Annotated in this window: 207 protein-coding genes, 1 tRNA gene and 2 pseudogenes (2 of these 210 cut by a window edge); 116 read left to right on the forward strand and 94 right to left on the reverse strand. The window is 63.9% G+C overall.

The window, feature by feature from the left end; all coding sequences use genetic code 11:
- Positions 1–44 carry the 3' portion of a GCG_CRPN prefix-to-repeats domain-containing protein gene (locus AC56QP_RS14780; protein ID WP_489859229.1) on the forward strand. Its footprint begins 241 nt before the window's first position, so 44 of the gene's 285 nt are visible here — the last part of the coding sequence; the start codon falls outside the window, past its left edge; its stop codon occupies positions 42–44.
- A gap of 154 nt (positions 45–198) precedes the next feature.
- Here AC56QP_RS14780 and AC56QP_RS14785 read toward each other — a convergent pair whose 3' ends face one another.
- The 5 genes and pseudogenes from AC56QP_RS14785 to AC56QP_RS14805 form a co-directional block, all read right to left on the reverse strand.
- On the reverse strand, positions 199–1770 hold the full coding sequence (locus AC56QP_RS14785; RefSeq protein ID WP_489859228.1) for an indolepyruvate oxidoreductase subunit beta family protein: 1572 nt from the start codon (positions 1768–1770) through the stop codon (positions 199–201).
- Positions 1763–3916 (reverse strand): thiamine pyrophosphate-dependent enzyme, encoded by a 2154-nt coding sequence (locus AC56QP_RS14790; RefSeq protein WP_489859227.1) that lies wholly within the window; start codon positions 3914–3916, stop codon positions 1763–1765. The genes AC56QP_RS14785 and AC56QP_RS14790 overlap by 8 nt, the downstream gene beginning before the upstream one ends.
- A 46-nt stretch (positions 3917–3962) precedes the next feature.
- A complete protein-coding gene (locus tag AC56QP_RS14795; protein ID WP_023667791.1) occupies positions 3963–4445 on the reverse strand; it encodes a MarR family winged helix-turn-helix transcriptional regulator in 483 nt (160 codons plus the stop codon).
- Positions 4445–6015 (reverse strand): annotated as a pseudogene (locus AC56QP_RS14800) (phytoene desaturase family protein). Before AC56QP_RS14800 ends, AC56QP_RS14795 begins: the two are co-directional and overlap by 1 nt.
- Before the next feature lie 78 nt (positions 6016–6093).
- The gene (locus AC56QP_RS14805) at positions 6094–6885 is read right to left on the reverse strand and encodes a cyclase family protein (protein WP_091584595.1); all 792 of its coding nucleotides are present in this window, start codon (positions 6883–6885) and stop codon (positions 6094–6096) included.
- Positions 6886–7004: 119 nt separating this feature from the next.
- Here AC56QP_RS14805 and AC56QP_RS14810 point away from each other — a divergent pair, with 119 nt between their 5' ends.
- From AC56QP_RS14810 to AC56QP_RS14870, 13 genes are all read left to right on the forward strand, one after another.
- Entirely contained in the window at positions 7005–8579 is a 1575-nt protein-coding gene (locus AC56QP_RS14810; RefSeq protein WP_489859225.1) for a phytoene desaturase family protein, read from the forward strand.
- Between the two features lie 131 nt (positions 8580–8710).
- On the forward strand, positions 8711–10240 hold the full coding sequence (locus AC56QP_RS14815) for an ABC transporter substrate-binding protein (RefSeq protein ID WP_489859224.1): 1530 nt from the start codon (positions 8711–8713) through the stop codon (positions 10238–10240).
- Between the two features lie 90 nt (positions 10241–10330).
- Positions 10331–11338, forward strand: coding sequence for an ABC transporter permease (locus AC56QP_RS14820; RefSeq protein WP_489859223.1), 1008 nt, complete (start codon positions 10331–10333; stop codon positions 11336–11338).
- Positions 11331–12179 carry an ABC transporter permease gene (locus AC56QP_RS14825; protein ID WP_489859222.1) on the forward strand — a complete coding sequence of 283 codons (849 nt, stop codon included), beginning with the start codon at positions 11331–11333 and terminating at the stop codon, positions 12177–12179. Before AC56QP_RS14820 ends, AC56QP_RS14825 begins: the two co-directional genes overlap by 8 nt.
- Positions 12176–13054: an ABC transporter ATP-binding protein gene (locus AC56QP_RS14830; protein WP_489859221.1), complete on the forward strand. Its 879-nt coding sequence runs from the start codon at positions 12176–12178 to the stop codon at positions 13052–13054. Before AC56QP_RS14825 ends, AC56QP_RS14830 begins: the two co-directional genes overlap by 4 nt.
- Positions 13047–13883 (forward strand): ATP-binding cassette domain-containing protein, encoded by an 837-nt coding sequence (locus tag AC56QP_RS14835; RefSeq protein WP_489859220.1) that lies wholly within the window; start codon positions 13047–13049, stop codon positions 13881–13883. The genes AC56QP_RS14830 and AC56QP_RS14835 overlap by 8 nt, the downstream gene beginning before the upstream one ends.
- 79 nt (positions 13884–13962) lie before the next feature.
- Positions 13963–14562 carry a VOC family protein gene (locus AC56QP_RS14840; RefSeq protein WP_489859219.1) on the forward strand — a complete coding sequence of 200 codons (600 nt, stop codon included), beginning with the start codon at positions 13963–13965 and terminating at the stop codon, positions 14560–14562.
- Between the two features lie 139 nt (positions 14563–14701).
- Positions 14702–16996, forward strand: a complete 2295-nt coding sequence (locus AC56QP_RS14845; protein WP_489859218.1) for a bifunctional salicylyl-CoA 5-hydroxylase/oxidoreductase — start codon at positions 14702–14704, stop codon at positions 16994–16996.
- Positions 16993–17766: an SDR family NAD(P)-dependent oxidoreductase gene (locus AC56QP_RS14850; RefSeq protein ID WP_489859217.1), complete on the forward strand. Its 774-nt coding sequence runs from the start codon at positions 16993–16995 to the stop codon at positions 17764–17766. The genes AC56QP_RS14845 and AC56QP_RS14850 overlap by 4 nt, the downstream gene beginning before the upstream one ends.
- Positions 17760–18230, forward strand: a complete 471-nt coding sequence (locus tag AC56QP_RS14855) for a MarR family winged helix-turn-helix transcriptional regulator (RefSeq protein ID WP_489859216.1) — start codon at positions 17760–17762, stop codon at positions 18228–18230. The genes AC56QP_RS14850 and AC56QP_RS14855 overlap by 7 nt, the downstream gene beginning before the upstream one ends.
- Complete coding sequence (locus tag AC56QP_RS14860; protein WP_489859215.1) at positions 18227–19039, forward strand: enoyl-CoA hydratase family protein; 813 nt, start codon at positions 18227–18229, stop codon at positions 19037–19039. The genes AC56QP_RS14855 and AC56QP_RS14860 overlap by 4 nt, the downstream gene beginning before the upstream one ends.
- A gap of 212 nt (positions 19040–19251) precedes the next feature.
- Entirely contained in the window at positions 19252–20400 is a 1149-nt protein-coding gene (locus AC56QP_RS14865; protein ID WP_489859214.1) for an acyl-CoA dehydrogenase family protein, read from the forward strand.
- Between the two features lie 64 nt (positions 20401–20464).
- A complete protein-coding gene (locus AC56QP_RS14870; RefSeq protein ID WP_269906048.1) occupies positions 20465–20860 on the forward strand; it encodes a RidA family protein in 396 nt (131 codons plus the stop codon).
- 56 nt (positions 20861–20916) lie between these two features.
- Here AC56QP_RS14870 and AC56QP_RS14875 read toward each other — a convergent pair whose 3' ends face one another.
- On the reverse strand, positions 20917–22008 hold the full coding sequence (locus tag AC56QP_RS14875; RefSeq protein WP_489859213.1) for an LLM class flavin-dependent oxidoreductase: 1092 nt from the start codon (positions 22006–22008) through the stop codon (positions 20917–20919).
- 123 nt (positions 22009–22131) lie between these two features.
- Between AC56QP_RS14875 and AC56QP_RS14880 the strand changes: the two genes are divergently transcribed.
- From AC56QP_RS14880 to AC56QP_RS14905, 6 genes are all read left to right on the forward strand, one after another.
- Positions 22132–22893, forward strand: a complete 762-nt coding sequence (locus AC56QP_RS14880; RefSeq protein ID WP_489859212.1) for an HpcH/HpaI aldolase family protein — start codon at positions 22132–22134, stop codon at positions 22891–22893.
- A 202-nt stretch (positions 22894–23095) separates the two neighbouring features.
- Positions 23096–24286 carry a pyridoxal phosphate-dependent aminotransferase gene (locus tag AC56QP_RS14885; RefSeq protein ID WP_489863598.1) on the forward strand — a complete coding sequence of 397 codons (1191 nt, stop codon included), beginning with the start codon at positions 23096–23098 and terminating at the stop codon, positions 24284–24286.
- Positions 24287–24359: 73 nt separating this feature from the next.
- Positions 24360–25157 carry an ABC transporter substrate-binding protein gene (locus AC56QP_RS14890; protein ID WP_091584467.1) on the forward strand — a complete coding sequence of 266 codons (798 nt, stop codon included), beginning with the start codon at positions 24360–24362 and terminating at the stop codon, positions 25155–25157.
- Between the two features lie 168 nt (positions 25158–25325).
- Positions 25326–26000 carry an amino acid ABC transporter permease gene (locus AC56QP_RS14895; protein WP_489859211.1) on the forward strand — a complete coding sequence of 225 codons (675 nt, stop codon included), beginning with the start codon at positions 25326–25328 and terminating at the stop codon, positions 25998–26000.
- Between the two features lie 47 nt (positions 26001–26047).
- On the forward strand, positions 26048–27322 hold the full coding sequence (locus AC56QP_RS14900) for a cysteine desulfurase-like protein (protein WP_489859210.1): 1275 nt from the start codon (positions 26048–26050) through the stop codon (positions 27320–27322).
- Position 27323: 1 nt separating this feature from the next.
- Positions 27324–27797: a GNAT family N-acetyltransferase gene (locus tag AC56QP_RS14905; protein WP_489859209.1), complete on the forward strand. Its 474-nt coding sequence runs from the start codon at positions 27324–27326 to the stop codon at positions 27795–27797.
- Between the two features lie 37 nt (positions 27798–27834).
- Here AC56QP_RS14905 and AC56QP_RS14910 read toward each other — a convergent pair whose 3' ends face one another.
- The 5 genes from AC56QP_RS14910 to AC56QP_RS14930 are packed head-to-tail and all read right to left on the reverse strand — an operon-like array spanning position 27835 to position 33076.
- Positions 27835–28668, reverse strand: a complete 834-nt coding sequence (locus AC56QP_RS14910) for a dipeptide ABC transporter ATP-binding protein (RefSeq protein ID WP_489859208.1) — start codon at positions 28666–28668, stop codon at positions 27835–27837.
- Positions 28665–29516 (reverse strand): ABC transporter ATP-binding protein, encoded by an 852-nt coding sequence (locus AC56QP_RS14915; RefSeq protein ID WP_256749027.1) that lies wholly within the window; start codon positions 29514–29516, stop codon positions 28665–28667. Before AC56QP_RS14915 ends, AC56QP_RS14910 begins: the two co-directional genes overlap by 4 nt.
- On the reverse strand, positions 29516–30427 hold the full coding sequence (locus tag AC56QP_RS14920; RefSeq protein ID WP_256749028.1) for an ABC transporter permease subunit: 912 nt from the start codon (positions 30425–30427) through the stop codon (positions 29516–29518). Before AC56QP_RS14920 ends, AC56QP_RS14915 begins: the two co-directional genes overlap by 1 nt.
- Positions 30427–31434 carry an ABC transporter permease subunit gene (locus tag AC56QP_RS14925; protein ID WP_497100436.1) on the reverse strand — a complete coding sequence of 336 codons (1008 nt, stop codon included), beginning with the start codon at positions 31432–31434 and terminating at the stop codon, positions 30427–30429. The genes AC56QP_RS14920 and AC56QP_RS14925 overlap by 1 nt, the downstream gene beginning before the upstream one ends.
- Positions 31435–31477: 43 nt before the next feature.
- On the reverse strand, positions 31478–33076 hold the full coding sequence (locus AC56QP_RS14930; RefSeq protein ID WP_489859207.1) for an ABC transporter substrate-binding protein: 1599 nt from the start codon (positions 33074–33076) through the stop codon (positions 31478–31480).
- Positions 33077–33530: 454 nt separating this feature from the next.
- On the opposite strand from AC56QP_RS14930, the gene AC56QP_RS14935 reads away from it, so the two are divergent.
- Both AC56QP_RS14935 and AC56QP_RS14940 read left to right on the forward strand, forming a co-directional pair.
- Positions 33531–35501, forward strand: coding sequence for a long-chain fatty acid--CoA ligase (locus AC56QP_RS14935; RefSeq protein ID WP_489859206.1), 1971 nt, complete (start codon positions 33531–33533; stop codon positions 35499–35501).
- An 8-nt stretch (positions 35502–35509) separates the two neighbouring features.
- Entirely contained in the window at positions 35510–36259 is a 750-nt protein-coding gene (locus tag AC56QP_RS14940; protein WP_489859205.1) for a class I SAM-dependent methyltransferase, read from the forward strand.
- Here the strand turns inward: AC56QP_RS14940 and AC56QP_RS14945 are convergent.
- Both AC56QP_RS14945 and pgi read right to left on the reverse strand, forming a co-directional pair.
- Positions 36243–36965 (reverse strand): HAD family hydrolase, encoded by a 723-nt coding sequence (locus AC56QP_RS14945; protein WP_489859204.1) that lies wholly within the window; start codon positions 36963–36965, stop codon positions 36243–36245. The two genes, AC56QP_RS14940 and AC56QP_RS14945, sit on opposite strands and share 17 nt — an antisense overlap.
- Positions 36966–36970: 5 nt before the next feature.
- Positions 36971–38614, reverse strand: a complete 1644-nt coding sequence (gene pgi / locus AC56QP_RS14950; protein ID WP_489859203.1) for a glucose-6-phosphate isomerase — start codon at positions 38612–38614, stop codon at positions 36971–36973.
- A 293-nt stretch (positions 38615–38907) separates the two neighbouring features.
- Here pgi and pdxR point away from each other — a divergent pair, with 293 nt between their 5' ends.
- Both pdxR and AC56QP_RS14960 read left to right on the forward strand, forming a co-directional pair.
- Positions 38908–40401, forward strand: a complete 1494-nt coding sequence (gene pdxR / locus AC56QP_RS14955) for a MocR-like pyridoxine biosynthesis transcription factor PdxR (protein ID WP_489859202.1) — start codon at positions 38908–38910, stop codon at positions 40399–40401.
- Positions 40402–40586: 185 nt separating this feature from the next.
- Complete coding sequence (locus tag AC56QP_RS14960) at positions 40587–42176, forward strand: trimethylamine methyltransferase family protein (RefSeq protein WP_269906034.1); 1590 nt, start codon at positions 40587–40589, stop codon at positions 42174–42176.
- 20 nt (positions 42177–42196) lie between these two features.
- On the opposite strand, the gene AC56QP_RS14965 is transcribed toward AC56QP_RS14960, so the two are convergent.
- From AC56QP_RS14965 to AC56QP_RS14980, 4 genes are all read right to left on the reverse strand, one after another.
- Entirely contained in the window at positions 42197–42595 is a 399-nt protein-coding gene (locus AC56QP_RS14965; protein WP_489859201.1) for a hypothetical protein, read from the reverse strand.
- 62 nt (positions 42596–42657) lie between these two features.
- Positions 42658–44049: a chromate efflux transporter gene (chrA, locus tag AC56QP_RS14970; protein ID WP_489859200.1), complete on the reverse strand. Its 1392-nt coding sequence runs from the start codon at positions 44047–44049 to the stop codon at positions 42658–42660.
- Positions 44046–44870 (reverse strand): chromate resistance protein ChrB domain-containing protein, encoded by an 825-nt coding sequence (locus AC56QP_RS14975; protein ID WP_489863597.1) that lies wholly within the window; start codon positions 44868–44870, stop codon positions 44046–44048. Before AC56QP_RS14975 ends, chrA begins: the two co-directional genes overlap by 4 nt.
- Positions 44871–45165: 295 nt before the next feature.
- Positions 45166–46971, reverse strand: coding sequence for an IlvD/Edd family dehydratase (locus AC56QP_RS14980; RefSeq protein ID WP_489859199.1), 1806 nt, complete (start codon positions 46969–46971; stop codon positions 45166–45168).
- A gap of 149 nt (positions 46972–47120) precedes the next feature.
- Here AC56QP_RS14980 and AC56QP_RS14985 point away from each other — a divergent pair, with 149 nt between their 5' ends.
- Positions 47121–47573, forward strand: coding sequence for an SRPBCC family protein (locus AC56QP_RS14985; RefSeq protein ID WP_489859198.1), 453 nt, complete (start codon positions 47121–47123; stop codon positions 47571–47573).
- Positions 47574–47679: 106 nt separating this feature from the next.
- On the opposite strand, the gene AC56QP_RS14990 is transcribed toward AC56QP_RS14985, so the two are convergent.
- The gene (locus tag AC56QP_RS14990) at positions 47680–48855 is read right to left on the reverse strand and encodes an Mrp/NBP35 family ATP-binding protein (protein WP_489859197.1); all 1176 of its coding nucleotides are present in this window, start codon (positions 48853–48855) and stop codon (positions 47680–47682) included.
- 180 nt (positions 48856–49035) lie between these two features.
- On the opposite strand from AC56QP_RS14990, the gene AC56QP_RS14995 reads away from it, so the two are divergent.
- Positions 49036–49413 (forward strand): VOC family protein, encoded by a 378-nt coding sequence (locus tag AC56QP_RS14995; protein WP_489859196.1) that lies wholly within the window; start codon positions 49036–49038, stop codon positions 49411–49413.
- 47 nt (positions 49414–49460) lie between these two features.
- Here the strand turns inward: AC56QP_RS14995 and AC56QP_RS15000 are convergent, their stop codons facing one another.
- Together AC56QP_RS15000 and AC56QP_RS15005 are read right to left on the reverse strand one after the other, a co-directional pair.
- On the reverse strand, positions 49461–50465 hold the full coding sequence (locus AC56QP_RS15000; protein ID WP_489859195.1) for an inorganic phosphate transporter: 1005 nt from the start codon (positions 50463–50465) through the stop codon (positions 49461–49463).
- Between the two features lie 3 nt (positions 50466–50468).
- Positions 50469–51110: a DUF47 family protein gene (locus AC56QP_RS15005; protein ID WP_489859194.1), complete on the reverse strand. Its 642-nt coding sequence runs from the start codon at positions 51108–51110 to the stop codon at positions 50469–50471.
- Between the two features lie 156 nt (positions 51111–51266).
- On the opposite strand from AC56QP_RS15005, the gene AC56QP_RS15010 reads away from it, so the two are divergent.
- The 10 genes from AC56QP_RS15010 (at position 51267) to AC56QP_RS15055 (ending at position 61449) form a co-directional block, all read left to right on the forward strand.
- Entirely contained in the window at positions 51267–52166 is a 900-nt protein-coding gene (locus AC56QP_RS15010; RefSeq protein ID WP_489863596.1) for a LysR family transcriptional regulator, read from the forward strand.
- 134 nt (positions 52167–52300) lie between these two features.
- A complete protein-coding gene (locus tag AC56QP_RS15015) occupies positions 52301–52780 on the forward strand; it encodes a formate dehydrogenase subunit gamma (RefSeq protein ID WP_489859193.1) in 480 nt (159 codons plus the stop codon).
- Positions 52777–54333 carry a formate dehydrogenase beta subunit gene (locus AC56QP_RS15020; RefSeq protein WP_489859192.1) on the forward strand — a complete coding sequence of 519 codons (1557 nt, stop codon included), beginning with the start codon at positions 52777–52779 and terminating at the stop codon, positions 54331–54333. Before AC56QP_RS15015 ends, AC56QP_RS15020 begins: the two co-directional genes overlap by 4 nt.
- Positions 54334–54343: 10 nt before the next feature.
- Positions 54344–57256, forward strand: coding sequence for a formate dehydrogenase subunit alpha (gene fdhF, locus AC56QP_RS15025; RefSeq protein ID WP_489859191.1), 2913 nt, complete (start codon positions 54344–54346; stop codon positions 57254–57256).
- A gap of 2 nt (positions 57257–57258) precedes the next feature.
- Positions 57259–58089, forward strand: a complete 831-nt coding sequence (gene fdhD / locus AC56QP_RS15030) for a formate dehydrogenase accessory sulfurtransferase FdhD (protein ID WP_489859190.1) — start codon at positions 57259–57261, stop codon at positions 58087–58089.
- Positions 58079–58390: a formate dehydrogenase subunit delta gene (locus AC56QP_RS15035; protein ID WP_489859189.1), complete on the forward strand. Its 312-nt coding sequence runs from the start codon at positions 58079–58081 to the stop codon at positions 58388–58390. The genes fdhD and AC56QP_RS15035 overlap by 11 nt, the downstream gene beginning before the upstream one ends.
- A gap of 113 nt (positions 58391–58503) precedes the next feature.
- Positions 58504–60057, forward strand: a complete 1554-nt coding sequence (locus tag AC56QP_RS15040; protein ID WP_489859188.1) for an alpha/beta fold hydrolase — start codon at positions 58504–58506, stop codon at positions 60055–60057.
- A 110-nt stretch (positions 60058–60167) separates the two neighbouring features.
- Positions 60168–60647, forward strand: a complete 480-nt coding sequence (locus AC56QP_RS15045) for a carboxymuconolactone decarboxylase family protein (RefSeq protein WP_489859187.1) — start codon at positions 60168–60170, stop codon at positions 60645–60647.
- Positions 60648–60731: 84 nt separating this feature from the next.
- The gene (locus AC56QP_RS15050) at positions 60732–61094 is read left to right on the forward strand and encodes a nuclear transport factor 2 family protein (RefSeq protein ID WP_256749053.1); all 363 of its coding nucleotides are present in this window, start codon (positions 60732–60734) and stop codon (positions 61092–61094) included.
- 40 nt (positions 61095–61134) lie between these two features.
- On the forward strand, positions 61135–61449 hold the full coding sequence (locus tag AC56QP_RS15055; RefSeq protein WP_489859186.1) for a hypothetical protein: 315 nt from the start codon (positions 61135–61137) through the stop codon (positions 61447–61449).
- Between the two features lie 52 nt (positions 61450–61501).
- Here AC56QP_RS15055 and AC56QP_RS15060 read toward each other — a convergent pair whose 3' ends face one another.
- From AC56QP_RS15060 to AC56QP_RS15095, 8 genes are all read right to left on the reverse strand, one after another.
- Positions 61502–61987 carry an ester cyclase gene (locus AC56QP_RS15060; protein ID WP_489859185.1) on the reverse strand — a complete coding sequence of 162 codons (486 nt, stop codon included), beginning with the start codon at positions 61985–61987 and terminating at the stop codon, positions 61502–61504.
- A gap of 43 nt (positions 61988–62030) precedes the next feature.
- Positions 62031–63458: a gamma-aminobutyraldehyde dehydrogenase gene (locus AC56QP_RS15065; RefSeq protein ID WP_489859184.1), complete on the reverse strand. Its 1428-nt coding sequence runs from the start codon at positions 63456–63458 to the stop codon at positions 62031–62033.
- A gap of 29 nt (positions 63459–63487) precedes the next feature.
- Positions 63488–64303, reverse strand: coding sequence for an ABC transporter permease (locus AC56QP_RS15070; RefSeq protein WP_091584386.1), 816 nt, complete (start codon positions 64301–64303; stop codon positions 63488–63490).
- Positions 64293–65243, reverse strand: a complete 951-nt coding sequence (locus AC56QP_RS15075; protein ID WP_208604675.1) for an ABC transporter permease — start codon at positions 65241–65243, stop codon at positions 64293–64295. Before AC56QP_RS15075 ends, AC56QP_RS15070 begins: the two co-directional genes overlap by 11 nt.
- A 14-nt stretch (positions 65244–65257) precedes the next feature.
- Entirely contained in the window at positions 65258–66256 is a 999-nt protein-coding gene (locus tag AC56QP_RS15080; RefSeq protein ID WP_489859183.1) for an ABC transporter ATP-binding protein, read from the reverse strand.
- A gap of 190 nt (positions 66257–66446) precedes the next feature.
- Positions 66447–67601 (reverse strand): ABC transporter substrate-binding protein, encoded by a 1155-nt coding sequence (locus AC56QP_RS15085; protein ID WP_489859182.1) that lies wholly within the window; start codon positions 67599–67601, stop codon positions 66447–66449.
- A 199-nt stretch (positions 67602–67800) separates the two neighbouring features.
- Entirely contained in the window at positions 67801–68727 is a 927-nt protein-coding gene (locus AC56QP_RS15090) for a LysR family transcriptional regulator (RefSeq protein WP_489859181.1), read from the reverse strand.
- A gap of 67 nt (positions 68728–68794) precedes the next feature.
- Positions 68795–69571, reverse strand: a complete 777-nt coding sequence (locus tag AC56QP_RS15095) for a DeoR/GlpR family DNA-binding transcription regulator (RefSeq protein ID WP_489859180.1) — start codon at positions 69569–69571, stop codon at positions 68795–68797.
- A gap of 442 nt (positions 69572–70013) precedes the next feature.
- On the opposite strand from AC56QP_RS15095, the gene AC56QP_RS15100 reads away from it, so the two are divergent.
- The 4 genes from AC56QP_RS15100 to AC56QP_RS15115 are packed head-to-tail and all read left to right on the forward strand — an operon-like array spanning position 70014 to position 76672.
- Positions 70014–70901, forward strand: a complete 888-nt coding sequence (locus AC56QP_RS15100) for a phosphotransferase (protein WP_489859179.1) — start codon at positions 70014–70016, stop codon at positions 70899–70901.
- The gene (locus tag AC56QP_RS15105; protein WP_489859178.1) at positions 70898–73339 is read left to right on the forward strand and encodes a GcvT family protein; all 2442 of its coding nucleotides are present in this window, start codon (positions 70898–70900) and stop codon (positions 73337–73339) included. Before AC56QP_RS15100 ends, AC56QP_RS15105 begins: the two co-directional genes overlap by 4 nt.
- A gap of 10 nt (positions 73340–73349) precedes the next feature.
- Positions 73350–75767, forward strand: a complete 2418-nt coding sequence (locus AC56QP_RS15110) for a GcvT family protein (RefSeq protein ID WP_489859177.1) — start codon at positions 73350–73352, stop codon at positions 75765–75767.
- Positions 75768–75796: 29 nt separating this feature from the next.
- Complete coding sequence (locus AC56QP_RS15115) at positions 75797–76672, forward strand: phosphotransferase (protein ID WP_489863595.1); 876 nt, start codon at positions 75797–75799, stop codon at positions 76670–76672.
- A 39-nt stretch (positions 76673–76711) separates the two neighbouring features.
- Here the strand turns inward: AC56QP_RS15115 and AC56QP_RS15120 are convergent, their stop codons facing one another.
- Together AC56QP_RS15120 and AC56QP_RS15125 are read right to left on the reverse strand one after the other, a co-directional pair.
- Positions 76712–77692, reverse strand: coding sequence for a DMT family transporter (locus tag AC56QP_RS15120; protein WP_489859176.1), 981 nt, complete (start codon positions 77690–77692; stop codon positions 76712–76714).
- A gap of 107 nt (positions 77693–77799) precedes the next feature.
- Positions 77800–79080 carry an amidohydrolase family protein gene (locus AC56QP_RS15125; protein ID WP_489859175.1) on the reverse strand — a complete coding sequence of 427 codons (1281 nt, stop codon included), beginning with the start codon at positions 79078–79080 and terminating at the stop codon, positions 77800–77802.
- A gap of 153 nt (positions 79081–79233) precedes the next feature.
- Between AC56QP_RS15125 and AC56QP_RS15130 the strand changes: the two genes are divergently transcribed.
- Positions 79234–80988, forward strand: a complete 1755-nt coding sequence (locus AC56QP_RS15130; protein WP_489859174.1) for an ABC transporter ATP-binding protein — start codon at positions 79234–79236, stop codon at positions 80986–80988.
- Positions 80989–81033: 45 nt separating this feature from the next.
- Here the strand turns inward: AC56QP_RS15130 and ilvD are convergent, their stop codons facing one another.
- A complete protein-coding gene (gene ilvD / locus AC56QP_RS15135; protein ID WP_489859173.1) occupies positions 81034–82878 on the reverse strand; it encodes a dihydroxy-acid dehydratase in 1845 nt (614 codons plus the stop codon).
- Positions 82879–83098: 220 nt separating this feature from the next.
- Between ilvD and AC56QP_RS15140 the strand changes: the two genes are divergently transcribed.
- A complete protein-coding gene (locus AC56QP_RS15140; RefSeq protein ID WP_256749069.1) occupies positions 83099–83569 on the forward strand; it encodes a VOC family protein in 471 nt (156 codons plus the stop codon).
- Positions 83570–83653: 84 nt separating this feature from the next.
- Here AC56QP_RS15140 and AC56QP_RS15145 read toward each other — a convergent pair whose 3' ends face one another.
- The 4 genes from AC56QP_RS15145 to AC56QP_RS15160 all read right to left on the reverse strand — a co-directional run bounded on the left by AC56QP_RS15145 (position 83654) and on the right by AC56QP_RS15160 (position 86540).
- Positions 83654–85246: a peptide chain release factor 3 gene (locus AC56QP_RS15145; protein ID WP_489859172.1), complete on the reverse strand. Its 1593-nt coding sequence runs from the start codon at positions 85244–85246 to the stop codon at positions 83654–83656.
- Between the two features lie 125 nt (positions 85247–85371).
- Positions 85372–85623: a hypothetical protein gene (locus tag AC56QP_RS15150; RefSeq protein ID WP_489859171.1), complete on the reverse strand. Its 252-nt coding sequence runs from the start codon at positions 85621–85623 to the stop codon at positions 85372–85374.
- An 85-nt stretch (positions 85624–85708) separates the two neighbouring features.
- Positions 85709–86242 (reverse strand): hypothetical protein, encoded by a 534-nt coding sequence (locus tag AC56QP_RS15155; protein ID WP_489859170.1) that lies wholly within the window; start codon positions 86240–86242, stop codon positions 85709–85711.
- Between the two features lie 16 nt (positions 86243–86258).
- Positions 86259–86540: a DUF4242 domain-containing protein gene (locus AC56QP_RS15160; RefSeq protein ID WP_489859169.1), complete on the reverse strand. Its 282-nt coding sequence runs from the start codon at positions 86538–86540 to the stop codon at positions 86259–86261.
- A 202-nt stretch (positions 86541–86742) separates the two neighbouring features.
- Here AC56QP_RS15160 and AC56QP_RS15165 point away from each other — a divergent pair, with 202 nt between their 5' ends.
- Together AC56QP_RS15165 and AC56QP_RS15170 are read left to right on the forward strand one after the other, a co-directional pair.
- Entirely contained in the window at positions 86743–88581 is a 1839-nt protein-coding gene (locus AC56QP_RS15165; protein WP_489859168.1) for a winged helix-turn-helix domain-containing protein, read from the forward strand.
- A 69-nt stretch (positions 88582–88650) separates the two neighbouring features.
- Positions 88651–89718: an NAD(P)/FAD-dependent oxidoreductase gene (locus tag AC56QP_RS15170; protein ID WP_489859167.1), complete on the forward strand. Its 1068-nt coding sequence runs from the start codon at positions 88651–88653 to the stop codon at positions 89716–89718.
- On the opposite strand, the gene AC56QP_RS15175 is transcribed toward AC56QP_RS15170, so the two are convergent.
- The 3 genes from AC56QP_RS15175 to AC56QP_RS15185 form a co-directional block, all read right to left on the reverse strand.
- Positions 89712–91079 carry an amidase gene (locus AC56QP_RS15175; protein ID WP_489859166.1) on the reverse strand — a complete coding sequence of 456 codons (1368 nt, stop codon included), beginning with the start codon at positions 91077–91079 and terminating at the stop codon, positions 89712–89714. The genes AC56QP_RS15170 and AC56QP_RS15175 overlap by 7 nt on opposite strands.
- 125 nt (positions 91080–91204) lie before the next feature.
- Complete coding sequence (locus tag AC56QP_RS15180; RefSeq protein WP_489859165.1) at positions 91205–92002, reverse strand: class II glutamine amidotransferase; 798 nt, start codon at positions 92000–92002, stop codon at positions 91205–91207.
- A 15-nt stretch (positions 92003–92017) separates the two neighbouring features.
- On the reverse strand, positions 92018–92272 hold the full coding sequence (locus AC56QP_RS15185) for a DUF6356 family protein (RefSeq protein ID WP_091584328.1): 255 nt from the start codon (positions 92270–92272) through the stop codon (positions 92018–92020).
- A gap of 114 nt (positions 92273–92386) precedes the next feature.
- On the opposite strand from AC56QP_RS15185, the gene AC56QP_RS15190 reads away from it, so the two are divergent.
- The 6 genes from AC56QP_RS15190 to AC56QP_RS15215 all read left to right on the forward strand — a co-directional run bounded on the left by AC56QP_RS15190 (position 92387) and on the right by AC56QP_RS15215 (position 95901).
- Positions 92387–92857, forward strand: a complete 471-nt coding sequence (locus AC56QP_RS15190; protein ID WP_091584325.1) for an Lrp/AsnC family transcriptional regulator — start codon at positions 92387–92389, stop codon at positions 92855–92857.
- Positions 92858–92942: 85 nt separating this feature from the next.
- Positions 92943–93428 (forward strand): dUTP diphosphatase, encoded by a 486-nt coding sequence (gene dut / locus AC56QP_RS15195; protein WP_489859164.1) that lies wholly within the window; start codon positions 92943–92945, stop codon positions 93426–93428.
- Positions 93428–94093, forward strand: coding sequence for an HAD family hydrolase (locus AC56QP_RS15200; RefSeq protein ID WP_489859163.1), 666 nt, complete (start codon positions 93428–93430; stop codon positions 94091–94093). The genes dut and AC56QP_RS15200 overlap by 1 nt, the downstream gene beginning before the upstream one ends.
- 72 nt (positions 94094–94165) lie before the next feature.
- A complete protein-coding gene (locus AC56QP_RS15205; protein ID WP_497109054.1) occupies positions 94166–94879 on the forward strand; it encodes a hypothetical protein in 714 nt (237 codons plus the stop codon).
- Positions 94851–95018, forward strand: coding sequence for a hypothetical protein (locus AC56QP_RS15210; protein ID WP_497109055.1), 168 nt, complete (start codon positions 94851–94853; stop codon positions 95016–95018). The genes AC56QP_RS15205 and AC56QP_RS15210 overlap by 29 nt, the downstream gene beginning before the upstream one ends.
- Positions 95019–95097: 79 nt before the next feature.
- On the forward strand, positions 95098–95901 hold the full coding sequence (locus tag AC56QP_RS15215; RefSeq protein ID WP_489859161.1) for an isocitrate lyase/PEP mutase family protein: 804 nt from the start codon (positions 95098–95100) through the stop codon (positions 95899–95901).
- A gap of 9 nt (positions 95902–95910) precedes the next feature.
- Here the strand turns inward: AC56QP_RS15215 and AC56QP_RS15220 are convergent, their stop codons facing one another.
- Together AC56QP_RS15220 and AC56QP_RS15225 are read right to left on the reverse strand one after the other, a co-directional pair.
- Positions 95911–96609, reverse strand: a complete 699-nt coding sequence (locus tag AC56QP_RS15220) for a sulfate transporter family protein (RefSeq protein ID WP_489863594.1) — start codon at positions 96607–96609, stop codon at positions 95911–95913.
- A gap of 87 nt (positions 96610–96696) precedes the next feature.
- Complete coding sequence (locus AC56QP_RS15225; RefSeq protein ID WP_489859160.1) at positions 96697–97581, reverse strand: EamA family transporter; 885 nt, start codon at positions 97579–97581, stop codon at positions 96697–96699.
- A gap of 270 nt (positions 97582–97851) precedes the next feature.
- Between AC56QP_RS15225 and AC56QP_RS15230 the strand changes: the two genes are divergently transcribed.
- Positions 97852–98844: an adenosine kinase gene (locus tag AC56QP_RS15230; protein WP_256749085.1), complete on the forward strand. Its 993-nt coding sequence runs from the start codon at positions 97852–97854 to the stop codon at positions 98842–98844.
- A gap of 393 nt (positions 98845–99237) precedes the next feature.
- Positions 99238–99960: an antitoxin Xre/MbcA/ParS-like domain-containing protein gene (locus tag AC56QP_RS15235; RefSeq protein WP_489859159.1), complete on the forward strand. Its 723-nt coding sequence runs from the start codon at positions 99238–99240 to the stop codon at positions 99958–99960.
- Between the two features lie 65 nt (positions 99961–100025).
- On the opposite strand, the gene AC56QP_RS15240 is transcribed toward AC56QP_RS15235, so the two are convergent.
- Both AC56QP_RS15240 and AC56QP_RS15245 read right to left on the reverse strand, forming a co-directional pair.
- Positions 100026–101117, reverse strand: coding sequence for a diguanylate cyclase domain-containing protein (locus AC56QP_RS15240; protein WP_489859158.1), 1092 nt, complete (start codon positions 101115–101117; stop codon positions 100026–100028).
- Positions 101118–101306: 189 nt separating this feature from the next.
- The gene (locus AC56QP_RS15245; RefSeq protein ID WP_489859157.1) at positions 101307–103586 is read right to left on the reverse strand and encodes an NADP-dependent malic enzyme; all 2280 of its coding nucleotides are present in this window, start codon (positions 103584–103586) and stop codon (positions 101307–101309) included.
- 256 nt (positions 103587–103842) lie between these two features.
- Between AC56QP_RS15245 and mutS the strand changes: the two genes are divergently transcribed.
- Complete coding sequence (gene mutS, locus AC56QP_RS15250; RefSeq protein ID WP_489863593.1) at positions 103843–106530, forward strand: DNA mismatch repair protein MutS; 2688 nt, start codon at positions 103843–103845, stop codon at positions 106528–106530.
- On the opposite strand, the gene AC56QP_RS15255 is transcribed toward mutS, so the two are convergent.
- From AC56QP_RS15255 to AC56QP_RS15265, 3 genes and pseudogenes are all read right to left on the reverse strand, one after another.
- Entirely contained in the window at positions 106531–107376 is an 846-nt protein-coding gene (locus AC56QP_RS15255; RefSeq protein WP_489859156.1) for an aldo/keto reductase, read from the reverse strand.
- A gap of 90 nt (positions 107377–107466) precedes the next feature.
- Positions 107467–107856, reverse strand: coding sequence for a CopM family metallochaperone (copM, locus tag AC56QP_RS15260; protein WP_091580637.1), 390 nt, complete (start codon positions 107854–107856; stop codon positions 107467–107469).
- Between the two features lie 43 nt (positions 107857–107899).
- Positions 107900–110409, reverse strand: a pseudogene (locus AC56QP_RS15265) (heavy metal translocating P-type ATPase).
- 191 nt (positions 110410–110600) lie between these two features.
- Here AC56QP_RS15265 and AC56QP_RS15270 point away from each other — a divergent pair.
- The 6 genes from AC56QP_RS15270 (at position 110601) to AC56QP_RS15295 (ending at position 118576) form a co-directional block, all read left to right on the forward strand.
- Complete coding sequence (locus AC56QP_RS15270) at positions 110601–111404, forward strand: glycosyltransferase family 25 protein (RefSeq protein ID WP_489859155.1); 804 nt, start codon at positions 110601–110603, stop codon at positions 111402–111404.
- 91 nt (positions 111405–111495) lie between these two features.
- The gene (locus AC56QP_RS15275) at positions 111496–114297 is read left to right on the forward strand and encodes a [protein-PII] uridylyltransferase (RefSeq protein WP_489859154.1); all 2802 of its coding nucleotides are present in this window, start codon (positions 111496–111498) and stop codon (positions 114295–114297) included.
- A 46-nt stretch (positions 114298–114343) separates the two neighbouring features.
- The gene (murJ, locus tag AC56QP_RS15280) at positions 114344–115951 is read left to right on the forward strand and encodes a murein biosynthesis integral membrane protein MurJ (RefSeq protein ID WP_489859153.1); all 1608 of its coding nucleotides are present in this window, start codon (positions 114344–114346) and stop codon (positions 115949–115951) included.
- A 117-nt stretch (positions 115952–116068) separates the two neighbouring features.
- Positions 116069–117136 carry a tryptophan--tRNA ligase gene (gene trpS, locus AC56QP_RS15285; protein WP_256749097.1) on the forward strand — a complete coding sequence of 356 codons (1068 nt, stop codon included), beginning with the start codon at positions 116069–116071 and terminating at the stop codon, positions 117134–117136.
- A gap of 104 nt (positions 117137–117240) precedes the next feature.
- On the forward strand, positions 117241–117732 hold the full coding sequence (locus AC56QP_RS15290; protein ID WP_091580652.1) for a universal stress protein: 492 nt from the start codon (positions 117241–117243) through the stop codon (positions 117730–117732).
- A 274-nt stretch (positions 117733–118006) separates the two neighbouring features.
- Positions 118007–118576, forward strand: a complete 570-nt coding sequence (locus AC56QP_RS15295; protein WP_091581039.1) for a NifU family protein — start codon at positions 118007–118009, stop codon at positions 118574–118576.
- A 166-nt stretch (positions 118577–118742) separates the two neighbouring features.
- On the opposite strand, the gene AC56QP_RS15300 is transcribed toward AC56QP_RS15295, so the two are convergent.
- A complete protein-coding gene (locus tag AC56QP_RS15300) occupies positions 118743–119360 on the reverse strand; it encodes a L,D-transpeptidase (protein WP_489859152.1) in 618 nt (205 codons plus the stop codon).
- Between the two features lie 221 nt (positions 119361–119581).
- Between AC56QP_RS15300 and cueR the strand changes: the two genes are divergently transcribed.
- The 4 genes from cueR (at position 119582) to AC56QP_RS15320 (ending at position 121838) form a co-directional block, all read left to right on the forward strand.
- Entirely contained in the window at positions 119582–119998 is a 417-nt protein-coding gene (gene cueR, locus AC56QP_RS15305) for a Cu(I)-responsive transcriptional regulator (RefSeq protein ID WP_489859151.1), read from the forward strand.
- Positions 119999–120049: 51 nt separating this feature from the next.
- Positions 120050–120472 carry an OsmC family protein gene (locus AC56QP_RS15310; protein WP_489859150.1) on the forward strand — a complete coding sequence of 141 codons (423 nt, stop codon included), beginning with the start codon at positions 120050–120052 and terminating at the stop codon, positions 120470–120472.
- Positions 120473–121021: 549 nt separating this feature from the next.
- Positions 121022–121240: a hypothetical protein gene (locus AC56QP_RS15315; RefSeq protein ID WP_489859149.1), complete on the forward strand. Its 219-nt coding sequence runs from the start codon at positions 121022–121024 to the stop codon at positions 121238–121240.
- Positions 121241–121337: 97 nt separating this feature from the next.
- Positions 121338–121838: an MmcB family DNA repair protein gene (locus AC56QP_RS15320; RefSeq protein WP_489859148.1), complete on the forward strand. Its 501-nt coding sequence runs from the start codon at positions 121338–121340 to the stop codon at positions 121836–121838.
- A gap of 61 nt (positions 121839–121899) precedes the next feature.
- Here the strand turns inward: AC56QP_RS15320 and nhaA are convergent, their stop codons facing one another.
- From nhaA to AC56QP_RS15345, 5 genes are all read right to left on the reverse strand, one after another.
- Entirely contained in the window at positions 121900–123096 is a 1197-nt protein-coding gene (gene nhaA, locus AC56QP_RS15325; RefSeq protein ID WP_489859147.1) for a Na+/H+ antiporter NhaA, read from the reverse strand.
- Positions 123097–123409: 313 nt separating this feature from the next.
- On the reverse strand, positions 123410–123973 hold the full coding sequence (locus AC56QP_RS15330) for an ActR/PrrA/RegA family redox response regulator transcription factor (protein WP_111544836.1): 564 nt from the start codon (positions 123971–123973) through the stop codon (positions 123410–123412).
- Positions 123974–124059: 86 nt separating this feature from the next.
- Positions 124060–125391, reverse strand: coding sequence for an ActS/PrrB/RegB family redox-sensitive histidine kinase (locus AC56QP_RS15335; RefSeq protein WP_489859146.1), 1332 nt, complete (start codon positions 125389–125391; stop codon positions 124060–124062).
- Positions 125392–125417: 26 nt separating this feature from the next.
- Entirely contained in the window at positions 125418–127880 is a 2463-nt protein-coding gene (gene hrpB / locus AC56QP_RS15340) for an ATP-dependent helicase HrpB (RefSeq protein WP_489859145.1), read from the reverse strand.
- A gap of 95 nt (positions 127881–127975) precedes the next feature.
- On the reverse strand, positions 127976–128866 hold the full coding sequence (locus tag AC56QP_RS15345; protein WP_489859144.1) for a DMT family transporter: 891 nt from the start codon (positions 128864–128866) through the stop codon (positions 127976–127978).
- Positions 128867–128893: 27 nt separating this feature from the next.
- Here AC56QP_RS15345 and AC56QP_RS15350 point away from each other — a divergent pair, with 27 nt between their 5' ends.
- The 15 genes from AC56QP_RS15350 to AC56QP_RS15420 all read left to right on the forward strand — a co-directional run bounded on the left by AC56QP_RS15350 (position 128894) and on the right by AC56QP_RS15420 (position 142834).
- A complete protein-coding gene (locus AC56QP_RS15350) occupies positions 128894–129583 on the forward strand; it encodes a PIG-L deacetylase family protein (protein WP_489859143.1) in 690 nt (229 codons plus the stop codon).
- A gap of 283 nt (positions 129584–129866) precedes the next feature.
- A complete protein-coding gene (locus AC56QP_RS15355; RefSeq protein WP_091580678.1) occupies positions 129867–131198 on the forward strand; it encodes an ABC transporter substrate-binding protein in 1332 nt (443 codons plus the stop codon).
- Between the two features lie 125 nt (positions 131199–131323).
- Positions 131324–132271, forward strand: a complete 948-nt coding sequence (locus AC56QP_RS15360) for a carbohydrate ABC transporter permease (protein ID WP_489863592.1) — start codon at positions 131324–131326, stop codon at positions 132269–132271.
- Positions 132268–133218, forward strand: a complete 951-nt coding sequence (locus AC56QP_RS15365) for a carbohydrate ABC transporter permease (RefSeq protein WP_256749110.1) — start codon at positions 132268–132270, stop codon at positions 133216–133218. Before AC56QP_RS15360 ends, AC56QP_RS15365 begins: the two co-directional genes overlap by 4 nt.
- Positions 133215–133421: a hypothetical protein gene (locus tag AC56QP_RS15370; protein ID WP_256749111.1), complete on the forward strand. Its 207-nt coding sequence runs from the start codon at positions 133215–133217 to the stop codon at positions 133419–133421. The genes AC56QP_RS15365 and AC56QP_RS15370 overlap by 4 nt, the downstream gene beginning before the upstream one ends.
- A 3-nt stretch (positions 133422–133424) precedes the next feature.
- A complete protein-coding gene (locus AC56QP_RS15375; protein WP_489859142.1) occupies positions 133425–134537 on the forward strand; it encodes an ABC transporter ATP-binding protein in 1113 nt (370 codons plus the stop codon).
- Entirely contained in the window at positions 134530–135543 is a 1014-nt protein-coding gene (locus AC56QP_RS15380) for an ABC transporter ATP-binding protein (RefSeq protein WP_489859141.1), read from the forward strand. The genes AC56QP_RS15375 and AC56QP_RS15380 overlap by 8 nt, the downstream gene beginning before the upstream one ends.
- Positions 135544–135617: 74 nt before the next feature.
- Positions 135618–137261, forward strand: a complete 1644-nt coding sequence (locus AC56QP_RS15385; RefSeq protein ID WP_489859140.1) for a dihydroxyacetone kinase subunit DhaK — start codon at positions 135618–135620, stop codon at positions 137259–137261.
- Positions 137262–137333: 72 nt separating this feature from the next.
- Positions 137334–137936 carry a dihydroxyacetone kinase subunit DhaL gene (gene dhaL, locus AC56QP_RS15390; RefSeq protein ID WP_489859139.1) on the forward strand — a complete coding sequence of 201 codons (603 nt, stop codon included), beginning with the start codon at positions 137334–137336 and terminating at the stop codon, positions 137934–137936.
- Positions 137933–138322 carry a dihydroxyacetone kinase phosphoryl donor subunit DhaM gene (gene dhaM / locus AC56QP_RS15395; RefSeq protein WP_027040441.1) on the forward strand — a complete coding sequence of 130 codons (390 nt, stop codon included), beginning with the start codon at positions 137933–137935 and terminating at the stop codon, positions 138320–138322. Before dhaL ends, dhaM begins: the two co-directional genes overlap by 4 nt.
- A gap of 21 nt (positions 138323–138343) precedes the next feature.
- A complete protein-coding gene (locus tag AC56QP_RS15400) occupies positions 138344–138646 on the forward strand; it encodes an HPr family phosphocarrier protein (RefSeq protein WP_489859138.1) in 303 nt (100 codons plus the stop codon).
- Positions 138630–140231 (forward strand): phosphoenolpyruvate--protein phosphotransferase, encoded by a 1602-nt coding sequence (gene ptsP, locus AC56QP_RS15405; protein WP_489859137.1) that lies wholly within the window; start codon positions 138630–138632, stop codon positions 140229–140231. The genes AC56QP_RS15400 and ptsP overlap by 17 nt, the downstream gene beginning before the upstream one ends.
- 11 nt (positions 140232–140242) lie before the next feature.
- Positions 140243–140665, forward strand: coding sequence for a hypothetical protein (locus AC56QP_RS15410; RefSeq protein WP_489859136.1), 423 nt, complete (start codon positions 140243–140245; stop codon positions 140663–140665).
- A gap of 25 nt (positions 140666–140690) precedes the next feature.
- Entirely contained in the window at positions 140691–141677 is a 987-nt protein-coding gene (dhaK, locus tag AC56QP_RS15415) for a dihydroxyacetone kinase subunit DhaK (RefSeq protein ID WP_489859135.1), read from the forward strand.
- Between the two features lie 134 nt (positions 141678–141811).
- Positions 141812–142834, forward strand: coding sequence for a nucleotidyltransferase family protein (locus AC56QP_RS15420; protein ID WP_489859134.1), 1023 nt, complete (start codon positions 141812–141814; stop codon positions 142832–142834).
- A 9-nt stretch (positions 142835–142843) separates the two neighbouring features.
- Here AC56QP_RS15420 and AC56QP_RS15425 read toward each other — a convergent pair whose 3' ends face one another.
- The 4 genes from AC56QP_RS15425 to AC56QP_RS15440 form a co-directional block, all read right to left on the reverse strand.
- A complete protein-coding gene (locus tag AC56QP_RS15425) occupies positions 142844–143830 on the reverse strand; it encodes a serine kinase (protein ID WP_489859133.1) in 987 nt (328 codons plus the stop codon).
- Positions 143827–144261: a lasso peptide biosynthesis B2 protein gene (locus AC56QP_RS15430; RefSeq protein ID WP_489859132.1), complete on the reverse strand. Its 435-nt coding sequence runs from the start codon at positions 144259–144261 to the stop codon at positions 143827–143829. The genes AC56QP_RS15425 and AC56QP_RS15430 overlap by 4 nt, the downstream gene beginning before the upstream one ends.
- Before the next feature lie 33 nt (positions 144262–144294).
- A complete protein-coding gene (locus AC56QP_RS15435) occupies positions 144295–144579 on the reverse strand; it encodes a PqqD family protein (protein ID WP_489859131.1) in 285 nt (94 codons plus the stop codon).
- Between the two features lie 481 nt (positions 144580–145060).
- Positions 145061–145201 carry a hypothetical protein gene (locus AC56QP_RS15440; RefSeq protein ID WP_489859130.1) on the reverse strand — a complete coding sequence of 47 codons (141 nt, stop codon included), beginning with the start codon at positions 145199–145201 and terminating at the stop codon, positions 145061–145063.
- A gap of 114 nt (positions 145202–145315) precedes the next feature.
- On the opposite strand from AC56QP_RS15440, the gene AC56QP_RS15445 reads away from it, so the two are divergent.
- The 3 genes from AC56QP_RS15445 to AC56QP_RS15455 all read left to right on the forward strand — a co-directional run bounded on the left by AC56QP_RS15445 (position 145316) and on the right by AC56QP_RS15455 (position 149365).
- Positions 145316–147223 carry a propionyl-CoA synthetase gene (locus AC56QP_RS15445; protein WP_489859129.1) on the forward strand — a complete coding sequence of 636 codons (1908 nt, stop codon included), beginning with the start codon at positions 145316–145318 and terminating at the stop codon, positions 147221–147223.
- A gap of 139 nt (positions 147224–147362) precedes the next feature.
- Entirely contained in the window at positions 147363–148445 is a 1083-nt protein-coding gene (locus AC56QP_RS15450) for an acyltransferase family protein (RefSeq protein ID WP_489859128.1), read from the forward strand.
- A gap of 161 nt (positions 148446–148606) precedes the next feature.
- Positions 148607–149365, forward strand: coding sequence for a metallophosphoesterase family protein (locus tag AC56QP_RS15455; RefSeq protein ID WP_489859127.1), 759 nt, complete (start codon positions 148607–148609; stop codon positions 149363–149365).
- Between the two features lie 102 nt (positions 149366–149467).
- On the opposite strand, the gene AC56QP_RS15460 is transcribed toward AC56QP_RS15455, so the two are convergent.
- The 6 genes from AC56QP_RS15460 to AC56QP_RS15485 all read right to left on the reverse strand — a co-directional run bounded on the left by AC56QP_RS15460 (position 149468) and on the right by AC56QP_RS15485 (position 157145).
- Positions 149468–151855 (reverse strand): polysaccharide biosynthesis tyrosine autokinase, encoded by a 2388-nt coding sequence (locus AC56QP_RS15460; protein ID WP_489859126.1) that lies wholly within the window; start codon positions 151853–151855, stop codon positions 149468–149470.
- 235 nt (positions 151856–152090) lie between these two features.
- Positions 152091–152987, reverse strand: coding sequence for a UTP--glucose-1-phosphate uridylyltransferase (locus AC56QP_RS15465; protein ID WP_091580721.1), 897 nt, complete (start codon positions 152985–152987; stop codon positions 152091–152093).
- A 74-nt stretch (positions 152988–153061) separates the two neighbouring features.
- The gene (locus AC56QP_RS15470; RefSeq protein ID WP_489859125.1) at positions 153062–154012 is read right to left on the reverse strand and encodes a glycosyltransferase family 2 protein; all 951 of its coding nucleotides are present in this window, start codon (positions 154010–154012) and stop codon (positions 153062–153064) included.
- Positions 154002–154952 carry a glycosyltransferase family 2 protein gene (locus AC56QP_RS15475; RefSeq protein ID WP_489859124.1) on the reverse strand — a complete coding sequence of 317 codons (951 nt, stop codon included), beginning with the start codon at positions 154950–154952 and terminating at the stop codon, positions 154002–154004. The genes AC56QP_RS15470 and AC56QP_RS15475 overlap by 11 nt, the downstream gene beginning before the upstream one ends.
- Positions 154952–155947 (reverse strand): glycosyltransferase family 2 protein, encoded by a 996-nt coding sequence (locus AC56QP_RS15480; RefSeq protein ID WP_489859123.1) that lies wholly within the window; start codon positions 155945–155947, stop codon positions 154952–154954. The genes AC56QP_RS15475 and AC56QP_RS15480 overlap by 1 nt, the downstream gene beginning before the upstream one ends.
- A 25-nt stretch (positions 155948–155972) precedes the next feature.
- Complete coding sequence (locus tag AC56QP_RS15485; protein ID WP_489859122.1) at positions 155973–157145, reverse strand: glycosyltransferase; 1173 nt, start codon at positions 157143–157145, stop codon at positions 155973–155975.
- A 185-nt stretch (positions 157146–157330) separates the two neighbouring features.
- Here AC56QP_RS15485 and AC56QP_RS15490 point away from each other — a divergent pair, with 185 nt between their 5' ends.
- Positions 157331–158827, forward strand: a complete 1497-nt coding sequence (locus AC56QP_RS15490) for a lipopolysaccharide biosynthesis protein (protein ID WP_489859121.1) — start codon at positions 157331–157333, stop codon at positions 158825–158827.
- A 52-nt stretch (positions 158828–158879) separates the two neighbouring features.
- Positions 158880–159902, forward strand: a complete 1023-nt coding sequence (locus AC56QP_RS15495; RefSeq protein WP_489859120.1) for a phosphoribosyltransferase family protein — start codon at positions 158880–158882, stop codon at positions 159900–159902.
- Between the two features lie 18 nt (positions 159903–159920).
- Here AC56QP_RS15495 and AC56QP_RS15500 read toward each other — a convergent pair whose 3' ends face one another.
- From AC56QP_RS15500 to AC56QP_RS15535, 8 genes are all read right to left on the reverse strand, one after another.
- Positions 159921–161000, reverse strand: coding sequence for a glycosyltransferase (locus AC56QP_RS15500; RefSeq protein WP_489859119.1), 1080 nt, complete (start codon positions 160998–161000; stop codon positions 159921–159923).
- A gap of 69 nt (positions 161001–161069) precedes the next feature.
- The gene (locus AC56QP_RS15505) at positions 161070–161519 is read right to left on the reverse strand and encodes a hypothetical protein (protein ID WP_489859118.1); all 450 of its coding nucleotides are present in this window, start codon (positions 161517–161519) and stop codon (positions 161070–161072) included.
- Positions 161520–161532: 13 nt separating this feature from the next.
- Entirely contained in the window at positions 161533–162975 is a 1443-nt protein-coding gene (locus AC56QP_RS15510; protein ID WP_489859117.1) for a GMC oxidoreductase, read from the reverse strand.
- A 67-nt stretch (positions 162976–163042) separates the two neighbouring features.
- Positions 163043–164374 carry a UDP-glucose dehydrogenase family protein gene (locus tag AC56QP_RS15515; RefSeq protein WP_489859116.1) on the reverse strand — a complete coding sequence of 444 codons (1332 nt, stop codon included), beginning with the start codon at positions 164372–164374 and terminating at the stop codon, positions 163043–163045.
- A gap of 67 nt (positions 164375–164441) precedes the next feature.
- Entirely contained in the window at positions 164442–165305 is an 864-nt protein-coding gene (gene exoK / locus AC56QP_RS15520) for an endo-1,3-1,4-beta-glycanase ExoK (protein WP_489859115.1), read from the reverse strand.
- Between the two features lie 153 nt (positions 165306–165458).
- Positions 165459–165860 carry a hypothetical protein gene (locus tag AC56QP_RS15525; protein WP_489859114.1) on the reverse strand — a complete coding sequence of 134 codons (402 nt, stop codon included), beginning with the start codon at positions 165858–165860 and terminating at the stop codon, positions 165459–165461.
- A gap of 281 nt (positions 165861–166141) precedes the next feature.
- Complete coding sequence (locus AC56QP_RS15530) at positions 166142–167161, reverse strand: glycosyltransferase family 2 protein (protein ID WP_489859113.1); 1020 nt, start codon at positions 167159–167161, stop codon at positions 166142–166144.
- A 79-nt stretch (positions 167162–167240) separates the two neighbouring features.
- Positions 167241–168371 carry a nucleotidyltransferase family protein gene (locus tag AC56QP_RS15535; protein WP_489859112.1) on the reverse strand — a complete coding sequence of 377 codons (1131 nt, stop codon included), beginning with the start codon at positions 168369–168371 and terminating at the stop codon, positions 167241–167243.
- A gap of 531 nt (positions 168372–168902) precedes the next feature.
- Here AC56QP_RS15535 and AC56QP_RS15540 point away from each other — a divergent pair.
- From AC56QP_RS15540 to AC56QP_RS15565, 6 genes are all read left to right on the forward strand, one after another.
- Positions 168903–169055: a lasso peptide gene (locus tag AC56QP_RS15540; RefSeq protein ID WP_010913078.1), complete on the forward strand. Its 153-nt coding sequence runs from the start codon at positions 168903–168905 to the stop codon at positions 169053–169055.
- Between the two features lie 131 nt (positions 169056–169186).
- Positions 169187–169501 (forward strand): PqqD family protein, encoded by a 315-nt coding sequence (locus AC56QP_RS15545; RefSeq protein ID WP_489859111.1) that lies wholly within the window; start codon positions 169187–169189, stop codon positions 169499–169501.
- 118 nt (positions 169502–169619) lie between these two features.
- Positions 169620–169997, forward strand: coding sequence for a lasso peptide biosynthesis B2 protein (locus AC56QP_RS15550; protein WP_489859110.1), 378 nt, complete (start codon positions 169620–169622; stop codon positions 169995–169997).
- A gap of 128 nt (positions 169998–170125) precedes the next feature.
- A complete protein-coding gene (locus AC56QP_RS15555; protein WP_489859109.1) occupies positions 170126–171976 on the forward strand; it encodes a lasso peptide isopeptide bond-forming cyclase in 1851 nt (616 codons plus the stop codon).
- Positions 171977–172085: 109 nt separating this feature from the next.
- Positions 172086–172949 carry a phosphoenolpyruvate carboxykinase (ATP) gene (locus AC56QP_RS15560; protein ID WP_497109056.1) on the forward strand — a complete coding sequence of 288 codons (864 nt, stop codon included), beginning with the start codon at positions 172086–172088 and terminating at the stop codon, positions 172947–172949.
- Complete coding sequence (locus AC56QP_RS15565; protein ID WP_489859107.1) at positions 172942–174786, forward strand: ABC transporter ATP-binding protein; 1845 nt, start codon at positions 172942–172944, stop codon at positions 174784–174786. The genes AC56QP_RS15560 and AC56QP_RS15565 overlap by 8 nt, the downstream gene beginning before the upstream one ends.
- Positions 174787–174803: 17 nt before the next feature.
- Here AC56QP_RS15565 and AC56QP_RS15570 read toward each other — a convergent pair whose 3' ends face one another.
- On the reverse strand, positions 174804–175076 hold the full coding sequence (locus AC56QP_RS15570; protein ID WP_489859106.1) for an exopolysaccharide production repressor protein: 273 nt from the start codon (positions 175074–175076) through the stop codon (positions 174804–174806).
- A gap of 603 nt (positions 175077–175679) precedes the next feature.
- Here AC56QP_RS15570 and AC56QP_RS15575 point away from each other — a divergent pair.
- Both AC56QP_RS15575 and AC56QP_RS15580 read left to right on the forward strand, forming a co-directional pair.
- Complete coding sequence (locus AC56QP_RS15575) at positions 175680–176357, forward strand: sugar transferase (RefSeq protein ID WP_489859105.1); 678 nt, start codon at positions 175680–175682, stop codon at positions 176355–176357.
- Positions 176358–176438: 81 nt separating this feature from the next.
- The gene (locus AC56QP_RS15580) at positions 176439–177704 is read left to right on the forward strand and encodes a polysaccharide biosynthesis/export family protein (protein WP_489859104.1); all 1266 of its coding nucleotides are present in this window, start codon (positions 176439–176441) and stop codon (positions 177702–177704) included.
- A gap of 221 nt (positions 177705–177925) precedes the next feature.
- Here the strand turns inward: AC56QP_RS15580 and AC56QP_RS15585 are convergent, their stop codons facing one another.
- From AC56QP_RS15585 to AC56QP_RS15605, 5 genes are all read right to left on the reverse strand, one after another.
- On the reverse strand, positions 177926–179239 hold the full coding sequence (locus AC56QP_RS15585) for an O-antigen ligase family protein (protein ID WP_489859103.1): 1314 nt from the start codon (positions 179237–179239) through the stop codon (positions 177926–177928).
- Between the two features lie 205 nt (positions 179240–179444).
- Positions 179445–180272: an SDR family NAD(P)-dependent oxidoreductase gene (locus tag AC56QP_RS15590; protein ID WP_489859102.1), complete on the reverse strand. Its 828-nt coding sequence runs from the start codon at positions 180270–180272 to the stop codon at positions 179445–179447.
- A 142-nt stretch (positions 180273–180414) separates the two neighbouring features.
- Positions 180415–180900, reverse strand: a complete 486-nt coding sequence (locus AC56QP_RS15595) for an acetone carboxylase subunit gamma (protein ID WP_489859101.1) — start codon at positions 180898–180900, stop codon at positions 180415–180417.
- On the reverse strand, positions 180897–183101 hold the full coding sequence (locus AC56QP_RS15600; RefSeq protein ID WP_497100432.1) for a hydantoinase B/oxoprolinase family protein: 2205 nt from the start codon (positions 183099–183101) through the stop codon (positions 180897–180899). Before AC56QP_RS15600 ends, AC56QP_RS15595 begins: the two co-directional genes overlap by 4 nt.
- 13 nt (positions 183102–183114) lie before the next feature.
- Positions 183115–185244, reverse strand: a complete 2130-nt coding sequence (locus AC56QP_RS15605) for a hydantoinase/oxoprolinase family protein (protein WP_489863591.1) — start codon at positions 185242–185244, stop codon at positions 183115–183117.
- A gap of 159 nt (positions 185245–185403) precedes the next feature.
- Here AC56QP_RS15605 and AC56QP_RS15610 point away from each other — a divergent pair, with 159 nt between their 5' ends.
- The 6 genes from AC56QP_RS15610 to AC56QP_RS15635 all read left to right on the forward strand — a co-directional run bounded on the left by AC56QP_RS15610 (position 185404) and on the right by AC56QP_RS15635 (position 192726).
- Positions 185404–186186, forward strand: a complete 783-nt coding sequence (locus AC56QP_RS15610; RefSeq protein ID WP_489859100.1) for a helix-turn-helix transcriptional regulator — start codon at positions 185404–185406, stop codon at positions 186184–186186.
- A gap of 108 nt (positions 186187–186294) precedes the next feature.
- The gene (locus tag AC56QP_RS15615) at positions 186295–187224 is read left to right on the forward strand and encodes a TIR domain-containing protein (RefSeq protein WP_489859099.1); all 930 of its coding nucleotides are present in this window, start codon (positions 186295–186297) and stop codon (positions 187222–187224) included.
- A gap of 201 nt (positions 187225–187425) precedes the next feature.
- Positions 187426–188178: an SDR family NAD(P)-dependent oxidoreductase gene (locus AC56QP_RS15620; RefSeq protein ID WP_489859098.1), complete on the forward strand. Its 753-nt coding sequence runs from the start codon at positions 187426–187428 to the stop codon at positions 188176–188178.
- A gap of 236 nt (positions 188179–188414) precedes the next feature.
- Positions 188415–189764 carry a glucoamylase family protein gene (locus tag AC56QP_RS15625; protein ID WP_489859097.1) on the forward strand — a complete coding sequence of 450 codons (1350 nt, stop codon included), beginning with the start codon at positions 188415–188417 and terminating at the stop codon, positions 189762–189764.
- Entirely contained in the window at positions 189754–191283 is a 1530-nt protein-coding gene (locus tag AC56QP_RS15630; protein ID WP_489859096.1) for a mercuric reductase, read from the forward strand. Before AC56QP_RS15625 ends, AC56QP_RS15630 begins: the two co-directional genes overlap by 11 nt.
- Before the next feature lie 201 nt (positions 191284–191484).
- Positions 191485–192726 (forward strand): glycosyltransferase family 4 protein, encoded by a 1242-nt coding sequence (locus AC56QP_RS15635; protein ID WP_489859095.1) that lies wholly within the window; start codon positions 191485–191487, stop codon positions 192724–192726.
- 39 nt (positions 192727–192765) lie between these two features.
- On the opposite strand, the gene AC56QP_RS15640 is transcribed toward AC56QP_RS15635, so the two are convergent.
- The gene (locus AC56QP_RS15640) at positions 192766–193341 is read right to left on the reverse strand and encodes a DUF1349 domain-containing protein (protein ID WP_489859094.1); all 576 of its coding nucleotides are present in this window, start codon (positions 193339–193341) and stop codon (positions 192766–192768) included.
- Between the two features lie 92 nt (positions 193342–193433).
- Positions 193434–194873 carry an aldehyde dehydrogenase family protein gene (locus tag AC56QP_RS15645; RefSeq protein ID WP_489859093.1) on the reverse strand — a complete coding sequence of 480 codons (1440 nt, stop codon included), beginning with the start codon at positions 194871–194873 and terminating at the stop codon, positions 193434–193436.
- Between the two features lie 275 nt (positions 194874–195148).
- On the opposite strand from AC56QP_RS15645, the gene AC56QP_RS15650 reads away from it, so the two are divergent.
- From AC56QP_RS15650 to AC56QP_RS15660, 3 genes are all read left to right on the forward strand, one after another.
- A complete protein-coding gene (locus AC56QP_RS15650; RefSeq protein WP_489859092.1) occupies positions 195149–195808 on the forward strand; it encodes a TetR/AcrR family transcriptional regulator in 660 nt (219 codons plus the stop codon).
- Positions 195809–195986: 178 nt separating this feature from the next.
- On the forward strand, positions 195987–196265 hold the full coding sequence (locus tag AC56QP_RS15655; RefSeq protein WP_489859091.1) for a glycine cleavage T C-terminal barrel domain-containing protein: 279 nt from the start codon (positions 195987–195989) through the stop codon (positions 196263–196265).
- A complete protein-coding gene (locus AC56QP_RS15660) occupies positions 196258–196797 on the forward strand; it encodes a hypothetical protein (protein ID WP_489859090.1) in 540 nt (179 codons plus the stop codon). The genes AC56QP_RS15655 and AC56QP_RS15660 overlap by 8 nt, the downstream gene beginning before the upstream one ends.
- A 16-nt stretch (positions 196798–196813) precedes the next feature.
- On the opposite strand, the gene AC56QP_RS15665 is transcribed toward AC56QP_RS15660, so the two are convergent.
- From AC56QP_RS15665 to ssuD, 11 genes are all read right to left on the reverse strand, one after another.
- Positions 196814–197299, reverse strand: coding sequence for a hypothetical protein (locus tag AC56QP_RS15665; protein WP_489859089.1), 486 nt, complete (start codon positions 197297–197299; stop codon positions 196814–196816).
- Positions 197300–197416: 117 nt separating this feature from the next.
- The gene (gene msuE, locus AC56QP_RS15670) at positions 197417–197977 is read right to left on the reverse strand and encodes an FMN reductase (RefSeq protein WP_489859088.1); all 561 of its coding nucleotides are present in this window, start codon (positions 197975–197977) and stop codon (positions 197417–197419) included.
- 62 nt (positions 197978–198039) lie between these two features.
- On the reverse strand, positions 198040–199287 hold the full coding sequence (locus AC56QP_RS15675) for an SfnB family sulfur acquisition oxidoreductase (RefSeq protein WP_489859087.1): 1248 nt from the start codon (positions 199285–199287) through the stop codon (positions 198040–198042).
- Between the two features lie 23 nt (positions 199288–199310).
- On the reverse strand, positions 199311–200102 hold the full coding sequence (locus AC56QP_RS15680) for an ABC transporter ATP-binding protein (RefSeq protein ID WP_489859086.1): 792 nt from the start codon (positions 200100–200102) through the stop codon (positions 199311–199313).
- Positions 200103–200179: 77 nt separating this feature from the next.
- Positions 200180–201517: an ABC transporter substrate-binding protein gene (locus AC56QP_RS15685; protein ID WP_489859085.1), complete on the reverse strand. Its 1338-nt coding sequence runs from the start codon at positions 201515–201517 to the stop codon at positions 200180–200182.
- 67 nt (positions 201518–201584) lie between these two features.
- On the reverse strand, positions 201585–202625 hold the full coding sequence (locus AC56QP_RS15690) for a branched-chain amino acid ABC transporter permease (protein WP_489859084.1): 1041 nt from the start codon (positions 202623–202625) through the stop codon (positions 201585–201587).
- 3 nt (positions 202626–202628) lie between these two features.
- On the reverse strand, positions 202629–203528 hold the full coding sequence (locus tag AC56QP_RS15695; RefSeq protein WP_489859083.1) for a branched-chain amino acid ABC transporter permease: 900 nt from the start codon (positions 203526–203528) through the stop codon (positions 202629–202631).
- Positions 203525–204460: an ABC transporter ATP-binding protein gene (locus AC56QP_RS15700; protein WP_489859082.1), complete on the reverse strand. Its 936-nt coding sequence runs from the start codon at positions 204458–204460 to the stop codon at positions 203525–203527. Before AC56QP_RS15700 ends, AC56QP_RS15695 begins: the two co-directional genes overlap by 4 nt.
- A gap of 120 nt (positions 204461–204580) precedes the next feature.
- Positions 204581–205684 carry a dimethylsulfone monooxygenase SfnG gene (sfnG, locus tag AC56QP_RS15705; protein WP_489859081.1) on the reverse strand — a complete coding sequence of 368 codons (1104 nt, stop codon included), beginning with the start codon at positions 205682–205684 and terminating at the stop codon, positions 204581–204583.
- A 166-nt stretch (positions 205685–205850) separates the two neighbouring features.
- The gene (locus AC56QP_RS15710) at positions 205851–207311 is read right to left on the reverse strand and encodes an FAD/NAD(P)-binding protein (RefSeq protein WP_489859080.1); all 1461 of its coding nucleotides are present in this window, start codon (positions 207309–207311) and stop codon (positions 205851–205853) included.
- The gene (gene ssuD / locus AC56QP_RS15715; protein ID WP_489859079.1) at positions 207308–208480 is read right to left on the reverse strand and encodes an FMNH2-dependent alkanesulfonate monooxygenase; all 1173 of its coding nucleotides are present in this window, start codon (positions 208478–208480) and stop codon (positions 207308–207310) included. Before ssuD ends, AC56QP_RS15710 begins: the two co-directional genes overlap by 4 nt.
- 373 nt (positions 208481–208853) lie before the next feature.
- Between ssuD and AC56QP_RS15720 the strand changes: the two genes are divergently transcribed.
- Positions 208854–209528 (forward strand): GntR family transcriptional regulator, encoded by a 675-nt coding sequence (locus AC56QP_RS15720; RefSeq protein ID WP_497104049.1) that lies wholly within the window; start codon positions 208854–208856, stop codon positions 209526–209528.
- 97 nt (positions 209529–209625) lie between these two features.
- Here the strand turns inward: AC56QP_RS15720 and AC56QP_RS15725 are convergent, their stop codons facing one another.
- On the reverse strand, positions 209626–210297 hold the full coding sequence (locus tag AC56QP_RS15725; RefSeq protein ID WP_489859077.1) for a GntR family transcriptional regulator: 672 nt from the start codon (positions 210295–210297) through the stop codon (positions 209626–209628).
- 146 nt (positions 210298–210443) lie between these two features.
- Between AC56QP_RS15725 and AC56QP_RS15730 the strand changes: the two genes are divergently transcribed.
- The 8 genes from AC56QP_RS15730 (at position 210444) to AC56QP_RS15765 (ending at position 219235) form a co-directional block, all read left to right on the forward strand.
- Positions 210444–211031, forward strand: coding sequence for an amino acid synthesis family protein (locus AC56QP_RS15730; RefSeq protein ID WP_091580835.1), 588 nt, complete (start codon positions 210444–210446; stop codon positions 211029–211031).
- Complete coding sequence (locus tag AC56QP_RS15735; RefSeq protein ID WP_489859076.1) at positions 211024–212808, forward strand: alpha/beta fold hydrolase; 1785 nt, start codon at positions 211024–211026, stop codon at positions 212806–212808. Before AC56QP_RS15730 ends, AC56QP_RS15735 begins: the two co-directional genes overlap by 8 nt.
- The gene (locus tag AC56QP_RS15740; RefSeq protein ID WP_489859075.1) at positions 212805–213857 is read left to right on the forward strand and encodes an LLM class flavin-dependent oxidoreductase; all 1053 of its coding nucleotides are present in this window, start codon (positions 212805–212807) and stop codon (positions 213855–213857) included. Before AC56QP_RS15735 ends, AC56QP_RS15740 begins: the two co-directional genes overlap by 4 nt.
- Positions 213854–215332: an aldehyde dehydrogenase gene (locus AC56QP_RS15745; protein WP_489859074.1), complete on the forward strand. Its 1479-nt coding sequence runs from the start codon at positions 213854–213856 to the stop codon at positions 215330–215332. Before AC56QP_RS15740 ends, AC56QP_RS15745 begins: the two co-directional genes overlap by 4 nt.
- A gap of 66 nt (positions 215333–215398) precedes the next feature.
- Positions 215399–216403 (forward strand): ABC transporter substrate-binding protein, encoded by a 1005-nt coding sequence (locus AC56QP_RS15750; RefSeq protein ID WP_489859073.1) that lies wholly within the window; start codon positions 215399–215401, stop codon positions 216401–216403.
- A 116-nt stretch (positions 216404–216519) separates the two neighbouring features.
- Positions 216520–217347, forward strand: coding sequence for an ABC transporter permease (locus tag AC56QP_RS15755; RefSeq protein WP_489859072.1), 828 nt, complete (start codon positions 216520–216522; stop codon positions 217345–217347).
- The gene (locus tag AC56QP_RS15760; RefSeq protein ID WP_489859071.1) at positions 217347–218147 is read left to right on the forward strand and encodes an ABC transporter permease; all 801 of its coding nucleotides are present in this window, start codon (positions 217347–217349) and stop codon (positions 218145–218147) included. The genes AC56QP_RS15755 and AC56QP_RS15760 overlap by 1 nt, the downstream gene beginning before the upstream one ends.
- Positions 218144–219235 carry an ABC transporter ATP-binding protein gene (locus AC56QP_RS15765; RefSeq protein WP_489859070.1) on the forward strand — a complete coding sequence of 364 codons (1092 nt, stop codon included), beginning with the start codon at positions 218144–218146 and terminating at the stop codon, positions 219233–219235. The genes AC56QP_RS15760 and AC56QP_RS15765 overlap by 4 nt, the downstream gene beginning before the upstream one ends.
- Here the strand turns inward: AC56QP_RS15765 and AC56QP_RS15770 are convergent.
- On the reverse strand, positions 219232–220254 hold the full coding sequence (locus AC56QP_RS15770; protein WP_489859069.1) for an ATP-grasp fold amidoligase family protein: 1023 nt from the start codon (positions 220252–220254) through the stop codon (positions 219232–219234). The genes AC56QP_RS15765 and AC56QP_RS15770 overlap by 4 nt on opposite strands.
- A gap of 180 nt (positions 220255–220434) precedes the next feature.
- Between AC56QP_RS15770 and AC56QP_RS15775 the strand changes: the two genes are divergently transcribed.
- From AC56QP_RS15775 to fabG, 5 genes are all read left to right on the forward strand, one after another.
- Positions 220435–222759, forward strand: coding sequence for a propanediol/glycerol family dehydratase large subunit (locus AC56QP_RS15775; protein ID WP_489859068.1), 2325 nt, complete (start codon positions 220435–220437; stop codon positions 222757–222759).
- The gene (locus AC56QP_RS15780) at positions 222756–223175 is read left to right on the forward strand and encodes a diol dehydratase small subunit (RefSeq protein ID WP_489859067.1); all 420 of its coding nucleotides are present in this window, start codon (positions 222756–222758) and stop codon (positions 223173–223175) included. The genes AC56QP_RS15775 and AC56QP_RS15780 overlap by 4 nt, the downstream gene beginning before the upstream one ends.
- A gap of 9 nt (positions 223176–223184) precedes the next feature.
- Positions 223185–223883, forward strand: coding sequence for a cysteine hydrolase family protein (locus AC56QP_RS15785; RefSeq protein ID WP_489859066.1), 699 nt, complete (start codon positions 223185–223187; stop codon positions 223881–223883).
- A 99-nt stretch (positions 223884–223982) separates the two neighbouring features.
- Complete coding sequence (locus AC56QP_RS15790) at positions 223983–225509, forward strand: APC family permease (RefSeq protein WP_489859065.1); 1527 nt, start codon at positions 223983–223985, stop codon at positions 225507–225509.
- An 80-nt stretch (positions 225510–225589) separates the two neighbouring features.
- Positions 225590–226354, forward strand: coding sequence for a 3-oxoacyl-ACP reductase FabG (fabG, locus tag AC56QP_RS15795; RefSeq protein ID WP_489859064.1), 765 nt, complete (start codon positions 225590–225592; stop codon positions 226352–226354).
- Positions 226355–226458: 104 nt separating this feature from the next.
- On the opposite strand, the gene AC56QP_RS15800 is transcribed toward fabG, so the two are convergent.
- A complete protein-coding gene (locus tag AC56QP_RS15800; protein ID WP_489859063.1) occupies positions 226459–227469 on the reverse strand; it encodes a phosphotransferase enzyme family protein in 1011 nt (336 codons plus the stop codon).
- Positions 227470–227586: 117 nt separating this feature from the next.
- The gene (locus tag AC56QP_RS15805; RefSeq protein WP_489859062.1) at positions 227587–228870 is read right to left on the reverse strand and encodes a class-III pyridoxal-phosphate-dependent aminotransferase; all 1284 of its coding nucleotides are present in this window, start codon (positions 228868–228870) and stop codon (positions 227587–227589) included.
- A 103-nt stretch (positions 228871–228973) separates the two neighbouring features.
- On the opposite strand from AC56QP_RS15805, the gene AC56QP_RS15810 reads away from it, so the two are divergent.
- On the forward strand, positions 228974–229735 hold the full coding sequence (locus AC56QP_RS15810) for an SDR family NAD(P)-dependent oxidoreductase (RefSeq protein ID WP_489859061.1): 762 nt from the start codon (positions 228974–228976) through the stop codon (positions 229733–229735).
- 92 nt (positions 229736–229827) lie between these two features.
- Here AC56QP_RS15810 and AC56QP_RS15815 read toward each other — a convergent pair.
- A tRNA-Ala gene (locus AC56QP_RS15815) sits at positions 229828–229903 on the reverse strand.
- A gap of 172 nt (positions 229904–230075) precedes the next feature.
- Positions 230076–230465, reverse strand: coding sequence for a TIGR02300 family protein (locus AC56QP_RS15820; protein ID WP_091581070.1), 390 nt, complete (start codon positions 230463–230465; stop codon positions 230076–230078).
- Between the two features lie 206 nt (positions 230466–230671).
- Between AC56QP_RS15820 and aroA the strand changes: the two genes are divergently transcribed.
- On the forward strand, positions 230672–230686 hold the 5' end (the start) of the coding sequence (aroA, locus tag AC56QP_RS15825; protein ID WP_489859060.1) for a 3-phosphoshikimate 1-carboxyvinyltransferase. 1344 nt of this gene lie beyond the right edge of the window; 15 of the gene's 1359 nt are visible here — the first part of the coding sequence; its start codon is at positions 230672–230674; the stop codon falls past the right edge of the window.

Below are 230686 nucleotides of genomic sequence, written 5' to 3' on the forward strand. Positions count from 1 at the left end.
TCTGGCATCCGCACCGTCACTGGCACCGCTGGCATCGCTGGTAGGAACGCGTGGGGGCCGGCCACCGCGCCGACCCCCGGCTTGCTGGGCAGCACGCCCGCCATCCAGGCCAGCATGACAAGGTGTTTCCACAGTCCGCAGCGGTGAGGCCGATGCGGGACCTCGTCGCGTGACGGCTGAAGAGCGGCACGACGTTCGTTAGCGGGCTGCGTTGTCGTTGAGCGTCGCCACCGTCTTCAGCGCGCCGTCGAGCATATCGCCCTTCTCGTCCTTCAGTGCCATCTCGCGCAGGCGGCGGATCCAGTCGGCGGCATCAGTGCGGCCCTTGAGCAGATCGAGCGCCGACAGCACGCGGTCAAATTTCGACTGGGCGCGGACATGGGTGTCGCTGTAGCCCTTGATCAGCCGGCGGCAGTTGAGGATCTCGACAGCCAGCGCGTAGTCTTCCGGGACGTACCGGAGCGCCAGTGCATACCAGCTGTCGAGATGAGCGATCTCGACCTTGTGGCGCAACAGGCGGCGGCGCCAGCGGCGCAGGCCGCCGATGAACCACAGCGCGGCAAAGCCGGCAAAACTGTCGGTGCGGATGCGGCGGCCGTGGTTGATGCGGCGATCGAGAAACGCGGCGAGCTTCGGCCGGTTCTCGATGTAGCTGCCCAGGCTTGCCGGGAGCGTGCCACAGAACTCCTCGATGCGCGGATGGAAATATTCGGTCACCTGCAGGATCGAACCGTGCTTGACGCCGACCTCGCGGCGCACCCGTTTGTCGCGCGTCGAACGCGTCTTCAGGTCGGCAACGCGGATCATGTCGTCGTAGCACAGGGCGTTGGCCAGGTGCTTGGCGGCAGCAATCGACAGCGCATAGGCATGGTCGGCGCTGTCCAGCGCGACGGCGCGGTCCAGGCGGTCGAGATACTCGCCACCATAGGCGATGTCCTGGTAGTCGACGACTTTCTTCAAGCCGCGAAGCGCCATGTCGCGAAGAGGTTCCGGCCCCGCACCGACACGCGTTTCCAGCGCCTGCCAGCCTTTCAGCAGGTTTTGCGGACCGCTCACTTGCCCGGCACCCGGGACAGGCTCGGCAACCTTCGGCTTTTGCACCGGCGCGGCCGTGCCACGCGCGCGGTCATAGGCGGCACCGAAGGCGGCAAGGCTGGCCTTCGCGCCCCGGCCACCGGCACCGATCGCCTGCTCGTAGCTTTCACGCGTGAACGGCAGCGCGTCGGACCCCGCCAGCGCGCCAAGCAGGCTGGCCGAGATCATCGAGCCTTTGTCGGCGGCGATCTTTTCCATGTCGAAGGCGATGAAGCGCTTCGATGCGGCCTCCGCGGTCGCATGCACCTTTGAAGACGATGCCCGCCCGTCACCCGGCTCGATCTTTTCCGACACGGCGGCGATGCGGTGCGACGAAGCGATCAGCGTGGTGCGCTCAGGCGTGACGAAGCCGCGGATGATGGCGCGGCCGGCTTCCATCAACTCCGCCGCGATCAAAATGTCGACGTCGCCTTGCGAAGGCGACAGCGCGAAGACCGGCAAGCGGCCGGTGTCGCGGGCCATCTCGACATAGTAGATGGTGGCGCCGGTGCGCTGGGCGACGCCGGCCACCGAGGTCGATTGCGCGACATATCCGTTGCGCTCGGCGACGTCGGTGATCCAGTCGGCCAGCACCCCGCCGCCCTGGCCGCCCACAGCCAGCACGGCAAGCTTGATGACGCGCTCGTCATCCTGAGCGCCGGCCCGGGCGCGAAATGGAGGGACAGCGTCAAGCATCGGCGAAGGTCAGGCGCCGGCTTTCGCGGCGGCGCTGCAACAGGCTGATGGTGGCGCGGCGCGCCGTTTCGAGGAAGCGGTCCCAGCGGTTCGGATTGTGCACGACATCGGCGCGATAGAAGGACGGGCAGAGCACGGCCGCATCGGCGACCTCGCCGCAATTGCCGCAGCCGACGCAGCTCTGGTCGATATGCGCCACCGGATCGTCGCGCAGCGGATCGTCGAGCGACTTCACCGACAGCGAGGGGCAGCCGGACAGCCGCATGCAGGCGTGGTCGCCGGTGCAGATGTCCTCGTCGACGCCGAACTTCGGTTTCACCACCCGCTCGCCGCCCCTGATCGCCTTGTCGACCAACGGCTTTTCGCGGCGCTGCCGGTTGAGCATGCATTCGGACGAGGCGACGATGACCTTTGGTCCCTTCTCCTCGGTCGTCAGCGCCTCGCGCAAAGTGTCCTGCATCCTGGTCACGTCATAGGTGCGGTCGACATGGCGCAGCCATTTGACACCCATGCCTTTCACCGCCTCGGTGATCGGATGCTTCGTCGACTTGGTCTTGTTGCCGGCGCGGGACGAGAGAATGTCCTGTCCGCCGGTCGCTGCCGAGTAGAAGTTGTCGACGATGACGATGACGCCGTCGTTCTTGTTGAACACCGCGTTGCCGATCGAGGAGGTCAGGCCGTTGTGCCAGAAGCCGCCATCGCCGACGAAGGAGATCGAACGGCGCTTGGCGTCAGGCGAATTGAACGCCGAGGCGGAGGCCGGCCCCAGCCCGTAGCCCATGGTGGTGGCGCCGAGTTCGAAAGGCGGCATGATCGAGAACAGATGGCAGCCGATGTCGGAGGCGATATGGTGCTTGCCGAGCTCCTGCTCGACCAGTTTTGTTGCGGCGAAGATCGGCCGCTCCGGGCAGCCGATGCAGAAGCCGGGCGGGCGGCCGGGAACCACGTTGATCAGGTCCGCGGTGTCGACGCCGTCGCCAACCTTGTTGGGCGCGCGCACCTCGCCCGGCAGCAGATGCGGCGCTTCGGCGCGCAGGAAAGCACCGATGCCGTCGAGCATGACCTGGCCGGTGTATTCGCCGGCCATCGGCAGATGCTCCTTGCCGACCAGCCTGGTGCCGCGCCCAGCCTTGTGCAGCATCGAGGCAAAGGCCTGTTCGATGTAGTTGGGCTGGCCTTCCTCGACGACGAGCACCGACTGCTTGCCCTCGCAGAAGGATAGGAACTCATCATCGATCAGGGGATAGACGGCGTTGAGCACGTAGAGCGGCACGTCGGTGTCGCCATAGGTGTCGGCGAGGCCGAGCCGCTGAAGCGCGCGGATGACCGAGTTGTACATGCCGCCCTGCATGACGATGCCGACCGAGCCGTGGTCCGACCCGAAGAATTCGTTGATCTTGTTCTTGCGGATGAAATCGACCGCCGCCGGCCAGCGCTTCTGCACCTTCTCCTTCTCGTGCAGGAAGGAGGCGGGCGGCAGCACGATGCGGCCGGTGTCGCGGCGAGGTGCGTCGAGCGCATCGGCCACCGTCATCGGCGGCCGCTTGTTGTCCTTGGCGATGAAATGGCCATGGACGTGGCAGCAGCGGATGCGGACCTGCAGCATCACCGGCGTGTTGGAAATCTCGGACAGCTCGAAACCGTCCTCCACCGCCTTGACGATCGACGGCAAATTGGGGCGCGGATCGAGCAGCCAGACCTGGCTCTTCATGGCGAAGGCATGGGAGCGCTCCTGCATGATCGAGGAGCCTTCGCCGTAATCCTCGCCTACAATGATCAGCGCGCCGCCGGTGACGCCGCCGGACGCGAGATTGGCCAGCGCATCGGAGGCGACGTTGGTGCCGACGGTCGACTTGAAGGTCGCGGCGCCACGGATCGGGTAATGCACCGAGGCTGCCAGCATGGCGGTGGCGGTGGCTTCCGAGGCACTGGCCTCGAAATGCACGCCGAGCTCGCCCAGAATGTCCTGCGCATCGGCCAGCACATCCATCAAATGGCTGATCGGCGCGCCCTGATAGCCGCCGACATAGCCGACGCCGCATTGCAGCAGCGCCTTGGTGATGGCGAGAATGCCCTCGCCGGCAAACTCCTCGCCGGCGCCGAGCCGGAGCTTCTCGACTTCCTTGGCAAAAGACCGTTCGGCCATGTCGGCCTCCTTCCGTTACCGCCGGGCGCGCCGGCAGTGCGTACATCTAGATGTCGTGCTTGCGAATGTTCTTCAGCATCTTCTGCAGCGTCGCGATCAGCGCCGCGTATTCGGCATCGTCGACATCGTCGAACATCGCCTCGAACGCGTCATGCATGGCCGGCCAGGCGCGCGCGAACTCGGCGCGGCCATCGTCGGTCAGGAACACATGGCGGATACGGCTGTCGGTGACCCCCTGCTCGCGCCGCACAAACCCTTGCCCCTCCAGCGTGTCGAGCGTCCGGCTCAAGGTCGACTGCTCGATGACCGTATAGACCGAGAGGTCATTGACGGTGACGCCGTCGGTGACCGACAGCACGGCCAGCGTGCGCACCTGCGGAATGGTCAGGCCCTGCTTGCGAAAATCGTCGCGCAAGGTGGCGTTGTAGCGGCCCATGATGCGGTTCATCAGATAGGGCGCGAATTGCTGCAGGCCGATCTGCCCCAGGGTGGAAATGCGCTGGCGCTTTTCCGCAACCTTCTGTTCCATCACAGCCTCCCCGCCAGGAGAAAGCCGGAGCCGCCCCCCAGGCCCGCGCCCGGATGGGTCGAGGCGCCGATATGGTAGAGGCCCTTGATGCCGGTCTGGTGGTTGCGGCTGGCCTTGAACGGCCGCCACAGGAACGACTGGTCGAGGGTCGACGAGCCGCCATAGGGGTCGCCGCCCACCAGATTGATGTTCATCGCTTCCAGATCGGCCGGGGAATAGGCGCGGCGCGCAATCACACTGTCCCTGAAGCCGTCGATATGGCTGGCGAGGATCGCCTCGACACGATCGACATAGGCTTCGCGCAGCGCTTCGGTCCAGTGCCCGTCGGCGGGTGCCTGCAGCTTGCCGGCGGCGTCGCCCTTGATGTGCCGGGGCGCCTCGGGCAGCTGCAGCCACAGGATCGCCTTGCCCTGCGGGCAGCGCGACGGATCAAGCGCGTGCGGCTGGCCGACACAGATGGTCGGCACCTCCGGCAGCATGCCGCGCGCCGCCTCGTTGCAGGCCTTCGACACGCCATCCAGTCCCGGGGTCAGGTGCAGCAAGGCCACCTTGTCCAGTCCTTCGCCACGCCAGGCCGGAGGCCTGTCGAGGGCGTAGTGGATCTGGAAGTTGCCCTTGCCGTAGCGGTATTTCCGCGTCGCCTCGACGTCGTCCCCGGGTGCCTCGCTGCCGAGCAGCCGGCCGTAGAGCTGCGTTGGCGTCACCGAGCAGATGATGCTTTTTTCGCGTGGACCGTTTCGCCCGACGCCAGCCGCACGCCGGTGGCGCGGCCTCCGGTCAGGATGATGGAGGCAACGTCCGCTTCGGTGGATATGACGCCACCGCGCTCGGTGATGAGCGCCTCGAAGGCCGACAGCAGGTTCTTCGCGCCGCCCTTGACGATCGGCGCGCCGGCGGCTTCCAGCGCGAAGGCGATGACCTTGGCGATCTGGCCGGAGAAAGCATCTTCCGGCCCAAGGCCGGCATGCAGCACCCAGGGCGCCCACAACGCGCGGACGGTCTCCGACTGGTAGGTGCTTTCCAGCCAGCCGCGCGCCGGCACAAGCGCTTCGCCGAGAAAGGCGGCAAGATTGCGCGGGCTTCGCCGCCAGGCTTCGCCCGCCAGCAGCTTCGTCGTCGGGTAGGACCAAAGGCTGCCGCCAAGCAGGCCGAACAGCAGGCCGGCATTGCGCTCGATGCCGCCGACATCGGCCGCGTGCCCGTCGCCGTCACCCGCCGCGATCGCGTTCAGGGCGGCAACATTGGCGGCCCGGTCGGTGCTGAGCACGGCATGGCTGCCGTCCGGCCGCAGCACGCCGGTCGGCGTGCTCGTGTGGCAGAACTCCAGCCCGTGCCGTGCAAGGTCGGCGCCAAGTGCCGCAAAGGCAGGCGAGGTGATGAACAGCACGAAGGTGGTCGCCATCACGTCATGGATGAAGCCGGGCGCGGTGATCTCCTCGGTGCGCATGCAGCCGCCGATGCGGTCGTTGCGCTCGAGGATGAGCACCTTGGCGCCCTTGCCGCCGAGCATCGCCGCGCAGACCAGCGCGTTGATGCCGCTGCCGACGATGATGTGATCCGGCTGACTCACCTTGATCTGCCTTCGTTCAGCGTGTGTCATCCAGCTTGGGCACGATCTCTTGCGAAACCGGCCCTCGCCTTGGTGCGATCATGCCTTCGAGACGAGCGCCAGCGCGCGGATCGGGCTGCCGGTGCCATGCTCGATCTTGAGCGGCGCCGCGATCAGGATCGCACCCTTCGGCGGCAGCTGGTCGAGGTTGCACAGGCTGGCAAGCCCGTAGCGGTTGGCCTTGTGCATCAGGCTGTGCGCTGGGAATGGCGGCTCCATGCCGCCGGCCTTGCCGGCGTCGGTGCCGATGGTCTCGCTGCCCCAGCCCTTGATGTTCTTGCTGATCAGGTACTGGATGGCTTCGGCCGTCGGGCCGGGCGTGTGCGGACCGGTCTCATTGGCATTGAGGAATTCGGCTTCCGAGCCATTGCGCTTGTACCAGTCGGTGCGCATCACCACCCACTCGCCGGCATTGATGGCGCCATGCTTGGCTTCCCAGGCCTTGATGTGGTCGACGGTGAGCAGGAAATCGTGATCGGCGGCGGCTTCCTTCGAGCAGTCGATGACATTGACCGGGCCGACGAAGTTCTGCGCCGGAATGGTATCGGTGGCGCCGTCCGGATAGTCCTTGCCGGTGATCCAGTGCTTGGGCGCGTCGAAATGCGTGCCCGAATGCTCGCCGAGCTTCAGCCAGTTCCACGCCCACCAGGGACCGTTCTTGTCGTAGGCGGAGATGGTGTGGATCTCGACCTTCGGCGTGTCGACGGCGAGTTCCGGCGGCAGCTTGATCAACGGAGTGTCGGGACCGAGCGGCGCCGACAGGTCGACCACCTTGATGGCGCCTGAAAGAAGCTGGCCGGCGACTTCGCCGAGGAGTTTTTGGGTGTCCATGGTCTCTGTTCCCTCTTTCGTGATGGTGATCAAGGCTCGTCGCGGCCCTTAATATCCTACTAGACGAAAACATATGCATCTGCAATTATCTTTAAGCATAAAGGAAATGGGAACGGGGCGTGAGCGAGTTCGACGCCATCTTTGTCGGGGCGGGCCACAACAGTCTGGCATGCGCCGCGCATTTGGCGCTCAAAGGCTGGAAAACCGGGATTTTCGAGCGCAGTGCAACAATCGGCGGCGCCGTCCAGACCCGTGAATTCACCCTTCCCGGCTTCCGCCACGACTTCGGCGCGATGAATCTGAGCCTGTTCGCTGGCTCGGCCTTCCATCGGAAATATGCAAATGAATTGAAAGCGGAGGGGTTGGGGTTCGCTCCGGTCGCCGACTGTTTCGCCAGTGCCTTTCCGGACGGCCGCTGGTTCGGCGTCAGCAACGATCTGGAAAAGGCCGCCGCGCGCATGGCCGCCTTCTCAGCCGCCGATGCCGCGACATGGCGCAGGCTGGTCGCCGCCTTCCCGGCGGAGGCCGAGCATCTGTTCCGGCTGCTGGGCTCGCCGATGAGCGCCCGCGCTCTGGCCGGCACCGCCTGGAACCTGTGGCGCAAGAAGGGTGTTGCCGGCGCGCTCGACACCGGGCGATTGCTGCTGTCGTCGCCACGTGCCTGGCTGGAGGAGAATTTCGAGTCCGCGCATGTCAGGGCAACGCTCGCCACCTGGGGCATGCATCTCGACTTCGCGCCCGACATCGCCGGCGGCGCCGTGTTTCCCTACCTGGAATCGATGGCCAATCAGAGTTTCGGCATGGTGCTGGGCAAGGGTGGCGCCGACACCATCATCCGCGCGCTCTCGGGCATGGTCACTGCCGCCGGCGGCAAGATCGTCACCGGGGCCGAAGTGGCCGAGATCACGGTTTCCGCCGGCAAGGCGACCGGCGTGCGGCTCGCTTCCGGCGACACCCATACCGCCACCAAGGCCGTCATCGCCGGCGTTGCGCCCAGGGCGTTGACCGGCAAGTTGCTGCCCAACGGTTCCGGCGACGCCGGCTTCGACACGGCGATGCAAGAATTCCGCCACGCGCCGGGCACGATGATGATCCATCTGGCGCTCGACGATCTGCCGGACTGGCGCGCCGGCGCCGAGCTTCGCCAGTTCGCCTATGTGCATCTGTCGCCGTCGCTCGACGCGATGTCGCGGACCTATCAGCAGGCGATGGCAGGCATGCTTCCGGACGAACCGGTGCTGGTCGTCGGCCAGCCGACCGCGATCGATCCGTCTCGCGCACCTGAAGGCAAGCATGTGCTGTGGGTGCAGGTGCGCATGCTGCCCGCAGAAATCCTCGGCGACGCTGCCGGCAAGGTCGCGCCGGACCACTGGGACAAGGTCAAGGACCGCTACGCCGACCGCGTTCTCGACATCATCGAAAGCTACGCGCCCGGCCTACGAAACAAGATCCTGGGCCGCTCGGTGTTTTCGCCCATCGACCTGGAACGCGAGAACCCGAACCTCGTCGGCGGCGACCAGGTCTGCGGCAGCCACCATCTGGCGCAGAATTTCCTGTTTCGCCCGGCCCGCGGTTTCGCCGGCTGGAACACGCCGGTCGGCAATCTGCATCTCACGGGTGCCGCGACGTGGCCAGGTGCCGGCACCGGCGCGGCTTCGGGCTACATGCTCGCGCAACAGCTTGGCGGGAGGTAGGAGCCGAAGATTTCTAGAGGTGCCGAAGATTTCTAGAGGTGAAGGAGGGCAAGGCGCTGCTGCCCAAGGAGCCTGAACCAAGGAACTGACATTGCCGCGCAAAGAAAATACAACCAACAAGGGGAACGACCATGACAATCAACAGACGCGAATTGCTCGGATACAGTGCCGCGGCACTCGGGGTGGCCGCTGTCGGCCTGCCGCGGATCGCCAAGGCGGCTGCCGGCGAACTGACCATCGCCTACAACGTCAACCTGCCGTCCTGGGACCCGACCACCGGACCCTCGGCGGTCAACCCGACGATCCAGGGCCTCTACCAGTCGGTGTTCGACCAGTTCATCCCGCAAAAGCCGGACCTGTCCTTCGCACCGGGCCTGCTGACCGAGTGGGGCTGGAACGACGACCGCACCAAGATCATGATGACGGTGCGCGAAGGCGTGACTTGGCATGACGGCTCGCCGTTCACGGCCGAAGACGTGGTCTGGTCACTGCAGCGGGCGGGTGACGAAAAGACCGGCAACCCGATCCAGTTCGTCTGGAAGAACGTCAACAACTTCAAGATCGACGGCAACAAGATCACCGGCGACGTCGTGCAGTTCGACCCGGTGTATTTCAAATGGATGTCGTTCCTGACCGGCTACATCATGCCCAAGGCGTATTACGAAAAGGTCGGCGCCGAAGGCTTCGAGAAGGCGCCGATCGGCACAGGTCCCTACATGGTCGAGAAGTTCGAGCGCAACGCCTTCCTGCGGCTCAAGGCCAACCCGACCTACTGGGGCGGCAAGCCGGCCTTCGAGAATGTGACGATCAAGTTCGTCACCGATGCGGCGAGCCGCGTCGCCGAGATCGAATCCGGTTCCTCGCAAGTGACGCTCGAAATTCCCTATGAGGAGTATGACCGGCTGATCGCCAAGGACGGGCTTGCCGGCTCGTGCAAGAACGTCTCCGACATCGGCATGATCTTCTTCAACGACATCGAGGCGATGCTGGACAAGAACGTCCGCCAGGCAGCGGTGATGTCGATCGACAAGAAGCTGCTCGTCGACCGCCTGCTGCGCGGCTACGGCCAGCCCATCGATACGCTGGAAACGCCGGAATACACGGCCTACGATGCGTCGATCAAGGTCGAGCACAATCCGGAGAAGGCCAAGGAATTGCTGGCCGCCTCGGGCTATTCGCCCGAAAAGCCGGTCAAGTTCACCATCCAGACGACCAAGGGCTTCAAGCCCAAGGACTACGAGATGATCCAGGCGATCGTCGGCATGTGGCGCAAAGTCGGCATCGAGGCGACGATCGAGGTCTACGAGATCGCCAAGCATTACGAGCTGCGCGCCGCCGACAAGCTGGCGCCGGCCGCCTTCTACAACTGGGGCAATGCCATCGGCGACCCGACCACCTCGACCGGCTTTGCCATGTATGGCCCGAGCCCGCATTCGGTGTGGGACAGCCAGGACCTGATCGACATGATCAACCCGCTGTGGGGCGAAAAGGACGAGGCCAAGCGCATTGCCGGCTGGAAGGCGGTCGACAAATACATCGCCGAACAAGCCTATGTGCTGCCGCTGATGCAGTATGCGCAGCCGATCGTGCATGCCAAGGGCGTCAATGTGGTCCAGCATGTGTCCGGCGCGCTGCTGCCGGCCCTGATGACTCCGGCCTGATATCGGTCCGGGATTGCCGCGCGCCGTCGACAGCGACGGCGCGCATTTTCCATCAGGCATACGAGCCCGCGGGCTCCTGCAAAGACTTACATGCTCCTGCAAAGATTCCTGATCCGCCTTCTGACGATGCTGGTCACGCTGTTCGGCGTGGCCGTCGTCGTCTTCGTCGTGATCCGCGTCGCGCCCGGCGATCCGATCGCGATGATGTTGCCGCCCGGAGCGACCGACGCCGACATCGCGCGGCTGCGCGCGCTCTATGGTCTCGACAAGACCATCCTGCAGCAATTCTTCATCTGGCTGTCCGGCGTTGTCAGGGGCGATTTCGGCACCTCGATCTCGCTGCGACAGGACGTGCTGGGGCTGGTCTTCAACCGGCTGCCGGCGACGCTGGAACTCGCCATCGTCGCGCTCATCATGGCGGTGGCGATCGGCGGCACGACGGCGATCCTCGGCGCCCGCGAACGCGGCACGGCGGTCGAGGCCGGCATCGATATCGCCAGTGGCACCGCCCTTTCCATTCCCGACTTCCTGTGGGGCCTGGTGCTGATCCTTCTGTTCGGCGTGCTGATCCCCGTCTTCGATATTTCCGGCCGGGTGTCGCCGCAGCTCGACCTGCCCTTCGTCACCCAGTTCTATCTGTTCGAGAGCTTGCTGCGGCTGCGCTTTGACCTGACTTGGGATCTCTTGAAGCACATGCTGATGCCGGCCGTCGCGCTGGCGCTGCCGCTGGCGGCGATCATTGCGCAGCTGCTGAAACAGTCGCTGAAGGAAGTGCTCGACCTCGACTATGTCGTGCTGGCGCGGGTGAAAGGTTTCTCGGAAACGCAGGTCATCCTGCGCGAGGCGTTGAAGAACGCCGCGCTGCCGACGCTGACCCTGGTCGGGGTACAATTCACCTTCCTGATCGGCGGCACGGTCATCGTCGAGCGGCTGTTCTCCTATGAAGGCCTCGGCAACATGGCGATCGATGCCGTCATCAACCGCGACCTGCCGCTGATCCAGGGCATCGTGCTGGTCTTCGCGCTGTTGTTCGTGCTGATCAACCTCGTCGTCGACATGATGTATGCGCTGCTCAATCCGAGGTTGCGCCATGGATGACGGCCGCATTTCAAGACACGGCTCGGGCGCGAAACTCTGGTTGGCCGGCGGCTGGCTGCTGCTCGCACTGCTTGCTGCCATCTTCGCGCCACTGGTCGCGCCGCAGGATCCGCTGGCGCAGGACCTGATGCTCGAGCGGCTGCCGCCGTTCTGGCTGAGCGGCGCCGAACCCGGCTACTGGCTCGGCACCGACAGTCTCGGCCGCGATCTCCTGTCCCGGCTGATCTTCGGCGCCCGCATCGCCTTCATCGTCGCTTTCGCGGCAGCCACCGCCGCGTGCCTGGTCGGCTCGACGCTTGGGCTGGTCGCCGGCTATTTCGGCGGCTGGGCCGACCGCATCATCTCGCGCATCGTCGATGTCTGGATGGCATTTCCGCCGGTGCTGTTCGCCATCCTCCTGGTCGCCGTGCTCGGCACCGGCCTGAGTTCCGTCATCATCGCCATCGCCGTCATCGACTGGACGCGCTTTTGCCGGGTGATCCGCGCCGAGACCATGGGCCAGTCGCGCATGGACTATGTCGAGAATGCCCGCATCGCCGGCTATGGCCGCATCGGCATCATGCTGCGCGAAGTGCTGCCCAATGTGGTGCCGTCGATCGTCGCGTTGCTGTCGCTGGAAATGGGCATCGCTGTCATCGTCGAGGCGATCCTGTCCTTCGTCAACCTGTCGATCTCGACCGACGATCCGACCTGGGGCGGCATCATCGCCGAGGGCCGGCTGTCGATCCATCAGGCCTGGTGGGTGCTGGTGTTCCCGCTGATCACGCTGATCCTCACCGTACTGTCGTTCAGTCAGTTCGGCGAAGGGTTGAAGGCGCGTTTCGACCCGGTGCTGCGATGAGCGCTTGCCTCGACATCAGGGATTTGAGCGCCGTGCTGCCCAACGGCCAGCGCGTGCTGCGCTCGGTATCGCTTGCGGTTCAACCCGGCGAGGTCCGTGCACTGGTCGGCGAGAGCGGCGCCGGCAAGACGATGATCGGCAAGGCCGTGCTTGGCGTGTTGCCGTCGAGCGTGCGCATTGTCGAAGGCGACATGCTGCTTGAAGGCGAAGACCTCGGCAAATTGCAGCCGAAGGCGCGCCGCACGCTGATTGGCGCCCGCACGGCTCTGATCCCGCAGGATCCGCTGACCGCGCTCAATCCATCGCGCCGCATCGGCCCGCAGATGACCGACCGGCTGGTGCGCATTCTCGGCTGGAGTGGCGAGAAGGCCGATCAGCGCATCCGCCAATTGCTGGACGAGGTGCAGATCCGCGACCCCGACCGCGTGCTGAAAAGCTATCCGCACGAGCTTTCAGGCGGCATGCGCCAGCGCGTGCTGATCGCGGCCGCCTTCGCCGCCGAGCCCCGGCTGATCGTCGCCGACGAGCCGACCACGGCGCTCGACGTCACCGTGCAGAAGCAGATCCTGCGGTTGATCGTACAGTTGCAGCGCGAGCATGGCACCGCGATCCTGTTCGTCACCCATGATCTCGGCGTCGTCGCCAAGATCAGCCAGAAAGTGTCGGTGCTTTATGCCGGCAAGGTGGTGGAAGAGGCCGAAACGGCTGCTCTCTTCGCCGCACCGCAGCACCCCTACACGCGAGCACTGATGGCCGCCACACCGCGCTACACCGACCCGTTCGCTTCGCTGAAACCGGTGGACGAAACGGTCCTGGCCGGGCTTGCCGCCGAGATCGCGTCCGCCGACCAGGCCTGGAGGCGTCCACATGGCTGAGCTGCTGTTTTCCGTGCGCGGGCTGAAAGTCGCGCTGCCCGACATGACGCGCAAGCCGCTGATCGGCCGCGCGCCATTGGCCGAAATCCTGAAAGGCCTGGATTTCGACCTGCCGAAGGGGTCGGTGACCGGCATCGTCGGCGAGTCAGGGTCGGGAAAATCGACGCTCGGCCGCGCCCTCGTGCGGCTGCTGGAGCCCAGCGCCGGCAGCGTCACCTTCGACGGCCACGACATCACCCATCTGCCGGAGGCGGAGCTGCGGCCACTGCGCCGCAACCTGCAGATGATCTTCCAGGATCCGATGTCGTCGCTCAACCCGCGTCGCACCATTGCCAGCATCATCGCAGCGCCCCTCAAGCAGAATGGCCTTGGCGACAATCTCAGGGCACGCGTCGCCGAGGCGTTGCAGCGCGTCGGCCTGCCGCAGAGCTTCGCCAGCCGCTACCGCCACGAACTGTCGGGCGGCCAGCGCCAGCGCGTCGGCATTGCGCGGGCACTGGCGCTGGCGCCGAAATTCGTGCTGGCCGACGAGATCGTCTCCGGGCTCGACGTGTCAACGCAGGCGCAGATCCTCACACTGCTGGAGAAGCTGGCGGCGGAGATGGGCCTGACGGTCGCCTTCATCAGCCACGACCTTTCGGTGATCCGGCGGCTGTGCCGGCAAGTGATCGTCATGCGCGAAGGCATGATCGTCGAGGCGAGCGCCACCGACGCCTTGTTCGAAAACCCGCGGCAAAGCTACACGCGCGACCTGATCTCAGCCATCCCGCTGCCGGAAATCGACGCTGGCTGGCTGGACATCCCGCCTGCCGCCAAGGACCCGACATGAATGCATACGCACGCCGAAATGCGGGCCTCGGAGGTGCGGCCGGCAATGACCCAAGTCCCGCCAATGGAGGAGGACTGACATGAAGACGATACTTCGAAACGCAACGCTCGCCGCGGCCATCCTTGGCAGTGCCGGCATGGCCGCGGCCAGCTCGATCCCCGGCATGCACGGGCACGATCACACCGGCATCACGGTTCCCGACATGAAGCAGGCGGTCGACTTCTTCACCGATGTGGTCGGCTGCAAGAAGGCGATGTCGTTCGGCCCGTTCGCCGACGACAAGGGCACGTTCATGCAGGATCTGCTGGGCGTGGACCCCAAGGCGGTGATCGAGGAGATCACCATGGTCCGCTGCGGCTATGGATCGAACATCGAATTGTTCAAATACACCGCACCGGACCAGAAGGATTTGAAAGCCCGCAACAGCGACATCGGCGGCTTCCACATCGCCTTCTATGTCGACGATGTCGCCGCCGCCAAGGCGTATCTCGACGCCAAGGGCGTGAAGACCAGATTGGGACCGCTGCCGGTCAAGGAGGGGCCAGCCGCCGGCCAGACCATTCTCTATTTCCAGGCACCCTGGGGCCTGCAGCTGGAGGCGATCAGCTATCCGACCGGCATGGCCTACGAGAAAGGCGCCGAGACCGTGTTGTGGAGCCCAAAGAACCCGGAAAAATGACCTGACGGCGCGCTTGCGTGACGACACGCAAGCGCCCCTCGTCAATGTCGGATAATCATTTCGATATGAAACTTTAAGCTTGAAATAATTTGCCGCCGGCGCGATACTCAAATCAGCAAGCGAAGAGGAGATCGCAAAGATGAAGGTTGCGGTTCTCGGCGGCGGACCAGCCGGCCTCTACTTTGCCATCTCGATGAAGCTCAGGGACGCCGCGCATGATGTGACGGTGTTCGAGCGCAACCGCGCCGATGACACGTTCGGCTGGGGCGTCGTGCTGTCGGCCGAGACACTCGAAAACCTGTCGAAGAACGATCCCGTCAGCGCCGTCTGGATCAAGAAGCATTTCGCCTACTGGGACGACATCGCCGTCATCCATGATGGCGTGCGCACGGTTTCGACCGGCCATGGCTTCTGCGGCATCGGCCGCAAGCGGCTGCTCATCCTGCTGCAGCGCCGCGCCCGCGAACTCGGCGTCAAGCTGATGTTCGAGACCGACATCGCCGATCCCAAGCCCTATATGGAAACGCATGATCTGGTCGTCGCCGCCGACGGGCTGAACTCCAGGGCGCGCAACACCTTCGTCGACATCTTCAAGCCCGACATCGACACCCGCAAGTGCAAGTTCGTCTGGCTCGGCACCAAGCAGAAATTCGACGATGCCTTCACCTTCATCTTCGAGAAGACCGAGCATGGCTGGGTGTGGGCGCACGCGTACCAGTTCGACAGCGACACCGCGACGTTCATCGTCGAGTGCAGCGAACAGACATGGCAGGCTTTCGGCTTCGGCTCGATGTCGCAGCAGGAATCGATCGCCACCTGCGAGCGCATCTTCGCCAAGCATCTTGGCGGCCACGCGCTGATGACCAATGCCAACCACATCCGTGGCTCGGCCTGGATCAATTTTCCGCGCGTGCTGTGCGAGCGCTGGTCCTACAAGAACCTGGCGCTGATGGGCGATGCGGCGGCATCGGCGCATTTCTCGATCGGCTCCGGCACCAAGCTGGCGCTGGAAAGCGCGGTGGCGCTGGCCGACTATGTCGAGTCCGAGCCGGACCTCGACGCCGCATTCCGCAAATATGAGGATGCCCGCCGCACCGAGGTGCTGAAGCTGCAGTCGGCGGCGCGCAATTCGCTCGAATGGTTCGAGGAGGTCGAGCGCTATCTCGGCCTCGATCCGGTGCAGTTCAACTATTCGCTGCTGACCCGCTCGCAGCGCATCAGCCACGAGAATCTGCGGCTGCGCGACGCCGAATGGCTGGGCGGCGCCGAGGAATGGTTCCAGCGCCAGGCAGGCGCCGCCGCCAACAACCTTCGCCGCGCGCCGATGTTCGCGCCGTTCAAGCTGCGCGACATGAGGCTCGAGAACCGGATTGTCGTCTCGCCGATGGCGCAGTACAAGGCCGTCGACGGCTGTCCGACCGACTGGCATTTCACACACTATGCCGAGCGGGCCAAGGGCGGCGCCGGGCTGGTCTATATCGAGATGACCTGCGTCAGCCCCGAAGGCCGCATCACGCCCGGCTGCCCCGGCTTCTATGCGCCCGAACATGAAGTGGCGTGGAAGCGGCTGGTCGATTTCGTGCACACGGAGACCGAAGCCAAGATCTGCGCGCAGATCGGCCATTCCGGCGCCAAGGGTTCGACGCGGCTCGGCTGGGAAGGTACCGACGTGCCGCTAACATCCGGCAACTGGCCTGTGATGGCGGCCTCGGCCGTGGCGTGGTCACCGCAGAACCAGGTGCCGAAGGCGATGGACCGCGCCGACATGGACAAGGTGCGCGACGAATTCGTGGCGTCCGCCGAGATGGCCGATCGCTGCGGCTTCGACATGCTCGAGATCCATGCGGCGCACGGCTATCTCCTGTCGTCCTTCATCACGCCGGTGACCAACCGGCGCACGGACGCCTATGGCGGATCGCTGGAAAACCGCATGCGCTATCCCCTCGAGATCTTCCGCGCGGTGCGCGCCGCCTGGCCGGCGGAGAAGCCGATCTCGATGCGCATTTCGGCGAATGACTGGGTCGGCATCGAAGGCGTGACGCCAGCCGACGCGGTCGAGATCGCGCGGCTGCTGCATGAGGCCGGCGTCGACATTTGCGACGTCTCGGCCGGCCAGACCTCCGCGCTGGCGAAACCGGTCTATGGCCGTATGTTCCAGACGCCGTTTTCCGACCGCATCCGCAACGAGGTCGGGATGGCGACGATGGCGGTCGGCAACATCTACGAGCCTGACCATGTCAATTCGATCCTGATGGCCGGCCGCGCCGACCTCGTCGCACTGGCACGGCCACATCTTGCCGATCCCTACTGGACGCTGCATGCCGCGGTCACGCTCGGCGATCGCGGCGTCAAATGGCCCGACCCCTATCTGCCTGGCCGGGACCAGCTCTACAGGTTGGCCGAGCGCGACGCTTCGGCGGGGTTGAAAGTATGACGGCCGCCACGACGATTGTCGGCAAGCATGCGCTCGTCACCGGCGGCGGCTCCGGCGTCGGCCGCGCAATCGCGCTGGCATTGGCAGAGGCCGGCATCGACGTCACCATTTGCGGCCGCCGGGAAGCGGAGCTCGCCAAGGTGGCTGGCGAAAACGACCGCATCTTCTCCATCGCCGCCGATGTCACCAATGAGGCGGCGATGACATCCCTTTACGAGACGGCGGAAGCCGCGCGCGGGCCGTTCGACATCGTCGTCGCCAATGCCGGCATGGCCGGCAGCACGGCGGCGCACAAGACCACGCTTGCCGATTGGCAGCGCACGCTCGACGTCAATTTGACCGGCGCGTTCCTGACGGTGAAGCCGGCGCTGGCCGGCATGGCGGGGCGCAAGGCGGGCCGGATCGTCTTCATCGCCTCGACCGCCGGACTGAAGGGCTACGCCTACGTCGCGCCTTATGTCGCCGCCAAGCATGGCGTCGTCGGCCTGATGCGCGCGCTGGCGGCCGAGACGGCGAAGTCAGGCGTGACCGTCAACGCGGTATGCCCAGGCTTCGTGGAAACCGAAATGCTGGAGGAGTCCATCCAGCGCATCATCGAAAAGACCGGCCGCTCGGCCGGCGAGGCACGGTCGAGCCTTGCCTCGACCAATCCGCAAGGCCGCTTCATCCAGCCGCAGGAGGTTGCTGCCGCCGTGCTTTGGCTGTGCGGCGATGCCGCCCGGTCTATCACCGGACAGACGATTTCCATCTCAGGAGGCGAAACATGGTAGCCGGCCCGCTGCCCGCGCCGTCAGGACCCGGCAAGGACCGCCTGCGTCTGTGGATCAGGCTGCTGCGTGCCTCGCGCACGATCGAGGCCGAGTTGCGCGAGCGGCTGAAGAAGGAGTTCAACACGACGCTGCCGCGCTTCGATGTGATGGCCGCACTCTATCGGATGCCGGAAGGCATGCTGATGAGCGACCTGTCGCGCTTCCTGCTGGTGTCCAACGGCAATGTCACGGGCATCGTCGACCGGCTGGTCTCGGAAGGGCTGGTCGCCCGCGCCCGCCGCAATGGCGACCGCCGCACCTCGATGGTGCGGCTGACCGAGGAAGGCTCAGCGGCCTTCGCCACCATCGCGGCGGCACATGAGGGCTGGATCGGTGAATTGCTGGGCAAGGTCAGCGAGGACGACGCGCGCCGGCTGACCGGCATGCTGACCTCGTTCCGCAGCAATTGGGAGGGACGCGAATGACCGCGATGGCCAGGCTCAAGCCGAAGCATTTCCTCTGGCAGGTCGAGGGCAGGATCGCAAAGGTCCGGCTCGACCGGCCGGAGCGCAAGAACCCGCTGACCTTCGACAGCTATGCCGAGCTGCGCGACACATTCCGCGACCTCGTCTACGCCGACGACGTCGATGCCGTGGTGTTCCTGTCCAATGGCGGCAATTTCTGCTCCGGCGGCGATGTCCACGACATCATCGGCCCGCTGGTCAAGATGGACATGAAGGAGCTCCTCGCCTTCACCCGCATGACCGGCGATTTCGTCAAGGCGATGCTCAACTGCGGCAAGCCGATCATTGCGGCTGTCGATGGTGTTGCGGTCGGCGCGGGCGCCATCATCGCCATGAGTTCCGACATCCGCATCGCCACGCCGGAAGCCAAGACGGCGTTCCTGTTCACGCGCGTCGGTCTCGCCGGCTGCGACATGGGCGCCTGCGCGATCCTGCCGCGCATCATCGGCCAGGGCCGCGCCGCCGAACTGCTCTACACCGGCCGCACGATGACGGCGGCGGAAGGCGAGCGCTGGGGATTCTACAACCGTCTGGTCGACGCAGCCGCCCTCGAGGCCGACGCGCTCGACATGGCGGCGCGCATCGTCTCCGGCCCGACCTTCGCCCACGGCATCACCAAGACGCAGCTCAACCAGGAATGGTCGATGGGTCTCGACCAGGCGATCGAGGCGGAAGCGCAGGCGCAAGCGATATGCATGCAGACGCGCGATTTCGAGCGCGCCTACAAGGCATTCGTGGCCAAGGAAAAGCCGGTATTCGAGGGCGATTGAAGATGAACGGTTTTCGCCCAGGCACCCCCCTCTGGCCTGCCGGCCATCTCCCCCGCAAGAGGGGAGATCGGCTGCACGTATTGTTTTCGCCAATCTCCAACGTTGCCAGGTCGAAGCCGTCGGCAAGGCTGCCAATCTCCCCCCTTGCGGGGGAGATGTCCGGCAGGACAGAGGGGGTGCGACGGATCGCGACGAAAGCCGAGGGCGCGCCCATGCCTGATCGATCCTTTCTCTCCTGGCCTTTCTTCGAGGACCGCCATCGCCAGCTGGCCGAGCGGCTGGAAGCATGGTGCGCTAAGAACCTGCCGGTCGATCACCATGACGTCGATGCCGCCTGCCGCGAGTTGGTGGGCAAGCTCGGCAGGGACGGCTGGCTGAAGCCGACGGCCATCGACACCGACAATCCGGGCCCCCTCGACGTGCGTACGCTTTGCATCACGCGCGAGACCCTCGCCCGCCATGACGGACTGGCTGATTTCGCCTTCGCCATGCAAGGGCTCGGCACCGGTGCACTCAGCCTGTTCGGCACGCCCGAGCAGCAGCAATGGCTGGCGAAGACGCGCGCCGGCAAGGCGATTTCCGCTTTCGCGCTGTCGGAGCCGCGCTCGGGATCGGATGTCGCCAACACCGAGATGACGGCGACCCGCGATGGCGACAGCTATGTTCTGTCCGGCGAGAAGACCTGGATCTCCAATGGCGGCATCGCCGACCTCTACGTGGTCTTTGCGCGCACCGGCGAGGCGCCGGGCGCCAAGGGGCTCTCCGCCTTCCTCGTGCCTGGCGACGCCAGGGGCCTTGGCATCGCCGAACGGCTGGAAGTGATCGCGCCGCATCCGCTGGCGCGCCTGTCCTTCGACCAGGTCCGCCTGCCCGGCTCGGCGTTGATCGGCAGACCGGGCGACGGTTTCCGCATCGCCATGTCGGTGCTCGACGTGTTTCGTTCGACCGTCGGTGCGGCAGCACTCGGCTTTGCCCGCCGCGCGCTGGATGAAAGCATCAAGCGGGTGGCCGAGCGCAAACTGTTTGGCGCGCCGATGGCCGAGCTGCAGATGGTGCAGGGCCATATCGCCGACATGGCGCTCGACGTCGATGCGGCGGCACTACTGGTCTACCGCGCCGCCTGGACCAAGGACATGGGTGCGGCGCGGGTCACCCGCGAAGCGGCGATGGCCAAGCTGTTCGCCACCGACAAGGCGCAAGAAGTGATCGACAAGGCGGTGCAGCTGCATGGTGGCGACGGTGTCCGCAAAGGCCATATCGTCGAAAGCCTGTATCGCGAAATCCGCGCGTTGCGCATCTACGAGGGAGCCTCGGACGTGCAGAAAGTGGTGATCGCGCGGCAAGTGATGGGCGCGGCCTGACGGCAAGAGATTTGACGGGCATTCGATTTTGAGACTTGGTTTTTAGAATACCGGGAGGCTTGAAATGCACACGATCCTGCAGCCGGAAGGCTGGGCGAAACCGGTCGGCTATGCCAATGGCGTCGCCGCGCGTGGGCAGCTGGTCTTCATCGGCGGACAGGTCGGCTGGAACGGCCAATGCCAGTTCGAAACCGACGACTTTGTCGGCCAGGTGCGGCAGACGCTCGAGAACATCGTGGCGGTGCTGGCCGAGGCCGGGGCGGAGCCGCGGCACATCACCTCGATGACCTGGTATTTTACCGACAAAGCCGAATACCTCGCCAATCTCAGGGGTATCGGCGAGGCCTATCGCGAGGTGATCGGCCGGCATTTTCCGGCGATGGCCGCCATGCAGGTGATGGCGCTGGTCGAGGACCGCGCCAAGGTCGAGATCCAGGCCACCGCCGTTATCCCGGAATAACGAATTCGTTGTTCAGGAATAACCAATCTCCGGAACAAGTGTCCGTCCCGAATAATTTATTCGCGAAGCCCAGCTTGCCTCAGCAGCGGCAGCACGTGGTCGCAAAAATAGGGCAGTTCCTGCGTGTAGTTGACGAAGGACAGCGCGATGCCCTGATAGCCATGCTCGGCGATGGCGACCATTTCGGCGGCGATCGTTTCCGGCGTTCCGATCAGCGGGTACGTACCGGCGCCGCCAGCAAAGCGCTGCCGGTAGCGGTCGTAGGCGTGCGGGTCGTGCGATTGCGAGAATTCCTTCTTGCCAGCCATATGGGCATCGACCGCATCGTGGTCGGCCATATCAACGGCATAGCGGGTGTAATAGGCCCGCGACTCTTCCATCGTCGGGCGGCAGACGACATGCGCCACCGTGTAGACGCCGACATCTCGGCCCACTTTGTCGGCCCGTTCGCTGATATCGGCGACATGCTTGCCGGCATCACTTATTTCGGAAAAGGTCGTGAACAGATAGTCGCATCTGGCGGCGGCGAAATCGCGGCCCGGCCCGCCGAACGCGGCGTTCATGGTCACCGGGCGCGGCATCTGCAGACTGGCCGGCCGGCTCACAGCCTCCTTGAGATGGTAATAGGTGCCTTCATAATCGAGCGGCTCGGCCGACGCATAAAGCTTTTCGAGGATTTCGATCCACTCGGCCGCCTGATCGTAGCCCTTCTCGACCAGCGGCGTGCCGAACATGCCGAATTCCTTGGGGTTCCAGCCGCAGACGATGTTGAGCCCGGCGCGGCCCTGGCTGATGTGGTCGACCGTCGCCAGCGCCTTGGCGGCATAGAGCGGATGCACGAGCGGCACATGCACGGTCATGAACAGGCCGATCTGTTCGGTGGCCACGGCAAGGGCCGCCGCCCAGGTGAAAGTCTCGAACGACCATTCGCGCACCTTGTTGCGGCCGCCAAAACCGCGCCAGCGCGCGATCGGCAGCATGAACTCCAGGCCGGCGCGGTCGGCGATCTGGGCCGCCGTCAGATTGTCCCGCCAGCTTGCCGTCCAGCGTTCCGGCACGTCGGTGATGGCAAGGCCACCATCCGCATTGGTCGAAAACACGCCAAGCTTCAGTTTGTTGGAGCCGTGCAGGGGATGTGATTTCTTCATGTCGCGACCTCTCGGCGGGAGATGGCACGCTACGGTTCCGTGAAAATATTTCAAGCATGAAATAGCTTCGCCTCGCCATCGTTTGCGGATATGGATTTGGGCAGGACGAGAAAGGGGATCGGCATGAGCGAGTTCCGCCAGAAATGCATCGGCAAGACGAGCCTCATCGGTTCGTTTGCCGCCATTCCTCATCCCGTTGCGGTCGAGGTGATGGCGCTGTCCGGCCTCGACTTCCTCTGCATCGACTGGGAGCATGCTCAGATCTCGCGCGACATGATCGAGAGCATGGTTCGGGCGGCTGACGTCCATCGCGTGCCGGCGATGGTGCGCGTTCCCGGCCATGCGCCGGAAGCGATCCAGGCAGCACTGGACAGCGGTGCGCAAGGCGTGCTGATCCCTCGTGTCTCGACCGCTGCCCAGGCCGAAGCAGCCGTGAAAGCCTCGCGCTATCCGCCACTGGGCGAGCGCGGCGTCGGCCCCGGCCGTGCCGCCGGCTACGGCTATCGCATTCCCGAATATCTTGCCGGCGCGAATGGCAGGATCGTCGTCGCGGTCCAGGTGGAGACATCAGAGGGGCTGGCCAATATCGAAGCGATCGCCGCCGTCGACGGCGTCGACGTTATCTTCGTTGGCCCGGGCGACCTTTCGGTGTCGATCGATGCGATCGGAACGAAGGGTGCCGACAGGCTGAATGCGGCGATCCGGACGATCATCGGTGTGACGACCGCGCACGACAAGGCCGCCGGCATATTTTGCGCCAGCCCGCAGCCTGTCGGGCAATGGGCAGCCATCGGCGCCAGCTTCTTCATCCTGGCCAGCGACACGATGTTCCTCGGCGCCGGCGCCGCGGCCAACTGTGCCGCCGGACGCGACGAATTGGCGTGAGACGAGCGCAGCCAACACAAAAGAGCGTATCGGCCAGGCCACAGGCCGGCGAAACTTTTTAAGCTTAAAACTTTTGCCTTGAAAAGTGTCGTGGTTTGGATAAGCATTCCAAAGTCGATGGCGCCTGCCGTGCCGGACGGGCTTGCCGGCCAGTCCATCGTGGTGCTCCGGGTGGGTTCAAAGGGTTCAGTCCTTGTCGTTCATGCTGCCCCAATCATCGTCCAGCGCGCGCTATGCTCTCGATGGCGTGCGCGCTCAAATCCGCGATCTGCACACCGAGAACATCGCCAACCTCGCCGTGCGTGCGCGCGAGCTCGGCGACGTGATCGCGCTCTGGTATGGCGAAGGCGACATGGTGACGCCGGCCTTCATCCGCGACGCTGCCAAGGCAGCCTTCGATGAGGGCCTCACCTTCTACGTTCCCAATATGCGTGGCCATGGGCCCCTGAACGAAGCGCTGTCAGAGTACCAGACGCGCCTGCACGGCCGACCGATCCCCATCGCGCGCACCACTGTCACGCCAGGCGGCATGCAGGCCTTGTACCTGGCGCTCGAGCTGCTGGTCGATACCGGCACCAATGTCGTCTATGTCGCGCCGCAATGGCCCAACATCCACAACGCCATCCACCTGATCGGCGGTGAGCCGCGGCCGTTTTCGCTCGACTTCAAGGGCGACTGGCATCTCGACCTCGACCGGCTGTTCGCGACCTGCGACGCGCGCACGCGGGCGATCTTCCTGTCAACGCCCTCCAACCCGACCGGCTGGACCGCGTCGCGCCAGGAGATGCAGGCCCTGCTCGACTTCAGCCGGCGCACCGGCATCTGGATCATCTCCGACGAGGTCTATGGCCGGCTCTATTTCGATGGCGACGTTGCTCCCTCGATCCTGCAGATCGCCGAGGACGGCGACCGGGTGCTGTCGGTCAACAGCTTCTCCAAGGCCTGGGCGATGACCGGCTGGCGCATTGGCTGGCTGACGCATCCGTCCGGGGTGGCCGACCAGCTCGGCGCCATGACCCAGTATATCAACAGCGGCACGGCGGCTCCGATCCAGGCCGGCGCTGTTGCGGCCATCCGCCAGGGCGAACCGCTGGTCGAGGAGATCAGGCAGCGGATCAGGACCGGCCTCGACCTCGCCTATATCCGGCTGGCGCAGATTCCGGGCGTCATCCTGCCGGCGAAACCGCGCGGCGGCATGTATGCCTTCTTTGCCTTGGAAGGCGAAAGTGATGCCCGGCAGGCCTGCGCCAAGATCCTGGAGACGGCGCGTGTCGGCCTGGCGCCTGGCCATCTGTTCGGAAGTTCGGCAACGGCCTTCCTGCGGATGTGCGTCTGCCGTGAACGCGACCAGATAGCGACCGCGCTCGACCGCATGGTCGCTGCCATGAATTGACGCCCCGCCGGAGGTGGGGCGGCAAAAAACCGTGCGGGGCCAACCCGCCCGATCAACAACAGAGGGAACACAAATGAGCTTCACTCGCCGCAATCTGCTTCTTCTCGCTGCCGCCATCGGTATCGCCGCCGGCCCCGCCACCGCCTATGCCGCCGACGTGCTGAATGTCGGCGCCTACCCGACCAATCCGCCCTTCGAGTACAAGAACGAGAGCGGCACCTTCGAGGGCTTTGAGGTCGACATCGTCAACGAGGCGGCCAAGCGCGTCGGCATGACCACCGATATCGCCGACCTCGGCTTCCAGGCGCTGTTCGCCGCCACGACGTCGAAGCGCATCGACGTCGCCATCTCGTCTATCACCATCACGCCGGAGCGGCTGAAGTCGCAGTCGTTCACGCAGCCTTACTATGATTCCGACATGGGTATCGCCACCAAGACCGACAGCCCGATCAAGGCCGAGGCCGACCTCAAGGGCAAGATCGTCGGCGTGCTGTCCGGTTCGACCGGCGAAACCTGGGTCAAGGCGCATCAGGAGGCTGACGGCTTCAGCGACGTGAAGGGCTACGACACGCAGCAGAACCTGCTGCTCGACCTCAGCGCCGGCCGCGTCGACGCCGCCGTCAGCGACATTCCGGGCATGCAGTATTCCTTCACCAAGATGAAGGACCTGACCGTCAAGGAGCGCATCAAGACCGGCGAACAGTACGGCCTGATGATGACCAAGGACCACCCGCTGCTCGGCAAGCTGAACGACGCCCTGACCGCGATGAAGAAGGACGGCACGCTGGCCGCGATCCACAAGAAGTGGTTCGGCAGCGACGCCCCAGCCGACTCTTCGACGGTCAAGGAAATGCCGCTGCCGAAGGCCTGAGCGGCAATGCACTGAAATCGTGCCGGCTTTCCAGGCCGGCACGATTCATTTGATGCTCTGGCGCCAGCTTCGGCGCAAATCGTCTCGCCATCGGCGAGGCCGATGAATTTTAACTGAGCACCCTTTGCTCTGGCGTCACGGGACGCAAAACGGTTCGGGAACGCTCCCATGTCGCTGCTGGACACTTTCTTCAACCCCGACGTCATCATGTCCAGCCTGCCGGCGCTGCTGCGCGGCTTCCTGAACACGCTGCTGCTCGGACTGCTCAGCATCGGCATCGGCATCCCCATCGGGCTGGTGATCAGCCTGCTGCGGCTCTACGCGCCGAAGCCGCTGCGGTGGATCGCGATCGGTTACACCGACATTTTCCGCGCTTTGCCGGTGCTGGTCGTGCTGATCCTGATCTACTATGCGCTGCCTTTCCTCGGCATACGCCTGTCGTCCTGGACCTCGGCGGTGACCGCGTTTGCCATCATCATGTCGGCCTATTCGAGCGAAGTGTTCCGTTCCGGCATCGAAAGCATTCCACGCGGCCAGTTCGAGGCGGCGCAGGCGCTTGGCCTGCCATTCCTGCTGACCTTGCGCAAGGTGGTGCTGCCGCAGGCGGTCCGGGTGGTCATCCCGCCGATGACCAGCAATTGCGTCTCGATGTTCAAGGACACCTCGCTCGCCTCGACCGTGGCTCTGCCGGAACTCTTGAAGGAAGCGACCAACGCGCAGTCGCTCTACGCCAATCCCTCGCCGCTGATCGGCGCGGCCCTTGTCTATCTCATCTTCCTCTGGCCGATGGTCCGCCTCGTCAGCCTGCTCGAGCGCCGCTTCAAGACTGAGAAGACGCGCTGACCGCGCCAACTGATCCCAACCGCCAAGTCCTTCGCAGGAGCGTACCCGTGAACAAGCATCAAGCCCACAATGCGAACGCCGCCGCGTTCCCCGTCGACACCATCCGCGCCATGTTTCCAGCCCTGCAGCAGGCCGGCGACTTCATCTTCCTGGACAACGCCGCCGGCGCGCAGATCCCGCAGAGCGTGCTCGACGCGGTGACCAACCATCTGGTCGCGCACAATGTGCAGCGCGGCGGCCGCTATGGCCGCAGCGTCGCCGTCGACCAAGCGGTCGCCGATGCGCGCGCGAGCGTGGCCTTGCTGATCAACGCCACCAGTCCCTCGGAAATCTGCTTCGGCATGAACGCCACCTCGTTCATCCGCCTGGTCAGCCTCGGCATCGGCCAGATGCTTCAGGAGCGCGACGAGATCGTCATCACCGACATGGACCACGATGCCAATATCGCCACATGGCTGGCGCTGGAGCAGGCCGGCGCCAAATTCAAATGGTGGCGGATGCGCGACGACGGCAACCTGCACGTCGACGATCTGCGCCCGCTGGTTTCCGATCGCACCCGCCTCGTCGCCTGCACGGTGACGGCGCATTCGATCGGCTCGATCGTCGACGTCGCCTCGGTGGCCAGGATCGCGCACGCGGCCGGCGCGGAAGTGTTTCTCGACTGCGTGCATTACGGGCCGCACGGGCTGATCGACGTGCAAGCCTGGGACTGCGACTACCTCGTTTGTTCCGGCTACAAGAATTTCTCGCCGCATATGGGCTTCCTGTGGGGCCGCTTCGAAACGCTGAAGCGGCTGCCGACCTTCCGCGAGGATTTCATCCCCGACGAGCCGCCCTACAAGGTCGAGGCCGGCACCTTCATCTACGAGAACGTCGCGGGCATGGATGCGGCGGTACAGTATCTGGAACTGATCGGCCGCAACCTTGCGCCATCCAACAACCGCTCGCGGCGCGACAACATCGTCGCCGGCATGGGCGCCATCCGCGACTATGAGCTGGTGCTGGCGCGCGAGATGCTCGCCGTGCTGAAAGGTTGCGGGGCGACCATCTATGGCGTCGCCGACGAAGCCCGCATCAATGAACGCGTGCCGACCTTCTGCTTCAACATCGGCAAACTGTCGCCGCAGCGGATCGTCGAGGAAATGGCCGAAATGCAGATCGGCATCCGCGACGGCCACATGTACGCGCCGCGGCTGATGAAGCGCCTCAACCTGTCGATGGACAGCGGCGCCATCCGCGCTTCGCTGGTCCACTACAACACTGTCGATGAGATCCACCGTTTCGGCGAGGCGCTACGCGCCATCATCGCCAAATTGTCTTGAAATGGCTGGTCCCGGCGACTCCGCTCCGAGCGCCAATGATGCGGCACCTCTTGTTGTGCTCAGTGAGCCCACACCAGAGGACATCGTCGCGCTCGAGGATAGCCTCTACGGCTTCAACGTCGCCGCCACCGGCGTCGATGACGGCCGCTATTTGTCGATCTTCCTGAAGAGAGACGACGGGACGATCTATGCCGGTCTCCACGGGCACAGTTGGGCGGGCGTGTGCGAGATCAAAACGCTATGGATCGCTGACAGTGAGCGCGGCAAGGGCCTTGGCACACGCCTCCTCGCCGAAGCTGAGCAGGAGGCACGGCGGCGCGGATGCCATGTCATCCATCTTTCGTCCTTCACCTTTCAGGCGCCGGATTTCTACGAGAAGCATGGATTTCAGCGGCTGGCGCAACTCGAGGACTTTCCGCGCGGTCACGCCAATGTCCTGCTCGTGAAGGTGCTGGCGCCCGCCGCACCCGCCTAGACTAGTTTGCCTCGTCAGAAGACCGTGACAGCCGGAGTCAGGCGGCGGCCTTCTTCTTCGCCAACCTCGCCTTGATCGAGGCGACGTCGGCGCGCGGCGTCGCCGCGAACAGCGTCCTGGTGTAGCTGTGCTTGGGATCGGCGAAGACCTCCTCGCGCGAGCCGTATTCGACCGCCTCACCGAAATACATCACCATCACATCGTCGGCGATATAGCGCACCACGGACAGGTCGTGGCTGATGAAGACATAGGTCAGCTGGAATTCGTCCTGCAGGTCGGCAAGCAGGTTGAGCACCTGCGCCTGCACCGACAGGTCGAGCGCGGAGACGGGCTCGTCCAGCACCAGCAGGCTAGGGTTGAGCATCAGCGCGCGGGCAATGGCGATGCGCTGGCGCTGGCCGCCCGAGAACATGTGCGGGTAGCGGTTGTAGTGCTCGGGTCCGAGGCCGACCTTCTTCAGCATCTTCATGGCGAGGTCGCGCCGTTCCTCGGCCGGCTTGTTGGTGTTGATGAGCAGCGGCTCGCCGAGCACGTCGCCGATCTTCTGGCGCGGATTGAGCGACCCGTAGGGGTTCTGGAAGACGATCTGCACCTTGCGGCGCATCTCCTTGGTCAATCCGTTCCTGGCGATGTCGACCTTGTTGCCGTCGATGAACAGCTCACCCGACGTCGCCGGATCGATCAGCGTGATGATGCGGGCGAGCGTCGACTTGCCACAGCCGCTTTCACCGACGATGGCCAGCGTCTTGCCCTTGTCGACGCTGAACGAAACGCCCTTGACCGCATGCACCGTGCGCTGGCCGCGAAACAGGCCGCCACCAATATGGTAGTCGCGTACGATGTTCTTGCCTTCGACGACCTTGATGCTCATGCGGCGGCTCCCGAGGGCGCCGGCTCGAACAGCATGTCGGACACGGTCGGCAGCCGGTCGCCGACGGCATTCTCCGGCAGCGCCGACAAAAGCGCGCGGGTGTAGTTGCTCTTCGGCGATTCAAACAGCGACAGCACGTCGGCCTCTTCCATCTTGCGGCCCTTGTACTGGACGATGACGCGGTCGGCGGTCTCGGCCACCACGCCCATATTGTGGGTGATCATGATCAGGCCCATGCCGTATTTGGCCTGCAGCGAGACCAGGAGATCGAGGATCTGCTTCTGAATGGTGACATCGAGCGCCGTCGTCGGCTCGTCGGCGATCAGAAGCTTCGGATTGCAGGCGATGGCGATGGCGATCATGACGCGCTGGCACTGGCCGCCCGACATCTGGTGCGGGAATGAGTTGAGCCGTTCCGCCGGCTCGGCAATGCCGACCTGCGTCAGGAGTTCGATGGCACGCGCCCGGCGTTGTGCACCGTCCATGCCCATATGGAAGCGCAGAACCTCTTCGATCTGGAAGCCCACGGTGAAGCAGGGATTGAGGCTGGCCATGGGTTCCTGGAAGATCATCGATATGTCCTTGCCGATGATCTTGCGCCGCTCGGCCGGGCTCAGCTTCAGAAGCTCGCGGCCATTGAAGCTCATGCGGTCGGCGGTGACCTTGGCGGTCCATGGCAGAAGGCCCATCACCGCCAGCATCGAGACCGACTTGCCGGAGCCGGATTCGCCGACGATGGCCAGCACTTCGCGTTCGTCGACATGCAGCGACACGCCGTCAACCGCCCGGAACGGACCTGACGCGGTCTGGAATTCGACGACGAGATTCTGGATCTCGAGCAGCGCCATCACGACCTCCTCAGTTTCGGATCGAGCGCGTCGCGCAGACCGTCGCCGATCAGATTGATGGCAAGCACGGTGATCAGGATCGCAAGGCCGGGGAAGGTCACCACCCACCAGGCGCGCAGGATGAATTCGCGCGCCGAAGCGAGCATCGTGCCCCATTCGGGCGTCGGCGGTTGGGCGCCGAGGCCGAGGAAGCCGAGAGCGGCCGCTTCGAGGATGGCGTTAGAGAACGACAAGGTGCCCTGGACGATCAGCGGTCCCAGGCAATTCGGCAGGATGGTGCGAAGCATCAGCCTGATATGGCCGGCGCCGGCGACCTTCGCCGCCACGACATACTCGCGGCTTTTCTCCGCCATCACGGCGGCACGCACCAGCCGCGCGAAATGCGGCTGCAGGACTAGCGCGATGGCCAGCATAGCATTGAACAGGCCGGGGCCAAGGATGGTGACCAAGACAAGCGCCAGGAGCAGCGACGGGAACGCCAGGATGAGGTCCATCAGGCGCATGATCGCGACGTCGACCCAGCCGCGGAAATAGCCGGCCAGCAGGCCGAGCGTGATGCCGCCGGTGAGCGCCAGCGTGACCACGACCGCGCCGATGAGCAGCGAAAAGCGCGCGCCGAAGAGCAGGCGCGAAAGGATGTCGCGGCCGACAGGATCGGTGCCAAGCAGGTATTGCGCGCTGCCGCCGGCCTGCCAGGCCGGCGGTCTCAGAAACGCGGTCTTGTCCTGAATGTCGGGCGCATAGGGCGCAAGCAGCGGCGCAAACAGCGCCGCCAGCACCAAAAGGATGAAGACGAACAGGCCGATCACGGCGCCGCGGTTGACGGAAAAATAGTGCCAGAAGGTCCTGAACCCGGTCAGGCGGTCAGGATTGCCAGCGGCGAGCGCGGTGACTTCGGTCGACTGGCTCATCACGCGGCCCGTATGCGCGGGTTGATGACGGCGTAGAGCACGTCGACGATGAGGTTCACGGCCATGACGATGAGGGCGATCAAGAGCAAGCCTGACTGCACGACGACGTAGTCGCGCTTGAAGATGGAATCGACCATCCACTTGCCGATGCCCGGCCAGGCGAAGATGGTTTCGGTGAGGATGGCGCCAGCAAGCAGCGTGCCGATCTGCAGGCCGATTGTGGTGACCACCGGGATGAGCGCATTGCGCAACGCATGCAGACCGACCACCCGCGACGGCGACAGGCCCTTGGCGCGCGCCGTGCGCACATAGTCCTCGCCCAGAACTTCCAGCATGGCCGAACGCGTCTGGCGGGCGATCACAGCGAGCGGGATGGTGCCCAGCACGATCGCCGGCAGGACCAGGTGGCTCAAGGCCGACCGGAAGGCATCCCATTTGCCATAGAGCAGGGTGTCGATGGTCATGAAGCCGGTGATCGGCTTGAAGAAGAACTGCAGGCCGATGCGGCCCGAAACCGGTGTCCAGCCGAGGTAGCCGGAGAAGAAGATGATCAGCAGCAGGCCCCACCAGAAGATCGGCATGGAATAGCCGACGAGCGCCGTGCCCATCAGCGACTGGTCGAACCAGGAGCCGCGCTTGACCGCGGCGAAGATGCCGGCTGGAATGCCGAGCACCATGGCGAAAATCATGGCGAAGAACGACAGCTCCATTGTCGCCGGAAAGAGGGTCTTGAACTCCTCCATCACCGGGCGCTTGGACGAGATCGAGACGCCGAAATCACCGGTGGCGACCTCACCGACATAGCGGGCATATTGCTGCCAGATCGGCAGGTTGTAGCCGAACTGTTCCTTGAGCTCCTCGTAGCGCGCCGGCGCCACGCCGTGTTCACCGGCCATGGCAAGGATGGGATCGCCGGGCAGCAGCCTGACGAAGGCGAAGGCACAGATAGTGAGGCCGACAAGCGTCGGAATCAAAAGTGCAATTCTGTGAAGAATATATTTGAGCATGGCGAAGGGGGCGGCGCTCTAGAGCGCCGCCCCACTCAATATCTTATTCAGCTTTGTCGACGCCGTCGAAGCGGTGAATGCCGAGCGGGTCCATCATGAAACCGCTGACATTCTTGCGCACGACCGCGTAGACTTGGCTATGCGCCAGCAGGAAGGCCGGAGCCTGCTTCTGGAAGACCACCTGCGCCTGTTCGTAGAGCTTGGTGCGCTCGGCCTGGTCGCTGGTCTTCTTGGCCTTCTGGATCAGGTCCTCGAAGTCCTTGTCGCACCAGCTCGAGTAGTTCGAGACGCCGATAGCGGAGCAGGCGAACAGCGTGGCGAAGAAGTTGTCCGGATCGCCATTGTCGCCGGTCCAGCCGATCTGGAAGGCGCCTGGACGATCCTTCTTCTTGCCCTCCGAGCGATACTTGGTCCACTCGTAGTTGACGATCTCAGCCTTGACGCCGACCTTGGCCCAGTCGGCCTGGATCAGTTCGGCGGCACGCTGGAAGTTCGGGTTGTAAGGACGAACGCGATCGGAAGCCCAAAGCTGGATTTCCGTGAGCCCGGCAGCGGCCAGCACCTTCTTGGCGGCTTCCGGATCATAGGCGTCGGACTTCACATCCTTGTTCCACGACCACATGGTCGGCGGGATCAGGTTTACGGCCGGCGTGGCGCCAGCGTCCTGGAACAGCGACTTGATCAGCGATTCCCGGTCGATGGCCTGGTTGAGCGCATGGCGCACCTCGGGCTTGTCGAGCGGCGGGATGGTGGTGTTGTAGCTCATGTAGCCGATGTTCAGGCCGGCCTGATCCATCAGGGTCACGTCGGTGTTGGCCTTGATCGTGCCGATGTCGGCAGGATTCGGATAGGGCGCGATGTCGCATTCGCCGGCGAGCACCTTCTGGATGCGGGCGGTCGCGTCAGGGGTGATGGCGAAGACGAGATCGTCGATCTTCTCCTTGCCCTTGAAATAGTCCGGGTTGGCCGCATAGCGGATGACCGAATCCAGCTGGTAGTCGACGAACTGGAACGGACCGGTGCCGATCGGCTTGGTGGAGAAATCGGCCATCTTGCCGGACTTCTCCAGCTGGTCGGCATATTCCTTCGACACGATCGAGGCGAAGTCCATGCCGAGATTGGCCAGCATCGGCGCATTCGGCTCGGTCAGCGTCAGCTTGACGGTCAGGTCATCGACCTTTTCCCACTTGGCGACGTATTTCGGCATGTCCATGCCGGTGTAGTAGTCCCAGGTCAGGTTGGGCAGATACTTGTCACCGTTCCAGGGATTCGCCTTGTTGAACTGACGATCGAAAGAGAAGACCACGTCATCCGCATTGAGGTCGCGGGTCGGCTTGAAAAAATCGGTGGTCTGGAACTTCACGCCCGGATGCAGGTGGAAGGTATAGACCAGACCGTCGTCGGAGATTTCCCACTTGTCGGCAAGGCCGGGCTCGACCTCGGTACCGCCATGCTTGAATTCGACCAGACGCGAATAGACGGTACGCGACGAGGCATCGAAGTCGTTGCCGCCGGTCGTCGTACCTGGATCAAAATTGGCCGGCGACGCTTCCGAGCAATAGACAAGCGTCTTTGCATTGGCCATGCCGCCCAGGACGCTTGCGGCCAGCAACGCGGCCGCAAAAGCGAGTTTCTTTTTCATTGAGCACTCCCTGATGTTCTTCCAAGCCCCTCTATCAGGCTCGCGAAGCGCGCATATAAGCACCGTTTTTCCGGCTTTGGAACACCCCGTTTGCTTACCCCGCGGGAAGCAGGAAAAAAATCCGCGATTTTGCCAAACGGCAGAAAAAATTAGCAGTTTTTTCCATTCACGCTATTATTAACAACCGCATTTTTTTATTGATCGCCAATCTGGCGATATTGATGGCGCGCGCGCCTCCGCTCGGCCGCGGATACGGGAAGAGACCGGTTCGAAGTGTCGGCGGCGGGAAAGATTTTCGGCGGCAAATCTTTCCCGTCCTGCCGCAGGGGCAAGACTTGCACGGCCGCCAATAGAGGCAATACATAGAAGATATCTAGGCAGCAGCGGAGGATGTCCCTGTCAATTCAGGGGCGAGCGCGGCGCGGACGAGCAAGAACGATCCAGGGAGGAACGGGTGGCAAAAACAGCAAAGAAGGCAGCGCCGGCAAAGGCACCGGCAAAGGCGGCCTCGAAACCGGCCGCCGGCCCTGACCGACAGGGGGCGCCCGCCACCAAAGCTGCGACCGTGAAGGCAAAAGCAAAGCCAGCAAAACCGTCCCCGGTAAAAACGGCAGCCAAGACCGCCCCGGCAAAGACCGCGTCGCCAAAGGCGGCTCCGGCGAAGGCTGCAGCTTCGAAAGCCGCGCCGGCCGCGAAGCCCGTCGCAACTGCCGCCAAGCGACTGCCGAAGGCGCTGACCGCGCTCGCCGCGGGGCTGCCGGAAAAGCCGTGGCTCAAGAGCTATCCGAAGAACATGCCGGCCGAAATCGGCGTCCTGCCCTACAGTTCCATCGGCGACTTCCTGGTCGCCACCTGCAAGCAGTTTTCCGCCCAGCCCGCTTTCACCTGCATGGACAAGTCCATCAGCTACGCCGATATGGAGCGGCTGTCGGCGGCCTTCGGCGCTTATCTGCAGTCGAAAGGTTTGCAGAAAGGAGCGCGCGTCGCCCTGATGATGCCGAACGTGCTGCAATATCCGGTAGCGATGATGGCCATCCTGCGCGCGGGATACACCGTGGTGAACGTCAACCCGCTCTACACACCGCGCGAACTCGAACATCAGCTCAAGGATTCCGGCGCGCAGGCCATCGTCATCCTGGAGAACTTCGCCAGCACGTTGCAGGCCGTGATCGCCAGGACCGCGGTCAAGCATGTCGTCGTCGCGGCGATGGGCGACATGCTTGGCGGGCTGAAGGGGACCATCGTCAACCTCGTCGTGCGCCGCGTGAAGAAGATGGTGCCGGCATGGTCGCTGCCCGGCCATGTCAAGTTCAACGCGGCCGTGAAGGCCGGTGCCGGCCTGCGCTTCACGCCAGCCACGGTGGCGGCCGGCGATGTCGCCTTCCTGCAATATACCGGCGGCACCACGGGGATTTCGAAGGGCGCGGTGCTGCTGCACAGCAACGTGCTGGCCAATGTCGTTCAGAACGCGCTGTGGCTGGAAGACGCCTACACTTACAAGCCGAAGCCGGCGCATCCGAACTTCATCTGCGCACTGCCGCTCTATCATATCTTCGCGCTGACGGTGAACGCGCTGATGGGCATGCAGCAAGGCGCCCGTAACGTGCTCATTCCCAATCCGCGCGACATCCCGGGTTTCGTCAAGGAACTGGCAAAATACCCGGTCCACATCTTTCCGGGTCTCAACACGCTGTTCAACGCGCTGCTCAACAACGAGGATTTCCGCAAGCTCGACTTCAAGCCGCTGATCCTGACGCTGGGCGGCGGCATGGCGGTGCAGAGGGGCGTCGCCGAACGCTGGAAGTCGCTCACCGGCTGCCCGGTCACCGAAGGCTACGGCCTCTCGGAGACTTCCCCGGTGGCCACCGCCAACAAGTTCAGCGCCAGCGATTTCACCGGCACGATCGGCCTGCCGCTGCCGTCGACGGAGATCGCCATTCGCGACGACGACGGCAACAACCTGCCGCTCGGCGAGGTCGGCGAGATCTGCATCAGGGGGCCGCAAGTGATGGCGGGCTACTGGAACCGGCCGGACGAGACCGCCAAGGTGATGACCAAGGACGGTTATTTCAAATCCGGCGACATGGGTTTCATGGACGAGCGCGGCTACACCAAGATCGTCGACCGCAAGAAGGACATGATCCTAGTCTCGGGCTTCAACGTCTATCCGAACGAACTCGAGGAAGTCGTCGCCCAGCATCCGGGCGTGCTCGAAGTCGCGGCGGTCGGCGTGCCGGACGAACATTCGGGCGAAGTGCCGAAGCTGTTCGTCGTCAAGAAGGATCCGGCGCTGACCGCCGAGGTGCTGACCGCCTATTGCCGCGAGAACCTGACCGGCTACAAGCGGCCCAAATACATCGAATTCAGGACCGAGCTGCCGAAGACGCCGGTCGGCAAGATCCTGCGGCGGGCGCTGCGGGAATAGGCAGGATCTTGGCTGACAAGCTCGCCGCCGCCGATGCGCCGGTTCGGCGCTCGCGCCTCGACCCGGCGACGTTCATCAAGGCGAACATGCGCCTTGTTCCTGTCCCAGCGCTTCCCGAGATCCAGTTCTACACGGCTCATCCCGGCAGCGGGTTGAGGCGGCTCGTCGAGCCCGAGGACGAGAACGACGAGGAGGATTCGCCGGAGCCACGACCGCCCTACTGGGCCTATGCGTGGGCCGGTGGCACCGTGCTCGCGCGCTATGTACTGGACCATCCGACGACAGTGGCCGGGCGCCGCGTGCTCGACCTCGGCGCCGGCTCCGGCATTGTCGGCATTGCCGCCGCGAAAGCCGGGGCGCGCGAAGTGATCGCCGCCGAGATCGACCGCAACGGCGTGGCCGCGCTCGGCCTCAATGCTGCAGCCAACGGCGTCGCCATAACGGTGATCGGCAAGGATATCACCACGGGTTCGCCACCCGCGATCGACCTGGTGCTCGCCGGCGATCTGTTCTACGGGCAGGACGTCGCCTGGCGGGTCATTCCCTTCCTCGACCGCTGCCTCGCCGCCGGCATCGAAGTCCTGGTCGGCGACCCGGGCCGGGCCTACCTGCCACGATCGCGGCTGCTTCTGCTTGCCGAATACGAGGTGCCGGATTTCGGCCAGACGAAAGGCACAGCACTGGAGCCGAGCGGCGTCTTTCGTTTCGAGGCGGATATGGCATCCGCCAGTGGTGCCGATATCAGATCGTCTCCTTGACCCGCGCCGAAAGGAAATCCGGCAGATCGGCAACGGAATCGAGGACGGCGTCGGCAATGCCGGCCAGCGATTCACGGGTGCCGGTGCCCGAGAGCACGCCAATCGCCAGGCCGCAGCCACCGGCCCGCGCCATTTCGAGATCGTGGCGGTTGTCGCCGACCATGGCGATCGCCGACGGCTGCAAGCCGGTGAGATCGCAAAAGGCCAGGATCGTATCGGGCGCCGGTTTGGGATTGGCGACAGCATCGTAGCCATAGGCCGCGTCGAACAGTTGAGCGACGCCGAGCGTGACCAGCGTCCTTTCCGCGCCGCTGGTCGAATCGTTGGTCGCGACACCAAGCCGGTAGGATTTCCTGTGCAGGGTGTTGAGCGTCTCGACGATGCCCGGCAGTGCCACCGCCATCGCCGAGCCCTGCACCGAGGTGATCTCGTTGAAGCGGGCGACGGCCAGCATCTGGTCCTCGTCGGACAGGCGCGGGAACCACAGCTCGACGACGTCCATGTTGGTGCCCGAGGCAAAGATCGAATCGGGCTTGAAACGTCGGTTGGCGAAATCGAAGCCGGCTGCCGCGAGCAGCCTGTCGGCTTTCCAGCGATCGCCCTCGGACGCATCCATGGCCATGAAATCGGCGACGCCGAGCCAGGTGGCGTTGAAGTCGACAAGCGTCCCGTCCTTGTCGAACAATATTCCCTTGATGTCTGCCAAGCGCTTCACTCCGACCCACGCAAATGGTGGATGTATTCCACCAGACCAGCGGTCGAGGCGTCCCGCTTTGCGGCACTTTCCTTGCCCTCCACGACAGGCAAAAGGCCGGTGGCCAGTTCCTTGCCGAGCTCGACGCCCCACTGGTCGAAGGAGTTGATGTTGAAGAGCGTTCCCTCGACGAAGACGCGGTGCTCATAGAGCGCGATCAGCCGGCCGAAGGTGCGCGGGTCGAGTTTCCGGTAGAGGATGGTCATCGAGGGCCGGTTGCCGGAGAAGACGCGGTGCGGGGCGATCTTGTCGACCTCGGCAGGCTTCATGCCCTTGGCCAGCATCTGGGCGCGCGCCTCCTCCAGCGTACGGCCCTTCATCAACGCTTCCGACTGCGCCAGGCAATTGGCGAGCAGCAGATCGTGCTGGTGCTTGAGCTCCGGCTCGTGGCCGACGGCCGCGGCAAGGAACTCGACCGGGATGAAATCGGTGCCCTGGTGCAGCAGCTGGAAGAAGGCATGCTGGCCGTTGGTGCCGGGCTCGCCCCAGACCAACGGCCCGGTCGGCGTCGTCACCGCCACGCCTTCGAGGGTGACGCTCTTGCCGTTCGATTCCATGTCGAGCTGCTGCAGATAGGCCGGCAGCCTGGACAGGCGCTGGTCGTAAGGGATGACGGCGCGAGCCGGATATCCGCAGATCACGCGATGCCACCAGCCGACCAGCCCCAGAAGCGCCGGCAGGTTCTCCTGGATGGGCGCGGTGCGGAAATGCTCGTCCATCTCATGGGCGCCATCCAGGAAGGCGCGAAAATTTCTGGGGCCAACAGCGATCATCACCGGCAGGCCGATCGCGCCCCAGACCGAATAGCGGCCGCCAACCCAGTCCCAGAAGCCGAAGACGCGATCCCGCTCGATGCCGAACTTCGCCACCAGGTCGAGCGCGGTCGAGACGGCGGCAAAATGCTTGCCCACCGCATCCTTGCCGAGCGCTTCCTGCACCCATTTGCGCGCCGTCTCGGCATTGGTCATCGTCTCGACGGTGGTAAAGGTCTTGGATGCGATGATGAAAAGCGTGGTCTCGGCGGAGAGGCCTTTCAGCGTGTCGTGGATATGGGCGCCATCGATGTTGGAGACGTAATGCGCGCGCGGCCCGTCATGATAGGGCGCCAGCGCCAGCGTCGCCATGGCCGGACCGAGATCGGAACCGCCGATACCGATGTTGACGATGTCGGTGATCTTCTTGCCGGTGGCGCCGGCCGCCTTGCCGGAACGCACGGCATCGGCAAAAGCGCCCATCGCGTCGAGTACGGCGATGACGTCCGCCTTGACGTCCTGGCCATCGACCGTGACGCCTTTGCCGGTCAGGTTGCGCAGCGCCGTGTGCAACACGGCGCGATCCTCGGTGACGTTGATCTTCTTGCCGGCGAACATCGCGGTGCGACGGCCTTCGAGATCGGCGGCCTTGGCGAGCTTTTCCAGCAAATCCATGGTGACCGCATCGACAGCGCATTTCGACCAGTCGAGCAGAAGGTCGCCGTCGGTGGCGGAGAAGTTCTCGAACCGCTTCGAATCGGCGGCGAAGGCCTGGCGCATGCTGGCAGGTGCGGCGGCACGATGGTCGCGCAAGGCGGCAAGCTGTTTTTGAAAGGCTGACTGATCCACTGGCGGGGGGACTCCTGACGTTTTCGACGCACCATATCAGACCGGATGTTTCCGGCGCGTGTCGTCGCGCCAAAACTATTGAGCCGAATTCCATCCGGTTCAATGCGCAGCGATGACGCAGTGCACCATGCGGCGATGATGCAACGCATCACGCGGGGGCTGGGTTTCGGCGGAAGGATCACTGGCATAAATCTCAAAGATCAGAAAAATTGATTGGCGCAACACCTTGTGCCACCGTTACATTCGACTGGTCCAGCCAAGCGAAAAAAGCTGGCCATCGAGGAACATCTCCCATGCCACAGCGTAACGACACGGCGATATGGTCCGGCCTGTTCCGGATTTCGGCTGAATCCGGCCAGACCCTGCAGGCGCAGATCCGCCAGGCCATCGTTGCAGCCATTCTCGATCGCCAGATCGCCGCTTCGATGCCGCTTCCCTCGTGCCGGATCCTCGCCGAAAAACTCGGCGTGGCGCGCGGCACCGTCGTGCTGGCCTTCCAGCAGCTCGTCGACCAGGGATTCCTGGTGGCGCGCGAGCGGCGTGGCCATTTCGTCAATCCCGACGTGCTGGCGACACCGGCCAAGCCGCACCAGAAGGCGCCCGACCAGGCCAATGAGATCGACTGGAAGGCACGCCGCCAGATCGCCGCCAGCGACATGCCGCCGCCGGCCAAGCACGAGAACTGGATCAAGTCGTCCTACCCCTTCGTCTACGGCCAGTTCGACCCGGCGCTGTTCCCGACCGCCGAGTGGCGCGAGTGCAACCGCATGGCGCTCGCGGTGCTCGAAATCCGCAACTGGGCGTCGGACATGGTCGATCGCGACGATCCGCTGCTGATCGAGCAGATCCAGGCGCGGCTCTTGCCCCGGCGCGGCATTTTCGCCAATCCCGACGAGATCATCGTTACGCTGGGCGCCCAGAATGCGCTCTACATGCTGGCGACGCTGCTGATGACCAAGGGCTCCAAGGTGGCGATGGAGGACCCCGGCTATCCCGACGCGCGCTCGATCTTCCGGCTCGCGGGCGCCGACATCCAGCCGGTGCCGGTCGACCAGTCCGGCATCGTAACCGCTTCTATTCCCAATGATTCCGGCTTCGTCTTCGTCACGCCCAGCCATCATTGCCCGACCATGGTGCCGCTGTCGGCGGAACGGCGGCAGGATCTCCTGGCACGTGCCAACCGCTACAACCAGATCATCATCGAGGACGGCTATGACAGCCAGTTGCTCGACGAGGCGCCGCAGCAGGCGCTGAAGAGCCTCGACCGCTCCGGCCGCGTCGTCTATGTCGGCTCGATGTCGAAGACGCTGGCTCCGGGGCTGCGGCTTGGCTACATCGTCGCCTCCGCTGGACTAATCTCCGAACTGCGGGCCCTGCGCCGCTTCATGCTGCGCCATCCGCCAGCCAACAACCAGCGCGCCGTTGCATTGTTCCTGTCGCTCGGCCACCACGAGGCGCTTGTACGGCGGCTGTCGAGCGCCTTCGACGAGCGGCGCAAGCGCCTGGTCCATGCGATTTCCGCCTTCCTGCCAGAATGGCGTTCGACCGATTCGGCCGGCGGCACGTCGCTGTGGCTCGAGGGGCCGCGCGGCACCGATGCGCGCGGGCTGGCCGAGGCAGCCGCCTCGCGCAGCGTGATCATCGAGCCGGGCGACCGCTTCTTCGACCGCACCGAAAAGCCCTCGCGTTTCATGCGCTTGGGCATCTCCTCGATCGCGCTGCAGCACATCGAGCCCGGCATCCGCGAACTGGCCACCGCGGCCGGACGCAGGCCTGCCGCCGCCTGATCCATCGACCGATCCCTTCAGAGCCGCGCGCGCGGCTCTGGTCCTTTAGCTCTGGCATATGCAACCGGACTGGCTGGCTCATAGGCTGTGCCAATGCCGGCGGCATAGTCGGAGCATAAGGGGAAGAAGCAGCCGATGGTGGACCAACCGCCGCGCCCTGCTTCTCTGAAAGGTGGAGTGTCTGCATGTCTGTGGTTCTTGAAAAGCAGGAAGCGGCGGCGGATCAGCGTTCGCGCCGCTCCGGCGGGCGCGAAGCGCGCCGTGCCATGCGAGCCGCGCCGCTGGCCGACGACATCAAGCCGGTACGCGCCGGTCTCGAAGGCGGCAGCTACGGACCGCTGACCGGGAACGACCAGGAGCGCATTCACGAGGCGGTGCTGACCCTGCTGGAGACGGTCGGCTTCGCCAACGCCATTCCCTCCTGCATCGAAGCGCTGACCGAGGCTGGAGCCACCTACGCCGACGATGGCCGCATCCGGTTCCCGCGCGCGCTGGTGCTCGATACCATCAAGAAAGCGGCACGGAATTTCACCCTGCACGGCCAGGACCCCAAGCACGACATGCTGATCAAGGGCAAGCGTGTGCACTACGGCACGGCCGGAGCCGCCGTCCATCTGGTCGATGTCGAGAAGCGCGAATACCGCGAGTCGCTGCTGCAGGACATCTATGATGCCGCCCGCATCGTCGAGGGGCTCGACAACATCCATTTCTTCCAGCGGCCGATGGTGCCGCGCGACATTCCCGATCCGCTCGAAATGGACTTCAACACGCTCTATGCCTGCGTGATGGGCACGTCCAAGCATGTCGGCACCTCGTTCACCGTGCGCGAGAACGTGCAGCCAGCGCTCGAAATGCTCTATGCCATTGCCGGTGGCGAGGAGAACTTCCGCGCACGGCCGTTCGTCTCGAATTCCAACTGCTTCGTCGTGCCGCCGATGAAATTCGCCGAGGACGCCTGCGGCGTGCTCGAAGCCTGCGTCGAGGGCGGCATCCCGATCCTCCTGCTCTCGGCCGGACAGGCAGGCGCCACGGCGCCGGCGGCGATCGCAGGTGCTGTGGTGCAGGCAGTGGCCGAAGTGCTGGCCGGCCTCGTCTATGTCAACGCCATCAAGCCGGGGCATCCGGCGATCTTCGGCACCTGGCCGTTCGTTTCGGATCTCAGGACCGGCGCCATGTCGGGCGGTTCAGCCGAACAGGCGGTGCTGACCGCGGCTTGCGCTCAGATGGCGCAATTCTACGACCTGCCGGGCGGCTCGGCCGCCGGCATGACGGATTCGAAGCTGCCGGACATCCAGTCCGGCTATGAAAAGGGCATCACTGATGTGATGGCCGGTCTGGCAGGCCTCAATTTGGTCTATGAATCGGCCGGCATGCACGCCTCGCTGCTCGGTTTCTGCCTGGAAAGCCTGATCATCGACAACGACATGCTCGGCCACTGCCTGCGTTGCGTGCGCGGCATCGAAGTATCCGACGAATCGCTGTCGATCGACACCATCGCCGATGTCTGCCTGAAGGGACCGGGACATTATCTCGGCAACGAGCAGACGCTGCGGCTGATGCAGACCGAATATTTCTATCCGGCCGTCGGCGACCGGTTTTCACCGAAGGAATGGAACGAGAAGGGCCGACCCGACATCCTGCAGCGGGCGATCATCGAGAAGAAGCGTGTCCTTGCCGAGCGCTTCCCGCGCCATGTCCCCAAGCTGCTCGACGACAAACTGCGCGCCCGCTTTGGCGAGATGATCAAGCTGCCGCGCGGCAGCATGGGCGGATAAGCCCCCCTCCCTCGAAGCCGTCAGTCGGCGCTCAGTGCGTAGCGCTCGACGACCTCGGCACTGATCAGCTTGGCGTGCAGCGTCATCAGCACGATTTGCGCATCGAAGCTGTCGCCGGTCTCAAGGGCTGCTTCGATCCGCCGCTCCGCGTCGAGCCTGCCCTGAAGGCCGTTGGATCGTTCGAAGGCCTCCGGTCCGGCAATGCAATAGCTGAACAGCCGCGCCACCTCTGGATAGGCCTGGCTGGGCGGCTCGTCGGGCCAGCGATCCTTCATCAGATTGACGATGGTGAGTTTCACCCCCTCCGGCACGAGGGCCGGATGAAGGTCGGCGCCACGCAACGCCGCATCGAGCTGCCTGAGGTCGCCCGAGCGGCCGAACATTCCGAGGAAGCCGAGGGAAGAGCGTCGTCCCGCCATGATGGTCCAATCCGTTTCCAACCAGTTAGGTGGTTCGCAAGCGGAATACAAAGCATTGACATCTAGCCACTCGCCGCCAGCAGCAAGACACCGGCAAGGGCGGATCCGGCAAGCGTCGGCAGCATGCCGACCTTCAGCTTCAGGATGGCGATCATGGCGGCGCCGGAAAGCAGCGCCGCGCGCCAGTCGATCGACGAAAACACCGGCACATTCATGCCGAGGCCCATGTTGCGAACCTCCCGGAAGATGACGTGCAGGGCAAACCACAAAGCGAGGTTCATGATGACGCCGACAACAGCGGCGGTGATCGCGCCCAGCGCGGCGGACAATGCCTTGTTGCCACGCAGGGCCTCGATATAGGGGCCGCCGAGGAATATCCAGAAGAAGCACGGCGTGAACGTCACCCACAAGGTCAGCAGCGCTCCAAGCGATCCGGCAAGCAACGGGTGCAGCGACCCGGAATGGCGGAACGCGGCGATGAAGCCGACAAACTGCAAAACCAGAATGAGCGGACCTGGCGTCGTTTCGGCAAGCCCAAGACCGTCGACCATTTCACCGGGCGCGAGCCAGCCGAAGGACTGGACGGCCGCCTGCGCGACATAGGCGAGGACCGCATAGGCGCCACCGAAAGTGACGACCGCCATGAGACTGAAAAACCTGCCTATCTCGGTCCAGACGCTGGCAGAGCCGGTGAACCACCAGACCACGAGAACGGGTCCGAGCCAGATCGGCAGCCAGATCGCGACGGTGCGCGGCGCATGCCATGTCGTCGGTTTGACATGGGTGAGTTCGCCGCGCTCGAACATCAGGTCGACCGCACCCTTGATATCGGCAACATCGCCCTTGCCATGCGCCGAGCCGGAAAACAGGCCAGGAGCAACGCGGTCCCCCAGCCATCCCGTGAGGCCCGCGAGCAGGATGATAAGCGGGAACGGCACATTCAACGCATAGATGGCGATAAAGGCCGCGACCGCGACCGACACCATGACTGGGTTTTTCAGGGCGCGCCGGCCGATCCGGATCACCGCTTCGATGACAATGGCAAGCACCGCCGCCTTCACCCCGAAAAACAGCGCCTCGACGAGCGGTACGTCGCCATAGAGCATGTAGAGGCTGCTCAAGATCAGCATGACAAGCGCGCCCGGCACGACGAACAGGATGCCGGCAATGAGGCCGCCGATCGTCCTGTGCAGCAGCCAGCCAATGTAGATGGCAAGTTGCTGGGCTTCCGGGCCAGGCAGCAGCATGCAGTAGTTCAACGCATGCAGGAAACGCTGTTCACCGATCCAGCGCCGCTCCTCGACCAGTTCCTTGTGCATCATTGCGATTTGCCCGGCCGGTCCGCCGAAGCTGAGCAGTCCGATTTTCGCCCAGACCTTGACGGCTTCGGCGAAGGCCGGTGCAACCGGTGCCTGGACGCTCCCAGCCTTATCCTCCGGGACCAAAACGCTCATGACGGTTTACCTGTGCCTGCAGCGGGCCAGTTGTGCGTTTCTTCGGTGGCGTCGCGACACCAGCGGAAGAACGCATCGTAGAGCAGCATGCCTGCTTCCAGTTGTTCCAGATCGTCGCGAAACATACGCGACAGGCCAAGCGAGGCAGCCAGAAAGCCGGCCGCCTGGGGCACCAGGTCGAGGCTTGCGGTGTCGGCGGCGCGCACGATCGCGGCAAGGCGGTCCAGCGCTTCGGATTCAAGCTCGAACTCCTCGATCATCGTGTCGAAGGTGCAGCGTTCGCCGCGATGGCTCCAGAACACATTGTCTATGTCAAAAGGTACCGCCTGAAAGCGATCGGCAACGGCCAATACTTCGGCGGGTTCGACAAACAGGAAGACCGCGTGAGGATCGACGAAACGCCGGATCAGCCAGGGGCAAGCGATGCGATCGACCTTCGGGCGGGACCGCGTCACCCATATGGTGCGGCCCTGTTCGTCGCACGACGGCAACTTGTCTGTGCGGACCAGAAGCCCCTTTGCATCGCGCCAGGCTTCGAAGCCGCCTTCGAGCGATTCGGCGGGAATTCCCTCGTGCCGCAGCCAGGCTGCGACGCCTTGCGAGAGCTTTTGCCCTTTCTGGCAGACGACGGCCACTGGTTTGCCGGCGAACGCGGCCGCCCAGGTCGAAACGGTTTTGAAATCGCGCCGGGTCGAGGCTGGCAGCAGGCGCGGATCGGCGTCGAAATCTTCATCGATGCGAACATCGACGATTACCGGAGCACCCGGCAGACCGACCAGACGGGACAGTTGCGATACGGTGATAGCGGTTGTTGACGGCATGGCGTCCACCTCCTGGAAGAGAAGCTTGGACGCGAACGTTGGGCTGACGCCTCACGGGGTCGTCGCGATGCACCCCTTGCCATGATGGTGGATTTGTTGGGCACGCTTGTCAAGGATGGTGAGTGTTCTCGCCCACGGCCGGTGTGCGCCACGCTGAACGGAAAAACGGCAGGCGGCCTGATTGATCAGGTCGCCTGCCGTTGATCCCAGCATCAGTGATTATCGCAAGGAATAATCAATGATTGTCCTTGGGAATAATCGATGACTATCCCGGGAATAACCAATGATTACCCAATCAGTGGTTGTCCCTGGGGACACCGCTGGTGTGCGCGACGTCCTGGTATTTCACCGCCGGCTTCAGCACCATTCCCTCGGAGAACTGGTCGACCATGCCGCGCTGGATCTCCTGCCACGGCGTCTGGTGCTTCGGATAGTGATAGCCGCCATTGTTCTGCAGTTCGGCGCGGCGTCGGGTGATCTCGTCGTCGGTGACGAGGATGTCGGCCGTGCCCTTCCTGAGATCGATGCGGACGCGGTCGCCGGTCTTGAGCAGCGCCAATCCACCGCCGATCGCGGCTTCCGGCGAGGCGTTGAGGATCGACGGCGAGCCTGACGTGCCCGACTGGCGACCATCGCCGATGCAGGCGAGCGCATGGATGCCCTTCTTGATCAGATAGGCCGGCGGCTGCATGTTGACGACCTCGGCACCGCCGGGGTAGCCGACCGGGCCGGCGCCGCGCATGAACAGGATGGTGTGTTCGTCGATGCCTTGCGCCGGATCGTCGATGCGGGCGTGGTAATCCTCGGGCCCGTCGAAGACCATGGCATTGCCCTCGAAAGCCTCGGGATCCTTGGGGTTGGAGAGATAACGCTCGCGGAACTCCGGCGAGATGCCGCTGGTCTTCATGATCGCCGAATCGAACAGATTGCCCCTGAGGTTGATGAAGCCGGCATTGGCCTTCAGCGGCTCGGCGACGGTGCGGATGACGTCGATGTTCTCGTTGACGACCCCCTTGCAATTGTCGCCGATCGACTTGCCATTGACGGTCAAGGCATCTGGATGCGGCAACAGCCCGCCCTTCATCAGCTCGGCCACCACGGCCGGCACGCCGCCGGCATGATGGTAGTCCTCGCCGAGATATTCACCTGTCGGCTGCAGATTGACGATGAGCGGCACCTTGAGGCCGATCTTCTGCCAGTCGTCATTGTCGAGCGGCACACCGAGGTGACGGGCGATGGCGTTGAGATGGATCGGCGCATTGGTGGAGCCGCCAATGGCCGAATTGACGACGATGGCGTTCTCGAAGGCTTTCCGCGTCATGATATCGGACGGCTTCAAGTCCTCATGCACCATCTCGACGATGCGTTTTCCGGTCTCGTAGGAAATCTGGCCGCGCTCGCGATAGGGGGCGGGAATGGCGGCCGAGCCCGGCAGTTGCATGCCGAGCGCCTCGGCCAGCGAGTTCATGGTGGTGGCGGTGCCCATTGTGTTGCAATAGCCGGTGGACGGCGCCGAGGACGCAACGATGTCCATAAACTCGTCATAGTCGATCTCGCCAGCCGACAGGCGCTGGCGCGATTCCCAGACGATGGTGCCCGAGCCAGTGCGCTTGCCCTTGTGCCAGCCATTCAGCATGGGGCCAACCGACAGGGCAATGGCCGGAATGTTGACGGTGGCTGCCGCCATGAGCAGAGCTGGGGTCGTCTTGTCGCAGCCGATGGTCAGAACCACGCCATCGAGCGGATAGCCGTAGAGCACCTCGACCAGGCTGAGATAGGCAAGGTTGCGGTCAAGAGCGGCGGTCGGGCGCTTGCCGGTTTCCTGGATCGGATGGCACGGGAACTCGAAGGGAATACCGCCCATCGACACGATGCCTTCGCGCACGCGCTTGGCCAGTTCGATGTGGTGGCGGTTGCAGGGCGACAGATCCGAGCCGGTCTGGGCAATGCCGATCAGCGGCTTGCCGGACATCAGCTCGGCCCGCGTCAGTCCGTAATTCAGGTAGCGCTCCAGATAGAGCGCCGTCATCCCGGGATTGTCGGGATTGTCGAACCACTCCTGCGAGCGAAATTTTTTCTTTCTGGTGGGGGCGCCTGCCATCGTGGTCTCCGTATTTGTAAGACAAATCGATATGGCAACGCGCGAGAGCAGGCAAGAGGGACGCGCGGTCGCAACCGGACTTTGGTGCGATAGACATGCACCCAACCGTGCGTTAGGGCTTCGGGGCAGTCTTGCTCTGGGAGGTTTTCATGGCTTTGGTGATCGAAGGCGAGGAACACATCGCCGCACCCCTGCAAAAAGTGTGGGAAGCGCTGAACGATCCCGAGGTTTTGAAGGCGACCATTCCCGGCTGCCAGAGCCTTGAGATGAAGTCACCGACCGAGATGGCGGCGACCGTGGTGGTGAAGATCGGACCGATCAAGGCGACCTTCAACGGCGAGGTAACGCTGAAGAACCTCAAGCCGCCGCATTCCTACACCATCCAGGGCGAAGGCAAGGGCGGCATCGCCGGCTTCGCCAAGGGCGGCGCCGACGTGACGCTGACATCAGATGGGCCGGATGCCACGGTGTTGAAATACGTGGCCAAGGCCGATGTCGGCGGCAAGATCGCCCAGCTTGGCAGCCGGCTGATCGAATCGACCTCGAAGAAACTGGCCGGACAGTTTTTTTCGAAGTTCGGCGAGAAGGTGGGCGCGGCTTAGGCCGCTGCTTGAACAACGCTTGGCTTGTTCAAGGCTGGCGCTACCCGTTGACGATCCTGCTCTCCCCGTTGTTCGAGGGTGAGGCAACGCCTACCGAACGGAAAACCTACTCGAACACTATGCTCGGCACCGCGGCTGCCGCAGCACCGCGCTCCTCATTGACCCGGTCCCAGACTTTTCCGGCAATGTCGCGATAGATCTTCGCTTCGGCGCCGTCGGGCTTCGAGACAACCACCGGCGTGCCGGCATCCGAACTTTCGCGGATACCCATCTCGAGCGGCACTTCGCCGAGGAAGGTGACGCCGAGACGCTCGGCCTCGCGGCGGGCGCCGCCATGGCCGAAGATGTCGTAGCGCTTGCCGGTGTCGGGAGCGATGAAATAGCTCATGTTCTCGACGATGCCGAGCAGCGGCACGTCGACCTTCTTGAACATGTTGAGGCCCTTGCGGGCATCGATCAGAGCCAGGTCCTGCGGCGTCGAGACGATGACGGCGCCGGCCAGCGGCACCTGCTGGGCCATGGTCAGCTGGGCGTCGCCGGTGCCGGGCGGCATGTCGACGACGAGCACGTCGAGACGACCCCACTCGACCTCGCGCAGCATCTGCGTCAGCGCCGATATCACCATCGGCCCGCGCCAGATCATCGGTGTTTCCTCATCGACGAGGAAGCCCATCGACATGACCTTGAGGCCGTAATTCTCCATCGGCTTCAGGATCTTGCCGTCGACGGTCTGCGGCCGGCCATGGATGTTGAGCAGCCGCGGCATGGAGGGGCCATAGATGTCGGCGTCGAGCACGCCGACGCGCAAGCCGTTGGCGGCGAGGCCAAGCGCGATGTTGACGGCCGTGGTCGACTTGCCGACGCCGCCCTTGCCTGATGCCACCGCGATGATCGCCTCGATGCCGGGCACGCCGCGCTTGCCGTGGCTTTGCGATGCCGGGGCGTGGGGAACTGGCCCCGAAGCTGCTGGAGCGGCCGGCGGTGCCGGCCTGGGAGCAGGACGCGCCGCGACCGGAGCCTCCATGCCGCCGCCCTTCTTCTCGGCAGTCAGCGCGACGACGGCGCCGGCGACGCCGGGGATCGCCTTGACGACGCGTTCGGCGGCGGCGCGCAGCGGCTCCATTTCCTGGGCGCGGGCGGCAGGAACGGTGATCGAGAAGAAAACCTTGCCGTCGGCGATGAAAATCTCGGAAACCATGCCGAGGTCGACAATATTGCTGGTGAAGTCCGGCCCGTTGACCGTTTTCAGGCGTTCGATGACGGTATCTTTGGTGACGGGCATGACTTTTCCTCGGCGTTCGGCACTTCAGATAGTGTAGTTTTCGACCGGAACCAAGCAGCCGCCTCGACGCACCCCGGCTACTGCGAGCGAGAACTCCAGCGGGACGCCGGTCGTCAAACGGGGCACGCGACCTATTTCAATGAGCGACATGAGGAGCGCCAACCAGGGAAGGAGACGATCATGCTTGCCAACAGCAACGCGACGGCCAATCTCGCGGTGAAGGACCTGGCGAGAGCAAAAGCCTTTTATGAAGGAACGCTGGGTCTCAAGCAGGTCGACGATATGGGGGGCGAACTGATCGTCTACAAAAGCGGCGATACGGTCATCAATGTCTATCGGTCCCAGTTCGCCGGGACCAACAAGGCGACAGCGGTGACGTGGACGGTCGGCGATCAGATCGAGACTGTCGTCAAATCGCTGAAATCGAAAGGCGTTGCGTTCGAGCACTATGAAATGCCCGGCCTGACGATCGAGGGCGACATCCATGTCGGCGCCGGCATGAAGATCGCATGGTTCAAGGACCCGGATGGCAACATCCTCAATCTTGTGAACCGATAGATCGTATCGCGTTTGCCGTCGGCACTCCACGCTCCGCAGAGCTCACGTCATCCCGCCAGGCCAACCGCGAGATAGGTGAGCGCCGAAATGGCGGCAGTGGCAGGCAAGGTAACAACCCAGGCAATGACGATGTTGCCGGCAATGCCCCAACGCACGGCCGAGACACGGCGGGCGGCGCCGACGCCGATGATAGCGCCGGTGATGGTGTGGGTGGTCGACACGGGAACACCGAGCCAGGTGGCGGCGAACAGGGTGATTGCGCCGCCGGTCTCGGCGCAGAAGCCCTGCATCGGGTTCAGCCGGGTGATCTTCGAGCCCATGGTGTGGACGATGCGCCAGCCGCCGAGCAACGTGCCCAGCGCCAGCGCCGACTGACAGGTGAGGACGACCCACAGCGGGACGTAGAAATTGGCGCCGAGCATGCCTTGCGAATAGAGCAGCACGGCAATGATGCCCATGGTTTTCTGGGCGTCGTTGCCGCCGTGCCCGAGCGAATAGAGCGAGGCGGAAAAAAATTGCATGACGCGGAAGGTGCTGTCGACGGCGAACGGCGTCTGCCGGACGAACAGCCATGAAACGACGAGGATTAGGACAAGCGCCAGGACAAAACCGGTCGCCGGCGACACGACGATCGCGGCGACCGTCTTGCCAAGCCCCGCCCAGACGATGGCACTCAGTCCAGCCTTTGCAAGGCCGGCGCCGACCAACCCGCCGATCAGCGCATGTGAGCTGCTCGACGGGATGCCGGCAATCCAGGTGACGATGTTCCAGACGATGGCGCCGACAAGGGCTGCGAAAATCACCGCCGGGGTGACGATGCTGACGTCGACAATGCCCTTCCCCACGGTCTCGGCGACGTGAAGACCGAAGAACATGAAGGCGATGAAATTGAAGAAGGCCGCCCACAGCACCGCATATTGCGGCCTCAACACGCGGGTGGAGACGATGGTGGCGATGGAATTGGCCGCATCGTGCAGGCCGTTGAGAAAGTCGAAGAACAGCGCAACCGCGATGAGAGCGGCGAGAACGGGAAAGGCGATGGTGGCTTCCATTACCTAGACATTCTCGATGACGATGCCGCTGATTTCGTTGGCGACGTCCTCGAAGCGATCGACCACCTTTTCCAGCTGGCCATAGATCTCACTGCCGATCAGGTAGGCCATCGGGTCACTGCGGCCATGCTTCCTGAACAGGTCCTTCAGCCCCTGCTCGTGCAGGTCGTCGGCCCGGCTTTCGACGCGCATGACCTCTTCGGCTATGGCGGTCAGGCGCGCCGTGTGCGTCCCGACCTTGGCAAGCAGCGGGATCGCCTCGGCCACCAGCCTGGCGGCGGCGACGATGACGCCGCCCATTTCCTGCATCAGCGGGTCGAATTCCTTCTTTTCGAACAGCTTCACCGTCTTGACGGTCTTGTGCATCATGTCGATAGCGTCATCCATCGACTGGATCAGGTCCTTGATGTCGCCGCGATCGAAAGGCGTGATGAACGAGCGCCGCACGGCCAGCAGGACTTCGGCGGTGATGTGATCGGCCTCATCCTCGAGAGCGATGATCTTCTGACACCAGCGATCGATATCCTTGCCCTGGAGAAGCTGCTGGAGCGCCTCGGCGCCGCCGACCACGGTACGGGAATGGCGTTCGAACAGGTCGAAGAAACGATCTTCGCGCGGCAGCAGCTTGCGGAACCAGCCCAGCATGTCCGACCTCCCCGTTTCTGTCCCACCACATAGCGCCACATTCCGCCGGGGGAAACAGGTAGCCGGCTCAAAGATGTGGATGCAGGCCAATTGCGCATAGCGCTTGCGGCGAAACGCAATTTCCCCGACCTTGCACGCAAGGACCGGACAGATGGCATGATCGACAAGCTGGAATTCTTCATCGCATTGGCCAGGGAAGAGCATTTCGGCCGCGCGGCGGAGCTGTGCGGTGTCACCCAACCGACGCTTTCGGCGGGGATCAAGCAGCTGGAGGGCCAGCTCGGCGTGATGCTGGTTCTGCGCGGCTCGCGCTTCCAGGGGCTTACACCGGAAGGCAAGCAGGTGCTGATATGGGCGCGGCGCATCGTCGGCGATACCCGCGCCATGCGCGAGGAAATGCGGGCGGCGCGGCATGGCCTTTCCGGACGTATCCGCATCGCCGCCATCCCGACCGCGCTGGCCATGGTGGCGCGGCTGACAACCCCTTTCCGGGCAAAACATCCCGGCGTCACCTTTTCGGTGCTTTCGCGGACTTCGATCGAGGTGTTGTCGCTGCTCGGCAATTTCGACATCGATGCCGGCATCACCTATCTCGACAACGAGCCGCTGGGACGGGTGACCAGCGTGCCCCTCTATGACGAGCGCTATCAGCTGATCACCGCTGTCGGAAATCCCTATTCCGACCGCGACAAAGTGACGTGGGCCGAGCTCAGCCAGCTGCCGCTCTGCCTGTTGACGCCGGACATGCAGAACCGCCGCATCATCGACCAGCATCTAGCCGAGGCCGGCGTACAGGTGCGCCCGACGCTGGAGTCCAACTCGATGATCGTGCTGTTTTCCCACATCCGCACCGGCAAATGGTCGTCGATCATGCCGCTCAACCTTGCGGAAACATTCGGCTTTTCCGAACCGGTCCGGGCCATCCCGATCGTCGAACCGGATGCCAGCCACACCGTCGGGCTGGTGGCAGCCCCGCGCGAGCCGCACACGCCGCTGGTCTCGGCGCTGTTGGACGAGGCGATGGCGCTGGCGGACGATTTCCACGCCCAGCGCTAGGCTAGACAATGCAGGCTGAACACGATCGATAGAAGATCTCTATCGATCGACGGGACAGCGATATTGATTTCGCGGGTTTCCTCTGATTTTGTAAAGACTTAGCGAAAAAAGCTATCGACCAGGGAGGGCGCTGCATGACCATGCAGCCTGCAAGTACCGAGATCGCATCGCGCACGGCGGCGATCATCCAGGAGATGAGGGGGCTGGAAGGCCCGCTGCTGCCGATCCTCCGCGGCATCCAGGAAGAGTTCGGCCATGTGCCGCAGGATTCGCTGCCTGTCATCGCCGAGGCGCTGAACATTTCCAGGGCCGAGGTGTACGGCGTCGTCAGCTTCTACCATGATTACCGCCGCCATCCGGCCGGCCGGCATGTGCTGAAGCTCTGCCAGGCAGAATCCTGCCAGTCGATGGGTTCGGACGCCGTCGCCGCCAAGATCAAGCAATTGCTCGGCATCGGTTTCCACGAGACCACCCGCGACGGATCGGTTACACTCGAGCCGGTCTATTGCCTCGGGCTTTGCGCCTGTTCGCCGTCGGCAATGCTGGACGGCGAGGTGATCGGGCGGCTCGATGACGAAAAGATCGAAGAGATCGTTGCCGAGGTGCGCTCATGATCCCCCGCATCTACATTCCCGGCGATTCCGGCGCGCTGGCGCTGGGTGCCGAAAAGGTCGCCAAGGCAATCGCAAGTGAACTCGCCGAGCGCGGCATTGAAGCCAAGATCGTGCGCAACGGCTCGCGCGGCGCCTATTTCCTCGAACCGATGGTCGAAGTGGCGACGGCAAATGGCCGCGTTGCCTATGGGCCGGTGAAACCCTCCGACGTCAAAAGCCTGTTCGACTGCGGCTTCCTCACCGGCGGCCATCACAAACGCTGGCTGGGCGCGCCTGACAAGATTCCGTTCCTGGCTAAGCAGACACGGCTGACTTTCGCCCGCTGCGGCGTCACAGATCCGCTGTCGCTCGAATCCTACAAGAATCATGGCGGGTTGAATGGACTGACGAACGCGTTGAAACTGACGCCCGCCGCCATTGTTGCCCAAGTGACTGAATCCGGGCTGCGCGGGCGCGGTGGTGCGGGCTTCCCAACCGGCATCAAGTGGAAGACGGTGCTCGATACCGTTGGCGACCGCAAATACATCGTCTGCAACGCCGACGAAGGCGACTCGGGCACCTTCGCCGACCGCATGATCATGGAGGGCGATCCCTTCGTGCTGATCGAAGGCATGACGATCGCCGGCATCGCCACGGGTGCGACCAAAGGCTTTGTCTATATCCGCTCGGAATATCCGCATGCGGTGGCGGTGATGAACAAGGCCGTCGAGGTCGCCCGCAAGGCTGGTGTCCTTGGCGCCAGCGTGCTGGGCTCGTCCAACGCTTTCGATATGGAGATCCGCGTCGGCGCAGGCGCTTATGTCTGCGGCGAAGAGACGGCGCTGCTCGACTCACTCGAAGGCAAGCGCGGCATGGTGCGCGCAAAGCCGCCGTTACCGGCTCACAAGGGGCTGTTCGGCAAGCCGACGGTCATCAACAATGTCATCTCGCTGGCTTCCGTGCCTGTCATCATGGACAAGGGTGCAGCCTTCTACAAGGATTTCGGCATGGGCCGCTCGCGCGGCACGATCCCGATCCAGATCGCCGGCAATGTCAAATATGCAGGCCTGTTCGAGGCCGCCTTCGGCATGACGCTGGGCGAGATCGTCGACGATATCGGCGGTGGCACCGCGACCGGCCGGCCGGTGAAGGCGGTGCAGGTCGGCGGGCCGCTCGGTGCTTATTTTCCGCGCGCGCTGTTCGACACGCCATTCGACTATGAGGCCTTCGCGGCCAAGGACGGGCTGATCGGCCATGCCGGCATCGTGGTGTTCGACGACACTGCCGACATGCTGAAGCAGGCGCGCTTCGCCATGGAGTTCTGCGCCATCGAAAGTTGCGGCAAGTGTACGCCCTGCCGCATCGGCTCGACGCGCGGTGTCGAGACCATCGACAGGCTCGCTGCCGGCATCGAGCCGGAGAAGAACCTGGCGCTGGTCACCGACCTCTGCAACACGATGAAATTCGGCTCGCTTTGCGCGCTGGGCGGCTTCACGCCTTACCCTGTGATGAGCTCGATCACCCATTTCCCCGACGACTTCAAGCCTGCGCCCGTGCGCGTGGCTGCTGAATAGGAGCTGGCAGATGAACATCAAGGCCGACTTCCCATCCCTCGTCGAAGAGATCGACTATGGAACCCCGCAATCGAAGGCCGAGAAGCAGGTCACGCTGAGCGTCGACGGCCGCAGCATCACCGTGCCGGAAGGCACGTCGATCATGCGTGCCGCGATGGAAGGCGGGGTCGAGATTCCGAAGCTCTGCGCCACCGACATGCTGGACTCGTTCGGCTCCTGCCGCATCTGCCTCGTCGAAATCGAAGGGCGTGGCGGCACGCCGGCGTCCTGCACGACACCTGTCGGCGAAGGCATGGTGGTGCGCACGCACTCCGAGCGGCTCGACGCCATTCGTCGCGGCGTCATGGAACTCTATGTCTCCGACCATCCGACCGGCTGGAACGAGAAGGCCGGAACCGGCGCCAGCGAGTTCGACGCGGTGGCGAAGTCGGTCGGCCTGACCGAGAACCGCTACGGTATCGAGGGCCGCAACCACGTCAAGCAGGAGAACGGCGTGGCGCCCGGCCATGGCTCGCTGGCGGTCGACTACATCGCCCGCGATGAATCCAATCCCTATTTCACCTATGATCCGGCGCAATGCATCGTCTGCTCGCGTTGCGTGCGGGCCTGCGAGGAGGTGCAGGGCACCTTCGCGCTGACCATCGAAGGGCGAGGCTTCGAATCCAGAGTTTCGGCTGGAATGCACGAGGCGTTCATCGATTCGGAATGCGTGTCCTGCGGCGCCTGCGTGCAGGCTTGTCCGACCGATGCGCTGCGCGAGAAATCGGTACTTGCCAAGGGCCTGCCGGAGCGTTCGGCCGTCACCACCTGCGCCTATTGCGGCGTCGGCTGCTCGTTCAAGGCCGAAGTGAAGGGTGACGAAGTCATTCGCATGATGCCCTACAAGGAGGGCAAGGCGAACCACGGCCATTCCTGCGTGAAGGGCCGTTTCGCTTATAGCTACGCCACCCACAAGGACCGCATCCTGTCGCCAATGATCCGGGAGAAAGTCACCGATCCCTGGCGCGAGGTGACCTGGGAAGAGGCGATTGCCCACACGGCCAAGGAATTCCGCCGCATCCAGTATCAGTACGGGCGCACCGCGATAGGCGGCATCACCTCGTCGCGTTGCACCAACGAGGAAACCTACCTCGTCCAGAAGATGGTGCGGCAGGGCTTCCGCAACAACAATGTCGACACGTGCGCGCGCGTCTGCCACTCGCCAACGGGCTACGGGCTCGGCCAGACCTATGGCACCTCTGCCGGCACGCAGGATTTCGACTCTGTCGATTACACTGACGTCGCCGTCATCATCGGCGCCAATCCCGCTTCCGCCCATCCGGTGTTCGCCTCGCGGCTGAAGAAGCGGCTGCGCCAGGGCGCCAAGCTGATCGTGCTCGATCCGCGTCGCACCGAGATGGTCAAGTCGGCACATATCGAAGCGGACTATCATCTGCCGCTGAAGCCCGGCACCAATGTGGCCGTGCTGACGGCGCTGGCGCATGTCATCGTCACCGAAGGTCTTTTCAACGAAGCCTTCATCCGCGAACGTTGCGACTGGGCGGAGTTCCAGGACTGGGCGTCTTTCGTCGCCTTGCCGGAAAACAGCCCCGAAACCGTCGGCAAGTTGTCCGGCGTCGATCCCGAACTGATCCGCGGCGCCGCGCGTCTCTACGCCACCGGCGGCAACGGCGCGATATACTACGGCCTCGGAGTGACGGAACACAGCCAGGGTTCAACCACGGTGATGGCGATCGCCAATCTCGCCATGGCCACCGGCAATATCGGCCGGCCGGGCGTCGGCGTGAACCCGTTGCGCGGCCAGAACAACGTGCAGGGCTCGTGCGACATGGGTTCGTTTCCGCATGAGCTTCCCGGTTATCGCCATATCTCAGGCGAAGCCGTGCGCGACATCTATGAGACCCTGTGGGGCGTTAAGCTGGACGACGAACCCGGCCTGCGCATTCCCAACATGCTGGATGCGGCCGTCGACGGTACCTTCAAGGGTATCTACATCCAGGGCGAGGACATTCTGCAGTCCGATCCGGACACCAAGCATGTCGCCGCTGGCCTCGCTGCCATGGAATGCGTCGTCGTGCACGACCTCTTCCTCAACGAGACCGCCAACTACGCGCATGTGTTCCTGCCGGGCTCGACCTTCCTCGAGAAGGACGGCACTTTCACCAATGCCGAGCGCCGCATCAACATGGTGCGCAAGGTTCTGGAGCCGAAGGCGCGCTATGCCGATTGGGAGGCGACGCAGGAGCTTGCCCGCGCGATCGGGCTGGACTGGAACTATCAGCATCCCTCGCAGATCATGGACGAGATCGCCAAGACGACGCCGAGCTTCGCCGGTGTCTCCTTCGAGCTGCTCGACCGTGTCGGATCCGTGCAATGGCCCTGCAACGAGAAGGCGCCGCTCGGCACCCCGATCATGCATGTCGATGGTTTCGTGCGCGGCAAGGGCAAGTTCATCCGCACCGAATATGTGGCGACGGACGAGCGGACCGGACCACGCTTCCCGCTGCTGCTCACCACCGGGCGCATCCTGTCGCAGTATAATGTCGGCGCGCAGACCCGGCGCACCGACAACATCGTGTGGCACGCCGAGGACCGGCTGGAGATTCATCCGCACGATGCCGAGAACCGCGGACTGCGTGACGGCGACTGGGTGCGGCTGACCAGCCGCTCGGGCGAAACGACGCTGCGCGCGCTGATCACGGACCGGGTATCGCCAGGCGTCGTCTACACGACATTCCATCATCCCGACACGCAGGCCAACGTCATCACCACCGACTTCTCCGACTGGGCGACCAACTGTCCGGAATACAAGGTGACAGCCGTGCAGGTCGGCGCCTCCAACGGGCCATCGGAATGGCAGCGCGACTATGACGAGCAGGCCAAGCAGAGCCGCCGCATCGCAAAGCTGGAAGCGGCGGAGTAGTCTTGAGCCCGCGCCGCACAGCCACGACGCCGGTATCGCGGCTGACGCGCCGCGCCGGCGGCATCGCGACGGCCGACCGCATGGTGCCGGAGGAGACGCCGGTGGCGTTCTCCTTTGCCGGCACCACCCATGCGGTGATGATGGCAAGCCCGGCCGATTTCGAGGATTTCGCGCTCGGCTTCTCGCTGACCGAAGGCATCATTGCCGACCCACAAGAAATCGAAGCCATCGAGGTCGAGGATCTCGGCGAGGGCATCGACATCCAGATCCGGCTGAAGGATCAGGCCAACACGCGCTTCGAGGCGCGACGGCGCAGGCTTGCCGGCCCCGTCGGCTGCGGGCTGTGCGGCATCGAATCGATCGAGGAAGCAATGCGCTCGGTCGATGCGGTTGGTGCGTCAAAGCTTACGCTTGACGCCGACGATATCGTCCGCTCCGTCAAGCTCCTGTCGAAGGTGCAGCCGCTTCACACCGAGACCGGAGCCGTGCACGCCGCCGGTTTTTACGTTCCAGGCAAGGGCATCGTCATGGCGCGCGAGGATGTCGGCCGCCACAATGCGCTCGACAAGCTGGCCGGAGCGCTGGCCAGGGCCGGCATCGACGGCGCTTCCGGTGCCGTCGTGGTCACCAGCCGTGTCTCGGTCGAGATGGTACAGAAGACGGCGGCGATCGGCGCCGCCTTCATCATTGCCGTCTCGGCGCCGACCGCACTTGCCATCCGCACCGCGGAGGAAGCCGGCATGACGCTGGTGGCGCTGGTGCGCGGCGATGATTTCGATATTTTCACCCACCCCGACCGGGTGGCTTCCGGAGTTGCCAAGCATGTCGCATGACGAGGAACACATCATGAGCACCAGCGAGAAGCTGGTGCGGATGGCAAACCAGATCGCCGATTTTTTCCATTCCAAACCGCGCGAGGAAGGGATCGCGGGCGTTGCCGAGCATATCAACAAGTTCTGGGAGCCGAGGATGCGGCAGCAGCTGTTCGAGATGCTGGAGGGCGGCACCGAGAACTTCAACGAGTTGGTGGTGGCCGCCTCCGCCAAGATCAAGCGGCCGATCACGCCGGCCGAGGCAGACCTCAAACTCGGGCTCAAGCCCTTCCCGGCCGACGTCGCCGCCTCGCAGAAATAGCCGCCGGGCCGCGCCGGCTTATATTCCCTGTCGCTAAAGTTTAAGCTGCCGCAATCGGCACTGTTCTGCTATGGTTGACGATCAGAAATCGTCAGGCCGGGGCGGAAAACCTGGTGAGGCCGATCGAGACCCGATACGCCCTTAGCGGCGACGTGCGGATCGCTTACCAGGTGGTAGGCCAGGGGTCGTTCGATCTCGTCTTCGTGCCGGGCTTCATTTCCAATCTCGACCTGCACTGGGAAGACGAAGGCTACAGCCGGCTGTTGAAGCGGCTTTCGGCGTTCTCGCGGCTGATCCTGTTCGACAAGCGCGGCATGGGTCTTTCCGACCGGGTCGACGCGCACCACCTGCCCAGTCTCGAAACGCGCATGGACGATGTGCGCGCGGTGATGGACGCCGCGGGCAGCGGTCGCGCGGCACTGCTTGGCGCCTCCGAAGGCGCGCCGATGGCGATGCTGTTCGCCGCCACCTATCCGGAACGGACGCGGGCGCTGGTACTCTATGGCGGCTATGCGCATTTCCACAAATGGGTGATGCGGCCAGAGCGCCTCGAGGCCTTCATCGAGACGGCCGAGACGGCCTGGGGCACCGGCGCCACTTTGCCGAATTTCGCGCCAGGTCGGGTTGATGATGCGCATTTCGCCCAGTGGTGGGCGCGTTTCGAACGGTTGTCGGCGAGCCCGACGGCAGCGGCGGCGCTGGCGCGTATGAACGCGGAAATCGACGTGCGTGACGTGCTGGCGACAATCAGCGCGCCAACGCTTTTGATCCATCGCCGCAACGATGCGCGGGTCGACCCCGACGCCAGCCGTTTTCTGGCGAGGAAGATCCCAAACGCCAAGCTGGTCGAAGTGCCCGGGCGCGACCATCCGATCTGGACCGGCGACGTGGACCGGGTGGCCGACCTGATCGAGGAATTCCTGACCGGCGAGCGCGCCGTGGTGGAAGCGGAGCGCGTACTGGCTGCGCTTTTGGTGACACGCATCTACGATACGGCGCGGCTTGGCGACCGCATGTGGAGCGAACGCAGCCAGCGCTTCCAGGAGACATGGCGAACACTCGTCGGGCGCCATGGCGGGCGCTGCGTGGATACGCATGGCGAAGTGATGATTTCACGTTTCGATGGACCGGGGCGTGCCTTGCGGTGCGCGGCGGCGTTGCGCGAAGCAGCGCAGGAAATCGGCGTAGCGAGCGCACAGGGGGCGCATGTCGGCGAGATCGAGTTGCGCGGACCGCCGGCAGGACTGACAGGCCGCGTGGCGATGCAACTCTCTACTCATGCCGGGCGCGGCGACATCCTGGCGTCGAGGCTGGTCGCCGATCTGGCCGCCGGCTCCGGGCTGCATTTCGCGGATGCCGGCCGTATCAACATCGACGAACTGGACGAGCCGCTGGCGCTCGTGCTGGCGATGTCCGAACAGCATCTGGAACCGGCTTGCCGTCCCAAGGTCAGGGCGACGGAGCCGGCTTGCCTGACGGCACGCGAAAGCGAGGTGGTGAGCCTGATTGCCGACGGCAAGAGCAATGCCGCGATTGCCGCCGAGCTCAGGCTGAGCGAACACACGGTCAAGCGCCACGTCGCCAACATCCTGCTCAAGCTCGATCTGCCATCGCGAGCGGCGGCGGCGGCATTTTCCGTCAGGCACACTGGCCCGGACGGGCCATGAGAGCCATGGCGCTTTCGGGCGAAGCGGCCATGCCACCGTAAGCGCTATCAATTTCTCCCATGCAGGCCAGGCGGTGTCGCCGGGAAAGGCGCTGCGAACGGAGGATGAAAATGCTGAAGTCAAAGCTGAATGTCAGATCACTCGTGATAGCGGCAGGCGTTGGCGCGCTGTTCGCCATCACTCCCGCAAAGGCCGAGGATGCATCGGCAACGGCCGCCTACAAGGACATCCAGGCAACGCTCGGCTCGGTGCCGGACATGTTCAAGACCTTGCCTGACGTCGCCATCGCCGGCGCCTGGGCCGAGATCAAAGGCGTCCAGCTCAACCCGAACACGGCGCTCGACGGCAAGACCAAGGAACTGATGGGCCTCGCGGTCGCGTCGCAGATTCCTTGCCAGTACTGCATCTATTTCCACACCGAGGCGGCCAAGCTCAACGGCGCGAGCGACGAGGAGATCAAGGAGGCGATCGCGATGGCGGCGATCGTGCGCCACTGGTCGACGATTCTCAACGGCAGCCAGGTCAATCTCGCCACGTTCAAGAAGCAGACCGACGACGTGTTCGCTGCCGTCAAGGCGAAGTCGCAGTGAAAAATCCCTGCCCGGCGATGAGCGCCGGGCAGCATTTCTGATTATCAACCGCCCGATCGCGAAGACGGGCACATGGAGGATAAAATGCTGACCAAGACACAGGCCGTGGACGGCGCGGCGATCAAGAAGGCAATCGAAGGCCGTGACGGAAAACTCCTGTCGAGCTTCTATGCCGACGACGCGCTGGTGCGGGTGATCGACCGCAACAACCCACCGAGCAAGCCGCGCGAAATCCGCGGGCGCGCAGCGATCAGCACGTTCTGGGACGACATCTGCAGCCGGGCGATGACCCACAAGGTCGATACCACGATCGCCGATGGCGACAGCCTGGCCTTCACCCAGGCCTGCGCCTACCCGGACGGCACCAAAGTGTTCGCCGCGGCGATGCTGGAGCTGAAGAACGGGCGGATCGCACGGCAGACCGTCGTGCAGGCCTGGGACGAGTAGATCAATCGCGGGCTCAACCGCAATCTCGGAGGAAACCACCATGTTCAGCGCCAGATGGCAGATCGACGCCAAGTTCGGGCAAAAGCAGACCGTGCTTGAGCTGTTGAAGAAATGGGAACGTGAGATCGGTTCGCAGGTCGGCATCGCCGACCTGAAGTTCCAGATCATGACCGGATCGATCGGCGCGCGGGAGGCGACTGTCGAGTCGCATCATCAGGTCGAGAGCCTGGCCCAGTTGGAGGCGGTCTTCGCCAAGATCGGCAAGATCGACGCCCACGCCAAATGGGGCAAGGAGATGGAGCCCTATGTCGTGTCGGGCACCAGCCTGTGGAACATCTATCGCATCGTGGAATAATGGCTGACACCCTTCTCCCCGGCAACGGGGAGAAGGGAAGCAGGCGGCGCTGCTACATCAGGCCGAGCTGCTTGTAGAAGCCGAGCGCGTCGTAATAGTCGCTCTGGGTCGCGATCTTGCCGTCCTTGACCGAGAACATCGAGGCGCCGGTGAAGGAGAACTTCTTGCCGGTGGCGGCGGTGCCGTCGGCCCAGGCGCCGGTATTGGTGCCGGAAAACTCCCATTCGAACGAGACGCGGTCGCCCTCCACGACGGGCGCACCCTTCATCGTCCAGACGGCATCTGGGACAGCCTTGAGGAAATTGTCGATGACGCCGGTCTTGGCGGCCTCCTTGCCCTTGACCGGTTTGCCGACCGAGGCGTCGTAGTAAGTGACGTCGTCGGCGAAGTAGCCGGCGGCCTTGGCCGAGTCATGCGCGTTCCAGGCGGCGAGATAGGCTTCGACCACCGATTGCGCAGTATCAGCGCCAAAGGACGGCGCCGCGACGAAGAGCGTGGCGGCGATGGCCGCGGTTGTCAGAAACTGGCGGCGATGCATGGTTCTTTCCTCCCTGGTTGACTGCCTGTATTGCGCTCAAGTGCTAGCCGTGGGCTACCATCACATGCCGCACGGCGGTGTAGTCCTCCAGCGCATAGAGCGACATGTCCTTGCCGTAGCCGGATTGCTTCAATCCGCCATGCGGCATCTCGTTGGTCAGCATGAAATGGGTGTTGATCCAGGTGCAGCCATATTGCAGGCGGGCGGCCGTCGCCATGGCGCGCGAAACGTCCTTGGTCCATACGGATGACGCCAGGCCGTAGTCGCTGTCATTGGCCCATTTCACCGCTTCGTCGACTTCCGTGAAACGCGTGATCGAGACGACCGGCCCGAACACTTCGCGGCGTACGATCTCGTCTTCCTGCAGTGCACCCGCGACCACTGTCGGCTGGTAGTAGAAACCTGAGCCCTCGCCCGGCTTGCCGCCGGTGGTGATCTCGATGTGCTTCAGTTCCGAAGCGCGCTCGACGAAGCTCGAGACGCGGTCGCGCTGGCGGCGCGAGATCAGCGGCCCGATCTCGTTTTCCGTGTCGTCCGGACGATTGTACTTGATGGTCGAAACGGCCGACGAGAGGTCGGCGACGAGCTTGTCGTAGATCTTCTTGCCGGCATAGATGCGGCAGGCGGCGGTGCAGTCCTGGCCGGCATTGTAGTAGCCGAAGGCGCGCAGCCCGTTGACCACGGCACCGAGGTCGGCATCGTCGAAGACGATGACCGGCGCCTTGCCGCCGAGTTCGAGATGGGTGCGCTTGACCGACTTGGCCGCGGCCTGCAGCACCTTCTTGCCGGTGGCGACGTCACCGGTGATCGAGATCATGTTGACCTTGGGATGGTTGATCAGTGTGTTGCCGACGCTGTCGCCACGGCCGAGGACGACGTTGACGACGCCTTCGGGTAGGATTTCCGCAAGGATTTTCGCCAGCTTGAGCGAAGTCAGCGGCGTCTGTTCCGATGGCTTGAAGACGACGGTGTTGCCGCCGGCGATCGCCGGCGCCAGCTTCCAGGCCATCATCATCAGCGGATAGTTCCACGGCGCGATCGAGGCGACGATGCCTATGGGATCGCGTCGTACCATTGACGTGTGGCCAGGCAGATATTCGCCGGCAACGACACCCGGCATCGAACGCACGGCGCCGGCAAAGAAGCGGTAGCAGTCGACGATCGCCGGGATCTCGTCATTGAGCACGGCATTGATCGGCTTGCCGCAGTTGAGCGCCTCGAGCGTGGCGAACTCCTTGGCATCGGCCTCGATGCGGTCGGCGATCTTGAGGAGATAGCCGGAGCGCTGAGCCGGCGTGGTACGCGACCACAAGACGAACGCTTGTTCGGCGGCGCTGACAGCCGCCTCGATCTGTGCCTGGCTGGCTTCGGGCAGGTTGAGGATCGTCGCTCCGGTCTTCGGATTGAGGATCGGCTCCTCGGTTTCGGTACCCTTCTCGAATTTCGAGCCGATCAGCATCTGGGTGTCCATGGAAGTCTCTCCCTTGGGAACTCTTGAAATCATTTGCCCGAACCGGCGATCTGGTCGCCGTCGCGGGTCAGGTAATAGGCGGCGAGGATGGGCAGTAGCGTCACCAGCACGACTACCATGGCCACGACATTGGTGACCGGGCGCTGGCGCGGCCGGATCAATTCCTCCAGCATCCAGATCGGCAGCGTCTGTTGCTGGCCGGCGGTGAAGGTGGTGACGATGACCTCGTCGAAGGACAGAGCGAAGGCCAGCATGCCGCCGGCAAGCAAAGCGGTGGCGATGTTGGGCAGCACGACATGGCGGAAGGTCTGGAAGCCGTCGGCGCCAAGATCCATCGACGCTTCGATCATCGAACCGGACGTGCGGCGGAAGCGGGCGACGGCATTGTTGTAGACGACGACGACGCAGAAGGTGGCGTGGCCGAGCACGATCGTCCAGAACGAGAACGGAATGTCGGCCAGCGAAAACGCCGAGCGCAGCGCGATGCCGGTGATGATACCGGGCAAGGCGATCGGCAGGATGACCAGCAGCGAAATGGTTTCCCGGCCGAAGAATTTCGTCCTGGAAACCGCCGCCGAACAGAGCGTGCCGAGGATCAGCGCGATCGCCGTCGAGATGGCAGCGACCCTGACCGACAGCGATAGCGCCTGCCAGACATCGGGGCGGTTCCAGGTGACGGCGAACCATTGCGTGGTCAGGCCGGGCGGCGGCCAAACAAAGCTCTTCTCCTCCGTCGTGAAGGCGTAGACGAAGATCAGCAGGAGCGGCAGGTGCAGGAACAGCAGGCCGCAAGCGGCGGCGACCTTCAGGCTGAGCGGAGCGGATTGACCGCGATCAGAGCGCATCGAAGGCCCCCATGCGCTTGGCGCCCCAGAGATAGAAGCCCATGATGACGATCGGCACGACCGTGAAGGCGGCGGCTAGCGGGATGTTGCCGGCGGTGCCTTGCTGCGAGTAGACGGCCTGGCCGATGAACAGCCGCGAGGTACCGATGATCTGCGGGATGATGTAGTCGCCGAGCGTCAGCGAGAAGGTGAAGATCGAGCCGGCGACGATGCCCGGCAGCGCCAGCGGGAACAGCACGTTGCGGAAAGTCTGGCCGGGCGAGGCGCCGAGATCGGACGAGGCCTCGACCAGATTGCCCGGCACGCGCTCCAGTGCCGCCTGCACCGGCAGGATCATGAACGGCAGCCAGACATAGACGAAGACGATGAAGGTGCCCGTGAACGACACCGACAGCGAGTTGCCGCCGACGACCGGCAGCGACAGCCAGGCGTCAATCAGCCATTGCAGATGCAGCTTGCCGAACAGCCAGGTGAGGATGCCTTCCTTGGCCAGGATCAGCTTCCAGGCGTAGATCTTGACCAGGTAGCTCGACCACAGCGGCAGCATGATGCCGAGATAGAACAGCGCCTTCCAGCGGCCGCGCGCATAGCGCGCCGCATAATAGGCAATCGGGAAAGCGATGATGGCCGAGGCCAGCGTGACCAGGGCCGCCATCGTCACCGTGCGCAGGATGATGTCGAGATTGGCCGCCTGCAACAGGTCGCCATAGGTTTTCAAGGTGAACTGGCGGTTGATCAGGCCGGAGTACTCGTCGATCGAGAAAAAGCTCTGCGCCAGCAGCGCGAACAGCGAGCCGATATAGACGATGCCGAGCCACAGCACCGGCGGCAGCAGCATGAGCAACAGCAGGACTTTTGGCTTGCGCCAGAAAAGATCCGACAGCGCGCCGCGCAGGCCGCCACTGCCTGGCAGGATGGCGGGCGCTGAGGCGCGCGGCATGGCGGCGTCGAGACTCATGCCGGCTCGTCCATCAGGTGCAGGTGCTCGCGATTGAAGGTGAGGACGACCGCTTCGCCTTCCACCGGCAAGGCCGTGCCGGCCGGCACGATGGCGTGCAGCCGCAGCCCGTCGGCATCGAGCGCCAATTTTGTCGTGGCGCCGAGATAGTTGGTCGAGACGAGGCGGGCGGAGACGCCTTCGCCGCTCGCCCCGCGACCGACGCGAATGGATTCAGGGCGCAGGCTGCCCCAGCGATGCTGGCCGGAATAGCGCTGGACGAAATCCGGCGGCAGCACGTTGGAGGAGCCGACGAAATCGGCCACGAAGCGGGTTTTCGGCCGCTGGTAGATATCCTCGGGCGTGCCGATCTGCATGATCTTGCCGTCGTTGAAGACAGCGACGCGGTCGGCCATCGACAGCGCCTCGCCCTGGTCGTGGGTGACGAAGACGAAGGTGATGCCGAGCGCCTTCTGCAGCGACTTCAGCTCCTCCTGCATGTTCTCGCGCAGCTTGAGGTCGAGCGCGCCAAGCGGTTCGTCGAGCAACAGCACCTTGGGCTGATTGACCAGCGCGCGGGCGAGCGCGACGCGCTGGCGCTGGCCGCCGGAAAGCTGACCGGGGCGGCGGGCGCCATAGCCGGGCAGCCGCACCAGCGACAGCGCTTCCTCAGCCGCCTTGTGCCGCTCCGGCTTGCCGACGCCCTTGACCATCAGCCCGTAGGCGACGTTGTCGAGCACATTCAAATGCGGGAACAGCGCATAGTCCTGGAACACGGTGTTGACGTTGCGGCGATAGGGCGGCACGCCCTCGGCGCGTTCGCCGAAGATCGAGATCGAACCCGAGGTCGGCTGCTCGAAGCCGGCGATGAGGCGCAGGCAGGTGGTCTTGCCGGAACCCGACGGCCCGAGCATGGCGAAGAACTCGCCCGGCGCGATGTCGAGATCGACCGCGTCGACGGCGCGAACGCTGCCGAAATGGCGCGAGACTTTCTGGAAGGAAACGGCTGATGTCATGGGTTGTCCTGATCTGTCAGGCTCGTCAAGTTCGGGCGCTACGCTGCCCCTCATCCGCCTGCCGGCACCTTCTCCCCGTATGGGGACGGGGAGAAGGGACTTGGCGGAAACGCTGGCGACCCCTCTCCCCGTTCTTTACGGGGAGAGGGTAAGGGTGAGGGGCAGCGCTATGCTCTCAGCGAAGCGGAAATCACCGCCCGCCGATGACGCCGATATAGTCCGACACCCAGCGATAGTAGGGCACGCACTGGTCGTTCTGGGTGGCGCATTTCGACACCGGCGTCTTCCAGAACTTGATCTTTTCGAAATTGTCGTAGCCGTTGGTCTTGCAGCCTTCGTCGGTCAACAGCTCGTTGCCCTTGCAGGCGGCGGGCACTACCGGCAGCGAACCGAACCAGGCCGAGACATCGCCCTGCACCTTCGGCGACAGCGAATGCTCGAGCCACATATAGGCGCAGTTGGGGTTGGCCGAATCGGCTTCCATCATGGTGGTGTCGGCCCAGCCGGTGACGCCTTCCTCCGGCACGGTCGAGGCGACCGGCTTCTTGGCGGCAACCAGCGCGTTGACCTGATATGGCCACGAGCCCGAGGCGACGACACCTTCGTTCTGGAAATCGTCGACCTGGATCGCGGCGTCGTGCCAGTAGCGGCCGACCAAGGTGCGCTGGACGCGCAGCAGCTCGAGTGCCGCCTTGTACTGGTCCTCGTTCAGTTCATAAGGGTCCTTGATGCCGAGTTCCGGCTTGTGGAACATCAGGTAATTGGCGGCATCGGCAATGTGGATCGGCCCGTCATAGGCCTGGACGCGGCCCTTGTTGGACTTTCCGTCCGGCAGCTTCATTTCCTCGAAGACGACGTTCCAGCTCTTGGGCGCTTCCTTGAACACCTCGGTGTTGTACATCAGGATGTTCGGGCCCCACTGATAGGGAACGCCGTAGTGGACGCCGCCGACGGTGAACCATGGAGCGTCCTTGAGGCGGTCGTCGACCGTCTTCCAGCTCGGGATGAGATCGGTGTTGATCGGCTGGACGCGCTTGCCAGCGACGAGGCGCAGCGAGGCATCGCCTGAAGCGGTGACAAGGTCGAAGCCGCCCTCGTTCATCAGCGAGACCATTTCGTCGGAGGTGTTGGCGGTCTTGACGTTGACCTTGCAGCCGGTCTCCTTCTCGAAGGAGCTCACCCAGTCATAGCCCTTGTCGGTTTCGCCGCGCTCGATATAGCCAGGCCAGGCAACGATGTTGACCTGGCCTTCGCCCTTGCCAAGTTCCTTGACCTGGGCGACGGCCTGACCCGAGAAGGTCAGCGCGACCGTCAAAGCAGTGCATGACTTCAGGAATGAATTCATCATCGATCTCCCATTTTGGCGCCTGACCCCGAAAGCCGGTTTCGGTCTTCGCTAGGGGGCACGCGCGGACTGAAAAGTGTCAGTTCTTCCTTTGGATTCGCTCTGGTGGCGGCTTTGGTCCCTGAACCGAAAAGTGCTTTGAAAATTCCGGTTTCGCAAATTCATTTGTCAGAAAGGCGATATCGGTTTTTCCGATAGATCAGCGACCAATCTTGTCGGGCCGCTGGCGGACCATGCGCTGCGACTGGGCAAGGCCGATGAAATCGCGCGCCGCCTGCGGCAGGCCGGAGCCGCGCCGCCAGACCATGCCAACCTGGACCACCGGCAAGGAGCCGGAAATGTCGCGCGATTCGATGCGGTCGCCTTCCAGCGACCATGGCCGGTAGACAAGATCGGGCAGCAGCGCCACGCCGGCGCCGGTGGCAACCAGGCTGCGCACGGCTTCGACCGAACGCGTGCGAAAGGCAACATGCGGCTTGGCGCCGATCGCCGTCAGCAGCTTGCCGGTGTTCTCCTCGATTTCGTCGACGGTCAGCATGATCAGCGGTTCGGAGGCGATGTCGCCAATGCTGATGATGTCGGCGCCGGCCAGCGGGTGGCCGAGCGGCAGCCACAGCCGGTAGGCCGAGACTTCGAGGATTTCCGACTGCAGCGCGGTGCGGTCGCGCAGGTTCGAGGTGACCATGACGGCTATGTCGAGCTTGCCGCCGATCAACAGATGTTCGAGATAGTCGCCATTGTCCTCGATGGCCGAGACCTCAACGCCCGGATAGGCGCGGCGGTAGCGGGCGAGCAAATCCGACAGCACATAGCCGGCGACCAGCGAGGTGACGCCAAGTTGCAGCCGCCCCCCGGCAACCGTCTGCTCGCCGAAAAAGGCGCGACGCGCGTCGGAGACATCGGCGAGGATCTTTGTCGCGTGGCGCAGGAACTGGTGGCCCTTGTGGGTGATGTTGAGGCCGCGCGGATGGCGTTCGAACAGTTCGACGCCGAGATCGCTTTCCAGTTCCTTGATGGCTTCGGTGACCGACGATTGCGAGATGGAGAGATTCTGCGCGGCGCCCGACACCGTGCCTTGCTCGGCGACGGCGATGAAGAACTGCAGCTGGCGGATGGTGAAAGCCATGGCCGGACTAAACACGCTGGAGGCGGCGGTGGGAAGTGCCGGCCAATCGTCGACAGGCGTTGGCGGATCAGAACCCGGCTTCCTCGCCGGCAATGCTGAGCCGCGCGCCGGCCTGCTCAAGGGCGGCGGCAATGTCGTGCGGCGGCGACCGATCGGTGGCGAGTTCGGAAAAGCTGTCGAAGCCGCAGACCTGAACCAGACCAAGGCGGCCGAACTTGCTGTGATCGGTGATGACGAGCGAGCGCTGGCCGCGCGACAGCACCATGCGGGCGAACTCAGCCTCTTCCAGATCATAGTCCATGACGCCCATCACCGCATCGACGGCACCGGTGGAGATGATGGCGTGGCTGACCGAGAAGCGGCTGACGAACTCGATGGCCGAGACACCGAAGGCGGCGCCGGAATCGCTGCGCAGTTCGCCGCCGGCCATATAGACTTTGTTGCCATTGATGGTGGCCAGCGTGCGGGCGATGTCCGACGAGTTGGTGACGACCGTCAGGCGCCGGTGGGCGAGCAGTTCACGGGCAAGGAACGAAGTCGTCGTGCCGGTGTCGAGCATGATCGATTCACCGTCGCGGATGGTGGCGGCGACCATACGGGCAATGACGCGCTTGGCGTCGGCATTTTCGCGCATGCGCCGCTCGAACGGCGCTTCGCCGATCATCGACGGCAGGCCGATGGCGCCATGCATCTTGAGGACGGAGCCGTCGCTGGTGAGCGGCTTGACGTCGCGGCGCACGGTCTCGAGCGACACGCCCAACCGGTCGGCAAGGCTGGCGATGGTGACGGTTCCCTCTTCCTGCAGCAGCCGCAGGATCTCGCCGTGCCGTTTCGAGTGAGCCATGGGGTCGTTTCCGGTCGCATCCGTTGCGCAATTGACCGCTTCTAAGGCAAATCTGCAGGATATTACAAGAAACCTCGAGACGAATCGGTCATAAAAGCAGGAAAAACCACAGAATCCAGTTGACATCCGGTGTTGCGCGGCGTGACACTGATTTGGTGACAGGCTCGGACTGCCACGGGAGAACGATGGCAGAGCCGTATCCAAACTTGCATGCCCAAAAGTCTGGAAACTGTCTGGCGCGAGGGCGAAGGAACCTATCGGATCCGCGGGGGCGGATGCCGGCCTCGAAGAGCCCGGCACATGGGACTCGTCGGTGCGGCGTGGGATACCGGTCCCGAGTGCCGCGCCGACGAGATCTTTGCCAAAATGAGAATCCGTCGAAACGGCACGCCGGCCCCGCTGCGCCGCCCTGTCGATGCCGTGTCGGACCAAGGGCCAATCCATGACCGCCGAAGACCGCATCCGCGCCCTGCCCTGCTGGACCGGCGACATCGAGATCGCACCGCTGCCTGGCGGGTTGAGCAATGCAAACTATCTGGTCAAGGACGCGGCCGGAAAGCATGTCGTGCGCTTCGGCAAGGACTATCCGTTCCACCACGTCTTTCGCGAGCGCGAGGTGATGACCGCGCGGGCGGCCCATGCCGCCGGTTTCGCGCCGGCCGTCCGCCATACCGAACCGGGCATCATGGTGACGGAGTTCCTTGGCGCGAAGACCTATCTGGCCGAGGACGTGCGGGCCAATCTCGGTCGCGTCGCGGCCCTGATGCGCGGCTTTCACCGGGAGATGCCAAACCATATCTCCGGCGCCGGCTTCATGTTCTGGGTATTCCATGTCATTCGCGACTATGCACGCACGCTGGAAGAGGGCGGCAGCCGCAAGCGCGACGAGTTGCCACGCCTGCTGACGCTGGCGGACGAGCTGGAACGCGCACAGAAACTGCTGCCGATCGTCTTTGGCCACAATGATCTGTTGCCGGCCAATATTCTCGACGACGGCAACAGGCTGTGGCTGATCGACTTCGAATATGCCGGCTTCAACACGGCGATGTTCGACCTCGCCGGCGTCGCCTCGAACGCCGGCATGAGCGATGAGGAATCCTTCGCCTTCCTGACCGCCTATTTCATGAAGGAACCGGATGAGGCGATCCGCCGCTCGCACGCGGCGATGCAGTGCGCCTCGCTGCTGCGCGAGGCGATGTGGAGCATGGTGTCCGAGCTCTATCTCGACGCGCCCGGCATCAACTACGTCGCCTATACCGAGGAGAACCTGACGCGGCTCGAAGCCGCGCTGGAAAACTACAGAACAAAATACGGGATACAAAAACCATGACATTGCCAACCCATGCTGGCGTCGTCGTCATCGGCGGCGGCATCATCGGCTGTTCGACGGCCTATCATCTGGCGCGCGACCACAAGGCCGATGTCGTGCTTTTGGAACAGGGCAAGCTGACCTCGGGCTCGACCTGGCACGCCGCGGGCCTCGTCGGGCAATTGCGCTCGTCAGCCTCGATCACCCGCGTGCTCAAATATTCCGTCGATCTCTACAAGGGACTGGAGGCCGAAACAGGTCTGGCCACCGGCTGGAAGATGACCGGTTGCCTGCGGCTGGCCACCAACGCCGACCGCTGGACGGAGTACAAGCGGCTGGCGACGACGGCGAAAAGCTTCGGCATGGACATGCAATTGCTGTCGCCGGCGGAGGTCAAGGCAATGTGGCCGCTGCTTGAGACCGGCGATCTGGTCGGCGCCTCCTGGCTGCCGACAGACGGGCAAGCAAGCCCCTCCGACATCACGCAGTCGCTGGCCAAGGGCGCGCGCATGCATGGCGCCAGACTGTTCGAGGATGTCCGCGTCACCGGCTTCGAGATGAAGGATGGCCGCATCACCGTGGTCAAGACCAGCAAGGGCGACATCGCCTGCGACAAGGTGGTCAACTGCGCCGGGCAATGGGCGCGGCAGGTGGGCGCGCTTGCCGGCATCAACGTGCCGCTGCAGCCGGTGAAACACCAGTATATCATCACCGAGAAGATCGACGGGCTGGCGACCGACGCGCCGACCATCCGCGACCCGGACCGGCGCACCTACTTCAAGGAGGAGGTCGGCGGGCTGGTGATGGGCGGCTACGAGCCGAACCCGCAGGCCTGGACGATGGGCGACGTGCCCAATGATTGGGAATTCCGGCTGTTCGACGACGACTACGACCATTTCGAGCAGCATATGACGCAAGCGATCGCGCGCGTGCCGGCGCTCGAAACCGTCGGCGTCAAGCAGATGATCAACGGGCCGGAGAGCTTTACGCCGGACGGTAATTTCATCCTCGGCACTGCGCCCGAATGCGCCAACATGTTCGTCGGCGCCGGCTTCAACGCCTTCGGCATCGCCTCCGGCGGCGGCGCCGGCTGGGTGCTGGCGCAATGGGTGGTCGATGGCGAGGCGCCGCTCGACCTGTGGGTCGTCGACATCAGGCGTTTTTCCAACCTGCACCGGGACCGGCAATGGGTCTGCGACCGCACGCTGGAGGCCTATGGCAAGCACTATACGATCGGCTTCCCACACGAGGAGTATGCCAGCGGAAGACCGCGCATCGTCTCGCCGCTCTACGAGCGGCTGAAACAGCAGCGCGCCGTGTTCGGCTCGAAGCTCGGCTGGGAACGGCCAAACTGGTTCGCACCGGCGGGCATCGAGCCGCGGGACGTCTATTCGATGGGCCGGCAGAACTGGTTCGCGGCGGTCGGCGACGAGCACCGCCACGTGCGCGAGAAGGTCGGCATCTTCGATCAGTCGTCCTTCGCCAAATACGAGCTGACCGGACCCGACGCGCTGAGGGCGCTGGACTGGATCTGCGCCAACGACGTCAGCAAGCCGGTCGGCCGGCTGACCTACACGCAGCTTCTCAACACGCGCGGCGGCATCGAGGCCGATCTGACCGTGGCGCGGCTGGCCGAGGAGAAATTCTACATCGTCACCGGCACCGGCTTCCGCACGCATGATTTCTCGTGGATCAGCGACCATATCGGCGAGGGACTCGACGCCACGCTCGCCGATGTCACCGAGGATTTCGGCACGCTGTCGCTGATGGGTCCCCGGGCGCGCGATGTGCTGGCTGATGTGACCGATGCGGATGTGTCGAACGCCGGCTTCCCGTTCGGCCATGTGCGCGAGATTGCCATCGCCGGCCACACAATTCGGGCGCTGCGCGTCACCTATGTCGGCGAGCTCGGCTGGGAACTGCATGTGCCGATCGCAGCCACGGGCGACGTCTTCGACGCGCTGATGGCGGCCGGGAAGAAGCACGACATCCGCCCCGTCGGCTACCGGGCACTGGAATCGTTGCGGCTGGAAAAGGGCTATCGCGCCTGGGGCTCCGACATCACGCCCAACGATACACCGCGGGAAGCCGGACTCGGCTGGGCGGTGAAGTTGCGCAAGAATACGGATTTCGTCGGACGGCGGGCTCTTGAGAAGACCAACGGCGCGGCATTGAAGAAACGCTTTGCCGGCTTCACGGTCGACGATCCGGAGATCGTGCTGCTCGGCCGCGAGACGATCCTGCGCAATGGCGAACCGGTCGGCTACCTCACCAGCGGCGGTTATGGCTACACGGTGGGCAGGAACATCGGCTACGGCTATGTGCGCGATGCCGACGGGGTTAGCGACGATTTTCTCGCCTCGGGCGACTATGAACTGGTTGTGGCGATGGAGCGAAAGCCGGCCCAAATCCATCTTGAGCCACTGTATGATCCGTCGATGAGCAAGATCAAGGCGTAACGGTGCAGCGATGAGTTTCCATGCGGATCGTCACGTCCATATCCTGATCATCGGTGGCGGCGCCATCGGCACCTCGGTGGCCTATCATCTCGCCCGCGACGGCGCCAAGGACGTGTTGCTTGTCGAGAAGTCGCTGCTCACCCACGGTTGCACATGGCATGCCGCCGGACTGGTCGGACAGCTCCGGGGCAAACGGAACCTGACGCGGCTGATGCAGAATTCGACCGCCGTCTTCGACCGGCTGGAAGCCGAGACCGGGCAAGCGATCTCATGGAAGAAAGTCGGCTCGCTGCGGCTGGCCGGAAGTTCCGCCCGCTGGAGCGAAATCCGCCGGTCGATGACACAAGCCAAGAGCTTTGGGGTCGAATGTCACTCGCTGTCGGCCGACGAGGCAGCCCAGCACTTCCCCTACATTGTCAAGGAAGGCATCGAGGGCGCCGCCTACATTCCCGGTGACGGCTATATCGATCCCTATTCATTGACGATGGCCTATGCCAAGGGCGCGCGGCTGAATGGCGCCAGAATTGAGGAAGGTGTGACGGTTGAGGAGATCGTCATCGAGGGACCGCGCGCGGTCGGGGTCGTCACCAATGGCGGCTCGATCTCCTGCGACATTCTCGTCAACTGCGCCGGGCTGTGGGCCAAGCGCGTCGGCAAGATGGCCGGTGTGCCGCTGGCCGCGGGTGTCGTCGAACACCAGTATTTCCTCACCGAAAAGACGCTGACGCTCGATCCGAACCTGACCACGCTGCGCGACCCCGACCGCAATTTCTACCTCAAGCCGGACACTGGCAGTTTTGCCATCGGCGGCTGGGAGGACGGCTCGAAAGGCTGCTGGCGCGGCATGCCGCCGCTCGATTTCGGCCGTGAGCTCTTCCCGCCCAACATGGAGCGACTGGAACTGTTCGCGCTGCCCGCGGCGGAGCGGCTGCCAGTGCTCAACGAGATCGGTATCCAGACTGTCATCAACGGGCCTATCCCGGTGTCCTTCGACGGCGAGCCGATCATGGGGCTGGCGCCAGAACTCGACAATTTCTTCGTCGCCTGCGGATTTACCGCCGGTATCGCGGCGTCCGGCGGCGCCGGGCTGGCATTGTCCAACATGATCCTTCATGGCGATGCCGGTATGGATTTGTGGCCCTTCGACGTGCGCCGCTTCGGCGCGGTGCAGGCGCAAGGCCGCTATCTGGAAGCGCGCGCCATCGAGGCCTACGGCGCCTACTACAAGATCCACTGGCCGGCGGAGGAATCCCACGCCGCGCGCGGTCTGCGCCTTTCGCCATTGCATGACACGCTGCGCGACAATGGCGCGGTTTTCGGCTCCAAATTCGGCTGGGAGCGGCCGAACTGGTTCTCTGTCGATGACGGTAAATCGGTCGAGATAGGCAGCTTCGAAGGCAAGCCCGGCTGGTTCAACGCTGTCGGCGACGAGGTGCGCGCAATCCGCGAGCGCGCCGCCCTGATCGACCAGACCTCGTTCTCCAAGTTCGAGATTACGGGCAGTGGGGCACAGGCAGCACTGCAGCGCATCGCCGCCAACGACCTTTCCGGCGCGCCGGGTAGGGCCGTCTACACCCAACTCTGCAACGAGAACGGCGGCATCGAAGCCGACGTGACCATCGTTCATACCGGCGAGGATCGCTTCCTGCTGGTCACCGGCTCCGGCTTCGGTGTGCATGACCGGCATTGGATATTGAGGCATCTGCCGGCCGGCATGTCGCTGCGCGACGTGACCAATCAGTATGCCACAATCAATTTGTGCGGCCCCCGCGCCCGGGACATCCTGCAGTCGGTCAGCGATGATGATGTTTCCAACGACGCTCTGCCCTTTCTGGCTGCGCGCGCCATCGAGGTCGGCAACGCCACCGCACTCGCGGTACGTGTCGGCTATGTCGGCGAACTTGGCTACGAACTCTACGTGCCGGAGGACTATGCCGTGCATGTCTACGAAACACTGCGCGAGGCGGGCGAGCCGCACGGCATTGCCGATGCCGGTTATCGCGCCATCGACGCCTGCCGCATGGAGAAGGGCTATCTCTACTGGTCCGGCGACATCACCCCCGACTACAATCCCTACGAAGCTGGGCTCGGCTTTGCGGTGGCGTTGGACAAGGGTGAGTTCCTCGGTCGCGAGGCGCTGTCGCGGATCAAGGCCGAGGGCGTGACGCGAAGGCTGTGCTCCTTCACCGTCGACGGCTTCGCGCCGTTCCACGGCGGCGAGGCGATCCTGTTCGGCGGCAAGGTCGTCGGTTCTACCTCATCCACTGGCTATGGCTATACGCTCGGCAAGACCATTGCCTTCGGCTACCTTCCGGTGGAGTTGTCGGGCGAGGCCGCGTTCGAGATCGAGGCCTTCGGCAAGGCCTACAGAGCGACGCGCGGGCCGCGCACGCTTTATGATGCAAAGATGGAAAGGTTGCGGGGGTGAGTGACGATCTAACCCTCGCCCGCCAGGCCATGACAGCGATCCCGCTGTTCAAGGATTTCGCCGGCAAGGTAGAGCGGCTTGGCGGCCTCACCAATCTCGTCTTCAGGGCTGGCGAGTTCTGCCTGCGCATTCCCGGCAAGGGCACCGAGGAGTACATCAACCGCGCCAACGAAGCGGTCGCGGCGCGCGAGGCGGCAAGGGCGGGGGTCAGCCCCGAGGTGCTGCATGTCGATCCCGGCACCGGCGTGATGGTGACGCGCTTCATCGCCGGCGCCGAGACCATGTCGCCTGAGAAATTCCAGGTTCGGTCGGGCAGTCCGGCACGGGCCGGCGAGGCCTTCCGCAAGCTGCATGCGTCCGGTGCCGCGTTTCCGTTCCGCTTCGAACTGTTTGCGATGATCGATGACTATCTCAAGGTGCTGGCAACCAAGGATGTCGCACTACCCGCCGGCTATCATGACGTGGTGCGCGAGGCCGGGAGCGTGCGCTCGGCGCTCGCCGCCCATCCGCTGCCCCTCGTCGCCTGCCATTGCGACCCGCTGTGCGAGAACTTCCTCGATACGGGGGACAGAATGTGGATCGTCGACTGGGAATATTCGGGCATGAACGACCCGCTGTGGGACCTTGGCGACCTCAGCGTGGAAGGAAAGTTCGACGCGGTACAGGACGAAGAGATGATGCGCGCCTATTTCGGTGGCGAGGCGAGGCCAGCGGAGCGCGGCCGCGTCGTCATCTACAAGGCGATGTGCGACCTTCTGTGGACGCTGTGGGGACTTATCCAGCTGGCCAACAACAACCCGGTCGATGATTTCCGCGCCTATGCCGACGGCCGTTTCGCCCGCTGCAAGGCACTGATGGAGACGCCGGAGTTTTCACGGCATCTCGCCGCGATACGCCGGGGTTAGGGACCAGAACCCTGGATCTGCAGCGCGTCGCGCTTTCAGTCATTGCTTGTGCATGTCGTTATCCCAAAACCGCTGCGCACTTTTGGGCGACAGGCATGAATTCACGCCCTTCGGCACGTTTTCGGGCGGCACCGTGGTCTCGACCACTTTCTGGCGGTGGAAGATGAACAGGCCGGCCAGCACGACGATGCCCGAGCCGATCAAGATGCGCGGGCCTGGAACATCGCCGAAGAACACCAGTCCGAACACCACCGCCCACAAGAGCAGCGTGTAATGCAACGGCGCCAGCGTCGAGGCCGGGGCCAGCTTGAGCGCCCTGGTGATCATCAGATGCGCCCCGCAAGAAACGATGCCGAGAAGCAGCATGGCGCCGAAATCAAGCGCCGACGGCGTCTGCCAGGCGCCGATGGTCAGGACACCGCCAACGACCAGCGAGCCGATGGTCTGCCACGTCACCAGATTGGTGTCGCTGGTGCCGCGCAGCCGGCGATTGAGGATAATGGCGAAGGCGAAGGCGATGCTGCCGACCAGCGCGAAGCTCGACGACAGCGAGAACGCCGCCGAGGATGGCTTCAGCATGATCAGCACACCGCAGAAGCCGAGAAGGATCGCCATCCAGCGGCGCCAGCCGACCTTTTCGCCGAGCAAGAGGTGCGAGAGTGCCGCGACATAGATCGGCCCGGCCATATAGAAGCTCATCACATCCGCGAGCGGCAGATAGACGACGGCGGCATAGAACAGCGCGGTGTCCAGCGTGGTCATGACGACGCGCAAGATCTGCAGTTCGAGCCTCTCCATGCGGAACAGCTTGGCCGTGCCTTGATGGGCGATCATCGGCCCAAGCACGAAGAAGGCGCCGATCGAACGGATCAGCACCACCTGGCCGACGGAGAAGCTGGCGACCAGCCATTTGCCCATCGCATCGTTCAGCGCAAACAGGAAGTCGCCGGCCAGCATCAGCAGAATGCCGGCCAAAAGCACGTTCCTGATTGTGGAATTCTGCGCCACGGGCTGCGTCATGCCGATCCCGATTCCTCCCTTGGTAAGCCGCGTCGTAGACGGAAGCAGCCGCTTTGACGAGGAGAATTCGGGAAACCGGCGAGACCAGAACCGGAAATCGGCTGGGCCTACGTGGCTTTGTGCCTGCGGTTCACCGCCGCCGGCCTTCCATCGATCGAAAGCCGCGTATCCTGCCTCGTCCGCTCCGCCACCACCTTGCCCCTGGCGATGACACAGATGCGCTCGGCGCGCAGGCGCAAGGCTTCGACAGGATTGCCGGCATCGAGAACGACCAGGCTGGCGCGCTTGCCGACCGCGAGACCCAGATGATCGAGACCCATGATCGATGCGTTGACATTGGTGACCATGTCGAAGCAGCGCGCCATGTCGGCCGGGCTCGACATCTGGGCAACATGCAGGCCCATGAAGGCGACATCGAGCATGTCGGCCGTGCCCAGCGAATACCAGGGGTCGAGCACGCAATCCTGGCCCCAGCCGACGCGGATGCCGAGCGCCAGCATCTCCTTGACCCGGGTCAGGCCGCGGCGCTTCGGGAAGGTGTCGTGGCGGCCCTGCAGCATGATGTTGATGAGCGGGTTGGGAATAGCCGAAACTCCGGCTTCGGCGATCAGCGGCAGCAGCTTCGAGACATAGTAGTTGTCCATCGAATGCATCGAGGTGAGGTGCGATCCCGCCACCCTGCCCTGCAGCCCAAGGCGCTGCGTCTCGTAGGCCAACTGCTCGATATGACGCGACAGCGGATCGTCGGTCTCGTCGCAATGCAGGTCGACCATCAAGCCGCGCCTGGCCGCGATCTCGCAGAGTTCGGTCACCGAGCGCGTGCCGTCGGCCATGGTGCGCTCGAAATGCGGAATACCGCCGACGATGTCGACGCCCAGGTCGAGCGCGCGGACAGTGTTTTCGCGCGCTGTCGGCGAGCGATAGAATCCGTCCTGTGGAAAGGCCACCAATTGCAGATCGATGTAAGGGGCGATCGTTTTCTTGACGTCGAGCAGAGCCTCGACCGCCAGCAGCCTGTCGTCGCAGACATCGACATGGGTACGGATGGCGAGCAGGCCCATCGACACCGCCCAGTCGCAATAGGCAAGCGCGCGGTCGCGCACCGCTTCATGCGTCAGGAGCGGCTTCAATTCGCCCCACAGCGAAATGCCTTCGAGCAGCGTGCCCGACGCATTGATGCGCGGGATGCCGTAGGACAGTGTCGCGTCCATGTGGAAATGCGGATCGACGAAGGGCGGCGAGACCAGATTGCCACGGGCGTCGACCTCGGTCCGCGCGGAGCCTTGTAATGTCGGCTCGATCGCCATGATCGTCTCGCCGCTGATGCCGATGTCGGCAGTGGCGCCATCAGGCAGCGTGCCGCCGCGAACGATAAGGTCGAAATCCATCTGTCGTCATCCCGCTCGAAGAATCACCCGTTCCATCGTGTCGCAAAAGACAGCTTGCCGCAGCGGTTTCTTTGCCACCGCTGCCGACGGTTCCATCTCGCCGCAACTCCCTCTATAAGCCGCCTTCGTCGTCCCGTTTCAAGGATCAGCCGTTTGTTTCGTTTCTTCCGCTCGACGGAGAACCAGCGCCTCGTTGCGAGGTTGGTCAGGGAATCCTTCCGACAGCATATGTTCGGATACGGCGCCGCCATAGTGTCGATGCTGGTGGTGGCCGGCATGACGGGCGCCAGCGCCTGGATCCTGCGTGAAATCACCAATGAATTCGTGATCGACAAAAGGATCGATCGCGTCAACATGATTGCGATGGCGGTTGCCGCGATCTTCATCGTCAAGGGCATCGCCAATTTCGTCCAGGCCTATTTCATGAGCCGGGTCGGCAACGCCATCATCGCCGAACGGCAGCGCAAGATCTACGATCGGATTCTCGCGCAGGGCATCGAATTCTATCATTCCACCTCCTCGTCCGACCTGATCACCCGCATGACCAACAATGCCCAGGCGGCACGCAATGTGCTCGACCTCGTGGTCACGTCCTATGCGCGGGATCTGGTGACCTTGATTGTCCTCGTGCTGGTCATGGTGGTGCAGCAGCCGGCGCTATCGCTGATTTGCTTCGTCGTCGGCCCCTTGGCTATCTACAGCGTCAACCGCATCCTGAAGCGTGTCCGCAAGTTCGCTGCAATGGAATTCCGCTCGGTCGGCCAGATCGTGCAGGTAATGCAGGAAACCGCAATCGGCGTGCGCGTGGTCAAATCCTTCAACCTCGAAGGTTTGATGCGCAAGCGCATGTACAAGGCGGTGTCGGACGTCGAGGATCGCGCCAACAACATCGCTGCGCTGGAAGCGGTGACCAGCCCGGTGATGGAGACCCTGGCCGGGCTGGCGATCGCCGGTGCCGTCATGGTCAGCGGCTTCCTGGTTCTGCAGGGAGGCCAGTTGCCGGGCAACATCATGGCCTTCATCGCGGCGCTGCTGCTTGCCTACGAACCGGCAAAGCGCCTCGCGCGCGTCCGCATCTCCCTGGAAAGCGGCATTGTCGGCGTGCGCATGATGTTCCAGCTCGCCGACGAACCGCTGACGCTGGCCGAGAAGCCGGATGCGAAGCCGCTTCTGGACGGGCCGGGCGAGATCCGGTTCGATACGGTCAGCTTTGCCTACCAGAACGGCCCGCCGGTGCTGGACCGGTTCGACCTGACCCTCGCGCCCGGCAAGATGACGGCGCTGGTCGGACCTTCAGGCAGCGGCAAGTCGACGATCTTGAACCTGATCATGCGCATGTACGACCCGCAGGGCGGCAAGGTGATGTTCGACGGCCAGGACATCTCTCACGCAACGCTCGCGTCGCTGCGGGAAAAGATCGCCTATGTCAGCCAGGACACATTCCTGTTCGCCGGCACGATCATGCACAACATCAAGCTCGGGCGCCAGGACGCGACCGACGCGGAAGTGATCACCGCCGCCAAGGCCGCCAACGCGCATGACTTCATCATGGCGCAGGCGAAGGGCTACGAGACGGATGTCGGGGAGAATGGCGGCCTGCTGTCCGGCGGCCAGCGCCAGCGCATCTCGATCGCACGCGCCATGCTGCGCGATGCCGAGATCCTGCTTTTGGACGAAGCGACCAGCGCACTCGACGCCGAATCGGAAGCGCTGTTCCGCGACGCGCTGCAGCAGTTGACGGAGGGGCGCACGACGATCGTCATCGCGCACCGCCTGTCGACCGTGCATCAGGCCGACACGATCGTGGTGCTGGAAGCCGGCAAGGTGGTGGAGAGCGGCCCGCACCGGTCCCTGCTCAAGCAAGGCGGGCTCTACCAGAAGCTTTATGAGTATCAGCTGATGCCGTAGGGGCAGGGCCTCTTCCTTCTCCCGCTGGGGGAGAAGGAAAAAACGCTACTCCGGCACGAACCTGACCGCGCCCTTGGCCGCGCTGGTCGCCATAGCCGCATAAGCGCGTAGCGCCGTCGTCACCTTGCGCTTGCGCTTTTCCTCGGGCTTCCAGGCCAACGCGCCCTTTGCCTCCATCGCCGCCCGCCGGGTGGCGAGTTCGGCATCGTCGACGGCAAGGCGGATGGTGCGGTTGGGGATATCGATCTCGATCGTGTCGCCCTCCTGCACCAGCCCGATCGTGCCGCCTTCGGCGGCTTCCGGCGACGCGTGACCGATCGACAGGCCCGATGTGCCGCCGGAGAAACGGCCATCAGTGACCAGCGCGCAGGCCTTGCCGAGGCCTTTCGACTTCAGATAGCTGGTTGGATAGAGCATTTCCTGCATGCCAGGCCCGCCGCGCGGCCCCTCGTAGCGGATGACGACGACATCGCCGGCCTTGATCTCGTTGGACAGGATCGCCTTGACGCTGGCGTCCTGGCTTTCGAACACGCGGGCCGGGCCGGTGAATTTCAGGATCGATTCGTCGACGCCGGCGGTCTTCACGATGCAGCCGTCGAGCGCCAGATTGCCTTTCAACACGGCGAGGCCGCCGTCTTTCGAGAAAGGTGTTTTCGCCGAGCGGATGACACCCTTTTCCCGATCGAGGTCGAGCTCGTCCCAGCGGCGATCCTGGCTGAAGGCGACCTGAGTCGGCACGCCGCCGGGAGCGGCGAGGAAGAAATCGCGGACGTTCTGGCTGGTCGTGCGGGAAATGTCCCAATGGTCGAGCGCCTCACCCAGCGTTCGGGTATGCACCGTCGGCAGGTCGCGGTTGATCAAGCCGGCATTGTCGAGCTGGCCGAGGATTGCCATGATGCCGCCGGCGCGGTGGACGTCCTCCATGTGCACATCCGCCTTGGCGGGAGCAACCTTGCACAGCACCGGCACCTTGCGCGACAGCGCGTCGATGTCGTCCTGATCGAAGTCGACCTCGCCCTCATGCGCGGCGGCCAGGATGTGCAGCACGGTGTTGGTCGAGCCGCCCATGGCGATGTCGAGCGTCATGGCGTTCTCGAAGGCGCCCTTGGAGGCGATGTTGCGCGGCAGCGCCGTCTCGTCATCCTGCTCGTAATAGCGCTGGGCCAGATCGACGATCAGGTGGCCGGCCTCGACGAACAGGCGCTTGCGGTCGGCATGCGTCGCCAGCGTCGAGCCATTGCCGGGCAGCGACAGCCCAAGCGCCTCTGTCAGGCAGTTCATGGAGTTGGCGGTGAACATGCCCGAGCAGGAACCACAGGTCGGGCAGGCCGAGCGCTCGATGATCTTGACGTCCTCATCGGAGATCTTGTCATCGGCGGCCGCGACCATGGCATCGACCAGGTCGAGCGCCTGCGTCTTGCCGGCCAGCACCACCTTGCCGGCTTCCATCGGGCCGCCGGAAACGAAGACGGTCGGGATGTTGAGGCGCAGCGACGCCATCAGCATGCCGGGGGTGATCTTGTCGCAATTGGAGATGCAGACCATGGCGTCGGCGCAGTGGGCGTTGACCATGTATTCGACGGAATCGGCGATCAGCTCACGCGACGGCAGCGAATAGAGCATGCCGTCATGGCCCATGGCGATGCCGTCATCGACGGCGATGGTGTTGAATTCCTTGGCGACGCCGCCGGCCTTTTCGATCTCGCGCGCGACCAGCTGGCCGAGGTCCTTGAGATGGACATGGCCCGGCACGAACTGGGTGAAGGAGTTGACCACAGCGATGATCGGCTTGCCGAAATCGGAATCCTTCATGCCGGTGGCGCGCCAGAGGCCACGGGCGCCGGCCATGTTGCGGCCATGGGTGGTGGTGCGGGAGCGATAGGCAGGCATGAATTTTCCTTAGGTGGCTGGCCGCGCTCGACTGGAGCGTGACGGCACTGAATTCGGACCGCAGGCGTTATAGACGCCGAAGCCTGGTCTGGCCACAATTTTGCAATGCGCCAGATTTGTCACAAAAAATCGCGGCCGCTGTCGGATCACGCTCCGTCACAACGTCCTTGGGCCGTAACCAGATCGACACCAACCGGAAATCCGCACCAAGGAGAGACGCATGCAAAAGATCACCACCTTCCTGTGGTTCGACGGCCAGGCCGAAGAGGCGATGAACCACTACATGTCCATCTTCAAGAATTCCAAGGAGCTGAGCGTAACGCGTTGGCCCAAGGGCCACGCTCTTGAAGGCCAGGTGCTGGTGGCCTCGTTCGAGCTCGACGGCGTCCCGTTCCTGGCGCTCAACGGCGGGCCGCAATACAAGTTCACCGAGGCGATCTCGCTGTCGATCGACTGCAAGACTCAGGAAGAAGTCGATCATTTCTGGAGCAGGCTCACCGAGGGCGGCGGCGAACCCGGCCCTTGCGGCTGGCTGAAGGACAAGTTCGGCGTCTCCTGGCAGGTCGTGCCGGAACAGCTGCCGCGCCTGCTCGGGGATGCCGACCGGGCCAAGGCCGGCCGGGCGATGAATGCCATGATGCAGATGGGCAAGATCGACATCGCCAAGATCGAAGAGGCAGCCAGAGGCTGAGGGAAGCCTTCAAGCTCGGCGCTGCCCCTCATCCGCCCTTCGGGCACCTTCTCCCCGTGAACGGGGAGAAGGAAAAACTGGCGCCTATGCCGCCCTGTCGCGAACCTGATAGTCCTTGATCGTGGCGAAGCGGATCGCTTTCCAGCGCTCGGCTTCGTAGTTGAGCGAGAAGGCGTGCTGGGCGAGGAACACCGGGTCGTTGTCGAGGTCGCGGGCGATGTCGCCACGATGCGCCTCGATGAAGCGAAGCACCTCGGCCTTGTCGTCGGCCGAGATCCAGCGGCAGACCGAAAAGCGCGACATCTCGAATTCGACGGGCAGCGTGTATTCGAAGTTCAGCCGCTCCTTCAAGACATCGAGCTGCAGGGCGCCGACGACGCCGACGATGGCCGGCGAGCCGTCCTCGGGCGAGAACAGCTGCACGACGCCCTCCTCGGCCATCTGGTGCAGCGCTTCCTTGAGTTTCTTGGCCTTCATCGCATCGCCCAAACGGACACGGCGCAGGATTTCCGGCGCGAAATTCGGCACGCCGCGGAACAGGATTTCCTCGCCCTCGGTCAGCGTGTCGCCGATGCGCAACGTGCCGTGGTTGGGAATGCCGACGACATCGCCGGCAAACGCCTCGTCCGCGGTGACGCGGGTGCGGGCAAAGAAGAATTGCGGCGCCGACAAGGACATCGGCTTTCCCGTGCGCACCAGCTTGGCCTTCATGCCGCGCTCGAGCTTGCCCGAGCAGACGCGCACGAACGCGATGCGGTCACGATGGTTGGGATCCATGTTGGCCTGGATCTTGAACACGAACGAGGTCATCTTGTCCTCGGTCGCCTCGACCTTGCGGGTGTCGGCCTCCTGCGCACGCGGCGGCGGCCCATAGGCGCCGAGCGCCTCGATCAGGTCGCGGACGCCGTAGTTGCGCAGCGCCGAGCCGAAATAGACCGGCGTCAGGTGGCCTTCGCGGAAGGCGTCGATGTCGAGCGGGCGGCAGGCTTCGCGCGCGAGCTCCAGTTCCTCGATGAAGGCCTCGCGCTCGTTTTCCGGCAAAAGGCCGGCGACGCGGTTGGAATCGGGACCGTTGACCGGTGTGCGCTCCTTCTCGTCGTCGCGCTTGCGGACCGCGTTCAGCGCCAGGTGATAGGTGCCGGAGAACGTCTTGCCGCGGCCGATTGGCCAGGTGATGGGTGCGGTATCCAGCGCCAGCTTCTGCTCGATCTCGTCGAGTATCTCGAACGGATCGCGGCTTTCGCGGTCCATCTTGTTGACGAATGTGATGATCGGGATGTCGCGCAGCCGGCAGACCTCGAACAGTTTCAGCGTGCGCGGCTCGATACCCTTGGCGGCGTCGATGACCATGACGGCGCTGTCGACCGCCGACAGCGTGCGATAGGTGTCGTCGGCGAAATCCTCGTGGCCGGGCGTGTCGAGCAGGTTGAAGACATTGTCCTCATACTCGAAGGTCATCACCGACGTGACGACCGAAATGCCGCGCTCGCGCTCGATCTTCATCCAGTCGGACCGGGTCTGGATCTTGTCCTTCTTGGCCTTGACCTCGCCGGCAAGCTGGATGGCGCCGCCGAACAGCAGCAGCTTTTCGGTCAGCGTCGTCTTGCCGGCGTCCGGGTGCGCGATGATCGCGAAGGTGCGGCGGCGGGATACCGCCTGTTCGATGTCTTCAGCCAATTTTTGGAATCCTGTCTGTGGCGCGGGCTTCTAGCAGCGCATTTGAGGCCTGTCGAACAGATTTGGCCGGATTGGTCCGGGACCGCCTCTGTGACCAGGGAAAATTGGCAATGAAACCGCGACTTTCAAATCCACAGACGATCACGACCATCCTTGCTGCCGGAGCGGATGACTGAAGAGATTTCGGAGCGACCGATGCCGATGTCGCGCAACAGATAGTCCGGCAAGTCCTCAACCCATGCCCGATCTCCGCGAATGCGGATGATACGGGCCAGGGCACGAAGGCCACGGCGGTATATTGCGATGGCCAGTGCGAAGGAGCGCCCGGTGGCCGGCTGATCAACGATGAATTCCGTTGCTGTACGAAGAACTGACATGGTCAGGTTTCCTTTTGTTTGATCGATGGATGATTGGGAGGGCCATGCAATGACCCTCCCAAAAAAGTGCAGCGCATCGCCTGCTTCAGGACTGGTCGTGTACGCAGCTCACATACGGGTTCCAGTCGGCGAACATGCCGGCCGGATTGTGCCGCCAATGCCAGACGTGAAGCTCGTAGTAGGGGTCCACTGGGTGGACACCCACCGTCGTCTTGCGCTGGAGGGTGCGGCCGAGGAACTCGGGAACGCCCTTGTCCTTCCAGTCCTTCTCGAAGACGATGTACTCCATGCCAACGAGCTGCATGGTGCCATCGGATTCCGGCTCGTAGGTCAGCACGTCCGGCTCACCGAGCACCAGCTTGCCGTCGCCGGCACGGCCGGGATGGATGAAGTGAACACCCATCGTGCCGTGCTCGTCATGCGTCGTGCATTCGAAGAGTTGCTGGTAGCCCTCGGCCTTGGCGACCTCGATGTTGAGGTACTTGGCCGCCATTTCCCGGGACCGGTTGAGCACCGGGTCGGGCGTATCATGGACATCCGCGGAGCCGCAGGCGAGCGCGGAGGCCCAAATGCCGGCGGACAACGCCGTGCCGAGGATGAGATTTGCGAAGAGTTTCACGGCCCGTCCCTCCGCGTCAGGCGCTGGCGTGCGCCGTCATCGGATCGAACAGGCGCTTGACCTGTGTGATCTTCGTCGCCGGGAATCCGCTCATCTTGGCGTGGCGCTGGATGATCGCTTCGTCCTTGGCGAGATAGACGCAGAACGTCTTGTCGTCGGCGACGAAGGATTCGACCCACTGAATTTCCGGGCCGAGTTCGGCGAGGACGGCGTTCGAGGCCTTGGACGCATCGCGAAGCTGCTCGTGCTCGAAAGTGCCGACCTTGGGAATTTCCCTTTCGATGATGTACTTGTGCATTTCGTAGTCTCCTTGTCTGGGGTTCAAATGCCGCCGGACGGGCGACCATGTCGCTGCCGGTGACATCCCTGGGGCTGCTGCGTTAAAGTGCAGCTTGGCTCGCCAGGCAGACGGAGAATGACAGGAGGGGTGGCCGACAGTCCTTACGCCGCCCTTATCTTCTCCTGATCCTTTGCCACTATCGCTGGAGGGAATTCTGCCGATGGGAGTTTATTGCTTCGGCAATTTCGAGCTGAACGAGGATTCTCGCGGCCTTCGTCTCGCCGACAGAGAGATCGACGTGCAGCCTCTGGTGTTCGATTTCCTTGCCATCCTTCTGCGTCACAAGGACCGGGCCTTGAGCAAGGACGAACTGCTCGAAACGCTGTGGCCGGGCGTCACCGTGACCGAGGCCTCGCTACAGCGTGTGGCCAGCCTTGCTCGCAGCGTTCTGCGCCAAGGCGGTATGGAAACGGCGCTACGCAACCTGCCGCGGTTCGGCTACCGGATCTGCCTCGATCCGCCAGCCACTTTTGAACACAGGTTGAGTCTCGCCAGCCCGTCGATTGCACAGTCCCCCAACCTCGGGTCGCCGATTCTGGCCGCGCGGGCGGCGGCTTCTGCCAGGAAATGGCGCGAGGCCGCGGCTTCGTTCGCCGCGGCAGACGCAGCCGACCAACTGCTCACCGCCGATCTCGAGGAATGGGCGCTGGCTCTGGAATGCATGGGGCGGCCGGCCGAAGCCATTCCACCGCTGACGCGCGCGGTGAGGGCATACAGCATTGCAGCGCAGGGGTCACGTGCGGCTGCTCCGGCAATCACGCTCGCGCGAATACACCTGGAGCGGGGAGAGCTTGCGGTCGCCAAGGGTTGGCATCAGCGCGCGGCAGCCTTGATAGGCACCGCCACCGATAGCCGGGAACACGGCCTCTGGTGCTGGATGGGCGCGCGCATCATGGGAGCGGAAGCCGAGCCAGAGCAGGCGCTGGCGCTGGCCGAGCAAGCCTTCGAAGTTGGCAAACATCTCGAAGATCCTGTCGTTGAATCGCTCGGCCTGATCTATCGCGGCTTCTTCAAGCTTTGCCTCGGCGAAACCAAGTCAGGTGAAGAAGACCAGGACTTCGCAGCCGCCCTCGGCCTGTCCAGCGACATCGATCCGATCGTTGGCGGTATCCTCTATTGCAACATTCTTTGGGCCTGCCGGAATTTCGGCGACTGGGCGAGAGCCAACCAGTGGACGCTCGGCTATGAAAGCTGGTGCAAGGGACATGGGCTCGAGGACCTGTCCGGCTCGTGCCGGCTGCATCGGGCCGAGGTGCTCGGGGTGCATGGCACGCTGAAGGAGGCCGAGGCACTGGTGCGCGCGGCTCTCGAACAGCTTGCCCTGGACGCGCCCTGGGCGACGGGCGATGCATTGCGCGTTCTTGGCGACATTCATCTCTCCGCCGGAGATCTCGCCGAGGCGGAATCGGCCTATCGCGCGTCCCATGCCGCGGGCTGGGACCCCCAGCCCGGCCTTGCGCTCCTGCAACTGGAGCAGGGACAGGCCGAGGCTGCTTTCGCCTCTCTCGAGCGATCCCTTGTCGGGAACGGCTGGCCGACCCTTCAGCGCAAGGGTCTCATTCTCGCCACGCTGGCCAAGGTGGCGGCACGGACGGGTCGGCCGGAGCGCGCGAAGGAGGTCATCGCCGAGCTGGAAAAGCAGCCGCAACGCTGGCCGATGGCATCGATCCGGGCGCTCACGGCGGTGGCCAAGGCCGAGCTCTTTACACGGGAAGACCGATTGGCCGAAGCCGCCCAAGAACTGCAAGTCGCCTGCGCGCGCTGGAACGAGATCGGTTCGCCGATCAATGCCGCCGATGCCCGGCTGTCGCTGGCAGTTTTGCTTATTCAACTGGGCGATCACACGGGCGCCGAGCTGGAGCTTGGCACCGTCCTGGCGGTCGCAAGGAAAGTCGACTCGCCACGGCTGCTGAGGCGGTGCGACGAGCTGCGGACGCTGCTCGCTGGCGCGACGAAAGAAGCGGCACAACCATTGCCGAGAACGCATCCAGGTGGATGAGCCTTCCCCCCTATTGAGATATGCCCGCCGTGATGTCATCAGAAGATGCCCATTCGGCAGAGGACCAGCATGAGCAAGAAAATCATCGTCATCGGCGCCGGCATCATCGGTGCCTCCATCGCGTGGCATCTAAGCAAGGCGGGCGCGCGGGTGACGGTGATCGCCGACAGTGCTGCCGGCGGCGTCGCGACGCCGAATTCTTTTGCCTGGATCAATGCCAGCTGGGGCAATCCGGAGCCGTATTTCCGGCTGCGCACGCGCGCCATGGCCGAATGGTCGCGACTGGCGCGGGACCTGCCAGGCCTGCCGCTCACCTGGTGCGGCGGCCTATGCTGGGATCTGTCGGCGGCCGATATGGAAACCTATGCCGCAGAGCATTCATCCTGGGGCTATGGCATCGAGCGCGTCGATCGTGCCGCCGCCACGCGCATCGAGCCCAATCTCACGGAGCTTCCGGATTTCGCCTTGCATGTCGCCGAGGAGGGTGTTGCTGAGCCGGTCGCGGCCACGAAAGCGTTGCTGGCTGACGCCGAACGGCGCGGGGCGCGGATCATCGCCAGCACGGTCACGGCGCTGGTCCAAACGGACGGCAAGATTACCGGTGTCGACACATCGCACGGCCTGATTGCCACCGACGAGGTGGTGATCGCGGCCGGCGTCGGCTCGCCGGATATTGCCGCGACGGCCGGCATCAACCTGCCGATCGAGACACCGCCCGGGCTGATCGTCCATTCGCGGCCTTACGAAAAACTGCTCAACGGGCTGGTGCTGGCCGAACGGCTGCACATGCGCCAGACGGCGGAGGGCCGCATCATCGCAGGCTCGGATTTCGGCGGCGCCGATCCCGGCATGGATCCGCAAGCCACCGCCCGCGAGCTGTTTTCGGCCATGAAAGCCATGTTGCGCGGCAGCGACGGGCTGGAGCTGGATTTCCACACGGTCGGTTACCGGCCGACGCCGATCGACGGCTTTCCGATCGTCGGCCGCGCCGAGGGCATGGACGGCCTTTACGTCGCGGTCATGCATTCGGGCATCACGCTGGCGCCGGCCGTCGGCCTGTTCGCCGCGCGGGAAATCCTCGACGGCGAGCGCGACCCGCTGCTTGCCCCATACGGGTTGTCGCGCTTCGCTCAATAGCCCGGCGGACGGCGAAAACCGCTGGTGAGCGGCTCGATCGCCCCCGCAATGCCGAGCAGCCGCGACTCCGACCAGCGTTTGCCGACCAGTTGCAGTCCGATCGGCAGGCCGTCGCTGTCCTGCCCGCACGGCATGGAAAGCGCGGGATGACCGCTGTAGTTGAAGGCCGCGCCATAGGCGGGCAGCAGCCAGTAGCTCTGCTCCTTGCCGTCGACCTTGATCGGCGTGCCCGGCTTGCAATGCGGAAAGGCCGTGGTCATGGCGACCGGGCAAAGCAAGGCGTCCCAGCTTTCGAAAAACCGGTCCCAGGCGAGAGTGGATTGGTCGCGACGGGCGAGCGCCTCGAACCAGCGCGATACCGGCGTCGGTTGCTCCGGCGGCTGCGCGGCTTCCATCATCATGCCGATCAACGCGCCGCCCTGCTCCAGATCGTCGTGCAGATCGAGCTTGGGCGGTTTCGCTTCCTCGATGATCGCACCTGCCGATTGCAGCTGCCTTGCGAGACTTTCGAGCGCGGCACTGATATCGCCGGCCACCGGGAAGCCTGGAAAGGACGGCGCGACGGCGATGCGCAAGGTCTTGAGGTCGAGCTTTGGCATGGCTTCGACCGGCACCGGCGCAAGATCGGTATCGCTCCCATCCGGCCCGGCGATGATCTGATAGATCAACGATAAATCTTCCACGCTGCGTGCCAGCGGGCCGAGGCAGGACATCAGCCGCACGCTGCGCGCGGCACCATCTGGATCGGGGAAGGCGCCAGCCAGCGAGACACGATGCTCCGTCGGTTTGAGCCCATAGACGCCGCAGAAAGCAGCCGGCAGGCGGATCGAAGCCTGCATGTCGGTGCCGACATCGAACGGCGTCATCCCGGCGCAAAGCGCCGCCGCCGCACCGCCGCTGGAGCCACCCGCCGTGCGCTGGAGATTCCAAGGATTGCCAGTGCGGCCGAACAACGGATTGTTCGACTGCCAGTCCGACAGCATGGTTGCGACGTTGGTCTTGGCCATCAGCACGCCGCCGGCCGCCTTCAGCCGGGCGACGACCGGACTGTCGTGCCTCGCGACATAGTCGGCGAAGGGCGGAAAGCCGACCGTGGTTTTCATGCCAGATGTCTGGTGCATGTCCTTCAAAGTGAACGGCACGCCGTGCAGTGGCCCGAGCGCCTCGCCACGCGCCAGCGCCGCGTCCGCCTTCTTGGCGCGCTCGCGAGCCCCTTGCCTGTCGAGCGAAATGACGGCGTTGACCGCCCCATTGTGCCTGTCGATCCGCGCCAGATGCGCGTCGAGCACTTCCACGGCGGAGATTTTCCGCGTGGCGATCGCGGCGGCGAGATCTATGGTTGAGGAAAAGACGATGTCCATGCTCAAGGCTCCGGCTTGGCCGCACTCGCCCTGATCAAGATGGCGGACGGCGGCGCGACTTCAAGCCAAGTTGAGCATTCGAGCATCGGCTGCGCTTGATCGGGATTGTGCAGCTGGGCCTGGGACTATCCGACCAGCGCCAGCTTCGCCGCGGCAGGGGCAAAGGGGCGAATGGTGATGCCATCCCTGGTCATGGTGACGAAGCTCGACGGCGGGATCGCCTGCCAGTCGCCGCCCTCGCGATCGAAGGGTTCGGAAACGATGCAGCGGCCGCCCCTGCGCAAGACGGAGGTGTAGAGCGTCGGCGCGTGGGCGTCGGTGGCATAGCGCACCGCATGCAGCGCCTGCCCATCCGAGAAGGCGGCGGTGAGCTTCAGCGCCGGTTCGAGACCGGCGCGGCGCGAGGCTTCGAGGACGCGGCTGGTGGCACGGGACACGGCACCTTGCGGATCGGTGGCCAGTCCTTCGTCGATCAGCAGCAGGAAGAACAATTCGGAATCGGTGGTGCCTTCGCGCTGGTCGAAGACGGCATCGCAGAGCGAGTTCTCCAACGCCCGGCGGATCTTTTCAAAGCCGCCGATCTGACCATTGTGCATGAACGACCAGCGGCCCGAGATGAAGGGATGGCAGTTCATGCGGCTGGTGGCGCCGCCGGTGGACGCCCGCACATGGGCAAGGAACAGGCCGGACTTGATCTGCCGGCAGAGGCTTTTCAGATTGGGGTCCGACCAGGCCGGCAGGATATCGCGATAATGCCCCGGTTCGGGCCGGTCGCCATACCAGGCGAGGCCGAAGCCGTCGCCATTGGTCGGCGATTTCGCTTCCTGGGCGCAATGGCTCTGGGCGATCAGCGAGTGACAGGGCGCCGTGAGGATGTCTTCGAGGAAGACTGCTTCACCAAGATAGGCCGCCCACCGGCACATCGCATCAACCGTTCTCTAGGCGCGATCCATGAGAGCAGCGGGCTCCTTGATCGCGTGTTTGCCTCTGTTGTGCGTCCGCTCGTAAAGCTCGCGAACGATTCGGCTGGCGGTAGTCTCAAACAGAAATGGCAAGAAAGCGTGAACGAGCGCGGCACCCGCCGCCATCAGCAACCGCGACGAGAACCAGGCGGCAAAGGCCATATGGCCGAAATAGGTTTCGCCGACCTTGGCCGGATGAGAGGTGAAAATCCTTGCGAGCCCTGCCGACATGCTGGTCCCCTTCAGCGCTTGAGTTCCTGATGATGAGCATCCTGACATGCTTCGCAGGTTCATTGGTCTCAAAATGTCCTTGTATTTGGCCACTTCATGGGACAAACATCCCACATGGCGCTGGAAATCGACGAAATCGACCGAAAATTGCTGACTGAATTGCAACGCGACGGCACACTCTCCGTCGACCAGCTGTCGGAACGGGTGGCCTTGTCGCGCAATGCCTGCTGGCGCCGGGTCAAGCGGCTTGAGGAGGATGGTGTCATCACCGGGCGGGTGGCGCTGGTCGACGCCGACAAGCTCGGGCTTGGCCTTTCGGTGTTCATCCTGATCCGCACGTCCAACCACGATCCGGACTGGTTGCAGAAGTTCCGGGCGGCGGTGACCGGCCTTCCCGAGATCACCGGCGTCTATCGCATGTCCGGTGACCTCGACTATGTGCTGCGCGCCCGCGTCGCCGACGTGAAGGCCTATGACCGCCTCTACCAGCGACTGATCGCCAAGGTGGCGCTGTCGGACGTTTCCGCTTCCTTCGTGATGGAGGAGATCAAGGAAACAACGGTCGTTCCGATGGAACTGCGCTAGATCACGGTGATGCCACAAAGAAAGCCGTTGATAGCATTGCGGTTGAGTTGACCGAATCGCGGTTCGCGCCGATAGGATCGATTTTATGCGCGCAGCTCTCCACACTCCCTCCGTCATCGGTCCGACCGTCGGCTTCGTCAGGTTGCCGCACGGTGATGGGCTTCCCCTCCCCGACTATGAAAGCACCGGCGCCGCCGGCATGGATTTGCGGGCCGCGGTGCCCGACGACCGGCCGTTGCTGATCCTACCGGGAAAACGCGCTTTAGTGCCGACCGGGCTGATCCTTGAAATTCCGGAAGGCATGGAAGGCCAGGTGCGGCCACGTTCGGGCCTTGCCTTCAAGCATGGCCTTACCGTTCTCAACACACCCGGCACCATCGACAGCGACTATCGCGGCGAGGTGAAGGTGCTGCTGATCAATCTCGGCGACGAGGACTTCGCCGTGACGCGCGGCATGCGCATCGCCCAGATCGTTTTCGCGGCGGTGACGCAGGCAGCGGTGGAAGAACGCACCTTGGCCGGCGGAACGGCACGTGGCTCGGGCGGGTTCGGATCGACCGGCACCGCCTGATGCATGGGGTCCTGCCAAAACTCGTTATCTTCGACTGCGACGGGATCCTGGTCGATACCGAGAACCTCGCCAATCGACGCCTCGCCGAATGGCTGACCGCTGCCGGTTATCCGACAAGCTTCGAATATTGCCGCAAGAACTTCTCCGGTCGCAGCATGGCATCGGTGCAGAAGGAGATCGAGGCAGAGACCAGCGTCAGGCTCGGCGCCGATTTCGTCGATCGCTGGAATGCCGGCCTGCCCGACCTGTTCGCCCACGGGGTCGAGGCCATCCCTTACGTCCACGACTTCATCGAAGTGGTGCGCGCGGCCGGCATCGCCTATTGCGTCGCCACCTCGGCCAGGGTGTCGAAGATGCACATCACGCTTGGTCAGACCGGGCTGTTGCCGCTGTTCGAACACGCGCTGTTCAGTTCGACCATGGTTGGGCGCGGCAAGCCATTTCCCGACCTGTTCCTGCATGCGGCGAAGACGATGGGCTTTGCGCCCGCCGACTGCATCGTCATCGAGGACAGCGTCGCCGGAACGCAGGCCGGCATTGCCGCCGGCATGCGGGTGTTTTCCTATCATGGCGATCCCTATTCCGACCGCGATGGGCTGGTCCAGGCCGGCGGCATCCTGTTCGACGACATGCGCGAACTCGCCGGACTGGTGCCGATCCACTGATCCGATCGTCAGCTCGCGGCTGTACGCCTCGATTGTCCGTGCTAGCTTGGCGCCGCCAATTCGAGGCCCCGCATGAAACCCACCCTGCTTCGCTTCGTTCTCGCTCTTGTGCTGCTGCCGTTTCTATGGACGGCAGCCGGCGCGCAAGCCGTCAGCTTCCCGGAACTCGGCAGCGCGGTGCCCGGCCACAAGGACGTCACCTATCTCGATCTGGCCAGGATGGTCATCCCCGACCTGAGGGCGGACATTGACGGTTTCTACAAGGGTGGGTCGCCGATCGACATGCGCCACATCGAGGGACCCGATAGCGGCGGTTCGCCGCCCGAGGCGTCGAGCCTCCCCAACGCAGCGGTGCTCGACATCAAGGCCGGCGGCAAGGATCGGCTGGCGATGCTGTTCGATCTCGGCGACTCTCCCGACAGCGCCGAGGGCTATGCGGTGCTTGCGCTCTATGACATCACGGCCAGGCCGAGACTGCTCGACGCCGTCAATGTCGCCGTCGACCGCAGCACCTATTTCCGTGATCCGGGCAAGCTTTCCCTCAGCCCCAACGACGATTTGCTCATCACCATGAGCACGCATTTCAATTCGAGATCAGGGCTATGTGAGCACGCCACTGATCATGGTTCGCAACGACCGGTTCGAGCTGATCGACACGATCTATACGTTCGACGAGAACCTGTGCGCCTACAAGCGCACGCAGGATATCGCCTTCCAGTCGATCTCCGACAAGCCTTATGCCGCGATCAAGGCGACGGTGACCGACGCCACGGTGCCGAGCGGTGAAAGCTGCGACGAGGCGCCACCAAAGGCTTCATCGCACAAGATTTCCGTCACCTATCGCTGGGACAAGAAGACATCGCGCTACGTCAAAGATTCCGACGCGTTCGAACGTTTGTCAGCAGAGAACGCCAAACGCTTCTGAACCGATCGCATTCGTTTGCCCGACCGAGGACGGCAGGATAAATTCCGCTCCACCACACCGCACATGATGGGGAACTACCATGGACAAGGGCAAGATCTTTCGTGACCTGCATGCCTCGACCTTCGTCATGCCAAATCCCTGGGACGTCGGTACGACGAAGCTGCTGGGCTCGTTCGGCTTCAAGGCGCTGGCGACGACCAGCGCCGGCTTTGCCTTTTCGCGCGGCCTGCCGGATGGCGCCGTGACCTTCGAGGCGATGATCCACCATTGCCGCGAGGTGACGGCCGCGACCAGCCTGCCGGTTTCCGCTGACCTCGAACGCGGCAAGGGCGACAGCGCCGAGCAGGCCGCCGAAACCATCTTCGCGGCGGACGCGGCCGGCCTTGCCGGCTGCTCGATCGAGGACCACACCGGCGACCCGGACAAGCCGATCTATGATTTCTCGCACGCGGTCGAGCGCGTCGCGGCGGCGGCGGAGGCGGCACGGGCGCTGAAGCACGATTTCGTCTTCACGGCGCGCGCCGAGAATTTCCTGTGGGGCAAGTCCGACCTCGACGACACCATCAAGCGGCTGCAAGCCTTCGAGAAAGCCGGCGCCGACGTGCTCTATGCGCCAGGCATTGGCGATGTCGAGATGGTCCGCACGGTCTGCTCGGCGGTCGGCAAGCCGGTCAATGTCATGGCGAGACCGGGCTTCACCATCGCCGATCTTGCCATGGCCGGGGTCAAGCGGATTTCGCTCGGGCCATGGCTGACCAATTTCGCCTATGGCATGCTGGAGACGGCGGCGCGTGAGATCCAGCAGGACGGCACGTTCGGCTTCACCCGCGCCGCCATGCCGTTCGGCAAATTGCAGGCGCTTTTCGCTGAACCCGTCGCCTGACGCTTGCGGTCACTGGCGGCTTGCGCGGGCCGATATCGCCTTGTGCAGATGCACCATCAGGGCGGCGGCGAACAGTGGCGTCACCAGGTTGAGCAGCGGCACGGCGAGGAAGGCCGATATGACCAACCCGGCGAGAAACACCGTGCCGGCATAGTGCCTGCGCAAGGCCCTGGCCTCTGCCTCCGGGCGAAAGCGCATGGCGGCGAATTCGAAGAACTCACGCCCGAGCAGATAGCCGTTGACGATGAAGAAGGCGGCGATGTTGATGCCCGGCACCAGGAGAAGCAGCAGGGCGACGATGTTGCCGAGGATGACGACGCCCAGGAATCTCATCGACAGCACCAGCGACCGCAGCGCCGGCATGGCGCGTCCCGGTCGATCGTCGGGATAGTCGGTGCGCTCGACCACTTCGGCGACATCGTCCAGAAACAGGCCGGCGATAACAGCCGTCACCGGGGCGATGAGCAACGCCATGCCGAAGGCAAGGGCGATGGCGGCGATGATGCCGCCCAGCCAGCCGGCCCAGGAGGGCATGCCGGGCAACAGCGCGTGGAGCCATGGCAGGGCCAGCCACTCGACAAGACTGGTCAAACTGAACCACAGGGCGACCAGCGCCAGCAGGGTCAAGCCCAACGTCTTCAGGAACACGGCACGAAACGGAGGCGAGAGCAGCTCAAGGGCCGCAGTGCGAGCAGCGTCGAAGATCACCGTGCTTGAACCCCAGGTCAACGGACACCGCCGAGCGGGCGGACGCTCCCGAGATAGGCAGCGCAGGACGCGAGCACAAGCCAATGGCTATCGAGCGAGCGCCGGCTTTCGCATCGGGATGGTCATGGCGGCGACGCCTGCGACAACAAAGGCCATTCCCAGCCATGCCGTCGAACCCAGGCTTTCGCCGAGGAAGAGGGCGCCGATGCCGACACCGATCGGCACGCGCAGATAGGCTTGCGACGTCGTGCCAACCGAGCCCAGCGTGTGGATCAGGCGGAAATAAATGACAAAGGCCAATGCGGTCGAGAAGACGGAAAGGCCGAGCAAGGCCAGGATCGACGCCATCGACGGTGCCAGCGTCCATGGCTGGTCAACCACAAGGCTGAGCGGCACGAGCATGATTGCGCCGCAGAGCATCGAGCCGGCCGCCGGGAGCATCGGATCGAGGCCCTTGAAGCCGCGGCCGAAGATCGCCGCACCGGCATAGCAGATCGTTGCCGCGACGATGGCAAGCTGCGCCCAGAGCTGGTGACCGAGGCCACCCAGCGCCTCGGTGCCGATGATGAGGCAGATGCCGGCTATGCCGGCGCCGACGCCAAGCAGCTTGCGCAACGTCACCGGCTCATGGCGGGTGATGAGCGCGGTCAACAGGAAGGTGAAGATCGGCGAGGTCGCATTGAGGATGGTGGCAAGGCCGGCGTCGACCGAGCGCTCGGCCGCGGCGATCAGCGTGAACGGTACGACGCTGTTGAGGCAGGCCTGGAAGGCGAAACGGCGCCAGCTTGCGGCATCGCTCGGCATGGCGAGGCCACGCCAGCGGATGATGGCGAGCAGGATACCACCCGCGATCAAGGTGCGGGCGGCAATGAACGTGATCGGCGGGATCGTCTCGACGCCGATCTTGATGAAGGTATAGGACGCGCCCCAGAGCACCGCCAGCACGGCAAGCAGTGCCAGCTCGGTCGTCATATCATTCTTTGTCGGCCCGTTCTTTGTAGACATGGGGACTGGTTCGCCTTGGGACGTGATCGGCTGAACACGGCTTGTAAGCGACGCGGCGATGAAATGTTTCGGCCACGGTCGAATTGTCGTAGCGCCTGGCGTGTCGCGCTCCAGGGTCCGCCGTTCGCGGACCGGAATCACCCGAATATCAGCACACCCTAGGCAAACCCGTTGCGAATCGCTACACCCGCGCCCGGCCGGTGTGGAAGCCGGCTCGGGTTCTTGGCGGAGACTTTGATGCCGGATTATGACGTGCTTTGCATCGGCAATGCCATTGTCGACATCATCGCCCAGTGCGACGAGGAATTCCTCGAGACCAACGGCATCATCAAGGGCGCGATGAACCTCATCGACACCGAGCGCGCCGAACTGCTCTACAGCCGCATGGGCCCAGCGATCGAAGCGTCCGGCGGCAGCGCCGGCAACACGGCGGCCGGCGTCGCCAGCTTCGGCGGCCGTGCCGCCTTCTTCGGCAAGGTCTCCAGCGACGCGCTCGGCGAAATCTACGCCCATGACATTCATGCACAGGGCGTTGCCTTCGACACCAGGCCGCTCAAGGGCGAGCCGCCGACGGCGCGCTCGATGATCTTCGTCACCCCTGACGGCGAGCGCTCGATGAACACCTATCTCGGCGCCTGCGTTGAACTCGGGCCGGAGGATGTCGAGGCCGACAAGGCCTCTGGCGCCAAGGTCACCTATTTCGAGGGTTATCTGTGGGACCCGCCGCGCGCCAAGGAAGCGATCCGGCAGACGGCGAAACTGGCGCACGCGGCCGGCCGCGAAGTGTCGATGACGCTGTCGGATTCGTTCTGCGTCGACCGCTACCGGGACGAGTTCCTCGACCTGATGCGCTCCGGCACCGTCGACATCGTTTTCGCCAACAGCCACGAGATCAAGTCGCTCTACCAGACATCGTCGTTCGACGAGGCGCTGGCGCAGATCCGCAAGGATTGTAAGATCGCCGCCGTGACGCGCTCTGAAAAGGGCTCGGTGATCGTGCGCGGCGACGAGACCGTGGTCATCAAGGCGACCTCGATCAGGGAGCTGGTCGACACGACAGGCGCCGGCGACCTCTACGCCGCCGGTTTCCTGCACGGCTACACCCAAGGCCGCGACCTCAAGACCTGCGGCGATCTTGGCTCACTGGCGGCCGGATTGGTGATCCAGCAGATCGGCCCGAGGCCGCGGCAGAATTTGCGCCGCGAGGCCGAGCAGGCGGGCCTGCTGTAGGCGCAGGCTCTCCCTTCTCCCCTTGTGGGAGAAGGTGGCCCTGCGGAGCGGGGTCGGATGAGGGGTGCTCCAGCTTGGCAAAGCCGCGCCCCGTCCAACACCCCTCAACCGTCTTGGCGCTGTGCGCCAATCCACCTTCTCCCACAAGGGGAGAAGGGAAGGCGCCTCGCTGCTCACCGTCGCGCAGCTGTCACACATCGCACCTACACGCAATCGAGGCCCCCGCGACTGACATTTCGGGGCACCATAGCCAGTTGGGGTGTCAAAAAATGCAAGACAGCAAGCTGTCGGGCGGCTGCATCCGTTGCCGCTGCGATTTCGGCTTTCCGCACTGACGTTCAACATTCGGCCGCGGCTGAGGGAGGAGCGCGCGCGGCCCAAAAAGACAGATGCATGAACAGATTCCAGACCCAGTCGACCGGCATCGGGCAGGACGAATTCGCGGATATGGTCGCGGAGAGAGTCGAACGCGCGCTTGCCCACTATGACGAGGCCATCAACAAGCCCACCATGGTCTCGGTCGGCAAGATCGCCGGCAGCATAGCTTCCGCCGTCACCCTGCTGTCGCCAAAGCACCAGCGCGCCATCGACGCCATCCATGCCGATCTTCCCGGCCTGGCGTCGAAGTTCGTGCGCGCGCTGGCGGCGGAAGCCGCGCGTCGCAGCGAGGCCGGTACCGCGACAAGCCAGCCGGCGGCATCGCTGGCGGATATCGATGGGCCTGTTTCTTCATCCCTGCGCAGCCAGTCCGACGACCTCGAATCGATGCTGATCGAGGACTGGGCCGGGCGGGTCGCCGGCTCCACCTATCTTGAGGAGAACCTGCGCATCGCCCGCTCGACATTGCATCGCTGGCAAAGGCGGGGCGAGGTCGTCGCCTTGCGCAAGGGCGGCCGCAAGCATGTCTTCCCGCTGGCGCAGTTCGTCGACGGCAGGCCGGTGACGGGTCTCCGCGAGGTGCTATCCCTGATCAGTAATCCGAGGCTCGCGTGGCTGTGGCTGACCCGCCCCTCGGCGCAGCTCGACGGCCGCATCCCGATCGACCTGCTGCGGCAGGACCAGGTCGACGATGTGGTGCTCGCCGCGCGTGCATTCGCGCCGGATCCAGTGCCTTGAGGCCTGAGTAGACGCCAATCGGGCCTGGCCGGCATCAAGGGCTTCTATGCATGCCCTTGATGGCGCTAGGCCGTCTTGCGAATTGGCTGGCGAGGCCCGGACGATGGCTGTTGCGGCGCCATTTCCCTGGCGGTGACCAGACGGTTGCGGCCACTCTTTTTTCCGATGTACATCAGCCGGTCGGCGAGCGCGATCAGCGCTTCGGAATCGGCGGCTTCCGCCGGATACATGGCGACGCCAACGGTGCAGCCGACCTGGATGGCGCCATTCGGCGTCGGAACCTTGATCCGCAATCTTTCCAGGATGCGTTCGGCGACGCGCACGGCCTTCTGCTGTGCCAGATCGGCATCGCCGGAGAACAGGAAGGCGAACTCGTCACCGCCGAGCCGGGCCACGAAATCGGCGCTGCGCAGGATCGAGCGAAGCTGGCTCGACACGCGCTGCAGCAGCGCATCGCCGGCCTCGTGGCCGAGCGTGTCATTGACTTCCTTGAACCGGTCGAGGTCGATGAACAGGAGACCGGCCGCCTCGCCGGTGGCGCCGCAGCGGGCGACCACCGATTTGAGTTCGTCGTGGAAGGCGCGCCGGTTGGGCAGGTCGGTCAAGGCATCGTGGTTGGCCGAATGGTCGCTTTGCTGCTTCGCCACCTCGATCTCGCGCTTTTGCGCCGAGAGTTCCTCGTTGGCTGCCTTCAGATCCAGGAGCAGCTGGGCGTTGAGGTCCTCGACAACCTTGCGGTCGCTGATGTCGACGACGAAGCCTTCCAGGAATTCGAGTTCGCCGGCATCGTCCCAGACACCGCCGCCAATCTCGCGAACCCAGAGCGGTTCGCCGACCCTCGGCACGATGCGGTAGTCGACGTTCCAGTTGCAACGCGCCTCGAGCGCGGCGTCGACGGCGGCATAGACCGCGGCGAGGTCGTCCGGGTGGATAGCAGAGACATAGTCGCGCACGGCGTTGTGCACGAAATCCGTGGGCGGAAAGCCGCTGACCGTGAAAACGCCATCGCTGATATAGAGCATGGTGTAGGATGCATCGTTGCGGCAGCGGTAGAGATAGCCGTCCATGCGGCCGGTGATGCTGAGCAGGGCGTCCAGCCGCTCGTCGTGGTCGGCTCCCAGGCCGACCGTGGATACAGGAACTCCGTCATGCTTCATGGCCGCACCCCCATTTGGCGGTCTGAGCGCGCCGTAGATGCCGTTACGGCAAGTCGGCAAGAGGTTCCCTATATCAGTTGAATCTTATCAATCCCTTATGGCTGAGGTCCGACGGCGTTCGGGCGCTGCCTGGTCGAAAGCCAGATCGTTGGCTTTGGCTGGCTATTGGTCCGCCGCACGGACCGTTCCTCAAGTCCCCGCCGTATAAGCCGCGATCGCCGCCATGTTGACGATGTCTGAGTCCTTGGCGTTGAGCGAGACGATCTGCACCGGCTTGTTCAAGCCGACCAGCAGCGGGCCGATCACCGTCGAGCCGCCGAGTTCCTGAAGCATCTTGGTCGAGATCGAGGCCGAATGGAACGCCGGCATGATCAGCACATTGGCCGGGCCGGTCAGCCGGATGAACGGATATTGCGCCATGGCGCGGGCGTTGAGCGCGACATCGGCGGCCATTTCGCCGTCATACTCGAAATCGACACGGCGCTTGTCGAGGATGCGCACGGCTTCCTGGACGCGCTCGGAGCGCTCGCCCTGCGGATGGCCGAAGGTGGAATAGGCGAGCATGGCGAGCCTCGGCTCATAGCCCATGCGGCGGGCAAAGCCGGCCGCCTCCTCGGCGATGTCGGCGATCTGCTCGGCATTCGGCATGTCGTGCACGGCGGTGTCGGCGACGAGCACGGTTCTGCCCCGCGCCAGCACGATCGACACACCGATGACGCGGTGACCGGGCTTGGCGTCGATGACGCGGCGGATGTCGTCGAGCGCGGTGGAATAGTTGCGGGTGACGCCGGTAACGATGCCGTCGGCGTCGCCCAGCGCCACCATGCAGGCGGCGAAATGGTTGCGGTCGTTGTTGATCAGGCGCTGGCAGTCGCGGAACAGGAAGCCCTTCCGCTGCATGCGCTCGTAGAGATAGTCTGTGTAGATCGAGTTGCGGCGCGACAGCCGGGCATTGATGATCTCGATGCCTTGCTTGTTGAGGTCGATGCCGGCGTGCTTGGCGTTTTCCTTGATGACGTCGTCGCGGCCGAGCAGGATGGCGGTGCCGAGCCGCTGGTTCACATAGGAGACGGCGGCGCGCATCACCTGCTCCTCCTCGCCCTCGGCGAAGACGACGCGCTTGGGCTGACGCCGGACGCGGTCGTAGATGCGCTGCAGGGTCGAGGCGATCGGATCGCGGCGGGCGGACAACTCCTGCGCGTAGCGGTCGAGGTCGAGGATCGGCTTGCGGGCGACGCCTGAGTCCATCGCCGCCTTGGCAACCGCGATCGGGATGGCCGAGATCAGGCGCGGGTCGAACGGCACCGGGATGATGTAGTTGGGACCGAATTTCGGCCGGTTGCCCTGATAGGCGGCGGCGACGTCATCGGGCACGTCCTGGCGCGCAAGCGCTGCCAGCGCGCGGGCGGCGGCAATCTTCATGTCGTCATTGATGGTGGTGGCCCGCACATCCAGCGCGCCACGGAAGATGTAGGGGAAGCCGAGCACGTTGTTGACCTGGTTGGGATAGTCCGACCGCCCGGTGGCCATGATGGCGTCGGTGCGGATCTCGGCCACTTCCTCGGGCGTGATCTCCGGGTCGGGATTGGCCATGGCGAAGATGATCGGGTTTTTGGCCATCGACTGCACCATGGCCGGGGTCAGCGCGCCCTTGGCGGAAAGGCCGAGGAAGACGTCGGCGCCGTCGAGCGCCTCGGCCAGCGAACGCGCGTCGGTCTTGATCGCATGCCCCGACTTCCACTGGTTCATGCCTTCGGTGCGGCCCTGGAAGACGACCCCCTTGGTGTCGCACAAGGTGATGTTTTCTGGCGCGAAGCCCATCGCCTTCAGCAACTCGATGCAGGCAATGCCGGCGGCACCGGCGCCGTTGCAGACCATCTTGGTGGTCTTCATGTCGCGGCCGGTGATTTCCAGCGCATTGATCAGGCCGGCGGCCGAGATGATAGCGGTGCCGTGCTGGTCGTCGTGAAAGACCGGAATGTCCATCAGCTCGCGCAGGCGCTGTTCGATGATGAAGCACTCCGGCGCCTTGATGTCCTCGAGGTTGATGCCGCCGAAGGAGGGGCCGAGGAAGCGCACGCAGTTGATGAACTCGTCGGCATCCTCGGTATCGACCTCGAGGTCGATGGAATCGACATCGGCGAAGCGCTTGAACAGCACCGCCTTGCCTTCCATCACCGGCTTGGAGGCCAGCGCGCCGAGATTGCCGAGGCCAAGGATGGCGGTGCCATTGGAAATGACGGCAACCATATTGCCGCGCGTCGTGTAGTCGAAGGCGCGGCTGGGATCCTCGGCGATGGCGCGCACCGGCACGGCGACGCCCGGCGAATAGGCGAGGCTGAGGTCGCGCTGCGTCGCCATCGGCTTGGTGGCGACGATCTCCAGCTTGCCGGGGCGACCCATGGCATGGAATTCGAGCGCTTCCTGCGCGCTGACGGACGGACCGTTGTTCTCGGTTTTCCTGGCCATGATGTTCTTGATTTCCTCGCCTTATGCAGCACCTCCTTGAAGCGGGTGCCTTGTGTCGTTCCGAATTAAGACCACGCGCCGCCGCGTGTAAACCGCCAGCGCTCGGGAATCGCAGCCCGAAGGTCAAATGCAAGCAAGCGACAGCCTCGGTCGTCCCCTGTTTTTCGACGCTCCGGCATTAAACCGCGCCATCACATCTGCTAGCGTGCCGCGCATGAACATGCACACCCCGAACGAGCCCGACGCTCCCGAGGCGATGACGTCATTGCCAACGGCCACTGCCGCCGTCACGCCGATGATGGAGCAGTTCATCGAGATCAAGGCGGCGAATCCGGATTCGCTGCTGTTCTACCGCATGGGCGATTTCTACGAGCTGTTCTTCGACGACGCCGAGAAGGCGAGCCGGGCGCTGGGCATCGTCTTGACCAAGCGCGGCAAGCACCAGGGCCACGACATTCCGATGTGCGGCGTGCCGGTGCATGCGGCGGACGACTATCTGCAGAAGCTGATCGGTCAGGGATTCCGCGTGGCGGTCTGCGAGCAAATCGAGGACCCGGCCGAGGCCAAGAAACGCGGCGGCAAATCGGTGGTGCGCCGCGACGTGGTGCGGCTGGTGACGCCGGGCACCATCACCGAGGACAAATTGCTGGCGCCGTCGGAATCGAGTTTCCTGATGGCGCTGGGACGGGTGAAGGGCGGAGCAGAACACGCCTTCGCGTTGGCCTGGATCGACATCTCGACCGGAGCCTTCCGCGTCACCGACACCACCGCCGACCGGCTGCTGGCCGACATCTTCCGTGTCGATCCGCGTGAGCTGATCGTCGCCGAGCCGGTGTTTTACGATGCGGAGCTGAAGCCGGTGTTCGACGTGCTCGGCCGCGTCGCCAACCCGCAGCCGCCCTCGCTGTTCGATTCGGCCTCGGCCACCGGGCGCATCGCCCGTTTCTTCGAGGTGGCGACGCCGGACAGTTTTGGCGCCTTTTCGCGCGCCGAACTGTCGGCGATCTCTGGCGCCATCGCCTATGTCGAGAAGACGCAGAAGGCCGAGCGCCCGCCGCTGTCCCGGCCGGAGCGCGAGGAGCAGGGCTCGACCCTGTTCATCGACCCGGCGACACGCGGCAATCTGGAACTGCTGCGTACGCTGTCTGGCAGCCGCGAGGGCTCGCTGTTCAAGGCGATCGACCGCACGGTGACCGGCGGCGGCGCAAGGCTGCTGGCCGACCGGCTGATGGCGCCGCTGACCGACCCGGCGGCGATCGGCGCGCGCCTCGACTCGGTGTCCTTCTTCCGTTCCGAGACGCGGCTGTGCCAGGCGGTGCGGTCGAGCCTGAAGAGCGTCGCCGACATGCCGCGCGCTTTGTCCAGGCTGGCGCTCAACCGTGGCGGCCCGCGCGACCTCGGCGCGCTGCGCGCCGGCTTCGAGGCGGCGGGCGCCATCGCCGAGATCTTTGCCGCGACCGCCCTGCCCCAGGAACTCACGGCGGCACTTGCCGCTATTCATGCGCTGCCCCAGGGCCTTGCCCAGCATCTGACGCAGGCGCTTGGCGAGGAACTGCCGCTGCTCAAGCGCGACGGCGGTTTCGTGCGCGGCGGCTACCATGCCGATCTCGACGAGATGCGGGCGCTGCGCGACGAATCGCGCAAAGTGATCGCCGGGCTGGAGCGCTCGCTGATCGACGAGACCGGCATTCGCTCGCTGAAGATCCGGCACAACAATGTGCTCGGCTACTACATCGAGGTGACCGCCAACCATCACGCGGTGATGACCGGCAGCGATGGCGCCAAGGCGCGCTTCATCCACCGCCAGACCATGGCCAACGCCATGCGTTTCACCACGACCGAACTCGCCGAACTCGAGACAAAGATCGCCAATGCCGCCGACCGGGCGCTCAGCATCGAGCTGGCCGCCTTCGACGCGCTGACGGCGGAAGCGGTCGGCGAAGCGGAAAAGATCCGCGCCGGCGCCGATGCGCTCGCCGTGCTCGATGTGTCGGCGGCGCTCGCGCTTCTGTCCGAAAGCGAGGCCTGGTGCCGGCCGGTGGTGGATTCCAGCCTCGCCTTCGAGATTGCGGGCGGGCGGCATCCAGTGGTCGAGCAGGCACTGCGCCGCTCCGGCGAAGGCCCGTTCGTCGCCAATGATTGCGACCTGTCGCCGGAGGCGAGCGCGAAAAACGGCGCGATCTGGCTTTTGACCGGCCCCAACATGGGCGGTAAATCGACCTTCCTGCGGCAAAACGCGCTGATCGCCATCCTGGCCCAGACCGGCTCCTTCGTGCCCGCGACGTCAGCCCATATCGGCGTCGTCGACCGGCTGTTCTCGCGCGTCGGCGCCTCCGACGATCTGGCGCGCGGCCGTTCCACCTTCATGGTCGAGATGGTCGAGACAGCGGCGATCCTCAACCAGGCCGGCGAACGGGCGCTGGTGATCCTCGACGAGATCGGCCGCGGTACCGCCACCTTCGACGGCCTGTCGATCGCCTGGGCGGCGGTCGAATACCTGCATGAGAAGAACCGCTGCCGGGCGATCTTCGCCACGCATTTCCACGAAATGACATCGCTGGCCGGCAAACTGGCGCGGCTCCACAACGTCACCATGCGGGTCAAGGAATGGGAAAACGACGTCGTCTTCCTGCATGAGGTTGGCAAGGGTGCCGCCGACCGCTCCTACGGCGTGCAGGTGGCGCGGCTTGCCGGGCTGCCGGAGGCGGTGGTCGACCGAGCCAAGGAAGTGCTGCATCAGCTGGAAGAAGGCGAGGTTTCCGGCAAGACCAACCGGCTGGTCGACGACCTGCCGCTGTTTTCGGTGGCGGTGAAGCGCGAAGCGCCGAAGCCGGCGAAGAGCGACGCGCTGGGTGCGGCGCTTGGCGACATCAATCCCGACGAGATGACGCCAAGGGAAGCGCTGGAAGCGCTGTACCGGCTGAAGGGCCTGGCGGGGAAATAGTCAGATCATCTCCAGCCCGCGCTTGCGGGTCGGTGGCGGGAAGGCACGGTCGAGATCGGCAATATCCTGCGGCGCAAGCCTGATGTCGAGCGCGGCGACGTTCTGGCGGACGTGCTCCTGGCTGCTGGCCTTGGGGATGGCGATGACGCCGTCCTGGTGCATCACCCAGGCAAGCGCGATTTGTGCCGGCGTCGCATTGTGGCGGGCGGCAACGGCGTCGAGCCGGGCATTGCGCGCCAGCGCGCCCTGCTCGACCGGCGAATAGGCCATCAGCGGAATGCCACGCTGGCGGCTCCAGGGCGCCAGATCGAACTCGACGCCACGCCGGACCAGATTGTAGAGCACCTGGTTGGTCTGGACGTTGGTGCCTGACGGCAGCAATGCCAGTTCCCGCATCTCGTCGGTATCGAAATTGCTGACGCCCCAGTGGCGGATCTTGCCGGCCTTTTTCAAAGCCTCGAAGGCCGCGACCGTCTCCGTCAACGGCACGCTACCCGGCCAATGCAGCAGGTAAAGGTCGATGCGGTCGGTGCGCAGGCGCTTCAGGCTGTTCTCGCAGGCGCGCTGGACGCCAGCGCGCGAGGCGTTGGACGGCAGCACCTTTGAGACCAGGAAAGTCTCGGCGCGGCGCCCGGCAATGGCCTCGGCCACCACCTCCTCGGCGCCGCCACTGGCATACATTTCGGCGGTGTCGATCAGCGTGACGCCAAGGTCGAGGCCGAGCCTCAGGGCGTTGACCTCATCGGCGCGACGGCGGGCGTCCTCGCCCATCTTCCAGGTGCCCTGACCGAGGATGGGGACGGCTTCGCCGGAAGGCAGCGCGGTGGTTCTGATGATCGATGGCATGGCGGGGCTCCGGTTGGGGCCTGATCGCATCACAGCCCCGGCGAGAAATCCAGTGAGAGTTCTCCCCGGATTTCGTCATCGGCGGAAGGCTCACTTCACGGGATGAGCGGCAAGCCAATCCTGCATCTGCTTGATCTCGGCTTCCTGCGCGGCGATGACCGCCTCGGCCAGTTTGCGGATTTCCGGGTCCTTGCCGTTGGCCAGTTCGACCTTGGCCATGTCGATGGCACCCTGGTGATGCGGGATCATGCCCCTGACGAAGTCGACATCGGCATTGCCGGAATATTCGATCATCATGTCGCCATGCATCTTGTCCATCGCCGCCTTGTAGGCATCGGTCGAGGGACTGTCCGCGCCCATCGCCATGCCGGCCATGTCGTGTTTCATTTCCTCGCTCTGCGCCGGAACACTTTCGAGGAAGACGGCAAGCAGCATTCCGGCCGCCATCAGCAACAGCACGAGTTTTTTAGCCAAGGTCATTCATGGTCTCCTGTTGGGTGGATTTCGTATTTGGGGGCTTTGCTCAGAGTTTCAACGTTCTCAGTCGCAATGCATTTGCGATCACCGACACCGAGGACAGGCTCATCGCCGCCGCGGCCAGCATCGGCGACAGAAGCGTGCCGGTGAGCGGATAGAGCACGCCGGCGGCGACCGGCACGCCAAGCACGTTGTAGAGGAAGGCGAAGAACAGGTTCTGGCGGATGTTGCCGATCGTCGCCCGTGCCAGCGTGCGCGCCCGCACGATGCCGTTGAGGTCGCCCTTGACCAGTGTGATGCCGGCGCTCTCGACAGCGACATCGGCGCCGGTGCCCATGGCGATGCCGACATCGGCGGCGGCAAGTGCCGGTGCATCGTTGACGCCGTCACCCGCCATGGCGACGCCGGCGCCCCTGGCGCGCAGTTCCTCGACGAGCGCTGCCTTCTGTTCCGGCAACAGGCCGGCGCGGACCTCGTCGATGCCGAGGCTTCTGGCGATCGCGTGGGCCGTGCGCTCATTGTCGCCGGTCGCCATGATGATCCTCAGTCCGCTGTCATGCAGCGCCTTGATCGCCTCGGCCGTGGTTGACTTGACCGGATCGGCGACGACAACGATGCCGGCCAGCCTCTTGCCGACGGCAACGAACATCACGGTCTTGCCCTCGGCCTGCAGCGTCTCGGTCCTGGCTGCGATGGATGCGGTGTCGATGCCGAGATCGGCCATCATCGCCGCGTTGCCGAGCGCGACCTTCTGTCCCGACACGGTGCCGGAAACACCCTTGCCGGTGACCGCCTCGAAATCGCTGGCGTCAGTGATCGTCAAGCCACGGGCGCCAGCCCCCTCGACGATCGCCTCGGCAAGCGGATGCTCCGAGCCTTTCTCCAGAGCGGCGGCAAGCGCCAGCAGTTCATTCTCCACCATGCCCTCGACGGCGACGACATCGGTCAATCGCGGCCGGCCTTCGGTCAAGGTGCCGGTCTTGTCGACGATCAGCGTGTCGACCGAGGCAAAGCGCTCGAGCGCCGCCGCTTCCTTGATCAGCACGCCGGCATGCGCCCCGCGCCCGGTGGCGGTCATGATCGACATCGGCGTGGCGAGGCCGAGCGCGCAAGGACAGGCGATGATCAACACCGACACTGCCGAAACAATGGCGAAGATCAGGCTGGGCTCCGGCCCGAAGATCGCCCAGGCGGCGAAGGCCACGAGCGCGACAAGAACGACGGCCGGGACAAAGTAGAACGACACGCGGTCGGCCAACCCCTGGATCGGCGCACGCGAGCGCTGCGCCTTGGCGACGAGCTCGACGATGCGCGCCAGCGTGGTCTCGGCGCCGATGCGGTCGGCACGCATGATCAGCGAGCCGTTCTTGTTGAGCGTGCCGCCGGTCAGCGCATCGCCTTCAGCCTTTTCGACCGGCAACGGTTCGCCTGTGATCATCGATTCGTCGACCGAGGAACGGCCGTCCAGAACGGCGCCGTCGACCGGCACGGCGTCACCGGGGCGAATGCGCAAACGGTCGCCGGCCTTGACCGCGTCGAGCGGCACGTCGCGTTCCGAACCGTCGGCGGCGATCAGCCGCGCGGTCTTCGGCGCGAGATCGAGCAAGGCACGGATCGCCGAGCCGGTCATTTCGCGGGCGCGCAGCTCCAGCACCTGGCCAAGGAAGACCAGCGCGACGATGACCGCGGCGGCCTCGAAATAGACCGGCACCGCGCCACCATGGCCACGAAACTGATGCGGGAAGATATCTGGAAACAGCGTGGCGACGACGCTGTAGAGATAGGCCGCGCCGACACCGAGCGAGATCAGCGTCCACATGTTGGGGCTGCGGTTGAGAATCGAATCCCAGCCGCGATGAAAGAACGGGAAGGCGGCCCAAAGCACCACCGGACTTGCCAGGACCAGTTCGATCCAGACCTTTGTCCGATCCTCGACCAGGCCTCCAAACGTCAGGCCGATCATGGGCGCCATGGCCATGATCAGAAGGGGGCAGACAGGGCCGCGCTCACCCAGAACCGCCTGGTGAAATCAACCAGTTCGGGATTTGGCCCTTCATCGCCTGTCGGCACGCCCATCGGCTCCAGGGCCATGCCACAGATCGGGCAGGAGCCGGGCTTGTCGCGGATGATCTCGGGGTGCATCGGGCAGGTGTATTGCGTGCCCTTGGGCATTGGCTGCGGCGCCGGCCCGGTGCCGAGATATTTCTGCGGCTCGGCCTCGAATTTCGCCTTGCAGCCGGCGGAGCAGAAATAGAAGCCCTGGCCTTCGTGACGGACAAAGTGCTTCGCCGTGGCGCGGTCGACACTCATGCCGCAGACCTGGTCGGTGGCCGTGAGGAATTTCTCCGGCTCGGCGACAAATTTCGTGCGGCAGCCTTCGCTGCAGAAATGATAGAGGTGGCCGCCATGCTCGGCGCTGGGCTTGCCGGCGGCCGGATCGACGGTCATGCCGCAGACAGGGTCGCGCACCACGCCCGTGTCGCCGACCGCGGTTTTCGCCTCACAACAGCCGCCCTGTGCGCCATGCGTGTGATGATCGTGATCTGAATGCGCCATTTGGAAGTGCCTCGATGCCTCTGCTCAATGCTGGAGGTAGTGCTTCCAGTAACTGGAAGGTCAAGGGCTGTTTTGATTTTTCGCATTTCGGGTAGCGCTCGCGCGATTCGCCCAGAAAAAGCCCATATCTCGTAGCGCAGCGTGTGCTAATAGATCCCGATCTTCCAACAACGCGGCCGATCCCGTAGACAATGAAATGTCTGGTCATCAACCTCGATCGGTCTCCAGACCGGCTCGCCCATATCACGGCGGAGTTTGCCCGCATCGGCGTCGCCTTTGAGCGAATCGTCGCAATCGATGCCCGTGACCATCCCGACCTGGTGCTGCAGCCACAGCATGCGATGTACGCCATCCGACGCTTGTCCCGCAGCGAGATCGCCTGCATGCACAGCCATCGCGCCTGTTGGTCGATCATCGCGCGGGACGACGCCCCCTACGGCGCCGTCTTCGAGGATGACATGGTGTTTTCCGCGAAAGCCGGTGCCTTGCTGGCTGATACCGGCTGGATTCCGGCCGATGCCGATGCCATCAAGCTCGAAACATTCTTCAGCAAAACCATGATCCAGCGGAAAAAGACTTCCGTTGGTCGCGGTTTTTCCGTGTTCAGGCTTCGCAGGAGCCATATGGGAACCGGCGGCTACGTCCTCTCAAGGCAGATGGCACGCGATCTCCTGGAAGCAACCGCGCAGGCCAACGCCGCGGCCGACGATCTCGTCTTCAACCCGGCGTTCCCGACTTCGGGCAGCAAGACGATCTACCAACTCGTTCCCGCGCTCTGCGCGCAGGACCAATTCGTGGACGACAGGCTGCCAAGCCTGCTTTCCGAGGAACGGGACGCCGAATGGGTCGCGAGCGGGCTGACCGTAAAGCGCAAAAAGCCGATCGCCGAGAAAATAAGGATAGAGACCAGGCGGATCGCCGAGTGGATCATCGATTTCTGCAGGCTGCGGCAATATAGGGTCATCCCGCTCGATCCGCCCGAAGCGGAGGAATAGGCGGCTTGCCGCGCCTGCCCGCAGGCCCCATACCCAGCGCCGTGAAAACGCGCTATAGACGCCGCCCAAAAGGCAAGGCCAACCGGTACCTATGGCGAAAATCTCCCTGAAGCTCGATGAACTGATCGACGGCGAAGCCTTGCGCCGCGAGATGACCGCGCTTACCCGGGCCACTGCCGGGGACGGCTCGGGACAGGCCGCGCGCAGCGGTGTGCTCCAGCTTCTCAAGGGGCGGCTGGCGGACGGGCGCGCCATTGCCGAACGCATGCTGAGGGACGACGGCGGCGGCAGCGCCTGCTCGGCGCGGCTGTCGCACCTCATGGACGAGATCATCCGGGCGCTTTACGATTTCGCCGTCACGCATGTCTATCGGGTCAAGAACCCCTCTTCGGCGGAGCGCATGGCCGTTATTGCGGTCGGCGGCTATGGCCGCGGCACGCTGGCGCCGGGGTCCGACATCGACCTGTTGTTCCTGCTGCCCTACAAGCAGACGCCGTGGGGTGAGCAGACCGTCGAATACATGCTCTACATGCTGTGGGATCTCGGGCTCAAGGTTGGCCACGCCACCCGCAACATCGACGAATGCCTGCGCCTGTCGCGCACCGACATCACCATCCGGACCTCGATCCTCGAAGCGCGTTTCCTGTGGGGCGAGCGCAAGCTCTATGACGAACTGATGCAGCGCTTCGACCATGAGGTGGTGCGCACGACTGGCCCCGAATATGTCCAGGCCAAGCTTGCCGAACGCGACGACCGCCATGCCAAGGCTGGTGAAAGCCGTTATCTCGTCGAGCCCAACGTCAAGGATGGAAAAGGTGGCCTGCGCGACCTGCAGACGCTGTTCTGGATCGGCAAGTATTTCTACCGGGTGCGCACCGGCGAGGAGCTGGTCGACAAGGGCGTCTTCACCGAAGGCGAATACCGGGAGTTCCAGAAGGCCGAGGATTTCCTGTGGGCGGTGCGCTGCCACATGCATTTCCTCACCGGCAAGGCCGAGGAACGGCTGCATTTCGACATCCAGCGCGAGATCGCCGAGAGGCTGGGCTACACCAGCCATCCCGGGCTGTCGGCGGTCGAACGTTTCATGAAGCACTACTTCCTCGTGGCCAAGGATGTCGGCGACCTGACCCGCATCTTCTGCGCCGCGCTCGAGGAAGAGCAGGCCAAGCATGTGCCGGGCTTCAACCGCATCTTCCTCACCTTCTCACGGCGCAAGCGCAAGCTTGCCGGCACGTCGGACTTCATTGTCGACAACCACCGCATCAACATCGCCGACGACCAGGTTTTCCAGCGCGATCCGGTCAATCTGCTGAGGTTGTTCTGGTTCGCCGACAAGCACGGTCTGGAATTCCATCCCGATGCGCTGAAGCTGTTGACCCGCTCGCTCGGCCTGGTCAACAAGTCGCTGCGGCGCGACGAGGAGGCCAACCGGCTCTTCCTCGACATCCTGACCTCGGATCGCAACGCTGAACTCAACCTGCGGCGCATGAACGAGGCCGGGCTGCTGGGCAGACTGATCCCGGATTTCGGCAAGATCGTCGCCATGATGCAGTTCTCGATGTACCACCACTATACGGTGGACGAGCATCTGATCCGCTGCATCGGCGTGCTGGCGGAGATCGAGCGCGGCGACGGCGAAAAGATCCACCCGCTGTCGCACACGCTGATTTCGGGGCTCAGGAAGAGCCGCGAGGCGCTTTATGTCGCCGTGCTCCTGCATGACATCGCCAAGGGCAGGCCGGAGGACCACTCCGAGGCCGGGGCCAGAATCGCCCGCCGTATCTGTCCGCATATGGGTCTTTCGGCCGCCGACACCGAAACGGTCGCGTGGCTGGTCGAGCATCATCTCGTGATGTCGATGACGGCGCAGACCCGCGACCTCAACGACCGCAAGACGATCGAGGACTTCGCCTCGATCGTGCAGTCGGTGGAGCGGCTGAAGCTGCTCTTGATCCTGACCGTGTGCGACATCAGGGGCGTCGGACCGGGTGTCTGGAACGGCTGGAAGGGCCAGTTGCTGCGCACCCTCTACTACGAGACCGAACTGCTGTTGACCGGCGGGTTTTCGGAAGTGTCGCGCGCCCAGCGGACGGCGGCGGCGCGCGAGCGTCTGGCCGAGGCGCTCGCCGACTGGCCGGACAAGGCGCGCAAACGCTATGTCGGCCTGCACTATGAGAATTACCTGCTGACCGTCGATCTCGCCGACCAGTTGCGCCATGCCGAGTTCATCCGCGAAGCCGACGTGGCGGGCAAAAAGCTGGCCACCATGGTCAAGACCCACCAGTTCGAGGCGGTGACCGAGATCACCGTGCTGGCGCAGGACCATCCCCGCCTGCTCTCGGTTGTCGCCGGGGCCTGCGCCGGAGCCGGCGGCAACATCGTCGACGCGCAGATCTTCACCACTTCGGATGGCCGCGCCCTGGACACCATCCTGATCTCCCGCGAGTTCGACCGCGACGAGGACGAGCGCCGGCGCGCCGAGCGTGTCGGCCGGCTGATCGAGGACGTGCTGTCGGGCAAGAGCTGGCTGCCGGAGATGATCGAGAAGCGCACCAAGCCACGGCGCGGCGCCAAGGTGTTCAAGATCCCGCCGCGCGCGGAAATCCGCAACACGCTGTCGAACCGTTTTTCGGTCATCGAGGTCGAGGGCCTGGACCGGCCCGGGCTGTTGTCGGAGATCACCGGAACGCTGTCCGACCTGTCGCTCGACATCGCCTCGGCCCACATCACCACCTTCGGCGAGAAGGTCATCGACACCTTCTATGTCACCGATCTCACCGGCCAGAAGATCGACAGCCCGGCACGCATCGCCACCATTCGCAACCGGCTGATGACGACGCTCGAAGGCATCGCGCCCGAGCGCGGCGGCAAGGCCAAGGCGGCCGCCGAGTGACGACCACAATCCACTTGTCCCCATCCCGCAGGCAGTTCCCAGACTTATGAGCCTCGTCAAGAAATTCGCAACGGTCGCCTCCGGCACGCTGATGAGCCGCGCGCTCGGCTTCGGCCGCGAGATGCTGATGGCGGCGGCGCTCGGCACCGGACCCATCGCCGACGCCTTCAACGCCGCCTTCCAGTTCCCCAACACCTTTCGCCGGCTGTTCGCCGAGGGCGCCTTCAACGCCGCCTTCGTGCCGCTGTTCGCCAAGGAGATAGAGACCCACGGCACCGACGGCGCCAAGCGCTTCTCCGAGGAGGTGTTCGGCGTGCTGTTCACGGCGCTGCTGGCGCTGACCATCGTCATGGAACTGGCGATGCCGTTGATCGTGCGTTACCTGGTGGCGCCGGGTTTTGCCAGCACGCCGGGCAAGTTCGACACCACGGTGGCGCTGGCGACGATCATGTTCCCCTACCTGATCTGCATGTCGCTGGGCGCCATGATGGCGGGCATGCTGAATTCGCTGCGTCGCTACTTCGCCGCCGCGGTGGCGCCGGTGTTCCTCAACATCATCCTGATCGGCGTGCTCGCCTATGCCTGGTACAAGGGGGCCGACGCGCGCACCGTCGGGTTCGGCTTGGCCTGGGGCGTGCTTGCCGCCGGACTGGTGCAGCTGGCGATCGTCTGGGTGGCGGTGCGCCATGCCGGAATCTCGATCGGCTTCCGCCGCCCGAAAATGACGCCCGCGGTCAAGCGCCTGCTGATCCTGGCGCTGCCGGCGGCGATCACCGGCGGCATCACCCAGATCAACCAGCTGATCGGCACGGCGATCGCCTCGGCGCAGAACAGCGCGGTGTCCTCGCTCGCCTATGCCGACCGCATCTACCAGCTGCCGCTCGGCGTCGTCGGCGTCGCGGTCGCGATCGTGCTGTTGCCCGAACTGTCGCGGGCGCTGAAGTCAGGCAATCTGATTGAGGCCGCCAACCTGCAGAACCGCTCGGTCGAGTTCACGCTGTTCCTGACCCTGCCGGCGGCCGCCGCGCTCTGGATCATGTCGGAGCCGATCGTGCGGCTGGTCTACGAGCGGGGCGCGTTCGCCGCCAACGGCTCGACGCCGACGGTGGCGGCAATCCTGGCGATCTTCGGCCTCGGCCTGCCGGCCTTCGTGCTGATCAAGGCATTCACCCCCGGCTATTTCGCCCGCGAGGATACGCGCACGCCGATGATCTTTGCCGCCATCTCGGTGGCGGTCAACGTCACCACGGCGCTGACGCTGTTTCCGTCGATGGGCGCGCCCGGCATCGCCGTTGCCTCGGCCGTTGCCGGCTGGGTCAACGCGCTGATGCTGCTCGGCGTCTTGATCCGGCGTGGTCATTGGGGCCGCGACGTGCCGCTGATGAAGCGCATTCCGCGGCTGGTGCTGTCGGCGATCGTGATGGCGGTCGCGCTCTATTTTGCCGAGCACTGGTTCGCCGTCGGGCTGGGCCCCGGCTCACCGCTGATCGTCAAGGCGACGACGCTTCTGTCGCTCGTTGCCGGTGGGGCGCTGCTCTACTTCATTAGCGCCTTCGTCACCGGCGGCGCCGATTTCGGCATGATCCGGCGCAACATCAAGCGAGGCACGGCAAAAGGAACACCCCCCGCCGTAAAAACCGAAGCAGACGAATAGGCCAGGCAACCGACGGCGACGCCGGTCTTGATCGGAGCGCCGTGTTCGTCCATAAGCGCGCCGTCGAAAGACTTTCGCCGCGCGCGAAACGGCCCTCCACAAGCCATGAGGACAATCATGACCGCCTTCAAGCCACTCGTCTTCTCTGGCGTCCAGCCGACCGGCAATCTGCACCTCGGCAACTATCTCGGCGCCATCAAGAAATTCGTCGCCCTGCAGGACACATCCGACTGCATCTACTGCGTCGTCGACCTGCATTCGCTGACAGCCCAGCTCGTCTATGAAGACCTCGCCGACCAGACACGGTCGATCACCGCGGCGTTCCTCGCCTCGGGCATCGACCCGAAGAAGCACATCGTCTTCAACCAGTCGCGGGTCATGCAGCACGCCGAGCTTGCCTGGATCTTCAATTGCGTGGCGCGCATCGGCTGGATGAACCGCATGACGCAGTTCAAGGACAAGGCCGGCAAGGACCGCGAGAACGCCTCGCTCGGCCTGCTCGCCTATCCCTCACTGATGGCTGCCGACATCCTGCTCTACCGCGCCACGCACGTGCCGGTGGGCGAGGACCAGAAGCAGCATCTGGAACTGACCCGCGACATCGCGCAGAAATTCAACAACGACTTTTCCGCGCGCATCGCCGGTCTTGGCGTCGGTGTCGAAATGCAGGTCGGCGAGGAGACGGTGAATGGCTATTTCCCGCTGACCGAACCGGTCATCGGCGGGCCGGCGGCGCGCATCATGTCGCTGCGCGATGGCTCGAAGAAGATGTCGAAGTCGGATCCGTCCGATCTTTCGCGCATCAACCTGACCGACGACGCCGACGCCATCTCGAAGAAGATCCGCAAGGCCAAGACCGACCCGGAAGCGTTGCCGAGCGAGTTGGACGGCCTGGCCGCCCGGCCCGAGGCGGAAAACCTTGTCGGCATCTATGCCGGTCTCGCCGAGATGTCGAAGGCCGACGTGCTGAAGGAATTCGCCGGCCAGCAGTTTTCGGTGTTCAAGCCGGCGCTGGCCGACCTGGCGGTGGAAAAGCTGGCGCCGATCGCCAGCGAGATGCGCCGCATTTCCGATGACCGCGCCTATGTCGACGCGGTGCTCAAGGACGGCGGCGAGCGCGCCGGCGTGCTCGCCGAAGCGACGATGAAGACGGTGCGCGACATCATCGGACTGCTGCAGGGCTGATCCCAACGTTGGTGCACCGCACCAACACTGGCACAAGGCCGGCGGCTTGCCGCCGGCCGGCCGCGGTGGCAGATTGCGGCCGAAACCACATAGAGCAGATAGACATGGTCTCCAAACGCCTCAGTCGCGAAGCCGGCCATCGCCGAAAGTTCCTGGCGATCATCGACGATACGCCGGAATGCGAGCGTGCCGTCGCCTACGCCTCGAAGCGGGCGCAGAGCACCAACGGCACGCTGGTGCTGCTCTACGTCATCGAGCCGGACGATTTCCAGCACTGGCTGGGCGTCGAGAAGATCATGCGCGAGGAGGCAAACGCCACGGCGCGCGCGGCACTCGACAGCTATGCCAACAAGGTGCGCCAGAAACTTGGCATCGAGCCGGAGATGGTGGTGCGTGAAGGCAAGCCGACGGACGAGATCCACAAGCTGATCGAGGAAGACCAGGACATCGCCATCTTGGTGCTGGCCGCCGGCGCCGGCAAGGAAGGGCCTGGACCGCTGGTCGGCGCTGTCGCCGGCAAGGGCGCCGCATTCCCGATCCCGGTGACCGTGGTGCCGCAGAACCTGTCGGACGAGGAGATCGACAGCCTGGCCTGAGATGTATTGATATTCAGGTGATGCCGGCCTGCAAACGGCGGCTTCCTGCGCTTCCGGTGCTCACGTACTTCAAGTACGCTCCGCTCCGGTTCTCGGAAACCACCATTTTCGGCTCGGCCTGACCTGAATCTCTACACATCTCAAACGTATAAGAAGCGCAAAAACATTCCGCCAGCCGGCCGTTCCGGCGATGCGTTTCGCTTGAATGTCCCGCCAATAGAGCTTATTTAGAATTATTCCAAACTAGTTGCCCAAAATGGGCACGGAGACGGCCATGTTCATCCAGACCGAATCGACACCAAACCCGGCGACGCTGAAATTCCTGCCTGGCAAGGAAGTGCTTCTGGAAGGCACCGCCGATTTCCGCGATGCCGACAGTGCTGCCGTTGCCTCGCCGCTGGCCGGCCGGCTGTTCGAGATTCCGGGCGTAACCGGCGTCTTCTTCGGCTACGACTTCATCACCGTGACCAAGGATGGCCCCGACTGGCAGCATCTGAAGCCGGCGATCCTGGGCGCCATCATGGAGCATTTCATGTCCGGTGCGCCGGTGATGGCCAAGGCCGGCCCTGCCGCCGAAACCAGCCTGACTGGTGAATTCTACGACAAGGCCGACGAGGAACTCGTCATCACCATCAAGGAACTGCTCGACACGCGGGTCCGCCCGGCGGTCGCCCAGGATGGCGGCGACATCACCTTCCGCGGCTTCGAGAATGGCACGGTTTTCCTGCACATGAAGGGCGCTTGCGCCGGCTGCCCGTCATCGACGGCGACGCTGAAGCACGGCATCCAGAACCTGCTGCGGCATTTCGTGCCTGAAGTGCAGCAGGTCGAGCAGGTCTCATAGAGACCACTTCCGAGCGCCAATGCATCGAGAGACAACAAAAAACCGGGCCAAATTGCCCGGTTTTCTGTTTGGGACGTCCGTTGTTGCCTAGACGGTCCGCGTACGAAAGCTGCCTCTATCTGATCACGATTTCCGAAAACCGGTACCGGTTTTTCGGCATCATGATCTAAAGAACAATGACCTTGGCGCCTACCGAGGCGCGGTCATAGAGGTCGATAATATCCTGGTTCATCAGGCGGATGCAGCCCGACGACATTGCCTTGCCGATAGAGTTCCATTCCGGGCTGCCATGCAGGCGATAGCCCATGTCGCCGCCCTTGTTGAACAGATACATGGCGCGGGCGCCGAGCGGGTTCTTCAGGCCAGGCTCCATGCCACCGGCAAACTTGGCCAGTTCCGGCTGACGCTGGATCATCTGCGAAGGCGGCGTCCAGGTCGGCCATTCGCGCTTCAGCGCGATGTGGGCGGTGCCGTGCCATTCAAAGCCCTCGCGGCCAACGCCGATGCCGTAGCGCATCGCCAGGCCGTCGCCCTCGACGAAGTACAGAAACTTGTTCTGCGTATCGACGATGATCGTGCCCGGCTTCTCCTGGGTGTCGTAATTCACCTCTTGCCGATGGTACTTCATCGGCACCTTCTCGATCGGGATGCGCGGCAGCTGGTAACCGGCGTCGGTGACCGCGCCATAGTCGTTGGAGAACATCCGCGAGCCGATGGTGCTGCAACCGGTGATAGCAGTGGAAAGCGCCAGTGCGGCGACTATTGCAAACGACTTCATGCGCATCAGGTAATCCGGTGCCTCGCCCCAGCGGCACGAGTCGGCCGCTTCTCAGCATTATTCATGCTGGCATTTGCTTTGCTTGCCAAGCACGCGATGCCTATATGGTGGGGCTTACGCGCCGGTAACCGTATCACTATGGCATTTCGGCAACAGCCTTCACAGTATTGTGAAGGAAATTCAAAGGGCCAAGTTCGAGGGCTCGCTAAAAACCGAGGGAAATCGTCATGAATGTCGGTGACGCCGCCCACCGTTCAGGCCTACCGGCCAAGACCATCCGCTACTACGAAGAAATCGGCCTGATCGCGCCGGCGCGCGCCAGCAATGGCTACCGCGACTATTCCGGCGACGACATCCACCGGCTTGCCTTTCTGCGCCGCGCGCGTAACCTCGGCTTTTCCATCGACGATTGCCGGCAGTTGATGGCGCTCTACCAGGATCGCGGCCGCGCCAGCCACGACGTGCGCGAGATTGCGGCCGCGCATGTCACGGCGATCGAGGAGAAGGTGCGCGAGCTGCAGTCGATGCGCTCGACCTTGCAGAAGCTGATCCACGCCTGCCATGGCGACGAGAGGCCGGACTGCCCGATCCTGGATGACATGGCGGGTGCGCTCGGCGACAACGCCGCTTCGGCGTCGGCATAAGGACCGCGCGCGGCTCGATACCTTATCGGCCGGCAGGGAGGATATCCGCCAATGGTCTCGATGACCGTCGAATTGCGCAATATCGAGGACACGCAAGCCGCCATGGGCTGGGCCGGCGGCCACACGATCATCGTCGACAGGCCCGAAGGCAAGGCCGGCGGGATGGGCCTCGGCTTCAATGGCGGCCAGCTTCTCGCCCTGGCGATCGGCGGCTGCTTCTGCAACGACCTTCGCTATGCCGCCGAGCAGATGGGCGCGAGACTTGGGAAAATCGCCGTGACCGTGACGCTCACTCTCGAGGGCCAGCCGTTGCTGGCGACCATGGCACCCATGGTGGTCGCCTGTCAGACATTGGACGGCGCCGATCCGGCGCAAATCATTGCAAGGGCTGGAGCGATTTCCACGGTCAGCAATTCGCTGCGGCAGGGCGTGCCGGTCAGCATCGAAACGAACGCGGCACGGACGTTCGATTGAACCAATTCCTTCCGCCTCTGGCCGCGACGGCCGACTGCTCTACTTCCTCATGGTCGCGTTGATCAACGATGGAGGTTGGCATGGATCGGCGATTGTTTCTGACTGGAATGCTTGGACTGGCGGGGACCGCGGCCGTGATCACCGTCGCGCGCCCTGGTACCGCGTTAGCTGGCATCCCGAATACGGGACCCGGCATTCTCGATGAACTCGACAAGCCTTCCGACGACATTTTGGAGCCGGATGGTCCCGATACCCAGAACGGCATCGAGCCCGTACACTGGTATCGCAGGAGGCGCCGCCGCGTGTGGAGACGGGTTTGCCATCGCTACAGGCGTCGTGGCCGCTGGCACCGGAGATGTTACCGCAGAGCCGTCTGGATTCACTTCTGACGAGAGCCGGTAAACGCGAAGGCCTCGGCATCTGCCGGGGCCTTTGTCGTCGATCAGGCGGAAGCAACGGTCAGGGCGGGGCCACTGGACTCGCGGCATCATTTTGGGCTAGTCAGCCCTCCTCAGACCAAGTGCATCGCGCTGTAGCCGCGCGCAATCCATGATCATCGTGAAAAAGCCGTTGCGCGACGAAGATTTGTACTTCGTCTTCGCTGAAGAGCGCTGTGTTGCGTTCTTTTATCTCCTCTCTTCATCCGGGGACAAACAGATATGGGCCGTGAGCGGCGGCGACCAGAAGCCGCTGGCCGCGAACACCGATGACTTCGCCAGCTATGACGCCGCCTTGAACTTCATCGTCGCCCATCTGCCCAGACAGTAGCTGAAGGATGGCATCCGCGTTGGCGGGTTTGTCAAATATATAATCGCCCGCATAAAACAGGTTCAAACCGTGAACAAAATCTGGCATGGTGCGGGCCATGCCAATCATCTCGCCTATATCAATCAACCCGCTCATCGACGGTCGCCAGTCCGAACGCGCCATGCTGGTGCGGCGCGGCGTGCAGCGGCTGTTGAGGGAGATGGGCGCGCATGTGCTGCCCGAACTGTCGCTGGCCACCGGCCGCCGCGCCGACCTCGTGGCGCTGACCCGGCAGGGCGACATCTGGATCATCGAGATCAAGTCCTCAATCGAGGATTTCCGGGTCGACCGCAAATGGCCCGACTACCGGCTGCACTCCGACCGCTTCTTCTTCGCCACCCATCCCGGCGTGCCCTCGGAGATCTTTCCCGACGAGTGCGGCTTTATCCTCTCCGACGGCTACGGCGCCGAGATCCTGCGCGATGCGCCCGAGCACCGCATGGCGGCGGCAACGCGCAAGGCACTGATGCTGCGGATCGCGCGGGCTGGTGCGGCACGGCTGCTAGCGGCTGAGTTGGCCGGTGTGTCGGTGCCGGCGCTCGAGGGTGAGAGCGAGTAACATTGGCGGAACCTGAGTTCCTCTCCCCCGCTTTGCGGGGGCGAGGAACCCAGGAGTTGCCCTACCCTTCGTCCTCATCCACGCCAACAGCCGCCGGCGCCAGCAAAAGCACGGCGGCGCCGAGGATGGCGGCGATGAAGGAGCCGGCGAGGATGCCGACCTTGACCGCGTCCTGCAGCGCCACATCGCTGGCGAAGGCGAGCAGGCCGATGAACAGGCTCATGGTGAAGCCGATGCCGCACAGCAGCGAGATGCCGATCATATGCGTCCATCCGGCGTTGGCCGGCAGGTCGGCAAGACCGAGCCTTATGGCAAGCGCGGAGGAGCCTAGCACGCCCACCAGCTTGCCGACCACGAGGCCGGCGGCGACACCCAGCGTCAGCGGCTCGATCAGCGCACCAAGGCTCAGGCCGGCCAGCGAAACGCCGGCATTGGCGAAACCGAAGATCGGAATGACGACGAAGGGCACTATCTTGTGCAGGCCATGCTCGAGCCGGTGCAGCGGCGAATGGTCGAGATCGTGGCCGACCCCGGCGGAGCGTTCGAGCGGAATGGTCAACGCCAGCGCCACGCCGGCAAGCGTCGCGTGGACGCCCGATTTCAGCACCAGCACCCACAGGATGACGCCGAGCACGAGATAGGGCACCAGCGTCATCACCCGCATGCGGTTGAGCACGACGAGCACGGCAATGACGGCGAAGGCAGCGGCGAGATAGGTTGATGACAGGCCGTTGGTGTAGAATATGGCAATGATGATGACGGCGCCGAGATCATCGATGATGGCGAGCGCGGTGAGGAAGACCTTCAGCGAGGCCGGCACGCGGCTGCCGAGCAGCGACAGCACGCCGAGCGCGAAGGCAATGTCGGTGGCGGTCGGTATAGCCCAGCCGGAGAGTGCCGCCGCATTGTCGCGGTTGACGGCGACATAGACGAGTGCCGGGACCAGCATGCCGCCGGCGGCGGCGATGCCGGGCAGCACGCGCCTGGGCCAGGTGGAAAGCTGGCCGTCCAGCATCTCGCGCTTGATCTCCAGCCCAACGAGCAGGAAGAACACCGCCATCAGCCCGTCATTGACCCAGTGCGAGACGCTGAGCGGACCGAGATAGGCGTGGAGAACGGCGAAATAGGTTTGCGAGAGCGGCGAATTGGCGACGATCAGGGCAAGGGCCGCCGCCGCCATCAGGATGATGCCGCCAGCCGCCTCGCCATCGAGAAATTCGCGGAAGACGGAAACCGGCCGCTGCTTCAAGTCCCGCATGTCGCCTCCGTCATGCCGCCTATTTCGGCGGATTTCATTGTCCAAGCGTTGGCGCTGCCCCTCACCTGCCTGCCGGCATCCTCTCCCCGTATAGTGACGGGGAGAGGGGCGCTCTCAGCGCCGGTTTCGCAAATTATCAGCGTTTCAAGGAGAGCGCCGAAATTGCGGCCAGCCTCCTTCTCCCCGTCACTATACGGGGAGAAGTGCCCGGCAGGGCGATGAGGGGCGGCGCCGACTTCGAAGATTGGTAGTCTCCGCCACAAGTTGGAAACTGTCATTGGTCCGAAGCAATTGCCCCGCGTGTTTGGCGATCCTAACGCGGCGCGCGCTTGGCCAGTATCCGCTGCAAGGTGCGGCGATGCATGTTGAGCCGGCGCGCGGTTTCGGAGACATTGCGCTCGCACATTTCGTAGACGCGCTGGATATGCTCCCAGCGCACGCGGTCGGCCGACATCGGGTTTTCCGGAGGCGCCGCGCGCTCACCGGCGGTGCGGGTCAGTGCGGCAAAGATGTCGTCGGCGTCGGCCGGCTTCGACAGATAGTCGACGGCGCCGAGCTTCACCGCTGTCACCGCGGTGGCGATGTTGCCATAGCCGGTCAGGATGATGGTGCGGGAATCGTCGCGCTTCTCGCGGATGGCCGCGACCACGTCGAGGCCGTTGCCATCGCCGAGACGCATGTCGACCACGGCATAGGCGGGCGGATTGGCGCGCGCCTTGGCGACCGCTTCCTCGACGCTCTCGGCCGTCTCGACCACAAAGCCCCTGGTTTCCATGGCGCGAGCCAGACGCGTAAGGAACGGCTTGTCGTCATCGACGATGAGCAGCGAGGTATCCTCGCCTTCAACCATTGCGCCAATATTTTCGTCGCCTGTCATGGTCTCAAAATTCCTGCTGCCTCAATTTTACGCAGATATAGTTCCTGAGCCCCGTTGTCCAATTCTTAGAGCCCCCCGAAGGGCTCTCAGGCGGTGTCGAACATACTGGCCGAGGTGACTTCCGGATTGAGGAACACGCCGCGCGGCCAGGATATCTGTACCACGGCGCCCTCGCCCAGACCGCTCGAATTGCGAAAATCGAGCGTCGCCCCCGAACGTTCGAGCAGCGTCTTGGCGATGAACAGGCCCAGCCCCAGGCCGCCGCCGGCTTCGGTGCCCTGGCGCGTCGACATGTAGGGTTCACCGATACGGTCGATGATCTCGGCCGGGAACCCGGGTCCATCATCGATGATCGAGAAGGTGACGATGGCCTCGTCCCAGCTCCAGCTCACGGTGACGCTCTTGCGAGCAAAATCGACGGCGTTCTCGACCAGGTTGCCGAGGCCATAGATGACGCCCGGATTACGGCGTCCGACCGGTTCGGGGCCGATGCGCTCGCCAGGCCGAAGCTTGATCGAGATGCCGAAGTCGCGATGCGGAGCGGTGACCTCCTCGACGAGCGAGGTCAGGGGCAGCCGGGAAAGATGCGCCTCGCCCTCCGACGACAGGCTGGTCAGGCGCTTGAGGATCTCGCGGCAGCGCTCGCTCTGCGAGCGAAGGAGCTTCACGTCTTCCCCATATTTCGGATCGTTGCCGAGCGCCTTTTCCATCTCCTTGGCGACAAGCGTGATGGTGGCGAGCGGCGTGCCGAGCTCGTGCGCGGCCGCCGCGGCCAGCCCGTCGAGCGCCGACAAGTGTTGTTCGCGCTGCAGCACCAGTTCGGTGGCGGCAAGGGCGTTGGCCAGAAGCCGCGCTTCGGCGGCCACCCGGAAGGCGTACATGGCGGTGAAGGCGATCGAGGACAGCACCGCCATCCACATGCCCGCGACATAGATGAAGGGCATCGCCAACGGCGCGCCTTCATACCAGGGCAGCGGCAGATGGATAAAAACCAGGAAGGTCGCCGCCGACATCACCAGCCCGCCGAGGATGGCGGTCAGACGCAGCGGCAGCGATGTCGCCGAAATGACCACAGGCACGGTCATCAGCAGCGAGAACGGATTGGTGAGGCCTCCGGTCATGTAGAGCAGGCCGGCAAGCTGCAGGCTGTCAAAAATGAGGATGCCGAAGGCCGCGAGCGGGGTGAGCCGGTGCGCGGCTGGAAACCGGAAAGCTAGAAACAGGTTCATCCAGGCCGAACAGGCAATCAAGGCAAAGCAGAGGCTGACCGGCAGCGGGAATTTCAGGCCATAGGCGACGACGAGCACGGTCAGGCTCTGGCCGACAATGGCAAGCCAGCGCAGCCGGATCAGCGTGTTGAGGCGCAGTCTCTGGCTCTGCTGGAAATCGGGCGAACGCAAAACGTTGATCATGGCCATGAATTACAGCCGCAGGGCCAGGAACGCTAGGTCCCCCGCGGCTTGGCGCGGCTGGTGGCGGCGACGAGCAACGGGTTTTCCGGCCAGACATGCCGGGGGTAGCGGCCGCGCATGTCGGCGCGCACGTCGGCCCAGGAGCCACGCCAGAAACCGGGCAGGTCGCGTGTCGTCTGGATCGGCCGGTGCGCCGGCGACAGGAGTTCGAGCGTCAGCGGCACGGTCCCGTTGGCGATGGCCGGATGGCGGTCGAGGCCGAACAGTTCCTGCACGCGAACCGCCAGCACCGGCCATTCGCCTTCATAGCGGATCGGCACATGGCTGCCCGACGGGACATCGAAATGGGTGGGCGCCAGCGTCTCGATCCTGCGCTGCAAGTCGTGCGGCACGAGCGCGGCGAGCCCAGCCGAGACAGTGCCCGGATCGATGGCGGCAAAGGATGCCGCGCCAGACAGGAACGGCAGCAGCCAATCGTCGAAGCGCTCGATGAGCGCGGCATCGGCCATATCGGGCCACGGCGCGCCAAGACCGCGATGCAACCAGGACAGCCGCTGGCGCAGCGTCTGCGCCTCCTTGCTCCAGGTCAGCAGCGAAAGCCCATGCTCGCGCAAGGCGTCGAGAATGGCGCGATCGGCGTCCGCGCCGGTTGGTGGCGGCAGCATGCGCTCGGACAGGGCAATGGCGCCGAGGCGCACCGTTTCGCGCACGCGCACGGCGCGGCGGTCGCGATCGAAGCTGGTTTGCCTGCGGGTCTCGATCCTGTCCGCCAGCGTGGCGCGGACATCGTCCTCGCTGATTGCGGCGGCTGCCGTGATACGGGCATTCTGCGCCTTGCCCTGCAAATCGGCGACGACCAGAAACGGCTCGCCCGCCAGCGGGTCGGCGGCGTCGAGCATGGCGCCGGAGCCGTTGGCCAGCACGAAGCGGCCGCGCTCGCCGCGGGCCTTCGCCACCCGGTCAGGCCAGGCGTGAACAAGCAGGAGGCCGGCTGAAACGGCTTCGCTGTTCCTGGCACCGCCCGCCTGTCTCGCCAGCCGCTCGGCGAGCTGCCGCGCGGCGGTCGCACGCGGCGATCGCTCGGATCGAAACCGCATCAGCCGCCGTTCGAGATCGGCACCTTCGCCGCCAAGCTCACGCTCGGTGAGCAGCACGGCAAGCATGGCCGCCTCGTCGGCATGGCCGCTGCGGGCTGCCTCGGCAACCATGTGCGCCAGCCGCACGGGCAGGGCGAGTTTGCGCATCGCCATGCCCGCTTCCGTCAGACGTCCCGCCTCGTCGACGGCATCCAGCGCGCGCAGCAGCGCCCTTGCCTCGTTGAGCGCCGGAGCCGGCGGCGGATCGAGGAAGGCGAGCGCCGTCGGATCGGCGACGCCGAAGGCGGCACAGTCGAGCAGCAAGCCGGAGAGGTCGGCCTCGAGGATCTCCGGCGGCGTGAAGGCGGGCAGTGCAGCCGTCTGCTCGGCGCGCCACAGCCGGATGGCGACGCCAGCTTGCGTGCGCCCGGCACGGCCGGCGCGCTGGTCGGCCGACGCCTTGCTGACGCGCACGGTTTCCAGCCGGGTGAGGCCGCTGGCCGGCTCGTAACGCGGCAGCCGCGACAGGCCGGAATCGATGACGACGCGCACGCCGTCGATGGTGATCGACGTCTCGGCAATCGAGGTGGCCAGCACCACCTTGCGGCGACCGACCGGCGCCGGCTTGATCGCCGCGTCCTGCGCCTTGCCGTCGAGCATGCCGTAGAGCGGCACGATGTCGGTGCCGGCCCCGACCTTGCCCGCCAGCCGCTCGGCGGTGCGCTCGATCTCGCGCTGGCCGGGCAGGAAGGCGAGCACACTGCCGCTCTCGTCGGCAAGCGCCGAGCGGATCGCCTTGGCCATGGCGTCCTCGATGGTGGCGCCGGCCGGCCGTTCGTCGTAACGGACATCGACAGGGAAGGCGCGGCCCTCGCTCTCGATCACCGGCGCGCCCGACAGCAGTTTCGCGACACGCGCGCCATCGAGCGTCGCCGACATCACCAGCAGCCGCAGATCCGGCCGCAGCGCCCCTTGCACGTCGAGCGCCAGAGCGAGGCCGAAATCGCCATCGAGCGAACGCTCGTGGAATTCGTCGAAGATCACCGCCGAGACACCGGGCAGTTCGGGATCGTCGAGGATCATGCGCGCCAGCACGCCTTCGGTGACGACGAGAATTCTTGTGCGGGCCGAGGTGCGGTTTTCCATGCGCATGGCGTAGCCGACGGTGGCGCCGGGTTCCTCGCCGATGAGTTCGGCCATGCGGCGGGCGGCGGCGCGGGCGGCGAGCCGGCGCGGTTCGAGCAAAACGATCTTGCCGACACTCAGCCACGGTGCGTCGAGCAGCGCCAGCGGCACCAGCGTTGTCTTGCCGGCGCCCGGCGGGGCCACCAGCACGGCGCTGTTGCCACGGCCAAGCGCTTCACTCAGCGCCGGCAGCACGGCGGATACCGGAAGCTCCGGCAAGGGGTTTGTCGTCATCGGTCCAGGAATGCGTTCATCCAATCGCGGTAGGCCCGCCTCGCCCGCATATCAGCGGTCGCGGTGGCCGTGCAACTCATGGGATCGTGGCCGGTTCAAAGCCGGGTCCGCGAAAACGGATTCCAGCGCACCGTGCCCAGCCGCGCTTCCTCGCGCACCATGGTCAGCAGGCCGGAGCCGCCGACGACCGCGAGACCGACCAGGGACAGCCAGTCAGGATACTCCTGGAAGAACAACGCACCGAGGATCACCGCCCAGACAATCTGTGAATAATGCGTCGGCGCGACCCGGTTGGCGGGCGCGTATTTGACGGCCAGCAACTGCAGCAATTGTCCACAGGCGGTGAAGGCGCCTGCCATCACCAGCCACATAAGCTGTTTTCCGTCGGGAACCGTGAAGGACGTGGCGGCGGCACCGATACCGTTGAACAGCAGCCCATAGCCGATCAGCACGCCCAGCATGGTCGTGCGCTTTTCCTGCTGCGCGAGCGAGCGCATCAGGATGACGCTGGTCGCGGCGAGGAAGGCAACGCCGAAGGCGGCAAGGTGGCCGAGATTCAGCTCGCGAAAGCCCAGGCGCACCACCAGCATGACGCCGGCGAAGCCGGCGACCACCGCCAGCCAGCGCCACGGCCCGACCTTTTCCTTGAGGATGACCGTGGAGAGGATGGTGACGCAGAGCGGCGCCAGGAAGACCAGTGCATAGACCTCCGCCAGCGGAATGGTGGTGAAGGCGTAGACGCTGAGCACGCCGGAGGCGATGCCCGCCCAGGCGCGGGCCTGCACCGCCCAAGGACGACTGGTGCGCCAGAAATCACGCCAGCGCTCGTGTGCCGGCCGCGCGAAGAAGAGAAAACAGCCGGCAAACAAGGTCGAGAAGAAGCCGATCTCGAAGACCGTGAATTGTCCCCCCAGGCTTTTGACAACGGCGTCGCTGCCCGAATAGCTTGCGTAGGCGATCAGGGCGAGCAGGATTCCGTTCGTCACTTTTTCCATTTCCGGGGAGAGAGTAGCGTGAAAATACTGGCTCTCGGCGCGCATCCGGACGACATCGAGATCTTCATGTTCGGTACGATGGCGGCCTATGCCGCGCAAGGCGCAGAACTCACTTTCGCCATAGCCACGGATGGCGCCAAGGGTGGCAAGGGTGATCCAGGCGCGCTTGCCCGGGCACGCCGGCAGGAGGCGGCCCAAGCGGCGGCCCTGCTTGGTGCCACGCCACGCTTCCTCGACTTCCCGGATGGCGGGCTGGTGGCCGACGCGGCACTCATCGCGGCGCTGACGACGCTGATCGGCGAGATCGGCCCGGATCTCGCGATCACGCACGCGCCGAACGACTATCACGGCGACCACCGCGCGCTGTCGGATGGCGTGCGCATCGCCGCCTCGTTCGCCGTTCCGGTGCTGCATGCCGACACGCTCGGCGGCACCGGTTTTTCGCCGACACATTATGTCGATATTTCCGCGCATGCCGCCGTCAAGGCCAAGGCGATCCGCATGCACCAGTCGCAGGACCCGGAGCGTTTCGTCGACGCCGCCCGGACGCAGAACGCCTTTCGTTCCGGCCAGTGCAATGGCGCGCAAGGTTCGTTGGCCGAAGCCTTCCGTTTCGAGCCGGTATTTCCCTTCGCCGACATCCGCGCCCTGCTGCCGCCAGCGCCGATGATCCGGCCGGTGATGGTCAGCACCAGACGGGTCGACTGAGACGAAGGGACGTTCGGGTCTGCTCGGGATCAGCCTGCACGGCTTCCATGCTCCGCACGGACCTGACCGGCGGTCCGCGCTTTTCCCAACGTTTTCAGACACCGGCGCGGGATGCTGCGGCGCAGCAACGAATTTGCTTGCGTTGTTTAGTAAAAAATGGATCACTAAACAAATTACTAAACATCTGCCGCGCTCCGGCGCCGCCATGTTTAGGCCCCTGAGGAGAGGGGTTGAGGGCTCTTGAAACCGTCATCCGGGCGCGTTTCGCAAATGGGAGGAAGGCATGAAATCGAGCTTGAAAATGGCGTTGGGACTGGCCTCGGCGATGGTAGCGTCGACAGCGGTCTCGAACGTCGCGCACGCTGAAGACCTGACGCTGTGCTGGGCCGCCTGGGACCCGGCCAACGCGCTTGTCGAACTGTCCAAGGACTTCACCAAGGAAACCGGCATCGGCATGAAATTCGAATTCGTGCCGTGGACCAACTATGCCGATCGTTTCCTCAACGAGCTGAACTCGCACGGCAAGCTGTGCGACCTGATCATCGGCGACAGCCAGTGGATCGGCGGCGCCGCCGAGAACGGCCACTATGTCAAGCTGAACGACTTCTTCGACAAGGAGAAGATCAGCATGGACGACTTCGTGCCGGCAACCGTCGTCGGCTATTCGGAATGGCCGAAGAACACGCCGAACTACTGGGCGCTGCCGGCAATGGGCGACGTCGTCGGCTGGACCTATCGCAAGGACTGGTTCTCCAAGCCGGAACTGCAGAAGGAATTCAAGGAGAAATACGGCTGGGATCTCGGCCCGCCGGCGACCTTCGACCAGTTGAAGCAGATCGCCGAATTCTTCCAGAAGCGGCAGATCGACGGAAAGACCGTCTATGGCGCCTCGATCTACACCGAGCGCGGCTCGGAAGGCATCACCATGGGCGCCATGGACGTGCTCTACAGCTACGGCTTCCAGTACGAGAACCCCAAGAAGCCCTACGAGATGGAAGGCTACGTCAACTCCGACAAGTCGGTGAAGGGCCTCGAGTTCTACAAGGCGCTCTATGATTGCTGCACCCCGCCGGGCGCCTCGAACAGCTACATGGGCGAAGGCGTCGATGCCTTCAAATCCGGCCAGGTGGCGATGCACATGAACTTCGCCTTCACGTGGCCGGGCCTGCAGAAGGACGAGAATGTCGGCGGCGACAAGATCGGTTACTTCGTCAATCCCAAGGGGCCTGACGGCGACCAGTTCGCCCAGCTCGGCGGCCAGGGTATCTCGGTGGTGTCCTATTCCGACAAGCAGGAATCGGCGCTGAAATACATCAAGTGGTTCGCCAACAAGGACGTCCAGGCCAAGTGGTGGTCGCTCGGCGGGTATTCCTGCCTCAACGCGGTGGTGAAGGATCCGAAGTTCCCGGCCAGCCAGCCCTACGCGCAGACCTTCCTCGACTCGATGGCCATCGTGAAGGACTTCTGGGCCGAACCGAGCTACGCGCCGCTGCTGCAGGCGTCGCAGAAGCGCTTCCATGACTATGTCGTCGCCGGCCAGGGTTCGGCCAAGGATGCGCTCGACGGCCTGGTCAAGGACTGGACTCAGGTCTTCCAGGACGATGGCAAGATGTAACCTGGGCAAGATGTAACCGGCTCCTCCCGAGCTTGGCCGAAGCGTCCCGTGCCGCCCTTGGCACGGGACGCAGTTCAGATAAATTCATGACAGAGACGACCCAAGTGACCGAAGCAGGACTGACCATGCTCAATCGGACCGCGGAGAACGTTGCCCGGGCGACCCCGGAGCCGTTGGCGCGCAGGGTCCGCGGCATCAGCGACAAGGGGCTCGCCTGGCTATTCATCTCGCCGACGATCCTGTTGCTGCTCGCCATCAACATCTTTCCGCTGTTCTGGGCGATCTATCTGTCGTTCACCAATTACCGCGCCAACCGCCCCAACGAGGTGGTGAAGAATCTTGGCTTCGCCAATTATCAGCGCATCCTTGGCGACCACGACATCTGGATCGCGATGCAGACGACGGCGCATTTCGTGTTCTGGACCATCCTGTTGCAGACGCTGATCGGCTTCACGCTGGCCTGGCTGATCGACAGGAAATTCCGTGGCCATGCCTTCTGGACGACGCTGATCCTGGTGCCGATGATGCTGTCGCCGGCGGTGGTCGGCAATTTCTGGCGCTTCCTCTACGAGCCGCAGATCGGCCTGTTCGCCTATGCCATCTCCTTCGTGTCAGGCATCCCGCCGACAAACATCCAGATGCTCTCCAACGTCTCATTGGCGCCGTGGTCGATCATCATCGTCGACACCTGGATGTGGACGCCTTACGTGATGCTGATCTGCCTCGCCGGCCTGCGCTCCATCCCCGAATACATCTATGAGGCGGCCGAGGTCGACCGCGCCTCCAACTGGCGGCAGTTCTGGTCGATCACGCTGCCGATGGCGCTGCCCTTCATCATGCTGGCGGTGCTGTTTCGCGGCATCGAGAATTTCAAGATGTTCGACATGGTCAATCTGTTGACCGGCGGTGGGCCGGGCTCGACCACCGAGGTCGCCTCGATCACGCTGAAGCGGCAGGCTTTTGAGAGCTGGCGCACCGGCTATTCCTCGGCCTTCGCCATCATCCTGTTCGTCGCGGTGTTCGGGCTGGCCAACATCTACGTCAAGGCGCTCAACAAGGTGAAGCAGAGATGAGCCTGACCACCGCCCACTCGGTCGTCGCACCGTCTGCGAATTCGAAGCGGATCGCGGGCGCGATCATCATTGCCTACGCGCTGATCTCGATCGTGCCGTTGCTGTGGATCTTCGCCACCAGCTTCAAGACGCCGCCTGACTCGATCGCCTATCCGCCCAAGATCCTGTTCCAGCCGAGCCTCGAAGGTTACTGCAATTTGTTCACGACGCGGACGCGGCAGACACCGGAATACATCAACTCGCTGGGCCCGGCGACGAGCTTCTGCGACGAGACCACGCGCAAGCGCAACATGGTCATCGCCGGCCCGTCCAACTTCGTGCCGCGTTTCGTCAATTCGCTGATCATCGCCTTCGGTTCGACCTTCTGCGCGGTGTTTCTCGGCACGCTGTCGGCCTACGGCTTCTCGCGCTTCAAGGTGCCGCTGGCCGACGACCTTCTGTTCTTCATCCTGTCGACGCGCATGATGCCGCCGATCGCCGTCGCCATTCCGATCTACCTGATGTACCGCGAGCTCGGCCTGTCCGACACCGCACTCGGCATGATCCTGCTCTACACGGCGGTCAACGTGTCGCTGGCGGTGTGGCTGCTCAAAGGCTTCATCGACGAGATCCCGCGCGAATATGAGGAAGCGGCGATGATCGACGGCTATACGCGGCTGCAGGCGTTCTGGCGCACCGTGCTGCCGCAGGCGACGACCGGCATTGCCGCGACCGCCATCTTCTGCCTGATCTTCGCCTGGAACGAATACGCGTTCGCTGCCCTGTTGACCTCTGGCACGGCGCAGACAGCGCCACCGTTCATCCCGACCATCATCGGCGAAGGCGGCCAGGACTGGCCGGCCGTGGCTGCCGGCACGACGATCTTCCTGGTGCCGATCCTGGTTTTCACCATCCTGCTTCGCAAGCAATTGCTGCGCGGCATCACCTTCGGCGCGGTGCGCAAATGAGCATGACCAATCCTGTAAAACGCAAATCGCGCTGGCCGGTCTGGGCCAGGCGCGGCCTGATGGAAAACATCGCGACGGCGCTGATCGCCATCGGCTTCCTGATGCTGTTCCAGCCCTTCGCGCTGTCGCTCTACACCTATTCCTTCATCACCATGCTCGCCGGCACCGTGATGTTCATCATCGTCTCGAAATTTCCGGAGTAGGTGATGGCCGAGATCCGTGTTCAGCATCTGAGAAAGGCCTTCGGCGATTTCGTCGCCGTGCAGGATTCCAACTTCGTCGTCGAGGATGGCGAGTTCTTCGTCATGCTCGGGCCTTCGGGCTGCGGCAAGACGACGACACTGCGCATGATCGCCGGGCTTGAGCTGCCGACGGGCGGCGAGATCCTGCTTGGCGGCGAGGACGTCACCATGCGCCGCGCCCGCGAGCGCGACATCGCTTTCGTCTTCCAGCTGTTCGCGCTCTATCCGCACATGAACGTGCGCAAGAACATCGGCTTCCCCTTGCTGGCGCAAGGCATGCCTTCGGCCGAGATCCGCACCCGGGTTGAGGAGACGGCGAAGCTGTTGCGCATCGACCATCTGCTCAACAAATCCGTCTCCGGCCTTGCCGGCGGCGACCGCCAGCGGGTGGCGCTCGGCCGCGCCATCGTGCGGCGGCCAAAGTGCTTCCTGATGGATGAACCGCTGGGGACGCTTGATACCGAATTCCGCGATTTGATGGTCCATGAGTTGCGCGAGTTGCACAACCGCATCCACGCCACCACCGTCTATGTCACGCATGACCAGATGGAAGCGATGTCGATGGCCGACAAGATCGCGGTGATGAACCATGGCGTCATCGAACAGTTCGGCACGCCGCGTGAGATCTACGATCGTCCGGCAACCATGTTCGTCGCCGACTTCATCGGCTCGCCGCCGATGAATTTCTTGGGATTTGGCGGCGGATTGGCAAAGGGCGCCAGGGAGATCGTCGTCCAGGGCGCGAAGGTCGCGGTGCCGGAAGTGCGTGAGGATATCGCGCCGGCCGACATGGCGCTCGGCATCCGGCCGGAACACATCCGCTTCGACGATGCCTCCAAGCTGCGCGGCGCCATCTACGGCACCGAATATCTCGGCACCACGCAGATCGTCGCGGTGGAGACGGCGGATGGCATCATCAAGGCACGCGTGCCGGCGGAGATCCGCCTCGCCACCGGCGATCATGTCGGCCTGACGCTGAGCAGCGCCCGCCTGTCGCTGTTCGAGAAAAGCTCCGGCCGTGCGGTGAGAACCGCGATCCACGATGTGGCCTCGCAGCGGAGGGCGCAGCATGGCTGACGTGCACATTAGAAACGTGACCAAAAGCTTCGGCGACCATGTCGCCGTCAACGATCTCGACCTGCATATATCAGACGGTGAATTCGTCGTGCTGCTTGGGCCGACCGGGGCCGGCAAGACGACGACGCTGCGGCTGATCGCCGGACTGGAGCGGCCGGACGCCGGCGCAATTCGCATTGGCGGCCACGATGCCACGACGCTGTCGCCGGCCGAGCGTGACACCGCTTTCGTATTCCAGCAATATTCGCTCTATCCGCATCTGTCGGTGTTCGACAATCTTGCCTTCCCGCTGCGCTCGCCAGCACGCAAAATGCCGGAAGACCAGATTCGCCGCCGCGTCGAGGAGGTGGCCAGGATGGTGCGCATCCATCACAAGCTCGCCAACCGCTCGACCAAACTTTCCGGCGGCGAAATGCAGCGCGTCGCGATCGGTCGCGCCTTGGTGCGCAAGCCGGCCATCTATCTGATGGACGAGCCGCTGTCGTCGCTCGACGCCAAGCTGCGTGCTGATCTGCGGCTCGAACTGAAGCGCATCCAGTCCGAACTCGGCGCCACCATGCTCTATGTCACGCATGATCAGATCGAGGCGATGACCATGGCCGATCGCATCGGCATCCTCGCCGATGGCGTGCTGGTGCAGATCGGCACACCGAGGACGATCTATTCCGAGCCGGCAAACCTGCATGTCGCGGCGCGACTCGGCCAGCCGGCGATCAATCTGCTGCCGGCCGGTCTGCTGCCGGATGGTGGGACACCAGCGGGAACCATGACGATCGGCGCGCGCACCGAACATCTCACTATCGAGAAGGCGATGAATGGCCATGCCGACGGCGTTGTCGACTGGGTCGAGCATCTCGGCGACCAGAACCACCTGCATGTGACGGTAGGCTCCAGGAAGCTGGTGACGCTGACCGATCCCGACACGGATCTGGCACAGGGCGACAAAGTGGTGATCCGCTACCGGTCGCCGCTCTATTTTGGTGCCGACGGACAAAGGCTGATGTGAACGGTTTTCGGTGTTCCCTGCCAAGGGTCAACGCCCGCTCTGATTGACGATTGCTGATAGACTGGACGAATTCGATGAAGCACTTTTTTAATCGCAGGGAAACGATCGTCACGGAGGCGCTGGATGGCCTCCTGAGGACAATTGGCGCCGGCGACCTCGCGCGTCTGGACGGCTATCCCGAGATCAAGGTCATCCTGCGCGCCGATTGGGACAAGACGAGAGTCAGCGTCGTTTCAGGCGGCGGCGCCGGGCACGAGCCGTCGCATGCCGGCTTCGTCGGCAAGGGGATGCTGACGGCGGCGGTCTCGGGCGAGATCTTCGCTTCGCCCAGCGTGGAGGCGGTGCTGGCAGCCATTCGCGCGGTCACCGGCCCGGCCGGCTGCCTGCTGATCGTCAAGAACTATACCGGCGATCGCCTCAATTTCGGCCTGGCCGCCGAGAAGGCGCGCGCCGAAGGTTTTCGTGTCGAGATGGTGATCGTCGCGGACGACATCGCCTTGCCGGATATCAACCAGCCGCGCGGCGTTGCCGGCACCTTGTTCGTGCACAAGATCGCCGGCCACCTGTCGGAAGCCGGCCACGATCTGGCCGACGTCGCGGCGGCGGCGCGGGCCGCCGCAGCGGACATCGTTTCGCTCGGCATGTCGCTGTCGTCCTGTTCGATCCCGGGCCAGCCTCATGAAGACAGGTTTGGCGCGGACGATGGCGAACTCGGTCTCGGCATTCACGGCGAACCGGGTGTCGAGCGCATCGCCGTGCAAAGCGTCGACAGGCTGGTCGCGATCATGGCGGAGCGCCTCGCGGCAGGGCTCGACCCGAAAGCCGGCTATGCTTTGCTGATCAACAATCTCGGTTCCGTGCCACCGCTCGAAATGTCGCTTGTCGCCAATGCCGTGCTTGCCTCGCCGCTCGCTCGGACGGTCAAGCTGACGATCGGCCCTGGACCGCTGATGACGGCGCTCAACATGAACGGCTTCTCGCTGTCGCTGATCCGGCTCGATGCAGCGCGCGAGGCGGCATTGCGCGCGCCCGTCGGCCCGCACGCCTGGATGCCGGCAAAGACCGTTGTCGCGCCTTCCGTCATGCCGCTGGCGAAACCCGCCACCGAAAGCGCGGCCCGCAAGCCCAGCCATGATGCACGCAGCAGGCGCCTCGTGGTCACCGTCTGCGAAAGGCTGATCTCGCTCGAAACCACTTTGAACGGGCTGGACGCCAAGGCTGGCGATGGCGACACCGGCTCGACGGTGGCGACCGGCGCGCGCAGTGTCCTCGACCGGCTGGATACGCTGCCGCTTGCCGACCCCGCGGCGACCCTTGGCGCTGTCGGCGACATTCTGAGCGCATCCATGGGGGGCTCCAGCGGGGTGCTGCTGTCGATCTTCTTCACGGCGGCTGCGCAGGCCCTGGACGGCGGTGCCAGCATGGCCAAGGCACTGCTTGCAGGTCTCGAACGGATGACCTTCTACGGCGGGGCGAGAATTGGCGATCGCACCATGGTCGATGCCCTGGAGCCCGCGCTCAAAGCGCTCCACGCCAAGGGGCTGGAGGAGGCGGCAACAGCGGCCCGACGCGGCGCCGAGGCCACCGCCGCGATGGACAAGGCGAAGGCCGGGCGGTCCGCCTATGTCGGCAGCAAGCTGCAGGGCGTGGTCGACCCCGGGGCTCATGCCGTGGCCGAGGTCTTCGCGGCCTTGGCCGCACTGCATGCAGCGGCCTGACGCATGCTTCAGTTGTCGAGTGACAGTTCTTTCGATACTGCCGGCGGAATGGAAACCGGGAATTTGCGCGACATGGCGGGGTTGAACCTTTCCAGGCTGATCACGGCCGCCGCGGACACGATTGCCGCTCATGCCGAGGAGTTGACGGCGCTCGACCAGGCGACCGGCGACGGCGACCACGGGCTGAACATGAAGCGTGGCTTCGAGGCCGTGCGTGGCGAGGCGGAAGCGTTTTCGGCCAAGCCGCTGCCCGAGGCCCTGAGGGCGATTGGCACCAAGCTGGTGATGACGGTCGGCGGCGCTTCAGGTCCCTTGTTCGGCACCCTTTTCATGGCGCTCGGCAAGGAGATTTCCGGCGCGCCCGATCGCGCCAATCTGACGGCGGCTTTTGGCAAGGCCATCGAAGCGGTGGCGGCGCGAGGCAAGTCGCAAGTTGGACAGAAGACAATGCTCGACGTGCTGCAGCCCGTGCATGACGCTTTGCTGCAGGGAAAAGCCCCCTCTGAAATCGCCGATATCGCCGACGCGGCGGCCGAGGCAACCGTGCCGATGAAGGCCCTGCGTGGCCGCGCTTCGTTCCTCGGCGACCGTTCGATCGGTCATATGGACGCCGGCGCACGCTCAACCGCGCTGCTGGTGCGGACAGTGGCGAAAACCCTCGGGGAAAGCGCATGAGCAATGTCGGTATCGTCATCGTCTCGCATTCGCCGCTGGTCGCCGAGGGCACGGCCGACATGGTGCGGCAGATGGTGGGCGACGAAGTGCCGCTTGCATGGTGCGGCGGAAACGGCCATGGCGGGCTCGGCACCAATGTCGAGGCGATCATGGGTGCCATCGACAAGGCCTGGTCCGAAGCCGGGGTCGCCATCCTGGTCGATCTCGGCGGTGCGGAGACCAACAGCGAAATGGCGGTCGAGATGATCGGCGAGCCGCGTTCGCAGAAGATCATCGTCTGCAACGCGCCGATCGTCGAAGGCGCGGTGATGGCCGCGACCGAGGCTTCCGGCGGCGCCTCGCTGAAGGAAGTGGTGGCGACGGCGCATGAATTGTCGCCGTCGTGAGCGAACGGGAATTTTGAAGACATGTCCGCATCCGCCGAAGCGAGCGTCCTGATCACCCACGAGGTGGGTCTGCACGCGCGTCCTTCGGTGAAGTTCACCAAGCTTGCCAAGACCTTTGCCGCCGACGTGGAAATAGCGCTTGCGGCCAACGGGCCATGGTTCGACGCCAAGAGCATCGTCAAGGTGATGGCGGCCAAGGCGCCGAAGGGCACTGTGCTGCATATCAGGGCCAGCGGCGATGGCGCCGATAATGCCGTCGACGCGCTGGTCGAACTGGTGCGGCGCGATTTCGACGAAGGCGCGGACCATGTCCGGACCGCATAGGCTGCAGGGCATTTCGGCCTCGGCCGGTTATGCCGAGGGTCCGCTGTTCGACCTCGACCGGACTGCCGCATCCTATGTCGGCAAGGCAACAGTGGCTGAAGAGAGAGCCGCGCTCCAGACAGCGATAGGCGCGGCGACCGGCCGGCTTGCTGCGCTGATCGCGGCGAGCGAAGGCGATGCCGCCGACATTCTCGAGTTCCAGCTCGCGATGCTCACGGACGATGCACTGACCGGCCCGGCTTTTTCGCACATTGCCGAGGGCACGGCCGCCGATTTGGCCTGGCGCCGGGCACTCGACGCGGAAATCGCCGGCTATGAGACGTCTGACCAGGATTATTTCCGGGCGCGTGCGGCCGACATCCGCGACATCAGGGACCAGGTGCTGCGGGCGCTGACCGAGGATGGCGATATCCAGGTACCGGCCGGCGCCATTCTCTACGGCGAGGACATCGCGCCGACACGTTTTCTCGAAACCGACTGGAGTTGCGGTGGCGGCATCGCGCTGAAGGCAGGCAGCACGGCGAGCCACGTCGCCATGCTGGCGCGTTCACGTGGGGTGCCGATGGTTGTCGGGCTTGGGGTGGTTGGCCTTGGCGCTCCGCCAGCCGAACTTGCCGGCGCAGCGCTGCTCGACGCCGAGCACGGCGGGATCGTGCTGTCGCCCTCAAGGGCCGAGATCGACGCCTTTCGCCAATCGTCCTCATCATTCGCGGCGCGCCGCGACCTGGCTGGGACTTTCCTGGCCCGGCCGGCGATGACCAAGACCGGCACGGCGGTGCGCGTGCAGGTCAACATCGCCGACCCGTCCGATGTCGACGGCATCGATATCGCGACCTGCGACGGTGTCGGGCTGATGCGCACCGAATTCCTGTTCGGCAGGACGCTGCCGGACGAGGACACGCAGTATCGCGCCTATCGCAAGGTGCTGGAGTGGGCCGGCGAGAAGCCGGTGACGATCCGCACCGTCGATGCCGGCGGCGACAAGCCGGTGCCTGGCTTCACCGTCGAGGAAGGCAATCCGTTCCTCGGCCAGCGCGGGATCAGGCTGTCGCTGGCGCGGCCCGAGGTGTTTCGTGTACAAATCCGTGCGCTGCTGCGCGCCGCTGTCCACGGCAGCCTGAAAGTGATGTTCCCGATGATCGCCGTTGTGGAGGAATACAGGCAGGCCGCGGCAATGTTCGCCGAGGAGCAGGCAACGCTGGCCGCGCGTGGCATCGCGCATGAAATGCCGCCGCTTGGCATCATGGTCGAGGTGCCGTCGGTGGCGATCGTGCCGGAGGCCTTTACTGATGCCGCCTTCTTCTCGATCGGCTCCAATGACCTCACCCAGTATGTCATGGCGGCCGCCCGCGACAATGCTGCCGTGGCGCATCTCAATTCGGTCCGCCATCCGGCGGTGCTGCGGCTTGTCGCTGGTGTGACCGCGTTTGGCCAGCGCGAAGGAATCCCGGTCAGCCTGTGCGGTGACGCTGGCGGCGATCCCGCCTCGATCCCGTCCCTGCTCGAGGCCGGCCTGCGCGATCTTTCCGTCGCTCCGGCTCAACTCGCCATGGCCAAGGCGGCCATCGCGGACGTTTCGGTCTAGGCCCGGCTGGCATGGTCGACAAGACACCTGAACCCGGTTCCGAAGAGGCGATCCGCGCCTACAAGACGATCCTGTCCCAGGTCATCGACCAGCGGCCGTCCGGCATGCGCCAGCGCCTTGCCGACGCCCTTGGCAAGCACCGCAGTTTCGTCACGCAGATTTCGAGCCCGGCCTATTCAATCCCGATCCCGTCGAAACATTTGCCTTCTATCTTCTCGGTCTGCCATTTCAGCCCGGCCGAGCGCGATCAGTTTCTCGCCGCCTATCACCAGGCGCATCCGGGCAAGATGTCTGTCGCGGCGGGCATGCGCAAGACGCGGCATGTTTCGCTGATCGTGCCGGATTTCGGCGATGACAAGCAGAACGCCGCGCTCGACAGGGCGGTCAATGATTTCATCCAGAAGATCACCAGCATCACCGGCAAAGGCAGCTGATCGCCTATTTCGGGAGGAGACGGCCGTGAAGAAATTTATCAATTCGTTGGACACGGTGCTGACCGAGAGCCTCGATGGTTTCGTTTCCGCCCACGCCGACATCCTCGTGCTCGGCGACGGGCACAAATTCGTCCGCCGCAAGACCTTGCGGCCGGGCAAGGTGGCGCTGATCTCTGGTGGCGGCTCCGGCCACGAGCCGCTGCATGGCGGCTTTGTCGGCCACGGCATGCTGGACGCAGCCTGCCCCGGCCAGGTGTTCACCTCGCCGACGCCGGACCAGATGCTGGCGGCGGCGGAGGCCGTCGACACCGGCGCCGGCTGTCTGTTCATCGTCAAGAACTACGAAGGCGACGTGATGAATTTCGACATGGCGGCCGAAATGTCGGAAGGCGTCCTGCAGGTGGTCACCAATGACGATGTCGCCGTCGAGAACTCGTCCTATACGACCGGCCGGCGCGGCGTCGCCGGCACGCTGGTGGTCGAGAAGATCGTCGGCGCGGCCGCCGAGCATGGCATGGCCTTGCCACTGCTGAAGGCGCTGGGCGATCGCGTCAACGGCGCGACCCGCTCGATGGGCGTGGCGCTGACCAGTTGCACGGTGCCGGCCGCCGGCAAGCCGACCTTCGACATCGGCGACGGCGAGATGGAATTCGGTGTCGGCATCCACGGCGAGCCCGGAAGGCGCCGCGACACGTTGAAAAGCGCCGACGTGATCGCGCAGGAGATCTGTGCCGCGATCCTGGGCGATCTGGGCGCCAAGGCGAAAGGCCCGGCCCTGCTGTTCGTCAACGGCTTCGGCGGCACGCCGCAGATGGAGCTCTACCTGATGTACAACAGCGCCCGCCGGATTTTCGAGAAGCACGGCGTGACGATAACCCGCTCGCTGGTCGGCACCTATGTCACTTCACTCGACATGGCCGGCTGCTCGATCACGCTGACCATGCTCGATGACGAGACGACCGGCTGGTGGGATGCGCCCGTCCATACGGCGGCATTGCGCTGGGGCATGTAGAGCAATTCCAGGAAAAGCGTGTAACGGTTTTCCGTCCGGAATTGCGTAAAGCAAATGACCAGAGCGCTGGCTTCAGCCGGGCTTTTCTGCAACCATCCTGGACAATCCCCTTATCCGTAACATTGTCCGGGTTGATGCTGCCATCTCTCACCTCCGCCGAAGAAAAGCTCTTGCTGCGCTACGCCGATCCGGAGGCCGCGGCAGTCGGGGAAGATTTGTCGGCAAGGACGCTGACGGCGCTGCTCGACAACGCCGAATTCCATGGCGTCCTGCCGATCATGCTGCGCAAGCTCCAAGAGCGTGGAGACGCGCATCTGCCACCGGACGCCGGCTTGCGGGAGATGCTTGACGACCTGCGTCAGAAGGCGACGATCGCCACCGGCCAGTCGATGCTGCTGCAGTACCATGGCGATCGGATCATGAAGGGCCTCGCCGCGGAAGACATTCCGGCGCGGATCGTCAAGGGACCGGTCTTCGCGCGAAAGCTCTACCGCAACATTTCCGACAGGCCGTTCACCGACATCGATATCCTCGTCGAACCCGCCAACCTGTCGCGGGCAAACCAGGCGATCGCGGCATGCGGCTTCGAGCTTGGCAGCAACGAGGCCGAATCCTATGCGCTGCAGGAATTCAAATGGCTCGAAAAGGAGAATTCGAGCCTGCTGATCGAACTGCATGGCGACCTGGTGCATGATACCGGCATGCGGCGGCGGCTGTCGCTGGGGTTCAAGGAATCGCGCGTCATCGACGGCGAGGCGTCAGACACACCGGCCGCGCTTTTGACGATCGCCATCGTGCACGCCGCCGGAGGGCACAAGTTCCACCGGCTGCAGCTTTGCGTCGACGTGCTGCAAGGCGTGCGGGCGCTGCGGTCGCCGGAATCGGAAGCCCGCCTGCTCGACGCTGCCCGCATGACCGGCATCGAGCTTGAACTGGCGATTGTGCTCAATGTGACCGGCCAGTTGTTCGACGAACGGCGAGCGCTTGAACTCGCGGGCCGGATCAAGCCCGACCTGTCGATACGACTGGCCAGACGGCTGATCACCACGAACACGCTGCTCGGCGTCAATTCCAAGGACAAGATCGGCTCGCGGCTGCGCCGCGATGCCTTCCGATGGATCCAGCGGCTGGCCAAGGCCAGGCCGCACGCCGCCTGACCGGCTCGATCAGTCCCGTGCTTTCAGGGTGTCGCTGATCAGCGCCGCAGCGTCGGCCGGACGCGCGCCCACTTCCAGCCTGAAGGTCGGCACCGACGAGACCAGCCTGGCGATTGTCGCCAGCCGGCGTTTCTGCAGCGGCAGCAAACCGGTCATGCCGGTGCGGACATTGTCCATCGCCAGCGCCACCATCGCGTCGGTCCCGGCCATGGGCACAAGCCGGGTCTGGCTGTCGGCGGACCGCGCGAGGTGGAGAAGCGCCGCTACCGGCCTGGCGGCCGGGCTTTCGATTCGTACAATCTCGCTCAACCGCTCCAGCGAGACGGCTTGTTCGCCGTTGCGGTCCCATGACGGACCGAGGCATGGCGACACCTGCGGGATCATCCGCGCGGTCTTCTGGTGGATCTTGACGTGACGCGGCAGCCCCCAGGCAACGGGCCTGGCGGCTGCCGCGCCCAGGATCATGGCATCGTCGGAGCACAGGCCGAAGCCTTGCGTTGCCAGCGCCAGCGACGTCGTGGTCTTGCCGGTGCCGCTCGGAGCGTGGATCAGCACGACCGCGCCGTGGTCCGGCAGCGTCAGGCCCGCGGTGTGCAGCATATGCTGGCCGCTGGCGTCGAGCGCGGCGTCGAGCACCAGCATCGATGGCGTCCAGGCGGCTTTCGCATCGGGGCGAATCCGGATTTCGGCCCAGCCTTCCTCACCATTGATCGACACAGTCTGGCGTTCGGGAAAGACGAGATGGACGGTGCCACCGTCCTCGATCATCCGGCAGTAGCCATCCTCCGGGATTTCGCCATCAAAGACGAGAGATCCATCCGGTGCCTCGTCCAGGACCTCGGCCGCGATAATATCAAGGCGAAAATCCGGCTCGACCGGACCTGTGATGCGCAGGCTGGCGAGCATCTTGTCGAAGTCCCGCCATAGCTCAGGACGCTCGGCCGATATGCCGAGGATCTGGCCGTTGAGGCCATAGCACGCTGAAGGTCTAGTCAAGCGGGACGTACCTTTGTGGCATCGGCATGGTGGCGATAGATCTCGACCATGCCGGGAAGGCTGTCACTGACCACCGGCCTGCCGCCGAGGCAGACCCAGCAATGCGCCGACATGCGCGGCGCCTGCATCGATTTCGGGTCAACCCCGAAGCGCAGGTCTGGATCGAAGCCGGCGAGGCGCAGGAAACGATGGCCGAGCAGACCTTCCCTCAGGCATCTGCGGTCGCGCATCAGCCAGGGATGGCGCACGGTGCGGTTGACGCTGGCGACGACGTAGGCGGACGGCAAGCCGCGATAGGGCGTCGACGAGGCGAGCGGCGCCCATTTGAGCACGTCCTCGAAGCTGCGGTTGCCAACCAGGACCGGCAGCAGCCGCGCGCTCGCCCAGAGATGGCAGCGAAACAGGACGCGCAGGAGAGGACCGTCAGCCATCATGCGGTACCTTTAGCCATCAAGCGGTACCCATCAAGCGCCTGGGGCGGCGAGGATACCTTCCGAGACCAGATCCGTGGCCAGCGCCGCCATGTCCTGACCAAGCGTGCCCTTGTCGACCTCGAATTCCTCGCAAAGCAGGTCGACGATCTGGTCGAGACTGCGCGCTCCATCGACCTTGTCGAGAAAGGCCTCGGTCGTGCCATTGCACGTATAGAGCTGGCCGCTGCGTGCCAAAAGCACGACGGCACCGTCGCCGGCATGCTGAACCGAGGCGTCGTCCGCCAGCCGCAAAACAGTTCCAGAGGCAATTTCCATCACCAACCCACCAAGCCATGCCGAACCCCGAAATGAGATAGCGCGGTGGTGGGGCGCTGTCCATTGGCTGACCAGTTCAACCTTCCCTGGCATCGCCCAGCTTGAGGCCCGCCGCTGCGGATCGATATCGCGCCGCCGGCTCTCGACGGAAATCGTCCCAGAAATAGTCGCGGCAGCAGTGGGCTATCCGTGAGCAGTCCGAGCAGGGCCGTTGCTTTTCTTCCCCTAAGTAAGGTAAGGAAGCCGCGGGTCTTGGGGAGATAGAGTATGCGTTACAATTGGGAGCGGGCTCCGACGAGCTTCGAACGTCATCGAAAAGCCTTGGCGGCAGCCATTTTGATCGCCGGCGGTGTTGGCCTGATGCTTATGGCCCTACCGCTGTAGAACAATCCCAGGAAAAGCGTGAAACCGTTTTCCGCCCGGAATAACGTCTGGTCGAGGAGACAGGGCCGTTCGGCGTTTCCGTGAAACGACGAACCGCTCAGGTCCAATCGACCTTCACGCCACCGAACAGGATCGGGCCATATTGCTCGAAGGCGAAACAGGTGCCATCGGGCGAGAAGCCGGTGATGTGCCTTGCCGCTGCGTCCCCCACGCCGACGCTGGTCGCCGTTCGCGACACCACGCACCCGTGGTCAAGACGAGACCGGCTCAGACGAAAATGCAGGAGACATCGCCGGAAAAAACAGCATAGGCTATTCACAAGGACGGCAAATCGTTCATGGGGAGGGTACGGATGGCTTCACGCTATCACGAGGTCTATGACGGCTGGAAACGCGATCCGGAAAAGTTCTGGGCGGATGCGGCTGTCGCCATCGACTGGTACTCGCCCCATGACAAGGTGTTCGACGCCACGGCAGGCGTCTACGGGCGCTGGTTCACCGGTGCGACCTGCAACACCTGCTTCAACGCCGTCGACCGCCATGTCGCGGGTGGGCGCGCCGACCAGATCGCACTGATCCATGACAGCGCCATCACCGGAACGGTCAGGAAATTCACCTATGCCGAGCTGAAGCGCGAGGTGGTCGCGCTGACCTCGGTGCTGAAGAACCGCGGAATCGGCAAGGGCGACCGCGTCATCATCTACATGCCGATGGTGCCGGAGGCGGCCTTCGCCATGCTTGCCTGCGCCCGCATCGGCGCCGTGCATTCGGTCGTCTTCGGCGGCTTTGCCTCGCATGAGCTTGCCACCCGCATCGACGACGCCAAGCCGAAGCTGATCATTTCGGCCTCCTGCGGCCTGGAGCCGGGCCGTGTCGTGGCCTACAAGCCGCTGCTCGACAAGGCGATCGAGATCTCCAGGCACAAGCCGGACGCCTGCCTGATCCTGCAGCGCGACCAGATGCGCTGCGAGTTGAAGGACCATTTCGACATCGACTATGCCGACGCTGTCGCCCGCGAGCGCGCCGCCGGTGCCAATGTCGACTGCGTGCCGGTGCTGGCCACCGATCCGCTCTACATCATCTACACATCGGGCACGACCGGCCAGCCCAAGGGCATCGTGCGCGACAATGGCGGCCACATGGTCGCGCTGAAGTGGACGATGGAAAACGAGTTCGGCGTCAAGCCGGGTGAGGTGTTCTGGGCGGCCTCCGACGTCGGCTGGGTGGTCGGCCATTCCTACATCGTCTATGGGCCGCTGCTGCATGGCTGCACCAGCGTCCTGTTCGAAGGCAAGCCGATCGGCACCCCCGATGCCGGCACCTACTGGCGGGTGATCGCCGAACACGGCGTCGTCGCGTTGTTCACCGCGCCGACGGCGTTTCGGGCCATAAAGGGGCAGGATCCGAAGGGCGAGTTCATTCCCAAATACGACCTCTCGACGTTCCGTACGCTGTTTCTCGCCGGCGAGCGCGCCGACCCCGAAACCATCAAATGGGCGGAGCAGAAGCTGAACGTGCCGGTGATCGATCATTGGTGGCAGACCGAGACCGGTTCGCCGATGACCATCAATCCGGCCGGTCTCGGCCTGTTGCCGGTCAAATACGGCTCGCCCGGCGTGCCGATGCCCGGCTACGACATCCGCGTGCTCGACGATGCCGGTCACGAAGTGCCGCGCGGCACGCTGGGCAATGTAGTGGTCAAGCTGCCGCTGCCGGCCGGCTGCCTGCCGACGCTGTGGAATGCGGACGAGCGTTTCCACCAAGCCTATCTCGACGAGTTCCCCGGCTTCTACAAGACGGCCGATGCCGGCATGATGGACGAGGACGGCTATCTGTTCGTCATGGCCCGCACCGACGACATCATCAATGTAGCCGGCCACCGGCTGTCGACCGGCGCCATGGAGGAGGTGCTCTCGGCGCATCCGGACGTTGCCGAATGCGCCGTCATCGGCATCGCCGACCAGATGAAAGGCCAAATCCCCCTCGGCTTCGTCGTGCTCAATGCCGGCGTCGCGCGCGACATCGGCGCCATCGAAAGCGAGGTGGTGAGGCTGGTGCGCGAGCGGATCGGCCCGGTAGCCGCCTTCAAGACGGTGGTGACGATCAAGCGCCTGCCGAAGACGCGTTCCGGCAAGATCCTGCGCGGTACGATGCAGAAGATTGCCGACAAGGAAGAATGGGCGATGCCGGCGACCATCGACGACCCTGTCATTCTCGACGAGATCACCGCCGCCCTGAAGGAGCGCGGCATCGGGCTTTGAGCAGCCGGCGTGGGTTGGCAGCGGATCTGCGTGCATGGCGCCGCCTCGCGGAAGGCTGCGCCCGGTAAGCAATACTTCTATTGTGCAATGCAGCAATGCACCCTACAGTTCATGGCGGGGGGCCATCGACAAGGTTCGCATGGCTCAGCAGAAGATCACATTTGGCGGCGTCGACATCCTGCGGTTTCTCGCCGCCGTACTGGTCATGGTCTACCACTATGGCTTCTGGGTGTGGGCCTTCCCGGACGGCGTTTCGGCGCGGGCCACGGGCGGCATTGCTCCACATCCGGAAATAGGCGCGTGGGTCGAATCCGGCTGGGTCGGCGTCCAGATATTCTTCGTCATCAGCGGCTTCGTTATCGCCTTCAGCGCCGAGAAGTCGACGCCCCTGCGCTTTTTTGAAGCAAGGGTGAAGCGGCTGGCGCCGGCGGTATGGATCTGTGCGCCGATCACCGCAATCGTGCTGTTGATCGTCGGCCTGAGCTGGCCGACCGATGCGGTCACGAGGCTGGTTCGCACTGGCCTGTTTGTCCCCTACGGCCCATGGGTCGACAGCGTCTACTGGACGCTCGGTATCGAGATCGCCTTCTATGCTGTCGTCTGGACCCTGCTGCTGCTCGGCCGCTTCCATTTGATGGAAGTGGTGGCCATCGCGATCGGGCTGATCAGCACGCTTTTCTGGTGCCTCTGTTATCCGCTCGACTGGTCGGGCCTCGCCGAAACGCGCTCCCTCGACCTGCTTTTGGTGCATCACGGCGTTTTCTTCGCGACCGGCGTCATGCTGTGGCTGATGCGGTTCAAGGCGGTGACGGCCACTCGCCTTGCCTTCTGCGCCCTGTTCCTGGGCGGCGGCGTCCTGCAGATCGCCAGTTCGGTCGACGTTCATATGCTGAAGGTCGGGCTGCAGATGCCCTTCGCGCCGCCAATCCTGATCTTCCTCACCGCGATCGCGCTGATGGCGTGGTCGCTGCGGCTCGATCTGTCATGGAGCGGCTGGCGCCGCATTGGCCTGATGACCTATCCGCTCTACCTGCTGCATGACGTCGTCGGCGCCGCCATGCTCGGCGTCCTCGTCCGCGCCGGACTGCCGCATCTCTTGTCGATGATCGCGGTCGGCGCGACCATGATCGCGGCAAGCTGGCTGGTGGCGACAGAGGCCGAGCCGCGCATCCGGCAGATGCTCGACCACACCGTTTTCCGCTATCGTCTCAAGGCAGCTTGACAGCAATCCGCCGGCAGGTCGGTCCGGTCGCCGACGCGACCGCTCAAGCGATTCGCCGTGACCGCATTTGCGGCCATTGCGGAGTTTTTCGCTTCAGGCATGATGCAGACATTCATGCCCTGCGCATGACCGCATGCCTTCGACATCGAGACGCTCCTCCCGTGACTTTTTTCCAGCGAAAACCCCGTATCGCGCTGCGTGTGCGCCTCGACATCGATATGCAGGACACCGTCGTCTACGCGGTCGGCGACGTGCATGGCTGCTACAAGGAGCTCCGCTCGCTGGAGCAGAAGATCCTGCTCGATTCGCTGCGTTTCCAGGGCCGCAAGATCATCATCATGCTGGGAGACTATATCGACCGGGGGATTCAGTCGGCGCGGGTGCTCGATCACCTTCTGGCGCCGCCGCCGAAGGGGTTCCAGCGCATCTGCCTTGCGGGCAACCACGAAGTCGCGATGCTGAACTATCTCGACGGACATCTGTCCCGTGAATCCTGGCTGGCGACGGGCGGCCTGCAAACCCTGTTTTCCTACGGCATCGACCCGGCGCGCCTTGCCCGGCTCTACGAGAGCAGCGCACGGATCGATCAGCGCATAAGGGAGGTCATCCCCGCCGATCACGTCAGCTTCCTGCGCGGGCTGCCGATCATGGTCCGTTCCAGGAAGTTCGTGTTCGTCCACGCCGGCATCAGACCGGGTGTCGACCTCGCGGCGCAGGCCGACCAGGACCTGCTTCACATCCGTTCGGATTTCTTCGAGGCAACGCACCTGCTCGACCGCTGGGTGGTGCACGGACATACGCCGGTGGACATCCCGAGACTCGAGGGGCGACGGCTCGGCATCGACACCGCCGCCTTCCAGAGCGGACGTCTGACCGCCGTCAGGATCGCCGACAAGCAGGGCCGGCTGATCTTTTCCTGATCAAGGCGCGACGCGTCCAGGCGGGTTCATGCGACGCGCTTCAAGTCTTGTTGCCATGCATGTCGTTGTCTCAAAACCGTGGCCGCTTTTGAGCGACATGCATCAGACGGCTGCCTTGCTGCGCACTTCGGATTTTTCCAGATAGTAGGTCGAATATTTATCGAAGAACTTTTCCGAACCTCCGAACGATCCGTATTTGGCCAGTTTCTTCAGATCGACCTTGTTCAGCACCGCCCCGATGATCTTGTTGGCGACATAGGGCTCCGCGTTGAGCAGCGACTGCACCATCGCGCGCGGCGTACGTCCCCACTCGGTGACGAGCACGAAACCATCGACCAGCGGCGCGAAGGCCTTGGCGTCGACCACCGGTCCGAGCGGCGGCAGATCGACGACGATGTATTCGAACGTCTCCTTGGCGTTCTCGATGAAGCGCCGCATCCCGGCCGAGGAGAGAAGTTCGCTCGTGTGGGAGAAGTGACCGCGCAATACGGCGGGGACAATCGCCAGCTTCGTCTGCCGGTCGATCTTGCCGACGGACTGCCAGGTCTGGCCGCTCACCACCGCTTCCATCAAGCCTTGCTCGGCCTCCATGCCAAGACCGCGGCTGAGGCCGGGGTTGCGCAGATCGCCGTCGATCAGCAGTGTCTTGGCGCCGTTGGCGGCAAGCAATCCGGCAAGATTTGCCGCGACCGTCGACTTGCCCTCGCCGGGAAGGACCGAGATGACGCCGATGACGCGGCTGCCTTGCCCTTCCATCACGACGTCGAAGGCGATCTTGGCGCTGCGCAAGGTTTCGGAGAACATCGACGCGGGCGAATCGATGCTGACCCGCATCCGCGCCCGCCTTTCGGCGGCCGACAGCGACTTGGCGGTCTTGGCATCCAGCTGGGTTTCGCCCGGCTGTTCTTCCTTGCCGAGCTTGCCGCCGATCGTCGGCAGATAGCCGAGGAACTTCAGGCCGACGCGGTCGCGCACATCATCGCCGGTCCTGAAGAAGCGTTCGTTGAATTCATTCAGGCCGCCGAAACCGGCGCCCATCAGGATGCCAAGCACGAGCGAAAGTCCAAGCACGACGATCGTACGCGGGCTTGACGCGGCGAGCGGCATCGAGGCGTCCGAGATGATGCGGATCTTGCCGACCGGGAAGGATTGCTGCTGCGCGGCTTCCTCGTAACGGCCGAGGAATGTCTGATAGAGCGTGGTGAGCGCCGTCGCCTTCTGGTCCAGGTCACGCAACTGGACTTGCGACTGGTTGTCGATGGAGCTCTTGCCCTGCGCCGCCGCGACATTGGCCCTGAGCGCGGTCTCGCGCGCCAGCGCCACTTCATACTCGTTGCGATAGCTCTCGGTCAGCTGCTTGAGCTCGCCGAAAATCTGCGCCGAGATGTCGGCCTTCTCCTTGGTAAGTGCCTGCGCCTGCGGATGCTGGGGGCCGAAATTCGCCTCGACGTCCTGCAGCCGCTTGGAGACAGTGAGGTAGCGGGTCTTGAGCGCCGCGATGACCGAGCTGCTCGGCTGATCGCTCGATATGGCGGCATCCTTGAAGGCGTTGTCCGAACCGCTGTCGATAATCGCCTTGTATTGCTGGTAGCGGGCACTGGCGCGTGCGGTATCGGCCTGCGCCACGATGAGCTGGGCATTCAGGTCCGAGAGCTGCTTGTCGCTCATCAGCTGGCCATCGCTGTTGGCGGCCAGTCCGTGGTCGGCCCTGAATTTTTCGACCGCCAGCGAGGCCGCCTGGGAACTCTCGCGCAATTCCGTCAACCGGCCCTGCAGCCAGACCGCCGCCCGCTCGGTAGCGTCGAAGCTGGCATCGAGCTGATCGGCGAGATAGGCATCGGCATAGGCCTTGGTGACCGCGTTTGCCAGTCCCGGATCGGTCGCCTGATAGCCGAGGGCGATCACGAAGCTCCGCCCGACACGCTCCGCCCGCACCTCGCTCTGCAACTTGAGAATCGCATAGTCGCGGCGGGCGGTGGCGATCATCGCCTCACGCGTGGCCGCGTCGACCTTGGTGATGTCGCCCATGGCCCCGGCGGGAGAGCTTGGATGCACATACTGGATCATGCCCCTGACAAAGCCGATGCCCTTCGCCAACGCCGACACGGGAGGGTTCATGAAGGCATCGTTCTGGTCGAGTTTCAGCTTGTCGACGACCACGGCGGCGAGCCGCGACGACGTCAGAATTTCGATCTGGCTCAGGATGGCCGAGTCGGTCTGCATGCTCGTCGACGTCGCCGAGATGTCATCGACGATCTTGTTCAATCCCTCGTCGATCAGCACGCTGCTGATCGATACATATTTGGGCGGCGTGGTCTGCAGATAGAGCAGGCCCAGGAAAAGACCGATGATGGCGCACACGGCAACCACCTTGGCCTGCCGTGCGGCCATGCCAAGCAGCCGCTCGATATCGATGAAGTCTTCGCCGTTTCCTGCGTCTGAATTCGGCAATGGCATCCTCTTGTCGAGAGGAAAGTTGGCATAGTTCATCTTCGGTCCAATTCTAGAGCCTGTTCCATCCCGATGATCGGGATGGGGCTCTATCTGTTTGTTTGAGCATGATCTTTTCCGAAAACCGGTACCCACTTCTCGGGATCATGCTTGGGCTTGCAGGCGCCACGAAGATCGGGAGCTTTGCGCAAAGCAACGCAAGCTTCATGCCAGACAGCGCGGGACTACCGCCTCGCGCTGTCAGCCATGCGAAAATACTCCCGAAAGATGGGCATTATGCGGCTTCTTCCTGGCGTTCATGCGACCGGACGAACTCCTGAAGCATCTCGAAAACCGGGCCCTTCATGTCGTCGCGCGCCAACGCGAAGGCGATGTTGGCCTGGATGAACCCTTCCTTCGAACCGCAGTCGAACATCCGACCCTTGAATGGCTGGGCGAAGAATGGCTGGTCCTGCGACAGGCGGACCATGGCGTCCGTCAGCTGGATCTCGTTGCCGGCGCCACGCTGCTGGTTGCCCAGCAACGCGAAGATCTCGGGCTGCAGGATGTAGCGGCCGTTGATGTAGAAGTTCGACGGCGCATTGGCCGGCGCCGGCTTTTCGACCATCGCCGTCACCTCGAAACCGCCGCCGATATCGGCGCCACGGCCGACGATGCCGTATTTGTTGGTCTCGGTCGGATCGCAGCGCTCGACGGCGATCACATTGCCGCCGGTTTGGGCATAGAGGTCGGTGATCTCGGCCAGGCACCCGCGCCCGCCGAATGACACCATGTCGGGCAGCAGCAGCGCGAAGGGCTCGTTGCCGATAACTTCGCGCGCGCACCAGACGGCGTGGCCAAGGCCTTGCGGCGACTGCTGGCGGATGAAGCTGGTGGCGCCGGCCACCGGCAGCAGGCTTTCCAGCGACTGCAACTGCGCCTTCTTGCCGGTCTGCTCCAGGGTTCCGATCAGTTCAGGATGGAGGTCGAAATAGTCCTCGATGACTGCCTTGTTGCGACCGGTCACGAACACGATGTGCTCGATGCCGGCCTCGAACGCCTCGTCCACCGCATATTGCACGACAGGCCTGTCGACGACGGGAAGCATTTCCTTCGGCATCGACTTGGTCGCCGGCAGGAACCGTGTTCCAAGCCCCGCCACCGGTATCACGGCCTTCCTGATTTTCTTCATTGCAAATTCCTTCTGAGGAGATCGACTTCAGTCCATTCACAGGCCACGAAAAATCCCTCCATGTGCCTGCATCTTCACCTCCCCACCCCCACGGCAAACTGTGCCGCTACTCTTCGCAACCGCACGGCGATCGGCATGCTCATATGCCTGACCGCCGCCGGATCGCTGAGCGCCGTCCGGATCGCCTTGAGCGGGGACCGCGCCTTGATGTGCTGAACCATTGACAGGAACGACGCGGCCTTGCGCAGGCTGCGGCCGCGCCGGGCGAACGCTGCCAGCGCGGCTGGATCCATCGAATGGGTCTGAGCGAACACGGCATCGGCCTTGCGCATCGCCTCGACGTGATGAAGCTCGAGCACGCGCGAGATGGAGCCGCTGCGGATATGATAGGCATAGCCGATCGTCGGCTCGACCACGCATTTGCCACCTTTGGCCAAGGCCTCGGCAAGCAGGATGTAGTCTTCGCCGATGATTAGCTCTTCATCATAGCGAAGTCCGTTTTCATCCAGGAACCGGCGCTGGAAGATCGGCTTGAGATAGCCGAGATTGAACTTCGATTCGAAAACGATGTTGCCGGCGATGTAGCTGGCCAGCGAGATTTCGTTCAGGCTCTCCAGATATCGCGTCGGAAACATCGCGTCTTCAACGACACCGTCCTCGCGAATGACCTGGAGGTTGTCGACGGCGATTTGGGCATCCGCTCTTTCGGCGCGGGCGATCATGGTGGCGATGCGGTCCGGAAAGACCGCGTCGTCGGAATCGAGAACCGCGATCCATCTGCCGCGGGCGAGGTCGAGGCCGGCATTCCTCGCCCCGCCGGGACCGCGATTGCTGGCCAGGGCGACGACACGAACGATATCCTGCGGGTAGGCCCTTGCCACATCGAGCGTCGCGTCGCGCGACTTGTCGTCGACGACGATGATCTCGACACTGACGTCCTTCTGGGCAATGGCGCTGGCGATCGCGCGGTCGAGGGTTGACTCGGCATTGTACGCGGCAATGACAAAGGAGACGTCAGGCTGCACGCTTGCCTCCTTCCCCGGGTGAGGGCTGGCCGTAGAGGCGGAGCTCACGAATGCCGACAAGGCCGCTTACGACGCCGACATGCATGATGCCGCGCAGCACGCTGCGGTTCCTGCGCACCGGGCTGACGACAACGGGAAGCGCGGCGGCGAAACAATAGACCGCCTTGGCCGATGCCAGGCCGACCTGCTTGACCAGGCCAATGCCGCTGGCGCTGCTGCCCAAAAGGTGGCCATGCGTCTGACCGACGCGAAAACGGCGGCGGCCGAGCCAGTCGAACGCGGCCCTCGAGCGCGGCACCACCTCGTCGACCCAGGCATCAGGCGAAAAGGCGATCCGGCCGCCGGCCTTGTGCATCTGGTCGAAGAACTCGGTATCCTCGCCGCCGGTCTGACCACGCGCCAGGCTGAAGCGGCGGCCACGCAGACTGTCGGCGCCGGCCCGCAGCAGCACATTGCAGGTGTAGCCGGTGTGGATCTCGCCGCGTACCCAGACGGGCAAGGTTGAATGGAAGTCGCCGCGCCGCATCCAGTCCGGCGCATCCGGGCGATAGAGCGCCCGTACCGGACCGAGCACGGCGGCCGCACCGCTCGCTTCGGCCGTCGCGACCAGCTCGGCGAGCCAGCGCGACGAAGCCGTCTCGTCATCGTCGATGAAAGCGACGAAATCCGCTGTGCTGGCGTCGAGGCAGGCGTTGCGGGCGATCGAAATGTTGCGGGCCGGGGCATGGCGATAGTGGATCGGCAGCGCCAGTTCCCGCGACAGCGCCGTCACCAGGTCCCGGGCGCTTGGCGTGTCGTCGTTGTCGGCGATGATAACGCTGACATCGAATCCTGAAGGCATGTCCATGGCAGCAAGCGAGCGCAGCGTGTCGGCCAGTTCCGGTCGCCGGAACGTGCAAACACCGATGTCGATGCTGCGGTTGTCGACAGGCACCGCCATCACGCCGCCCTGCGCCGCGAGCCGAGGCCGAGAAGCTGCAGCCAGAAGCCGACCGACCAGCCTAGGTGCATGACCATTGCCGAGACGCCGGCAAGCGCGATATCGGCATTGCGCTGGCGAATGGCCGTCCACAAGCCATAGCCCAGGCACACCGACGCCCACAGCAGAAGCGGCACCGCCGCCAGCCAGTGCACGAAAGAGAAGGCCGCCAGCAGGACGACCGGAAACACCAGCAGCGGCACCATCTGCCGGACCTTCGGGATCACGCGGTGCTTCAGCACATTCTTGGCGCGGCCGCGGCCATAGCCGAGATATTGGAAATAAAGCCCGCTCAACGAGGCGCGTGGATAGTAGACCATCTGCGTTTTGCCGCTCATCCAGATCTTGTAGCCGGCCTGTCGCAGCCGGTAGTCGAGCTCGGCGTCCTCGTTGTGGCTGAACGTCTCGTCATAACCACCCACGGCCCCGAACGCCGATATCCGCATCAACGCGTGGTGGCCATGATCGATCCACTCTCCCGCGGAAAGATGCCGGTGCTTGGAGCCGCCGGTGCCCAGCCTGGAGTTCTGTGCCGCGGCGGCCGCTTTCTGCACGGCGCCGCTGCCGCTGGTCAGCATCGAAACGACGACCGAATCGGCACCGGTGGCCAGCGCCTCCTCGACCAGACGGTCGCAATAGTCGTCGGGATAGCCGCCATGCGCGTCGATGCGGATGAGATAGTCCGTGCCTTCGCCGAATGTGCCGACGGCGAGATTGATCGCCGCGCTCTGTATGCGCCGCTTGTTGTGAAGCAGGATAACGCGCGAATCCTTCGCAATGACATCCTCGACGATGGCCAACGTGCCGTCGGTGCTGCCGCCGTCGGCGACGATGATCCTGGCGCCAAGCCTTGCGGCCGAAGGGCGCAATTGATCGAGCAGCGCACCGATGTGGGCGGCTTCGTTCAGGCACGGAACAACGATCAGGCTGGATGATGGTTTTCCAGTTTGCGTCATCAACCCACGTCCATCTCCAGCCATCCTATGCCAACGCTTCCGCTGCGAAGGAACCGGGCACGGTGGTCAGGCTGCGCAGCCGCTCGACGAGCGCCCGACAATCGCTGCGATCGTAGCTCCACGTCCTCGGGTTGCGGGCAAGGACACGCGCCTTCAGCCTGCCAAAGCGGTGCTCCTCCATCTTGCCAAGCGCTGCCTCGAGCCCCTCGGGCGTGGCCTGGGAGAGCAGGACGCCGATATCCTGCTGGTTGAGGAAACGCCCGGTTTCGGTGTTGCCCATCGAGATCGGCACCGCGCCGAAGCGGCAACCCTCATAGAGTCGGTTGGGCAGCAGCCATTCGGAGTTCTGTCCCGCTTCGAAGAAATCGATCGCCCAGGAAAAATGGACCTCCCTGTAGATCGCGGCCATGTCCTCCGGGTTGCGATAGGGCCCGCGAAACGACAGCCATGGCTCGGATTCGACAAAGCCATGGAAATCCGGAAACTCGGACAGTGCCGGGCGGCCGCGCAGCACGATCTCGAAGCGCCCGTCCATCCGGCGGGAGAAATCGGCCAGGAGTTCGAGCGAGCGGCGGCAGCGCAGGGCGCCGAACCAGCCGATCCGCCATGGCGGGCCGACCGGGCCGTCCGCCGGCTCGGGGTCGCCGGGCAAAATCGCCGCGGCCTCGAAATACTTGTTCTCGACCAGCTCGATCGGCGCCGCCACCTGGCCGAACGGCTTGAAGTAATTGGCGATGAAGGCGGGAGAACTGGTCACCAGCAGCTTCACGTCCCTGGCCAGAAAACGTTCGGTGGCGCGCAGCGCCTTGCCCAGAAAATCGTTGCGAAGCACGAGGCGATGAATGTCGAGACATTCGTAGACGATCGGAACCGACGCGCCGAATGCCGACTTCGCCCGCCGCGCCAGCGCCAGCATTTCCAGATTGCGCGCGATGATGAGATCGGGCCTCGGCATGCCGCCAAGCCTCGAGCCGATCGAAACCGCCGCCTTGGCGACCGCCGCGAGCCGCTGGCCGAACCGGCCGTCACGCGTCGCGCCGAGGTCAATCGGTCGCAATCCCTCGATATCCGCGATCGGATCGGCCGTACGACGGAAGCCGGCCAACGTGACCTGGGCTCCACCTGCCCTGAGCATCGTGATCCGCCGGCGCACGGCCGGGTCGGAAACGTCGTGCACAAGGTACAAGACATGCAGCATGAAAACTCGACCGCTGTTGGCCCACCCAGGGGAATGCTAGTACAGCTCTTGCTGCATCGCAACATTTTTGGTGCGAAGATCGACGTTTTCTGTTGCACTGCAAAATTAATGCCCTAGTTTGTCCTTGGCGGCGGTTGTGGATTTTCAGGGGTCGGAAATCCGCGCAAAGATCAGGAATCCTGAATTTGGAAGCCAATGCATTCGATCCGCCAGAAGGCTCGCTCCGCAAATCGGTCGGGCGCGGCGCCGTTGTCACGGCCATGGCGCAGTCTGTACGGGTCGCGACACAGATCCTATCGGTTATCGTGCTGTCGCGGCTCTTGTCGCCGCAGGATTTCGGCGTCGTGGCGATGTGCGCGCCGGTGCTGGCCTTTATCGCGCTGTTCCAGGATTTCGGCCTGACCCAGGCAACGATCCAGAAAAACGGCATCAGGCATGAAGAAGTAAACTACCTCTTCTGGATCAATGTCGCCGTCAGCGCGATCCTGGCCTGCGTGCTCGCGGGTGCCGCTCCGCTGGTTGCCGCCTTCTACGGCGAACCGCGCGTGGCTGGCCTCGTGGCCGCGTTCGGGCTGCAGATCATGGCCTATGGGCTTGGCGCCCAGCATCTGGCGCTTTTGACGCGCCGCATGCAGTTCGGTCGTCTCGCGATCATCGAGGTCGCCAGCGCTATCGCCGCCCTCGCCGTGTCGATCGCCTGGACCTTCATCGACCGCTCCTACTGGGCGCTGTTTGCCGGCACGCTGACCGGCGCGGTGCTGCCGACACTCTGCTACTGGGCCGGTTCGCGCTGGCGTCCGAGCCTGCCGCGCAAGGTCGCCGGAATCAGCGAGCTGGTCAATTTCGGCGCCGGAATCACCGGCTTCAATTTCGCCAATTTCTTTGCCCGCAATCTCGACAATGTGCTGATCGGGAAATACTGGGGCGAGGCCCAGCTCGGCCTCTATGACCGCGCCTACAAGCTGCTGCTGTTTCCGTTGAGCCAGATCACCAATCCATTGTCGAAGGTGATGGTGCCGGCGCTCTCCAGGCTGAAGGATGAGCCGGACCGCTACCGCAGCGCCTATCTGCGCGTCATGCCGCTGATCCTGCTGGTGGCGCTTCCCGGTGTCGCCTTCGCCACCGCCATGTCGGACGTGCTGATCCCGTTCGTGCTCGGCGAGCAATGGCGCGAAAGCGCCAGCATCTTCCTGGCACTTGGCTTTGCCGGGCTGCTGCAGCCGCTCAACAACCCGGCGGGATGGCTTTTCGTCAGCCAGGGCCGCTCCGGCGATTTCATGCGCTGGGGCATCGTAACTGCCGTGACCTCGGTGATCGCCTTCATGCTCGGCCTGCCCTATGGCGCGCTGGGCGTGGCGATCGCCTATGCGATCAGCGAGTATCTGCGGACGCCTTTCCTGTGGCTCTATATCGGCAAGAGCGGTCCGCTGCAGGCCCACCATGTGCTGCGCGCCGCGACGCCTTTCGTGCTTGGCGCCCACCTGGCACTGGCCGCCATCTGGTTCATCAAGCCGCTGCTGCCGCAGCAGCATGTCGTTGCCTTGGCCAGCGGCGCCGTCCTCGCCTACCTCATCACCATTGTCATCGCGCTGGCATTCGCTTCCGGCCGCGAAGCCCTGCGCGAGGCGATAAAAATGCTGCCGGCAAGACCGCCCGCGGCGGCGCCTCGCGAGGCGCAATAATTTGGACGCCTTCGAGAGCTACGGACATCCACTCCAGTTTCAGGTCTGATTCATGCACTACCGATCAATCTCCGACATGAACGACGCCATCGTCAGGAACCTTCACCGGCTGCCCCGCGACATCGACCTTGTCGTCGGCGTTCCCCGAAGCGGCATACTGGCGGCGACGCTGGTGAGCCTGACGGCCAACATTCCGATGACCGATCTGGATAGTTTCCTGACTGGCCGAGTCTACACCTCGGGCGTCACCAAGCGCCGCGCCGCGCTCGATCGCAAGGTCACCGAAATGCGCAAGGTTCTGGTGATCGACGACAGCGTCGCTGGTGGCAATGCCATGCGCGACGCGCGCGCCCGCATCGCGGCGGCCGGCATCGAAGCGGACTTCACCTTTGCCGCGGTGTTCGGCCTGCAGCCGAAACACCAGGAGACTGACATCGTCTTCGAGGTCGTGCCACATCCACGCATGTTCCAGTGGAACTTCATGCATCACAAATTCCTGGCACAATGCTGCGTCGACATCGACGGCGTGCTGTGCCTGGATCCGACCGAGGCCGAAAACGACGACGGACCGGTCTACGAGAAGTTCCTCAGCGAGGCGCGGCCTCTGCATGCGCCGACCCACAAGATCGGCTGGCTGGTCACCAGCCGGCTGGAGAAATACCGCGCGCTCACCGAGGCGTGGCTCGCCAAGCACGAGATCAAATACGACCAATTGATCATGCTCGACCTGCCGAGCAAGGCGGAACGGCAGCGGCTTGGCGCGCATGGCAGTTTCAAGGCCGATTTCTACCGCAAATCCAATGCCGTCCTGTTCATCGAAAGCGAGCACGAGCAGGCGCTGAAGATCACCGAACTGTCCGGCAAGCCGGTGCTATGCGTCGAAACGCACATGGTCAGCTTTCCCGACGCGCTGTCGCTGCCAGCACTTGGCCAGGCGGCTCGCAACCTGCCGGCAAGGCTGCGGCAGATCAAGTCGCAGGAAGGGCGCAAAGCGGCCGCCAAGACCCTCGCCCGCGCGCTGCTTGGCGCGCGCGGCTACGAGACGCTGAAGAACCGGGTCAAGCGCCCGGCCTGACGCGGACTATCAGCATACTTACGCCGCTTGCCGCGCGCGCTGCTGTACCGCCCTGTCGAGTATCGAAAAGAAGGTGGCGAACTGGCGATCCGGATCGAGTTCGGGCCGCCCGGCGAAGCTGCGCGCGAGACCCGAGAGCCGGTCATATTCCTGGTTGTCGTTCCACAGCCGCCTAACGGCCGCGACCCAATCGGCAAGCGGAGCATCGTAATCCAGCACCACGCCGCCGGGGCCGATCGCTTCGGGCAGCCCGCCACGCCGCGAGCCGACAACCGGGATGCCACTGCAATGGGCCTCCGACGCGACGCGGCCCCAGGCCTCTTCCCATTTGCTTGGGGCAAGCAGGATCCTGGTGCGGCCATAGACTGTCTTCATGTCACTGGTGCGGCTCTCGAGCGTGACATTGCCGAGCGGCGTGATTGTCTCCTCAATGCGCGCCCGATGATCGTCCTCCAGCTTCCAGCTTTCGACGAGCAGGAACGGGATTTCGGGGCACGCGCCAGCAATCCGGACCGCAAGCTCGAAGCCTTTTTCGTCATAGGGGTTGATCAAGGTGACAAACTGGCCCGTCGTCGGGGTGCTGTAATGCGCCGGATTGATGGTCGGCGGGATCACCGCCGCATCGATGCCGAACTCTCTCTTGTAGGTGCGCGCGGTGAACTCCGAATTGGCGATATAGAGTGCCGAACGCAATTCCCGCAGATCGCCACCCAGTTCATGGAACTCGACATTGCGGAGATAAACGACCAGCGGCACGCCCTCGGCCTGCAATGCCTTGCCGAGCGGAACCGATTTGTGACACTGGACCAGCGCCACATCCGGCTTCTGCCTGTCGACGGCAAAGGTCGCTGCCTCCCAGGGAAACCACGCTCGGATCACCGGATAGCCCGGATAGCTGTCGACAACTGCCGGCTGCCGCAGCAGCTTCATCTTGGCGCGCGCCTTCAAGCCGAAGACACCATCCCCGAACAGCGCGGCCAGCACCGCGGCCTCATGCCCATGTTCGATCAGCTGTTCGACCAGATGATGGGTGCTCGACTGAACGCCGCCGCTGAACTCCGGTGGGTAGCCGTTCCCGCCTGCAAAAAGAACTTTCATGGTCCTGGCTCCTGGTCTTTTCGCGTTTCATTCCATGCAGCCCGATCAAGGGCTGCGTTGAAGGCCGCCTCACGCATTCTGCGGCGGATCGAGTTTCGCGAACGGATTGGTACATGACTGCCATCCGGTGAACCGGATCGGATCGCTTGGCGAACTGCGCCATGCGTAGTCCGTCAGCATATGGAATTCGGCGATGACCCAGCGGTCGAAATGCACCAGATCTTCCCGCTTCTGCTGGGGCAGCAGGCGGCGGGCGGCGCCCAATTTGAGCTCCTCCGTCAGAGTGACGGCGTCGCTCAGTTTCTCGCTCGGAAAGACCCATGGATTCCTGTCGCGGAACGCCAGCACGAACTGCTGCAGATGCTCGATGCGCATGTTCAGTGTGCCGAGGTATTTTTCGAGCGTGACACGGACGAGATCCTCGTCCGAAAACGAGGAGACGGCGGCATAGGCTATGCCCGTCGACACCACCCCACCCGCTACGATCGCCAGGGCCGAGCGTCTGGAAATTTCGATCATCCGATACCTCCTTTCACGCGATCCGGCTCGCCGCCCGCAAGGACAGCGCTGCCGCGGTCAGGCTCGGGTTGGCGCAGGAGCAGCTAGGGTAGGTGCTGGTGCCGACGACAACCAGGTTTCTGAGCCGGTGGTGGATCATGTTGCTGTCGATCACCGAATCGGCCGGACCGGTGCCCATTCTCAGCGTGCCCTGGACATGCGATTCGGTCGGCCGGATGCCGCGGTCGAAGAGCTTTTCGACCGGCAGCGGGGCAAGCAGCGCAGGCAATTTCTCCAACGCCCGGGCCATGCCCTTCACCGCGTAGTCCGACGGCGCCTTGAAGCTGACGAAGGCGTTGTCATCCTCGTCGAGGGTAACGAAATTCTCGTGATCGAGCAGGTTTTCGGTGACCACGACAAGCGGCAGCGCCTGGCGCAGCCGCCCCTTTTCGGCACGCATTCCGTGTTGCCAACGGTTCTCGAAATAGACGAGCGCCGCCGCATGCTCAGATCGGTGCGGACCGTCATAGAGGCCGAAATTCAGCCCCGTCGTGATCGTGCTGCCGTCGAAATTGTCGACACCGTCGAGATAGACTTCGAAATTCCAGCCGTAGGATTCGTGCAGGCCGCGCCCGACGAATTCGTCGCCCAGACCGGATCGCAGCATGATGGCCGCGCTCTGGATGGCATTGGCGCCGAGAATGAAGAGGTCGCTGGTGACCGAATATTCCTTGCCACCATGAACGAAGGTGACCGAACGAACCGTTCCGCCGACATGATCGAGCCGCCGCACTTCGGCACCGAGGCAGACCGAAACGTCCGGATCCTCGAAGACATGCATCAGCCCGTTGTTGACAGTGAATTTCGCGTCGACCGGGCACAGCCAACAGCGCAGGTTGGCACAGCAAGAAGTGCGCTGCGCGGTCGGCACGCGCGCTCGTGCCGTCGGCATGACGAAATGCTGGCCGGGCTGCGCCGCCTTCATCATCCGGTCCGGTGTAGACATGCGATGGGGCGGTTGCGGAAACGGCCGCGAACGCGGCAGCATCGCCGCCATGTCGGGATCGCCTGAAATCGACATGATGTCTTCGGCGTCGCAGTAGAACGGCTCGACGTCGTCATAGCTGATCGGCCAGTCGTTGCCGATGCCGTAGGTGGTCTTCAGCCTGAAGTCATTGGGATGGAACCTTGGCGTCTGCGCGAACCAGCAGTTCGTTCCGCCACCCAGTCCGATCGTGTAGTTCCAGGGCTTGTCGGAATTGGTCTTGTAGGTCGTCTCATCGTCGATGTCGGTGTTGGCGTTCTGGTTGAGCTGCCATTCATGGGTGTTGTGCCGGCCCCACTCCAGAACCAGGATGCGTGCCTTTCGCCGCTTCGCGAACTCATGCAGGAAAAAGGCCGAACCGAAGCCGGAACCGATCGCGACAACATCGAAATGATCCCTGGTGATTTGTTCGGGCTTTACGTCCAGCACCATCAGCCACAAGTCCTTTCCGCGCCGAGCGCGCCCACCAGATTCTGCTTCCCGCTCTCCTCGCCCGGTCTCACGCCGCGATTCTGCCGATCGAGTGGTATTCGATGCCGTGGCGCGCGACGACCTTGGGGTCATACAGGTTGCGGCCATCGAAGATGACCGGCGTGGTCAGCGCGTCCTTCAGCGCGTCGAAGGCTGGAGCGCGGAAGCTCTTCCATTCGGTGGCGATCAGCAGCGCATCGGCGCCGCGCAGTGCCGCTTCCTTGGTGCCGCACAACAGCAGATCGTCGCGCAGGCCGTAGATGGCCTGGCACTCCTGCATCGCCTCGGGATCATAGGCCTGCACAGACGCGCCGGCCTTCCAGAGCGCCTCCATCAGCACACGCGCCGGCGCCTCGCGCATGTCGTCGGTGTTGGGCTTGAAGGCCAGGCCCCACAGCGCAAAGGTCTTGCCCTTGAGATTGCCCTTGAAATAACGGTTTACCTTGTCGAACAGGACGGATTTCTGGTCGTTGTTGCGCTCCTCGACGGCGCGCAGCAGCTTGGCGTCGAACTTGACGCCTTCGGCGGTCTTGATCAGCGCCCGCACGTCCTTTGGAAAACACGAGCCGCCATAGCCGAGACCCGGATAGATGAAATGGTAGCCGATGCGCGGATCGCTGCCGATGCCCTTGCGGACCTCCTCGATGTCGGCGCCAAGCTGTTCGGCCAGGTTGGCCATCTCGTTCATGAAGCTGATCTTGGTCGCCAGCATGCAATTGGCGGCATATTTGGTGAATTCGGCGCTGCGCACGTCCATCACGATCATCTTCTCGTGGTTGCGGTTGAACGGCGCGTAGAGCTCGCGCATCACCGCCTCGGTGCCCTCGCTCGAGGTGCCGACGATGATGCGATCCGGCTTCATGCAGTCGGCGACTGCGGAACCTTCCTTGAGGAATTCCGGATTCGAGGCGACGTCGAAGGCGAGGTCCTCACGACCTCTTTTCTTCAGCGTTTCGGCGATCCTGGCCTTTACCTTTTCGCAGGTGCCGACCGGCACGGTTGACTTGCCGACGACGATCTTGGGCGCGTCCATTTCCCGGCCAATGGTCTCGGCGACCGCCAGCACATATTTGAGATCGGCCGAACCATCCTCGCCGGGCGGCGTGCCGACCGCGATCATCTGGATCTCGCCATGCCTGACGGCGGCCGCGGCATCAGTGGTGAACTTGATGCGACCGGCGGCGTGGTTCTCCTTGACGAGGCTCTCCAGCCCCGGCTCGAAAATCGGCACGAGACCCTGGTTGAGCCGCTCGACCCGGCCTGCGTCGATGTCGACGCACACCACCTGGTGGCCGACTTCGGCAAGCACCGCCGCCTGCACGAGACCGACATAGCCAATTCCAAACACCGTCAAATTCATTCGGTTTCGTTCCCATTCAAGGCGGCGGACCGTTGTCGGCCCGGCCAGTTCAATTCGACTTTCCCAACTACTTCACGCTGCATGCCAGCGATTCCGGAAACTGACAGGGCTCGCCGAGCGCGGTAAAGGCAACGCGCTCGACCTGCAGCGAAAGCTTGCGGCCAGGATCAGCGAACGCACCCATCCAACCCTTCATCGTATCGCTGCCCCACAGGCTGAAGAAGATCTTCTGCGCATGGGTGGGCAGCTTCGCGGGGTCGGTGATGGTGTTGACGAGCTGGCCGTTGAGGTACCAGCGCAAGCTGTCCTTCTGCCAGACGAAAGCGTAGTCGTTGAAGGCCTTTTCGGTGCCGCCCGCGACGTCGACCAGCTTCTCGTTCTTGCCCTTGCCGTCGATATAGGCGTTGACCTGCACCTTGGAGGTGTCCTTGGTCAGGACCTCGAAGTCGATCTCGTCCCAGGGCTGCTTGTCGGTGGGGCCGATATAGGAAAAGAACGCCGCATTGAGACCGGGACCGGTGTCGGTCTTCATCCGCGCCTCATAGGTGCCGTAGCCGAAGCGCTGCTTGGTCTGGATCTCGCCGCAGACAAACTCGCGGTCCTTCAGCTTCTGCTTTTCGAAGCCGAGAGACAGCACGCCGTCCGAAAGCTCAACCATGCCCTTCGACCAGGTGCAATTCTGATGGCTGCCGTTGTTCCAGCCGTCGGAAACATACCAGCGCGCACGATCGAAGCTCTTGAAATCGTCCACGAATGACGGCGATGTCGGGATGTCCTGGGCATGAGAAGGGGTCGTTGACAGGCTGCCGAGAGCGGCGAGCAGCAACGCGCTGATCGAACTCAGCCGCCTCAAGCCGGCTTGCTTGGCCGGAGGCGTGAACGGCGTTCCGCCGGTTGCGATGGTGGACGTAGCTTTCGGATCCGAATTCATACCAAACTCACCTTTGTGCTGTGCTTCCCCCAACCCAAAGTCGACATTCGAACCGCTTCTAAACGGGCCAACCCTGATCTCCTACGTGACCCTCCCGAATTGCTTTTCCTGCCTCGCATCAAATCTGTTGCAACAGTTCCCGAGCCTTCACTCTTACGCCCTGCCAGCGCCTGCCGGCTTGGCGAATTCCGCCGGGGTGGCCGAATCGGACGCGCCATCCTCGTGGAAGACCACGTCCAGCGAATGACGGATTTCCTTCATCATGCCGTTCTGGCGCGACAGCGCCGCGATGCGGCGCTCACAGTTCAGGATCGACTCCGTCAGCGCGCTGACTTCGGATGACCGACGGTCGGAGGCGGAGCCGTTTTCCATCGCCTCGACCAGGAAGGCGGCGTTGGTCGACTTTGTCCGATAGCGATTCTCAAGTCCGGCTCTCTCGGTCTCGATCTCGGCCGCGATCTGTTCGAAAAGCCTTGCCAAACGATCAAGTCGCGAACCGTCGGTCTGCCGGTCGCGGGCCGGATCCCTTGATCTGAAGCCGAATATCGAGGCCATGAGTTCAGGTTCCTGTCATCGTCGGCTTCCAGGCCGGGTTTGTGGCCGATCCCCGCAACCGGGGTTCAAAAATTGCACCGTCCTGCTCCTCTGACGGGAGAGACATCAGACCAATCCGATCGGGGCCAGTTCGGCTGGTCGTCTAATTTGCTGCACCGCAACATAGACTGCCATCCCCGGAGCCGTGAGGCAACCACCCAATTCGTAAACTCATAAATCCGTCCGAAATGGTTTGAAGGATAGGCCGGCGCTGGTGGACGAACCGGACGCGCCGGACACCCTCAACGCTCCTTGCCGGTACTGGTTCCGGCCATCAGAAAACGCAATGGCGGCACACGGCTCCGTTTCGAGGTGAAGCCGGCGCGGCGAAACAGCGACTCGAGCTTGTCGGCGGCAACGCCGCGAACGATGGGAACGAGGTTGGATTGACTCGCCAGCGCATAGGCCGCGGCCGATGCCAGCCCCCGCTCGGCCTTGACGTCGAGGAAATTGCGCAACCGGAATTTGTCGCGCACGTGCCGCTCGTGCCGCCTCAGCACCGCTTTCGAGCCTTCCGGCAGGGTTTCGATCGCCAACAACGCCAGATCGGCATCGGCCAGGCGTTCCAGGTCCTGCGTCTTGTGACGACCGCTCAGCGAATCAGCGCGGACGATGGCGCCGTAGCCGCATGAGCGGATGACCTTGAACCGTGCCCCGCGGGCGACGGCGCGCGCGTAGAGCTCATAGTCCTCGCCCAGGCGCAAGCTCTCGTCGTAGCGCAGCCCGTGGCGGTCGAGGAAGGCACGGCTGATGACAGGCTTGAGGAAGCCCAGTTCGCCCCTTTGCACACGGCGCCTGGAGATGTTGCCTTCGACGAAGCGCTCGAAATCGAGGAATTCCGGCTCGGCGGCGAATTGCGGGGCGACGATTTTCGTCACGTCGCCGGTCGCATCGTCCCGGATGAGCATGATGTTATCCGCCGCGAAATCCCAGTCGGCGCCGGCAAACAGGTTGCGAAACCGGCCCTCGAGGAAAAAATCGTCGGCGTCGAGAATGCTGATGAACGGGGACCTTGAACCGGCGATCGCCGCGTTGCGGGCGAAAGAAGGACCGCGATTGACATCGAGGCGCATCACCGTGAGTCGGCCGCTGCCGTCGTCGGCGGATCGAGCGACTGTCGCGGTGTCGTCGGTGGAAGCATCGTCGACGACGACGACCTCCGCCACTTCCGCTTCGCGCAACGCGGACGCGATGGCGACGGCGATCGTCGGCGCCGCGTTGCGGGCCGCGATGATCACGCAGACCTGGGGTTTGGTAGTCATCGACTTGGATTTGCCTCTCGTACAGGTGATACCGACTTGTTTTCGCCCCGTACCCACTCGATGCCCGATATGCTTTTCATCACTGACTGCCCGGCCGTTCAAAGATGCGGCGGCTGATGTCGGCCGACGCCGCCCAGCCCGCCTCGGCCAGATAGCGGACCGGCGCACGGCCGCACAATTCCCACAGCACCGTTCGCCGCTGCGGCCATCGCAGGGACGACAGCCACGGCGCGATGACCATGTTGAGCAGGTCCTCATTGCCGATGCGTGACAGGATTCGTTTGGCCCGCTCCGACAGCAGCGTGCCGGCGCCGCCGAGCAGTACATCGGCGGCGCGCAGGCCAAGCAGCAGCGTGTCGTCCAGCCCCTGCCGGACCGCAGCGTCAAGCACTAGCTGCTGATCCGCCTCGTCGAGGCGGCTGGCGCTGGCGCGAACATCGCAGACATAGCCCGCGCAGGGTTCCCGATTGAACAGCGCCTTGGCGACACTGATGCAGGACAGAAGCAAAGTGTCGGCCGCCGAAGTGAACGGCACGATGGCACCGGCGATCTCGAGCTGTCGCTTGCGCCGCAGAAACCCGTCCGCATCGCGCGGGCTCGGCGAGCCGGGCTGCTGGAGGCGATAGTGAAGATCGACCGTGGACGGCCTCGGCCCGTCGCCGCGCGTCATATGCTGTTCGCCAAGGAAGCGAACCCACCAGACGGAGCGCGACTTGCCGGCGACCTCGTAGCCGATCGAGCGTAGCGCCTCACGCGCCGGGAAAAACCCGGCCGGCGAAACCAGAATATCGACATCGCCGGAAGGCTTCATGAAATGGTCGTCATAGAGCAGCTGCTGCTGGAACGGGCCCTTGAGGAAGACAAAATCGATCTGCCTGGCGCGCAGCACGTCATGGATCGCCATCGAATCCATCATGCAGGACGCGTTCATCGAAACCGTCCTCCTGCGGTAGGTGTCCAACCAGTGAAAAAGCTCGGTCGGTCTTTCACCCACCGGCGCGCGCGACAGCGCCTTGAGGACAAAGGTCGCGACCTTGTTCAACCTGGCAATGTCGGCAACATTGGCGACGGCCAGGCAAGGCATCGACATGTCGCCGGCAATGGCTCCCGCCCCCGCGAAATACAAGCGCAGGCAAGCCTGTACATAGGCGATCTCGTCGGCACAGTCGGCGGCCCGCAATCGTTCGTATGAACCGTCCGGCAAGGCCATTTAGCGCACAGTCTCCTCAAGAAGTAATTTGCTCGCCGCCTATGCTGCAAGTGCGAAGCAAGCATCACCAAAAACCTCGATGCCGTAAAGCCTTTCCTTTTGCAGTGCGAAATTTTGCCCTTTTGCAGCGGGAGAGACCTGCAACCATAGCGTTTGCTTCATGACCTGAAAGGCAGCGCAAATTCCGGCGAGACATCACCCCTGCCAAGGCGTTTCAGCCGGCCCTTGCCAAAAGAAACTCCTTTTTTAGCGATGCCTAAATAGAAGGCGCTCAGGCAAATATTTTATGCAAGCAAAATCAAATGCTTAAAGAATCACCATCGCCATAGCGCCGACGCCCAAGGATTCAGCTTGAAAGATGTCAGGTTTTAGGCATCTCTTACACGTATCGCGACGGCCGCAACCCGTAATTGATTAACGCTTGGTAAATCAGGCTTGACTCATAAATGCTGCCATGCAGCTATTGCGCCGCAGCATGAGAATTGCTGACGGCACTCGACAAGCCGTTTCCAGTCTTTATTGGAGAGTAAAATGGAACAGAATGTTGAAAAGCATGAATACGAAACGCCAAGCCTGACGGTACATGGTTCTATTGAAACCATCACCCAGGGCGGCGGCGGCAGCACGGCGATCGATGCATCGTTCCCCGCGCATACGCCGATCGGCGACCTGACGTTTTCCTGAGCCTATCATAAACTTCCAGAGTGACGACGTTGGGACTCTGGATGCAAAAACAAGAGAGTCGGGGGCCAAAACCTCCGACTCCCCCTTCATTGCCGGGAACTATCGAAGCGTAGTGTAAGCGAGGTTTGGTGATGAACTGGAACCCATCCGACCACGATTTGGCCGACCACGATTTGGTGAGCGCGACCAAGGACGCCGTGGCTTGCGAGTTTGGCGAAGGCCTGGCGCTGCTCAACCTGAAATCCAACATCTATTACAGCCTGAATGGCGTCGGCGCCTTCATCTGGGACCTGATCCAGGAGCCGAAGTCGATCGGGGACATCCGCGGCGCTGTGCTTGCGCGCTACAATGTCGAGCCGACGCGTTGCAAATCCGACGTCGACGCATTGCTGAAGGGCCTGGCGGACAATGGGCTTGCGAGGCTGCATCATGAGGAACTTGTCTAAGCAGGTTCCGCAAAAGTGGGCCACGGTTTTGCGACAGGAACCTGCGACAGAAAAACGCCCTAAGCAGACGAAGCGCCAGCGAGGTATGCTTAGGGTTCTCTCCCTGAGCGGCCCGGAAATGGTCTTCCTCGCTCGCTGCCTGCTGGTGGTCACGGCGGTTCGGCTGGGGCTGACGCTGCTGTCCTACAACCGTGTCCGCGGCCTGGTGACGCGGCTCGAGGCGCGTCAGTGCGCCAGCATGGGCGAACTGCGCCGTGTCGCGTGGGGCGTTGCCGCCGCCGCCCGTTTCGTGCCGCGCGCCACTTGCCTGACCCAGGCGCTTTCAGGCCAGTACATTCTCGCTCGCCAGGGCAATGCCTCGAAGATCCGCATCGGCATCGAACGCGGCACCGGCGAGCAGCTCAAAGCGCATGCCTGGCTGGTCAGCGACAACCACGTCGTGCTTGGCGGATCGATCGACGGTTTCGCCCATCTCGTCGATCACGGCAGCCGATGAGCGGCGTGGCCGGAATCCTGCTGCGACAGGGACACTCGGCAGCGGTCCAAGGACACGCGGCGGCCTGGGGACACGCTCCGGCGGTCCGGGGACACGCTCCGGCGGTCGCCGCAGCGGATATACAGCAGATGCTGGCGCGCATGCGTCATCGTGGCCCTGACGGAAATTCGTGGTGGCTGGACACCGGCATCGCCCTTGGCCACTCCTGGCTCAACACCACCGATGAAGCCGGCCCCGGTCCGCTGACCATGGCCGGCGGCAAGCTGGCCATCACCGCCGATTGCCGCCTGGACAACCGTGACGAACTGCTGGCCAGGCTGGGCATCCGGGACAGGTCAGTCGCCGACGCGACATTGCTGATGCGGGCCTATCTGCGCTGGGGCGAAGCCTGCCCCATGCAGTTGCAAGGCGATTTCGCTTTCGCCATATGGGATGCCGAGCGACAGCTCCTATTTTGCGCGCGCGACCATTTCGGGGTCAAACCGTTCTACTACCACGCGGCGGACCGGCATTTCGTCTTTGCCTCCGAGATCGGTCCGATCCTTGGCGTCGACGGGGTCGGCACGCGCGTCAATGAACACCAAATCTCGGGTTTCCTGGCCGGGCTTCCCGACGACCCGCAATCGACGCCCTACAACGATATCTTCAGCTTGCCGGCCCGTCACAGCCTCACCGTCACCGCGCAACAGGTTGTGCTGCGCAGATACTGGCAGATCGAGCCGTCGCCGCGACCGATGCGCTCGGATGCGGCCGAGGAATTCGCCGATCTGTTCTCGCAATCGGTCCGCAACCGCATGCGGGGAACCTCTTCGATCGGCGCGATGTTGAGCGGCGGCCTCGATTCCTCGTCGATCGCCTGTGTCGCCGGCATGCAGAATGCCGCCGCGCACAGGCCAAAGCTGCCCACCTTCTCCCTGATTTTCGAGAAGGGCTCGTCGATGGACGAACGCCCGTTCATCGATACCGTGCTTGACCAGAACAAGGTTGACGCGACGCTGATTCCGGTCGGCAACTATGCGCCGTTCGCTGAATTCGAACGCGTGCTGGAGGAGCAGGAAGGAACGTTCCTGGCACCGGGCCTCACGCTCACCCGCGGCATCTACCGGACGGCGGGCGCCAATGGCATCAAGGTACTGCTGGACGGCCATGGCGGCGACGAGGTCGTTTCGCAAGGTCATGGCCATCTGCATGAGCTTGCCAATGCCGGGCGGTGGATGGACCTGTGGCGTGAGATCCGCAGTGCCTCCGATACCTATGGCGACAGCACGCTCGGCATGTACTTCCAGTTCCTGACCATCTACGGGCCGGCCTGGCGCATCGCGAAGCTGAGACAGGTAGCGAACCGCGTCCTGAACAGGATCCGCAAGCCGGCACAGGCGCCGCGCGGCCGAAGCTGGCGCGACCTGATCAATCCGGACCTGGCCAGGCGAACCGAGCTTGTCGACCGGTTTCACCGTGCCGGCTACATGCCGCCCGGCGTCAAGGCCAGCGATGCCTTGAGCCATCGCTGGATCCTTTCAAACGGCTATGTGCCGCATGCTTTCGAGGTTCTCGACAAGGCCGCGGCCAATTTCGGCGTCGAGCCGCGCTATCCCTTCTGGGACAAGCCGCTGGTGGAGTTCTGCCTGGCGCTGCCGGGCGAAGAAAAGCTCAGCCACGGGTTTGGCCGCTATGTGCTGCGCCGCGCCATGGAGGGCATCCTGCCGGCGGCGGTCCAATGGCGGCGCGACAAGATCGATTTCACCTCCAATCTCGTTAATGGCATGCTGCGCAACCACCGCGACCTGCTGGAACAGCTGCTCGTTTCGGATTCCAGCCGCATAGCACCCTACGTCAACCTTCCGGAGGTCAGCGCAGCCTATGCGCGGCTGCAGCGCCAGCCTGACCAGGCAGCCCCCCTGGATGTCCAGTATGTCTGGCGCTCGGCTTCATTGTCGCTCTGGCTGCGGCAGGTCCAGTCCGGCGGGAGCCCCGCATGATGCCTCGCAACGCGCCGCTCGCCCGGGACGTAGGTCATCCCCTTGCGCATGGCGGGGGGCGCGAGAGCGGCGCTTCTATCGGGCCTACGGCCTGACCATCGCGTCCGAAGTGTTGCTGCCCGAGTTGGAGCCGACGGCACCGGCGGCGGCGGATGTCGTGATCGCCGTCGGCACGATCGACCTTCCGAAGCCCTCCCCCGAGGCCGCGACCGACTTCCGCTTCGAGCGGGACCGGCAGTATCTGGCATGGGACGCTGTCGGCGCGTTCCTGATCACCGACGGTCGCCGCATCGACGTCGAGCCGGCGCACGGCGTCGACGACGCGCTGCTCGCGTTTCCGCTGCTGGGCCCGGTGCTGGCGCTGCTGCTGCACAGGCGCGGCCTGCTCGTCCTGCACGCCAGCGCCATTGCCGTGGCGGGCAGGAGCGCTATCTTCATGGGTGACAAGGGTGCTGGCAAATCGACGACGGCAAGCGCGATGATCCGTGCCGGACATGACTTGCTTACCGATGACGTGGTGGCCCTGGACCTGACCAATCCGAACCAACCGATGATCGTTCCGGGTTTCCCGCAGATCAAGCTGGCTGCCGATGCGGCGGCCGCGATCTCATTCAGGGACGCGGAAGTGCGGCCGCAAGCGCATCCGGCGATCGACAAGATGCAGCATCGCCTGAATGGCGCCTTTTCCGGCGACAGGGTGCCGGCAAGCAGGATCTATATGCTGGAGCGCGGCGAAAAGGCCGACATCACGCCCTTGCCCGGCATCGCCGCCTTGCCGGCAATCATCAAATTCTCCTATGTGACGCGTTTCGGCCGCGCGGCCCTGCCCGACGATTTCGCGGCGACGCATCTTCGGCAATGTTCAGGAATAGCGAACCATGTCGGCGTGTGTCGCCTCGAGGTACCGACGGGCCTCGAGCGGATCGACGAGGCCGTGACCCTGATCGAAAGGGATCTGGCGGGCGATGTCTAGGTCATCGGTCTTCAGCCTGTCGCTGTTTCGCGACGTCGCCGCATTCGGCGCCGTCATTGCCCAGATCGGCGGGCGGCGAACCTGGACGGCGCTGCTCTTCCTGATCCTGGGCAGCCTGACCGAAGGCATCTCCATCCTGCTGCTCGTGCCGCTGCTGCATCTGGTCGGGCGCGCCGACCAGGATTTCGCGGTCAGGCTGCCGAACAATGATTTCGTGCGCTGGCTGGTGCCGGACGGAACGCTGCAACTGACGACGGTGCTTTGCGCGCTGGTCGCGCTGGTCGCCGTGCAGGCGGCTTTCAACCGCTTCAAGTCGGTCTACATGGCGAAACTGCTGTTCGATTTCATCAACCGCCTGCGCATGAACCTGTTCGAGAGCATCGGCAAGGCGCGCTGGGGCGTCTTCACGCGCATGCGCAGTTCCGATCTCGACCATGCCCTGACCGGCGACATCGACCGCGTCCAGGGCGCCGCCTTCTCGCTGCTGATGCTGGTGCAGATCGCCGTGCTTCTGGCCGGCTATCTCCTGGTTTCGGTGTTCATCTCGCCGGTGATGACGCTGTTTGCCGTCGTGATCGGCATCCTGATGTTCGTGGCGCTGCAGCCCTTTCGGGCGCGGGCCACCGCCTTTGGCCGGGTTCTGACGGCCAATCGACAAGACCAGTACCGGACGGTCTCGGAATTCCTTGGCGGCATCAAGGTGGCCAAGAGCCTGAACGTCGAGGCGAGCTATTTCGCGCAGTTGCAGTCGACCCTCGAAAGGATGAAAGCCGACAACATCGACTATGTGCGCAACAGCACGATCGGCACCGCGCTGTTCCAGGTGGCGAGCGTCGTTGGCCTCAGCCTGTTCATCTATGTGGCGCTGGTCCACTTCAACCTGTCGCTGGCCGAGATCGTCGTGCTGCTGCTGGTTTTCATGCGCATCGCGCCGCGCTTCATGGACATGCAAACGCAGGCCCAGCAGGTCTTGATCAATCTGCCCGCCTATGCGGCGATGCGCAGCCTCCAGACGCGTTTCGACGCCGAGCGCGAGCCGGGCGACGCCGAAGCCGGCGAAGGCGGCAAACTGTCGCTGGCAACCGGGCTCAACATAAGGGACGTTTCCTTCGGATATGGCGATGATCCGAGCAAGACGGTGGTCACGGGCATCACCTTCGGCTTGCCGGCGGGCAAGGTCACCGCCCTCATCGGCCCCTCCGGATCAGGCAAGAGCACGATCGCCGATATGCTGCTCGGGCTGCTCGAGCCTACCGCCGGCAAGATTCTCGTCGATGGCGTCGAGATCGATGCCGCCAATCGCCGTCGCTGGCGCGGTCAGGTAGCCTATGTGCCGCAGGACGTGTTCCTTCTGCATGACACGATCGCGGCGAACCTGCGCCTTGCCGCGCCGCAGGCCAGCGACGAGGATTTGTGGACGGCGCTGCGCTCCGCCCATGCCGGCGAATTCGTCGAGCGGCTCGACCTCCGGCTCGAGACGGTGGTCGGCGACCGGGGCGTTCGGCTTTCGGGCGGCGAGCGCCAGCGCATCGCGCTGGCGCGCGCGCTGCTGCGCAAGCCGTCCCTGCTCATCCTGGACGAGGCCACCAGTGCGCTCGACTGGCAGAACCAGTCGCTGATCGCCAAGTCGATCGATGGATTGCGCGGCACGATGACGATCCTGACCATTGCGCACCGGCCGTCGATGATAGCGTTCGCCGACTGGGTGGTGGCAATGGAACATGGCCGTATCGTTGAAGTCGGGCAATATCAGCGGCTGAAGGCAAAGGCCGGAAGCCGATTGTCGAGGATGCTGTCGGGCGAGCAGTCCGAGAGGGAACCTGCGGACGTGGCTTGAGCCCGGATGCGGCCGAGTTAGTGCAGGCTGCGCCTGGCGCCCAATTTGTCGCCTTCGCCCACCTCGGTCGTGCTCAACTTTCTTTCGGCGTCGCGAGCCATGTCGGCTGGCGTCGGCGCGCTGCCGGCGATCATGGCATAGACGAGCACGAAGTAACCCGCCTGAATGACAACGGCGCAAATGATGACGCGCACCAGTATCGTGCCTGTCGAAGCCCCGCCCAACCAGGACCAGCCAACGACGATCGCCAGAGCGAAGATCATCCCAACGATGAATTTTGGAAGTGCCATACCCAACAGCCCATAAACCGGCTCGGGTTATATCCAACGATTGCCCTACCCGAGCGCCGTCCCTTGTCATGTGGGCTTGTTAAGTCGCCCACTCTCGGCCGGTTGCTTCCGGCCTTTCCAACCTGTCGGTACTCTGACAGGTATAATTTGCAATTCTATTAAGGCGAGCAATAGGCGGCAAGGGCAACTGGACATATTTTTAATTGGAGCTTTTGTGAACGACTCACTCATGGTGCAATGCACACGGAGGGATTTCGCCCGATCTCCCGCGGCCATCAACTATCAGTAGAGGATCCGATATTAACTAGTATTTTATGTTATTTCTCCCTAGTATCACGAAGCACTAAAGCAGTGGTATGTTCCGCGCTCCGGCAGATAGGGCGCCTCGCCTAAAAACCGCCCCAAAGACGCCCCCTTTTTTTCGCCTATGCCCATTTATTGTCACAAATGTGCTAAATATCTCGAAATTTGTGCATGGCGAGCTTATTATTTAGTCAATTCATGACGCGACTATTTCAGTAGGCCGGGAAATTGTGTGTTGCGCTGCAGCATTTTTTTGGTATCGTGTGGTGAACCATTCGTTCAACGCATGGAGTTTTCCGCATGAGGGACATTGCCAAGTCGGCCACCGCGGGCTTTTCGCAGGCCGACATCGAATTTCCGCCGCCGATCGGCGGCCTGCTCAAGCGCGGCTTCGATATCACCGGTTCACTAATCGGCCTGATCGCTCTTAGCCCGCTGTTTGTCATGATCGCATTGCTGGTCAAGTTTTCCGATGGTGGATCGATTTTCTACGGCCACAGGCGAATCGGGCGCGGCGGTCGGGTTTTCCCGTGCCTGAAGTTCCGCACCATGGTTCCGGACGGCGACAAGGTGTTGACAGCCTATCTTGCCGCCAACCCGGACGCCAAAGCCGAATGGATAGCGACCCGCAAGCTGAAGAACGACCCGCGCGTCACCCGTGTCGGAGCGGTGCTGAGGAAACTCAGCCTCGACGAGTTGCCGCAGATCATCAACATCCTGCAGGGTGACATGAGCCTTGTCGGACCGCGGCCGGTCGTGCGCGATGAACTGGAGATCTACGGCACTTCCGCCGTGTATTACCTGAAGTCCCGCCCCGGCCTGACTGGCCTGTGGCAGGTCAGCGGCCGCAACGACGTTTCCTATGACAGCCGCGTTGCGTTCGACCGCCACTATGTCGAGAACTGGTCGCTGTTCGAAGACGTTCGCATCATCATCAAGACCGTCCCTGCCGTCTGGATGTCGCGCGGCTCCTACTGACAGGCATCGAACAACCATTCGGCAGCAAGCACATCGGGCGATGGGGCTAAAGCGGATCGGAACGTTCAGTTGAAAACAGATATGTTCGAAGCCTTTCGCAGCGGCCCGTTTTCCGGCCGCCTGCGGCGGGCACGATTGCTGGCCACATGCCTCGTCGTGTCGCTCGTCGTCCCCCACATCGCCGTCGCCGGCGACTATCGCCTCGGATCGCAGGACAAGCTCACCATCCGCGTCGCGGAATGGCAGACCGTCGAAGGCACGTTCCGCGACTGGTCGGCGGTGAATGGCGAATACACGATCGGTCCATCCGGCACGCTGTCGGTACCGTTCGTCGGCGAATTGCCGGCCTCCGGCAAGACCACGTCCGAAATCGCGACGGCGATCGGTGAGGCGCTGCAGCACAAGCTCGCGCTGTCGGACAGGCCTGAAGCCTCGGTGGAAATGGCGCAGTTCCGGCCATTCTATATTTCCGGCGAGGTGCAGAACCCCGGCCAATTTCCTTATGTGCCCGACCTGACGGTGCTGAAGGCCATCAGCGTCGCCGGCGGCATCAGGCGAAACGCCGATTTTGGTCCGCAGCTCGGCAAGGACCTGGTCACCGCCAAGGGTAACTTCGATATCTCCGACGACCAGCGCGTTCGGCTGATTGTCAAGCGCGCCCGCATCGACGCCGACATGGCCGGCAAGACGACCTTCGAGGTGCCGAAGGAGGTCGAGGGCGATCCGCGGTTACCGGCCATCGTCGCCGACGAGATGACGATCCTGACGTCCGACCAGAAGGCGCTGAAGCTGAAGCTTGAGGCGCTCGACGATCTGAAAGGGGTTTTGCAGTCCGAGATCGAATCGCTGCAGAAGAAGATCGTCAACCAGCAGCAGCAGGTCGACCTGGCGCAGCAGCAGCTGGCCAGCATCGGCCCGCTGGCCCAGAAAGGCCTGATCGCCAACGCCCGGCTGCTGGATTCGCGGCAGTCCGTCGCCGACCTGCAGGGCAAGATCCTGGACTACGAAACCGCCATCCTCACCGCCAAGCAGGCGATCAGCAAGGCGGCGCAGGACGCCATCGATGCCCAGAACACACTGAGTTCAAGTCTCGCTACCGACCGGCAGCAGACCGAAGCCGACCTGAACGAGGCCGCGCTGAAGGTGAATATGCAGAAAGGCCTGATGGCCCAGGCTAGCGATCCCGCGATGAGAGTCGCCAGCGACAGCGACCAGCAATCCAGCCTGATCTACGCACTGGTGCGGGTCGTCGACGGCAAGACCAGCGAAATCGCCGCGAAGGAAGATACGCCGGTGCTGCCTGGCGACGTGATCAAGGTCAAGCTGGCGCCGCTGGCCAGCCAGTAGCTCGCGAAGCTCAACAACACGATCAAGTGCTCGGTTCAGAGCCTCCATCCCGACGGAACCGGGGTGGAGGCTCTTCTCGTTTGAGCATGATCTCCAGCGAAAACCAGTTACCCATTATTCCGGAATAACGCTCCATCCCTCCAAGGGTGGATCTTCAGCCTCACGCAATTGCGCGTCTGGCCGAAGGCTTCCCGGCCAGCTTCAGCGCGCGAAACGGGAGGTCATGGCCGATCGGCAACTGCCGGCCGGCCGGCGTGCCGGGGCCAGGCAGGCTCACCCCTCGTTGCATCCGCCTGCTCGAAGGCCGGCGACCACCGCGTGCGGGTAGCCGGCAGTCGCGCCAGCTTGAAGAAGCTGAAATACAGCAGGAAAGAGCCCATGATGTAGGGGTTGAGAACCTCGACCTCGACGAAGGAGCGGATCAACAGCAGCACCATCACGCCGATGAGGATCACCGAATCGGCTTGCCATGTCCTGAAGATCACGGCCGAGACATGGCCGTAGAGCGTGCGCAGCATGATCAGCGAGATCATCGCCACCCCGACGAAGCCGAGCTCGACAAGGGCTTCGATATAGGTGTTGTGGAAGTGGAAGCCGGTGCGGGTGGTGATGTAGAACTCGTTCCACAGCCGTTCGGCTTCGGCAAAACCCTGCACCCAATAGGCGGCATAGCCGACACCGAGGATCGGCGATTTCTGCGCTGCGTTCCAGCCCTGCTCCCACAGGTAGGTCCGCCCGGTGAGCGTCGAATCCTTGCCGAAAATGCCGAGGATGAAGTCCATGAGCCCGAGATTCAAGGCGACGAAGGCAACCACGACCAGCAGGCCCGCGCCGATCAGGAAGATCACCCGGCGATAGCGCCGTGACAGCAATTTGCTCATGGCGAGGAGCGCCACCAGGGCCAGAACCGCCGGTATCGAGGCCATCGACGTGGCGGAGTGCGAAACGACCAGCAGATAGGCCGACAACAGCACGATAGGCACCGCCAGAATGACGCTCAGCCAGCCGCGCCTGAAAAAGGCAAGGAATACGACGCAGAAATAGATGCCGAGCGAGGCGACGAAGCCGATCTGGTTCTTGGAGGCGAAGGCGCCGACGAAGTTGACGGTGCCATCGAGGACGTCTTCGGAATAGTGTCCGACCCGCAGCGAATAGAGCATGACGACGAATATCCCGATCAGGGCGCCGATCGTCAGCGTACGTACGCTGACGGTTCGCGCCGCGATGTAGGCGCAGGCAATATGGGAAAAGTACTGGACGGCCGTCCGTGCGGTGATGCCGGGAGCCGCCGACCAGAAGACCGAGAAGCAGACATACGCCGCAAACAGCAGTGGCAACCAGGCGCTGGACAGCTGCCGCAGGAACCGCCGGTAATCGACCAGGATGAGCGGAAGCCAGACCGCGTAATAGGCCAGGATCATTACCTGGCCGAAAATGACGGAGTAGGAAAACGCCCAGATCGAGACGGCCACGGCGAAACTGCCATAGACCGAATTCTTTTCGGGGTCGACCAGCAGGGACTTTGGAATCTTCATCTCAGAGTCCCGCCGACGCGATCCGGGCCCGGCGTGCCATAAGCCAGCCGGCATATTCGCGAACAGGGGCGTGCAATAAACGGCGTCTCCATTGTGCAGTGCAATATAACCTATCGCGCCCGGCGCTCAATGGCAAATCCGGTCACCTTGTCTTACAGCCAAGGGGACGCGGAGAGGTCAACCGGCTGCCCTTCGTGCAAGAACACTACCACAGGGCTCCGCCAGTGATCTGGATGTTTTCCATGGTGATGCCCTTGGCCAGATCGGAACACAGGAAAACCGCCAGGGCCGCGATCTCACGCGGCTGCAGCATGCGCTGCTGCGGGTTACCCCTGGCAATCTCGGCCATCGCTTCCTCTGGCGTGCGCCCCTTGCCTTCGCGCTCGACGACCTGCGCCACATTGCGACGCATCAGTTCGGTCTCGACCCAGGTCGGGCTGATCATGACGCAGGTGACGCCGTGCGCGGCGCCTTCCAGCGCCACGCAACGAGTGAGGCCGAGAAGGCCGGCCTTGGAGGCACAATAGGCCGGGTTGTCCTTCCAGCCGACGGAAGCCGCCGTCGAGCCGATGTTGACGATGCGGCCCCAGCCGCGCCCGATCATGCCCGGCAACACGGCGCGGGTGACGCGGAAGGCGCCGGTGAGATTGGTGTCGACGATCTTCTCCCACAGCGCGTCGGAATGACCACAGACCGGCTGCTCGGCGGTGGTGCCGGCGGCGTTGACCAGAATGTCGGCAGGTCCGATGGCCGCTTCCGCGTCCGCCGCGAAACGATTGGTGACCTCGCTGTCGCGCACGTCGAGATGCGCGGCGTGAACCTTGGTTCCGTGCGCTGCGAGAGCCGCGCGGACGCGCTCGATCTCGTCCGCGCCGGGATAATAGGCGGCATCGGATCTGTCGGCGCCGGCGGGCGCGATGTAGGAGCCGACGGCGACATTGGCGCCGGCCTCGGCCAATTCCGCGGCAATGGCAAAGCCCATGCCTGAAAACCCACCGGTGACGATCGCGCTGCGGCCGGAAAGATTTTTCATCAGGTGTGGTCTCCGGACAGGTCGGGGCGGGCAAACCGGCCCAAGAGGATTTCACACGGCAAGATAACCTCCATCGACGATCATCCCGACCCCGGTGACGAGGGCAACCTTGCCCGCTGCGTGATTCACAATATCAGTTTCCTCAAAGTGGTTTGCCCAGCCATTCGCGATAGAAGCCTTCGAGGTCGGGTTCGAAATCATGGACAATCGGATAGCCCGGTGCCGCCGCCTCGACCTCGTGCAGCGTGCCGCATCGCGGGCAGATGAATTCGCGGATTTCCATCCATTGCGGATCGGGAAGGTCGCTGTTGGGGTAGATCTCGCGCAGCGCTTCCTCTGTGTTGCGCACGTTGATCGCCGCGTTCAGCTTCCAGTTCCTGCGATAATCGCCGAAGGAATGGCCGCACTCGCAACGGGTTATCCGCTCATCGCCGCTCTGGCAGATGAACAGGTGATCGCTCACCGGCAGCAGGATCGGATCCTTCCAGGCGACGCGATCCTGATAGACGGCGACTATCTTGAAGAAACGATCATCGTCCTTGTAGGCGCTCATGATGCGCCGCGTCTGCGGCCAGGGCAGCTGACCGGCGGCCAGATCGCGGATGACTTCCTTGCTGTATGAGGTCATGACTTTGCTCCCGGCGTGAAGATCGATCTGGCATCGACGTTCCAGAAAACGCTGAAATCCTTGGTGAACCGCGACGACAGCTTGATGGCGCTGGCATACATTTTCTTCACCTCGGGCGCGAAGTCGGCCTTTTCGACGCGGCCGCGCTCCCTGGCGATCCAGTCCGAAACCGGGATCGCCTTGGCCAGACGTTGCTTGCGCATCTCAGCCCGGCGTTCGACGGTCGCGTCGATATCGGCTGTGGGATAACCGTCTTCATCGTCCTTCAGCACAATGCCGAAAACCTGGTCCGCCGCCTCGCGGGTGAGAAAGCCGTTCTCGACATCCCAGGCCGTCTTGATCGGGTCGCGCTCCAGCACGTCGCCGTAGCCGCCGCCGCCATTGTAGGAATGGCTGAAGATATCGCCGGACTTGTGCGGCGACGTGATGTAGGGGCCCTCGACCACGACATGGTCACCGCCGATATTCTTCTCGTAATCCGAAACATGCGGGTCGATGCCGGGCGCATGCGCCAGCGGTTCGCCTTTTGCCGCCAGCTCGTGGATGTTGGAATTGCGCACCGCCCGATGCTTCTGGCAGGTCGGCGCCGGATAGCCGCCGCACATGCCGCCATTGTCGAACACCCTGGACGAGTGCTCCGAGGTGTGGAGCCGCAGATGCGGGGTCTTGTTGATCAGCCAGGTCGAGACGAAGGAACAGCCGCCACGATATTTGCCGGCGCCGCCGGAATTCGGCACGATCGAGCGGCCGATATAGACCATCGGCATCGATTGTTCCCAGACCTCGATGTTGCCCATGTCGGATTCCGGGTTCCAGCCGACATAGGCAGTGTCGAGCCCGTCCTTGATGGCGAGCGCGCCGGATCCGGCGGCGGCGCATTCGAAATGCGCCATGCCGAACGGCGTGCCGTACTGACTTTCGCCGCCCATCTCGATCATCGGGCTGTTGACCTGGCCGACAAACGCCTCCTCGACGAAGCCGCGGGCGATGAAGCCGCGCGACAAGAGCCGCTGGAAGACGCCATAGGCCGGCAGCAGCAGCGCCCATGAGGTAGCTGTCGCCACCATCTCGTTGTCGGGGTTGGTCCAGGTGCCGTGCGGCAATTTCAGCTCGGTCGCCATCCAGGCGCCGTCATTGACCAGCCCTTCGAAATTCATGTGCTGGGTCAGCGTCACGAACATGCCGCCATCCATGCCGGCCGGCGTGCAGTTCATCGAATGGTAGCCCCAGGGCTGCGTGCCCTCGAAGTCCATTGTGATCTTGCCGTCGGTGGTGATCTCCATCTCGATCGGGATGTTGTAGAGCCAGTCGGGATCGCCGAGCAGCTGGAAGCCGGGTTTTCCCACCGTGACATGGCCATAGAAGGTGTGGCCGCGATAGATGCCGGGAACGGTGAGCTGGCGGGTGCGGGCGAGCTGGGCGCGGCGGCCCTCCTCGATGAACTCCTTCGACACCTTCATCCAGTAGTCGAGGCCGATCTCCGAGATCAGCTGCTTGACGCTTTCGCGCATGTCGATGCAGGAGGCGACCTTGGCCTTTTCGTCGAGCACCCAGTAGATCGGCATGCGCAGATTGCGCTCGCAGCGGATGACATAGTCGCGGCGGATTTCGTCATTCTCGCCGATCTTCTCTGCACAGACGAACAGGCCTTCGGTGAAGCGCTCCTGTGCCAGGCAGACGTCACCGCCCGGCGTGATGCCACCGGCTTCGAGCTCGTGGCAGACGGCGCCCGCCCAGCCGACCAGCGTGCCTTCATGGAAGATCGGCACCACGTCCATGACGTCGGGCACCTGCACGGTGCCGATGAAGGCATCGTTGTTGGCGAAGATATCGCCTTCGCGGATGCGCGGGTTGTCCTCGTAACCGTTCTTGATCATCCACTTGATGAAGCGGCTCATCGTATGGACATGCACCATGATGCCGTTGGAGAGCGCGATGGCGTCTCCTTCCGGCGTGTAGATGGCGACCACCATTTCGCCGACCTCACGCACGCCTGGCGAGGCCGAGATGCGGCGCGCCATTTCGCGTGCCGAGACGCAATAGGCGCGCAGCTTGGTGTGCAGCGTCTCGAATTTCAGCGGATCCTGGTTGCGCAGCGTAAGTTCCGTGATGCCGTCATAGCAGCCGGTCTCTTCCATCAGCCGCTCGGAATCGAGCAGCCGTTCGCGAAGGCGCAAGGCCCAGGCAGGTTTGTCCAACATGGCGGTCGCCCTCTCAAGCGTGGGTGTAGTGCAGCAGCGTCCATTCATCGACATGGACGCGGTCCTGCGGATGAACGACGAGCGTGGTGGCGGGATGTTCGATGATGGCCGGGCCGATCACTTCGTGGCCGGGTTGCAGGAGATCCATCTCGTAGAGATTGGCCTTGTGCCAGCGCCCGCCAATATAGGCCTCGCGCACCCCCTTATGGGCGCATGCCGGATTGGAGGCGCCAAGCGGCCGCTTGAGCAGCACCGGCTTGACCTTGTCGGCGGTGGCGATCAGCCCGAGCTCGGTGATGGTGAAGCCGGCTTCGCCATAGCGCGAAACGCGGTGGTTGACCTTGGCATAGACCGCCTCGAACTCGTCGATAACCTTGCGCATGTCGTCGGCCGAATTGACCTCGGCCAGCGGCGCCATGACCTCGACATCCTCAAGCTGGCCCGTGTAGCGCATCATCAGGAACGGCACCGTCTTGATCTTCTCCCTGGCATGGCCGTCGGCGATCATCTCGTCGACCGCCGCCTTGGTCAGATCGTTCCACACCGTGGTGACCTTGGCGCCAAAAGCGGCCAGCGTCGCCTCGTCGGCGCGCGATGGGATATCGTGCTGCGTCGACACCGAATGCCGGCGCATGAAATCGGCCGTGGTGCAGCCGAAAGCGGAGAATGCGGCGGCGAACTGGAAGGTGATGATGTCCTTGAAGCCGATGCCCCTGGAGCAGCCGGCCAGATGCAGAGGACCGGAGCCGCCATAGGACAGCAGCGTGAACTCCGAAGGATGGATGCCTTGGCCCGAAATGACCCGGCGAAGCGCGTTGTTGGCATCGGACTCCAGCATCTCGATCATGCCTTCGGCGGCTTCCTCAACGCCAACACCGAGCACACTGGAGCACTTTTCCTCGAAAGCCTTGCGGGCCTTTTCGACCTGCAGCACGACCTTGCCGCCAAGGAAATAATGCGGGTTCAGGCGACCGAGGATGGCGTCACAGTCGGCGATGGTGGGTTCGGTGCCGCCGCGATCGAAGCAGATCGGGCCGGGATCGGAGCCGGCGCTTTCCGGCCCGAGGCTGACTTTTTTCGTCAGCGGATCGACCTTCAGGATCATGCCGGCACCGGCGCCGATTGTGTCGAGATGCAGCGTCGGCACGTTGAGCTTGAAACGGTCCATCAGCGGCTCGTTCTCGATCCGCGTCTGGCCGCGCGTGATGACACCCATGTCGAAGGAGGTGCCACCCATGTCCGAGCAGATCAGCGAATCATTGCCGATCAGCTTGCCGACATAGGCCGCACCGAGGATGCCGCCGATCGGTCCGGAGATCATGGTTTCGTGCAGGCGCGGGTGGTTGATCGAGGTCAGGCCGCCGAAGGAGAGCAGCGTCTGCACGCCATATTTGAAGCCGTATTTTTTCGAGACGTCCTCGATGCCCTTGAGCTGCTTGCGGCCGCGCGAGGTGGCATAGGCCTCGATCAGCACTGAATTCAGCCGCGACTGTTCGCGGATGACCGGGCGGACCTCGTGGCTGGTGTAGACGATGATGTCGGCGCCGGCCTTCTCGACCTCCTCGCGGCAGATCTCGGCGATGCGCTTCTCGTGCACCGGATTGACGTGCGAGAAGATGGTCATGATGCAGATCGCCTCGACTTTGTCGGCGATCAATTTTTTCGCGGCGGCGGAAACCTCGTGTTCGTAGAGCGGCAGCACGATGTCGCCGAACTGGTCGATGCGCTCGGTGACGCCATGGGTGCGGCGGCGTGGCACCAGCGGATCGGGATGATGATGGGTCACCGCGTGCAGCCGGTCGGCATAGGAATAGTCGGCCCAGGCCTGCAGGCCGCGACCCATGAGGATCATGTCCTCGAGGCCCTTGGTGGTGATCAGGCCAAGCCGGCGGCCGGTGCGCGACAATAGCGTGTTGAGCATGCCGGTGCCGGAATAGAGCACGACGTTGACGCCGGAAAACAGCTGCTCCAGCGAGATGCCCCAGGCGTCCGCCGCGTCCTCGGCCGAAGCAAGGAAGCCCTCGGCTTCGTTCTTCGGCGTGGTCGCCGACTTGCCGATCTTGAAGTGGCCGTCCTGATCGACAAGGATCGTGTCGGTCATGGTGCCGCCGGCGTCGATGCCGATGACGATGGGATTGCCAATGATCGGCGGATTACCAACGATGGGGCCGGTGATATTGGGCTGTGTCACGGTCGCCTCGGATCTGGTCTAGGTTGACGCTAGGCTAGATTCGACAGGCGGCCTCGCGCCATATGCCTAAAGACACAATGACGGCTGGGCTGACATCGCCGAGAAAAGGGCATGCGCATGGGTAATATCTGGGCGCCGCTCGCCAGGGCGATCGCCGCTACCGGCACGGACAGGCATGTCGACTGCCTGATCGATCTGATCGGCGCTGATATCGAGCACGACCTCGTCACCGTGACGCGCTATTCGGCGACGCAGACACCGGAATTCATCAAGCACCGGCGCTTTTCGGACGAGATGGTCCAGCGCTACCTCGCCAGCTACTATGTCTTCGACCCGTTCTATGCCTCATGGCGGCGCGAGCGAAGGCTCGGCATCATGCCGCTGAAGCGGCTTGCCGACGATGAGGCCAAGCGCGGCCAATACATAGCCGGCTTCCTGGCGCAGTCGGAAATCTGCGACGAGGTCGGCATCATGCTGGCCGATGGCGGCGACTGGTGCCTCGGCATCTTCCTCGACCGCTCGAAGATGTCCTTTAAGGACAGCGAGATCTCACTTCTGGATGAGCGGCTGCCGGTGTTCGAGGCGTTGCACGCCCTCGACATCAAGGCGCGGGGAACCGAGTTCTCCCGCACCTCGGCACCGACGAGCCCCGGCGCCTCGCCGCAGCAGCAGCCAAGCATTCCGACGAGCCTGTGGCCGGAGCTGTCGCTGCGCGAACGGGACCTGGTCCAGTTGATCCTCGCTGGCCACCCAACGGCGAACATCGCCGAGCGGCTTGGTATCACCGTCGGCACCGTCAAGAACCATCGCCGCCGCATCTACGAGAAGCTCGACATCACCACCGAACGGGAACTGTTTCTGCAGTTCTTCCAGCACCGGGCCGAGACGGCGTAGCTCGGAGATCGCGCCGTTGCCGCCTTCCGTGGGATGAATACAATAGGCGAAGACTCGTTCGCGCAGCTATGTGGCAAGCAAGGCGGATACACAGTCTGGAGGGAACGGATGGGCAAGCCTCGCATCTTCCTGGGCTCGTCGGGAAAGCAGAAAAAATTGCTTGATGCGCTGACACGCGGTCTTGAAGAGATCGCGCAGGTCGAGCCTTGGACGACCTCCTTCAGCCCCGGCACAACCACACTCGGGCGCCTCATCGAGCTTACACGCGAGGTCGACTTCGCCGCTTTTGTGTTCGCTCAGGATGACTGGACGAGCGCGAGCCAGCCGGCATCGTCCACCTCTCTGTCCGCTCAAGCTTCTCCACGAGACAATGTGGTCTTCGAGGCCGGGCTTTTCGGTGGAGTCCTCGGCATGCGCCGAACGTTTATCCTGCATGCAAATGGCGCCAAGCTTCCCAGCGATCTGCTCGGCCTGACGTCGGTACGATACGGCGAAGCCGCCACCGCCGCCGAGATGAGAGCGATCAATCAAAAATTGCGGAACGCAATCGAAAATGAGGGCCGCGTAGCCCGCATAGAGGGTCTTTGGTGGCAGTTTTCCCTGACGGAGCGGACTGCAAGGGAGCCCTCAGCCGTGAGCCTGCTGCGCATCTCGCGAAACCGCGAGGGTGCCCTGGAGCTGACGGGTCGCTCGTGGCAGGAGAATGGCAGCCTGTCAGCCAGGTACTGGAGCGAAGCGCTGAAGGAGAAGAGGGAGCCTTCCGGCATCTTCTACTATTGGAACGGAGAACGACCCTTGGACGCGAACGCCCCACAGCTGCATGGGACAGGAGAGATCCGGCTGGATACCACCGATCGCGCGTCAGGCTATTTCACGACGCGCGCGGACACGCAGCCAGAACTGAACGCGCGCACCTCTGGCGTCTATTTGCGGGCCGATACCAAGGACTTGGAGATACTGGACGGGCGCGACAATCAGCGGCGGGTGGAGTTGATCGCGGAGCGGCTGGGCGATTGGAAGTCGATCGCCACCACCTGAGAACTCAGTGCTCAGGAGAGTGGCTCCCTGGCGCTTCGTCCGGCCGCAGGCCCGGCGCCGTATGGACAAGGTGTCGCCAAGGGAGCACGCCTCTCAATCGCTCTCCCCTGGCCCACCAGTATCCCGTTTGGCGGCTCCAATCCCGGCTTGAACTTGTCCGCCGTTGACTTCACATTCGCCGCCGATTGGGAGGAATACTACATGCCGACGAGTTTCGCAGGACGGTTTGCTGGACGATCGACCGTGATCACCGGCGGCGCCTCCGGCATCGGCCTGGTTGTCGCGCAGAGGATCGTCGACGAGGGCGGACGGGTTTGTGTGTGGGACCGCGACCCCGGCCAGATCGAGCAGGCCAAAGCCACCATTGCCGGTCTGCATGGCGTGATGGTCGACGTTTCCGATCCAACCGCGGTTGAAGACACCGCACGGCGGACGATCAAAACACTTGGCGCGGTCGACATCCTGGTCACCAGCGCGGCCATCACCGGGCCGAACAAGACCACCTGGAACTATTCGACCGAGGACTGGCAGAAGGTCATCGATATCAACATCAATGGCGTCTTCTACTGCAACAAGGCGCTCGTGCCGCATATGCTGGAGCGCAACTATGGCCGCATCGTCAACATCGCCTCGATCGCCGGCAAGGAAGGCAACCCCAACGCCTCGGCCTACAGCACCTCCAAGGCCGCGGTGATCGGCCTGACCAAGTCGCTCGGCAAGGAACTGGCCAAGACCAAGGTGACGGTCAATTGCGTGACGCCGGCGGCGGTGCGCACCGCGATCTTCAAGCAGATGAGCCAAGAACACATCGACTTCATGCTGTCCAAGATACCGATGGCGCGCTTCGGCGAGGTCGAAGAGGTAGCGGCGCTGATCTGCTGGGTAGCCTCGGAGGAGTGCTCGTTCACGACAGCCGCCGTGTTCGACGTTTCCGGCGGCCGCGCCACCTATTGAGGCAGGCCGGGACACACCCTGCGTCAGCCTGATGCGCTACAATTCCGCGTGACGGGGCAACGAACGAAGCTGGACAGGCGTATAGTGGGCGGCGCCTGAATCGGCGATGGCGCAACAGGTGTGCGGGAAAGCCATGACACGGTGTAACAGTCTTGCAAGCGCGATGACCTGCCAGGGCCGCGCCTCTGCCGTGCGCTCGACGGGCGCTGCGGCCATCCGGCTGGAGTCTGCTGCGTTTGCTTAAGGTCGACCCAACCTCGTTGTCCGATGACGACCTTCTGGACCGCTATCAGCGCGCCGCGTTCGACTATTTTCTCGAAAACGTGAACCCCGACAACGGGCTGGTCGCAGATACTTCACGGCCGAACACGCCGGCCAGCATAGCCGTCGTCGGCTTTGCGCTGTCCTGCTATCCCATCGGCGTCGAGCGCGGATGGATGACGCGCGAGGCGGCTGTGAAGCTGACGCTTGCCGCGCTGCGTTTCTTCTGGACCAGCCCGCAAGGCAATGGCGACGACGTCACCGGCCACAAAGGCTTCTACTACCATTTTCTCGACATGCGGACCGGCCGGCGTGTCTGGCGCTGCGAACTGTCGATGGTGGACACCGCGCTGCTGATGGCCGGCGTGCTCCTGGCAGGCGCCTATTTCTCGAGCGACGGCGAAGACGAGCGCGAGATCCGGGACCTGGCCGAGGCGCTGTATCGGCGCGTCGACTGGCGGTGGGCACAGGGCAGCACGCCCACCTTGCGGCAAGGCTGGAAGCCGAAGAGCGGCTTTCTCCATTATGGCTGGGAAGGTTACAACGAAGCGACGATCCTCTACGTGCTGTCGATGGCCTCGCCCGACAGCCCAAGCTCGGATGACAGCTATGTCGGCTGGACGGCGACCTATCAATGGGAAAACATCTACGGCTACGATGTGCTCTATGGCGGTCCGCTGTTCATGCATCAGTTCTCGCATGCCTGGATCGATTTCGCCGGCATCCGCGACGCCTTCATGCGCGAGAAGAACTCGGATTATTTCGAAAACAGCCGGCGCTCGACCTACCTGCATCGCGACTATGCGCGGCATAACCCTTATGACTATGACGGCTATGATGAGAACCTGTGGGGACTTTCCGCGGGCGACGGGCCAGGCGGCTTTCGCGCCAGTATAGCGCGTCGGCCTTACCGTTTTTCAGGATATGCGGCGCGCGGCGCTCCTTTCGGGCCAGATGACGGGACGATCGCTCCGTGGTCCTGTCTGGCATCGCTGCCTTTCGCGCCGGACATCTGCCTGGCGGCGTTGCGCCATCTCGGAGATCGTTACCCTGAGGTGATCGACAATTTCCGACTGCCGAGCGGCTTCAATCCGACATTGGCGAACCGGCGAAAATTCGGCCGGCATGGCTGGGTGTCGCAAGGCCACTACGGGTTGGACCAGGGCATCGTGGTGATGATGATCGAGAACCACCGCTCGCGTCTGATCTGGGAGTTGATGCGGTCCAACCAGCACATCCGTCGCGGCCTGGGCAAGGCGGGTTTCACGGGTGGATGGCTGTCGCAGCCGGCAAGCCCGGCGCCAGGTGGCCGCAATGTCGCATGAAAAGACAAAAGCAGCTGCTTTCCCTGTCGACCGCAACGACGCCGAACTGATCAGGGGCGCGCATCCGCCGCGCTGGCGCAACCCCGATCCGACAGGACCGTACAATCTCGTCGTCATCGGTGCCGGCCCCGCCGGGCTGACCGCGGCCCGCGAAGCGGCGGGCCTCGGCGCAAAGGTTGCACTGATCGAGCGCAGCCTGATCGGCGGTGTTTGCATCAATGTCGGCTGCATTCCGTCGAAAGCGGTCATCCGCACTGCCAGGCTCTATGCCGACATGCGCGATGCCGGGAATTTTGGCGGCGACACGCCAAAACATGTTCGCGTCGATTTTCAGCGCGCGATGACGAGGATGCGGCAGATCCGGCGGCGGATCAGCCACGCCGATTCGGCCGAGAGCCTGGCTTCCGAAGGCATCGACCTCTACTTCGGCGAAGCGCGATTTTCCGGGCCGGACTCGATTCTGGTCGCCGGGCAAACCCTGCATTTCAGGAAGGCGCTGGTCGCCACGGGAGCGCATGCGCGCCTGCCGACGATTCCGGGCCTCACCGAGGCCGGCTATCTCAGCAACGAGACCATGTTCGATCTTGCCGACTGCCCGAAGCGGCTTCTGGTGATTGGCGGCGGGCAGCTTGGCTGCGAGATGGCGCAGGCGTTCTGCCTGTTCGGCGCGAACGTCATCCTGGCGCAGCGCGATCCGATGTTTCTGCCCGGCGAAGAGCGCGACGCCGCCCAGATCCTTTCGGACGCGCTGGCGCGCGAAGGGGTGGAGGTTCGCCTGAACACCGAAGTGGTGGCAGTGCGGACAGCGGGTGGGAAGAAGCTCGCCGACCTGATGCGGGACGACGAGACGTCGACGATTTCCGTCGACGAGATCGTCACCGGCATCGGCCGGTCGCCCAATGTCGATGGTCTCGACCTGGAAACCGCTGGGGTAGTGTACGATGCCGACGGCATCAAGGTGGATGATTACCTGCGAACCACAAATCCGCGCATCTACGCGGCCGGCGACGTTTGCCTCGAACACAAGTTCACGCATACCGCGGAGGCGACAGCCCGCATCGTCGTGCGGAACGCGCTGTTTTTCGGGCGCGGAAAGCTGAGTGAACTGGTCGTCCCCTGGTGCACCTACACCGATCCGGAGATCGCCCATGTCGGCCTCTATCCGGCGGAGGCGCGCCAGAACGGCGTCCCGGTCAAGACCTATACGGTGCTGATGCACGATGTCGCCCGGGCGGTGATGGACGGCGAGGAGGAGGGTTTTGTCAAGATCCACGTCAGGGAAGGCTCCGACCGCATCCTCGGTGCCACGGTCGTCGCCTCCCATGCCGGCGAGATGATCAACGCAGTGTCGCTCGCCATCAGGTCGGGCATGGGACTGCATGCGCTGGCCGATGTCATCCACCCCTTCCCGACCCAGGCACAAGGCATAAAGATGGCCGGAGACGCGTATCGGCGAACCCGGCTCACCTCGTTTTGGAAGCATCTGGCGGGACGCTGGCTGGCATGGGTCAGGCGATGATCCTCGCGCCCTGCCGGCATGCATTCTGACCGGGGGGCGCGAGGCTGGCGCACCGGACATTCAAAGGGGTGCCAGCGCTTGACGAAAGCCCCGTTCGGCTGAACAAGTCGATGCTGATTCTTGTGGCTCGGGACCGTCGTGAATGCCGTCTGGAACAAAGCCTTCAGCGCAGCGCCCGACGCAAGGTCCTGGGCGTTCGCCATGAACCCCATAGGCGCGCGACCGGACGATACTATCTCCGCGGGGAACGCCGAGAGGCGTGTGCTGGTCGTGTCTCACGATCCGGCCTTTCCCCCGACTTCTGGCGCCGACCTGAGGAACTACCGCAACGCCGAGGCGGCAGCCGAATTCGGTCCCGTCTGCCTGGTGTCGGTGCGGCCGCAGGCCGCCGTGCCGCGACCAGCCGATGCACCGATCCGCATCGAGGCCTTGTCGATCGAAGGCGAGGCCCGCACCCGTTCGATCGGGTGGTGGCGCATGGGAGCGGAGCAGCGCATTTCACGCTCCGCCCTGGCACGGCTCGAGGCACTCGTTCGAGACTTCCGCCCCGACACGGTGCTGGTCGAGGGCATCGGGCTGTTCAAGCTGCTGCGGCCCTTGAGACCACTGACCAAACAACTCATTCTCGACATGCACAATGTCGAGTCCGACCTGGCGGGACAGTTGCGGCGCGTCGATGCGGCGCGATCCGCCGCCGCGGTGATCGCCACGAGCCTGGGCATCAGGCATCTGGAGAGAAAGGCGCTGGCCATTGTCGACAGGGTCTGGGTCTGTTCGACCAGCGATCGCGAAAGGCTGATGGCCGTTTGCCGGCGCAAGGTGCCGATCGATGTCGTTGCGAACGGAATTCCGCACGCTGGCGACATTCCCGAGACGCTGCCCGCCGAAGCCGTGCCCGACAACGGCTTTCCGGAGATCCTGTTTGTCGGCCATCTCGGCTATCCTCCAAACGTCGATGCCGCCGAACGATTGGCCGGCGCCATACTGCCCCGCATCCGACAGGCTTTTCCAACGGCGAGACTGGTCCTTGCCGGACGCAGCCCCAAGCCAGCGGTGCGGGCGCTGGCCCGATTGCCTGACGTGGAGCTCGTCGAGGACCCGCAAGACGTGGCGCCACTGCTGTCCAGGGCGCATCTCAGCATCATCCCGCTTACGGCAGGCGGCGGCACGCGCATCAAGATCCTGGAGGCTATGGCCTGGGGCGTGCCGGTGATCGCGACACCGCTGGCGGCCGAGGGCCTGGACCTGGTCGAGAATGAAGAGGTGCTGCTGTCGGATACCGATGAAGGGCTTGCCGAGATGGCCGTCGGACTTTGCCTGGACGCTGAACGCAGGGCACTGCAGCGCATTCGCGCGCATCGAGCGGTATGGGCAAGATTTGGCCCGCGAGCCATCCGCAATGCCGTCCACGGCGGGCTAGGACTGGACGAGGCCGGCGCATGATTCCACCGATCCTTCACCAGACATGGAAGAGCCGCAGCGTCAATCGTGCAATTCCCGCGATATCGGCGGACCAATCGAAAAACCGGAGAACGTGACCTCAAAGCCCTCGCGTTGCGGCGAACAGCACATCATGCCGACATCGACCGTCTTCGAGACCGGAAAGTAGGCAAGCCGCACAGGCTTCCAGTGGCCGTCGGAAGCGTCGAGATACTGGATACGAATCGTCTCGGCATGGCGGGTCAACCGGATCCTGACCCCGTCCGGACTGGCCGGAATGGTGGCCAGCGACCAGTCCGAGGCATCGTTGGTGACGACGACGGAAAAGTACATCACGCCGTCGGTATACTCGATGCCGGCCTTGACCCAATGCGTTTCGCTGAGCCGAACCATCAATCCGGCCTGGTCGTAGAGCACCTCGTAGCGCCCGTCGACGGTAACCTCGGCGGTGAAATCGCCCTCGACCGGCCGGTACATAAAGTGGCCGTTGTCGCGCCAGAAACCGTAGAAGGTCTCGCGCCAGAAGTCGGTCTCCTTGCCGGTGCGCACGCGAACGGCATCGCCCTCGATGGAATGCTGGGGCGGCGGATTGAGCCAGGTCAGGTCCTGCAATGTCATCGCGTTGCGCCCGTCCGGTCCCTTGATGCGTCGGCTCGCCGGCCCGATCAGCCGGCGCCCGATTGGTCTGCGCCCGTTTAGCCTGCGCGCGTTTAGCCTGCGAATGTGTAAGCCGTCTTCACGGTGGTGTAGAATTCCGCCGCATAGCGGCCCTGCTCGCGCGGGCCATAGCTCGACCCCTTGCGCCCGCCGAAGGGAACGTGGAAGTCGACACCCGCCGTCGGCAGATTGACCATCACCATGCCGGCCTCCGAATTGCGCTTGAAGTGGGTGGCATGCTTGAGGCTCGAGGTGCAGATGCCCGACGTCAGCCCGAAAGGCGTGTCATTGGCGACGGCCAGCGCCTCGTCATAGTCCTTGACGCGGATGACGCTGGCAACAGGCCCGAAGATCTCCTCGCGCGAACTGCGCATGGCGTTGGTGGCCTGCGTCAGCAGCGCCGGCTGCAAGAAGAAGCCCGGCGTCTTGCGATCGAGCCTCTCGCCGCCGAAGGCGAGCGTAGCCCCTTCCCTGACGCCGATGGCGATATAGTCCTCATCCTGCTTCAACTGTGTCGCGTCGACGACCGGACCGATCTGGGTCTGCGCGTCGAGCGCGTCGCCGACGACCAGTTTGCTCATGCGATCCTTGAGGGCATCGACGAAACGGTCGTGGATGCCGTCGGTCACAATCAGCCTGGACGAGGCCGTGCAGCGCTGGCCGGTCGAGAAGAAGGCGCCATTGAGCGCGCAATCGACAGCCGTTGCGAGATCGGCATCGTCGAGCACGACCAACGGGTTCTTGCCGCCCATTTCGAGCTGAAACTTGCGCATGTGCTCGATGCTTGCGGCGGCGACGCGCTTGCCGGTGCCGACCGAGCCGGTGAAGGTGATGGCGTTGACATCGGGGCTGTCGAGCATCGCCTGGCCGACCACCGAGCCCTTGCCCATGACGAGGTTGAGCACGCCCTTCGGCAGGCCGGCGCGATGCAGGATGTCGACGATGGACCATGCGCTCTCGGGAACCAGTTCAGCCGGCTTGAAGACGATGGTGTTGCCATGCGCCAACGCCGGAGCGATCTTCCAGGCCGGAATGGCTATCGGGAAATTCCACGGCGTGATGATGCCGACCACGCCGACCGCTTCGCGGGTGATCTCGACGCCGACGCCCGGCCGAACGCTTGGCACGACCTCTCCGACCAGGCGCAATGTTTCGCCGGCAAAGAAATCAAATATCTGGGCGGCGCGAATGGTCTCGCCGATCCCTTCGGCCAGCGTCTTGCCTTCCTCGCGCGCCAGGTTGCGGCCGATCTCGTCCTTGCGCGCCATGATCTCGTCCGCGGTCTTTTTCAGCACCGCGTGGCGCGCCAGCGGACCGGAACGGGACCAGGCCGGAAACGCCGCCTTGGCGGCGGCGATCGCCTGCTTGGCCTGCTCGGCTCCCGCCGAGGCATATTCGCCGACGACGTCACCGGTATCCGAGGGGTTGATGTTGCGGGAACCGGCGTCGCCGACCCATTCGCCATCGATGAGGTTTTTTCGAAACTGAGCCATGTCCTGGTCTTTCCTGCTGATTGGCCGCGCGGCGGCATCTGTCTGAATTGGTATTTGCCAGACAATTGCCTTGCGGGAAAGCACGCACTGGCCGGGTCGCCGCGACAAAAATCCCCAGCCTGCCATCGCACCGATCATGCGGCAGCGACGGCGCGCCATTGACAGCCAGCCCGGCTAACATCCACCAGCCACCCCGAGGGGCTCAAACGAATTGCTCTGTACACAAATGTCCATAGCCTTGATTTGCCCAATGCGGCGTGCCATGCGTCGTGTTGATGGCGGCACTCGAAACGACGATCCAGCGCGCCGGCGCCACCGGCAACATCAAGGCCACTCGCGAAGACTGGCTGAAGCTTGCGCTTGAAACGTTGATCTCCGATGGTGTCGAACGCGTCCGCGTGCTGACGCTTGGCCAGAAGCTCGACGTCTCGCGCTCGAGCTTCTACTGGTACTTCAAGAGCCGGCAGGATTTGCTCGACCAGTTGCTGGACTACTGGCGGCAGACCAACACCAGGTTCATCGTCGAGCGCGCCGGACGACCTTCCGCGACCGTCATCCGCGGGGTGATGAGCATTTTCGAATGCTGGGTGGACGAGAGGCTGTTCGATCCCCGGCTGGATTTCGCGATCAGGGCCTGGGCTCGTCGCTCCCCCGCCATCAGGCGCGCGCTCGACGAGGCCGACGAGGAGCGCGTCAACGCCATCCGCGACATGTTCATGCGCCATGGCTATGACGAGGAAGACGCGTTCGTGCGGGCCCGCATCCTCTATTTCATGCAGATCGGCTATTACTCGCTGGAGCTCGACGAACCGATGAGCAGCCGCCTGGCACACGTCGCCTCGTATCTGCGCAGCTTCACTGGCCAGGAGCCGCCGGCAGAAGATGTCGAGGACTTCGCGCGCTACGTCGAGAAGACACTTTCCGGCAAGCGATAGACACGGCCGGCGGGCCGGCCTGGCCAGACGCTTTCCCAGACGACATACGTAGGATGCCTATCCCCATAGCCAGCACACCACCCTGCTCGGGATCAACTTCGCGACGTACTAGACAAACGCCAGAGCGAGTTCGTCGGCCGCCGCTCGCTGTTCACCGAGGAGGCCTCGCGGCGACCGCATGCAGCTTGTCGGGCTGACGGTGCCCCAAGGTGAAGCCCCGCTGCCGACTGGCGCGCACGGCATCAGACGTAGCGACGGCAAGCTACACAGCCAGGGCTTTGTCACATCGAGCTACCAGAGCCCGACGCTCGGACGGCCGGTCGCGCTTGGCCTGATCGAACGTGGCGCGGCCCGCCACGGCGAGGCGATCGAAATCCAGCATCTCGGCAAGGTCAGGACGGCGACGATTGCCGCGCCTTGCGCCTTCGACCCGGCAGGAGAGCGGCTGCATGCGTGATCTCGCGGAAAAATGGTCCGTCGCGCCGGACTGGCAGTCGGCGGTCATCACCGCGCCCGGCCTTGTGGTGCGCGCGATCTCGGATCTCAATCAGCTGCTGGTCAGCGGCGATCTCGACGCCTGGGCGCGGGTATCCGGTATGGACGGGACTGGCGTAGGTGCGTTTGGGGCGACGCAGGGCGACCGCTATGCGGCGCGGCTAGCGCGCGACCGGCTGCTGGCCGTGTCGAACAGTCCGCTCGCTATCGCCAAGGGCTGGCACGCAGAAGGCTTCGCCGTGACGGAGATCAGCGCCGGGTTGCAGGTGTTCGAGGTCGAAGGCCCGGCGCTCAACGCTTTCATCGCGCGAGGGACGACGCTCGACCCCAGCCAAGCGAGTGCGAGTGCCGCGCTTTCCTTCGCCGGCATCAACGCCGTCGTCTATCGCCATCAGGACAGGCTGCGCGTCCATGTCGACCGCGGTCTTGCCGCCTATCTCTGGACGTGGATGGAGCAGGCCGCCGGCCACATCGCGGCCGGTTCATCAAATTAGCCAGCCTTGATCGCGCTCAGAGCGTGAACGACCAGAACAGGCACGCCAGCGTCGCGGCGGCGAAAACCACGAAGAACAGGCTGCGCAGCAGCACGTTGCGGCGCAGTTCGTTCATGACGAAATGGCACCCGATCACTGCCACCGCAAACAGGAACCGCCAGTTCAGCAGCGCCCCCAAAACCCCGCTCTGGCCGAACGCCCATCGGGCGGCGAGACCGCCGACGATGGTCGCAAGCAGCACGATCACCGTCCAGAACAGGGCGTCGGCGGCATGGGTCAGGACAATGCTGGCCGCGCGGATCGGCAGGATCATCATCAACAGCGCGCTGAAGAAATAGACGGCAGCCAGCGGAATGAACGTCCCGGCATCGGCGATGCCGTCGAGGCGCCTGACGCCGATCGCGCCATAGGGATAGCCGTGCCTGGCCACCGCCAGGCTCAGCGCCATGAGCAGAGCGGTCAACACGGCGACGAGTGCGAAGGTCGTGAGGGCTTTGCTCATGGTGTTCCTGTCAAACGAATCAGACAGGAACAGATGTAACCGGCGGTCGTAAATTGCGCGTAAGCGAAGTTGCCGCAGTGCGGATTTCGATCTTGCCGCAATCCGCCTGGCGGCAGGCTACTCGGCGGCGATCCTGCCTGCCGAGCGGTTGGCCAGCACGAAGCCGACCTCATCGACCGCCTGCGCCGCGCGCTTCAGGATCGCCTCGGAGCGCAGCACGCCATCGGTGAAATCCCTGTCGGTGGCGTAGACAGCGGTGGGCAGCGTGAAGGCTTCGAAGAAGCCGAACAGCGGCCGCAACTGGTGCTCTACGATCAGGGCATGGCGCTCGCCGCCGCCGGTCGCGGTCAACAGAATGGGCTTTCCCCGCAACGCGGCCGGGTCGATCAGGTCGAAGAAATGCTTGAACAGGCCGGTGTAGCTGCCCTTGTAGGTCGGCGAACCGACGACCAGCACGTCGGCGGCGAGGATCTGAGCCAGGATCGGTTGGGCCTGGCCGTCAAGATCGCGGGCCCATCGTGCCGTACCGAGCGATGGGCCGACATCCTCAATGTCGTAGGTGCTCGCCGACAGGCCATGGCGCGTGGCGATGTCCCTGGTGACGAGATCGACGAAGGCGCGCGTCTTTGACGGCCGGGTGATGTTGCCGGAAAAGCCGACGACGGTTGGATTTGACATGGCAGTGGCCTCTTGGATGGTCGAGTTTTGCCGAGGTGGGCCGTCCGCCCACCGGTGGAAAATCAGCTCCAGGCGTGCAGCGGCGGGTTTTCGCCGTTGAGGAAATACTTGCCGAGGATCGAATATTTCCAGCGTACCGGATCATGCAGCGTGTGGGTGCGGGCATTGCGCCAATGCCTGTCGAGATTGTGCTCGGCCAGCGTCGAGCGTGTACCCGCCAGTTCGAACAGCTTGTTGGTGGCGGCGATGGCGATCTCGGTCGACAGGATTTTTGCTTCGGCCGTGATGATCTGCGCATGCGCCACCGTCTCGGCGGTCGGCTCGGCCACCGCACGGTCGATTGCCAGGCCGGCCTTTTCCAGCAGCGCCTGCGCCGCGTGCAGGCGCAGCGTCAGGTCACCGATGGCCTGGATGGTGTAGGGATCATCCCAGGCATTGTCGACGCCGCTGTCGATCCAGGCACGGCTCCTGGTCCTGACGAAGTGAACCGTCTCGTCGATCGCCGCCTGGGCGATGCCGGTGTCCACCGCCACCTGGATGATCTGGAAGATGGCGCCGTCGGCGGTTGGTTTGTCGTAGCCCTTGTAGCCGGGCACCAGATGTGTCTTCGGCACCTTGACGTTGTCGATGATGACGGTGCCGGACAGCGTCGTGCGCTGGCCGAAGCTCGACCAGTCGTCGATGACCGTCAGGCCGGGCGCTCCACGGTCGGCGATCGCATACCAGGCGCGGCCCTCGTCATCGAGCGCGACGATCGGCACCAGATGGGCGAGCAGGGCACCGGACGAATAGAATTTGCGGCCGTTGACGACCACATGATCGCCGGCGTCGGTGAAGCGGGTCTCGAAATCGGCAGCTCGCTTGGAGCCGAACTCCGAAAAGGCATTGCCGAACCGCGTGCCTTTCAGCACTTCGGCGAACAGCAGCTTCTGCTGATCCTTGTCAGACACGGTGCGGATGGCGGCGACGACGCCGAGATGGTTCTGGGCGATCTGGCCGATCGAGGAATCCGCCGCCGAGATGATCTCGATCACCTTCGCCAGCGTCGCGTAGGACAGTTCAGGGCCACCGAATGCCTTGGGCACATTGATCGACCACAGACCGCTCTGCGAAAATGCATCGAGTTCGGCAACCGGCCATATCCGCTCGCGGTCGCGTTTTGAAGAGTCCTTGACGAATTCGGCGGCGAGCCGCTGGGCGACCGCGATCGCCTCGGCGTCGTTCTTGATGATATGCGCCGGTTTCGCTGGCCTTGCGACTGGCGGCACGGCGGCGGAAGCCTGGTCTGTCTTGACGGTCGAAACGGTCATTTCACTGCTCCTTCGGATTTGTTTCAGGCAACGGCATGGAGATGAGCGGGCTTGACGGCAGGCGATGCCTGCTGCCCGAGATAGAAGGCCCGCACGTCCTCGCGCTGGCGAAGATCGGCGGCGGCGCCTGAAAGAACCGAGACGCCGTTTTCGAGCACTGTGGCGTGGTCGGCATATCCGAGAGCCACAGCCGAGTTCTGCTCCGCGACCAGGATCGACAGGCCGGTCTCGCGATTCAACTTTCTGAGCGTCTGGAAGATGTCCTGCACGATGAGCGGGGCGAGCCCCATCGACGGTTCGTCGAGGACAAGCAGACGCGGCCGCGACATCAGCGCCCGGCCAATCGCGGTCATCTGCTGTTCGCCACCGGAGGTAAGCCCGGACAGTGTCCGGCGCTTTTCCCTGAGGCGAGGGAAATAGCCGTAGATCCGCTCGAGATCCTGGTTGATCTCGGTACGGCGGCCGCTGCGGCCGATACCGCCGGCGACCAGGTTCTCCTCGACCGTAAGGCTCTTGAAGCAGTGACGGCCCTCCAGCACCTGGACAAGGCCGGCGCGCACGAGATCGCCGGGCTTGCGGCGCGAGACATCCGCGCCGTCGTAGCGGATGGTGCCGGCGTTGACCTGGCCGCGCTCGGCCGGCAGCAGGTTGGAGACGGCCTTCAGCGTGGTGGTCTTGCCGGCGCCGTTGGCGCCAAGCAGTGCCATGATCTCGCCGCGCCTGATCTCGAAACTGACGCCGTGCAGCGCCGTGATGGCGTGGTTGTAAGTGGCGTGGACCGTGTCCACGGCAAGGATGACGTCATCATTCGGCATGGCTCTCATTCCGTGGTTCGAGGAACCGAAGCAGGCGGGGCGCCACGGAACCTGTCCGCGGCGCCCGGCATGGCTGATCAGTTGGTGGTCACGGCGTCGGCATTGTCGGCGGTGCGCAGCTTGATGCCTTTCTCGGCGGCATAGGCCTCGGCGGACTTCTCGATGATCGGCCGCAACAGCGCCCAGTCCGGTGCGATCCAGTCGGAGACAACGTTCCACTTCTTGCCGTCCCACTGCTGGAAGGTCACGTAGCCTTCGCCTTCGTGATTGTCCCAGCTGACATTGATCGAGTGGAACAGGTCCTTGGCGCCGAGGGCCTCGACCTTGGCCGGATCGAGCTTGAGATGCTCGAAGCCCCAGCGGACTTCGTCACCGGTCAGCGTGCGGTGGCCGAACTTTTCCTGCGCGACGCGGATCGCCTCGACATTGAGGATGCCGTTGACGATGCCGAGGTTGTGGTAGACCGAGCCGATGCGCGACTTGTCTTCCAGATTGCCCTTGCCGGCGCCGTAGACCGTCTTCACGATCTCCTGCACCACAGGATAGCTGTTGCCGGTGGCCTGGGTGGTGATGGCGGTGTAGCCCTTGGCGGCATCGCCGGCCGGGATGACGTCCTCTTCGGAATTCGACCAGACATTGCCGACGATGTGGTCGACGGGATAGCCGACCTTGACCGCCGTCTTCAGCGCCACAGGGTTCATCACGCCCCAGCCGCGCAGGACGACGAAGTCCGGCTTGGCGCGGCGGATGGTCAGCCACTGCGACTGCTGCTCGTTGCCGGGATGCGGCACTTCGATCTGCTGCACGGTGAAGCCGTATTTCTGCGCCAGCAGTTCATAGATCGGGATGGTCTCCTTGCCGTAGGGCGAGCCGTGATAGAGCACGACGATCTTCTTGCCCTTCAGCTTGTCGATGCCGCCCTCCTTGGAGGCGATGTAGTTCACGATGCCTGACGTCTCGCTGTAGGGGTTGAGCAGCAGCGGGAAGACGTAGGGGAAGACGCGTCCGTCGGTGGAGTCGGTGCGGCCGTGGTTGACCGTGATCAGCGGCACCTTGTCGGCGGTGATGCGGTCGATCATGGCATAGGCGATGCCGACCGAGAGAGGGTTCCAGGCGGCGGCGCCGGCATGGCTCTTCTGCCGCTCGTAGCATTCGACGCCGCGCTCGACCTCGTACTGGGTCTCGCATTCGTCCCAGGTCAGCTTGACGCCGTTGACGCCGCCGTCGCGGATGTTGATGAGGTTGAGATAGTCGATGAAGCCGCCGAAGAAGCCGGTGCCGCCGGCCGCATAGGGCCCGACGCGATAGCTCTGCAGCGGGAAATACTGTTCGTCGGCGTGGGCGGCGGGCAAGGCCGCCGACACGATCATCGCCGCGGACAGCGCCGCCGCCTTGACTGTGCTCAGGAAGGTCATGGTCGAGGTACTCCCGGTAAGGGCCGTCTTGGATTCGGCCTCTGGTTCATTTTCGAATGCATGGAGCTCATGTCGACTGCCAGGCGAACAGGAGCCGTCTTCGGACCCTGTCCCACAGGGCCACAAGCCCGTCGGGTTCCAGGATCAGAAACAGGATGATGAGCGCGCCCAGCACGATGCGCTGGCTCATGTCGAGCACGCCCGAGTCAAAGAGATCGCCGAGCAGGAAGCCGCCGAGGCGAGACAAGCCAAGCGGAAAGACGACGATGAGGGCGGCGCCGAAAAAGGCACCGCGGATCGAGGCGAGGCCGCCAATGATGATGATGAACAGGATCTGGAATGACCGATCGAGATCGAATCCGGCCGGCTCGACGGTCCTGAGATAGGCGAAGGCCCAGATGACGCCGGCGACGCCGATGATGAAGGACGAGATGGCGAAGGCCAGCAGCTTGGTCTTCAGCACCGGTATGCCGATGATACGGGCGGCGGTTTCATTGTCGCGGATGGCGATGAAGTTGCGCCCGGTCTGCGACGAGACCAGCCGGTGGGCGAAGAAGGTTAGGATGGCGACGATGGTCAGCGCAAAGAGATAGCGGCCGATGGCGTCATCGAGCGCAAAGCCGGCTATCGACAGTCTCGGCGCATCGATGACGCCGGAAGCCGAGTCATTGGAGAACCAACTGAACTTGGTCAGCACCCATTGCACGAAGAACTGCGCGGCAAGCGTCGAAACCGCGAGGTAGAAGCCTTTCAGGCGCAGGCTTGGCAGGCCGAAGACGATGCCGATCGCGGCGGCGACGAGGCCGGCCGGGACAATGCTGCCGACGAGCGGCAGGCCCTCGACCCGCAGGTTGAAATTATAGGCGGCGAAGGCGCCCGCCGCCATGAACGCGGCACTGCCCAGCGAGACCTGACCGGCATAGCCGGTGAGGATGTTGAGTCCGACGCCAGCGAGGCTGAGTGCCAGGAACGGCAACAGGATGGCCTCGAACAGGTAGCTCGAGCCGATCAGCGGCACGACGCCATAGGCGAAGGCGAGCAACAAGACGGGCACGATCCATTTCGGCAGCGTCGGCGCGGACGGAAACTCGCTGGCGATCGCGGTCATGGCTCAGATCCTTTCCACGAGCTTCTGGCCGAACAGGCCGGAAGGACGGATCAGCAGGAAGGCGAGCGCGACGACATAGGCGAACCAGCTCTCGATGCCGCCGCCGAAATAGTCGCCGATATAGACCTCGGCGAGCTTCTCGCTGGCGCCGATCAAGAGCCCGCCGACGATGGCGCCAAGGATGGAATCGAAGCCGCCCAGCACCAGCACCGGCAACGCCTTGAGCACCACCAGGGACAGCGAGAACTGCACCCCGAGGCGGGCGCCCCAGAGCAACCCCGCCACCAGCGCGACGAGGCCGGCAGCAGCCCACACGGTGGCCCAGATCAGCGGCAGCCTGAGGCCGACGGCGAGTGCGGCGAACTGGTCGTCGGCGACGGCGCGGAAGCTAAGGCCGATGCGGGTGTAGCGGAAGAACAGTGACAGCAGGAGAACCATGCCGGCGGCGACAACCGCCGCGAAGATGTCGAACTGGCTGATCAACACGCCGCCGACTTCCAGCGGCACGTCCTCGATGCCGAGGTCGAGACCGTGGACCTGCGTGCCCCAGATCAGCTGGGCGGCGCCCTCGATGATGTAGGAGAGGCCGAGCGTCGCCATGAACAGGGTGATCGGGGGCTTGTTGGTCAGCGGCCGCAGCACCGTGCGCTCGATGGCGACGCCCATCGCCACCATGATGGCGAAAGTGACCGCCAGCGCCAGCGCGAACGGAATGCCGCGCTCGACGAGGCTGACGAAGGTGAGGGCCGCGAACAGGAGCATCGCGCCTTGCGCGAAATTGAGCACGCCCGAGGTCTTGTAGATCAGCACGAAGCCGATCGCGACCAGCGAATACATGACGCCGGAGAGCAGGCCGCCGACGAGCACTTCGATGAAGAACTGGTAGTCGAAGTCGGCGATCATATGCCTGCCCCGCCCTCATTGTCCGAGGCGACGCCGAGATAAGCATCGATGACGCGCTGGTCGTTCCTGACTTCCTCGGGCGTTGCGTCGGCGATCTTGCGGCCGTAGTCGAGAACGGCAATACGGTCGGACAGACCCATGACGACGCCGACATCATGCTCGATCAGCACTACGGTGGTGGCGAAGCGGTCGCGCGCGGCGCGGACGAAGACCGCCATCTCGCTCTTTTCGCCTGCGGTCATGCCAGCCATCGGTTCGTCGAGCAAAAGCAGGCGCGGCTGCGCCACCAGTGCGCGGGCAAGCTCAACCCGCTTCTGCAGCCCATAGGGCAGCGTGCCGGCGAGGCGATCGCGAACCGCGGTCAGGTCGAGGAATTCGAGGATCTGGTCGGCACGGCTCAGAGAGTCGCGCCGCTCGCCGCGCGACCGGCCGATGCCAAGCACCTGGCCGGCAAAGTTCGAGCGGATTTTGTAGGCGAGACCGGACGCGACATTGTCGAGGACGCTGAGGCCCTTGAACAGAGCAAGGTTCTGAAAAGTCCTGGCGACGCCGAGATGTGCCAGCCGCTGCGTCGGCACCTGGTCATAACCAACGCCGTCGAGCCGGACATGGCCCCGGTCTGGACGGTAGACGCCGCTGATGACGTTGATCAGCGAACTCTTGCCGGCGCCATTCGGGCCGATAATGGCGCGGATCTCGCCGGGGCGAACCGAAAGATCCACCTCGGCCAGCGCGACGACGCCACCAAATGACAGACCGATGCCCTGAAGCGAAAGCAGCGGGGCGGCGGCGGCGGCGCCGAACCCTGTCGGCTCGCTAGGACCCTCGGGCTGCTGCCGCGGCCCCGGGATGGACGGCAGACCGCGCGCAAAGACCTCCGGCGCATAGACCGAAGCCTCCATCACTCCGACAGCATAACTGGCCAACGGCATTCCAATCGTCCTCGATTGCTTCAGCAGGCGCACAATCCCCATTGCTGCTCGATGGATCGAGCGCGCCTGGGAACCTTCATTCGTGCTGGCCGGAGCCTGTCCGGTCAGACTTTGCGGTGGCTATTCTGCCGCCAGCGATGCTGCCGCCTCGGCGCCCTCCAGCTCGCGCACGAGCGGGATGACATGCTTGCCGAAATAGTCGACCTCTTCCTGGAAATGCAGGAAGCCGAGCAGGATGAGATCGGCGCCAGCGCGCTTCAGATCGACGATGCGCTCGGCGACTTGCCTGGGCGTGCCGATCAGGTTCGAGCGGAAGCCGTCATTGTACTGGACCAGATCGTCGAAGGACGACTTCGCCCAGTTGCCTTCGCCTTCCGGCGAGGCCTTGCCGGCATTCTTGACCTCGTGGCCAAAGGCGTTGACCGCCTCGGGATTGGCCTTGGCGATGATTTCGGCAAGCACCGCCTTTGCCTCGTCCTCGGTCTCGCGGACGATGGCGAAGGCATTGACGCCGACCTTGACGGAATGGTTGCTGGCCTTCGCCTTGGCCTGGATGTCGTCCACCTGTCTGGCGATCTCGGCCGGCGTGTTGCCATTGGTGAAATACCAGTCCGAGACCCGGGATGCCATGTCGCGCGCGGCGCGTGAGGAACCGCCCTGGAAGATTTCGGGCAACGGCTGCGGCGGTTTCGGCTTCAGCGAATAGTCGTTGAAGCGGTAGAAATCGCCGCGGAAGGTGAAGCTGTCTTCAGTCCATATTCCGCGCAGCGCACGGATGAATTCCTCCGAGCGCCGGTAGCGCTCGTCATGGTCGAGCCAGTGTTCGCCGATGGCGTGGAACTCGCCACGGAACCAACCGGAAACGATATTGACCGCGACACGGCCGTTGGTCAGGTAGCTGATGGTGGCGATCTGCTTTGCCGCCAGCGCCGGGTTCCACGGTCCGGGCAGGATCGCCGCGATGACCTTGAGCGTGGTGGTCGCAGCCAGCAGATCATGGCTGAACGCCACCGATTCATGCTGTTCGTCGGCGCCGTAGCCGGCGGTGAAGCGTATCTGGCTGAGCGCATAGTCGAAGCCAGCCTTCTCGGCGATCTGCGCCAGCTTTCGGTTGTACTGCGCCGAATGGTTGGTGCGCTGCTCGATGTTGGAGATCACCAGGCCACCAGAGACATTCGGCACCCAGTAGGCGAATTTGATCGTGTCGGTTCCTGCGTGCGCCATGAACTTTCTCCCATTCAGGCCGTCTCGTTGCTCGATCCGACCGCAGCCGGATTTCCCAATATTTATTATGTTTATAGAATATATATACAAAGAAGGATTTTCTATTTTTGGGGGCCTTCGCAGGACGAAAATACCAATTTTGACCGGCCGCGCCGGCCTGCGGTTGTCAGCTCTCGACCGGTGCGTGAGAAGCCTTGGCTCCGACGGCCTCGGGTGACGGACGCGTGTCGAGCAGTTTTGCAACCACGGCTGCAACCGCCTGGGCATGGCGGGCGACTTCCGGCAAGCCCATGAGTTCACCGAAAGTCCCCCGCGCCAGTGGACCGGTGATGAAGAGTGTGGCGACCGCCCTGCCATCCCTGCCGACGGCGCGGCTGTCGAGACCCGTCTCGATACCCAGACCGTACTGGTCGGCCCTGATCAGCCCGGCTTCAGCCAGCGAGCGCAATGCCGGATTGAGCTGAAGCGCCCGCCCATGTGCCGGACCCGTGGTGTTGATGACCGCATCGAAGCGTGCCGTCTGGATCCGCGTCTGCCCGCGCTGCCGAAAGCTGACCGCAAGGCCGTCGTCCTCATGGTTCGACGCGACAAGCCTGGCCGCGATGTTTTCGAATGTGCCGGTGGCGGCCCGGCGATCGAGCACGGCCGCGACCTGCGGTGCGATCCTGAAGCGATGCACGTCCCAGAACACGCGCAGCTGGCGGACCAGCCTTGCCCGCTCCCGCGGGGCAAGCGCGGCCCACAGCACCGGCCCCTGCAAGCGCAACTGGTCGAACACGGACTGCCAGTTGACATTGGCGGCACGCGCCGCCGCCAGCGTCGCGCGAACATTCTCAAGCAAGCCGAGGGCGGTTGCCGCCGGTGCCGAGGCAAAGTCGCCGAAGGGCTCGCTCCTCACATCCGGATGGCCGCGAGAGCGCAGGCCGCGACGAGACAGCGCCATGATGCGGCCGCGATGGCCGCGGCGATCAAGTTCGGCAACCATGTCGGCCGAGGTCAGCCCGGAACCGACGATCAGCACCGAAGCATCCGGCCCGATCGCGGCAAGCCCGCCCGAGGCATATGGGTCGGCGACGAACCCCGGCGCTTCCGCCAGCGAGGTCAGCGCGGCGGGAATTTCGGGCAGTGGATGCGTCGCCGCCAGAATGACCACGTCAGCGGCGACCGGCCCGGCGGAGGTGTGTACGGTCCAGCCCGCGCCTTTGGGGTCATGTATCACGCGCGTGGCGCGGCCTTCGACGTGACGGATCACGCCCGAGTCGAGATAGGGCGCCAGGTGCTCGGCGACATAGCGGCCGAACACGCGCCGCCGCGGATAGGCGTCGCCATTCTTCCAGATGGCGTCGGGGTCGCGCTCGAGTTCCCCACTGCCAGCCAACCAGCGGGCAAAGTGCTGCGGATCATCCGGAGCCATGCTCATTCTGATCGCCGGTACATTGACCCGGTGCGACGGCTCCTCGCTGGAATAGGCAAGGCCGCCGCCAAGCACCGCTCGCGGCTCGATCACGGAAATCGACATGTGTGCCGGCCGATGTGTCCACGCCAGGTGCCAGGCCACCGCCGCGCCGGAAAAGCCGCCGCCAATTATGGCGACGCGCAACCGGCGGCCCGGAAGAAGCGCGTTCATGAGGCGCTGGCGAGCGACTTCGGCCGATGGTCGCCGGCGATGGTCTCGCCGAACGGGCCGGTGTTGACGGACGAGCCGGTGGCTTTCACCGGATGATCGGTCGGCAGTTTCGGCAGCACCAGCTCACCGAAACGATAGGCTTCTTCCAGGTGCGGGTAGCCCGACAGGATGAAGGTGTCGATGCCGAGGCGCCGGTATTCGTCGATGCGCTCGGCGATCGTGTCGGGATCACCGACGAGTGCCGTCCCGGCGCCGCCGCGCACCAGTCCGACCCCGGCCCACAAATTGGGCGCGATCTCGAGCTTGGCGCGGTTGCCGCCATGCAACGCGCTCATCCGCGCCTGGCCGACCGAATCCATGCGGGCAAAGACCTTCTGCGCCGAGGCGATCGTCGCATCGTCGAGCCGGCTGATCAGGCTGTCCGCCGCGGCCCAGGCCTCCTCGGTCGTTTCACGCGCGATGACATGCAGGCGAATGCCGAAGGAGAGCTTGCGGCCGGCCTTCTCGGCCAGCGCGCGCACGCTGTCCAGCTTGCGCTCGACATCGGCCGGAGGCTCGCCCCAGGTCAGGTATTTGTCTATCTCTTGCGCCGCCACCACGGATCCGGCTTCGGACGAGCCGCCGAAATAGAGCGGCGGGTATGGCGTCTGCACCGGCGGAAACAGCAGCCGGCCGTCTTCGATATGGAAATGCTTGCCTTCGTGCTCGACCGTCTCGCCGCGCAGCAAGCGCTTGTAGATCCGCAGGAATTCCTGCGTCACCTCGTAACGCTCGGCATGCGACAGGAAGATGCCGTCGCCCTTGTTCTCGAGCGGATCGCCGCCGGTCACCACATTGATCAGCAGGCGCCCGTTGGAGATGCGGTCGAGCGTCGCCGTCATACGCGCGGCCAGCGTTGGCGACTGCAGGCCTGGCCGGACGGCGACAAGGAAGCGCAGCCGTTCGGTCAGCGGCGCCAGCGCCGATGCGATCACCCAGGAATCCTCGCACGACCGGCCGGTCGGCAAGAGCACGCCATAGTAACCGAGCGTGTCGGCGGCCTTCGCCACTTGCGTCAGGTAGGGCAGATCGACCGATCTGCCGCCCTCGGCGGTGCCGAGATAGCGGCTGTCGCCATGCGTCGGCAGAAACCAGAGAACCTTGATGCGGTCCGGAATGTCGCGGCTCATGGCTTGCCTCCCGTCGTTTGATGGCGGTGGTTGGTTATGTCTGACGGGATTGAGGGCGGGCGAACAAAGGTAGGCATGGCGTGGTCCTGTCCAGGGGAAAACCAGATTGCCAGAGCAGATTGCTTATTCTATAAAATCTGTAGAGTTAGTCTATTCTAAATCCAGCGGCATAATTGGAAATTCTCTCCGCCCGATCGAAACTCATCGGCTGCCAGGCGTTGCTCGGGCGACCAGCGCGCCGAACACGGCGCTTGCCGAGCTTTCCGGACGCCGCGCCGATGGGCGACGCCAGTCATGGCCCGGCTCAGGTGCTTTCCGGATTGCATTCCAATATAACCCGACCATTTCTGGTGAACGAAGACGCGGATTTCCCATGGACCTGGATCCTTCGACGCTCAATCGCGCTCATCCGCTGCGCGATCAGATCTATCACCAGATCCGCAACTTGATCGTCGTCGGGCAGATGAAGCCGGGAGAAGTGATCAACGAGGTGGCTATCGCTGAAGCGCTCGGCGTCTCGCGCACCCCCGTGCGCGAAGCGGTCAAGCGGATCAGCGATGAGGGCCTGGTCAAGATCCTGGCGCAGACCGGCACCTATGTCGCGCCGATCAGCCGGGCCGACCTGGAAGAAGCCTATGTCATCCGGCGGGCCCTGGAGATGGAAAGCGCCAGGCGCGCGGCCGCCAAGTTCACGGCGGCAGCCAGCGCGCTGCTGGAAGAAAATATGGCGGCGCACCGGCTTGCCATATCGCGCGGCAGATATGCCACGGCGATACAGCTCGACGACATCTTTCATCGCACCATCGCCGAGATCTGTGGCATGCCGATGATCTGGCGGGCCGTCGACATTTCCAAGGCGCAGATGGATCGCGGCCGCTATCTCGCCATCCCCAAGCCCGGCTACGGCGAACAGACGATCGAGCAGCATGAGGCCATTCTCGACGCGCTCAAGCGCCACGACGCCGAGGGCGCCTCGCAAGCGATGGAACACCATCTCGAAACGTCTTTACGCAACACGCTCGAGGTCGCCGCCGATCTCCTCGGCTGACAGCCGCGCTCGCGCATTCCGCGCGGCCGCCCGCTGGAGGTCGACGAGGCCGCCGTCAGGTCGGCTGGGTCGAGATGATTACACCCGGCAACCGCCTTCAGCTGTCGCGAAGCTTCTCTTTCGCAATTCGCCAGGCCTGCTCCACATGTCGCCGGGCGGCTGCTTCGGCGTCATCGCCGCGATGCGACTTGATGGCGTTCATGATGACGGTCATTTCGGCGATCGCGGCTTCGCGACGGTTCTCCGAAGCGATCGTCATGGAACGCAGGTGGTTGATGCGGACGTTCAGGCCCTGGACGATCTCCCAGGCGATGCGCTTGTCAGCGGCATCGAAAAGCACTTCGTAGAACTTCGTCGTCGCCCGCATCACTTCGATCGGTTTCGCCGACGCCCACGCCTCAAGCAGGTTTTGCAGCGACCGCTCGAGGTCCGCGATCTGATCATCCGTCGCCGTCAGGGCGGCGGCACGCGCCGCGATGCCTTCCATCAGCGCGCGCAACTCATAGATCTCGTCGGTGCGGCTGAGATCGGGCCGGGCCACGGCGGGTCCATGACCCGGTATCATCTGGACGAGGCCTTCCGTCTCCAGCTGCCGCAGAACCTCGCGCACAACCGAGCGGCTGACCCCCAACTGGTCGCAAAGCGGTCGCTCGACCAGCCTTTCGCCGGGCTGGAAGTGGAACTCCATGATCGCTTCGCGCATGCGCTCGAGCGCCAGCGTTCTGAGCGTCTTGGTGGACCGTTCGATCCTGAGCGTGTCGTCGGCCAATTCACGTACCTCCCAGAACGCAAAGAACAGATTCGGCAATCCGTTGACAAGGGCTTTGGTCTTCAATAGTATGGTATACCATAAGATGATCGGCAGAAAGAGGAACCTTGTCTGGACCTCGGCCCCGGTCGAGCCCCGAGGATTCCATGAAGCCGGCCATCCGAAAAATAGTCACCCATGTCGAGAATACCCTGATCGAAGGCGGCAAGGCGGCCCCCCGGCCGCTGCGCCTGATCGGCGTCGCGGCGGTGCTCGACAATCCGTGGGCCGGGCGCGGGTTCACCGAAGATCTTTCCCCCCATATCCGTGCCTATGCGCCGGTCCTGGGGGAGATGCTGACCCGTGAGATTCTCGCGGTCGCGGGATCCGGCGAAGCCATCGAGGGCTACGGCAAGGCCGCCATTTGCGGCACGGCAGGCGAGATCGAGCATGCTTCGGCGCTCATCCACACGCTGCATTTCGGCAATCACTATCGCCGTGCCGTCGGCGCCAAAACATATCTCGCGTTCACCAACCTGCGCGGCGGGCCGAACACGCCGATCATGATCCCGCTGATGGACAAGAACGACGAAGGCCGACGCTCGCATTACCTGACGGTGCATTTCCAGATCGGCGACGCGCCCGCGCCCGACGAGCTGGTGGTGGCTCTCGGCGCCTCGATCGGCGGCCGCCCGCATCATCGCATCGGCGACCGCTATCAGGATCTCAAGGAAGTCGGAGATCTCCATGGCTGAATCCTCGGCCTGGCGTCGCGCAACGGCGCCTGACGGCACCAGCTTCATCCGGGCCGGTTCGGGCACGCCGGTCCTGCTCATCCACGGTGTCGGCATGAACGCCGCGATCTGGGAGCCGCAGATCGCGCGGATGAGCGACCGATGGGATGTCATCGCCATCGACATGCTGGGGCATGGCCAGTCACCGCTGCCGCCAGCGAACGCCGACCTTGCCGACTATGCCGCGCAGGCAATCAGGCTTCTCGATCATCTGGCCATTGGCGCCGTCTCGATCGTCGGTCATTCGATGGGCTCGCTGGTCGGACAGGAGATTGCTCTCAACGCGCCCGAACGGGTGCGCGGCGTCATCTCACTCAACGCGGTCTTCCGCCGCCCGGCGGACCTTGCCGAGGCCGTGCGCGGGCGCGCCGCCGAATTGAATGGCGCGGGCAACCTGTCGGGAACGGACGCGACGATCGCACGCTGGTTCGGCGACCCGGTTCCCGACGAGCTGGCCGAGGCCGCGAGGACGACACGCGCGGCATTGGAAAGCGTCGACCCGGAAGGCTATGCGCGCACCTATCGGCTTTTCGCCCATGCGGATGCGGCGCATGTCGATCGTCTTCCCGGCCTTGCCATGCCGGCACTGTTCATGACCGGCGCCGAGGACGGGAACTCCTCGCCGGCGATGTCGGCGGCGATGGCCCGTCTCGCGCCGCGCGGCCAGTGCGAGGTCCTGGAAGGCGAGCGGCATATGATGGCCGTCGCTTCCCCGGAAAAGGTCACACGGCTGATAACCGCTTTTCTTGAAAGCGTGGACGGTGGCGCCGGCATCCAGCCCGCCTTCGACTCTGGCGAATTCAGGCGGGCGCTTGGCTCGTTCCTGACCGGCGTGACCATCGTCACGACGATCGGAGTGGAAGGAGAGCCACGCGGCTTCACGGCGAACTCGTTCACCTCGGTGTCGCTCGATCCGCCGCTCGTGCTGGTCTGCATTGCCAAGAAGGCGATGGGTCACCCCGTGTTTTCGACCGCGAAGGGCTTTGCCATCAACGTCCTTTCGGAGGGACAGAAGGCCACCTCCGGTGTTTTCGCGTCGAAAGCGCAAGACAAGTTCTCGGCTGTCGAATGGCGCGCCGGCCGAACCGGCAGCCCGCTGCTCGACGGCTCGGTCGCGGCCTTCGACTGCGACCTCGACCAGCTGGTCGACGCCGGCGACCATTCCATCCTCATCGGCCGTGTCCGCGACTTTTCCCACAATGGCGCCCAGCCTCTGGGCTACTGCCGGGGTGCTTATGTTGCCCCCGGCCTCAGCCAGGAGGCACTGGCGGCAGCGCCGCCGGACATGGAGGTCGGTGCCATACTGGAAGACGAGGGCCGCGTGCTGTTCTTCGAAACCGCCGATGGTTTCCACCAATTGCCGGCGGGCCGCGGACTGGGTACGGCGAGCGACGCCAAAAGCCTCAAGGGCCGTCTTGCCGCGTCGGCGGTCAACGCCCAGCTCGGCTTCCTGTTCGCCGTCTGGGACGACACGGCGACGCCGTCGCGCACGCATGTCTATTACCGCGGCTCGGTCGATGCGCCCGCTTCCGGCAACAGCCAGGTCCGGCTCGTCGACATCGATCGCATAGCGCAGCTCAGGATCGCCGATCCGGCGGTACGGTCGATGCTTGCCCGCTATGCCCGCGAACGCATGGAAGACGCTTTCGGGGTCTATGTCGGCAACGAGATCGAAGGCGAGGTCCAGCCTTTGGCAAGGCCGGCCGCGCAGCCTGCAATTCGGGGTAAACAAGCATGAAGTTCTCGCTGTTCGTCCATATGGAACGCTCGGACCCGGCAAAGCCGCACGCCGAGCTTATCGACGAGCTCGAGGAGCTCGTCCTGATGGCCGAGGAGGCCGATTTCGAGACCGCCTGGATCGGCGAGCACCACGGCATGGAATTCACCATCTCGCCGAATCCGTTCATCAACATCGCCTATCTCGGCGCCAGGACGAAGCGCATCCGGCTCGGCACGGGGACGGTCATCGCGCCGTTCTGGCATCCGATCAAACTCGCCGGCGAGGCGGCCATGGCCGACCTCGCGACGCGAGGCCGGCTCGACATCGGCATCGCGCGCGGCGCCTACAGCTACGAATATGAAAGACTTTTCCCGGGGCTCGATGCCTGGGGCGCGGGCCAGCGCATGCGCGAGATCATTCCCGCCATCAAGGGCCTGTGGAAAGGTGACTTCGAACTGTCCGGGCAGTTCTGGACGTTTCCCTCAACCACCTCCTCGCCCAAGCCGGTGCAGGAACCGCACCCGCCGATCTGGGTGGCGGCGCGCGACCCGAACTCGCATGACTTCGCCGTTGCCAATGGCTGCCATGTCCAGGTGACGCCGCTGGCCTCCGGCGATGGCGAGGTCACCAGCCTGATGGAGCGCTTCAATGCGGCGTGCGCCGCGCACCCGGACACGGCGCGCCCCGACATCATGCTGCTGATGCATACATTCGTTGCCGAGGACGCCGCCGATGCCGAGCAACTGACGCGTGACCTGTCCCTGTTCTACTGCCAGTTCGGCGCCTGGTTCCAGAACAAGAAACCCGTTCGCCAAGGCATATTGGAAGCTCTCACCGACGACGAGATCGCGGCCATGCCGCAATACGCGCCGGACAAGATCCGCCAGAACCTCGTGATCGGCGAAGCCGAAGAGGTGATCGCCCGGCTGAAGGCATACGAGGCGCTCGGCTACGACCAGTACTCGATCTGGATCGACAGCGGCCTGCCGCACGAGCGCAAGAAGAAATCGCTGAAACTCTTCGTCGACAAGGTGATGCCGGCCTTCCGTGACGGGGGGTCGCAATGACCCTCGTGGCCTTCAAGAACTTCATCGACGGAACATTCGACGCGCCGACGGTCACCTTCGAAAGCATCGATCCGTCGACGGGAATGTCCTGGGCGACGATGCCGGCCGCGACGGAAGCCGATGTCGACCGCGCCGTCGCCGCGGCGCACCGGACGCTACGCTCCGGCCCATGGCCAGCGATGACGGCAACGGCGCGCGGCAAGCTGCTGGTGCGTCTCGGCGACCTCGTCGTCGCCAATGCCGATCGGCTGGCGGAACTCGAGACGCGCGACACAGGCAAGATCATTCGCGAGACCCGGGCCCAGATCGCCTATGTCGGCGACTACTACCGCTATTATGGCGGGCTCGCCGACAAGCACGAAGGCTCGTTTGTCCCCATCGACAAGACTGATATGGAAGTGACGATCCGGCCCGAGCCGATCGGCGTCGTCGCGGCGGTGGTGCCATGGAATTCGCAACTCTTCCTGTCCGCCGTCAAACTCGGTCCGGCACTGGCGGCGGGCTGCACCGTCGTTCTCAAAGCCTCGGAGGACGGCCCCGCCCCGCTGCTGGCCTTCGCTGAACTCGTCCATGAGGCCGGCTTCCCCGCTGGGACCGTGAACATCCTGACCGGCTTCGGACAGGATTGCGGCCGCCGCCTGACCAGCCATCCGCTCGTCGCCCGCGTCGCCTTCACTGGTGGTCCAGGAACCGCCCGGCAGATCATCAGCAACACAGCGGAAAACCTTGCCTACACGACGCTCGAGCTTGGTGGCAAAAGCCCGGTCGTGGTGTTTGCCGATGCCGATCTGGACAGTGCTGCCAACGCGGTCGTCGCCGGTATATTCGCCGCCACCGGCCAGAGCTGCGTCGCCGGTTCGCGGCTCATTGTCGAGCGCTCGATCAAGGACGAATTCCTCGCACGGCTCAAGCGCAAGGCCGAGGCCATCAGGATCGGAAATCCGCAGGATCCGGCCACCGAGATGGGGCCGCTGGCGACGGCGCGCCAGCGGGAATGGATCGAGAAGATCGTCGCGGCAAGTCTTGCCGACAGGGGAAGGCTGATCACCGGCGGTGAAAGACCCGCCGGTCACGCCGACGGCTTCTACTACGCACCAACCATCATCGATGCCCAGGACAATGCCGGGTTGCCCTGCGTGCGCGAGGAGCTGTTCGGCCCCGTGCTCAGCGTGCTCGCTTTCGACACCGAGGCCGAAGCGCTGGCGCTTGCCAACGACACGTCATTTGGGCTCGCCTCGGGCGTGTTCACCACCAATCTCGGCAAGGCCCATCGCATGGCGCGCGGCATCCATGCCGGCGTCGTCTGGGTTAATACCTACCGCGCCGTCTCGCCGCTGGTGCCGTTCGGCGGCTACGGCATGTCCGGGCTCGGCCGCGAAGGCGGGCTCGATGCGATCCGCGACTACACGCGCTCGAAATCGGTCTGGATACGGACGTCGGACGAGCCGATCCCCGATCCGTTCGTCATGCGATGAGGGCAGCGCCACCACCGCGCAATTTCACAACAACAAGAAACCAAACAACCAACAGAGGAGAATGACATGAAACTGATCTTGGCCGGCATCCTGGCCGGGCTTCTGGCGGCCACCGCCGCACACGCCGACGAAATGGTGTTCACCAGCTGGGGTGGGACCACCCAGGAGGCGCAGACCAAATCCTGGGCCGCGCCGTTCGAAGCGAGTTCCGGCGTCAAGGTCTTGCAGGACGGTCCGACCGACTACGGCAAGCTGAAGGCCATGGTGGAAGGCGGCAGCGTCGCCTGGGACGTCGTCGACGTCGAAATGGATTTCGCCATCAAGGCGGCCAAGGACGGCCTGCTGGAGCCGATCGATTTCACCGTCGTGCCGAAAGCCGATCTCGATCCGCGTTTCACCACCGACCATGCCGTCGGCAGTTTCTACTATTCCTTCGTCCTGGCCTGGAACAAGGGGGCCGTGTCGGGCGAACCAACAGGATGGGCCGACATGTTCGACCTGAAGAAATTTCCCGGCAAGCGCACCTTCTACAAATGGTCGGCGCCGGGCGTCATCGAGATCGCGCTTCTGGCCGATGGCGTGCCGGCCGACAAGCTTTACCCGCTCGACCTCGACCGGGCTTTCAAGAAGCTCGACACGATCAAGTCGGAAATCGTCTGGTGGGACAGCGGTGCCCAATCGCAGCAACTGATCGCTTCCGGTGAAGCGGCCTTCGGGCAGCTCTGGAACGGGCGCGTCTTCGCCCTCAAGCAGGACGGCGCCGACGTCGGCGCATCCTGGAACCAGAACATGACCGCCGCCGACGTTCTCGTCATTCCAAAGGGTTCGAAGAACAAGGCAAGCGCGATGAAATTCCTGGCCTCGGCGACGAGCCCGAAAGGCCAGGCGATGTTTGCCGAGGCAAGCGGCTATGCACCCGTGAACACGGCAGCCAAGGCCGAGATGCCGGCCGATGTCGTCAAGTCGCTGCCGGACGCCTTCGTCGACGGCCAGATCAATCTCGACATGAACTACTGGGCTCAAAACCGCGACACGATCGCCCAGCGCTGGTACGCCTGGCAGGCCAAGTAGCCGCCGACCTCACCGTGAACCGGCGGGACGCCGCAAGGCGTTCCGCCTGATGTGCCGGGATCATCACCATGTCGGGCAATTTGCTTCATCGACCGCCAGTCTTGCGAAAGCCCGTCATGCGAACACGACGCGGCCTCGGCGGTGCCTTGCCGGCGCTGATCCTTGTAACCCTGTTCTTCGTGGTTCCGGTGGTGGCGCTGCTGCTGCGCAGCGTCACCGAGCCCACAGCCGGCCTGCAGAACTATGCCATCCTGTTCGGCGACGGCACCTATGCGCGGGTCTTCTTCAACACCTTCCTGGTCGCCTCCATCGTCACCGCCGTCACCGTCATGGTGGCATTTCCGGTTGCTTGGACGCTGGCGATCATGCCGCCCGCCCTCGGCTCGATTGTCTTCGGTATCATCATCCTGTCGATGTGGACCAATCTGCTCACCCGAACCTACGCCTGGATGGTGCTGCTTCAGCGCACCGGCGTCATCAACCGGACATTGATGGATATCGGCCTGATCAGCGAACCGCTGCCTCTCATCAACAACCTTACCGGCGTCACCATCGGCATGGTCTACATCATGCTTCCCTTCATGATCCTGCCGCTGGTCGGAACCCTGCGCGCCATCGACCCGATGACGCTGCGCGCCGCCGCCCTGTGCGGCGCCAGCCCCCTCGACGCGTTTCGCCGGATATTGCTGCCATTGTCGCTGCCGGGAATAGCCGCCGGCGGGCTGATGGTCTTCGTCATGTCGCTCGGCTATTTCGTAACGCCGACGCTGCTCGGTGGCACCTCCAACATGATGCTCGCCGGGATGATCGCGCAGATGATCCAGTCGCTGCTCAACTGGGGGCTGGGAAGCGCCGCCGCCTTCATCCTGCTTGTGGTGACCATGGCGCTCTACGCGCTGCAACTGCGCCTGGTCGGCACCCAGCGCGTGACGGGAGGCGTCTGATGCTGCTCGACTACGACCGGCTGGGCTGGCTGCGCGGAGCCCTTCTTGCCTTCACTGGCCTTGTCGCTGCTTTCCTGCTGCTGCCGGTGGTCTTCATTGTGCTCCTGTCCTTCGGATCGTCCCGGTGGCTGGCCTTTCCGCCGCCAGGCTGGACGCTGAAATGGTATGAGGAGCTTTTCGCCGAACCGGCCTGGCTCGAAGCGGCACTGACCAGCGCGCGTATTGCCTCGATGGCGACGGTTCTCGCCGTGGTCATTGGACTTGTGGCTTCCTTCGCCCTGGTCCGGGGAAAATTTCGCGGACGCGATGCCGTGCGCGGCCTTCTGCTGACGCCGATGGTCCTGCCGGTGGTCGTCTTCGCCATCGCCATCTACGCCTTCTTCCTGCGGATCGGGCTTGGCGGCACCACGGCCGGCTTCGTCATCGCCCACACGGTGCTCGCGCTCCCCTTCGCCATCATTCCCATCAGCGCCGCGCTCGAAGGTTTCGACAAGTCCATCGAGGATGCCGCGATCGTCTGCGGCGCCAGCCCGTTCGAGGCAAGGCTGCGGGTCACCTTGCCGTCCATCAAGATCGGCATCTTCTCGGCGGCGATCTTTGCCTTTCTCGCATCCTGGGACGAGGTCGTGGTCGCCATCTTCATGGCCAGCCCGACCTTGCAGACCTTGCCGGTCAAGATCTGGGGCAGCCTGCGCCAGGATCTGAGCCCGGTCATCGCCGCCGCTTCCAGCCTTCTCGTTCTCCTGACGCTGGGCCTGATGATCGGGACAGCACTGATCCGACGGAAATTGTCGACATGACCGAGCCGTTCCTCTCCATTCGCAATCTGCGCAAGACGTTCGGCGGCTTCGTTGCCGTGCACGACGTCACCATCGACATACCCAAGGGGGAATTCCTGACCTTCCTCGGCCCCTCGGGCTCGGGCAAGTCGACCACGCTCTACGCCATCGCCGGCTTCCAGGACCCCACATCCGGCGACGTTCTTCTCGAGGGCAGGTCGCTGCTTTCGGTGCCGTCGCACAAGCGCAATATCGGCATGGTGTTCCAACGCTATACGCTGTTCCAGCATCTCACCGTCGCCGAGAACGTCGCCTTTCCGCTGCGCGTGCGGCGCCGGCCGGACGCCGAGGTGAATCGAAAAGTCGCCGAGATGCTGTCGCTGGTGCGGCTGGAGGGTTTCGGCGGCAGATATCCCGGCGCGCTGTCGGGCGGACAGCAGCAGCGCGTCGCCCTTGCGCGGGCGCTTGCCTACGATCCGCCGATCCTTTTGATGGACGAGCCGCTGTCGGCTCTCGACAAGAAGCTGCGCGAGGAGATCCAGGCCGAGATACGGCGCATCCACCGCGAAACTGGCGTAACGATCCTTTACGTCACCCACGATCAAGACGAGGCCCTGCATCTTTCGGACCGCATCGCCCTGTTTCGGGACGGGCGCATCGCCCAGATCGGTACCGGCGAAGACCTCTATCTGAGACCCGCGAGCGAATTCGTCGCCAGCTTCATCGGCAATTCGAACTTCCTGCCGGCCGAGCACCTCCAGACCACGGATGGCGCGGCGACGATCCGCCTCGCGGACGGCTCAATCGTGTCGGGCGTCAAGGCCACCCAGGAGTTCGGCCAAGGCCAGAAAACCAGGCTGATGGTGCGGCCGGAAGCGTTTCGGCTGAGACCTGGCCCGGCCACAGCCGGGCTTGCGGTCGAGTTCATCGATGCCGCCTTCTTCGGCGAGCGGCGGCGCGTCGTCGCGCGCACCTCCGCCGGTCAGGAGATCGACGTCAGGCCGCCTTCGGACATGGCGAATGACCACGACGCAACCGCGCAGCAGAGCGGCCGGGTGTTTTTCGATCCCGCCGCCGCATTCCTGTTTCCCGCCCTGCAAACGAGCTAGCCCGGCTGGCTTTGCAGGGGCAGTTTTTCGACTGGATGAACCGGCGCCGGATCGCCATCTCCTGTGAACTTTGCCCGAAGCGCGTCGGCGTAAAGCCGGGCGAGCCCGGTGTGGCGGCGTCGCAAGTAATCCGACTGATCGAGCCGCCACAGCCGCTCGATATCCGCCATGATCGCCGGGTTGCTCCACTTGGCATAGCCGCCCGCCGAATAGACGGTGATTTCGCCGGCGAACAGCCGCTCGTCAGTGACCAGAAAATCGACCCTGATATAGTCGAGGTCGCCCGCGATGCGCGGAGCGATGATGGCTGCCTGGCGAATGAATTCGACGAGGCGCGGCGTGACCGGCAGCGCCTGATCCTCACGCGGATAGTCGATATCACGCCCAGGCAAGGGATTGCCATTTTGATCGAACAGGCCGGACTTCAGCGCTTTCTTGTCCTCGGCCCGAACATGGCAGACAACACCGCTGCACACCTGAACCTTGATTTCGGTGGCAATCTTGCCGCCGCTCAAAGGCAGCGCCTCCTCGACAAACGCCTCCGGCACGATCGACCAGTAAGCCCATTCGCCGAAGCGGCGCCCGTGGCGCTTGCCCAGCCAGCGCTTCATCTTGCGCAGGATGGTGGCGCGATCCGGCTCGCCGCCGGAAACGAGGACGTTCATTTCGCAGCCATGGTTGGCCTTGACCATCACTTCGCCTGAAAACAGCGAGGAGGGGATGCCGTCAGGGTCACGACCGCGCCACAAGGTCTCAGGCACCGGCAGTTCCGGGCAGACGCGGCGGATGTAATCCTTGGCGGCGAGCTTGTCCGACAGCGTGACGAAGAGCGGATTGTGGTCGATCACTTTTCGCCACAGCATGCGTTCGTTGTAGCGTTCCGGCGCGGCGGGATTGGGCATGTAGCCAAGCCGCTTGAAGAACCGCATGACGAGAACCGGATGGCGGATCGTGATCAGCAGCCGCGCCGCCGCCAGAACGAGGCGGTGCCTTGACGAAAGCTCGGCATTCGTCCTCATCTCAAGCGTTCACGCCCCGACGAGAATTCCGCCGCAGCCGATCCGATCGCTTCACCATGATTGTGCACCCCTGCCCTGTCCCAGCTAAACACCAACCTCGCGCGGCCAGCAAGGTCGCGAGGCGCGGACGAGCGCAGCGCGGGGCCGGCTTGCTCCCTCGGCGACGGTCGATCCAGGCCATTGTGTGACGAGTGGGCTTTCACTAGTCTTTCGGCCGGGTCGAGGATCGCACGCATGACGCCGAAACTGAACCGCTGGAAGCGCTTCGCCGACTGGGATGAGCGGCCGTTGCGGCTGGACAAGTTCGCGGCGGAAGACCCCGCCAACGGCTTCTCCGCCTTCTCCAGCCCGGCCGATCCCAAACCTGGCATCGGCATCAAGGACGGGCGCGTCGTGTCCCTCGATGGGGTGCTCGAACACGACTACGACATGATCGACCGCTTCATTGCCCGCCATCATATCGATCCGGAGGTGGCGCCCGAGGCGATGGCGATGGACTCGGCGACGGTCGCGCGCTGGCTGGTCGACATGAACGTGCCGCGCGAAACTCTGGTGCGGCTCGCGCATGGCATGACACCGGCGAAACTCGCCGAGGTGGTGTCGCAGCTCAACGCGCTGGAGATTGCCTTCGCCTATTCGAAGATGCGGGCACGCAAGACGCCGGGCAACCAGGCGCACGTCACCAACGCCAAGGACGATCCGCTGCAGCTCGCCGCCGACGCCGCGACCGCCGTCGCCTTTGGCTTCGACGAGATCGAAACGACGATGCGCGTGTCACGCAACGCCTGGTCCAACGCGGTGGCGTGTGCGGTGGGCGGTGCGGTAGGCCGTTGGGGAACGCTGTTCCAGTGCTCCAGCGAGGAGGCCGAAGAGCTGCGCATCGCCATGGCCGGCTTTACGTCCTACGCCGAGACTGTTTCCGTGTACGGCACCGAGAAATCGTTCACCGATGGCGACGACACGCCATGGTCCAAGGCATTCCTCGCCGCCGCCTATGCCTCGCGCGGCGTCAAGATGCGCTGCACGTCGGGTGCCGGCTCCGAATTGCTGATGGGTTTCCATGAAGCGAAATCGCTGCTCTATCTGGAGGCGCGGTGCCTGTGCCTGCAGCGCGGCATGGGGGTGCAGGGCACGCAGAATGGCGGCATTGACGGGGCGCCGTTGACCGCCACTATACCCGGTGGCGTCCGCGAACTGATGGCCGAAAACCTCATCGCCGTCTGGCTCGATCTCGAATGCGCATCGGGCAATGACGCGCGCTCCACCGAATCGGAAATACGCGTCGGCGCCAAAATCCTTCCCTACCTGATTGCCGGCTCGGACCTGATCTGCTCCGGGATGGGCTCGATCCTGAAATACGACAATTCGTTCAACCCGTCGCTGATCAACGGCGAGGAGCTGGAAGACTATCTGGTGCTGCAGCGCGATTTCGAGGCTGATGGCGGGCTGACGCCGCTGCCCGAATCGCGCGCGATCGAACTGCGCGAGCGGGCGGTGGAGGCGATCGCCGCCGTGTTCGAGGAGCTCGGCCTGTCGACGCCGACCGAGGACATGAAGACCAGCGTGGTCTACGCCTCCGGCTCCGACGATACGCGCAGCCTGATGCCGCGCGACGTGTCCTTCATCAGCGAGGCCATCAAGGAGCGCGGCATCACCGTGATCGACGTTGTCAAGGCGCTGGCCAACCGCGGTTTCCGGGAAGAGGCCGAGAACCTCCTGAACGTGGTGAAGCTGCGCCTTTCCGGCGACTATCTCCAGACCTCGGCGATGATCCGCAACGGGCGGATCGTCAGCGCGGTGAACGATCCCAACGACTATCTCGGGCCCGGCTCCGGCTATCGGGTGTCCGAGGAACGGCGCCTGCAGCTCAACGACATCCGCGACGTGCTGGATCAGAAGGAGGTGCTGCGCTCGGAGGCCCTGCACGAGAAGGACGAGGCAAGGCACATCCGCTATCGCAACCTTGGGCCGGCGACCAACGGGTCGACAAACGACGACGTGGTCATCGGCATCAGCCCGGCCTTCGGGTTGAAGCTCTACCGGACGACGGCCGGGCATCGGCTGTCTGAAGTGCTGGGCGCCATGCTCGATGCAATCCACGCGCGCGGGCTCAAGGCGCGCGTCGTTCGCTTCCGCCATACGGCCGACACCTCCTTCCTCGGCCTGTCCGCCGCGCGGCTTGCCGGCAGCGGCATCGGCATCGGAATCCAGGCCAAGGGCACGGCCGTCATCCATCAGCGTGACCGCCAGCCGCACAACAATCTGGAACTGTTTTCCAATGCGCCGATCACCAGGCTCGAGCACTATCGCGCCCTCGGCGCCAATGCGGCGGCTTACGCGCTGGGCGAAATGCCGGAGCCCATCGTCGTGCCGCAGCGAGGCGAGGCCATGGGGTCGCGCTACCACGCCCGCGTCGCCCTCATCTACGCCATCGAAACCGGACTGACCGAGGCCGGTGCGGCTCCCGAAGAGGTCGACGTCACCCTGACGGGAGCGAAATCATGACCCATACGCGCGCCGACTATCCGCTCGCCGAAACCCAGCCCGGCGCCGTGACCGGCAAGCATGGCAAGGCGCTGCCGGACATAACGCTGGATGCGGTGCTTGCCGGCGAGGTGACGATGGAAGACCTTCGCATCACGCCGCAAGCACTGCAGGCCCAGGCCGACGTGGCGCGCGATGTCGGCCGGCCGACTCTCGCCCTCAATTTCGAGCGGGGGGCGGAGCTTGTCGAGGTGCCGCAGGATTTCATCATGCAGGTCTACGAACTGCTGCGCCCCGGCCGCGCCAAGTCCAAGGAAGAATTGCTCGAGGCCGCCGCCACGATGCGCGACACCTTTCAGGCCGAACGCATCGCCCGTTTCATCGAAGAAGCCGCCGAGACCTATGCGGCGCGCGGCCTTTTCACGTTCCGCTTCTGAAAGGACCGCATGAGCTGGAAAACCGGATTCCGTTCGCTCTACTATCTCGGTGCGCCCGAGCCGGATGATCCGGTGCTGGTGCCGGCGCAAACCGCCATCCTGGTCATCGACGTCCAGAACACCTACCTGGAGCGGCCGGATCGGGCGTCGCTTTCGCCGCAGGAACAGCAACGCTACGATCTGTGGACGCCGTTCCACGAGCGCATGCACGGCACGGTCGTACCGAACACGGCAAGATTGCTGGCGTTGGCACGGCAAAATGGCATCGAATGCCTTTTCGCCCGCATCGCCTGCCACACCAAGGACGGGCGCGACCGCTCGCTCTCCCAGAAAATGCCGGGCTGGAACAATTTGCTGCTACCCAAGAACGACGCGCCGTCGCAGCTCGTTGCCGAACTTCAGCCAGTCGGCGACGAAATCGTGGTGACCAAGACCACCGATTCGGCGCTGACAGGGACAAATCTGCGCCTGATCCTTCACAATCTCGGCATCAGGAATGTCATCTGCTGCGGTATCTTCACGGACCAGTGCGTATCCTCGACGGTGCGCAGCCTGGCGGATGAGAGCTATGCTGTCATCGTGCTCGAGGATTGCTGCGCGGCGGCGACCGAGGAGCTCCATCGCAAGGAGCTCGAAATCATCAACATGATCTACTGCCACGTGATGTCGAGCGGCGAGCTATGCAAAATCATGGCCTTGGCAAAGTGACGCAGCGTCCGTAGTGTCATGGCTGCACTCGCAGGCCGGGAGACATCGGCCGCCATGTGCGGGGACCAAAATACAGCTGTCACCAATGGAGAGGGCTTCATGGCCATAGAAACTGCACGCGGGACGATCGACGTCTCGAAGAGTAACAGCATCAACCTTTTGCACTCGAAGGCCGTGGGGCTCGCGGGAGTGCTCTTTCTGGCCGTCACCGGCGCGGCGCCAATGTCGGCGATGCTGGGCAATGTCCCGTTCGCGGCAGGCTACGGCATCGGCAAATACACGCCGGCCGCCTTCCTGATGGCGACGATCGTGCTGACCATCTTCTCGGTCGGCTATGCCGCGATGGCATCGCGCGTCTCGTCCGTTGGTGGCTTCTACTCCTTCATCAGCCAGGGGCTTGGCCGTGAGATCGGCATGTCGGCGGGCATAGGCTCGCTCGCCTGCTATTCGCTGTTCGAGGCATCGCTGACCGGCTTGTTTGCATTTTTCGGCAATCTTTGGATCTCCCAGCACTTCGGCATCAACGTGCCGTGGATCGTGCTTGCGCTCGGCATGATCGTAGTCATCGCAGCGCTCGCCTACCGCGATGTGAAGGTGTCGGCACGGCTGCTCGGGATAGCCCTCATTCTCGAAGTGATCATGCTGGTGATCTTCTCGCTGGGCGTCCTTTTCGCCCATGGCGGGACGAACTTTTCCGGCGATTCGCTGAATGTGTTCAAGGTGTTCACGCCTGTCGCCGAGCAGACCGTCGGAACCGTGGCCATACCCGCGGGCGCGGCGGCCGTCGGCATCTTCATGGCGTTCTGGTCGTGGGTCGGCTTCGAGATGGCGCCGAACTATGCCGAGGAATCCCGCGATCCGAAGCGCATCATTCCGCAGTCGCTGCTGATTTCGGTGATTGGCCTCGGGCTGTTCTACACCTTCGTCAGCTGGTGCGCGGTTGCGGCCTATCCCACCGAGGCCGACATGGTGGCCAAGGCATTCTCCGACGGGGTGAATTTCTTCCTGACACCCATCCAGACTTTTGTCGGCGGCTGGGGGTACCAGCTGATGTCGCTTCTCATCCTGACCAGTTCCTTCGCCTGCGGCATGGCTTTCCACAACACCGCTTCCCGGTATCTGTACTCGCTGGCACGCGAAGGCGTCCTGCCACAGGCGATCGCGGAGACGCATGACCACCACAAGAGCCCCCACAAGGCCTCGGCGCTGCAGTCGGTTCTGGCGGCGGTCTGGGTCCTGCTCTACGGTCTGGCCTACGGCTTCGACGATCCGTCGGGACAGGCCTGGCTTGGCGTCTATACGCTGTTTGCGGTGCTTGGCACCGGACTGTTGCTGGTGCTGCAGGCCGTCGTCTCGCTGGCGATCTTCATGTGGTTCAAGAAGAACGGCGGCGGCAACATGCTGACGACGGTCATCGCGCCGTTGATCTCGCTGGTTGTCCAGCTGGTCCTCGTCTACACGCTGGTGGCCAATCTCGCGACGCTCGGCGGCACCAATGGTTTCGCCAGGAGCATCCCCTATGTCGGGCTTGCGATCCTTATCGTCGGCCTGATCTGGGGCTTCGTGCTGAAGTCCGCCAACCCCAAGGCGTATGGGAACATCGGTCACATGGTGAACGAAGGCTAGGGCGTCCATCGCCCTGGATTTCTTGCGGCAACGGGGACGGAGGATCACTCTGTCCCCGTCTCATTTTGGAGCTTCAAGTCATGACCCAGTCTTTGAAGGGTCGGTCCGTCGTCGTTACCGGCGGATCGAAAGGCATCGGCAAGGGCATAGCGCGGGTATTTGCTCTCTCCGGAGCCAAGGTCGCCATCATCGCGCGCCATCTCGACCAGGCTGAAGCGGCTGCCGCCGAGATCGGTCACGGCGCATTCGGCGTGGCTGGCGACGTCACTTCGCTCGCCGGCATCGAGGCCGCGTTCGTGGCGGCAGCCGCAAGAAACGGTGGCATCGACGTGTTGTGCGCCAATGCCGGTATTTTCCCGCAGGCGCGGCTCGAGGACATGACGTCCGAACAATGGGACGAAGTCGTCGACACCAACCTCAAGGGCACCTTCCACGCGGTCAAGGCGGCGGTTCCCTATCTCAAGAAGTCCGACCAGGGCCGCATAGTGCTGACGTCGTCGATCACCGGCCCGATCACCGGTTTCCCTGGCTGGTCGCACTACGGCGCCACCAAGGCGGGGCAGCTCGGCTTCATGCGCACGGCCTGCATCGAGCTGGCGAAATACGGCATCACCGTCAACGCCGTCATGCCGGGCAACATCATCACCGAGGGCCTTGTCGGCCTGGGCGAGGACTACCAGAAGACCATGGCCGCCTCGATCCCGCTCAAGCGGCTCGGAACCGTGGAGGACATCGGCCACGCCGCGCTCTACTTTGCGTCGAAGGAAGCGGGCTACGTGACCGGGCAGACGATCATCGTCGATGGCGGCCAGATCCTGCCGGAAAGCCTGGAAGCACTGGCGTAGAGCGGTTCCCCAACCGCTCTGTCTCCTTGTCTTGACGCAATTCCCATGGGAAAGCGCTACGCGCTTTTCCCGGGAAAACCGTCTCACACCTCCTGCAATCGCTGTCAGGAAAACTTGCTCAGATAGGCCTCGCACAGCCCGACGGTTCCCTCGGTGTAGGGAAGGCCCATCGACTTGGCGAGGTCCGTCTCCGCGTGCGAGCCGATCCACGCAACCAAGAGCAGGCGGCGCAGCATCACGAAGGTCGGGATCTCGTCCTCGTCCGCTTTGGGCAGGTCAAGCACGCGGCGATAGCCGGTCGTCCACGACTGGATAAGATCGGCGGCCTGCGGCTCGTGCTCGTAGAAGGAGATGGGCGTCGCCGCGTCGTACATATACCAGCCGAAGCCGCAATCGTCGAAGTCGATGACCTTCACTGTCTTGCCGTCGATCAAAAGGTTTGCCAGCCGCAGGTCGCAATGAATGAGGCCGAAGCGGTCATGGCCCTTGCCGAAGGCAGCCAGCCTGCGGCCGATCAGGTCCGCGGTGCGGCCAAAGAGTTTGGTCTTCGCGGCGTCGACGCCCATGCCGTCGCGCCAGCGTCCCCAATGCGGGCTTTCCTCGCCGAGGCTTGTTTCGAAATCCCACACGTGGCGGGTGAACCAGGACGGGCGCTTCCACTGCCGGGCGTGGATGTGCATGCGGGCCGTCACCTCGCCCAGCACCTCGAAAGGCTCGGCAAGCGCCTCGCCTATGCCCGGCTCCGAACCGGTCTCCCACTGCGACAGCACCACGTGGCGGGGTTGAGCCAGCCTGGCATGGCCGACATGCTGGATCTGCTCGCCGTCCTTGCCCGCGACCGGCAAGGGCGTGGAGACGATCCCGGTCTGGCGCAGATCGGTCAGCCAGGCCAGTTCGGATTGGATGGCCGTCCTTGTATGGTAGCCGTCGCGATGGATGCGGAGCGCCCAGCGCCGGCCGTCGGGAGCCGCAATCCTGTAGGTCGCGTTCTCCGACAGGTTGATCATTTCGACGGAAACATCCGCCGGCAGATCGTAGTTGGCGGTGGCCGCCTCCGCCGTCTCCTGCAGGATGCCGAGTTGCTGGTCGTGGGTGAGCGCGTCGAAATCCGTCACTGTCCGTCCTGCCCGATCATTGTGCCCTTATCCCCTGCCGGAACCCACGCGATCCCGGCAAGTCCAGCCGCCGGCTCGATCTGGACGCCTGGCAGTTTCAACCAGGTTCGGGACATGTCAACTCGCCTTGCCCGCCTGGTGCAGCAGTTCCCGCGCGCGCGGCATCGCCGCATCGAAACGATCCATGATGTCCTGGCAGGTTTCGCGATCCAAAAGCACGCCGGGCTTCCACTGCAGCACCCTTTTGTCGAGCGACGAGAAGATCGCCCAGACGCCCTGCTCGTACAGTGCGCGTGACACGAAGACGGCGCCCTCCGGGTGGTTGCTGAATTCCAAGCCGAGGATCACGCCTTTCTGGCGCACGCCGGTGAAGATGTCGCCGTGCCGAACCAGCATCTCGCCCATCGCCTGCGCCATGAACTCGGTCACGGTCCCGACATTAGCCACCAGCTCGGGCCGCTGCAGCATCTCGATGACCTTGTGGGCGACGACGCAGCCGAGCTCGGCCCCGCCTGTGGTCGAGATGTGCGCCGCCCCGTCCTCGTTGAGCCAGCCGCCGGCCTTGTCGTTCACCAGCGCCGCGCTGATCGGATAGAGCCCGCCGGACAGGCCCTTTGCCGTCACCATGATGTCCGGCTGGACGCCATAAGCCTGCCAGCCCCACATGCTGCCGGTCCGCATCAGGCCGGTCTGGACCTCGTCGGCGATGTACATCGCGCCATGCTTTTCGCACAGCGCCTTGCAGGCGTTGAGATAACCCTCCTTCGGCATCGGGAAACCGTAAGTGGCGGGGATCGTCTCCATGATCAGTGCCGCGACATCTTCGCCCTTGAGCGCCTGCTCCATGGCGTCGATATCGTTGAAGGGAACCTGGATGAACGTCTCCGGCTGGTCGGAGAGAAATATCTTGGTGAAGCGATCGTCGCCGGTCGCCACCGCGAGCCCCGAATGCCCGTGATAACCCTTGATGATCGACACGATCTTGCGCCGCTTGGTGGCATAGCGGGCGCTCTTGATGGCGATGTCCACCGCCTCAGCGCCGCCCGGCGCGAAGACCGCATATTTCATTCCCGGTGAGACATTGACGAGGGATTCGGCCAGCGCCGTGCGCGCCACGGAGGGGAACCAGTGATTGCCGATGTCGAAATAATCGAGCGCACTCTTCAGCGTCTCGACCAGCTCCGGATTGCGGTGACCGAGATTGTAGGTGCCGCCGTTCAGGTGCAGGTCGATCAGGCGGCGCCCCGACATGTCGTAGAGGAAATAACCCTCCCGCCTGCCGATCACCAGATCGATCCCGGCCTTCTGCCAGAACCTCGTCTTGTCGGGGTTCCAGAAACGGATTGCCTTGTCGAAAAAATCCTGCTTCGACTCGAACTTGAAGGGACCGAAGTCGTACATGCCTGTCTTTTTCCTCGGAGGTTGATCGGCGCGCAACGGAGCCGGCGAGGCTCGCGCGCCGGATGATGCAGGATTACGAGGCGGGGAGAAAGGGTGGAGAGGGATGATCCTGAAGGACAGGACCGCGATCGTGACCGGGGCGGGATCGGGCATCGGCAGGGCGGCGGCACTGATCATCGCGCGCGAGGGCGCGATGGTCGGCGTGGCGGATCGCAGCGCCGACGGCGCGAACGCGACCGTCGAACAGATCCTTGCTGCCGGTGGCCGGGCCAAGTCGCTCGTGTTCGACCTGACCGACGATCAGGCGCTTGAAGCCGGTTTCCGCGATTTCATCGACACGCAAGGCCGGATCGACATCCTCCACAACCATGCCGGCGTGCAGGTCGAGGGTGACGTGCTGGCTGTGAGCGTCAAAGGCTTCGACGCGTCCTGGACGCTCAACGTGCGGGCTCACTTCCTCGGCGCCCGCATCGTCATGCCGTTCATGAAGAAGGCGGGCCGCGGGGTTATTCTCAACACGTCGTCGAGTTCCGGCGTGCTCTACGACCGTGAGATGATCGCCTATACGACGACCAAGCACGCGGTGATCGCGATGACCAGGCAGATGGCGGGCGACTATGGCCGCTTCGGCATTCGCGTCAACGCGCTGTGCCCCGGTTGGGTCGACACGCCCTTCAATGGCCCTTTCATCGCCCAGATGGGAGGCAGGGACGCCATCGAAGCCTACATCCGCGAAAGAGTACCGCTCGGGCGCTGGGCAAGCGTCGAGGAAATCGCCGAGTCCGTGCTGTTTCTCGTATCCGACCGGTCCTCGTACATGACGGGCCAGATTCTGGTCGTCGACGGCGGAGAAACGGTGGTCTAGCGCGGATCACGGTCACGGAAACGCTCTATCGGAATGCTTGCCGGGTCATTCGTCGATGCAAGGGTCGACGGCCAAGTTTGCCAAGGACTGTTTGGTGGAGCCAATCGGAATCGAACCGACGACCTCTTGAATGCCATTCAAGCGCTCTCCCAACTGAGCTATGGCCCCACTTCCGGCAGTCAACCGGCGCCGTTTCCGGCGAAGAGATCCGGCGCGGGTTGGAGACCGCGCCGTTAGTGCAGGCGGCTTCTAACCCCGCCCTTCGTCAATATCAAGCCTTGAATACCGGCTTTTTGTTCACAGGCCGAGAAAGCCTGCAAACCCTTGCGTCCCAGGCCGATCAGACCTCGTCGTCGTCATCGCCAACGCCGATCATGTCGGCGACGTCGTCGTCTTCTTCCTCTTCGTCGGCCAGGAAGGTGTCATCCTCATCGTCGCCGAGGTCGACATCGTCCTCGTCATCGCCGAGATCGGGCAGATCATCGGCCTTGACGTCCTCGTCGGCCTCTTCGAGCGAGACGACCTCAACGCCCTCTTCGTCCTCGGCGTCCACTTCCTTCTCGGCCACTTCCTCTTCCTCCTCGAGGGCGGCGATCTTGCCTTCCTCGAAATAGGAACGTGGATAGGTCTTGCCGGTGTAGGGCGAGACGATCGGGTCCTTGTTCAGGTCGTAGAATTTTCGGCCCGTTTCCGGGTCGATGCGTTTTGTGCCAAGTTCGGTTTTTGCCACGGCAAGCCTCGTCAATAAAAGAGTGGTCCCCTTAACCACAGTTTGCAGCGCTGTCAAAGCGAAAAGCCGGCGTCACAAAACCATGCATTGAAAGGCCTCGCGGCAAGTGGCGACCATGGGGATGACCATTTCGCCCCGCCGTGATACGAGACCGCCGCAACAAATGAAAAGCGCCGGGCCGCCGGCGTTCCGTCCAGGGAAATTCCATGTCTCACGCTGCC

The sequence above is a fragment of the Mesorhizobium sp. RCAM 05104 genome (assembly GCF_059683645.1).

Excerpts from the sequence above, each read along its gene's own strand:
- AC56QP_RS14785 (WP_489859228.1), bottom strand. The coding sequence starts at position 1,770 with ATGCTTGACGCTGTCCCTCCATTTCGCGCCCGGGCCGGCGCTCAGGAT.
- AC56QP_RS14790 (WP_489859227.1), bottom strand. The coding sequence starts at position 3,916 with ATGGCCGAACGGTCTTTTGCCAAGGAAGTCGAGAAGCTCCGGCTCGGC.
- AC56QP_RS14795 (WP_023667791.1), bottom strand. The coding sequence starts at position 4,445 with ATGGAACAGAAGGTTGCGGAAAAGCGCCAGCGCATTTCCACCCTGGGG.
- AC56QP_RS14805 (WP_091584595.1), bottom strand. The coding sequence starts at position 6,885 with ATGGACACCCAAAAACTCCTCGGCGAAGTCGCCGGCCAGCTTCTTTCA.
- AC56QP_RS14815 (WP_489859224.1), top strand. The coding sequence starts at position 8,711 with ATGACAATCAACAGACGCGAATTGCTCGGATACAGTGCCGCGGCACTC.
- AC56QP_RS14820 (WP_489859223.1), top strand. The coding sequence starts at position 10,331 with ATGCTCCTGCAAAGATTCCTGATCCGCCTTCTGACGATGCTGGTCACG.
- AC56QP_RS14825 (WP_489859222.1), top strand. The coding sequence starts at position 11,331 with ATGGATGACGGCCGCATTTCAAGACACGGCTCGGGCGCGAAACTCTGG.
- AC56QP_RS14830 (WP_489859221.1), top strand. The coding sequence starts at position 12,176 with ATGAGCGCTTGCCTCGACATCAGGGATTTGAGCGCCGTGCTGCCCAAC.
- AC56QP_RS14835 (WP_489859220.1), top strand. The coding sequence starts at position 13,047 with ATGGCTGAGCTGCTGTTTTCCGTGCGCGGGCTGAAAGTCGCGCTGCCC.
- AC56QP_RS14840 (WP_489859219.1), top strand. The coding sequence starts at position 13,963 with ATGAAGACGATACTTCGAAACGCAACGCTCGCCGCGGCCATCCTTGGC.
- AC56QP_RS14845 (WP_489859218.1), top strand. The coding sequence starts at position 14,702 with ATGAAGGTTGCGGTTCTCGGCGGCGGACCAGCCGGCCTCTACTTTGCC.
- AC56QP_RS14850 (WP_489859217.1), top strand. The coding sequence starts at position 16,993 with ATGACGGCCGCCACGACGATTGTCGGCAAGCATGCGCTCGTCACCGGC.
- AC56QP_RS14855 (WP_489859216.1), top strand. The coding sequence starts at position 17,760 with ATGGTAGCCGGCCCGCTGCCCGCGCCGTCAGGACCCGGCAAGGACCGC.
- AC56QP_RS14860 (WP_489859215.1), top strand. The coding sequence starts at position 18,227 with ATGACCGCGATGGCCAGGCTCAAGCCGAAGCATTTCCTCTGGCAGGTC.
- AC56QP_RS14865 (WP_489859214.1), top strand. The coding sequence starts at position 19,252 with ATGCCTGATCGATCCTTTCTCTCCTGGCCTTTCTTCGAGGACCGCCAT.
- AC56QP_RS14870 (WP_269906048.1), top strand. The coding sequence starts at position 20,465 with ATGCACACGATCCTGCAGCCGGAAGGCTGGGCGAAACCGGTCGGCTAT.
- AC56QP_RS14875 (WP_489859213.1), bottom strand. The coding sequence starts at position 22,008 with ATGAAGAAATCACATCCCCTGCACGGCTCCAACAAACTGAAGCTTGGC.
- AC56QP_RS14880 (WP_489859212.1), top strand. The coding sequence starts at position 22,132 with ATGAGCGAGTTCCGCCAGAAATGCATCGGCAAGACGAGCCTCATCGGT.
- AC56QP_RS14885 (WP_489863598.1), top strand. The coding sequence starts at position 23,096 with ATGCTGCCCCAATCATCGTCCAGCGCGCGCTATGCTCTCGATGGCGTG.
- AC56QP_RS14890 (WP_091584467.1), top strand. The coding sequence starts at position 24,360 with ATGAGCTTCACTCGCCGCAATCTGCTTCTTCTCGCTGCCGCCATCGGT.
- AC56QP_RS14895 (WP_489859211.1), top strand. The coding sequence starts at position 25,326 with ATGTCGCTGCTGGACACTTTCTTCAACCCCGACGTCATCATGTCCAGC.
- AC56QP_RS14905 (WP_489859209.1), top strand. The coding sequence starts at position 27,324 with ATGGCTGGTCCCGGCGACTCCGCTCCGAGCGCCAATGATGCGGCACCT.
- AC56QP_RS14910 (WP_489859208.1), bottom strand. The coding sequence starts at position 28,668 with ATGAGCATCAAGGTCGTCGAAGGCAAGAACATCGTACGCGACTACCAT.
- AC56QP_RS14915 (WP_256749027.1), bottom strand. The coding sequence starts at position 29,516 with ATGGCGCTGCTCGAGATCCAGAATCTCGTCGTCGAATTCCAGACCGCG.
- AC56QP_RS14920 (WP_256749028.1), bottom strand. The coding sequence starts at position 30,427 with ATGAGCCAGTCGACCGAAGTCACCGCGCTCGCCGCTGGCAATCCTGAC.
- AC56QP_RS14925 (WP_497100436.1), bottom strand. The coding sequence starts at position 31,434 with ATGCTCAAATATATTCTTCACAGAATTGCACTTTTGATTCCGACGCTT.
- AC56QP_RS14930 (WP_489859207.1), bottom strand. The coding sequence starts at position 33,076 with ATGAAAAAGAAACTCGCTTTTGCGGCCGCGTTGCTGGCCGCAAGCGTC.
- pdxR (WP_489859202.1), top strand. The coding sequence starts at position 38,908 with ATGCCACAGCGTAACGACACGGCGATATGGTCCGGCCTGTTCCGGATT.
- AC56QP_RS14960 (WP_269906034.1), top strand. The coding sequence starts at position 40,587 with ATGTCTGTGGTTCTTGAAAAGCAGGAAGCGGCGGCGGATCAGCGTTCG.
- AC56QP_RS14965 (WP_489859201.1), bottom strand. The coding sequence starts at position 42,595 with ATGGCGGGACGACGCTCTTCCCTCGGCTTCCTCGGAATGTTCGGCCGC.
- chrA (WP_489859200.1), bottom strand. The coding sequence starts at position 44,049 with ATGAGCGTTTTGGTCCCGGAGGATAAGGCTGGGAGCGTCCAGGCACCG.
- AC56QP_RS14975 (WP_489863597.1), bottom strand. The coding sequence starts at position 44,870 with ATGCCGTCAACAACCGCTATCACCGTATCGCAACTGTCCCGTCTGGTC.
- AC56QP_RS14980 (WP_489859199.1), bottom strand. The coding sequence starts at position 46,971 with ATGGCAGGCGCCCCCACCAGAAAGAAAAAATTTCGCTCGCAGGAGTGG.
- AC56QP_RS14985 (WP_489859198.1), top strand. The coding sequence starts at position 47,121 with ATGGCTTTGGTGATCGAAGGCGAGGAACACATCGCCGCACCCCTGCAA.
- AC56QP_RS14990 (WP_489859197.1), bottom strand. The coding sequence starts at position 48,855 with ATGCCCGTCACCAAAGATACCGTCATCGAACGCCTGAAAACGGTCAAC.
- AC56QP_RS14995 (WP_489859196.1), top strand. The coding sequence starts at position 49,036 with ATGCTTGCCAACAGCAACGCGACGGCCAATCTCGCGGTGAAGGACCTG.
- AC56QP_RS15000 (WP_489859195.1), bottom strand. The coding sequence starts at position 50,465 with ATGGAAGCCACCATCGCCTTTCCCGTTCTCGCCGCTCTCATCGCGGTT.
- AC56QP_RS15005 (WP_489859194.1), bottom strand. The coding sequence starts at position 51,110 with ATGCTGGGCTGGTTCCGCAAGCTGCTGCCGCGCGAAGATCGTTTCTTC.
- AC56QP_RS15010 (WP_489863596.1), top strand. The coding sequence starts at position 51,267 with ATGATCGACAAGCTGGAATTCTTCATCGCATTGGCCAGGGAAGAGCAT.
- AC56QP_RS15015 (WP_489859193.1), top strand. The coding sequence starts at position 52,301 with ATGACCATGCAGCCTGCAAGTACCGAGATCGCATCGCGCACGGCGGCG.
- AC56QP_RS15020 (WP_489859192.1), top strand. The coding sequence starts at position 52,777 with ATGATCCCCCGCATCTACATTCCCGGCGATTCCGGCGCGCTGGCGCTG.
- fdhF (WP_489859191.1), top strand. The coding sequence starts at position 54,344 with ATGAACATCAAGGCCGACTTCCCATCCCTCGTCGAAGAGATCGACTAT.
- AC56QP_RS15035 (WP_489859189.1), top strand. The coding sequence starts at position 58,079 with ATGTCGCATGACGAGGAACACATCATGAGCACCAGCGAGAAGCTGGTG.
- AC56QP_RS15045 (WP_489859187.1), top strand. The coding sequence starts at position 60,168 with ATGCTGAAGTCAAAGCTGAATGTCAGATCACTCGTGATAGCGGCAGGC.
- AC56QP_RS15050 (WP_256749053.1), top strand. The coding sequence starts at position 60,732 with ATGCTGACCAAGACACAGGCCGTGGACGGCGCGGCGATCAAGAAGGCA.
- AC56QP_RS15055 (WP_489859186.1), top strand. The coding sequence starts at position 61,135 with ATGTTCAGCGCCAGATGGCAGATCGACGCCAAGTTCGGGCAAAAGCAG.
- AC56QP_RS15060 (WP_489859185.1), bottom strand. The coding sequence starts at position 61,987 with ATGCATCGCCGCCAGTTTCTGACAACCGCGGCCATCGCCGCCACGCTC.
- AC56QP_RS15065 (WP_489859184.1), bottom strand. The coding sequence starts at position 63,458 with ATGGACACCCAGATGCTGATCGGCTCGAAATTCGAGAAGGGTACCGAA.
- AC56QP_RS15070 (WP_091584386.1), bottom strand. The coding sequence starts at position 64,303 with ATGCGCTCTGATCGCGGTCAATCCGCTCCGCTCAGCCTGAAGGTCGCC.
- AC56QP_RS15075 (WP_208604675.1), bottom strand. The coding sequence starts at position 65,243 with ATGCCGCGCGCCTCAGCGCCCGCCATCCTGCCAGGCAGTGGCGGCCTG.
- AC56QP_RS15080 (WP_489859183.1), bottom strand. The coding sequence starts at position 66,256 with ATGACATCAGCCGTTTCCTTCCAGAAAGTCTCGCGCCATTTCGGCAGC.
- AC56QP_RS15085 (WP_489859182.1), bottom strand. The coding sequence starts at position 67,601 with ATGAATTCATTCCTGAAGTCATGCACTGCTTTGACGGTCGCGCTGACC.
- AC56QP_RS15090 (WP_489859181.1), bottom strand. The coding sequence starts at position 68,727 with ATGGCTTTCACCATCCGCCAGCTGCAGTTCTTCATCGCCGTCGCCGAG.
- AC56QP_RS15095 (WP_489859180.1), bottom strand. The coding sequence starts at position 69,571 with ATGGCTCACTCGAAACGGCACGGCGAGATCCTGCGGCTGCTGCAGGAA.
- AC56QP_RS15100 (WP_489859179.1), top strand. The coding sequence starts at position 70,014 with ATGACCGCCGAAGACCGCATCCGCGCCCTGCCCTGCTGGACCGGCGAC.
- AC56QP_RS15105 (WP_489859178.1), top strand. The coding sequence starts at position 70,898 with ATGACATTGCCAACCCATGCTGGCGTCGTCGTCATCGGCGGCGGCATC.
- AC56QP_RS15110 (WP_489859177.1), top strand. The coding sequence starts at position 73,350 with ATGAGTTTCCATGCGGATCGTCACGTCCATATCCTGATCATCGGTGGC.
- AC56QP_RS15115 (WP_489863595.1), top strand. The coding sequence starts at position 75,797 with ATGACAGCGATCCCGCTGTTCAAGGATTTCGCCGGCAAGGTAGAGCGG.
- AC56QP_RS15120 (WP_489859176.1), bottom strand. The coding sequence starts at position 77,692 with ATGACGCAGCCCGTGGCGCAGAATTCCACAATCAGGAACGTGCTTTTG.
- AC56QP_RS15125 (WP_489859175.1), bottom strand. The coding sequence starts at position 79,080 with ATGGATTTCGACCTTATCGTTCGCGGCGGCACGCTGCCTGATGGCGCC.
- ilvD (WP_489859173.1), bottom strand. The coding sequence starts at position 82,878 with ATGCCTGCCTATCGCTCCCGCACCACCACCCATGGCCGCAACATGGCC.
- AC56QP_RS15140 (WP_256749069.1), top strand. The coding sequence starts at position 83,099 with ATGCAAAAGATCACCACCTTCCTGTGGTTCGACGGCCAGGCCGAAGAG.
- AC56QP_RS15150 (WP_489859171.1), bottom strand. The coding sequence starts at position 85,623 with ATGTCAGTTCTTCGTACAGCAACGGAATTCATCGTTGATCAGCCGGCC.
- AC56QP_RS15160 (WP_489859169.1), bottom strand. The coding sequence starts at position 86,540 with ATGCACAAGTACATCATCGAAAGGGAAATTCCCAAGGTCGGCACTTTC.
- AC56QP_RS15165 (WP_489859168.1), top strand. The coding sequence starts at position 86,743 with ATGGGAGTTTATTGCTTCGGCAATTTCGAGCTGAACGAGGATTCTCGC.
- AC56QP_RS15170 (WP_489859167.1), top strand. The coding sequence starts at position 88,651 with ATGAGCAAGAAAATCATCGTCATCGGCGCCGGCATCATCGGTGCCTCC.
- AC56QP_RS15175 (WP_489859166.1), bottom strand. The coding sequence starts at position 91,079 with ATGGACATCGTCTTTTCCTCAACCATAGATCTCGCCGCCGCGATCGCC.
- AC56QP_RS15180 (WP_489859165.1), bottom strand. The coding sequence starts at position 92,002 with ATGTGCCGGTGGGCGGCCTATCTTGGTGAAGCAGTCTTCCTCGAAGAC.
- AC56QP_RS15185 (WP_091584328.1), bottom strand. The coding sequence starts at position 92,272 with ATGTCGGCAGGGCTCGCAAGGATTTTCACCTCTCATCCGGCCAAGGTC.
- AC56QP_RS15190 (WP_091584325.1), top strand. The coding sequence starts at position 92,387 with ATGGCGCTGGAAATCGACGAAATCGACCGAAAATTGCTGACTGAATTG.
- dut (WP_489859164.1), top strand. The coding sequence starts at position 92,943 with ATGCGCGCAGCTCTCCACACTCCCTCCGTCATCGGTCCGACCGTCGGC.
- AC56QP_RS15200 (WP_489859163.1), top strand. The coding sequence starts at position 93,428 with ATGCATGGGGTCCTGCCAAAACTCGTTATCTTCGACTGCGACGGGATC.
- AC56QP_RS15205 (WP_497109054.1), top strand. The coding sequence starts at position 94,166 with ATGAAACCCACCCTGCTTCGCTTCGTTCTCGCTCTTGTGCTGCTGCCG.
- AC56QP_RS15215 (WP_489859161.1), top strand. The coding sequence starts at position 95,098 with ATGGACAAGGGCAAGATCTTTCGTGACCTGCATGCCTCGACCTTCGTC.
- AC56QP_RS15225 (WP_489859160.1), bottom strand. The coding sequence starts at position 97,581 with ATGACGACCGAGCTGGCACTGCTTGCCGTGCTGGCGGTGCTCTGGGGC.
- AC56QP_RS15230 (WP_256749085.1), top strand. The coding sequence starts at position 97,852 with ATGCCGGATTATGACGTGCTTTGCATCGGCAATGCCATTGTCGACATC.
- AC56QP_RS15235 (WP_489859159.1), top strand. The coding sequence starts at position 99,238 with ATGAACAGATTCCAGACCCAGTCGACCGGCATCGGGCAGGACGAATTC.
- AC56QP_RS15240 (WP_489859158.1), bottom strand. The coding sequence starts at position 101,117 with ATGAAGCATGACGGAGTTCCTGTATCCACGGTCGGCCTGGGAGCCGAC.
- AC56QP_RS15245 (WP_489859157.1), bottom strand. The coding sequence starts at position 103,586 with ATGGCCAGGAAAACCGAGAACAACGGTCCGTCCGTCAGCGCGCAGGAA.
- mutS (WP_489863593.1), top strand. The coding sequence starts at position 103,843 with ATGACGTCATTGCCAACGGCCACTGCCGCCGTCACGCCGATGATGGAG.
- AC56QP_RS15255 (WP_489859156.1), bottom strand. The coding sequence starts at position 107,376 with ATGCCATCGATCATCAGAACCACCGCGCTGCCTTCCGGCGAAGCCGTC.
- copM (WP_091580637.1), bottom strand. The coding sequence starts at position 107,856 with ATGACCTTGGCTAAAAAACTCGTGCTGTTGCTGATGGCGGCCGGAATG.
- AC56QP_RS15270 (WP_489859155.1), top strand. The coding sequence starts at position 110,601 with ATGAAATGTCTGGTCATCAACCTCGATCGGTCTCCAGACCGGCTCGCC.
- AC56QP_RS15275 (WP_489859154.1), top strand. The coding sequence starts at position 111,496 with ATGGCGAAAATCTCCCTGAAGCTCGATGAACTGATCGACGGCGAAGCC.
- murJ (WP_489859153.1), top strand. The coding sequence starts at position 114,344 with ATGAGCCTCGTCAAGAAATTCGCAACGGTCGCCTCCGGCACGCTGATG.
- trpS (WP_256749097.1), top strand. The coding sequence starts at position 116,069 with ATGACCGCCTTCAAGCCACTCGTCTTCTCTGGCGTCCAGCCGACCGGC.
- AC56QP_RS15290 (WP_091580652.1), top strand. The coding sequence starts at position 117,241 with ATGGTCTCCAAACGCCTCAGTCGCGAAGCCGGCCATCGCCGAAAGTTC.
- AC56QP_RS15295 (WP_091581039.1), top strand. The coding sequence starts at position 118,007 with ATGTTCATCCAGACCGAATCGACACCAAACCCGGCGACGCTGAAATTC.
- AC56QP_RS15300 (WP_489859152.1), bottom strand. The coding sequence starts at position 119,360 with ATGCGCATGAAGTCGTTTGCAATAGTCGCCGCACTGGCGCTTTCCACT.
- cueR (WP_489859151.1), top strand. The coding sequence starts at position 119,582 with ATGAATGTCGGTGACGCCGCCCACCGTTCAGGCCTACCGGCCAAGACC.
- AC56QP_RS15310 (WP_489859150.1), top strand. The coding sequence starts at position 120,050 with ATGGTCTCGATGACCGTCGAATTGCGCAATATCGAGGACACGCAAGCC.
- AC56QP_RS15315 (WP_489859149.1), top strand. The coding sequence starts at position 121,022 with ATGATCATCGTGAAAAAGCCGTTGCGCGACGAAGATTTGTACTTCGTC.
- AC56QP_RS15320 (WP_489859148.1), top strand. The coding sequence starts at position 121,338 with ATGCCAATCATCTCGCCTATATCAATCAACCCGCTCATCGACGGTCGC.
- nhaA (WP_489859147.1), bottom strand. The coding sequence starts at position 123,096 with ATGCGGGACTTGAAGCAGCGGCCGGTTTCCGTCTTCCGCGAATTTCTC.
- AC56QP_RS15330 (WP_111544836.1), bottom strand. The coding sequence starts at position 123,973 with ATGACAGGCGACGAAAATATTGGCGCAATGGTTGAAGGCGAGGATACC.
- AC56QP_RS15335 (WP_489859146.1), bottom strand. The coding sequence starts at position 125,391 with ATGGCCATGATCAACGTTTTGCGTTCGCCCGATTTCCAGCAGAGCCAG.
- hrpB (WP_489859145.1), bottom strand. The coding sequence starts at position 127,880 with ATGACGACAAACCCCTTGCCGGAGCTTCCGGTATCCGCCGTGCTGCCG.
- AC56QP_RS15355 (WP_091580678.1), top strand. The coding sequence starts at position 129,867 with ATGAAATCGAGCTTGAAAATGGCGTTGGGACTGGCCTCGGCGATGGTA.
- AC56QP_RS15360 (WP_489863592.1), top strand. The coding sequence starts at position 131,324 with ATGCTCAATCGGACCGCGGAGAACGTTGCCCGGGCGACCCCGGAGCCG.
- AC56QP_RS15365 (WP_256749110.1), top strand. The coding sequence starts at position 132,268 with ATGAGCCTGACCACCGCCCACTCGGTCGTCGCACCGTCTGCGAATTCG.
- AC56QP_RS15370 (WP_256749111.1), top strand. The coding sequence starts at position 133,215 with ATGAGCATGACCAATCCTGTAAAACGCAAATCGCGCTGGCCGGTCTGG.
- AC56QP_RS15375 (WP_489859142.1), top strand. The coding sequence starts at position 133,425 with ATGGCCGAGATCCGTGTTCAGCATCTGAGAAAGGCCTTCGGCGATTTC.
- AC56QP_RS15380 (WP_489859141.1), top strand. The coding sequence starts at position 134,530 with ATGGCTGACGTGCACATTAGAAACGTGACCAAAAGCTTCGGCGACCAT.
- AC56QP_RS15385 (WP_489859140.1), top strand. The coding sequence starts at position 135,618 with ATGAAGCACTTTTTTAATCGCAGGGAAACGATCGTCACGGAGGCGCTG.
- dhaL (WP_489859139.1), top strand. The coding sequence starts at position 137,334 with ATGGCGGGGTTGAACCTTTCCAGGCTGATCACGGCCGCCGCGGACACG.
- dhaM (WP_027040441.1), top strand. The coding sequence starts at position 137,933 with ATGAGCAATGTCGGTATCGTCATCGTCTCGCATTCGCCGCTGGTCGCC.
- AC56QP_RS15400 (WP_489859138.1), top strand. The coding sequence starts at position 138,344 with ATGTCCGCATCCGCCGAAGCGAGCGTCCTGATCACCCACGAGGTGGGT.
- ptsP (WP_489859137.1), top strand. The coding sequence starts at position 138,630 with ATGTCCGGACCGCATAGGCTGCAGGGCATTTCGGCCTCGGCCGGTTAT.
- AC56QP_RS15410 (WP_489859136.1), top strand. The coding sequence starts at position 140,243 with ATGGTCGACAAGACACCTGAACCCGGTTCCGAAGAGGCGATCCGCGCC.
- AC56QP_RS15420 (WP_489859134.1), top strand. The coding sequence starts at position 141,812 with ATGCTGCCATCTCTCACCTCCGCCGAAGAAAAGCTCTTGCTGCGCTAC.
- AC56QP_RS15430 (WP_489859132.1), bottom strand. The coding sequence starts at position 144,261 with ATGGCTGACGGTCCTCTCCTGCGCGTCCTGTTTCGCTGCCATCTCTGG.
- AC56QP_RS15435 (WP_489859131.1), bottom strand. The coding sequence starts at position 144,579 with ATGGAAATTGCCTCTGGAACTGTTTTGCGGCTGGCGGACGACGCCTCG.
- AC56QP_RS15445 (WP_489859129.1), top strand. The coding sequence starts at position 145,316 with ATGGCTTCACGCTATCACGAGGTCTATGACGGCTGGAAACGCGATCCG.
- AC56QP_RS15450 (WP_489859128.1), top strand. The coding sequence starts at position 147,363 with ATGGCTCAGCAGAAGATCACATTTGGCGGCGTCGACATCCTGCGGTTT.
- AC56QP_RS15460 (WP_489859126.1), bottom strand. The coding sequence starts at position 151,855 with ATGAACTATGCCAACTTTCCTCTCGACAAGAGGATGCCATTGCCGAAT.
- AC56QP_RS15465 (WP_091580721.1), bottom strand. The coding sequence starts at position 152,987 with ATGAAGAAAATCAGGAAGGCCGTGATACCGGTGGCGGGGCTTGGAACA.
- AC56QP_RS15475 (WP_489859124.1), bottom strand. The coding sequence starts at position 154,952 with ATGGCGGTGCCTGTCGACAACCGCAGCATCGACATCGGTGTTTGCACG.
- AC56QP_RS15480 (WP_489859123.1), bottom strand. The coding sequence starts at position 155,947 with ATGACGCAAACTGGAAAACCATCATCCAGCCTGATCGTTGTTCCGTGC.
- AC56QP_RS15485 (WP_489859122.1), bottom strand. The coding sequence starts at position 157,145 with ATGCTGCATGTCTTGTACCTTGTGCACGACGTTTCCGACCCGGCCGTG.
- AC56QP_RS15495 (WP_489859120.1), top strand. The coding sequence starts at position 158,880 with ATGCACTACCGATCAATCTCCGACATGAACGACGCCATCGTCAGGAAC.
- AC56QP_RS15500 (WP_489859119.1), bottom strand. The coding sequence starts at position 161,000 with ATGAAAGTTCTTTTTGCAGGCGGGAACGGCTACCCACCGGAGTTCAGC.
- AC56QP_RS15505 (WP_489859118.1), bottom strand. The coding sequence starts at position 161,519 with ATGATCGAAATTTCCAGACGCTCGGCCCTGGCGATCGTAGCGGGTGGG.
- AC56QP_RS15510 (WP_489859117.1), bottom strand. The coding sequence starts at position 162,975 with ATGGTGCTGGACGTAAAGCCCGAACAAATCACCAGGGATCATTTCGAT.
- AC56QP_RS15515 (WP_489859116.1), bottom strand. The coding sequence starts at position 164,374 with ATGAATTTGACGGTGTTTGGAATTGGCTATGTCGGTCTCGTGCAGGCG.
- exoK (WP_489859115.1), bottom strand. The coding sequence starts at position 165,305 with ATGAATTCGGATCCGAAAGCTACGTCCACCATCGCAACCGGCGGAACG.
- AC56QP_RS15525 (WP_489859114.1), bottom strand. The coding sequence starts at position 165,860 with ATGGCCTCGATATTCGGCTTCAGATCAAGGGATCCGGCCCGCGACCGG.
- AC56QP_RS15530 (WP_489859113.1), bottom strand. The coding sequence starts at position 167,161 with ATGACTACCAAACCCCAGGTCTGCGTGATCATCGCGGCCCGCAACGCG.
- AC56QP_RS15535 (WP_489859112.1), bottom strand. The coding sequence starts at position 168,371 with ATGGCCTTGCCGGACGGTTCATACGAACGATTGCGGGCCGCCGACTGT.
- AC56QP_RS15540 (WP_010913078.1), top strand. The coding sequence starts at position 168,903 with ATGGAACAGAATGTTGAAAAGCATGAATACGAAACGCCAAGCCTGACG.
- AC56QP_RS15545 (WP_489859111.1), top strand. The coding sequence starts at position 169,187 with ATGAACTGGAACCCATCCGACCACGATTTGGCCGACCACGATTTGGTG.
- AC56QP_RS15550 (WP_489859110.1), top strand. The coding sequence starts at position 169,620 with ATGGTCTTCCTCGCTCGCTGCCTGCTGGTGGTCACGGCGGTTCGGCTG.
- AC56QP_RS15555 (WP_489859109.1), top strand. The coding sequence starts at position 170,126 with ATGCTGGCGCGCATGCGTCATCGTGGCCCTGACGGAAATTCGTGGTGG.
- AC56QP_RS15565 (WP_489859107.1), top strand. The coding sequence starts at position 172,942 with ATGTCTAGGTCATCGGTCTTCAGCCTGTCGCTGTTTCGCGACGTCGCC.
- AC56QP_RS15570 (WP_489859106.1), bottom strand. The coding sequence starts at position 175,076 with ATGGCACTTCCAAAATTCATCGTTGGGATGATCTTCGCTCTGGCGATC.
- AC56QP_RS15575 (WP_489859105.1), top strand. The coding sequence starts at position 175,680 with ATGAGGGACATTGCCAAGTCGGCCACCGCGGGCTTTTCGCAGGCCGAC.
- AC56QP_RS15580 (WP_489859104.1), top strand. The coding sequence starts at position 176,439 with ATGTTCGAAGCCTTTCGCAGCGGCCCGTTTTCCGGCCGCCTGCGGCGG.
- AC56QP_RS15585 (WP_489859103.1), bottom strand. The coding sequence starts at position 179,239 with ATGAAGATTCCAAAGTCCCTGCTGGTCGACCCCGAAAAGAATTCGGTC.
- AC56QP_RS15590 (WP_489859102.1), bottom strand. The coding sequence starts at position 180,272 with ATGAAAAATCTTTCCGGCCGCAGCGCGATCGTCACCGGTGGGTTTTCA.
- AC56QP_RS15595 (WP_489859101.1), bottom strand. The coding sequence starts at position 180,900 with ATGACCTCATACAGCAAGGAAGTCATCCGCGATCTGGCCGCCGGTCAG.
- AC56QP_RS15600 (WP_497100432.1), bottom strand. The coding sequence starts at position 183,101 with ATGTTGGACAAACCTGCCTGGGCCTTGCGCCTTCGCGAACGGCTGCTC.
- AC56QP_RS15610 (WP_489859100.1), top strand. The coding sequence starts at position 185,404 with ATGCGCATGGGTAATATCTGGGCGCCGCTCGCCAGGGCGATCGCCGCT.
- AC56QP_RS15615 (WP_489859099.1), top strand. The coding sequence starts at position 186,295 with ATGGGCAAGCCTCGCATCTTCCTGGGCTCGTCGGGAAAGCAGAAAAAA.
- AC56QP_RS15620 (WP_489859098.1), top strand. The coding sequence starts at position 187,426 with ATGCCGACGAGTTTCGCAGGACGGTTTGCTGGACGATCGACCGTGATC.
- AC56QP_RS15630 (WP_489859096.1), top strand. The coding sequence starts at position 189,754 with ATGTCGCATGAAAAGACAAAAGCAGCTGCTTTCCCTGTCGACCGCAAC.
- AC56QP_RS15635 (WP_489859095.1), top strand. The coding sequence starts at position 191,485 with ATGAACCCCATAGGCGCGCGACCGGACGATACTATCTCCGCGGGGAAC.
- AC56QP_RS15640 (WP_489859094.1), bottom strand. The coding sequence starts at position 193,341 with ATGACATTGCAGGACCTGACCTGGCTCAATCCGCCGCCCCAGCATTCC.
- AC56QP_RS15645 (WP_489859093.1), bottom strand. The coding sequence starts at position 194,873 with ATGGCTCAGTTTCGAAAAAACCTCATCGATGGCGAATGGGTCGGCGAC.
- AC56QP_RS15650 (WP_489859092.1), top strand. The coding sequence starts at position 195,149 with ATGGCGGCACTCGAAACGACGATCCAGCGCGCCGGCGCCACCGGCAAC.
- AC56QP_RS15655 (WP_489859091.1), top strand. The coding sequence starts at position 195,987 with ATGCAGCTTGTCGGGCTGACGGTGCCCCAAGGTGAAGCCCCGCTGCCG.
- AC56QP_RS15660 (WP_489859090.1), top strand. The coding sequence starts at position 196,258 with ATGCGTGATCTCGCGGAAAAATGGTCCGTCGCGCCGGACTGGCAGTCG.
- AC56QP_RS15665 (WP_489859089.1), bottom strand. The coding sequence starts at position 197,299 with ATGAGCAAAGCCCTCACGACCTTCGCACTCGTCGCCGTGTTGACCGCT.
- msuE (WP_489859088.1), bottom strand. The coding sequence starts at position 197,977 with ATGTCAAATCCAACCGTCGTCGGCTTTTCCGGCAACATCACCCGGCCG.
- AC56QP_RS15675 (WP_489859087.1), bottom strand. The coding sequence starts at position 199,287 with ATGACCGTTTCGACCGTCAAGACAGACCAGGCTTCCGCCGCCGTGCCG.
- AC56QP_RS15680 (WP_489859086.1), bottom strand. The coding sequence starts at position 200,102 with ATGCCGAATGATGACGTCATCCTTGCCGTGGACACGGTCCACGCCACT.
- AC56QP_RS15685 (WP_489859085.1), bottom strand. The coding sequence starts at position 201,517 with ATGACCTTCCTGAGCACAGTCAAGGCGGCGGCGCTGTCCGCGGCGATG.
- AC56QP_RS15690 (WP_489859084.1), bottom strand. The coding sequence starts at position 202,625 with ATGACCGCGATCGCCAGCGAGTTTCCGTCCGCGCCGACGCTGCCGAAA.
- AC56QP_RS15695 (WP_489859083.1), bottom strand. The coding sequence starts at position 203,528 with ATGATCGCCGACTTCGACTACCAGTTCTTCATCGAAGTGCTCGTCGGC.
- AC56QP_RS15700 (WP_489859082.1), bottom strand. The coding sequence starts at position 204,460 with ATGCCGTTGGCCAGTTATGCTGTCGGAGTGATGGAGGCTTCGGTCTAT.
- sfnG (WP_489859081.1), bottom strand. The coding sequence starts at position 205,684 with ATGGCGCACGCAGGAACCGACACGATCAAATTCGCCTACTGGGTGCCG.
- AC56QP_RS15710 (WP_489859080.1), bottom strand. The coding sequence starts at position 207,311 with ATGAACGCGCTTCTTCCGGGCCGCCGGTTGCGCGTCGCCATAATTGGC.
- ssuD (WP_489859079.1), bottom strand. The coding sequence starts at position 208,480 with ATGAGCCGCGACATTCCGGACCGCATCAAGGTTCTCTGGTTTCTGCCG.
- AC56QP_RS15720 (WP_497104049.1), top strand. The coding sequence starts at position 208,854 with ATGGACCTGGATCCTTCGACGCTCAATCGCGCTCATCCGCTGCGCGAT.
- AC56QP_RS15730 (WP_091580835.1), top strand. The coding sequence starts at position 210,444 with ATGAAGCCGGCCATCCGAAAAATAGTCACCCATGTCGAGAATACCCTG.
- AC56QP_RS15735 (WP_489859076.1), top strand. The coding sequence starts at position 211,024 with ATGGCTGAATCCTCGGCCTGGCGTCGCGCAACGGCGCCTGACGGCACC.
- AC56QP_RS15740 (WP_489859075.1), top strand. The coding sequence starts at position 212,805 with ATGAAGTTCTCGCTGTTCGTCCATATGGAACGCTCGGACCCGGCAAAG.
- AC56QP_RS15745 (WP_489859074.1), top strand. The coding sequence starts at position 213,854 with ATGACCCTCGTGGCCTTCAAGAACTTCATCGACGGAACATTCGACGCG.
- AC56QP_RS15750 (WP_489859073.1), top strand. The coding sequence starts at position 215,399 with ATGAAACTGATCTTGGCCGGCATCCTGGCCGGGCTTCTGGCGGCCACC.
- AC56QP_RS15755 (WP_489859072.1), top strand. The coding sequence starts at position 216,520 with ATGCGAACACGACGCGGCCTCGGCGGTGCCTTGCCGGCGCTGATCCTT.
- AC56QP_RS15760 (WP_489859071.1), top strand. The coding sequence starts at position 217,347 with ATGCTGCTCGACTACGACCGGCTGGGCTGGCTGCGCGGAGCCCTTCTT.
- AC56QP_RS15765 (WP_489859070.1), top strand. The coding sequence starts at position 218,144 with ATGACCGAGCCGTTCCTCTCCATTCGCAATCTGCGCAAGACGTTCGGC.
- AC56QP_RS15770 (WP_489859069.1), bottom strand. The coding sequence starts at position 220,254 with ATGAGGACGAATGCCGAGCTTTCGTCAAGGCACCGCCTCGTTCTGGCG.
- AC56QP_RS15780 (WP_489859067.1), top strand. The coding sequence starts at position 222,756 with ATGACCCATACGCGCGCCGACTATCCGCTCGCCGAAACCCAGCCCGGC.
- AC56QP_RS15785 (WP_489859066.1), top strand. The coding sequence starts at position 223,185 with ATGAGCTGGAAAACCGGATTCCGTTCGCTCTACTATCTCGGTGCGCCC.
- AC56QP_RS15790 (WP_489859065.1), top strand. The coding sequence starts at position 223,983 with ATGGCCATAGAAACTGCACGCGGGACGATCGACGTCTCGAAGAGTAAC.
- fabG (WP_489859064.1), top strand. The coding sequence starts at position 225,590 with ATGACCCAGTCTTTGAAGGGTCGGTCCGTCGTCGTTACCGGCGGATCG.
- AC56QP_RS15805 (WP_489859062.1), bottom strand. The coding sequence starts at position 228,870 with ATGTACGACTTCGGTCCCTTCAAGTTCGAGTCGAAGCAGGATTTTTTC.
- AC56QP_RS15810 (WP_489859061.1), top strand. The coding sequence starts at position 228,974 with ATGATCCTGAAGGACAGGACCGCGATCGTGACCGGGGCGGGATCGGGC.